This is a genomic window from Paenibacillus agilis (genome assembly GCF_007786455.1).
GTDB lineage: Bacteria > Bacillota > Bacilli > Paenibacillales > Paenibacillaceae > Paenibacillus_B > Paenibacillus_B agilis.
In genome coordinates this window covers 2,003,146-2,233,831 of the sequence record NZ_VNJK01000001.1, presented here as the reverse complement: position 1 = coordinate 2,233,831, position 230,686 = coordinate 2,003,146, and the positions used below count along the sequence as shown (strand labels likewise).

Below are 230,686 nucleotides of genomic sequence, written 5' to 3'. Positions count from 1 at the left end.
TTAATTCAATCTGATGATCGAACTATGATTCAAGAGTATGGGGTGGTGCAAGATCTTGAAATCCCTTATTTAAACTTGGAAGATGCAAGCGAAGATCAAGTAGAAAGTATCAAAGCCTTCATCCATGAGCTCTATGGGAAACATGTAAACGATATAGATGTGCACAATAGGTTGTTGTACAGCATGTTTATTATCAAATTCTCTGACATTCATTATAAGGTGTATATGCCATGCAGCCATCTTATTTTTGATGCGATTAGCTTTGAAATTATCCAAGCAAGTATACGACAAGCCTATGCAAACAATGGAGAATTAAGAGAGAATAACGTATTGCAATATGAGCATTATGTAAAAGAGCAATGGAAAGGACCACAAGGGATAACAGAAAAAGATCTGATGGAGAGATTCCAGTTAACTGAGTTTCAGGAGAGCTTTAACGATTATTTTAAAAAGTACAGGGAATCAACATTCATAAATTCAATGATTTCTATTCCATTAACAAATGATATTCGTGAGTCGATACAAGAGAGGTCATGGGAACTATCCTTAAAATTATTCTTAAAAATTTTAGAGCTTAATTTTGGACTTGATAAAGTACCATTTGCTCTAATGCATACAGGAAGAAAATACACAACGCACAACTATTATCATACGATTGGAGCATTTATTGATATTCTGCCGCTGAACTTGCAAGCTGCACAACACCTGTCTATTGAAGATATAAATCAATTGATTCGCTTGGCCTATGAGAAAAATATTCATTTTACAGCATTGCTAACTCAAGAAGAACAGAAGAACAAGTATAAAAAAGTGAGACGCGCTTTAAAAGATGTCTACGGCTCAAAAATGATAAATATTCCTATCTTCAACTATTTGGGTATGTATGATTCACATTCGGAAATGAAGGAAGAGCTCAGTGGAATTAAAGAAATGTATAGTGGTCAGACAAAAAATGTATCTACTGAGATCGTCATTGCTGTACAAGAGAACGAACTAATGATCAGGTTATTCTGTGAGGAACATCAAATCTCAACAATTACAGAAGAACTCCAAAACCTTATGAACAACTATAAGCTGCTCTTCATTTAGAAAGTAGAAGTCATTCACTACTACAAGAATTGGTCACCCAGAGACATATCTTCGCTATGCAGAATAAACTCAGCAATGAGCGTAGCGGGGATATGTCTAGTGGGTGATTATTTGTGATTATTTCTATTTGCCGCTTTTGCAGGATCTACTTACCTCGTTACGATTTAATACCCCCTCCAATTTTAAACTCTCTAAGCAAATACTAGTGGATAACACTAAGCCACCAATAGAGTCCAGTCAAAGTAATAAACAGCACAGGTACAGTAAGCACTACTCCCACTTTGAAGTAATACCCCCAAGTGATTTTGACATTTTTCTTCGCGAGCACATGAAGCCATAATAGAGTAGCAAGTGACCCAATTGGGGTAATTTTCGGACCTAGATCCGATCCTATTACATTCGCATAAATAAGAGCTTCACGTACAACACCTTCAGTCGCTGTTCCTTGAATAGCCAGTGCATCGATCATAACCGTCGGTAAGTTATTCATCATCGAGGAGAGGATTGCAGCTACGAATCCAGTTCCAACGGTGGCGAGGAAGAGACCTTGATCAGCCATCCATTGAAATACGTTGCCAAGTTCTTCGGTGAGACCAACATTGCGCAAGCCGTATACGACGACATACATTCCGATCGAAAATACAACGATTGACCAAGGTGCCCCTTTAATAATAGCTCCCGAACGGATAACTTCACTGCTTCGAGCAAATAAAATAAGTGCAAGAGCCGCTGTTCCAACAATGATAGAAACAGGAATATGTATGAACTCACTTATGATATAAGCAACCAACAATACGGATAATACAATCCAAGAGAGCTTAAACATTCTTATATCCTTAATCGCTTCTTTAGGAGGTTTCAACTGACTGTGATCGTAGGTCCTAGGGATGCCTTTGTGAAACACAATAAATAGAACGAGCAAGCTGCCGCCTATCGCAAAGAAATTCGGCACAATCATCCGACTCGCATACTCAGCAAAGCCAATGCCGAAGAAATCAGCCGATACGATATTAACTAGATTACTAATAATAAGCGGTAGGGAAGCCGTATCCGAAATAAATCCGCTAGCCATAATGAACGGCAAAATCATGAGATCATCAAATTTCAGTGCCCGTACCATAGCCAGTACAATCGGAGTCAAAATAAGGGCCGCTCCATCGTTTGCAAAGAAAGCAGATACAGCAGCTCCCAGTAAAACGACATAGATGAACATAAGATAACCGTTCCCTTTAGCAATGCGCGCCATGTGCAGCGCGGCCCATTCAAATAGGCCAATCTCATCCAAAATAAGTGAAATGAGAATAATGCCGATAAAGGCGAGGGTTGCATTCCAGACTATACCGGTAACATCCCAAACGTCTTGAAAGGTAACAACCCCGAATAGTAAGGCCAAAATAGCACCGCCTACGGCAGAATACCCGATATTTAATCCTTTCGGCTGCCATATGACAAAAACGAGTGTAACCATAAAAATAAGCAATGCAAGAACTAACATCTGTTCCTCCTTAAACTATTCCTTTTCAATCTCTAGACTGAGAAAACGTGTCTTATAATCATTAATCCAGAATCTATTATACAAAGCTGCTTACATAAGTAAACTATTTTATTTGTTAGATAGTTTTATGCTTTCAATACGAATGATACGTCTACACAATGAACATACAAATTCAAAAACGAACTTAGGAGATCTTTTATGAAGAAAAAATTTTTTGCTATTACGGCTGCAGTGTTTGTTTGGGGAATGATTTCATTGGGGGCGGATGTACATGCAGCATCTGAATCGGAGCCTTCCGTTCAAGTGATTATAGATAGCGATTGGCAAAGCGATTTCCTAGTACTACAGGGTCGCACTCTCGTGCCGCTCGTTGCATTCCATGATCCAGAATGGGTGACTTATTCTTATAAACCAAAAACGAAAACGATTCGTATTGAAGGTAGTGTGCAAAAGATCGACATCCAACTTACGATTGGAAGCAAAGACGTATTAGTGAACGGCAGTAAAAAAAGACTCGATGTTCCAGTAACGATTCGTGATGGTCGCACCTACGTGCCTCTGCGTTTTCTATCGGACCAGCTCGGAGGCAGTGCTTATTATCATAAGCCGAGCAAACAAACGATTATCCGGACGCCTTCCTATATTGAAAAGATTGAGACATTGAAGCGCGGTAGCTTAGCAGATGCACGGCAAATTGCTATTTCGCTACCAATCCTACGTGAAAAAGGCGCGCTGCAACCAATGGGTGATGGGTTCATTATCGATTATATTTTCCCTGAGGGGGAGACTATGAGATACTTCCGTGAATATAAAAGTTTAAAAGAATACATTGAAATCAATAAACAGGGTTATGCTGAAGTCAAATGGGCGACGGATACTTATGTTCCACCTGGAACGAAATCTCGTGAGCGGGGTGCAGAGCCGCCGGATTTTGGGAAAGCCGTTTATTTCACCGATAACTTTATGAGTGAGCTTACTGAATACGGAAAAATAGATAGTTCTGGTGTAAGTACGCAGCTAGGACAGACGGAACAAGTACTGCAAAAGAACCAAAGAAGGATCATCGTTCCAATACATGGTGAACAGCGAACGGATGCTCAGTAAACTTGCCCCTTTTAATTTTAAAGAGTTTCGTAGAAAATAGTAGTATCTATAACCGAAAGGGATTAGCCAAGTAACCTTTGCATCCTACATAACGGAGTCATGATCATCAAGCTTCGGTTCTGTTGCGCGGAAGCTTTTTAAACTACATACATATCAATGTTTAGGTACTTAGTTGCCTCATAGTTTTCATGCGGATTTTTAAAATACAGTTGACACGACACTAAATGGTGTCCTATAGTTAAAGTGACACTAAATGGTGTCTAATTAGGAGTTCACCTCATACGGGCGTTCATCCTAAGAGCCGCATGCTTTAAAAAGGTTGTGAAATTAACGGCTGTCCCTTGGTAATAATGTGAGGAGAGAGTATTGTGAGCGAGAACAACCCATTGCGGGATGTGTTTGACGCGATTGCAGATCCAACTAGGCGCCAATTGATTCAGCTGTTAGCAGAGGCAGACGAAATACCGCTTCATGAGTTAACAGCACAATTTCAAATGGGCCGTACAGCGGTATCCAAACATTTAACAATTCTTAAAGAGGCTGGACTCGTGCTTGACAGAAAAGTCGGCAGAGAAACACGTTTTAGGCTAAATGCCTCACCACTCAGAGAAGTTCAAGATTGGGTGGCATTTTACAGTAAGTTTTGGAGTGCGAATATGCTGCGCTTAAATCAGCTATTAATGGAGGAAGAAGAATGAGTTTAAAACTAGAACTAGATTTTCAGTATACGACAACGATTGCCAAGCTATGGTCAGCTATCACTGATCCAAATAAGCTTGAAAAATGGGTGTTGCCCAATGATTTCAAGCCAGAAGTAGGACATCGTTTTCAGTTTCGTGCTGAGCCAAACGAATGGTGGGATGGCTTAATTGAAGGCGAAGTACTAGTCGTTGAAGAGCCAGACCGTTTGTCTTATTCTTGGGCTAGCGGAGAAGAGAAGCACCTTGTCGTCTGGACGCTGCAGGATTTAGGAGATGGAAAGGTTAACCTTCATCTTGAACAAACCGGCTTCTCTAATCCGCATGGACTCGAAGGTGCTAAGTATGGCTGGAGCGGCTGGTGCGCTAAGCTTGAACAAGTGCTGTAATAATAGCTGCAATTGGGAAATAAATAGTTGTCTCCTTCTATAAGGCTAGCTTTTAGTAGGTCTTTTGTTTAGCCTGCTATCTTATATCAACATAAACCGGCTGCATGTAGATTGCAGCCGGTTTATGTTTTCTACCGAACATGTCACTATGATGTATAAAAGTGTAACGAATACTAACGGAGGGAAGTTAGTTATGAACGAATCAAATCAAGAATATATCGTAATCTCGGCTGCAAGAGAAAATAACCTTAAAAATGTATCCTTACGCATTCCAAAGCGAAAAATCAACATTTTCACCGGGGTATCCGGATCTGGTAAGTCATCGATTGTCTTCGATACAATTGCAGCAGAGTCAACGCGATTGCTGAATGAAAACTTCAGCATGTTCGTACGTACTTTCTTGCCGCGATATCCGCAGCCAGATGCAGATGCGATCGAGAACTTGAGCATGGCTGTTATTGTAGATCAAAAGCGGCTTGGCGGCGGTTCCCATTCTACGATGGGTACGATTACTGATATTTCTCCTATTCTCCGTCTTCTTTTCTCCAGAGTGGGTCAGCCCTATGTTGGAGCAGCGAACATGTTCTCGTTTAACGATCCGCAAGGTATGTGTCCAGATTGCAACGGTCTTGGCCGAAAACTAGGTGTTGATATGAGTAAGGCCGTAGACATGACAAAGTCGTTGAATGAAGGGGCAATTATGCTGCCAGGTTATAACGTAAACGACTGGGAATGGAACATGCTCGTGCAGTCTGGGTCTTATGATCTGGACAAGAAATTAAACGATTATTCAAACGAGGATCTTGAAGAACTGCTGTACGGCAAGGCAAGGAAAGTGAAGATGGATTTTGCCGGTAAAGCAACAAATATTACAGTGGAAGGCGCCCTTGAGAAATTTACGAATAAGTACATTAAGCAAGATGTGAAAGCAAAGTCCGAGCGTACACAAAAAACGGTCGCACCCTTTATAACCGAGTGTTCATGTCCTAGCTGCCGCGGAGCGAGACTAAGTCAGGCTGCGCTCAACTGCAAAATTAATGGACTGAACATTGCGGACCTGTCATCTATGGAGGTTGGTCAGCTCATACGCGTCATCCGGGAGATTGACGATGCTGTCGCCGCACCTGTCGTCAAGTCGTTGAGTGAGCGCTTGCAGCATTTGGTGGATATCGGACTTGATTATTTGACGCTTGACCGAGAGACAGATACGTTGTCAGGCGGCGAGTCTCAGCGCGTCAAGATGGTGAAGCATTTGAGTGGCAGTCTCGTAGATGTCACGTACATTTTCGATGAGCCTAGCGTTGGCTTACATCCCCGTGATGTACATCGATTAAATGAATTGCTGCAGAAGCTGCGTGATAAAGGCAATACGGTCATTGTCGTTGAGCATGATCCTGATGTAATCAAATCAGCAGATCATATTGTGGATGTCGGCCCTCACGCTGGTAGTCGCGGCGGTACTATCATGTATGAAGGAAGCTATGAAGGGCTGCTGGAGTCCGGTACGTTGACAGGTACTCATATGAAACGTCCGCTTCAATTGAAGCAGGACTGCAGACAGTCATCTGGCAAGTTGTCTATCAAGGATGCTTCGCTGCACAACCTGAGAAATGTAAGTGTTGATATACCAACTGGAGTATTGACGGTAGTGACGGGTGTTGCAGGTTCAGGTAAAAGTACGCTGATCAATGAAATATTCCTCGGCCAGCACCCAGATGCGATCGTCATTGACCAGTCAGCGGTAGGCGTATCAACGCGCTCGAATCCTGCTACTTATACAGGCATTATGGATGATGTGCGCAAAGCGTTTGCTGCCGCCAACAAGGTCAGCGCAAGCTTGTTCAGCTTTAACTCTAAAGGGGCTTGCGAGAATTGCCAAGGGCTTGGCGTTGTGTATACAGATCTTTCGTTCCTCGACAGTGTGAAGCTGCCATGCGAAGTATGCGATGGGAAACGATTCAAGGAAGAAGTACTCGAGTACAAGCTGAACGACAAGTCTATAGCAGATGTGTTAGAGATGACGGTAGAACAGGCATTGGAGTTCTTCAAGCTAAAAGAGGTAGTGCGCAAGCTGCAGGCAATGAGTGATGTGGGTCTAAACTATATTACACTCGGCCAACCTCTCAGCACGCTGTCTGGCGGGGAATGCCAACGTATCAAGTTAGCAAGCGAGCTGCATAAAGAGGGCAGCATCTACGTAATGGACGAGCCGACGACTGGCCTCCATATGTCTGATATCGGGCATATTGTGGAGATCATGAACCGACTCGTGGATGCCGGCAATACGGTGATCGTCATTGAGCATAACATCGATGTGATCAGCCAAGCCGATTGGATCATCGATATGGGACCAGACGGAGGCAGTAAGGGTGGTCAGGTTGTGTTCGAGGGCACACCGACGCAGATCATCCATGCGGAGCAGTCGATCACAGGAAAATACTTGATGTAATTTTAAAATCCAGGGCTGCCAGCAAATTCGGCAGCCTTTTTTTAACGGGCTTGAATGGGGCGAGAACCTAATGAGGGTTAAAGAGAGTGGCGGGCAAGAAGAGCGAAAGATTGACAATAGTTAGATGTAAAACTATAATGGGCTCATGATAAACGGAGACGCAGCTTCACTCATAAGTCAAATTAGAGACGCCGTAAACAAACTGATTATGTCGGAGTTCGAAAGGCGTCATATTAAAGGGATCGTTCCTTCACACGGTGACATTTTAGTGTACTTATACAAGCATACGAATGTAACCATGAAAGAACTGGCCGAGCATATTCACCGTTCAAAACCAACAGTAACTGTGCTCATTAATAAATTAGAAGAGTATGGGTACGTAGTAAGAGAGAAGGATGGGAGTGACAACCGAATTACTTATATTAAGCTGACGCAAAAAGGAACGGAGCTATATCCGATTTTTAACGATATATCTGTTGAAATAAGAGAGAGGATGTATGGAGGATTTTCTGAGCAAGAAGGGGAACAGCTGGAGCAGCTTCTTCAAAATCTTTTGCGGAGGTTTTAACATTCCTTTATTTAATCAAAGGGATGTTTTTAATCTCCAGAAGTTAGATATCTAACTTTTTAGATGAATAAAAAAACGATCTATGTACAAAACGTATGTAAATACCTTTCAAAGCTGATAATGACTGAAAGTCAGACGAGAGAAAAGGAAAAGACTTAAGGTGAGAGCAATTGTTTAGGAAAAGGTCATTGCTGATCAAAATTTGGCTGTACATGAAGTTTCCATACCTGAAGTAAAGTTGGGTGCTGGTCAACGTATTGTAGTATCCTTGATGGGCGGTTTAGGGTAAAAACTTGACGGAAGCTATACGGAGTTTGCGTTAATCCTTCCTCTCATGGAGAGCAACACAGCAACATGTAAAGGAGTAAAAACATGATTCAATTCCAAAATGTATCCAAGTACTTTAACCAAGGTACACCTATAGTAAAAGCTTTAGATTTGACAATAAATAAAGGTGAATTTTTTATTCTGATTGGTCCCAGTGGTAGTGGAAAAACAACTACTTTAAAAATGATAAACCGTCTAATTGATCTATCTGAAGGAACCCTTCTCATTAACGGAAAAAAGATCAGCGACTACGATATTCATGAACTGCGCTGGAATATCGGCTACGTTCTACAGCAAATCGCTCTATTTCCCCATATGACTATTGCAGAGAATATAGCAATCGTGCCGGAAATGAAAAAGTGGGATAAAGAGAAAATTGATGAACGGGTAAATGAATTAATGAAATTGGTGGGCTTAGAACCTAACATCTATGGACAAAGAAAGCCTAGGGAATTATCCGGTGGACAGCAGCAGAGGATAGGCGTCATCCGAGCACTTGCAGCTGACCCAGAAATCATTATTATGGATGAACCCTTCAGTGCTCTGGATCCGATCAGCAGAGAAAAGCTGCAGGACGATATATTGACACTTCAGAAAACGATCAAGAAAACGATTGTGTTTGTTACTCATGATATGCAGGAAGCACTAAAGTTAGGGGATCGCATCGCGATTATGAAAGATGGAGAAATTGTGCAGGTGGGAACACCTGATGAGTTAGTGTATCATCCAGCAAATGATTTCGTGTCTAGCTTTATAGGCAAGACAGAGCCTATGCTTCGAATAGCGGATTTTGATCTAGAGCTTCTTTTATCCCAACCAGAATCTTTAACTCCAATCGGTGTAGGAATGGAGACTTTATCCGTAAATAGTTCACTGGAAAGGACTCTTCAAGTATTATTTGAACATGAGCAAATATCCATTGAAAGAGATGGAGAGATTATCGGTGTGTTACATCGCCAAACTATGCTGCAGTATGTATTGAATGAGTTGAGAATGAGGGTAGGTAACGTTAATGAATAATTTGTGGCAGACCTTTCTGGACCGAAAAGCAGATCTTTGGAGCGCATTAGTCGAGCATATGACCATTTCGTTAATCTCCTTATTTTTTGCTCTATTGATTGCCGTTCCGTTGGGAATATATTTGACAAGACAAAGAAGAGCAGCTGAGCTCGTAATCGGAATATCGGCTGTATTTCAGACTATTCCATCTTTAGCTCTGCTTGGCCTTCTCATACCTCTAGTGGGAATCGGGACCGTTCCGGCCATTATTGCTCTCGTCATTTATGCGCTACTACCTATTTTAAGAAATATATACACGGGAATTATTGAAGTTGACCGTAGTTTAATTGAGGCCGCTAAAGGTCTTGGCATGAATAATCGCAGACTTTTGTTTAAAGTGGAGCTTCCGCTTGCTATGCCGGTGATTATGGCTGGTATACGTACAGCAATGGTTTTAATTATTGGAACGACGACTATAGCTTCTCTCATTGGAGCAGGTGGACTAGGAGATTTAATCATCGTTGGTATTGATCGAAACGATACAAGCCTCATTTTACTTGGGGCTATTCCAGCCGCTGTATTGGCGCTGTTATTCGATTTTCTGCTAAAAAAGATCGAAAAATTCTCATTCAGAAAGTCCATGATTTCTGTAGTTTCCGTTGTCATCGCCATCTTCCTGGTTATCTTTTTGACTTTCGGGCTTCAACCTCAAAAGGCAGACCTTGTTATAGGCGGCAAACTGGGATCGGAACCAGAAATATTGATGAATATGTATAAACTTCTTATAGAAGAGAATACATCACTCAATGTGGAGCTAAAGCCAAATATGGGAGGTACCACCTTCGTATATAACGCCCTTTTATCCGGGAGTATCGATATGTATACTGAATTTACTGGAACGGCTATTGTCGATCTGTTAAAGGAACAACCAATAAGTACGGACCAGAAGCAAGTATACAAGCAAGCCAAAGAAGGGTTGCAAAGTAAACTAAACTGGGTCATGTTAGAACCTATGGCTTACAACAACACCTATGCACTGGCGATGCCTTCATCTATGGCAGAAAAGTATAATATCAATACGATTTCCGATCTGAAAGCAATTGAGCATTTGATTGATGCTGGCTTCACACCGGAATTTCCTGAACGGGAAGATGGTTATTTGGGTATCCAGAAGTTGTATGGCATTCAATTTGCCAACGTTAATATAATGCAACCCGCGCTAAGGTACACAGCCTTGAATTCAGGGGATATAAATGTGATTGATGCCTATTCAACGGATAGCGAAATCCAACAATACAACCTTACTGTTTTGGATGACGACAAACATTTATTTCCACCCTATCAAGGAGCGCCCTTACTGAAAGCGGACACGTTAACAAAATATCCGGAACTGCAAGGGATTTTGAACAAACTTGCGGGTAAAATCACTGACGATGAAATGCGAGTCATGAATTATAAAGTAAATGTCGAGAAAAAAGGAGCAGCTTCGGTCGCAAAAGAGTTTTTGGAAAAGAACAATTTGCTTCCTTAATAGGAATAAGTAAAGAATGTTACAAATGAAAGGACTACGACTTATATAGACGTAGTCCTCTTTGAATTGTTGAATCAATTACTTATGAATGCTTCTCAAAGAATGCTCTAGTATCCTCCCTACGCTTAGGAGACAATGTTTTATCCAGCTCTTTGTCTAACCAATCAAGTGTTTTAGCACGTAATTCATTTCGCATCTTTTCTTCTGCATCTAACATAGCTAAATTAATTATGCAGTGGGGATTAGGAGATTGGCATTCTGATTTTTCAGAATCTCGATCCAAATATCCCTTACTGACAATATTTTTACATTGAAAGACAGGTTTATTTTCTTCGACTGCCTCTATGACATCCCAAAATGAAATATCTTTAGGGGATTTTGCTAAACGATAGCCGCCCTTCACTCCAGGTACAGAATGTATGATACCTGATTTCGATAACTTACCGAAAATTTTGGATAGGTATGTTTCTGAAATACCTTGAAATTCGGCTAATTCTTTTATACCAATTGTCGAGTCGGAAGGTATACCTATGAGGTAGACCAAGCAATGTAATCCATACTCTACGCCAATACTATAAGCCATATGATTCCTACTTTCTGTTTACGGTCCTATATTTGTTCAATCTTAGAAGGTAGTGTGATTGCTTGTCAACAATGAGACCACTTTAAGCGCAATACTAAAAAATTGACTTTCTAAAGAAAACAAATTAATCTAGATAAAAAGAATCGTCGATTAAATGTGTCGACAATATAGATTTTCTTGATGTAACAACTTTGTAAAGGAGTTTTAACTATGGCACAACGATTTAACTACAACGCAAACCCAAGTGAAGGTTTGAAGATATTGTATGAAATGGAGAAAGTTATTAATCATTCGTCGATTAGCAAGACAATTAGAGAGCTGATTAAAATACGCGCATCTCAAATTAATAAGTGTGCATTTTGTCTCAATATGCATACAGCGGAAGCAAGGAAGTTAGGAGAAACCGAACAAAGACTTTACTGTTTGAGTGCATGGGAAGAGTGTGATTTTTACACGGATGAAGAGAAAGCTGCTTTAGAACTGACGGAACATATCACTCTTATTTCAAACCACGGTGTCCCAGATTCCTTATATCAACATGTTCGTACATTTTTTAGCGAAGAACAATATTTTGAGCTAATCATTATTATCGGTCAAATTAACACGTGGAATCGAATTTCGATTGCAATGGGGAATACCGCAAAGTGAAATAGAGATATGGATGCAAGAAAGAGTTCTGTGCGCTGTGAGGGATTTTATAATTAAAACGAAAACGTGCTTAATCAAAAAAACCGTAAGGGTACCCCTTGCGGTTTTTTATGTACCTGGGCTTTATGAACTTGTTCTCTTAGTCACTATTCTAAATAATGATTACATTATGAATTAAAATTTCTGAACCAACTGTTTTCGTGGAAAGTCGGCTTAGACAGAATTGAACGTTGTATCCTAATGGAATATTTTTCACCCCATTTATCCAATTGGTGAACCTTTTGCATGAGATAGTTGTTAATATAGTAATGCATGTTCAAGGGGGAGCTGCAGCTAGAGTTACTCGAGAAAGGTGGGGAACCTGTTGACGGACAGGGAATTTTTTGAAAGATATAACAAAGAAGTGTACAGAACCTGCTACTATATGCTGCGAAATGTCTCGGATGCGGAAGACGTGTGCCAAGAAGTTTTTATAAAGGCGCTTGCCTCCGGATGGGAGCAGGTCGAGCATTTGAAAACGTGGTTGATGCGGATCACGGTCAACCATTGTTTGAATCACTTGCGAAAGAACAAGTCGAGATGGATGAAAGAAAAGCTGTTGCACTTATTCCAACGGGAACAGATGGAGCCTTCTGTACTCACTGTGCTCGAGCAAAAAGAATCGGAGGACGACTGGAAGCGGCGACTCGCGAAGCTACCGGATAAAATCCGAGTGGTCGTAACACTGCGTTATACGAATGATTTGTCGCTTGCCGACATCGCGGAAATTCTACATATTCCGATGGGGACCGTGAAATCCCGCTTAAACCGGGGGTTAAAGTTGATGAAAGTCATATTAGATGAGCAAGAGAACGAATTAAAGATTCTACAGGAGCAGCCAAACAATCAGAAGAACTTACGAGGAAAGGATGGTGCGGAGCATGAAGAAGAGAACGAGCGAAATAGGAAACCACTCTCAGCAGTTGGGCAATGACGACAGCCATTCCTATCCTGACTTTGATGCGATGTGGATGCGAATCGAGGCTGCCAGAAACAAGCAGGACAAGCTGAGAACTTCTACAGATCCTGCACAAACGAGACCGTTGATCCGTAGACGCCGTTTAGCCGCACTATCCGTAGCAGCATTTGTTTTGTTGGCTACTCCGGCGCTTGCCTATCTTACTGGGAAATGGGATTTCATTTTTCATTCAGGGATAAAATCGGCGCTTCAACACGGATTCGGACATCCGATCAATAAAACAGTAGCGAACAAAGGTGTCACGTTCACCATTGATACGGCAGTGTCCGATGATAATGGAACGGCACTGCTCTACAGCTTGGATACAGGGGACGAGCAGGAGAAGAAATGGGTTTTTGACCAATTCGAATTCAAAGATAACAACGGAAATTCCATTGCACGTATGGATAATAAGCAGGCGATGAAAATGAATTGGAATAAGGGCTACTATTCCCATGTCTGGGATAAAGAAAGCCTTACCTATAAAGGCTTTTTTGATACGTCCTGGACGTTTTCCGGGAATGAAGCAAGCGTACAATTGCATACACGCGGGCTGCAGGCTTATGACTACATTCGGAAGCCAATCGCATTGGATCCACGTAAAACAGAGGTGCAGATTTTTCCGATCCATGATGGCGGGATTAAGGAATTGAAAGTGCAGTTTGTAAAAGGTGAAAAAGAACAAGTGGTGATCAAGCACTCCTTTTCGTACACGGATGATTCTATATTCAAAATCGTCGATCCTCAAGTTCAGGTGAGACGGGGAGAGGACATAGTTAACCGATCAGGCTATAAGATGTCTGCACCGATAGAGATTGATGGTCAGATGGAAAGGGGCTCCCAAGAAAGTTATCGTCTAGACGAATTGCTGCAAAGCGGCATTTCTTTCGAATTCGTATATGCTCTGAAGGGAAAACATATTGAGGGAGAATGGAATTTCGACATGATTTCGTTGAATAAGGAAAAGTCTTTGCAGGCATCCATAATCCGGAACTTAGATATTCCAATCCTATCAGAACAAGGAGACTCGATTATTCATAAGCTAATCATTAGGCCAACAGGAATAAAATTGGAAGTAGAAAATAAAAAAGAGTTTCGAAGAATTCCATATCGGGAAGTTTCCTTACTAGTGAATGGTCGTAAGTTGAAAGGTGGGGAGACATCTGAGTATGCATATACTCCATCTCATGGATACAAGCAGTTGTATACATTTACGGTTTCGCCTGATTTACATCTAACCAAGGATACGCCAATACAACTGTTGTTGGAACATGAGGTGGAGGAGTATAGAGACTATAAGCAACCAATTAAGCTGAGATATATTTCAGATGAAAAGAAAGAAATACTCGTAAACATAGAGGGGTATCCTGTAAAAATATCCTACTATACAAAAGACGGTGACCTTTATGTTGAAAATGAGAGCGAGAATCTCAGTTTCAGCGGCGTTACACAGACATACATGAAACGAGGCAATGAGAAAGTATATGGAGAAGTTCTGTTTTACCCATGGGAGGACAATTGGCTCGATTGGGAGAACTCGAACAAGTTCGTTAACATCTATCACGATTTTAAGGGAAGCGATACCGATCTATATTTGCACGAGTTCCAAATTCGACACCGAGATAGGGAAAAGAAAGTAAAGCTGCAGTAACTCATAAATGCTGTCCGCGTCATGATATGACGAGTTGGGCAGCATTTTTTCATTCCGAACCTAATTAGTGAACCAAAAAGAAATGGGATGTGTTTATAAGATAGAGGCTTGCGCAAAGGGATCCCAATAACACGGAAGTGCGGCCTGATACCATCGATCATTCGTTTAAATAGAGAGGAGTAATATTCAATGAAACATACGACGAAATTTGCAATCGCTACGCTGAGTAGCATGCTGCTTCTAGGTTCTATTAATAATGCGGCTCAGGCAACTACAGCCCCATTGTTCGGAGGCAACACAATCAATACAACAATAGCGAAAGCTCCGACTGCTGCGGAGAAAAAGAAAATGATCGAGGCTGAAAAAGCAAGAATAGTGAAATTAAAAACAAATAAACCTGGGGAAGTCTATCTACTCTATGTTAGCGATAAGGCATTGAATGGGGGAAGTGAATTTCTTTATTATGTGAATTTCCCAACATTCAAAACATACGAAGACTACGAGAAATGGACATCTAGATTAAAGGGACCCGTTGTAGTTGAGCCACAGAGTATGCCAGAAGGCTATTCTTTTGTTAAAGGCGAAATTCAGAATTCGTTAGACAACAAGGCGTTCGAGGCAAAAGTAAAAGCCGAGGGCAAAGGTAAAGTTGTATATTCCAAAAAGATGGAGTGGACGGAAGCGGGACAAATCAAGTTGGAGTACGCAACTGGGAAAGACAATATTATTTTTCAAATGCAAACGAATTCTTTCCCAATGAAGGATTCAAAAACATACCGCTACAAGTCTGTAGATAGCTATAGTGAAGAGGATAGAAAGAAGTACGGGAAAATTTTGCGCAATCAACTCTATTGGACGGAAAAAGGAATGACATACGAAATATCCACAAATCCCGGAAATCCATTAACGAAGGACGAGCTTATCGAGCTTGCCAAGACGATGATTAGAAAATAGCTCTGTTCTTGTTAGTAAGTAGCATACAGAATGTGCGAGTGATCTTCAAAGCTGCCGGTTCAAGGTTGTCGGCAGCTTTTATCACGCAAGCAAAGGAGATTGGGAGATTAGATGGAAGGTGAACTGCTAGTAACAAGACTTTGGAAGAAAGGTGTACTTTTGCTGAGCATCATGGCTCTATTAAGTGGATGCTTCGGTTCGGAAGCCGTGCTAGAAGAGCTCGATAAGGATGGGAAAGGCACACTAAAAGTTCTTACTTATGAAGAAAATTATTTCTTTCAGGAATATGGAAATGCATTTTCGCTGCAATTTCCGAACATCGACATCGAAGTGGTTGAAACCAAGGATTTGTTCCAACAACATAGTAAAACGGACGGAAATGATGAGACGCTGCTAACAAAGCTGATTGATGAGCAGCAGCCAGATGTGCTAATTCTAGCGCCCAATGACTATGAGAAGTATGCAATAGACGGCAAATTATATAATTTAGAGCCAATTATTGCGCAGGAACAATTTGATCTGGAAGGATATATGGTTGGTTTAATCGATATGGTGAGAGAAAAAGGTGGTGGCATGCTATATGGGCTAGCACCGCATTTCCGCACGGAAGTGATTTACTATAATTCGGAGTTATTCGAAAGGCATGCAATTGAACTGCCAAAAGTCGGTATAAGCTGGGAGGAACTATTCGATTTAGCCGCTCGGTTTGAAAATACGGGAATGCCTGGGCTATATGCTGGCTCTGAAAACGTAGAACAGATGCTGTATCGTATAGCGAATGCATGGAGCCTGCAGCTGTTTGATGCCAAAGGGGAAAAAGTCCTAGTCGAATCAGACGGCTGGAAACAAGCCTATCAGTTGGTAACAGATGCGATCCGTACCGACGTTCTGCAAGTTCGAAAGTGGGAAGATCCTGCGAATTGGCTCCCAGCCAACAATCTTTTCTTACAAGGGAACGCTGCCATGACTATTGGTGGAACAGATTTCATTCACCAGTTAAACGATCCGAGAAATAAAAAGGCGAGTAAGATGGATTGGGGATTCGTACCTGCCCCTATAAACCCTGCTCACCCAAATGAAACATCAAGTGCAACGGTGTACGATTATTTCGTCATTAACGAGAAATCCAGCAATAAGCGAGCAGCTTGGGAATTCATCAAGTATGTCAACGGACCAGAGATGGCGAAAGCAAGTTCCTCTCTTTACTATAAGCTGCCGACGAGAACGGGATATATCAAGTCGATTCAAGGCAAGAGCACAGAGGCTTTATATGATTTACAAATAAAAAACCAAAAATTTGAGTATGCAGCAAAGCAAATTCCTAACGAGTTCAACGGCGAGTATGCACAACTACGGGAAAAAGTATTACGGGACATCATTGAAAATAAGAAAACGGTAGATGAAGCTTTGGCACAATTGCAGCAGCAAGCACAGGCAGCACTTCAAAATGCACGCCATGGCAGCGGAGCCAGCAAGAAATAGAAAATTCGTTGCATAAGAAACAGGGAAAGTAAGGGAGTGTGAAGCGAGGTAATGAGGCGAATACGGAAACGTTATGCAGCTGTGATTCTTCTGCTTGGCAGCGTCATTTTCATAAGCGGGTGCTTTGGAAATAACTCCGAATCGGACGAGCTAAGCGCTAATAGTAAAAGCAAAGGCAAGCTGAAGGTGTATTATCCTTATGTAGAGGATTTCCATAACAAGTACGGCAAATTGTTTAACAGTAAATATCCAAATATTGAATTCGAAATCATTCGATCAACAGAAGAAGGGAACAGCGAATCGGAACATGCAAGCCCATCAGATAAGCTGAAACGCATGCTAGAACAACAGAAGCCAGACTTGCTCGTTTTGAATCAAGATGAATACGACCACTTAGCCAGCTTAGGCAAGTTACATCATCTGGAACCGATTATTAAGCAGGAACAATTTGATTTGAATAGCTATGCTCCTGGTTTGATCGACATGCTGCGCATGCGGGGGAATAGCTCTCTATTTGGACTTGCTCCGGTGCTCAATGCTCGGTTTCTCTACTACAACGTGGATATGTTCAAAGAGAAACATATTGATCCGCCGATCAACAGCATGCAGTGGAAGGAACTATTTGAACTAGCTTCCCTATTCCATAACGACAAGGCGGATAAGGAAGTATTATACGGCTTGATGGATAATCAAGCTTCTGATGTGTTGTGGGGAATCGCAGCTACGATGGGCTTGCAGTTGTTCGACGCGGAAGGGAAAAAAGTAATGCTTCAGTCCGAAGGCTGGAAGCAAGCGTTTCAGCTTACGGTAGATGCGATTCAAGGAAATGCGGTATCGGTAAGGCCGCCGGAGCAGAGCGGAGATCCGGGATCACGATATATGATGGCGATGAATCAATTTGTGAATGGAAACATCCCAATGATCATCAATGATGCGTCCTTTGCTGCATACATCGGAGAGTCTTCCAAGCTGAATTGGGGCATGGTTACAGTCCCGATCGATCCAACGCGTGCAGATGAGTCCATGACGACTAATGCAACTCAAATTATTGCGATTGCTGCAGATTCGACGAATAAACAAGAGGCTTGGGAGTTCGTAAAGTTTGTGAATGGTCCGGAGATGGCGAAAATTATATCCCGTACGGGGAGAAGCGATCTTCCAGCACGAACAGGACATATTCCACGTAGCTTGGAAAGAGGTGCGGAAATTCTCTACATGCTGAAGCCAGCGAAGCACCGGGTCAATGAGCAATGGAAAAAGAATATTCCAGATGGCTTCTATGAAGCATATGAGCCGATGCTGAATGAGGCACTGCATGCTGTAATCGACGAAAAGAAGTCATTGGTTCAGGCGATAGTAGAGTTGGAGCAGCAAGCGCAAATAGAGCTGGATCTTATTCGCAAGAAAGAATAGCAAAATAGTGTGAAGTACAATGAAGCAAGGATAATCAATAATTTGTTCATGTTTTGTAACCAAACTATATTTTAGAAAGTGCGATGTCATTAAGCATCGCACTTTTTTCTTTTAGAGCACATAAATAAGGGATTAACCAAGAGCTAATTCAAAGTAAAAATAATTTGGAATATATTCATTGGTATGTATTGACAAACATATTCGTGTGTAATAATATTCTTACATGTCAGAAATATATGACAGGTGTAAGTTAATAAATAAAATTGGAGCAATGCATGATGAAAACAAGCGAACAAGAGTGGCTGTTTCTTTTTGAAGCGCTGGCCAATCCAATTCGACTAAAGATCATCGCCTCTTTGCACGGAAAGCGAAAGTATGTAAGTGAGCTTGCTAGAGAAGTAGGCATCAGTCGACCATTGCTATACATGCATTTGCAACGTTTAGAGAAAGGAGGATTGGTTATCGGCAACCTGGAGTTGTCCGAGGATGGCAAAGCGGTGAAGTATTTCGAATTAACAGATTTTAATTTTCATTTAACTCCACAGACGATTGCAGAAGCGGTTAAAGGCTTATAAATAAAGTAGATGGAATTCAACGCATACACATACTTAGGAGGATTTATAATGGATGATAAATGGTTGGGTTTCTTGGTGAGTTTTGGTTTCTTATTTTCGATTATGGCACTGTTATTTTATTTTGTATACGCGAAGTATAGTTCAAAGCATTTGAAAAAAGCGAGTGCGTCCATGATCGATAGAGATGAGGATTACCGTAAGCTTTTGGAAAATTTCACTCGATTGCAGCAAGAGTTAAAAGCAGGCCAAGAGAAATTGCTGGCAGAGCAATTTCAGATTAACCGTCGCGTCACTTCGATTGAAAAGGTGCTTAAAGAAGTAGATTAAATGGCAGTCTACAATAATATACATACAATGGAACCGCGTAGCTGCGCGGTTTTTTTGTTTTAAAGAAATACCTTCTTATTTTATAAATAGGGCTGCAGTTTATTTCGACAGAGAGCATTAAACAGAATAATTGATGTCCATCTCATACATAGGGGTTGACCTTGACACTATGTCAAAGCTTAATCTAGAGCTAAGAAAAGTGATTAAGGACATAAGGAGAATGCGAAATGAATACAACCGTGATGAAATCACCTATCACGATTGAACCTATGCAGGCTAAGTATTATCCACAGGTTAGCAGATTACTTGTTTACGTATTTCGCGGAAAATTTCAACATCTCACAACGATGAGTGATGACGATCTTGCACTATTTTTCGAGAAGCTATTTGAACATTTTCCTACTGATCCAGCAAGTCGAAGAATGGTTGCTCTGCAAGATGGAGAAGTGATTGGAACGATATCCGTGAAGTGGAGAGGTGAATACAACAACGGTCGCAAAGGTCGCAAACAGAAGCTGTCTTCATGGAAAAATTTCAATAGGTTTGGGAAATGGAACCTGATTAAGATGTTGATAGGGCTGCATGTATTTAAGCATAAGCCTGAGATGGGGGAATGTTATATTGAAGACGTTGTTGTCCATCCGGATCATCAGGGCAAGGGGGTTGGAAAGCTGTTATTGCAGTGGGCGCTTCATTTTGTGCAAACAGAACCAATGCTGGACATGCTGAGCTTATACGTTTCTGGTAAAAATCCACGAGCTAAGCAGCTCTATGAACGTTTATCATTCTATACACATTCGCAATCGAACAGTATGGTCTGGCATCTTTTATTCAATGAAATGAAGTGGGATTACATGGTGATGAAAATGAACAATAATGAATTTGATGGCTCAGACCAGTAACAAATAAAGGGTTTCATCCGAATTGACAAGCCAAGTAGTCAATGTTAGCATTAAAGATATTTTTCAAATAGGAGGCTCGTCATTTATGTTCTTTCCAGTTATTTAAGATAAGCTCGCACAAAAAGGAGAATTCCCGCGTATCGTGGGCTTTTTTGAGCTGCTTATTTTAAACGTGAAGGACATAGATCTCGACTTGGTTAGCATGTTTGCTATACTTTTTCGGTGAGTTCTCTTTCGTGATAAAATGCAGATCTAAGCCCGCTTCGTGACTTGGACCTGTATTTTTTTGTGCCAAAAACAATAAATGAAGACAATTGAACGAAGCAAAGGAGCTAGTAACATGCGATATCCGAACTGGTATATTTATATTTGATCCTCACTTCTTAAATCGCAGGCTATCCTGCGAACAGAAAACTGCGATTTCTGAAGGAGGATATTATGATGACTTTATCGATAAAAGCAAAAGACATTTATGTAGAATATATGGGGCGCAATATACTGGATATCGACGAATTGGAACTTTATGAGTTCGATCGTATCGGTCTAGTAGGCGCAAATGGTGCAGGAAAGAGCACATTGTTAAAAGTATTACTGGGCGAAATCACGCTGCCGCAAGGAAAAATTGTCCGAGAGGCTGATTTCACTTATATTCCCCAGTTGGAAGATATAATCGTGCATGAAGTGAAGAATCATGCTTTAATGGGCAAGCTCGGAATTGACTGCATTCATTCGGAAAATAGGAGTGGCGGGGAAGAAACACGGCTAAAAATTGCACAGGCACTGTCTAGTGAGGTGCACGGTATTTTTGCTGATGAACCGACATGCCACTTAGATCGAGCTGGCATCGACTTTTTAATTAACCAGCTTAAACATTATGCTGGCGCATTGCTCATCATTAGCCATGACCGCTACTTCCTTGATCAGGTTGTAGATAAGATTTGGGAGCTGAAAGACGGCAAGATTACTGAGTATTGGGGCGGATATTCGGAATACTTGGCGCAAAAGGATGAAGAACGTCAAGCACAAGCGGCACAATATAAGAAAGTTGCTGCTGAACGAGAAAGGTTAGAACAAGCCATTACCGAAAAGCGAAATCAAGCTCGGAAAATAGAACAGAAAGCGAAGGGGGCTTCACGGAAAAACAGCACTGAAAGCGGCGGACGTCTCAGTCATCAAAAACCGACAGGCAGTAAACAGAAGAAGCTTCACAATGCTGCTAAAAATATGGAGCATAGAATCAAAGAGCTTGGCGATATAAAACCGCCCGAAGTTATTCGTAACATCCAGTTCCGATTAAGCAAAGCGCTAGAACTTCACAATCCGTTCCCTATTACAGGTAAAGATATCTGCAAACAATATGGGAGTAAGGTCATTTTTGAAAAGACGAGCTTTCAATTTCCATTGGGTGCGAAGATTGCGATAAAGGGTGCAAACGGATCAGGTAAGACGACACTTTTCAAAATGATACTAGCTCGTGAAGACGGTATTACGATATCTCCTAAAGCGCAAATTGGCTACTTTGCTCAAAACGGTTATAAATTTGACCGTAATCAGGGTGTAATGGACTTCATGGTAGATAACTGTGATTATCAGATATCGGAAATTCGTGCCGTACTGGCAGCTATGGGATTCTCTCATCATGATATACGTAAAGCGCTGTCTGTATTAAGCGGAGGCGAAGTCATTAAATTACAACTTGCTAAAATGCTGCTTGGGCGATATAACATCTTGCTCATGGACGAACCAAGCAACTTTCTTGATCTACCAGCCGTGGAAGCGCTGGAAAATATGATGAGAAACTACGCAGGTACAATCCTATTTATTTCACACGATGTTCGTTTGTTAGAAAACGTTGCTGATATCGTATTTGAAATTGAGGATAAGATGATGATTCAGAAAGTGTAACGAAAGGTATGCTGCTTGATTAAAATAATTGATTATACACCGGCCTTCCCCTGAAGGTCGGTTTTTTAACATGTTGCTCAACATTGGATAGATTGAGTGAGAGTTACAGATAATCAAACTTCAATCTTACGAAATAGTAAGATAAGAGTCTCAAATGGTTAGACTAGAGTCATTCATTTACATAAAAGTCTCGTCTATAATTCAGTCATAAACCTTTAACAAAACATATAAGGAGCAGACAGATGAAGAAAATAATAGTCTATGTATTGGTTATTGCTATTTTTGTAGGTATAGGATTTGGAGTGAAACGTTTTATAGAAGGTCCATCTCAACCAGTCAATGGTATTTTAGTTATGGGCACCGATCAAGATATTAATAAAGTTAAGCATATGTATAAAGATAACGCAAAGCAAACAAGCGATTATAAATTGAAATTAGTGACAACAACAATAAAAACTGAATTATCAGAGCAAGATCAAAAAGAAGAACCGAGGCAACAATTTGATATTCGACATATCAACTATTCTGTTATTACTCGCTCTACAGCTGAACAATTCATCAAGAAGGGCATGATTAGACAACGAAAAGATCCTAACAGCGTATCCATTATTTCAGATCCTGTTACGACCATAAAAGAACTGTCTACGGGTCAAAATCTTCTATTTTCTTTTAGTGATGAGGAATTGAAAAATAACCAACTTGATTTAAACGGTCAGATGATACCCGCACAGTATGTTAAGCATCAAGCATGGATCGGATACAAACCAGCGATGTATCTTGTTATTGTTGATGACCAAACGTACAGCAAGTTAGCAGAAGCTGAAACAACAATCTCATTGATTCCTTTTCAAAAGCGCAGTTTCGATTATAAAAATAAAGTTAAAATGAACGAGGTTATAAGTGAAATTGAGATAGTTTACCCAGGCAGTGAAGCGAAAGTAAATTTCGTAAATGTACAAGAGTAAACGGTTAGTGATCGGATTTTAAGGAATGAGAGGTAGAACAGCATGGAAGTTGTACGCTTGGAAAATGTAGTGAAGAGTTATGGGGAAGGTAATAACCGAGTAGATGCACTTAACGGGATTAACCTTTCCATTCAGCAAGGAGAATTTGTCTCCATCGTAGGCGTTTCCGGCTCTGGAAAAAGCACGCTGCTGCATATTTTAGGAGGACTGGATCGGCCTACTTCGGGACAAGTACTAATTGGTGATCATAATATTTATAACTATACAGATGATGAACTATCGATATTTAGAAGAAGAAAAGTCGGGTTTATCTTTCAGTTCTTTAATTTAATACCTGTACTGAATGTTCAAGAAAATATCGCTTTACCTACGCTGCTAGATGATGAATCGATTGATATGACCTATCTGGATGAAATCATTGAAATTCTAGGTCTTCATGAGCGGAGGAGTCACTTGCCTTCTGAATTATCTGGCGGTCAGCAGCAGCGGGTTTCCATCGGTAGAGCACTAATCAACCGGCCGCATTTGATCTTGGCTGACGAGCCTACAGGCAATTTGGATACGAGAAATACGAAGGAAGTAATGGACTTATTACGATTAACGGCCAAAAAATACAATCAAACCATTGTTTTGATTACTCACGATCTCGCAATCGCATCGGCTTCCGACCGGATCATCACAATAGAAGACGGTACGATCATTTCAGATCAACGGCTAGCTGCGAATAAGCACATGGCTGGAGGAGAATAAATGTGATCAGCAGTTATAAACAATTGAGCAGTAAATATTTAAAAGGGAATATTAAACGAACCGTACTTACTTTTGTTGGAATTGTATTATCTGTAGCATTAATCTCAACAATCGGCCTATTTATGAAAGGATCACAACTTTCACAAATTGAGAACATCAAGAAGTTAGATGGAGTTTCTTTTCACGTCGGTATTTCAAACTATGATGAAGCGATATTAAATAAAATTCGATATAATCCTCAAATTGCATCGTCTGGGTTGATGTCTCAGGGTGAAGTCGTTCCGGCTGGAGACATTTCTGTACAAATGAATTTCGCTGATTATCCTGCCATGGCGTTTTTAACGTACAGCCTCGTTGATGGCAAGTTACCAGCCAATGGCGATGAAGCAGTTGTCGATTCATGGGCGCTTCCTTATATCAAAGATAATCTTCAGATCGGTGACTCATTTGAATTGGGCGGAAACGAATACAAACTGGTTGGGATACTGAACAATCGTGAATTTACACAGAAAAGTAAAGTAGCCCGATTATTAACCTATAAACGTGACTTTGTTGCTGGAGAGGGCAGAATACTAGTAGAAATAGACGAAAAAGCGGACTTTAATAAGGTAATCGATGAAATCAATTCACTAACGGAGAGCACACATATCGAAATTAATCAGCAGTTGATTAACGTATTGAAACCAGGAACAAATGAGTCAGTATTGGCTATGGTTATTATCGTTGTTAGTATTGTTGTGATCGCAACGGCTGTCGTTATCTACAATGCTTTTCAAATCAGCGTCGTTGAGCGGATGAAGCAATTCGGCTTGTTAAGAAGCATTGGCGCTACGCGAAAGCAAATTAGGCAAATTGTGATGAGAGAGGCAGCTGTATTGGCTGTCCTCGCGATACCAATCGGCATTGTGTGCAGTATATTAGCTCTTGCTGTGCTGCAATTCATTTTTGACCTGATAATAAAAAATGGTGCAGGTGTTTCATTCTTTCATATCGATTGGCAGATAATATTGATTAGTTCAATCCTAACGCTAGCTGCTGTATTTGCATCAAGCTATTACCCGGCTTTTAGTGCGGGCAGAATATCGCCCTTGTTAGCAATCAGCAGTCGGCTGTCCATCAAGAAGGAAACGATCAAAAAACAAAAGAATGTCGTGCTGAAAAAGCCGTTATCTTTTCCTTTAAGCCTTGCCCTGAAAAATGTAAAAAGAAATAAAAATCGTTATACGATTACTATTTTGTCGATTATCATTAGCAGTGTATTATTTATTACGTTTACGTCTATTATGGATTTTGCATTTTCATCCAAATATGTCGAAGATTTATCCACAAAATCGGATATAACGATACATTTGCAAGTTGATAATCATGATTCCATTGCATCAGGAAGTCAGCAGGTATTGAAGCTGTTGAAATCGTTTGAAAATGTATCCGAAGTTGAGTTACAGGACGCTAGATTTAATATTCATTTACAGGATGTGGATCAATCTAACGCGACCGCCCAGAACATTCAACAAACCATTGGAACAAAATTCGATATTACTATCATTGATAACGTCCATGAAAATAAATCAAAACAAGAATCAGAGCTTGTTATTAAAGTGCTCGTATATAGTTTTATTGCCGTTGTTTCTTTAATTGGCAGTCTCAATATTATCAATACGATTACGATCAGCATTATCATTAGACGAAAAGAACTGGCAGCGTTAAAATCAATAGGTATGTCACAACGAGATTTGAAAAAAATGATCATTTACGAGGCTCTCATTTACGGTATTTCAGGAAGTTTACAAGGGATCTTCTTCGGTTGTATACTTTCCTATATTATGTACTTGGCTGTTTCAGGTATTAGCGCAATTGAATGGTCGATCCCATACGAAGCATGTCTGATAACGTTTGCTGCTGCTTTGTTGATTAGCTACGCATCAGTTCTAATACCGCTAAGGAAAATTCAAAAAGATAATCTTATAGATGTGATCAGGGAACAATCATAGGGGAGGGCCCGGCTATTTTATAGTCGGGTTGTTCTCATTTGATGGTCACTAACTCAGTGGTACGAGAAGAAGGAGAGGACATCCTTGCATAAAATATTGCTTGTTGAAGATGATGAAGCGCTTGGTTTAGCTATCGAATTTTCGTTAAAAAATGAAGGTTATGAGGTTGTTAGAGCAACGAGTGTAAAAGAAGCGAAGTACCAGTTTGATAATCACACTTTTGATTTGGCTATTCTGGATATCGGCCTCCCAGATGGAAACGGCTATGATTTGTGTCTTCATTTCAAACAACAAAACGATACGTCGGTTATTTTCTTAACCGCCTTGGACGAAGAGGCAAATATCGTTATGGGATTGGATATTGGCGGGGATGATTATATCACGAAGCCTTTTCGAGTTAAGGAATTGATGTCCAGAGTAAAAGTACAATTGCGCAAACAGGCGCGGTTGGAAGCTTATTCGAAGATCTTAACTTCAGAGAATATACAGCTCGATTTGAACTTAATCAAATGTTACAAAGACCAAGAAAGCATTCCACTAACGAATTTAGAATATAAGCTTCTATTAGCTTTTATGACGAACGCCCACAAAGCATTAACGAGAGATGAGCTGCTGCTGAAAATAACGGATAACGACGAAGTCTTTTTTGATGAAAACACATTATCTGTATACATTAGGCGATTGCGAGACAAGGTGGAAGCTGACCCGAAAAAACCACAGTTTATCGTGACCGAAAGAGGATTAGGCTATCGTTGGAGTAAGGATGTGAGCAGTAAGTAGGATGATGAAAAATACGGAGCTGAAAAGCTATATGCTAATACTGGCCATTCTGCTATTTCTATATACAGGGTATCAGGTTATTACCCATCAGCTGTTCTACAATCAATTAAAGGCCGATTCTATTACCACTTGGGGCGAAATTACGGCTAGATTGGTTGAGCAAAATCCTAATCATGAAGCGGAAATTATGAAAGTGCTAACAAGCCATGCTGCTGATTCGAGTATATATCAGGAAAAAGGAAGAGAGATATTTAGGCAATATGGATTGGATGAAGATTTGGAGTCAGAGCTATTTCCTTTGTTAAATGACCATATTGCGGGCCATAATCAATCTGTTTTATGGGGTCTATTTATACTTGGATTTATGCTGTTTGGGACAGGCTATTGGCACTACAAGATGATCTTCCATAAAATTAGACAACTTACTTCAGCAGCGAAAAAAATCATTGAGGGAGATTATTCGGTTGTCATCAATGAAAACAAAGAAGGGGAACTGGCCAAATTAGCCGCTGCCTTTCGATCCATGAAAGATATCATTAGAAAGAGCATGCAGGATTTACTTGAAGAGAAAAAGTTTTTAGGACAAATGCTGCAAGATATATCTCATCAATTAAAAACGCCACTTTCAACGATATCCATCTACAATGAGATGATGTTGAATGAAAGCTTGCCCCGCCAGCAGCATGTTCAGCTATTACAAAATAATGAGGTTCAAATTTCTAGAATGAATGTTTTGATTCAAAATTTATTGAAGGTAGCGAAAATTGACGCACGAGCCATTTCATTCGATAAAGAAAGAGCAGACTTGGTGGAGACTGTTGAGGAAGTCGTTGATCGCTTAGCAAGCTTAATCAGTAAGCATCAATTATCGATTGAATGGGACACGTCGAAAGATGTCGTCGTTGCTCACGATAAAATGTGGATGCAGGAAGCAGTCCTGAATCTGCTGAAGAATGCGATCGAGCATTCCAAGCCTGGTGGTAAAGTCATGATTCAAGTCAAGGATACCCCGATCTATACGGAACTTGTGATTCAAGACTTTGGAGAAGGCATTGAATCACAAGAGCTGCCGCATATTTTTGATCGATTCTACAAAGCAAGTAGCTCTAAAAAACATGACTCGGTAGGGATTGGCCTGGCGCTTGCCAAAGCCATTATCGAAGCGCATAATGCCTTGATTAAGGTGGAGAGTGAGAAAAATACCTATACCAAATTTACGATTACCTTTATTAAATTTTGATTTAATACGTACAAGCTGGATATAAATCGCCGAAGAACCGCGTAGCTACGCGGTTTTTCTTGTAAGAGGCGTCAAACGCCTTACATTTTGTAAAACCAGATCGATCAAAATAATTGACAATAGTTTAGTTCATGAACTAAACTATATGCGTAAACACCAATAAATAATGAGGAAGGGGGACAAAGGAATAAACATGAAAAGACTCCATTCATTCTGCAGCTGGAATTTCAACTCCTCATCAGCAGTATATTGACATAGCGAGAAATTATGGAGCGACTCTTATCATACAAATAGAAGGGAAGAAGTAGCTATGATTAAAGCGACCGTTATTTGTGAAAATACTGTGTTTGGAAACCTTGGAGCCATTGCTGAGCATGGCTGGTCCGTGTATATAGAGACGGAGCATGGTCATTTTTTGTTCGATACAGGTCAAGGAAATGCTCTGATCAACAATATGAGCCTATTAGGAAAGAAGTGGTCTGACTTATCCGGTATTATCATAAGCCATCATCATTGCGATCATACAGGAGGGTTGCTTTCTGCTCTGCAAGCGATGCCCCATGCTGAAGTTCCTGTATATTCACATCCCCAGTTATTTAAAACAAGTTACCTTGTTCGATCCAATCATCGCTATATCGGAGTTCCGCATAGAGAAGTAGCACTAATTGATGCAGGTGCGAAGTTTATTTATAACCGCGACTTTGTTGAAATCGTTCCGAATCTCTTTCTAACCGGAGAAGTCCCTAGAACCAATGACTATGAAATCGGAGATACAGATATCGTGATTGAAACAGAGAACGGCTATGAGATTGACCCTGTAGAGGATGACCAATCGATTATTATTCGAACGAAGAAGGGCTTGTTTATTATACTTGGCTGTTCTCACGCCGGAATTGTTAATATCATTAATTATGCGATTAAAAAGACAGGCGTTCAACGCGTTCATACGGTTATCGGAGGCACTCATTTATGGGCAGTTAGTGAGGAGCAAAAAGAGAAGACCATTCAAGCGCTACTAGAAATGGACATTGAACGAATTGGCGTTTCTCATTGTACTGGATTTGAGGTCAGTTCGCGATTAAAGCAGGCATTTGGCAGCCGCTTCTTTCATTGTAATGTAGGTACGGTAGTTACCGAGTAAAACACCACTTATCGCGTCCTTCTCTTGACATTGCAGAGTGGGTACTCTACCTTAAAATATAACGATTATAAGGTAGGAGTTAGATTACATTTGGACAATCATCATGTTATAGGCCAACTCATACACAAGCTGCGAAGAATGGAACGCCAGCCCCGCATTTTCGGTGAAGCGGGAGCTCTTACCCCTTCTGAAATGCACACCATTGAAGCAATTGGATGTGGCGAAGGCATTTTAATGAGCGAGCTTGCTCTAAAATTAAGCATTACGAAAGGTGCAGTCACCCAAATTATTTCCCGTCTTGAAAGGGAAGGATTTGTTAGCCGTCATGCTCATCCAGTAGACTTAAGGGCTGTAGTCGTCCAATTAGAAGAAAGAGGGAAGATTGCATTCATGTCTCACGAGGAAATGCACAAAGCGTTCATCAAAGCACTTCGTGAAGAACTTGGAGATGACGGCTATCACACTTTCGAAAAAGGAATCGCGAAATTTATTGAGTTTTTATAACAAAGAGAATGGAATTGAGTATGATGGGCCTACAACCATTTGGTTAGTTTGCCTATCGACGTAGTGGTGCGAATGTGAAGTGCACATGAAATCCCCGAGACATTCGCACCATATTTTTTCCGATTATTTACTTTTAGATAAGCTGTACGCAATGATTTACGGTAGTAAATGTACATAAATAATACTTGATTCCAGTAAAACGGGAAAAATGTTCTTAATTTTCTGAAATTCGCTGTCGCACTCTACGTGAGTGCGTGGATTGAAACGGTATGCCCCGTATTTAGTTCAGTCGCATCCTACGTGTTACATGCATATCTGTAACACATTAGAATCGAAAAAAGACGGCTATATCCCATACAACGGGGCTATAGTCGTCTTTTTGTATACTTATAAGCTAAGGGATTACCTTCCATACCGTAGCAGATGAAGTGCCAGGTGTTTCGTTACGCGTCCACCATTTGGCTTCATAGTTGATGTTATTGTGAGTTACTTTATTACCTGCGACATAGACAGTCGTTGGGCTCCATGCAGGATAGATAGCAGGAGCTGCAGACGTTGTTACGTTAAGTACATTGCTTGCCGCCGATATATTACCTGCAGGATCAACCGCTTTTACTGTAAAGGAGTATGCAGTATTGGCCGTTAAGTTCGTTACGGTGTATTGTACGGACGTTGATGGCACGGTTGCTACATAAGTGCCTCCGCGAAATATTTGGTACTCTTTGACCCCCACATTATCTGTTGATGCATTCCACATTAAAGGAACAGATGTTGAGGTGGTCGTACCCATAACATGGAGGCTAGATGGTGCAGTTGGTGGAACGATGTCCGGTCCTATTACGGGGAGTGTTGTGAATGTAATCGTATTGCTCGCATTTGACACATTGCCTGCTGCGTCGAACGCTTTAACGGTAAGGTTATATGTTGTATTGGCCGTCAGACCAGTTAAGTTCGTAGAGAGTGCTCCGTTCGTTGTTCCGATCTGGTTAGAACCGTTAAAGACACGGTACCCAAAAACACCCACATTGTCGGTGGAAGCGCCCCAAGATACCGTTGCAGTTGTTGTTCCGACATTGGAAGAAGTAGCAGTGGATGGAGCGGTAGGAGGAATTTCATCAGTATCACCGCCAAAATTAACATCGATAACATTATAGAACGCATTGTTGGTATCGTAGATTTCCCATACTGCTAAAATAACTTGGTACCCTGTACGATTAGGAATGTTGCATGTATCGGAATAAGATCCGCCTGGATGCGACCCACCTGAGGATGCGCTGCAAAATGGTGTTAGATCGAAGGAATCACGTGTAAGAGGGGCATTAGGGTCCCAGTTTTGTTTCGTGATGTAGTATTTCCAACTGGCAGTTGCATGAGAAACTTTAATATACCAGTTAAACGTGTGGGATCCGGGGCTGATATTCACCTTAGACCAGCGAGTGGATGATTGTTGATCAAGCTGGGTAAACCAAGTGTTAGCGCTTGCGATCTTCCCGTCTTGTGGTCCTCCCTGTGGAAATCCTTTTGGTCCTTCCAAACTGTACGGCTCATAAATAATATGTCCACAGTTCTGGTTCTGGCCGCTGGCACATAATGCTGCACGGCTATTCGTAACGTTGCCATGCGCGGTAGCATTCTGCACGAACAGCGTATTTGTTAGTGCGAATAGAAGTGCAAACATTGTACTGCATACAATGAATAACTTTATTTGCTTGGAAATAGTCGAACGTAAAGTAGACACTAATAATCCCTCCATCGTTATCTTATTTACAATCCGTTTGTTTCAATCTCCTCCCGTGAATTGAGATACCGATTTCTCTAGATCGGCGATAATCCAATGTCTCTATGAGAAGATAATCACCCCTTTCATCATCTGTAATGGTCGTGGGATTTACGCTGATCATTATGACGAAACAGAATATGAGTATGCGAAATGTTTTAGTACTACAACATTTAATGAGTACAGAATATTAGATAAGGAGGGAAGTACAATACAATATTCATGGGTCAAGATGCAACTATGTTTATTCTGGATGCTCAAAAATAAACGGGTAGGTGGAAATGATCCCGTTAGTAGATTTGAAGCGATTGAGATAGCGTGATCCAAAAGGCCACCCGTAAAGGCTGGCCTTTAAACTTGCTGATAGGTACGCTGGCGGCTCTACCATGCTCGTAAGCTTTTGGGGCAGTTAAAGAGCCATAGGTCTCTTGTGAGCATGCTCTGTTAATTTCACCGGTAATGGTGACGACCGAGTAGACAATCAATTACCTGGGTCGACCAGCCAAGCTGATGTAACGTCGCTAGTTGTCCTCGCTCAATTATGCTAAGATGGGAGTAGCTCATCTTGGATTTTCTGTAATCACAGTGTTGTGATAACTCTCATTTTACACAAATTCGATCATGAGCCTTTTGTTTTCTTAGGTGTCAAACTTCATATTACAATCCGCATAATGAAAGTCATACTGCTACCTCTTCATAACAGATTCACACTTCATATGGGTCACGAGAGTATTATCCTACATCCAACATTCAGCGCTACAGCAGCTTGAGCATGAAAATATGTCTTACCATGTCGTATTGGCTTATCGGTTGAAGCTAACAACACAACGGAAACAACATCCGTTATGCTTTTTCTGGCTGCATATTTTATCCTGTTGAACAAGTATACCAATCGGAATAGTGCTCTGTTGAGAAATGCCATAAGACATATCCATATTAACTCAAACAAATTAGGTAAGAGTATAGGAGTGATTCACATTAATATTAATTACTTAGATTATTTTAAATTTAGGCATATGAATTGCGGGATACATCAAGTTTTTTTTGATCTTCTTAATAAAGGTGTACCTGTGGATTACCTTTTTTATGATTCTTATATTGAATGTGAGGATATTTATAATCAGATTGTTGTTAAAGGTTTAGATCGTTGGTTCATGAGCACTCGCACGTTGAGCGATCTCAGTGATATAGGGATGGATGTGAAAATTACAAAGTTCCCTAACTTAGCCTCCTCATACCCCTTCGTTCAAGAAAAGTTTGGTGAAGGAAAACGAATTTTTCTTTGGATATGGACAGAACATCTCCCCCATCTAGCAAATGAACCACGAAGCATGCATGCAATTAGTCTGGAATCCTATGATCAAGAGAAGGGAACTTTTGTGATTTCTGATATACCTAACTTAATGGGACACACCTATGATCAAAGCAAAATACAGGAGGCTTTTGACTGCTTAGATGAAAGATGGAGATCCATGGGTTACATATGTGATGAACAGTATAACTTCACTGAAGAAACAGTTAGCTTATTTATTAACAAGTTTGAAGATGGTTTTTTAGCAGTTAGTGATAATTTGAATTTGTACGATAGGATAATAGAAATGCTACAAGAACATTCCCTGCAAATGGAGGAGAATAACAAAGATATAAAAAGCTATGAGCACGCATTGGCTATGGTGGCAGGTTCTCGTTATTTTTTATCAAAATTTTTCAGAATTACTCGATACCCAGGGACAGATAAATTAGACGAAATAGTTGATTTATCCTGTACTATTAGAAATGTATTCCTAAAGATCTTACTAGGTGGAAAGATCAATCTTCAGAAAACGACTGAGAAAATAAAAGCGCTAAAAGAATTAGAAACTGAAAACATTAAGATGATCAAGAAAAGAATTAATCAAAATAGAAGCAACCCTGTTAATAGAATGAGTTCCCAACCTGAAACTGTAGTAGATCTAAAGCTAAAATTTGAAATACTACCAGGTAATGGGCTTTTGCTAAAGTGGGAAGATATTCTCGATGAATATATTTATCAGTATCAAATATATGCTAACGATACTCTATTAGGAGTGACCGTGCAGAATGTATACGAAATACAAAATGTAGATCATGGCCGTGAATATAATATAAAAGTGAAAGTTAGGACGGTTAGAGGTGACATCAGTCTCAGCAATGATGAGATAACCTTAATTACAGCATCTAGAGGAAAAGATCATGCATTAGGAAAGCCTGTCTTCTGTTCATCGGAAGAATCAGACGTTAATCGAAAAGAAAATGTTAATGATGGCAGCTCTAAAACAAGATGGAGCAGCGCACCAGGGAGTGATCATGAGTGGATATGCATTGATCTGTTAGAAGAAGTAGAGATTGGACGTGTTCTTATAAATTGGGAAGAAGCTTATGCTACGTCATACACAATAGACATATCAAACGACAATGAAAGATGGCAGACAATCGTTAATATGGATTCAGGTAAGGGTGGAATTGAAGAGTATAGCGATTTTGGAGGTGTCATGTGTAGATATGTAAAATTGACTGGTGTAAAAAAGGCGACTTTATGGGGATATTCATTGTGGAAGCTTGAAGTGTACACCGATTAGGAATCAATCTAGACGCAAATTCGGAATTTCCTCATGCAGTACAAAAAAAGAACCTGATAATTCTATCAGGTTCTTTGCTATTGCATATAAACAGTCACGATGATACAATCAGATCACGACTATTTTTATATAAAATTGCATAATTAGTGTATCTTACATCTTTATTGTACTATGCTGCTAATCTCTTGTCAAATCTTTTTCTCAATTTAATGGTTAGGGGAGATGTGGAATGCGTTCTTTGATTCTTGATTTTCAGGAAATGAATGACTCGCAGCTTATGCTCGTTGGCGGAAAAGGGCTACATTTAGGGAAGCTATCCAAATTGGAAGGCATACAAGTGCCTGAAGGGTTTTGTATTACAACAATCGGATATCAACAAGCCATTGAACAAAACGAAACGTATCAGGCTTTATTGGATCGACTAACCATACTTACCGTAGAAGATCGGGAGCAAATTGCTGAAATTAGTAGTGCCATTAGACAAAGCATCAAAGAGGTAGTACTTCCTAGCGATGTTGTGAACGAAGTTGCTCGCTATCTCTCACTGCTTGGCGAGGAGCATGCTTATGCCGTACGTTCTAGTGCGACCGCTGAAGACTTGCCGCATGCCTCTTTTGCTGGTCAACAAGATACCTATTTAAATATCATTGGCCAAGAAGCCATCTTGCAGCATATCAGCAAATGCTGGGCTTCCTTATTTACGGATCGCGCGGTCATATACCGTATGCAAAATGGATTTGACCACAGCCAAGTGTATTTATCCGTAATCATTCAAAAAATGGTTTTCCCACAGGCTTCAGGAATCTTATTTACAGCTGATCCGATCACTTGTAACCGCAAGCTGCTCTCCATCGATGCCAGTTATGGTCTTGGAGAAGCACTGGTCTCAGGCTTGGTATCTGCCGATTGTTACAAAGTACAGGATGGACAAATCGTCGATAAGAGGATCGCGGTCAAAAAACTAGCCATCTATGGGCGGAAAGAAGGCGGAGTAGAAACCCAGCAGCTCAATTCTGAGCAGCAAAAGGCTCAAACCCTTACTGAACAACAAATTTTACAACTAGCACGGATCGGAAGACAGATTGAAGCTTACTTCGGCTGCCCGCAAGATATTGAATGGTGTTTGGTTGATGGTACCTTTTATATCGTTCAGAGTCGCCCAATCACGACTTTATATCCGATACCTGAAGCAGATGATCAAGCAAATCGCGTCTACGTATCTGTAGGACATCAACAAATGATGACCGATCCTATGAAACCGCTGGGATTGTCCTTTTTCCTGCTGACAACCCCTGCTCCAATGCGTAAAGCTGGTGGAAGGCTCTTTGTAGATATCACACCTATGCTGGCTTCACCTGACAGTAGAGAAATGTTAGTGAATAACCTAGGACAATCTGATCCCCTTATCAAGGATGCATTGATGACCATACTAGAGCGCAGAAATTTTATCACGTCGGTTCCTAATGAGAAAACAACACCGACGGCTCCCAACGCAAACAATAATGAGATGGCAGCTGCTGTTTTTCAAAACAAATTCGAACACGATTCAACAATCGTTTCTGATTTAATTAAGCGTCATCAAACATCGATAGAAGAGTTAAAAGAAGTCATCCAGACGAAATCAGGCTCAGCGTTATTTGATTTTATATTAGAAGATATTCAACAATTGAAGAAGTTTTTATTTGACCCGCAAAGTTTGGGTGTCATTATGACTGCAATGAATGCTTCAGCATGGATCAATGAAAACATGAACGAGTGGTTAGGCGAAAAGGGTGCAGCAGATACCATTTCTCAATCTGTACCTAATAATATTACGTCTGAAATGGGCCTCGCACTATTGGATGTCGCAGATGTGATTCGTCCTTACCGTGATGTTATTGATTATTTACAACATGTAAACGTGGATATTGGGGAGGAAGAACTGGTTAAGATTGAGGGTGGTCAGGAATCCTTAGACGCCATCCATGCTTATCTCAACAAATACGGAATGCGATGTGCCGGAGAAATTGATATCACCAGAACCCGTTGGAGCGAAAAACCATCTACACTTGTCCCGATGATTCTCAGTAATATCAAAAATTTTGAACCGAATGCAAGTAAGCGGAAATTTGAGCAGGGGCGAGTAGAAGCTGTAAATAAAGAGCAAGAGTTATTACGGCGATTGAAGCAATTACCTCACGGTGAGCAAAAAGCCGAAGAAACCAAACAAATGATCGATCTAGTCCGTAATTTCATCGGATATCGGGAATATCCAAAGTACAGCATGGTGAATCGCTATTTCGTATATAAGCAGGCTCTACTAAAAGAAGCTGATCGACTCGTAAAAGCGGGGATTATTGTTGAAAAAGAAGATATATACGAACTCACTTTTGAAGAACTTCACGAAGTCGTACGAACTCATCAATTGGATTACCAGATCATTAGCAAACGAAAAGACGAATATAAAGTGTATGAAAAATTAACGCCGCCACGTGTCATCACGTCAGATGGTGAGATTATTGCTGGTAAGTATAAACGTGAGAATCTCCCCGCGGAGGCTATTATAGGTCTAGCTGTTTCATCTGGAGTGATAGAGGGACGAGCGCGAGTCATCTTGCACATGGAAGATGCTGCTCTAGAAGAAGGGGACATTTTAGTCACCGCCTTTACTGACCCGAGCTGGACACCGTTGTTCGTTTCCATAAAAGGCCTCGTAACTGAAGTTGGTGGGTTGATGACCCATGGAGCTGTTATCGCACGTGAGTATGGCTTGCCTGCAGTTGTCGGAGTTGAGCATGCAACCAAATTGATCAAGGATGGGCAGCAAATTCGCGTGCATGGAACAGAAGGGTATATTGAGATATTGTAGTAGACACCTTATGACTAGACCTTGCTTCTCATCATGTAAAAATGAGCCTCCCCTTATAGGGGCACGGCTCATTTTTCGTTTATGTGATCATTCATATTCGTAAAGATACGTAGCGAATCAGTATTTAATTCTTGTTCTGAAATTCCTCAATCTTGTTAGCTCCATTCATAACCACGTTGCTATAACGTTTCGTCTAGGTAAAGCGATTAGTCAACGATACGACCAAACAATCTCGTAGGGACGTTCCAATTACCACTTTTATAATATAGATTATAATATCCTGGATTTAATGTAATGTAGACCCTATGTTCTTTGTTACCTGTTAAGAAAGAGTCCCATACCCGATTTCCATTACTATCGTGAATAGCGTAATAAACGTGTGCTGCATAATCTGAAGGAGTAACAACGTTTTGGTCTGTAATAAGTATTACTGTTGTACGGTGAGGAACATAAAAAGTCCCTCCGTGAATCGTATCAACACTGGCAAGTAAATGATTATGTGAAAAAGCAAGAAGAGTAGTGTAAAAAGGATTGATATCCTGTTCAATTGTCTTGTTATGTACCGGTGCATTCACGGCACTACTTTGGGCATGTGTCAACCCACTCATCAACGTTAAACTTGAAGTAACCAGTAGTAATGCTAACATTTTTTTGAACTTCATGGTATCCCTCCAATATTTGTAATATTATAACTATATGACCCTTTAAAATGTGTAGAACAGATCATTTTAGTTAATTTGAAAAAATAAGGAATTATAAAAGGTTTAGCGCGCTGTCCTAAATCGGCTTTTTAATAAGTACAATTCACACAATGTTACGTTTAAATATGATTGGAATCACACATGCAGAATGAGGGATTACCTATACTTGATTTGTACTAGTGAAGCTTTTCACGAAATAATGCAAATCTAAAGGAGGTCCCCATATGAGTTCATTCACACTTCAAAGTCATATCTCTGATATTGTTACATCCATACCGCAAACTGCGGATTTATTCCGTTCGCTCCGCATTGATTTTTGTTGTGGAGGACGAGTACCTTTGCAAGAAGCTGCTATGCAGCTTCAGTTAGATCCCGTTGATGTACTTGAGAAGGTGCATTCCATAGAAGTCAAGTTTGAAAATTACCAGGAGAGCCGTCCAGCATCCCTTAAGGAATCAGAATTAATTGAATACATTCAACAAAAGCATCATGTTTTCTTACGGGAAGAATTACCGGCTTTAACACCCTATGTGACGAAATTGGCTCGTGTACATGGAGAGCATCATCCTGAACTTATTAGGGTACAGGAGCTTTTCACCGAATTGAAAGTGGAGCTGCTGGACCATACGCAAGATGAGGATGAACATGTATTTCCGCTGATTTTGAAATTTATTGACCAACCAAACGAGCAAATTGCAGCAGCGCTTACACCGCATGTATCTGAACTAGAACATGAGCACACTCATGCTGGCAGCTTGCTTCAAGAGCTCAGAAAAGTAACCGCTGATTTTAAACTTCCGGATGATGCTTGCGGTACGTATCAGTTGGTCTTTAAACGGCTTGCTATGCTTGAAAAGGACATTTTTGAGCATATACATCTTGAGAACAATGTATTGTTCGAACGAATTCGCGCAGCAATTTAATGTTAATAAAAAAGACGACCATGGCCCATTTAAGGGGGGGATAGTCGTCTTTTTTATAGACCTAATATATGAAATTACCTTCCATACTGTAGCAGTTGAAGTGTCAGACGTTTCGTGAAGCGTCCACCATTTTGCTTCATAGTTGACGTTGTATGTGACTTTATTACCTGCGACATATACAGTCGTTGGGCTCCATACTGTATAAATGACAGCTTTATTATTTCTGCTGCTTACGGGTAATTGTAATCGAGGAGAGCGGTATTTGGATGTTTAGTCATTTTGATGTACCTCCTTGCCAAATTTTCAAACGAGTTTATTGATGCTGTTTGAACCCTTTAAGGATTAGCCATATAGCCAAAACCAATTGTTGAACAGCTATTGGAATATTCAAGATCATGTACGTTTCATCTAGACCGATGAAACGAATCATAAATAATAAGCTTGCCAATATGGACATAACAGACCCGATAAGGCCCGTAACGGACAACCAACGTGGAACGATTTTACTTTGGTAAAATCCCCAACTAAACAAGAACATAGCCAACACAAAAGACAATGTCGTTGCCACATGGTTTACCAAATCACGGCCTTCCCTTAACAATCCACCTAAAGTCTCAACATACGCGACATTTTCAATTTCTACTTTTAAAAATTCGTGACTTAATGACAGAAGCAACAGAAGAATGATTACACCAATAATAATGAACACTCCCGCAATGATGCCAAAAGCAACAGAGCCAAGCGCTAAACCTTTATAGTGCTGACTTAAAATCGGATATAGTAAAATAGGTACACCGACATAGGCAACAACCATAAGCAACTGAAAAAACGATCCTATTAGTACCTGATTCTCACTGGTAGAAGCCTTGGCTAAATAATCTGCTCCATCTATAACAGGAACAACACTGAATATACCTGTAACTAACCCAGCAATTAATAACACTCCAGTAATTATCGCAGACCATCTACCTGAGTTTGTACGGTTCCTCAACATAATGTACCTCCTTATCATATAGTCAATGCATATTTTTCTGAGTTATTTTTTATGAATACCTGCTAAGCAATAGGGGCGAAATTTGATTAATATCATTAAATAATAGGCTAAAAAAATTAGCTGCCTGTTAAAAAGGAAGCATCCGATTACACATCAGGTTGTCAGTGTATGTAGACTCATAATTCATTTGACTGATGGTCAGTCAAATGAATATAATGGAAATAACTAAAAAGGAGGTTGGATATGAGGATAACCAAAAAGCCTGAAGAACGACGGAAAGAATTTATGGACACTGCTATGGCATTGTTTTTAAAAAACGGATACGAGAAAACGACAGTTGAGGATATTACCCAATCGATGCAAGTTGCAAAAGGAAGTTTTTATTACTACTTCAAAACCAAACAAGATGTATTTGAAGCCTGCATCTACTCCGCAGCGAGTGGGATTGTCGACAAATACCTGATGATTTTGAACAACAGCGATAAAACGGCTGCTGAAAGAATCGTTGAATATATCGAATTTAATTTCCACTTATCTGAAAAGGGGCAGTTGAACGATATTTTTGACATGATTCACTCTCCGGTGTTTGAAGCTGTTCATAGCAGGGTGGCTGCAGAAAGCATGAAAGAATTGCTGGGTTGCTTTACGTCCTTAATTGAATCTGGAAAAGAAGATAGCGGGTTCCAAACAGAGGATGCTGAATTTACTGCCGCCGCGCTTCTAGGCGCACTTCAAGAGGTACACCATTTACTGTCCAAAAGAGTAGGCGAATCATCAGACAGACAGCGGAGCTTAATTTATAGTCTGATTGAAAGTGTTGTTGGTACGAAAATTCGATAAGAAGGGTGAGTCAATCATGAACAAGGCAACAGTTCATACTGAAAGGTTGGAATTCCAGAGCAGCGGGACAACTTGTGTCGGGTATTTATATCGTCTTGATCACGATAGTCCCAAGCCATGTATAATCTTAGGATCCGGATTCGGAGGCACGCAGGACACGCCGAGTCTAATTGCGGTTGCCACTGCCATTGCTCAGGCGGGATTTTGCTCTTTTACATTCGATTATCGCTATCTTGGTGAAAGTGGTGGGCTACCTAGGCAAATTGTGAGTATATCAGGGCAACAGGAGGACTTTTTATCTGCAATTCGGTTTATCCGTGATCATCCAGCAGTCGATGAACATCGCTTAGGATTATGGGGTTCATCGCTTGGAGGCGGGCATGTCGTATCCGTTGCTTCGAGGGTACCGGAAATCACGGCTGTAATCGCCCAAATTCCGTATAACGGTTTTCCGAAAAAAAGCGCACATTCTTGGTGGCAAAGGTTAAAGCTATTAAGACTTATTCGCAAAGATCAGAACCGCGCCAAGCAGAGCCACGAACCGCTCTACATCCCTATGGTCGGCAATACTGGGGAACTGGCTATTATGGTAGGAAGCGATGCTGCCAGAACGATCGCGGGCATGAATTCCAAAACATGGCGCAACGAAGTGGCTCCGAGAGTGATCATGGAGATGGCGAAATATAAACCAAGCAGCACAGCAGACAAAGTTAAGGCTGCCGTGTTGATCTGCTATGGTGAATTTGATAAAGAGACGCAGGGACCGCAGACGAAGGAATTAATAGAAGCCCTTCCTAAGGTTGAGGTAAAGGCATATCCTGCTACTCATTTTGAGTTTTATGAGCCTGGAGTGAGGGAGGGCATTATTGCTGATCAGATCGCATTTCTCAGCAAAGTGTATTCGTAAATCGTAATGATTAATGCTTAATAATTTGGAAGTTGGCAAACTGAATTTTTGCATCTTTAATTTCAGCGTAATGTTTGCGATAAATACCCCATTTCGGGCGGATAATGTTGGCTCCATCTATCCACATGTCTTGATTACCGCTATAAGGAGGCATTACGTCTTTACCGTCTAACGTCTTCAATGTCATAGAAACGGAACCATTATCTGAATTTACAACCGTTACTGTCGCTTCAACCCAAACATTTTTATAATTCGCAAAGTTGGCTTCACTCAGTACTTTACGCTGCGTATTATCCGTACCTTTAGGATTGTGATAGAACTTTAAAACGTTCTGATCCAAAGAAAATGTTAGTAGTGGAATATCATCATTCTGACCGATTGCTTTGTATTGAAAAATAGCAAAAAAGTGCGCTTTTTTAGGAAACTCGAAGTTTTCATCTAATTTAAATTTCCATTTATACGTGTAGTTCGAATCTTTAGGAGCTTTTAGTTCAGTGCGAGAAGCGTTATATACTTTCACTTCGTTACGTTGACTTGTATTGTTTTCAAGTAGATCGGTGCTTTTGACAATGAATTCAAAGGCATTGCCGACAATAGGGGAATTTACTTCAAATATACGATCACTAGCAGCACCATCCACTGGTTTGGGTCCAAAGTTATCTTTGAATATTTGGTACGCATCTTTACCATAATTAGGGCCATCTGCATTTACGTTTAAGGTGAATGCAGCAGCTGATACAACCGTTGACATTAATCCGAACATCATGATCAGCATAAGTATAGTAGTAACCCTTTTATTCCTCAAATATTTCGCCTCCATATTTAAATTAGGTAATTTAAGCCATATGTAATTTTAGTTTATAATAACTAGATAATCAATACGTTTAGGTAAGACTAGAATACGCAAACAGTTGCCATAGAGCGTATTCCGCGTTAATAGTTGTATTTTAAAATGTAAAAGGCGTCACAGCGCTTATTAGTCGGATGGAGTGCGATTTTTCTCCATTATCGCTTATATAAGCTCGTCTACAACCGTTACATTTAAATGAAGAGCTATTTTATGAAAATAACGTCCATGGCGCTCGTTAGAGGAAGGTATAATAAGTAACGAATCCAGACGAAACGAAACAAGCTGGCTTTGGATGAATACCGTTGCCAGCTTGTTCGCTAGTATTTTCAATATCTACTAATTTAGATACTTGGCCATCTGAGTGATTGCTTCGTGAAGTTAATTAATATTATTGAGCTTGCCATAAAGATGCAGATGAGCTCGGTGTCCAACCAGCTTGTGAAGTATGGGCTTGGATACACTTATACGTCACACCGTTATAAGAAACTAATGCATTCAGCGCATAGGCTGTATTCACTGCCCATGGCGTAGCGGTAGAAACTTGTGCGGTTGTGACGGTGATAGCATTACTATTTCCAGATTCATTTAGTGATGGATCGATTGCACGAACCGTATACGTGTAGGACGTATTCGGAGTCAGTCCCGTAATGTACTTACTAGTAGCCGGGCCTGTAACGGTTGCGACGACAGTCGAGCCGCTATAAATGCGATAACCTGCGATTCCGGCTGCATCCGTTGACGCATTCCACATAAGTGTAAGCGAATTCGTGCCTGCTGGTCCCATTACATGCAATCCCGTCGGATTGGTTGGCGGTGTTACGTCATTCTGAAGTGGGCTGGTAGTTACCTGAACGCTATTGCTGGCGGCAGAGCGATTACCAGACGGATCATAGGCTTTGACCGTGAAATTGTAGGTCGTTCCCGCAGTTAAATTCGTTACTGTCGTGCTGAGCTGGTTGCCCAGTACGGTAGCCACTGGTGTTGAGTTCGAGCCTGCATAAATTTCATAACCAGTAATTCCGTTTTGATCCGTTGCAGCACTCCATGATAATGCAGCTGTTGTTGTGCTGACCGCACCCGAAGTTAAATTCGCAGGTGCTGTAGGAGCTGTATTATCGGCTGCCCCGAACTGTACGTCAATTACGTTGTACCATGCCATTGGTGTATTTGAAATATCCCAAACAGCGAGGATGATATGATAGCCTGTTCTAGCAGGCACATTACAAGAATGGGACAATGTTGTTGGAGGAGCTTGTCCGTTCCCTTGAACGGTACAGAATGGGGTAAGATCAAGCTGCGCGCGCGATAGTGGAGCATTAGGGTCCCAATTCGGCTTCGTAATAAAATAACGGTAGCTAGTCGTTGCATGAGGAGCAGTAAATTTCCAAGTAAATGTATTCGTACCGCTGCTGATGCTTGCTTTATTCCAGCGTGTAGCGGTTTGTGCATCTAGATTGCCAAAGCCAGCTAGACCTGCACTCGCGATTTTTCCATCAGCCGGGCCAGCATTAGGGAATCCCTTATAACCTTCAAGACTTTGAGGCTCATGAACGATGGAGCCACAATTCGTATTTAAACCATTTTTACATTGGATCGCTCGGCTAGCTGGCGAATCCACATATCCATGAGCAGAAACCGACTTAGCAGACGCAAGTATACCAGCTAAAATAAGTAACGCACCACCGCAAACAACCAACACGCGCATCATGTGATTCCGATCCATTCGAACATTCATCATCATAACATTACCTCCCAAGTTTTTGGTATGGTATTGTATCCACCCATCTCCTCACATCCAGTAAGTAGCGTTATTAGCTGCCTCCTTTCATTCTCATTCACATACAAAGAGATAATACATAACTTTATGATATCAACTCCTTATCAATCGATTTATATAAACTCTGATGAGCTTATACACGCTGTGGATGCTTAATGATGGAATCGAATGGGACTGTTTGAAATGACAGGATGGGGCAGGGTTAGGCACTCACTATGTTACTTTTTCGGATGAATGAACTGACTTTTAGTTGAGCGATATGATCTTGGTTTGGGTATTAGCTGAGGAATATTAGACAACTCTATCATAATGCAACCGCTTACATTTGTGCACTGAGATTTTAGAACTATTATTAAAAAGCTCGATCTGGTGCCAGCCGATACGCTCATTGACCTACTTAAGTGATAGGTTTGGTCTGTATGGGTATTCCTGTTGTGTATAAAGTCACGGATCTCTGACGAATGAAACTTCGTTTATAAGAAAAAGCTCTATTTATGATAGAAATTATCAAATGTTTACCGTTCCTTTAACCGTTTACATGTGGAGTTTAAAATATTGTTGACAGGACACCAAATGGTGTCTTAAAATCAAAACGTCACCGAACGGTGTCCAATTAGAAGCTAGTCTACTTGGGAAGTTTAGAGCTTGGATAAGGATTACATGTATAGGGAGATGAAGTGATGAGTTTTTTTAAAGATTTTTTCTCGATATTTAAAAAGAGAGAGCTATTATTTCTAGAAAGCCAGAAAGAATCAGAAGATGTATATTCTTTTCTATTTGAAAAAGAGAAAGACTTAACCTGGAAAGCAGGGCAATATGGTTTGTTTAATATCACTCATAAGAAAATAAAAAATCCTACAAAACCATTCAGTATAGCATCTGCTCCTACAGAGAATGTCGTTAAAATAACAACGCGCATTAACGATGACCCAAGTGATTATAAGAAAGCGTTGTTAGAACTAAAACCGGGAATGAAAGTGAAAATGAGCGGACCTGTAGGGACTTTTCAGCTAGAAGATAACACTCCTTCGCTTCTGATTGCAGGTGGAATTGGAATTACACCATTTCGGTCGATTCTAAAACATATAGAGGCAGTAGAGAACGGGGCGGACAAACAAATCAATCTGCTTTATTTTGATAGCAACAAGTCATATATCTACAAAGATGAACTTGATGTACTGGCTAAGGTTACTTCAACAAATGTAACTTATTTGGATTCAAGAGATGACTTACATCAGGAAATCGATGCGTTTAACGCCTTATATAAAAACAATGCTAAATACTTTATTGCAGGACCGAAGTCCATGGTAGATTCGATTTCTAGCTATTTGCAAAATAATCATATTTCAAAGCGGAATATAAAAAAGGATTCCTTTTATGGGTATTAGGTGAGCATGACAGTAGAGGTTAATTCAATAAATGTAACAGAATCCACCAGCCCACTCTGGGCTTTTTTTATTGCTTCTTGAATGCCTTTTTTACAAATTATAGGTTGACAAATGATTGAAGTATGATTAATATACAATTAACACTTTGGTAATTGTTAAAGAGAGAAAGGGTTTTGCTTACCATGTCAAACAAAGAAGCATTAGCACAATATGATGTGAAAAAATATCGCACGCCAGATGGCTATACATCAGACATTGCTGTATTTACAATATTGCCTGTTGAAGTGAAAGAATTCAAACCGCCCGAGATGGATCTCAAGATTATGCTCATTCAGCGGAGTATGCTGAACAGTGAAGGCCAGCCCAATATCGAAGCAGGGAAGTGGGCCTTGCCTGGTGGATTCGTAAACCCAGATGAGACTGCCTTTGAAAGTGCCAAACGTGAGCTGCAAGAAGAAACAGGCGTTGAAAACATTCACCTAGAACATTATGGGGTATACGATAAACCAGGACGTGATCCAAGGGGATGGATGATTACAAATGCACACTTTGCGATTGTTCCAGAACACAAGTTGTCCCAAAGACAGGCAAATGATGATGCCGCAGATGTTCAGTTGTTTTCCATACAAGAGGTTATGAATCTCGATCTGGCTTTTGATCACGCACAAATCATCGCTGACGCAATTCATGTCATACGCCAGAAGCTGCTCGAATCGACGGTAGCAAAGGAGTTTCTACCTGAACAATTCACATACTCAGAGCTTCAAGCCGTTCTCCTTACGGTCACTGATGATTCCGCCATTGCGATGGAATCGGCATTTGCAAGAAAGATTAAGTCTTTGCCCTTTATCGAAGCAGTTGCAGGTCAGAAAACAACACGAACCTCAAAACGACCGACACAGTTGTACCGATTCGTTGATATGGATCTAAACAAATCCATTTATCACACCAAAATATAATTGATTTACAGGGCTAAGAAAAGATAGTGACTAATAAGTAGGCAGCACGATTACGCAAGTCGATGCGTGATGAGTAAAGTGCTACAATAACTTTATTGTCACTACTCTTTTTTACAATAAACAATTAACAATTACGCAATAGTTAAGTTAAGGGGAGGAATACGATATGGAGAACAAAAAAGCACTTATAAATATTGACTATACGAAGGATTTCGTTGCCGCCGATGGAGCATTAACTTGTGGGGCACCAGGTCAAGCGATTGCCAGACGAATTACTGACATTACGAAAGTGTTTATTCAAAATGGTGATTTCATTGTTTTCGCTATCGACATGCATAAGGAGAATGATCCATTCCATCCTGAAACGAAACTGTTCCCGCCACACAACATTGAAGGAACCGATGGTCGGAAGCTTTTCGGCCAACTGGAGGATCTGTATCAAGCAAACAAAGACGCAGATAACGTCTATTGGATGGACAAAACAAGATACAGCGCATTTGCTGGCACGGACTTAGAACTTCAACTTCGTGCAAGAGGAATAAATGAACTTCATTTTGTAGGTGTTTGCACGGATATATGCGTACTGCATACCGCTGTAGATGCTTACAATAAAGGCTTCGATATTGTCGTTCATGAAGATGCGGTTGCAAGCTTTGATGCTGAAGGTCATGTATGGGCACTTAGACATTTCAAAGGCTCGCTTGGAGCTGCTGTCATAAAAAAGGAGGAAAATGAAGATGAATAAGCTCGAGCTTCCCGTACTCAATCATAGTGATGACAGTTTCGCGCTGCATACCGATAAATATCAAATTAATATGGCACAAGTATATTGGAAAAATGGCGACCATAACCGGAAAGCCGTGTTTGAAGTATACTTCCGTAAGCTTCCTTTTCAGAACGGGTATGCGATATTTGCAGGATTAGAACGAGTCATTCGATATTTGTATGACTTCCGTTTTACTGACAGTGATGTGGATTACCTTCGGGACGAAGGATATAGTGAGGAATATTTAGACTATCTTAGGACTATTCGCTTCACAGGCACCGTTCGTTCAATGAAAGAAGGAGAATTGGTATTTGCAAATGAAGCGATTATGCGGATTGAAGCACCGCTCGTAGAAGCACAGCTTTGTGAAACGGCAATACTTAATATCATTAACTACCAAACCCTTGTGGCAACAAAAGCTTCACGTATTAAACAAGTAGCCGTTGAGGATAATTGCATGGAGTTTGGAACTCGAAGAGCACAAGAAATGGATGCCGCGATTTGGGGGACGAGAGCTGCACACCTTGCAGGATTCGAAGCAACGTCGAATGTAAGAGCCGGGAAGTTATTTGGAATACCAATCTCGGGAACACATGCCCATTCCATGGTTCAAGCTTATCGAGATGAATATAAGGCATTTAAAGCCTATGCTGAAACACATAAAGACTGCATATTTCTAGTTGATACTTACGACACACTGAGATCTGGCGTCCCTATTGCCATTAAAGTAGCAAAAGAGTTTGGTGATCGTATCAACTTTAAGGGTATAAGACTAGATAGCGGAGACTTAGCGTATTTATCGAAAGAAGCTCGTAAAATGCTTGATGAAGCGGGCTTTTCGAATGCTAAAATCTATGCATCGAATGATCTCGACGAACACACGATCATGAACCTAAAAACACAGGGGGCTAAAATTGATGTGTGGGGTGTTGGTACAAAGCTGATTACAGCGTATGATCAACCTGCTTTGGGTGCTGTATACAAGCTAATTTCGATTGAAGACGAAAATGGAGAGATGGTCGATACGATCAAAATCAGCTCGAATCCTGAGAAGATTTCGACTCCTGGTCGCAAGCGTGTATTTCGAATTATGAACAAGGCTAATGGAAAATCGGAAGGTGACTACATTGCATTGGAGCAGGAAGAGCCGCAGAATGAACAACGTTTGCATATGTTTCATCCCGTTCACACATATATCGCAAAATTTATAACACAATTTGAAGCGAAGGAACTTCATTATACCATCTTTGAAAATGGAAATTTGGTATATGATTTACCTTCGCTTGGAGAAATCAGGGGCTTTGTACAAGAAAATCTCGATGTATTGTGGGATGAATATAAACGAACACTCAATCCAGCTGAATACCCTGTTAATCTCAGTCAAGCATGCTGGAATAACAAAATGCGATTAATTGAAGAAGTTCGAAATAAAGTGCAAGAAGCACTCGAAGCCTAAATGGTAAAGGTACAAAAAGGAGGCTGTTAACGATGGCGAAAATCGGGATATATGGATCATCCTTTGACCCAATCACGAATGTCCATCTTTGGACAGCAAGCACCGTAGCACATCGTTGCAAGCTAGACAAGGTGATCTTCCTACCTTGTTCCAGTAAGCGTCAAGATAAACAAATCCATGTATCTGATGAACATCGTATAGACATGGTTCGGATCGCAATAGAAGGCAACAACAAATTTGAAGTAGTCGACTATGAAATGAATCAACCTGCTTGGGAAATCGCAACCTACAAAACAATGAATCATTTTCGTGAGAACTATCCAAATGACGAAATCTATTTCATCATGGGTGCTGATCTTCTCGTGGACATTGGTGAGGGGAAATGGAAGCGTGCAGAAGAACTTATTCATGAAAATAAGTTCATTGTCATGGCAAGGGACGGTATTAACATGTTGTCTGCCATTAGTAAATCTCCAATGCTTCGGAATGCAGACGATGGGCAAACGTTTCATTTGATCGATAAAGGGCTGGCCATGGAGATCAGTTCTAGTTACATCAGAGACGAATTCAAAATGGGCGGCGAACCACGCTACTTGGTTCCTGATAAGGTTTACGACTACATTCAAATCAACCATCTATATCAATCATAAAGGGGCAGCAGGATATGAATAAGCAAACAGAAATCATCAACGCACTGCATGTAAAACGGACAATTGTACCTTCGGAGGAGCTTCGCATTAGGGTGAATTTCCTCAAAGATTATTGCCGTAAAACGGGAACGAAAGGATTTGTCTTAGGAATCAGCGGAGGGCAGGACTCGACACTCGCAGGACGATTATCACAATTGGCGGTGGAAGAGCTTCGGGCAGAAGGCTATGAGGCAACGTTTATTGCGATCCGTCTGCCTTATGGAACACAACAAGATGAGGACGATGCTCAACTTGCTTTGCAATTCATCAATCCTGACCGTACACTGACATTCAATATTGAGGCGCCTGTAAATGTGTTTACAGAAGCTTATGAGGATGCTGACGGAGAAGCCCTTACAGACTTCCACAAGGGGAACGTGAAGGCAAGAATGCGTATGATTGCGCAGTATGCTGTCGCAGGGGAACATCAATGCCTTGTAGTTGGAACCGATCAGGCTGCAGAAGCAATTACCGGTTTCTTTACTAAGTTTGGCGATGGTGGAGCTGATATTCTTCCGCTGGCTGGACTTACGAAAGGTCAAGGGCGTGAACTGTTAATAGAGCTTCGCGCACAAGATCGTCTATATCTGAAAACGCCAACCGCAGATCTTCTCGACAACAAGCCGCAGCAAGCCGATGAAACTGAACTTGGTGTGGAATATACCGCACTTGATGCGTATCTTGTCGGCAACGAAGTTGATCCAGAAGAGAAGGTGAATATTGAAACTCGCTACGCGAAAACACAACACAAACGGGAATTGCCTGTAACACCATTCGATCAATGGTGGAAGTAATAAGACAAATAAAAGCCCGCAGAATTTAAGAAAGCAGTTTAGGATAACAAGTCCTGAACTGCTTTTTGTTGTGCCATCTTTAAGCAATCCATAATTATCAGCAAGACTCATTATAGATTTCATCAACAAAGTAATATAATCGAAATACTACCTTGACAGTCATAGTACTATATCGTATTATGAAAATAAGGAGGTGGTTAAATGAGTGAGAAGAAAATCACATCCGACCTGCTGCGCGGACATACGGATACGATGATTTTACGTCTCTTGTCCGAAGCTGACCGCTACGGTTACGAGATTGTCAAACTGATTGCCGAACGCTCGAATGGTGAGTATGAATTAAAGGAAGCCACGATGTATTCCAGCGTCCGTCGGCTTGAAGCAGATGGTGACATCGAGTGGTATTGGGGCGATGAATCGCAGGGCGGACGGCGCAAATATTTTAGAATTACCGAAAAGGGCAAGGTTACATACTCGCGCAACAAAAGCAATTGGGAGTATGCAAAGCATGTGTTAGAAAACTTATTATAAGGAGATTTGATGCAATGAATCAGAAACTGACGGATTATTTGAATGGCGTTTTTACACCATACGACGGGGTGAAGAGCGTCACCGAATTAAAGGCCGACCTGCTTTCCGATTTACAGGAACGGTATAGTGAACTGAGAGCCGAAGGTAAAGACAATGAAACGGCGTTTAAGATGACCATCGATAGTATCGGAGACATTGAGCAGACGATCTTGGAGGTCGCGAATCTCTCCCGTTCGCTGGAGCGACAACTGCTGACAAACTTTAGCGCGAGCAATCTAGCTAAGAGCGACTTCGCAGGCGTTACTGTTCAGAAGGGAACATTCAAAGACAGCTCGTTTCACGGTGCTGATTTTTCTGGAGCAAATTTGACCGGCAGTTCGTTTAAAACCAGTGACGTTCGCGAAGCTAATTTTGATGAGGCAAATCTGACGGACTGCAATTTATCTATACTTGACTTAGGTAAGGCCAGTTTCAATAAGACGATCCTCGTACGAACCGATATCAGCATGTCGGGGCTTGACGAAGCCAAGTTTACGGGCGTTAAGCTGATCGATGTATCGTTAACGAAGACAGATCTGCGAAAAACAATATTCGAAGCTTGTACATTCGATGGCGTCAATTTCATTAGTTCCGACCTCAGTGGTCAGTGTTTCGAGGGGCAAACGTTTATCGGAGTTAAGTTTGACAAAGCTGGATTAAACAACGTTTCCTTCAAGGGCGCTACACTCCATAATGTATCCTTCAAACCGATGTTTACCTTAACAAATAAGTACTATCGCATGATCAAAACCATCAGTTTTGACGGTGCAACAATGGATAAACTGACCTTTGCTCACCTCAAAGGCATGGGAGCAGATGTATCCAAAGTTACGGTCGTTTAAGGGAGGAAATCCAATACAACAAACCGTACAGTCCAAAGTCCATTCAAAGACTGAAAAAATGCTACAAGCAGCATCAAGTGCTCAAAGGCGTAGATTTTGAGGTGGAGAAGGGGAGTATTTTCGCTCTCCCTAGCTCCAAAAGGGTAGGCAAGACAAAGGTTGTCAAAATTCTCACCACGCTCCTCAAACCAGACGGTGACCTCCATTGTTGAATCCATCCGCGCATGATCATTACGAAAGCGAGGGACAACCAATGCATAAGATTACAACTGAAGATTTTAATTCGTCTGAAAATATGAAGGATCTTGTAGGCTTTTATAAAAAACTAACGGAACAGCAAGAGCCACTTATCCGTCTAGATGATTATTATGGAATGGGACCAGCCTGGCTTTCGATTCACTATGAGGATACAGTAGCTATTCTCAAAGATCCTCGGTTTATTAAAGATGTGCGAAAGCTACAGCCTACACAAGAACAACCAGAATTAGAAGATCGCTCTGAGAAGTGGGAATGGAGTATAAACTTCCCGAATATGCTGGACTCTGATCCACCTGATCATACTCGCTTGCGCAGGTTAACAGCCAAAGCCTTTACTCCTCAAATGATCGTGAATTTAGAACCTCGCATTCAGCAAATTGCAGATGAATTATTAGATGCAGTACAGAAAAAAGGAAAGATGGATCTTATTGCAGATTTTGCTTTTCCTCTTCCATTTCGGGTTATTGCCGAGATGTTAGGTATACCTATTTTGTATCAACATAAAATTCATGATTTGTGGGTGAGCATCAAGGCAGATCCTAGTCAAGATCATCAAGCATGGATCAAAGCGTATTACTCATGCATCGGAGCAGCATTGGAAGAAAAACGAAAACACCCAACGGAAGATGTAATCAGCTCTCTTATACACGCACACGATCAAGGGGATAAACTAAGTGAACCCGAACTGCTCTCCACCGTTCAATTACTCATTACGGCTGGACATGAGACTACAACAAATTTGATTGGAAATGGTATGGTTGCTTTGCAGAAACATCCCGAACAATTAGCTTTGCTGCGTAGTAATTATTCCTTGCTGCCTAATGCGATTGAAGAACTGCTTCGCTATGCTGGGCCGATCATGATTAGCTTGCGTTTTGCAGGTGAAGATATATCAATGCATGGGAAAAACATCCGCAAAGGTGAAATGGTACTATTCTCGCTTGGAACGGCGAACTTTGATCCAAAGCAGTTTTCCAATCCTGAATTATTCGATATTACGAGAAGTGAAAATGATCATCTTGCTTTCGGCAAAGGTATTCATCACTGTTTGGGCGCGCCACTTGCAAGATTGGAAGCAAAAATTGCCTTTAGTACTTTATTTAGACGCTTCCCAGATTTGAAATTGGCGGTTGATCCAGGTGACTTGGTTTATAACCATAGTGGAGTAGTACGTTCCATTCCTAATATCCCCATGATTTTCTAACCTTCCTTTCAAGAGCCTACTCAACCCACACAAATTACAGTTATAGGAATGCTGGCTTTACAAATGGAACCCGAAAAGTTGGGAAATGGCCAGTCGATTTCGTGCCTTACGGAATCGACTTTTTGTATTTGTCTACGTAAACCATCCGTTATCAATCGATCCAATATCCGTCATTTTTTAATTTTTTACCATATTTCAAGAAACTTTATATCAAAAATAGGTTATATATAGAAGAAAGGATTACAATTATATACAGAGGTGAGCATGTTGATAAAACCTAGCAAAGTTAGACGATTATTACTTATGACCTTGTTGTCAGTAACCTTGCTTCCAGTAACAAGTTATTCGTCAGCGGAAATTCAGGTAGCAAGTAGAGCGCCTGGAGTAACAGACGTAGTATATGACGTCGCGGTTAAAACCGAGGTAGTCAATGTATCGACCTCTGCACAATTAGAGAAAGCAATTGCCCAGGCAACAGCTGGGACAACCATTGTGTTGGCAGACGGCACATATACAGGAAGCAAAGCGCTGCAAATCAGCGGTAAGCATGGCACCAAAAATAGTCCGATTACAATTAAAGCCGCCAACCAAGGACAGGCGATTATTGCTGGTGCTGAAGTACTACAAATTGTTCGTTCATCGCATATAGTCGTTGAGGGGCTCAAGTTTACGAACACTGGAACTGCCACCCGCAGTATAGCGGTCCAGCTTGACGGCTCGAATCATATCCGAGTAACGCGCAATACGTTTGCTGTTCCTGAAATGGGAAAACAGTTGATATGGCTGGAGATCAAGGGTAAAGGTAGTTCCGACAATCGGATTGATCGTAACAATTTCGAAGGGAAAAGGGATTCTGGTCCAGTAATTGCTTATAGCGGATATAATAGTGGACAAATTAAAGAAATTTCTCAGCGTGACGTAATTGAATACAACCATTTCCACAAAACTTCGTCTACTGCAGATAACGGCAATGAAGCGATCCGTCTTGGAATATCGAAGATTTCTTTATCCTCTGGTCACATTAAAGTCCAATACAATCTATTCGAGGATTGTAACGCCGATAAGGAAGTCGTGTCTGTAAAAACAGGTGATAACGAGGTTAGGTACAACACTTTTAAAAATAACAGTGGCGGATTGACAGCCAGACATGGTCATACTAATAAGTTCTACGGGAATTTCTTCTTTGGAGATGGTACGAAAGAGGCACTTGGCATTCGAGTATATGGAAACGACCATAAAATTTATAACAATTATTTTCAAGGTATAACAAGTCAGGCTATATTTTTGGATAATGGCGATTATGACGGAGGTACAGACGGTAAGGCACCGAATCATACAGAAGCTGATTTAAAGAAACAATGGAGAGTGTATCGTGCCACTGTCGTAAATAACACTATTGTTAACAGTAAAGTCGGCATTACGGTCGGTTCAACGAATACGAAAAAAGTATACGCTCCGACTGGCAGCTGGATAGCCAACAATATCGTCGCTAACCAGACGGACATCTTATATCATGAGGCAAGCAACACCGACACTATCTTTAAGGGTAACATCGGCTTTGGAAGTACATTGAACAATACCTCGCGCGGACCTTCAGAAATAGCATCCATAAATCCAGCTTTCACTGAATCTGAACGCTTGCAAAAATTATCGGCCAATAGCCCAGCTATCAATAAAGCAGTAAGTGATATCCAGCTTGAAAATAGAGTGAAAGTAGAAGATGATATGGATGGTCAACTGCGCTCACAAACAGATGTGGGAGCTGATGAATTTTCGAGTACGGCTATCAGTCGTAAACCGCTTACAGAGAGTGATGTGGGTCCAAACGCACCGGAATGAAAAAAGAAGAAATGACCCGTGTAGGTTTGTAACTTGCAGCTTACTTTATTAACTATATAAAGGGAATATGGTGGGCTTACATTCATAAAGAGAAAGGATTGTGTCATAGTTATCCAAATATCGAACCGTTCCCCTAATTAGAGGTGGAACGGTTTTTGGGCTATTAAAAGAGCCAAGGTATGGATGAGCCATAATTAGCAACATTCGAAAGGGGAAATGACTTGCAGCAGCATGCAGGAGCAAATCAATCAATAGTCTCATTGACTGATGTGATGTTTTTCACAGAGTTGTCAGAAAGAGGTGTCGCTTTCTTGAACATTTAAGGTCAAAGATGTGTCACTGATTGAATTGCTTTGAGACAAAGATATACTTAATTTTAGCAATTAGGTCTTGTCTAGTACTTTGACTGCATTCCGTACTAGGTTCATACAGGCAAATCAAATCCCGCTTCAACCAGTAACGAATGGGGTAAGACACAATAAACATGTGACAAAATATCATTACGTCGTATTTTGTGAAAAAAATCCCATATTACATACAACGTTCGAGGAAGGTCTTATTAAATGAAGACCGAACATGTTGTAATGATGTTGTTGAGTCTGACCAAACCAGATATGGAATGAAGCCTAACGGCTTAGAGACCTAAAACTAAGTATCCATTTATAAAGTAAGTGGAACAGAATTTGAAAGGTGGCAATAAAGGATGGCAATTGATACGGTGATGTGGAGCAAGCTGGTGACAGGAATGACGTTGGCGTTTCACGTTATTTTTGCGACGCTTGGCGTCGGTGTACCATTAATGATCGCTATTGCAGAGTTTATAGGGATTCGTAAGAAGGATCCCCATTACACACTGATGGCGAAGCGATGGGCACGTGGATTTATCATATCTGTTGCGGTTGGTGTCGTAACCGGCACAGCGATTTCACTGCAATTGGCTCTAGTGTGGCCGAATTTTATGAAAATGGCCGGGAATGTCATTGCACTCCCGTTATTTTTGGAAGTATTCGCGTTCTTCTTTGAAGCTATCTTCCTCGGTATTTATATGTACACGTGGGATCGATTCAAAAATCCATATATTCATTGGCTGCTGACAATCCCGATTGTGCTCGGGGCATGTATGTCTGCAGTATTTATTACGACGGTGAATGGATTTATGAACCAGCCTGGAGGCTTTGTCATGGAAGCAGGTCAATTCACAGCGGTTGACCCGGTGCAAGCGATGATGAACACAGCGACGTTCTCGAAGGTGTTCCATGTATTAAGCTCAGCTTATTTGACAGGAGCTGCACTATTAGCTGGAATTGCTGCCTTTACAATGCTGAGAAAAGGTGTGTCCGCCTATCACAAAAAAGCGTTGAATCTTATGATGGCACTTGTTTTACTGTTCGGCTTGCTCAACTCGTTAGCAGGAGATGTGTCCGCCAAGTTTTTGGCAGAGCATCAGCCGGAGAAGCTTGCGGCGGCAGAGTGGCATTTTAAGACTGAAAGCGGCGCGGATTTGATTTTGATGGGATGGCTGAATGCAGAGCATGAAATTTTAGGAGCTCTACACTTGCCGAAACTTCTCAGCTTCTTGGCCTTTGGTGATTTTAACGCAGAGGTAATCGGACTGGAGGAATTCCCTCAGGATGAATGGCCGCCATTGCTCGTTCATTACCTGTTTGATTTAATGGTCGGAGTTGGATTTGCGCTACTCGTTATTTCGCTTCTGTATTTCCTGTTTGTGTTCTGGAAAAAGCGCAATGCACTTAACAATTGGATGCTTCGTATCATTGCACTGAGCGCACCACTTGCTTTCTTGGGTATTGAACTGGGGTGGTTTTATGCAGAGATTGGGCGCCAACCGTGGATTATCCGAGGATATATGCGTGTAGAGGAGGCCGCTACTACATCACCGAGCATAAGGATTTTATTTTTCGTCTTCTTGCTGCTTTATATCGTACTCGGCACCATGTGTGTGGTTGTACTAAGACGCTTGTTCAACAATAATCCGCCAGAAGTTGAAATGGAGAAATGGATGAAGGAGAAGCGCAATCAATCTATAGAAAAGGGTGAGTCCACACGATGAGTTACGAGCTAATCGGCATCTCGGTGCTCTGGCTGTTCTTATATGGCTATCTAATTGTAGCCTCCATTGATTTCGGGGCGGGTTTCTTCGCCTTTTATGCACGCTGGACGAAGCAGGATCACCTGATTAATCGTCTGATTTCCCGTTATTTATCACCCGTGTGGGAGATTACGAATGTATTTTTTGTCTTTTTCTACATTGGCATCGTTGGATTTTTCCCGGATACGGCCTATTACTATGGCAACGCACTGATCGTTCCAGGAAGCATTGCCGTTATCCTTCTTGCAATTCGTGGTTCGTTCTATGCTTTTGAAAATTACGGTTCTAAGAAAAATATTGTATTTCTCTTTTTATACGGAGCAACAGGATTACTTATTCCGGCTTCGTTGTCAGTGGCGCTAACGTTGTCTGAAGGCGGCTTTATCGTGAAGCAAGGTGATACGGTTTCTCTGGACTACTGGGCACTGTTTACCAATCCATTATCATGGAGCATCGTTGGACTGGCGATCGTATCCGTCTTGTTTATTAGCAGCTCATTTCTAGCCTTTTACGCTTCCAGAGCAGAGGATCATTCCGCATTGAAACTGATTCGGGGCTATGCACTATTCTGGAGCACACCGACGATTATTGTCGCACTGACAGCATTTATTTATTTGGGTCAACACAACGAGCGGCATTTTCAAAATATGATGGATCTTTGGTGGTTGCTCGCGCTTTCCGTTGCTTTCTTCATGATTGCGATGTGGCTGCTTTATAACGGACGCCGTTACGGATTAGCTTTTATATGCGTCATGCTGCAATTTTTCACTGCCTTTTTTGCATATGGGATTGGGCAATACCCTTATATTCTTGATCCTTACATCACGGTTCAGAGCAGTGCAACTTCACCAGCAATGGGTATCGCACTAGTTGTCGTGTTTATCGGTGGCCTGTGCATGTTAATTCCGTCCCTGTTTCTGGTATTCAAACTTTTCTTGTTTGATGCGGATTATGTAAAAGGAAAAAAATAAAGTTTATTGGTCTATTCGGGTCTGTTAGAGGTTTCTCTACAGACCCGAATGTGGACTTATACAAAGGAGGAGAGATCTGTGAAGAGGAAATCAAGTTTGATTGCTCAGCAAATGTCTTCACAACGGAAAAACATGGCCCTCCTCACGGTCATTTCGCTCGCGCTTGGTGTGGCTATTGTTAGTCAGGCTGCTCTGCTCGCTGAAGCAGTGCAGCGGATTTTTGTGGAGAAAGCTTCATTAACATCGCTTATCTTGTTGCTCACTATATTGCTAGCTGTTATGGCAGTACGCACATTGCTGTCATATGGAAACGGCAAAGTTGGCTTGCATATGGCCGCCACTGCCAAGACGAATATGCGAGCAGCCGTGCTGCAAAGCTTGACCCATGCTTCCATGCCTTCAACCCTTCGCGGACAGACAGGAGGGAAGGTCAGTATTCCGCTGGATGCTGTGGATGAGGCTGACAGTTACTTCAGTCTGTACATGCCGCGTATGATGGAAGCTGCTATCATCCCGATTCTGATTTTGGTCGTTACATTTACCCAACATGCCAACACAGGATTCATTATGTTGTTTACAGCTCCATTTATTCCGATATTCATGATTTTGGTAGGGCTAAAAACAAAGAACAAATCAGAAGAAAAATATGCGGAACTGGCCCAGTTTTCAGGTACGTTTCTGGATTCTCTTCAAGGGTTGGTTACGTTGAAAATATTTGGACGGGCTCACCGTCAACAGAAGGAGATTGAGCGCAGCAGCTTGAGTTACCGTGATGCAACGATGGGTATTTTGAAGGTTGCTTTTACGAATACTTTCATGCTGGAATCGATCGTGATGTTAAGCATCGGTATTGTTGCTCTAGAATTGGCAATCCAACTACTCGTGTTCAAATCGATGACGTTCCACACCGCCTTTCTCGTTTTACTGCTCGTCCCTGAGTTTTACAGCCAATTAAAGAATATGGGAACAGCTTTTCATAGTGGACGAACAAGTATGGGAGCCATTCGTAAGGTGGAACAAATGCTTGCTGAAACAGAAGGGGAGAGCAGCAGTTTGAATGGCAAGGAAAAAGCAGATTCTGAAGCAGACGCATCTAGCATTGGCAGCGATGGAATGGAACAGGTAGATAAGTCCCAGACAGCTCATGCAGTGCTTCAACCCATGCCACCATCCATTGAACTGGATCATGTCCGTTTTAAATATGCACCTGATTCATTTGAGCTTGAAGCAGGACTCATCTCCCTTGAACCGGGCGAACACATTGCTATTGTTGGAAAAAGCGGTTCCGGCAAAACAACCTTACTGCATCTCATTGCCGGTTTGCTGAAACCTGAATCGGGAACAGTTTGGGTAAATGGAATCCCACTTTCGCAATACGATGAGACAGCATGGTTCGAAAATGTTAGCTACATCACACAGCATCCCTATATTTTTGCAGGAACATTTGCTGAAAATATTTCGATTGGTGCTGGTCGTAACGTCTCAAGGGCTCAAATTGAGCAGGCAGCCAAGGATGCCGGACTTACTGAACTTGTTGCTCAATTGGAGCAGGGCTTGGATACCTTTGTTGGTGAAGGAGGCAGGGGGCTGTCGGGTGGGGAAAAACAACGACTTGCCTTGGCACGTGCTTTTTTGAAGCGACCTGCCATCATATTGTTTGATGAACCTACAGTAGGACTGGATTTGCATACCGAGCGGGTATTGCAGCGTTCCATTGCCGAGCTGGCAAAAACGGCAACGATGATTACGGTAGCTCACCGATTATATACGATTCAACATGCCGATAACATTTTATTTATGGACAATGGAATGTTAGTGGATTCGGGAAAACATGACGAACTTCTAGAGCGCCTACCTCAGTATGCTGAAATGGTCGATGTCCAACGCAAAGGAGGAGGAGGATTAGCATGAATGAGCTAGCAGTTCTGTCAAAAGCTATGCTTCAGGAGCGCAAGGATATCGTCCTTTCGATTTTGGGCGGATTTATCGCCGGCATAGCTGGTGTGATACTCTTTTCCACTAGCGGATATTTGATCTCGCAAACGGTATTTGCGCCACCACTTTACACACTTATTGTACTCACATCGCTGGTCAAACTACTTGGCCTGCTTCGGGCGGCGAGTCGATACGGAGAACGCTTATATTCTCATCGGGCAACGTTCTCGATACTTAGTCGTTTACGTACATCCTTTTTTGCCAAGCTTATTCCTGTAACGCCGGGGATATTTAACAAACATCGAAGCGGAGATTTGCTTGCACGGATCGTTGGGGATGTAGAAAGCTTGCAGCATTATTTTTTGCGAGTCGCTTATCCGCCGATCATCGTCATCATGGTATTTTTGGCTACGATCTTGTTTACTTCTGCCTTTTCGTTCTGGATTGCGTGCTTGTTTGTACTAGGAATGCTGGCAACGGCACTGGTAGTGCCTGCAATTGTTTTGTTAGGTCAGCGGAAAATTCATGGGCGTGTTCGACAGCAACGGGCATTGCTTTCCACGGAAGTTACCGAAGTATTATATGGTTTTCGGGATTTAAAAGTATACGGGCAATTGGCACAGCGGGAGCAACAGCTTCAGGAGGCTTCTACTTTGTTGGTAACCGAGCAGCAACGAGCAGCTGAGCACTTGCTGCGCGGGCAATCGATGCACGCTTTTGTTACGTTTCTTATTTCATGGGGTGTGCTGGCGCTTGGTGCTTATTTAATTATGGACGGGGCACTTGCTGGCGTATTTCTTGCCATGCTGGTCATGGCTGCTCTAACCGTATTTGAAGAAGCGACCGCAATGGCCACATTACCTGCGTATAAGCAAGATAGCGAACATGCAGCCACACGGCTAACAGAAACGGTACCGACCTTTGATGTGCAGTCTTCGCAACCAAGCGGCGCGTTATCTGTTGATGATGCTGTTTCGATTGAGCTATCGGGCGTTACGTTTCAATATGAAGGAGAATGGAGACCAGCGCTTAGGGACATGTCCCTGCATATTTTACCTGGCTCCAAAACGGCGATTGTCGGGCCGAGCGGGTCAGGCAAATCAACGATTATCGATTTGCTGCTCAAGCTGCGTACTCCAACTGCTGGCGATATACGATTGAATGACGTTTCAGTGAAGGAACTGGATGAGACGAGTATATGGAATTCGGCTAATGTGGTGCTGCAGCAAAGTCATTTCTTCCGAGGAACGATCCGTGACAACTTGCTGCTAAATGAAGAAGAACATACTGACGAACAATTGTTGGATGTGCTGGATAAAGTACAGCTGTCGAGTAAATCGTTGACCGATATGGTGTATGAAAAAGGGGAGAACCTGTCAGACGGCGAGAAGCAACGGCTGGCTCTGGCACGGGCAATGCTCCGCAAAGGACGTTTATGGCTGTTGGACGAACCTACTTCCTCGCTGGATTATGTGACAGAGCAGCATGTTTTGCAGCATCTCTACGCACAAGCCGCTAATGATACACTTCTCCTGATTTGTCATCGGCTTACGGGATTAGAAGAGATGGATCAAATTTTGGTTATGGACCAAGGCAAGGTAGTCGAAATGGGTTCCTATTCGGAATTGATGGAGCAAAAAGGCTATTTTTATGAGATGAAGAAAATCGAACAGCAAATGATTGGCGAAGATGGATTGTAAAAAAGACTAGTTAGTAAGTGGCTTATCTGTGTGATGGTTGAGAAGTGTTCGAAAGTCATAGGTAGACTTTAAATTAACCACATAGTATGTACTATCAGGACCGCATAAAAAAGGATAATAGAGAAGAGAGAATGGCTTGTGTCAAAATTCATTTGAAATGTCCAGAGAAAAAATAGTATTAGACCGGGTTAATTGAAGTAATGTAAATAGAGGATGGTTAGTTCAATATATGAGCTAATCTCCTCTATTTTTTTGTTTAAAAGAATTATTAAATATGGCTTAAAAAGCTAGAGGAAGAAAATAAACAATTGCGAGAACAACTTAAGTTTTCGTATGCGGAGGTCTATCAAAAGATCTGACACAATGCTCTTCCCTCTCGTGCTTGAGCTGAACTAGGTAGGATACTTGAGCAATAAGTTGAAATACCGAAGAAGAAACAGTCTTATTGCGGTTCTTTGCTCAACTAACTGGCAGGATAGTTGAATGGTTTCGCGAATAACTTAAGTCATGACGAATTTACGAAGTTCGCAAAAAGACGTTAGCCGAAAGAAGTTCTTAGTTTAGGAGGAGTCTATATGATATTAGAAAAAGTTATAAATAGAATTGTAATACAAAGTGAATATAAGGATTTTGTTGATAAGTATATAGATAATATACTTACCGAATTTAAAGGTAAGATTCATAGCATTTATATGTGTGGCTCGATTCCAAAAGGAACTGCTAAACCTTTTAAGTCAGATGCAGACTTTACTATTGTATGTGTAAATCCCAAAGATATTGATTACGAAAGATTGTCAAATATTAAAGACAGGCTTTTGGAAGAATATCCAGTATTAACTAAGATTGATACGATAATTTGCTCGATTGACGATGTATTAAGTAGACCAAATGAGTGGGGTTTTTGGGTAAAGATAATTTGTGTTTGCATATATGGTCATGACGTTGGTGAAAAAGTACCACCGATAATTATTTCTCCAGAGTTCATTTTAGACTTAAATACAGAGACCAAGGAGGAAGTAGATCGTATACATAGTTTACTTTCTAATGCTAGTGATAACACAATGAAAACTAGATATATTAAAGGTTACTCTAAGAGATTAATTCGTGCATTATACTCTTTGGTTTTAGAAGATGAAGGTGTATGGCAAGATGACATTATTAAGATGAAGAATGCCATTTTAAACTATTGTGAGATTGACTCCACTTTAGTTGATTATCTGTATGCTTGTTACTTGGATAGTAATGTACTTGTTGAAGAGTTTCTGGGAATTGCAGATGAAGTATATAGCTATTTTGAGAACGCCTTAAATGCAATGGCTGCTTCCAGAACTTCCTTCGGCTAACACCATATTGACGCTCCGGGTCACTCTGAGAAGCGAGTGACCACATCCAGCCCCTAAGTCCGTCGGGACGTCACTGCCTTAGGTGTTCGGCAAGCCTCACAACTATAAGCAGCGACTTAAAAGATAAGACTATTGAGCTAACGGGAGACGATAGTTAAATATAATAAAGGGTTCCACATATTATTCATGACTAATATGTGGAACCCTTTATTATATCTGACTTTTTTATATTTAGCTCTTGATAAACTAGGATAATAAAGTTTTAGACTGGCAGTAGTTGGAGAAAGCTTTAATAATGTTACAATAATAAAAAGGTAAACTTTGGAGGCGAACCACTGCAATAAGACCTATAACGAAATTAAGTTCTTGATATATCCCATCAAGGACATATTATGAAACAGTGCTTTAATAAAGGAGTTGTATAAAATGAATGAATATAAAGGTACAGAAATAAAACGTTCTGCAAAAATAGAAAACATTCTGCCTCAGATCAACAGTAAAACTAAGCTAGGCGACTTACGAAAAATCGCAAAGGACATTAAAAAAGATCACGAACTAGCTATGGAACTTTGGACAACCGAAGAGTTTTTGCCCAGACTATTAGCAATCTTAATTATGGATAAAAAACTTCTTTCACAAGAAGTGCTAAATAAGCTTGATAAGAATATGCAGACTCACACTTTTGATGAGCGAAATAACTTAATGGATTGGTTAATGGCTAATCAGCTCACCAAAGACAAGAAGACAATCGCATTGATGGAGTCATGGGAAAATAGCCCTTCTGCTCTTCAAAGGCGAGCCTTCTGGTATTATCAAGCGCGATTGAGATGGACTGGACAAGCACCGCCTGATAACACCGCAGACTTACTATCTAAATTAGAAGCTAACATTACGCAGGAAGAACCGGAAGTTCAATGGGCTATGAATTTCACCGCAGGCTGGATAGGCGTTTATGATGAAAAAAATCGTGCACGTTGTATTAAACTTGGTGAGAAAACGGGTCTTTACAAAGATGAAATAGTAGCAAAAGGATGTACTCCCAGCTATTTACCCGAGTTCATTACGATTGAAGTTAACAAACGACAAAATAAATAGTTACCTTTACACCTTCGAATCTAGTTTTGATTTTTCGATATGTTCTCCATTTGCAAGGCATCTAACGCTTCCTTATACTGCTGCTTTAATTCCTCAGCGACTAGTGTGACAGTAGCGACATGTTGGATAGCGCCCAAGCCTTGCCCGGCTGACCAAATGTTCTTCCACGCTTTGGCGTTGGTTGCGTTAAGTTGAGAGAAGTCGACGTTATCCTTCTTATTCAGCTTAGCAGGATCGAGTCCGGCATTGCGAATGCTCGGAATAAGATAGTTTCCTTTTACACCGCTAATGGCATCGGTGTAAATTAGATCATCAAGGGTGGAATCGATAAGCATCGTTTGGTAATCATCATGGGCAAAGCTCTCGGTTGTAGCGATAAAACGGGTGCCCATGTAAGCAAGATCGGCGCCGAGCACTTTGGCGGCCAAAATATCCTGCCCATTTGAAATGCTACCAGCTAGAATAGTGATACCTTGCCATGTTTTTTTGACTTCAGCCATAAAGGCGAACGGATTAATCGTCCCCGCGTGTCCACCAGCACCACTACAGACAAGGATAAGTCCGTCTACGCCGCGCTGCGCGGCTTTTTGAGCATGTTTAAGTGTACTGACATCGGAAAACACGAGCCCGCCATATTGATGGACGACATCAACAATCGGCTGCGGGTCGCCAAGCGACGTAATGACGATCGGTGGCTTATGTTTCATAATTAGGGCGAGGTCGGTTTCGAAGCGCTTGTTCGAGTGGTGAACGATAAGATTGACGGCCCACGGTGCGATTTTTTGTTCAGGCTCTTTGTTCTTTGCGACGAAGAGCGCGTCCGTTATATGCTGCATCCATTCGTCAAGTTCATCGGCTGTACGTGCGTTTAAAAGGGGGAATGATCCGATGAGTCCGGCTTTGCAGCTTTCGATAACCATTTTAGGACTGGAAATAAGGAACATAGGGGCGACGATTACAGGTAAATGGAGTTGCTGAGCCACTGCTTGAGGTAACTGTGTAGACAATCAAACTCATCCTCTCGTAGTTCATATTTTTTACGATAAAAATTACAAAAAATGCTGAAAAGAAGGATAGGCGAACGACAGATCAAATTTTAAGCAGGAAAAATGAAGTGTCATAAAGTAACTTTACTGAATCGTGAAGCTGAGCTAACCAAAAGGAGATACCTGATGCAAACAAATCGAACCATTTCATTGGCAATTGAAGAATCTATAAAATTTCTTGAATTTGCACCCAATTTTACGAAGGATCATGGCGAATACACTCGTCGTAAATGGGATGGAGCTTGGTGGCGTATGGCCGCACTTTATGAAATGGGAGAAGTGAGTAGAATTCCCAAATCTGCTATCCTCAGAGCTAAAAACCTACTCAAAGACCAGGTTTGGCCAATCTTTATCATATCCGCGGATGATCATCCAATAAGTAAAAGCGATAAGATGAAGTTGGATTGCTGCCACTGCGAACTTGCCGTATTTTATATGATTTTAATGGCGTATGGCTGTGATTTGGACAAGGAACTCCCTTGGATTCGTGAATGGATCTTAAAACATCAACTTCCTGATGGCGGCCTGAACTGCGATTCTGAAGCTTATACACATTCTAGAAAAAGCTCTATAGTTTCAACACTTCCTCCACTTGAAGCTATCTTATTTTATACGGACCGTGAATTTACTGAGCAGGAAGCTTCTTTTTTAGATGAAGGCGCACGTTATTTAATGGAGCATCGCCTTGTTTGCTCGAAACAAAATGAGGGTGTCATTGATATGAACTGGCTGAAGCCCTGCTTTCCAAGGTTTTTTGAATATGATATTTTACGCGGGATGTTCTTCTTGGTGGAATGGTCCCGGCGCAGGAACAAACCACTGCCAGTCGCATTGCTTCGAGAAGGATTGGATCGCTTGAATCCATTAATCACAGCAGGAGGCATACGAAGCGGTAGACAAATTTTTGATCCTCAAGGCCCCTGGAGTGGAGAAACTTTTCCCTTGTTAGAAGCAGTGTCCAGCGTTGATGTTGTTTCGCCTTATCTGACCAGACAATTGGACTATGTGATCGAACGAATGGGAACGTAAGTGTTAAATCTCGGTGGGGTACATATATACGTGTTTAGTAGTCTCGAAAGATATGGTAGACCGGGTTATTCGGATCAAAAATTGATTCTGCAATTGAAAATGAATGTCTTGGATGGAGTTTAAACGTACTAGAGAAAGCAGCTAATAAACGTAATCATTTATTACATGTTTAATTTACAGGATAAAGCTGTCTTGCCCATCTTAAAGACTTACGAAAGTCAATCAGTTAAATGGGAGACAGCTTATTTTCATCTTATAGTAAACGTCTAGAACGCTATTCTACAGGACTTGTTTGATCCGTTCCAAGGCCCAATCCAATTCGTCTTGTGTAATGACAAGTGGAGGTGCGAAGCGAATGGTGTTGTCATGCGTTTCTTTTGCAAGCACGCCTAAGCGTTGCAGTTGTTCGCAATACGGTCTAGCCGATTCTGTCAACTCAACCCCGATAAACAGTCCTTTACCACGGATATCCTTAATGAGCGGGGATTGAATGCTACGTAATGCCGTGATGAAATAATCACCTAGTCCAAGAGAGCGCTTGACGAGTTGTTCATCTTGCAGCACTTGCAGGGCCGCTACGGCTACGGCACTTCCTAGTGGATTGCCACCAAAAGTAGAACCGTGTGAGCCTGGATTAAAAATGCCTAGCACCTCATCATCAGCAGCTACGGCAGAGACGGGAATTACACCTCCTCCCAATGCTTTACCGAGAATATACATATCCGGAACAACTTCCTCCCAGTCACAAGCGAACATTTTTCCTGTACGACCAAGCCCTGTCTGAATTTCGTCGGCGACAAATAAGACATTATGCTTGCTGCATAGCTCCCGAGCTGCTTGCAAGAATCCGTGCTCTGGCATAATAATTCCGGCTTCACCTTGAATCGGTTCCACTAAAAATGCGGCGGTGTTTGCGGTAATCGCTTGTTCTAATGCCTCGATATCACCGTATGGAATGGTGACGAATCCTGGAGTGAAAGGTCCGAAGCCGCGCTTATAAGCATCCTCGGAAGAGAATGACGTTATCGTGACCGTGCGCCCATGGAAATTCCCTTCGCATACGATAATCGTCGCTTCATTATCAGGAACCTTTTTTTTGTCATACGCCCATCTTCGTGCCGCCTTAATTGCAGTTTCCACGGCTTCTGCACCTGTATTCATGGGGAGAATTAATTTTTTTCCTGTGAGGGTAGACAACTGTTCATATAAATGACCAAGCTGATCGTTGTAGAAGGCTCTTGAAGTTAGCGTGACTTTGTCGGCTTGATCTTTGAGCGCTTGAATGATGGTTGGATGGCAATGCCCGTGATTCAAGGCGGAATAAGCGCTCAGCATATCCATATAACGTTTGCCCTCAGGATCAACGACCCAGACTCCTTCTGCTCGCGAGATCACGATAGGCAAAGGATAATAATTGCGGGCTCCGTACTGTTCAGTCTGATCGATAATCTGCTTAGATTTATTCATCATCAATCCGCTCCTTATAAGGAATTATAAAATGGTTTGGCCGAGCAGAGAGCAGATGAGCCCATTAGCAAGACGAACAGTTCGTTTGTCATGATCTAAGGTTGGGTTGACTTCAACGTACTCTGCAGAGGTAATGAGTCCCGATTCGTGCATGAGTTCCAAGGCAAGATGAGCTTCACGATAATTCACACCACCTTGAACAGGTGTCCCAGTACCTGGTGCTTCGTGCGGATCTAGACTATCGATGTCGAAGCTGAGATGTACGCCGTCTGTACCGTTGCCTACGATAGCGAGTGCTTCTTCCATAACACGCATCATGCCTTTACGGTCGATATCATGCATCGTGAAGCAGGTGACACCGAAGGAGCGAATATATTCGCGCTCTCCTTGATCGAGCGATCTGGCACCGATAATGACGACCTTGCTCGGATCAATTGGGTAAGCACTTTGTTGAATCTGGGTGAGCAAAGGATGGCCTTGACCAAGATTAACAGCGAGCGACATACCGTGAATATTTCCCGTTGGACTTGTCGCTTCCGTATTCAAATCACCGTGGGCATCGAACCAGATAACACCTAAATTGCGATAATGTCGCCTAATACCTGCAATGGTTCCTATGGAGATACTATGATCTCCACCAAGGATGAGGGGAAAGTGCCCTTGTTGGACAATATTACTTACTCTCTCAGCCGTAGCTGTATTCAACATGATGATTTCATCTAGATATTTAAGATTTGTGGATGCGCTTACAAATTGCTTAGTACCAGTATCAATTGCGGATAGTTCTGAGGCTGCAGCGATGGGAGGAAGGACGACTTCTCCTTCATTTATAACTTGGATGTTCAACTTCGTTAAGTGGCGTATGATTCCAGCTTCGATCAAGGCCTTTGGACCAAGCTCTGCTCCTTGACGAGCACCGCCTAATCCGAATGGCACACTTAATAAAGATACAGCGTTGTTTGTCATGTGATTGCTCCTTTTCCTATGCTCGTGGATATGAAACAAACAAGAACGGTGGAGATAATAAGCTGTTGCAAAGATAAAATAAGTGTGTTGCCTTACGATTCGGTACTAGTATATCAGAAAATAATGTAAATTTAACAGCTAAAAATTTAAATACTAAAAGTTGTATTTCTATGCAAAATGCCCAGTATACGGGAGGATGGTTCATAATTTAATTCTACCTTATCATATGAAGACATGCTGTAAATTGTTAACCAATGTTTAATAAAATGGCTTTTTGAATAATCATACAAAATAAAGCGTGTATATGTTAACAAACGATCTGAAGAACCAATAAAGGTATAACTGGAAATTATCAAATATGGGGTAACGTAAGAGAAAAGCTTGGTTAGCTTTTAGGAGTAGAGGTGCTTCGTGTAGTTGAATTGATTAAATAGAGTATTCATGAGCTAAGAAGATTATCAAAAAAACTCAAATAGGCTGCCGTATTGGCAGCCTATTTGAGTTTTTTTGATGTAACATTTTCCTAATAAATCTACAACCCGACTTGTTTATCCGGCAGCCTGATTTAGACTACAGAGGAATGTTAATTGAAGGGGAGCTTGTCAGAGCCACAAATGTCCTTGAGCCCGAAGCAAGCAGATTGCCGCTTGGACCAATCGCGTTAATTTTTACTTCGTAGGCGCTGAATTCCTGCGTCCCAACATTTCTGTTTTGACCATTCACTCCAACTCCTTGTGTTCCCCACTCAAGCAGGCTGCCATTTTTGTATACGAAAAACTCATAGCTAGTTGCGCCAGGAACAGTTCTCCAAGAAACCTTAGTGAAGAAATAAGTGGATTGGGTAGATATCGACTCAGGCTTGACAACACTTGCAACTGCTGGAGCAGCAGCTTGTGTGCTGTTTTGAGCAAAAGCTGGAACAGCCGCAGAAAGTAAGAGAGTTGTTGCAAGTACGGATGCGAACATTTTTTTCATAATGCGTCACACTTCCTTTTCAAATTTTTTTAATACCGTTACCCTCTTGTGTCTAATAAAATTCCAAGTGCCTTTATATTACCATTAATATAAATAAAAGGTGAATAATGCCAACTGCCTATTTTGTAGGATTATTTGTAATTTATTGGTACTTAAGAAGCAGATATCCATATCATTCAACATTGTGGCTGCAAAGTTGTCTCCGTGCCTATCCGATTCAAAATGCTGCGGACCCAAAAATGTAAAAGCTATCAAGACGTAAACATAAGGACATTACTGCTTGGCATTGTTAATTGACGCATTATGGAATTAAGAGAATGCTATAAAAACTTGGAGGATTTCTTTATATACATGAAAGGGATTGGATCGAAAAATAACATTTAGGTGCACTTGTGGAGATGGTGGGGGAATTTCATTACTGGAAGAGCTACCCCCCCTTATCTTAGATAAAATTGGGAGTCAGCAAATATATCGCAATAGATGGAATCAGCGGAGATAAATTGGCCTCAAATTTTTTTATATGACAGACAGAGGTGTTTTGGACTTAAGAATAAAAATAGCATATAACAATCAAAAATTCCATACATTTCAAGTTTTGTCACATGTTTATCTGTACCTCATACGTCAAATTTGAAATCATCTTCAATATAAAGGTTAGTTGAGAGTGCTGAAAATTTCCAAAGGTGCTCTTCTATTTTAGAAATGTGAAGCACAAAAACCTCACATTTTAAGTTGTTTACAATATTTAACGTTCGTATTATAATTGTGATAATTGCAAACACGGTAACGGGGAAGCACCTCGTACATGGGATTAGTCCTATGTGCGGGGTGCTTTTTTTGTTGTCGCCGAAGCGTGTATGGCAATCATCATCTGTTCTTTGACAATTTTATAAATAAGGAGGACTTTCACGTGCTATTTCGTAAGAGAGGGCGTAAGTATACCAGTATATTTCTGAGCCTAACGCTTTTCACAACATTGTTACCAATAGGTATTGGGAAAGTGCATGCTGCTGCAGCTACTCCAACTCTGAACGGTTATCAATTAGGTGACCACGTTAAAATGGAGTGGGGCGTCGAAATGGAACCATCTGACGTATTAAACCAAACTTCTTTTGAACCTGGTCAAGAGATACCCAATTTATATTGGAGCGGTATTGGAAATCAATCCATTACATCTGCACCAGGTGGTGGAAATGCTTTAAAGGTAACAGATACGATAACGAACAGAACCGGAAACCTAATAAACTATCCACATAAAGATTCTGATTGGAGTATTAATCAATATACTGGAAAAAGTATTCCTGGTGGCTCGACTATAAGTATTACCTTCCGAGCGCTGTCAACTGGGGGGAATTTCTCGCAACTTTATTTTAGTGCTGGTACCGGATGGTATAAAAGAGGGTATACGTTTAACGATAGTAATGGAAGACTTGTAAAGTTCGGTAATAGTATAGACTGGAATGTTCCACCCAATGAGTTTAGCGCATACGTTGATGGAGGCATAATCTCCATACCAGATAATACGATAATGGTTTTGGTTTCATCACATACTCAAAACTATGAATATGGAGTTATGTATTACCATTGGGATGATACAAGGAAAGTGTTCAAACGATCTTCTGCGAATAGCGCACCATGGGCAATACCTTATCCGAACGGGCAAACCTTCACTATAGTAAAAGAAAAGTTCTACACTGGGGAACCTGTATTAAGGTACGGCGAAGGTGGTGTAGATTTTCCAGTTCGTCAACTATCGAATGATGGAAAATGGACAACCTATAGTCTCAATGCAGTTTTGCCAAGAACTGATGAATATGACTTTATAAAGTATGGCATAAAACCACGATTATTCTGGCAAACAAATGGTTCTCTTTATGTCGATGATGTAAAGTTTGGCCATGCTACTAGGGTGAATTTATATCGAGATAATAATCTTATCTATGATGGATACCTGTCCGACTATGAGGATAAGACTGCTGTTGATCATGCAGCTCCACATCCCGTACATAATCTCGGTGTCTCTGTTGTTAAGCGTATTCCCCAAATAACATGGGCGCCTTCAGCAGGAGATAATGGAACAACTTACAACTATAAGATACAGGGTATAGCGCCGAGCGGTGCTTCTACAATGTCTGATAATCTACCAGTCACAGTTACAAGAGGATTGAAGGGGTATTCTATTTTGGTAGATACCAATCCTAACTCGATACCGGACAATGTAGTCGAGACAACCGGAACAAGCTTTGCATGGCCACACCAAGTATCAAGCAACTTTTATGTTCATGTTGCAGCTGTAGACCATCAGGGGAATATTTCAACTGTTGTACATAAGCCGTATACAGACGTGATACAACCAAACCTAATCATCAATCCTAGTACGACAGGATGGACATCAGGGAATGTGACTCTTACTGGAGCGGGCTCCGATAATGAAACAGGTATCCAGTCTATTCAACTTCCAGATTCGAGTTGGGTTGCAGGTGATTCGGCTTCTTATGTCACAACTGCCAATGGTTCATTCTCCTTCGCCACGAAGGATAACGCAGGCAACATAAGCAGCCATGTATATCAAGTTAGCAATATTGATAAAACAGGACCAGATGCACCGATTATTTCTATCAATCCATCGGGCTGGACTAATGATAAAGTTACTGTAACGCTTACTCATGGTTCAGATCCCCAAAGTGGTGTGAGGAAAAGTCAATACAAGATTGGTACTTCAGGTGCGTGGAAAGAATACATAGTCCCGTTCACGGTTTCTACGGAAGGAAGTACGGAAATCTTTGCTCAAACAATCGATAATGTAGGAAATATCGGTCCACAATCAACTGCTAGTACAAAAGTAGATAAATCCGGACCAGCTTCGCCAACGATTATTTTGAGCGATACCAATTGGACCAAAGATGCCGTGGCCTTTACCATCGAGAATGGAGCAGATGAATTGAGCGGTATTGCCAAGAGCCAGTACAAAATCGGTTCTACAGGCGTATGGATGGATTATGATCCACCCGTCTCCATTTCATTTGAAGGTGTTACAGAGGTATACGCTCGTACGCTGGATCAAGTAGGAAACGTGAGCCCTTCTGTTATGAGTACAATACATATTGATAAAACAGCGCCTAGTGAACCACGTATTACACTAAGCGAATCTAGTTGGACGCAAAAGCCCGTATCTTTTACGATCGAGGGAAGCGTCGATGTTAACGCTATATCATACGAATACAAAATAGACAACGGTGCATGGACAGCCGGCACAAACGGTACCGTAACTCAATACGGAGTCACGACGGTAACGGGGCGGGCAAAGGACGGAATTGGGAATGTGGGCAGTGAAATTAAGAAGGACATCTATGTGGATAACGTAAATCCGACAATTGCAGTGAGTCACGTTCAAGATTGGACGGCGAACGATATTGATGTGACGGTAGATTTCAATGATACACATTCTGGCGTCAACGCTAACAAGCGGTTCTATAAGATCACGAACAGTTCGACAGTGCCAAGCAGTTGGGATACGGCAACCGCGAATAGTCAAGCTATTTCGATTAACAAAGAAGGAGTATGGTATGTGCATGCAAAGGTAGAAGATACGGCAGGTAACGCATTCCAGACGGTATCGAAAGCCTTTAAGGTTCAACGTATACCAAACATGCCATCTAACGTTCGAGTAACGCAGGTGACAGAATCAACGGCTCGGGTCGCTTTTGATCTTCCAGGTGGTTCTGTTTATACAGACGGATACAGCTACGAAGTTAAGAATGTCAACACTGGACAAGTATGGATGCTTCCACATCCGAACAACGCCATTAAGGATACTGCTCTTGAAGGCGGTAAGACGTACATCTATGAAGTGAAAGCTATAAATCATGTGGGTTCTAGTCCTGTTGCAACCATAACTGCTCTAACGCTACCAAAAGCTCCTGACAATGTATCGATACATCAACTAGGTGCGTTATATGGAGAAGCAACGGCAAGCTTTAATCCGGTAGAAAGCGCAACACAATATCGGATTGTAGCAAGAGACACTAAAGGTTCAGGGGTATTTAATCAAACGGTAACAGACACGGTGTATCAATCGATTAAAGGTTTACAACCTGGTACGCAGTATACAATTTCTGTTAGTGCGATTAATGCAAGTGGAGAGGGAAGTTCCCGCAATGCAGGATTTTTATCACTGCCAGATGCGCCAAACCAATTCTCTACGGTGCAGATCAACGAGCATGACATCCAATTACATTGGAATACGGTTACTTCGGCTACGTATTACAGTGTGTTTAGGGATGGATTAAGTATCTATGGCGGACCATGGAATATGGCTTTGGATACTGGACTAGAAGCCGGTACCGCTTATAATTATAGCCTGTCTGCGTTAAACGCAACGGGATTAAGCGCATTAGCAGAATTGAAAAACATCATGACCCTGCCAACCAAGATTGAAGTGTTAACGGTTAGCGATCCTACCACAAACAGCTTGCGTCTCAACTGGAATTCGGTTCGCGGGGCAAGCGAATATGTCATTGAAATGGACGGGAAACCGTATCGAACTGTACCATCGGGTACAAATCAGTTAATGGTAACCGGTCTTCAAGCGGGAACGAGTCATGCTTTTGAAGTGCTTGCTGTGAACAAGAGCGGTGCCGGAAGCCGAACAAAAGTAACGGGGATGACGATCCCGTCTACAGCCGTAAATCTATATGCAGAATCGGTCGGTGAAACATCTTCGGTACTGAAATGGGATTCTGTTCAAGGGGCGGATAAGTACCGAGTTTTCATTAACGGTCAGACTGTGGAAGTAGGAACAAATGAATGGTTGGCTGTAGGTTTATCTGGCAGCCAAACGTATTCCTATTCGGTACAAGCCGGAAATGCTGCTGGCTATGGAGGAGTAGCGACAAAGAGCTTCCTAACTCTTCCGTATGCACCTAACCAGGTGAAAGTGACGGATACAACCGAAACGACATTCGGATTGAAATGGGATGCTGTAAAAACTGCAACTTCCTACAATGTCACCCAAAATGGAAAGGTGGTCGGGACGTCTACATCTTCGGAATTCAAGGCTACCGGGTTAACAGCTGGAACAGCGTATTCGTTCCATTTGCATGCTATAAACGCAACAGGAGAAGGGAAGAAGTCCGCGTTTACTTGGATCACTAAGCCTAACGCACCGGAAGTACCGAAAACTGTGCCTAGCGTTTACCAAGCAGAGATATCATGGGCAACGGTTCCAGGAGCTGTTCAGTATGTGATTGAGAATGGCGGCAAAGAGCTCTATCGCGGAAAAGAACTAACAACGAAATTGACAGGCTTATCTGATGGAGAAACGTATAACCTGACCATTCGGGCGGAAAACGCAAACGGCATCTCTTCCAAAGAGCAAGCGTTTACCTTATTGACGATTCCAAAGAAGCCGGTAAAAGTAACTGCTAAAGAGGTTCAGAAGACACAGTTGACTCTTGATTTCACGCAAACGGAAGTCGTTGGCGCTGATCGTTACATTATCGAACGAAATGGAGTAGAGATTGGGCATGTTCCTGCCAGCGATAAGACGTATACAGATCAAGGTTTGAAAGCTGGAACAAAGTATACATACGGCGTAAGGGCAGTCAATGCGAGTGGTTCAGGTGAATCCTACCAGATGGAGATCACCACGAAAACGGAAGCCGTTTCTGCAGGAAGTCTAAAGGTCAGCCCAGAAACGAATACCGCAAAAGTTTCATGGGAGCGGGTCATCGGAGCAGCTTCTTTCCAAATCACGAACACCGTGACCGGCAGCGTATACAGTACTTCAGATTCGATAGCAACTTTGCCCAACCTTACTGCAGGTACGAGTTATACTTTTGAAGTACGAGCGGTGAATGAGGATGGGATTGTTTCTGAACCGTTATCACTCAAGGTTCTTACTAAACCAGCTGCTCCTCAAACTGCAATGATAGACCGCGTAACCGATACGACTGCAACGCTAAATCTATCTAAAAGTGGAGTGAAAGGATCAGAGACATTTGTCATCTTCCGTGATGGAAAAGAGATCAAACGCCTATCGTCCAATGAAAGCACGTATGAGGACAATGAGCTCAAGCCTGGTACTTCGTACACGTATGAAGTGAGAACGTCGAACGATTCTGGTATGAGTGATAATGCATTTACTTTAAAAGCAAAAACACTGCCGAAAACTGTTACCACGCCAGCTCAAGCAGGGAAGATATCTACGAACAGTGTGGTTATCTCGTGGGATGCTGTTACCGGAGCTGAACAATATCGTATCATTCATGGAAAATCAGTCGTCGAGGTTACGTATGAAACTTCCGTCACGATTAATAACCTGGAGAGTGCAATGACTTATGGAGAACAACTATGGATTATTCCACTGAATGATGCGGGAGAAGGCAAAGCGATTCCAGTCGCTCCATTTGAAACACTTCCTATTATCGATGGATTGAAGGTAGAAACGAAGCCATCGATGAATTCTGTTTTCTTAAACTGGTCATTACCCAATCCGCATGAAACGTTTGTGATTAGTTACAAGGGGAAAGAAGTTTACCGTGGAAAAGACCACCAGTTCGAACTGAAACGTCTTGAGGAAGGTAAGGTACATCTCGTATCTTTCCATACGGAAAATGCCAAAGGCAAAAAGAGCAAGACGATGACCTATCCGGTACTGACGAAGCCGAATGCGCCAAGCAAAATCGGATATGGTGCTACACCAAATAGCGTAGTCGTGAGCTTCCCACAACCAGCGGTGCAAGGTACCGACGAATATGTGATTGAACGAAAGGGAGCGGGAAATGAGCGTGTATCTGTAACGGCAGCTACGTATGAAATCTTGGGTCTAGAACCAGGGGAAACGTACACCTTTGAGGTGAAATCCGCAAACGGATCAGGGCTTAGCGATAAAGGCTATATGTTTACGGTAACAACGTTACCAGCTAACATACTGGTGCCACCAACAACCAGCAATCTAGGTACAGGAAAGCATGAGCTCTCGTGGGATGCGGTGAAAGGGGCAACAGGATATAAAGTGTATATCGGAGATAAGCTAGTGCTCACTACGACTATGAGCAAAGTGATGTTAACCGGCTTAGAAAGTGCGAAACGATATGACAATGTCCGCGTGGTTCCGTTTAATAAAGGTGGGGATGGTAATGCCATAGCGGTGCCTGTTTTTGTAACATTACCAAGCAGTGATTTTATCGTTACAGCACAATCAAAGGGAACGAATATAATTGAGCTGAACTGGGCGCTTGCATCACAAAACGAAGTATTTGTGATCGAGCACAATAGAAAAGAAATCTATCGAGGGAAAGCCCGTTCCTATGAATGGACAGGCCTTAACGATGGACAAACGTACACCGTAAACATCTGGACCGAAAATTCGAATGGTGTGAAGAGTGATGTGAAGATAGTAACGACTCTAACAAAGGAAGAATCAAGTAACACCTCCGACTGGGTAGACACTGATTCAAAGAAGCCAATAGAAGGCACCAAGAAGCCGGAACCCGAAATAAAACCGGATGTGAAACCAGATCCAATTCCAGAACTGACGAAGATACGTGTGTACTTCGAAGACATCGATCGTACGTTTAACAAAAATCAAATTATCCTTCTTGCCGAGCAAAATGTTATCCATGGGGTGAGTGCAACGAAGTTCGAACCGTACCGATCCATTACGCGAGCAGAGTTTACGGCATTAATCGTTCGTTTATTGAAAGTGGAGACGGAAGGTAATAGTGAAACAGGATTTACCGATGTGGAGGCAAAGGATTGGTTTGCTCCGGAAATCGCTGCTGCTGTAGAACATGGTTTTGTAAGTGGTATAGGAGGAGGGAAATTTACTCCAGACCAGTTAGTTACCAGAGAACAAGCTTCCAAAATCATGGCCAATGTAGTGAGGGCAATGAAGCAAGAATTACGAGCGGGAAATAAAACCTTTGCTGACCAAGATCGCATATCAACATGGGCAGAAGAGGATGTACGATTCCTAGCAGGCATGAATATGGTAATGGGGTATGAGGATGGAACTTTTCGTCCAGTTAATCACTTGAATCGAGCTGAAGCTGCTGCTCTGATTTATAGAATGAATGAGTTCATGAAGTAAATTGATTAAAAAAGAGAGCTATCTAACGCAGATAACTCTCTTTTTTAGGTTCAAGAATAAAGGTAAACCCAGCCTGTATGAATAAGCATGCAATGGAAACGTTAGTAACTGGTTAGTAAATTCAACGCTATAGGTTACGTACTACTAAACTATGAATTAGTTCGTTCATCCTATAGCCCTCACTACGTGCTTACTTTATAGTGATAGTTGCATACAAATTTAAACAGTGGTTAATTAAACGTATCGGTTACACAATTAAAGGAGGCGCTAGAATGTTACAAAAAAGGATGTTGGCAAGTATGCTCTTAGCAGTAAGTTTAATAGGTACTACTACAGTACAAACGAGTGTTATGCATGCAAGCCAGAAACAATCACACGTATCCTCGATGAAGCAATCTTTGTCTGCTGCCCAGAGCTTTACTAAGCGATATGAAATCCCTACCGGAGGCTCTTCTCCTAAAGAACAATTGTATTTGAAAAAAGGGCAGCGGGTTCATATTCAACTAAAGGGAGACAGTGCTGTTTCTTTCACGCTCAGTGACGGAAATGGTAACCGCATCGGTTCTTATTCACATTCGATCATATATACTGCTACAAAAGATGGTAACGTATATACACAGTTTCATGCTCCATTCATGTATGAAGATGTATTAAAAGTTACTGTGACATACAAGATCCTGTAACGGTGAAAGAACGTTACATATTATAAATAACAACAAGCTACCCAACAGGGTAGCTTGTTGTCTTACTCTTGTTTTAATCGTTGTGGTTCAGCTAGTGCTCCTGCTGCACAACGATACTTTATATTATTCTCCAGTGTTACATTATCCTGTTACACACTTCACTCCTCGACACTCTTTGTTACATGTTGAAACGAATAACGAATGAAATGCTTCTAATACTACTAATTCTATTTTCTCACGATTATACAGATAATCCTAATATGTCCGTATTTTTAGGCATATGACCAAGTAAACGCAGCATCGTTGCAATTTGTCCTTTATGATAAAATTCATGTGTAATAGAATGGATTAGTAATTGGTGCGGGTTTTTTCTTAAAGCTCCAACTTCTGGTTTCCAAGAAGGCTCTTTTTCGATAATTTCATCGAATTTATCGTTATATTTATCAAACACCATATCTACAAAGATATCCGCTTGTTCAAAATAACATTGAATATCTTCTATCCGCATTTCATTGATTACTTCTTTTTTTAATAACGGTGTTACTGTTTCTGATAGCACATAAGAACCAAGCCAAGCATGATAACAGCCCGCCACGTGAATCAAAGAATCTTTTATACTTTGGAACCCAAACTCAAACTTTTTCGTAAGTTCATTTTCATTTAATTCCTTACACTGGTCTAATAAAATCTGCCTTGCTTGTTTTACCCACTCATAGTCCTGTTTTTCCACAACTATCCCACCAATCTACAATTTTTTGTAATACACAAATCTACAATCAAGGACTTAATCGAGAAGTGAGGTACAGGGATGAATTATAAATCTATTTTCATAGACCAATTAAACGCTTGTTATAACGATAAGAGCTGGTTTATTCCTCTTCATGAGATTTTAAAAGATTTAAATGCAACACAAGCTGCTTGGAAGAATGAAAGTGAACAGTCAATTTGGTCGATAGTGAATCATCTCATTTTTTGGAATGAGAAATGGCTCGAGCGATATAACGTTGAACAATTTGAATTAAAAAGTTCAATAAATAATGATGATACGTTTTACGTGACTCCACATTCTATTAATGATTTTGAGTGGAAAAATACCCTTCAGAGACTTGAAATCATCTTTAATAGTTGGAATAGGGCACTTGAGGAAAGCGAAGATCTCAAATTAATAACAGAAATCCCCACATACTTCAATGCTCCATGGTGGGGAATCGTATCAAATTTATGTATTCATAATGCATATCATATTGGACAGATAATGCTACTGAAAAAACAATTGCTAAATGATAAAAACGATTGAAAGTTTTCCATTGAAGTCTGATTCTCCGAATTCACGCTGAGGTCGCAATCGCTCCCTTGGTCATCCCGAAGCATTCCAAGATGCGGGATCAAGCGGACATCCTTCCGAGGATAAGTGGCGAATCCACTTATCGCTGAAGCGCCTTAACCTCTCGGATTAGAATATACAAAAACGTTATCTGCCTTCATCTTTGTATTGAATACTTGATGTGACGTGTAAAAGATTATAAATTATAATGCGAAAATGTCTATTCCCTCGGGAGTAGGCATTTTTCTTTGTTAATTAATAGCTCTTCTAATTGGCGGGGATTAAATGTATCTACCTATGGATATATAAATAACGAAGTCATTAAGAAGGAGAAATAATCATTTTATAAATTCACAGGAGACAGCGTATTTGCAAAAAAAACAATTTTAATTGTAGAAGATGAAGATATCTTACGTGAAATCGTAAAGGATTATTTATTAAATGAAGGCTATAAAGTAATAGAAGCAGCAAATGGAAAAGAAGCACTATTTATATTTGAAAAGAATGATGTTCATCTAGTGATTCTTGACATTATGTTGCGTGAATTAGATGGCTGGGCTGTTCGTCATCAAATGTTTGCGTCGATGTTTTTTATCAAGATGTTGTAAAACCACGTAAATCCACATATGAAGCAACACATTTTGAATAAAATGAAAAGTCTGGAGTAGCTATGTAGAATAGCAATATCCAGGCTTTTTTTAGACTTTTTTCGTGTAATAATTTGGATTGACGATGTTTTTGTTCTCCTGTATAGTTGCAGAATTAAATGGACATTCGCAGTTATTACGCTGTCAGCTTTATTGTTGCCAGTTAGCATGCTCATGGGGAAATATTTTCGAGTAGAGAGGAGAAATTTATGGCTGTACTTACGATTGAGCATTTAATAAAGAGACAGGGCAATGCACTACTATTGCCAGAGATAAACCTGCGAATGACGAGCGGCCAGTGTGTCGTTATACAATGTAACAATGAACTTGGTCATTTATTAATTCAACTGCTTCTAGGCGATATTCCTGCATCTAGTGGTCATGTGCTTATCGAAGGCGACAATTTACCGCAGACCTTTAAGAAAAAGGCACATAAAATAGGCGTATCCTTTCTGGATGATGGACATTACGGGCGGATTAAGGTGAAGGATTCGCTCACTTTTTATAAGGAGCTATACCACGCAACCATCTCTATTGATGAAGTATTACACCGAATTGGACTAGGGGACAAAAAAGACAGCAAAATTTCTTCATTGACCTTCTCCGAGAAAAAACGATTGAATCTAGGGAAAACGATTATACATAACCCTGTGTTACTTATCTGGGAAGAACCCGAGCAGAATGTAGATATTGAAAGCCATATCATTATTCGATCATTACTTACGGAACTTCTGAACGAAGGAAAGGCCATTCTGATCACAACATCCTACCTTGCTGATGCCATTTCCATCACCAATGAGGTATACAGACTGAATGAGCATGAGTTCAAAAAATTGGATGTTATCGATGATTCGGGGACTGATGCTCAAACGGACATTACTGCTTCCGCCGTGGAAGATTCATCACAAAATGTAATACTTCCGCCCACAGCAATCGAAGTTCGACCCGTTCGGGTCGAGAAAATCCCCGCCAAGGTGGACGATAAGATCATCTTGTTCGATCCAACAGAAATCAATTTCATTGAAACTAGTGATGGGATATCCATCCTTCATGTTAAAGGGGCAACTTTCCCTTGTGTGTTCTCCTTAAGTGATCTTGAGATTAAACTAAAACCGCTTGGTTTCTTCCGGTGTCATCGTTCCTATATCGTAAATTTGCAAAAAGTGCGTGAAGTCATTACATGGACACGTAATAGTTTTGGTCTCATATTGGATGATGACAAGAAAAGCTCCATTCCACTTTCTAAAGGAAAATATGATGAGTTAAAGGGGACCTTGGGCATCTAAAGGTGCCTTTTTTTAATAGAACAGATACTCCATTCCTCATCCAAAATGCAGCATTCAGCCCTCCATTTACTCTTTTTACCCTGTAAATGCTGCGTAGTTATGCGACTTTCCTTACAATTGGTTTTGCATAAGCAAGATCAACCAATAAAGGAGCTAGCAGGATGAAACATGAGATTGAAGTAAGGCAGATGGTAAAATCTTTTGGTAAGAAGTCGGCTCTGAATGGCGTTGACTTCCATGTTCAAAAAGGGGAGATTTTCGGATTTTTAGGTCCTAGTGGTTCAGGTAAAACAACGATGGTGAAAATTCTGACCTCACAACTCCAGCATACATCCGGCTCCGTGCAAGTGTTCGGTACAGATGTAAGCAAGCTGCGTGATTCATCGCAATTGAAACGGATAGGCATCCTTACTGACAACAGCGGATTATATGATCGACTAACTGTGTATGAGAACCTAGAACTCTTTTGTAAGCTATATGATGTAGATGTAAAGCGCATTGATGAAGTGCTAGAGGAAGTTAACCTTATTCAAGACAAAAAAACTGTAGTAAGTAAGCTATCCAAAGGAATGAAGCAGAGAGTAACCTTAGTAAGGGCCCTATTGCATAAACCTGAACTTCTGTTTCTAGACGAACCTACTTCTGCATTAGACCCGACCAATAAACAACAAATTCATGCAAGCCTGCGTAAGTTGAATGAATCAGGAACAACCATTTTTTTAAGCACCCATGACATGCAAGAAGCAGAGTATCTCTGTCAGCGACTTGCTTTCCTCGATCATGGGAAAATTGTAGAGTTGGACAATCCGCACAACCTACGATCAAAGTACGGGGATTCTACAATTAACCTTGTACTAAGAAACGGTAGCCGTATTCAAATCAAACAGAATGAGAATGGTGCACAATCCATTGCCCAATATATAACCAATGGGGAGTTGATGTCCATTCACTCGAATGAACCAACTTTAGGAGAGATATTCATTCAACTCACAGGGAGGTCTTTGCAATGACATTTTCCATACGAAGAGTATCTGCCATCGTTAGAAAAGATGTAAAGGATCTGATCAAGAACGCTTATGCTATTTTAATCACTATATTCTTGCCATTAGGACTGGCAGCCATGTTATCTCGTTCGGGTTCGGACGATGCCAGTTTGCTAGGTACGCCGATCAACCTGGCACTAGTTATAACAGGCGCCTTTGTTCAGGCCACTATAATGGCTGAAGAAAAGGAGAAAAATACCTTGCGTGCCTTATTGCTATCTCCGGCTACACGAATGGAAATCATGCTCGGCAAGAGTTTCTTATCTTCTCTAATTACGATTTTGGTCGTTATTGGCTCGATCTTTATAAGCAAAATGCAGGTTCCCGGGCTTTTTTACTTCACTATCATGATTTTGCTCTCCTTAATCATATTCATCTCATTTGGCACCATTATTGGACTTGTCTCACGCACAGTTATGGAAACCTCCATTGTGGGTCTGCCGCTTCTAGTGATCTTTACCTATGGATCGTTAATAAGCACAATGCTGGATAACGCTGTCGTCAGTACAATCATTACCTATCTTCCTACTGAAAGCTTCTCATCAGCACTCATCATTCTAGAGCAAAATGGCGGTTTCTCAGAGATCAAATGGCATCTCCTTAATATGCTTATCTGGGCGATTAGTTCTCTTATCATTGCAGTCATCGTCTATGGCAAGAGCCGTTTTGATAAGTAAATTAAATAATAGAATGTGAGGTCATATAAATGAAATTTAACCTGAGAAATTTTATTATTCAATTTGTAATAGCTGTGGTTATTGTCGTTGTCATCTTAGCTGTAGTCAAATAATGATCGATAATATGGAACAATACAGTTTATTTCAGAAAGAAATCCTAGTAAATGGATGAAAAATGACTCCTGCAAAGGGAGTCATTTTCAATATATAACTCTTTCAAATTGAATAGATGGACTCATCTCCTATATATAGACAATATGCTATGATGATTTAGAAAATAGAGGAAGCAAAGGAGATGCTAACTTGTCGAAATCTACGGAATATTCGGAGTCTGGGAACACGATCTACCGCTATAGTGATAGACAGAATGAATGGCGGCCTCCAGCGCACGGGGAAGAAAAATGGATCGAGAAAATCGAAGACCACGTGCGCCAGCATATCGGGGAAGTCGAGTCCGTTTTCCACGAAATCCTATCGGATGTCGTTCATATTGACGTTCATGTCATAAACCCGACTCCCGAAAGAAATTATTATACTTTATTCACAACTGGGATGAGCTTTTTACCCATGAATACGCCAGAAGGAGCGGAAGGCTACGAATACGCGGAATTGATGATCTGCTTGCCGCCGGATTGGCCGATCTCGCAAGAAGACTTGCAAAATCCGGATCACTATTGGCCTATTAAATGGCTGAAAATGTTGGCCCGTTTTCCCCATGATTACGACACTTGGCTAGGGTGGGAGCATACGATGCCTAATGGAGATCCAGCTGAACCGCTATCACAACAAACGGAAATGAGCGGGATCATTTTGCTGCCACCCCTTGAAGTGGACGAGGATTTTCTTTCACTAGATATGGAAGATGGGCGGACCGTACACTTCTACTCCATCATCCCTCTCTATTCAGAAGAAATGGAACTCAAGTTGAAGCACGGTAGCGACCCGCTGCTGGATAAGTTCGAAGAATACGGCATTAACGAGATTATTGATTTGAATCGGCACAATACGTGCATAGCTGAATAGAAGATTAGCCCAGCAGATACGACCAATGCATTACATTAGAAGCGTAGGAGGCAGATATGCTAGATGAAAGGCATCTTGTTTATTTCAAAGAACTAGTGGAAGGGAATGCTGATATTTCTTTTAGGGCATATCTTTCAAATCATGAAGATTCTTTGCGCGAGCAATTTTCTTCGGCAAGATTTGCAAGACTAAAGTTCAAGTCAATTGATGAAATCATAAAGATTCTTGACGAAGAAAAAGTATCCTACACCATCAATGTTCAGGCCATAAGAAATGAAAACTATTTGGCGACCTTTCATCCAGATGCATTGAATGAAAAAGGCAGACTCAAGGAAGGGTTCAAAGACAGCCTATTCGATGGAATTGTTCACGATTTTAAAACCAAGGGTGAAGATGCGGTATTAACCCTCCATAAATACATCGAATACCCTGAAAACATCAATAACAAAAATAATATAGAAAAACTCGAAGACATCGAATTTTTCGCCGAAATGGAATTAGGGCTAGGAGATGAAAGTCTTGGTCTTTTTTTACTGAAGGCGCTAGCATCGATTGAGCGTCAGTTTTCCGATGTGGATGATATTGTCCTTCGAGCAAAAGAGACTGTCTTCAAGCACCGGGGTGAAACATGTTAGAAAATATCGACCTTGTAAAACTAATTAGAGACGCTGCTCAAAACTGCTTTTCTGAGTTACGGAAATCTAATCCAGCCGATGAATTTTGCGCCTTCGGACTCTATTCAGATGAAGGAGCAATGACTGTTTGTCCCTCCGCAAACACAACTGAGTATCTGAAGAAGAAATGCGAAGAAGATCCGGACGAGCCGTTATACTACAAATGGAGTTCCGCCGAGTGGAAGTATGAATTCTCTGGCCAAGAGTGGTTTAATGACGTTCAACAAGTTATTGAGCACTTTCATAAATCACCTCATAACGATGAACAGTTCATCCATTTTCAGGAATACCTATATGAATCATGCGTACTCGCTCTGGAACAATTGAGATTAGATGGATTTTTTCAAACATGTATAGTTGTTTTTTCCGTAACAGATTATTTAGATGATGAAAAAGAGATCTCTTGGATCTATCGTCTAAATAATGCCAGAGAGGCATCCGAATTCGAAAAATCTGTCCGGCAATAAGAGGCTGGAAAATACGTTGAAGAAGAAGGTGACTGAAATTTCAAGATACTCAATGAACAATATTACAGAAATCAATAGCCTAGAAAATTGGCAAAATGCTTCTCCTGAACGCCGCAAAGATATATGTAATTCGATACTCAACAAATTACCAGGAAGGTTCAAGCTCGCTAAACCATATCTATTAAAAAACAATGGTGCAGAAATAGAAATACCCTGTTTTTATGATGAGCTTTACGAAACACCTTTAATTTTAGTATTTGGAGGAGACTTTATTTATGGAGCATCCTCTCAACGTATTGAGAGCATCAGAAATAGTTGCGAACCTAACGACTGGTCAATGATTTCTGAACTTATCCATCAATCAGAGGGTATTGAAAATACTCGAATAAACCCATTCCTAATGAGCCGCGTCCCTGTGTACGAGTGGGTACTGGAGGAGAATATTAATCTAGCAGATGATGTAGAAAGGCCTGATTTCTATAGCGAAGACGGCCCGTACCCTGCCTATGTCAACTTAGAAGAAGCGACCTCTTTTTTGAAAAAAACCGGGTATAGAATGCCATGGGACTTCGAATGGGAGTATGTCTCCAAGGAATTAAACAATAATTTATTCATTTGTGGAGAAGAAATTCCAGCACGAGATTTATCCGATGATATTTGTCTCACACAATTTGGCGATAGTAGGCTCAATCATGCCGCTTCCAATATGTTCGGCGTCGCAGGTCTCGCCATCGCGGCATTCACCCGCATTGGAGGAGAGAAGAATGAGATAATCGTTCGTGGAGGCGCCGCCGGATTTTACCCGTTTCAGCATCCTTCACAATGGGCGATGCTATTGACCGAACTGCAATTACCTTTGAAAAATATGCCCGGCCAGTTAGCAGGTCTACGATTATGTCTCGACATACCAGAAATATAGAGTTTCCTTCCACAAAGCAATAATGTAGGAGATGTTTATGAATTGGTAAACATTTGTAACTTGTAAGTATGGCTATTATAATAAAAGAGAGTTTGTATTCATTTTTAGGAGGTATGGTTATGTCCGAACTTAAACTATCTGTCGATTATGATCAATATGAAAGTGGTGTCAAAATCGTAGAATTAATAGAGGAGCTTGCAGGCAAGGATGAGAGCTTACAACTTGAAAGTCTCATCATCGGTGACTGGGGCGGCGCCTACGAAAATGACTCTAGTGAAATTGTCGAAGCTCTTGTTCGGCTGAAAGACCGTTTTCCGCAGCTGCGGAGCTTATTTATTGGCGATATGTCCTATGAAGAATGCGAGGTCTCTTGGATTAATCAATCTAACATAGGACCGATTCTATCTGCTTATCCTGATCTTCGCTCACTCACTATTAAAGGGAGTACCGATCTTAGCCTTGTTCCGGCTCAACACGATAAACTGGAAGAGCTCACTATTATTTGCGGCGGACTTGGAAAAGACGTCATTACTAGCATAAGTGAAGGCAGTTTCAAAAATTTGAAGAAGCTGGAGCTTTATTTAGGAGTAGAGGATTATGGATTTGATGCAACTCTCGCAGATGTGCTCCAGTTGATCGAACCTGGAAAGTTCCCTCTGCTTACCTATCTTGGGCTCAAAGATAGCCAAATTCAAGATGAAATCGCGATTGCAGTAGCCAATGCACCGATTGTTGATCAACTACATACGTTGGATCTTTCTATGGGCACGTTGACAGATACTGGAGCTGAAGCACTTATCAATAGTGAAAAAATAATGAAACTGAAGAAGCTTGACTTAAACTACCATTACATGTCGGATGAAATGATGAATCGTTGGAAGCAGTCAGGTCTCAACGTAGATATCAGCGATCAACAGGATTCTGATGAAGACGAGGATTATCGCTATCCTTCCTTGACGGAATAACGATGAATTCGATGATTATCATTGGCAATTCCGGCAATAGAAGAACAACGGGACTTCAAGCGGCAAGAGCTCGGCTGGGGCTGCCCCCAGCTCTTGTGCTGGATTATATAGATGTATTGCAAGGAAATGCATCCTTTAGTTCAGTTGCACAAAACTTAGGGCAAACGTTGGATGAACCTCCATTGCTCCGGCTTGACGCGCCTGGGGAACATTTTGAAGTGGAACGTGAACTTATTGTACTTGGTTCCCCTGATACGGCAAACACCCATATATCCGAGATAGACGAACGTTGGATTAGATATAACAAGAGCGTTGTTCAGCCTATCTCGGTAAAGATGGCCAAAGGGTTACAGGAAGTTAAGGGAAAGCTGTATCATCCTTCCCAGTGGTTTCGTGGGTACTGCAAGCTTTTATCTCGACTGGACAGGGAGGCCGCACAGCTGTGGAATAAGCCACGATGGATGAATGCTCCCGAGGATATCGCAGCAATGTTCGATAAAAGGTATACGCACCAGCTCTTATCAGCAGCTGGATTGCCGGTGCCTAGAAGATTAGCTGCCCCAGAAGCCATCCCGGATTACGATACACTTCGGGATGCTATGGCAAAAAAGCGAATCTATCGTTTATTTATTAAGCTAGCAGCTGGTTCCGGTGCATGCGGTGTAATCGCATATCAGGTAAACCCCGTAACAGGAGCAGAATCGGCGGTGACTACAATAGGTGTGGAAAATTATCTGCGTAGACCTCCTTTATTTTATAACGTAAAGAAGCTCATGCACTATAAAGAACCCCAAGACATTCGCCGAATCATCAATTGGGTATTGAGACATGGCGCTCATGTAGAGCAATGGATTCCAAAAGCGTCTTATCAGGAGCGCACCTTTGATATTCGCCAGCTTGTTGTAGCAGGTAAAGCTTGTCACAGTATTGCAAGGGTTAGCAGAACACCTATAACAAATCTGCATCTCGATAGTGCTCGAATGAGCTTGGAGGGGGTAGGCTTGACTGACAATCTTCAAGCTACCGTGCGACAATGCGCTGAACAAACGTTATCGGTATTTCCGCGTTCTACCGTCGCAGGTATAGATGTATTATTGAGCAGCGGTTCCTATAGACCTTATGTATTGGATGTAAATCCGTTCGGAGATTTACTATATCATAGTCATTATGAAGGACATGATCCCTACGAATGGGAAATGAGAATGGCTTCACACTCTACGACTATCTAAATGGAAGAGGATCTCCACCATGATTAACATGAATGAAATTGTAGGCAGTCACGATATTCTGATGATTACGCTGGATACGCTTCGATATGATGTCGCTGTACTGGAGAAAGAAAACTGCCCAAATTTATGCGAGAGCGGACAATGGGAAAAGCGACATACACCGGGCAGCTTCACTTATGCAGCTCATCATGCTTTCTTTGGCGGATTTCTGCCCACACCCGCTACGACAAATAAATCAGAGCATGTCCGATTGTTTCATTCGAAAAATACGGGGTTAAAGACTCATCCGTACACATGGCAATTTGATTCAACGGATATCGTATCTGGATTGCAGGCAGTAGGCTACCGCACGATTTGTATAGGCGGAGTCATCTTTTTTAGCAAAAAAGTCCCGCTTGCCAAAGTTCTTCCAAGCTACTTTCAAGAAAGCTATTGGCGAATGACCTTTGGGGTTACGAATCAACGTTCTACAGAGCATCAGGTGAACCATGCCATCAAGCTGCTGCACAATTCCAATGAGACAGAACGTCTGTTTATGTTTATGAATGTATCAGCGATTCATGGTCCCAATCATTATTTTGTACCGGGAGCAAAGAAAGACTCCATAGAGACGCAGCGCGCGGCACTTCGATATGTTGACGGTGAGCTTGGTCGATTATTTCAGGCATTCCGAGAACGAGAACGCCCTGTATTTTGCATGGTGTTCTCTGATCATGGCACCGCCTTCGGTGAAGACGGCTACAACGGCCACAGGCTTGCGCATGATGTCGTATGGAATGTGCCTTACCGTGAATTTATTTTGTAAAGTGAGAGAAGGGATCAATATGAGCCTTACGGTTTACCCTAATTACATGGACATCATTCAGAATCCGGAGGCTCTGCGCAGCTGGAAAGAAAACATAACATCAGAGCCTTACCGGTCTTATTTATACGCTTATCCACACAAAACCTCCTATCGAGAATTGGAGAGGAAGCTGCCCTTGTCCGAACTGTGGAGCCAGGAAAAGGCAGATTCGCTCTTTTTATATATGCATATCCCGTTTTGTGGGGCTCGCTGCGGCTTTTGCAATTTATTCACATTGCCTGACAAGAGAGCCGACGTACATACCAATTATGTAGATGCTTTGGAAAGACAAGCTGCACAATGGGCCTCACTCATTCCGAATGCACCAATTGCTCGATTTGCTGTTGGAGGCGGTACACCGACTTTGCTGCAACCTGACCAGTTAGATCGATTGTTTCATATTGCTCAACATGGAATGGGTATGGATCCGAGTCAAGCTTCCATCTCGGTAGAAACATCTCCGGAGACGATAAGCACCGAACGCTTGGACATTTTAAAAAGCAGGCAAGTGGATCGGGTCAGCATGGGCATTCAAAGCTTCGTAGAATTTGAAGCAGACGCGATCTATCGTCCCCAAAAGCCGCAGGAAGTCGAAAGAGCTCTGAGACAGCTCAAGCTGTATCAGTTTCCGATCCTTAATTTAGATTTGATTTATGGCCTTCCTGGTCAAACCTTAGATTCATGGATATATTCGCTGGATAAAGCGTTGTCTTATGATCCGGAGGAGTTATTTATTTATCCGCTATATACTCGTGACCATACGATTGTAAAGCCAGAGCAGATAAGGCAGAGCGGTGAGGATCAGAGAGTAAGCTTCTATCGTGTAGCACGAGATCGTTTGCTTGCACATGGATATACTCAGTACTCTATGCGCAGATTTGCCAAAGCTGAAGCGGGTTCAGAGAAATCATTGCTTCCTTATGGATGTCAGGAGGAGGGTATGATTGGACTTGGTTGTGGAGCACGATCTTACACAAAAACGGTTCATTACTCCTCGCGGTATAGTGTAGGTCGTTCAGCTACAGCAAGCATCATTGCCGACTACGTGGCTTCAGCCGACTATACCCATGCAGATTATGGCATTGTGTTAAGTAAGGATGACCAGCAGCGACGCTTTATACTAAAGGCGCTGCTTCATACGGAAGGTTTGGCATTGAGGAGTTACGAGGAGCGGTTCACAACATCATCTCTCAACGATTTTCCCGAGTTGAATCTGCTGATGCATACGGATCTAGCTGTGATAGAGCATGAGGTGCTGCGTCTGACGGATGAAGGTCTTATGTACTCCGATTCCATAGGAGATTGGTTCATCTCTCCAGAAATACGGGCGCGTATGGAAAGCTGTGTACTGTCATGAGGGCGACCATTTATTTTCGCGGGAGCCTGAGCTCTTGCAATTATGACTGCCCTTACTGTCCTTTTAGCAAAAATATTGATAGTCAAGAGACATTGACGAAGGATAGGCTACAAGTACAGAAGTTTGTCGACTGGGTAGGGAAGCAAGAAGAAAGCGGACATCAGCTATCTGTGTTTTTTAACCCATATGGCGAAGGACTTACGCATCGTTGGTATAGAGAGGCTATGGTTAAGCTGTCCCATATGCAGCACGTTACAAAGGTCGCTATACAAACCAACTTATCCGCTAGACTCGATTGGACGGCCAATTTGAATCCAGTTACTACTGCATTCTGGGTAACCTACCATCCTGGGCAGACAGTGGAAGAGCGATTTTTACAGCAATGCGGCAATCTTTATGAACAAAAAATACCGTTCAGTGTAGGATCTGTCGGTGTTAAGAGCGCGTTTAACTCCATTTCTTCCTTAAGGAATGCACTACCTGATGATGTTTATATGTGGGTGAACGCCTATAAAGATAAATCAGAATACTATTCTGCCGAAGATACAGCATTTTTGACCGATATAGACCCTTATTTTGTCCATAATGCTAAGGATTACGATAGTAAGAACAAGCCGTGCCGTGCCGGAAAAAATGTGTTTTATGTCCAAGGAGACGGGCGCGTAAAGCGTTGCTATAAAGATCGTCAAGTGATCGGAAATTTGTATAGAGATGGACTTGATGGAATCTCTAAAGAACGCCCATGTCGGATGAAGCAATGTGATTGTTATATAGGCTATATCCATATGGAAGAGCAGCCGTTCGATTCTATCTACGGAGAACGCGCACTCGAACGGATTGCTATATTATCGTAAAAGGGCAAGCGAGCATTTCTGATATCTATGAACCGCTGGTAAAGCGTCGCATCCTAAGTGGATGCGTGTATTGAAACATCATATGAGATATATCAACACACCTTCAAGTGAACGACCATCTCGTGAGATCGGGAGTACAATTTGAAGGTGTTTTTCTGCTGTACAGTAAAATGAACTGTCCAGTGAAAATAAAAGTAAAAATGTAAACGATGAAATAAACTTTCACCAACTGAATTGGTATGCATATCCATAAAGGGTAATCAATCATATACTCTTGGTGACAACCTATTTCTAGGAGGCAGATTGAAATTATGAGTTTGCGTAAAAAGGCACGGACAAGAATCTTTTTATTGTTACTAACATTAGTATGTATCATTCCATTAGCTACGGCGAGCGCATTGGGCGATCCACCAGTGACTTCCCAGAGCGGGGATGGAAAGTGGAATTGGATAGGTGAAGATCGGCTAACTAGATTAGGCCCCAATTTTTACGTAAGCAGTCCTACGGTGAATTCTACTGGGGGAGATTTCAGAGTTTGTTCAACAGCGCACGACTACTATACTTTATATGAGGCCGATTCTGTCCCCAATCCTGCTGATTTAGTATGGACTGAAAAAACCGGCAGCGACGGTTGTGCAGTTTGGCGAAAAATCGGTAGATTTGTGGACGGAGACAATAGAAAAGCTGAATTTTACATCATTGGCTCTAAGGCGGCATATGTATGGTTTTATGATTGATTTGGAAATAGTTGCATTTCAGTAGGAAGTTCAGTATGATTTATCTGACAATTAATAGGTTTATGTGTGACTGGCGTAGCATGGGATACCATGAGGGAGCACATAGATGACAACGGCCGTACGCCTGGGCAGAGGTAAGGGAGCCTATTTCCCTTGCCTCTTTCTTGTTTTTTGAGACATAACTAATCTATTAATGAATGAAAAGAGGAGCTGACAAATATGCTGAACACGAAAAAACTACTACTGCTGGGCTCGGGAGAACTGGGCAAGGAAGTAATCATTGAGGCTCAACGATTAGGAATATACACGGTGGCAGTTGACCGCTATGAGCATGCACCGGCTATGCAGGTTGCACACCGCCATTACGTGATAGATATGCTGGATGGGGACAAGCTGCGGAGCGTGATCGAGCTGGAGCAGCCGGATCTAATTGTACCTGAAATTGAGGCTTTGGCTACGTCAGAACTGATCAAGCTCGAAGATGAGGGATATCGCGTAATACCAACCGCTAGAGCTGCGAAGCTGACGATGGACCGCGAGGGGATTCGTAGACTTGCGTCTGAGCAACTGGGCTTGCCTACGGCAGGCTATCGCTTTGCAGATACGTATGATGAATTTGTTGAGGCGGTACAACAGATGGGCTATCCGTGTGTAATTAAGCCATTGATGAGCTCCTCCGGCAAAGGGCAGAGTGTCTGCCGCAGCGAGCATGATATTGAACCTTGCTGGCAAACTGCCATGGAAGGCGGACGGGTGCAAAATGGGCGGGTTATCATTGAAGAGTTCATTACTTTCCAGTCCGAAATTACGCTGCTGACGGTACGCTCTGTAAACGGGACAAGCTTCTGCGCACCCATCGGACACATTCAGGAGGACGGAGATTATATCGAGTCGTGGCAGCCGCATGATATGAGCGAACAGCAGCTAGAGGAAGCCAAGTCGATAGCTCGAGCCATCACGGATGAGCTCGGGGGCTATGGATTGTTTGGTGTTGAACTATTCCTGACAGCGGACAAAGTGTACTTCAGCGAAGTTTCGCCACGTCCGCATGATACTGGATTAGTCACCCTCGTCACTCAGAACCTATCTGAGTTTGCACTGCATGTCCGAGCCATCCTCGGATATCCGATTCCGGAGATTGAACTGATCACACCGGGAGCCAGCCGACCATTGAAAGCGCCGCAAGAGCTAGAGGATTATACGATTACAGGAGCTGAGCATGCATTGGAAGTTCCGAACACACAGCTGCGCATCTTTGGCAAACCAGTAACCAAAGTAGGTAGAAGGATAGCGGTCGCCCTGTCTGGAGCGGATACTGTGGAAACCGCACGTCAGCGCGCGAAGCTGGCACTGGATCAGCTACAGGTGGAAAAAGCTTGATTCAAGGAGTTTAACGAGTTTTAAGGACTTTTTGGATGGGTCTGCTCATAAATAGGAATGTTTAATTGACATATGACTTTCAGGTAAATGTGTAAAATGAAAAGATGACGGTACTCAGGATATCGATCCTTTCACCGTCATCTTTTGTTATTGGGGCCGTTCCTGCCTTCTTAGGAAAATGAAACTAGCGAAAATTAACAAAGAAAAAAGGTGATTGAATATGCAAATCAATAGAGTGTCAAGCCAAGAAAAGATTCTAGACTTTGACATCAGAAGAACAATTATTCTTAATTTATATATGAAAGAGTGGTCTATGCCAGAATATAGAGTCATAATGACAAAACCGGAGATTGGCATATATATTGAGATATATTATTTCCCATCAATTAACGATACAACTCCTGCAAGATTCGCAACAGTCGGCCTATCTAATTCCATTCGAAAAACCGGAAAACCTACTGAGACTGAATGGATGTTAGCTTTGAAACCCGATTTGGGACAAGAAAGCATTGATCGCATATTCTCATATTTCTGCGACCTAATTGCCCATAATATTGAAAATATAACATCTTCCGAAGTACCACGAGTAATGACTGAGAGCACACTAGCACCAGAGAACTGGACTACAAAAGCTCTATTGATTGATGAACTAAGAGGAGAAAGTGAAGATTTAGAAGAAATTAAAATAGGTGAAGAAATAATTAGTGTCTTGTGGATTGTACCAATTACTCACACTGAAGCACGTATAATTTTACAAGAAGGCATTGATGCTTTTGATACTTACATAGAAACGCTTACGCAATCAATCATAGATCCCACTCGTCCTCATTAATTAGGTGATAGCAGGTCTGCGGTTATGTCTCGATATACCAGAATACCAAAAATATAAATAGTGTTCCTGCCTTGAATAGTTATTTATCCATGACTTTTGTTCTAAACAAATCTACAATAATTTGAAAATGAAAGAATGAAAGGGGGAATGGCGTTGATTGAACATAGCAATCTTGAAGAATATGAAGATCCGGTGAATTACGATCTTGAATTTGATGGTGAAATGGACAAATATCAGTTCTATCTTGAGCTTGCTAAATCGAGTCCTGGGGAAGTGTTAGAACTTGCTTGTGGTACAGGCTTAACAACGATCCCCATATCGAAAGCCGGCATAACGATAACCGGTGTAGATATCTCATCAGCGATGCTTGCATATGCGCGGTTGAAGGCGGAAGGTTTGACTGTTACTTTTATGGAAGGCGATGCCCGTACCTTCGAATCGGACAAGCGATTTTCGATGATTTATTTGACTGGTAATGCATTTCAAGCATTTTTAAGTAATCAAGATCAAATCGATTTGCTCACAACCGTTCACAAACATTTACATCCCGGTGGAATCTTTGCATTTGAGACTCGCAATCCGAATGGAACGGATCTATCTGATCAAGAGGAGACAGAATGGGGATCATTTATTGATAAGGATGGGAACAACGTCAAGGTATCAGGCACGCAATGTTATGATGCTAGCCAGCATATCATGCATTGGGTCACGATGCGCGATTGGGGCTATAAGCGAACCACTTCCCGAATTGCTTGTCGGTTTACAGATTCGGATACGCTGAATTCTTTATTAACCCGTCACGGCTTTCGCATTGAACATCAATATGCTGACTGGGATAAAACGCCGTTCTCAGCGTTATCTTCATCTATCATTAGCGTTTGCAGGAAAACCGATGGTTAATATTAACATTGACAATCATATGATTTTTCAAAATAATAGAATGTAATTGAATACTGGTACCTTTAATTCAGTCCAGAGAGGCTGACAAGGGAAGCGGATCTATTTATTCACGCATGAATCAGGGCATATTCCGTCAGGGATGCTTTGCTTTTTCGCGCGGTTTAAGATGTAAAAAAGAGGCTACTTGTCAGTTTGATATATGACAAGTAGCCTCTTTTTCTGCTTTTTTGGTATCAGAACACTTTAAGCTGGAGGTATTCTGATGAGCAAACAAGATCAAGAGTTTTCGTGGCAAGAGGTACCGAAAACGCAGAGAAACAATTTTTGGAAGACGTTATCCGTAATGCTAGGGTTCACTTTCTTTTCAGCAAGTATGCTGGCAGGGGGAACGTTGGGAGTCAGCTTGACGTTCATGGAGTTCATTGCGATTGTACTGGTAGGTAATTTGGTACTCGGTATCTATACGGGAGCGTTGGCACATATCGCAGCCAAAACGGGACTTTCCACGCATTTGCTGGCAAAATATTCGTTCGGTGAGAAAGGGTCGTACTTACCTTCGTTCCTGCTAGGCTTCACACAGGTCGGATGGTTCGGTGTCGGCGTCGCCATGTTCGCGGTTCCAGTAGCCAAAGCAATGGATTGGAACGTGTACCTATTGATCTTTTTGTTTGGTTTCGCAATGACGGCAACAGCCATTTTCGGTATGAAGTCGCTCGTCATTCTGGGCTATATTGCGGTTCCGGCCATTGCCATTCTTGGTAGTTACTCTATGTTCGAAGGAGCAGGCTCGCTTGGTGGTTTGCAAGGGTTGCTCGATTACACGCCAGCAGAGACGCTTACCACGGCAGCAGCATTGACCATTTGTATCGGGTCATTCATTAGCGGCGGAACGCTGACACCCGATTTTGCACGCTTTTCCCAAACCTCCAAACAGGCAGTTACCGCAACGGTCATTGCGTTCTTCCTTGGGAATTCACTCATGTTCCTGTTCGGAGCAGTCGGCGCAATGGCATATAAGCTGGCTGATATCTCGGAGGTCATGTTCTTGCAAGGTTTGACCATTCCGGCGATTATCGTCCTCGGGTTGAATATTTGGACGACCAACGATAATGCCCTTTACGCTTCCGGGTTGGGCTTTGCAAACATCACTAAGATTTCGAAAAAGCTTCTCGTCGTTGTAAACGGCATCGTGGGTACCATATTCGCAATGTGGATGTACAACAATTTCGTCGGTTTCCTGACTGTGCTTAGCGCGGCGGTACCGTCCATCGGAGCTATCATCATCGCGGACTACTTCTTTGTGAAGCGTAGAAACTATAAACCGTTTGCTGATACAACTTTTAGGAAGGTGAACTGGATAGCGATGGTGGCTTGGGCCATCGGCGTTGCCTTCGCCCAGCTAGCTCCGGGAATTACGCCATTGAATGCACTGATCGGTACAGCTGTAGCCTACATCGTGTTGATGCTTATCGTTCCAGCGAAAGAAATTAATGAAAAGGGGAAAACAAATGATTATACAGAACGCCAAATTGCGGGGTAAAGAAGGTTTATGGAATATCGTCGTGAAAGACGGGAAGTTTGCACGAATCACACAATCACTGGAAGCCACTACAAACGAGGAAATCATTGACGTCAACGGTTCGCTTGTGCTGCCGCCATTCATTGAACCTCATATTCATCTGGATACAACGTTAACAGCGGGAGAGCCAGAATGGAATTTGAGCGGAACGCTGTTCGAAGGCATCCAGCGCTGGTCAGAACGCAAGGCATTCCTAACGCATGAAGACGTCAAAACGCGCTCCAAAACAGCACTGAAGTGGCAGATCGCGCAGGGTATCCAGCATGTACGAACACATGTAGACGTCACCGATCCAAGCTTGACCGCGGTTAAAGCGTTACTTGAAGTGAAAGAAGAAATGGCGCCATACATTGATATCCAGCTTGTCGCTTTCCCGCAGGAAGGCATTCATTCTTACCCGAACGGCGCGGAATTGCTGGAAGAGGCGCTGAAAATGGGCGTTGACGTGGTCGGCGGCATTCCACACTTCGAATTCACAAGGGAATATGGCGTTGATTCGATGAAGGTCGCATTTGACCTCGCTGAAAAATACGACCGTCTTATCGACATCCATTGTGACGAAATTGATGACGAGCAATCCCGTTTCTTAGAGGTTGTTGCCAAAGAAGCCTACGAACGAGGACTGGGCTCCCGCACTACGGCAAGCCATACAACGGCGATGGGGTCATACAATGATGCATATACGTACAAATTATTTAGATTGCTGAAGATGGCTGACCTCAATTTCGTCTCTAATCCTTTGGTCAACATCCACCTACAGGGGCGCTTTGATACATACCCGAAAAGAAGAGGGTTGACTCGCGTCAAAGAGCTGCAGGAAGCCGGTCTTAATGTGTGCTTCGGTCACGATGACATCTTTGATCCATGGTATCCGTTAGGCACAGGCAACATGCTTCAAGTACTGCACATGGGTATCCATGCTTCACAGTTGCTCGGTTACGATCAAATCGTAAATTCAATCGACCTCATCACGAAAAATAGTGCAAGAACGCTGGATATCGAAAATAAGTACGGTATTGAAGAAGGCATGCCTGCCAACTTCATCGTTCTTGAAGCAGAGAACGAATATGAGGCAATTCGCAAACAGGCAGCAGTGCTTTATTCATTCAGAGGCGGCCGCAAAATCGCGGAAACGAAACCTCGGGATACGTCTATCGTTCTTGAGAGCGGCTCAGAGAAAATCACTTTCAATAAATAATCGAATGAAGTATGCCATGCATTAAGCAGGGCATGCGCATTAGCTAAAATCCCCTCATGGTGGACAGGGTAACAAGAGATCGCGTGATCGTGAACTCTTCCTGGATACAGGAGGGGATTTTCATTTACAGCAGTAAGCTTTTCTGTATCTAATTTCGGTCTACGCAATTCTTTCCCACGCTTTTCACTTGCTTCGAGTCCCTCCTTTACTCCTTCAGTCGTCGAACATTTATTTTTAAAACTCAAATAAAAGCCCTTTGCATACTATAGGGGGGTATGGTATATTGATGGTAAAATTAAGGAGGTGGGGCACTCTCGAAGATTTCAGAAAGTCTTACTAAAGTTGTTGAAAACAATCCATGCATTGCTCTCGAAAGCAGTGTAGGCAAACTAACTTAACGATTCGTTCAGAAGATAAAGTCAATTATCGAAAGGAATGAAAAATGATGAGTTTAGAAGCTTTAAATGAACAAGTAAGAAGAGATCTTTCCTATCTTGCATTTGGGGGAGAAGACTGGGTACGCCAAACCCAACATCCTGAAGGACATGTCTACGATGCAGTAATTATAGGAGGTGGCCAGTGTGGCTTAGGTGTGGCCTTTGGGCTTTTGCGTGAAAGAATATCTAATATCCTTATCATCGACGAAAACGTTGAAGGATATGAAGGGCCATGGGTAACTTACGCTCGTATGATGACATTGCGTACGCTTAAACATTTGATATCCATTGATCTTGGAGTGCCTTCTCTGACTTTTCGCTCCTGGTGGGAAGCTCAATTTGGACCACAAAGTTGGGAGGACGTCGATAAGATTCCACGGAACGACTGGATGAGCTATCTACGTTGGTATCGAAAGATTCTTAATCTACCTGTTGTTAATGAGGTAAAGGTGAAGCTTATTGAGCCTACAGGGAAAGATGTTTATCGACTGCATATGGAAGGAGCAGGAGCATCTTCTAATTCATTATTGGCCCGCAAGGTTATTTTAGCTACTGGTATTCAAGGCGGAGGGGAATGGCATGTACCCTCTATGATTTCCGAAACATTACCTCGTCACCTCTATGCACACACCTCAGAAAATATTGATTTTAAGTCCCTAAAAGGCAAAAAGGTGGCCATTTTAGGCGGTGGAGCATCAGCTTTTGATAATGCCAATTTTGCATTATCTGAAGGTGTGGGTTCGGCTCACGTATTTGTCCGCCGCACGGAGATGCCACGCATTAACCCAATGCGTCAAATGGGGGCGTCAGGTCTAATTGAACGTTTCCATGTACTATCTGATGCTGATAAATATGCCGTTATATCCCATTACTTAAAGCATCAACCTCCTACGAATGACACATTTGAACGTGCAGCTTCACATCCCGGCTTTCAATTACACTTAGGTGCACCATGGCTTGACGTACAGCATGAAGCTGAGAGTGCCGTTGTCACTACTCCGCAGGGTAATTTCACTTTTGATTTTCTAATCATTTCGACTGGTCTTGTGACTGATCATTCTCTGCGTCCAGAACTTAAGAACTTCGAACACCATATTGCGCGTTGGGGCGACTATTATCATGCACCTGCTGAGACAGCTAGCCATAAGCTTGATGCGTATCCTTACCTTGGCCCTGACTTTACTTTCACATGCCTAGACAAAAAGGATACAAAGCTACTTCACGGACTTTTTGTTTTTAACTTTTCAGCTTTAGTTAGCTGTGGTATCTCAGCCTCTTCGCTTCCCGGAATGAGATATGGCATACCTAGACTCGTTTCATCTGTAGCAGACCAGCTGTTCTCTGATAATCGTGAGGAGATTTTGAAAAACATTTATTCTTATAATGAAGCTGAATTTGTTGGAGAATGGGCAAAGAAGGGAGGATAAACAGTTGGGGAAGGTCTTTACAAAATCGACGTGTACATTACTATTATTAGTTTTTATTTGGGGTGGAAGTTGGCCGATCTATAAAATGGCTGTACCTTATACGCCCCCGTTATTATTTGCAGGTATGCGTACATTGATTGGGGGCCTTATACTTGCAGCTCTCCTATATAAAATGAGGAACAAGATCAAATGGCGTGAAAATTGGGCGAAATATTGTATTTCAGCATGCTTGAATACGATTCTCTTCTTTGGGTTACAGACAGTAGCGCTCAATTATTTGCCAGGAGGACTGTTGTCAGTGCTTGTCTATTTTCAGCCCGTTCTACTTGGATTGTTTGCTTGGATTTGGCTTGGAGAGGCAATGTCGCCGTTTAAAATCATAGGCTTGATTATCGGATTTCTTGGCATTGTATTTATCAGTGTGGACGGATTAACCGTTCATGTATCGATCATTGGTGTTGTCTTAGGATTGCTTATGGCATTGAGTTGGGCATTTGGTGTGGTTTATGTGAAGAAAGTAAGCAAAGAAGTAGATGCTTTCTGGATGGTGTCTCTGCAGTTTATTATTGGTGGGGTTATTCTAATAGGTATGGGATCCATTATTGAAAACTGGTCAGCTATTGAATGGAACGGTAAGTACCTTTTTGGACTCGGATACGGTTCCACTTTTGGCATTCCACTGGCATATATCATTTACTACAAACTTATAAATGCGGGAGAGGCAAGCAAAGTAGGTACATTTACGTTTCTTGTACCGATCATCGCCGTATTCATCAGTACGGTGTTTTTAGATGAACCGATAACTTACCGCCTTGTCATAGGGCTGTTACTCGTAGGTGTAAGTATTTATTTGGTTAATTATCGCGGAACAAAGATAAATACTTCATTGGTCAGGTAATACCTATTATTCCGCACAGTTCCAGTAACTTCTCTGTTCTTTACAATATTTCTATTGATTTCTCACATAGGGCTATGGTTAACTAAAGATGTAAATTTATTTACTACTTTTTTCCTGCGAAAGGGGATGTTTTAATGACTACTTATATGGTATTGGTGGTTTTAACTTAACTGAATATCGGGCATAGTACATTCCAAATCTTTGATTATAGCTTGGAATGAGAAAAAATGGGGATATCACCCGTGTTTTTTTGCTGTGCCGTAAACAGTAACCTTTCGTGAATACTGCTGTTAGCGGGATACGATGATGGTCGTATCCCTTTTTGATTGTAAGCCGACTTTTTGGCTTTTTCGCCGCGAAACAGCAGCTTCTTAGGAGGCTGCTTGTTCGCGGTATTTTTATGCCCAAAAACGACTGTAATTTTGTAGGAGAGGATCGATTCAATGATTGATTTGAAACAATACGGCTATATCGAAGCCGAAGCAACGCCGATAGGTTTCATAGCTGGAAGGATTACGGAACTTCAGCGAAATCAATATACCGTCATCACCGAACAAGGAGAAGTGACGGCTGTATTGAAGGGCGCGTTCTACCATACTGTGGAGACTCGGGAGGAGTTTCCGTGCGTTGGCGATTTTGTATTGCTGCAATACAACGAAAACGGAACTTCGCGCATTGCCAAATTGCTGCCTCGCCGCTCGAAATTTTCCCGTGCTGACTATTCGGGACACGCAGCAGCGTATGCCAAAACCATACTGGAGCAAGTCGTAGCAACGAATTTTGATTACGTATTTATCGTGTCGTCTCTAAACTGGGATTTCAAGGTCAGCCGCATCATGCGCTACCTGACACAGACACGTCAGAGCGGCGGCCAGCCTATCATAATCTTAACAAAAGCTGACTTGGCCCCGGATTTCAGCACACCGTTAGCTGAGGTTCGGAAAACCGTTCCTGATGTGCCGGTACACGTAGTTTCCAGTCACACAGGGCTTGGGTTAGACGGGTTGAGTGAATATTTGCAACCAGGAAAAACGGTGGTATTCCTCGGCATGTCCGGCGTGGGTAAATCCTCGCTGCTAAATGCCTTGATGAATCAGGAAGTGATGACTGTTAAGGCTATTCGCGAGGATGACAGCCGAGGCAGGCATACAACAACTCACCGCCAGCTTTTCATGCTCCCTTCTGGCGCGATGGTTATTGATACGCCGGGTATGCGTGAACTTGGTCTGTTCGGTGCGGACGACGGGATCAGCGCGGGATTTAACGATGTGGAACAATTATTCACACAGTGTCGCTTCAATGACTGCCGCCATCAGACGGAGCCGGGCTGCGCAGTTCTTGCAGCCCTTACCGATGGATCATTGGCGCCAGAGCATTGGGAGCGTTACCTTGTGCAGAAGCGGGAAAACAAGTTTGTGGATGATAAAACGAGATATCTCATAGATAAGCAGGCGCAGCAAAAGTCGATCGCCATGCAACATAAGAGTAGAAACGGAGGGTACAAGAAATGAATAATCATGATGAGAGGTTTGCAAAGCCCGAAATTCTGACGCATGTTTTGAGTAAAATGCTCAACAAGATGATAATTCGCGTAGATTATCAACTCAAAGAGTTGCAAGGCGGGACAATAGGAGATGTTCAGCTTATAACAGGCATAGCTGAAACTTCCGATGGTGACAATCTGCCGTATAAGGTGGTTTGGAAAACACAGAAAAAATTTGAGCGTTATGGCGATCCGGATTCATGGCGAAGGGAATACGACCTCTATACATCGAATTTCAAAAAGGTTTTCTCCGATTCGTTCCGTTGGCCTGAGTGTTATCACGCTGAAATAAATGACGATGAGATTCAACTGTGGATGGAATATATTGATGGTGTGTCAGGATTAAATCTGACCTTGGAAATGTATGAACGTGCGGCCGAGGAACTGGGGCGATTTCAAGGCAAACTGTACACGGAACGACCAAACGCATTGCAGAATCTGTCTAATTTAAGCAAGGTTGATTATATGAAAAACTACTATCTGCGGTATCGGTCATGGAATGTTTTATATGATTATATACGCGCCGATGACTGCGAAATCCCGAAGCACCTGTGTAACATGCTCATAGACTTAGATAACAATGTGGACGAAATATTCAGTCGCATTGAAAAGCTACCAATAGTGCTTTGCCACAGAGATTTTTGGGTGGCAAACCTATTCTATTCGGACGGTAAAATCGTACTTATCGATTGGGATACCGCCGGATGGGGGTACATGGGCGAGGATATCGCGAGTTTAATAACCGATGAAGCGGACGTCTGTCATATGATTGAATACTACCAAAAATGCATTCCGGCGTATTACAGGGGTTTTTCGGAATATGCGGATGTGTCACAAATCTCTGATCATTGTATCTATGAACTAATCCTTGCTATGTTCGGATACAGGCTTGTGGAGTGGTATAAATTCGCTGAGTCGCCCGAAGATAAGTCAATGCACCTTAATACCTTGCAAAAAATCCATGAGATGAGAAATATATAGATAAATAACAAAAGCAAATTCTTATTTCTCAAATTCTGACGATCCGATTAACCAATTAGAAAATCGCGCTACATCAACAGCTCCAGTCTACAACTTTATTTACTTTCTACAAAAAGTCGCTATTTGGGCGGCTTTTTGCATTGTTCATATCTATTCTATGGTCAAAATATATACTGATGTGGCTTAGAGTAAACATTTTATTCTATTTTTCAATAGAAACAGACAAAAAAGTATCCGGACATTATAATTGTAATATATATCCTATATTAACACTGACCAGAGGAGCCGCATCAACGATGGTTAAAGAATTGCTAGGGGAAGTTTACCAAAAGCGTCCACTTTAGAATCGCGATTTTCTACCGAGGAGGGATCAAATTTCGATGAATGTAGCCGTCAAGTTGTTGCGAGAATTCAAAGAACGTGTTACCCGGCATAGGCTGAAAGGCTATCGAGACAAAACGGAGCTCATCAGGAAACGGAATTTGGAAGCATGGGACGACAAGCAGCTGCAGGCGGAATCTGTCCGGTTGAAAAAGGAAGCAAGATCAGGTACGCCTTTGGACGAGCTGCTTGTCGATGCCTATGCCTTAGTCTGCGAGACAGCGAAGAGAAAGCTTGGATTACAGCCTTACGATGTCCAGATCATGGCTGCCATCGCTCTGCACGAGAGATCTTTGATCGAGCAGCATACCGGTGAAGGAAAAACACTCTCTGCTGTTATGCCTGCTTATCTAAATGCGCTGTCCGGCGAAGGCGTTCATGTGCTGACTTTTAACGACTATTTGGCAAATCGAGATGCAGAGTGGATGGGCCCGATCTATCGTTTCCTCGGATTAACAGTAAACTCGGTTCAAGCGGGCATGAGCCTGTCCGAGAAACGGGAAGCGTACGCCGCAGATATAACCTATGTTACGGCCAAAGAGGCGGGTTTCGATTATTTGCGCGACACGATCGCACTCATCGAAGACGATACTGTGCATCGTCCTTTCCACTACGTCATTGTCGACGAAGCGGATTCACTGCTGCTCGATGAAGCGCGGGTGCCGCTAGTCATCACCGGCGAATCGGGCTCTTCCAGCAACGACGGTACTCGTTTCGCAGAAGTGGCTCGGCTGCTCAAGCAAGATGAGCATTACGACTTCGACGATTTCCAGCGGAATGTTTATTTGAATGAAGCAGGATCAGCGAAAGCGGAGTCGCTGCTGGGATGCGGCAATTTATACGATAGCCATAATACTCATTTATTAACGTCATTAAATTGTGCGCTGCATGTGGAATCGTTATTAAAAAGAGACGTCGATTACATCGTCCGGGACGGGCAAATCGAGCTGATCGAAGAATATACGGGCCGCGTGGCGGAGAACCGGTATTTGCCGGACAGGCTGCAAGCTGCGCTCTCGGCCAAAGAAGGGCTGCAGTCGAAAGCCGAAGGGAAAATTCTCGGGATGATCACCCTACAGCACTTCCTTAGCCTGTATCCGAAGATTTGCGGAATGACGGCTACCGCGCACGCTTCCGCAATGGAATTTGAAGAAATCTATGCGCTGCAGGTCGTGCAAATCCCGCCGAACCGTTCAAACATACGAATCGACCATCCGCATCGGATTTATACCCATAAAGAAGCCAAACTTAAGGCGCTTGTACAAGAAATCTCGTCCATCCATGCGACGGGACGTCCTATTCTTATTGGTACGTCAAGTGTCGAGGAGTCTGACATGCTGGCGGCGGCGCTAACAGTTACCAATGTACCTTGCCATGTTCTAAATGCAAAAAACGACGAAAAAGAAGCCGAAATCATCGCCAAAGCGGGAGAAATCGGCGCCGTGACGGTGTCTACGAATATGGCAGGACGCGGCGTAGACATTCGGCTCGGCGGCGGCAACCCCACACAAGCTGAGGTTGTCGCCAAGCTGGGCGGGTTGTACGTGATTGGTACACATGTGAACGAAAGCGTGCGGATCGACGACCAACTGCGCGGGCGTTCCGGCCGCCAAGGTGATCCGGGAGCTTCCGTATTTTTCGTGAGTTTGGAGGACGAGTTGTTGCTTCGGTTCGGCATCCATAAAGTGATTCGCGCTCCTAGGCAGGATGAGGCTCTCGAAGAACCGGTGCTCCGCAGCCAAATTGCGCATATTCAGCGTGTTATTATGGGCCAAAACTTCCATATCCGGCAGGAACTGAACTGTTATTCAGATATGGTGGAGGATCAGAGGCGAATTCTATACGAGGAGCGGCTCGGAATTTTGAAAGGCGAGAAGCCGATGAGCCCTTCGGAGCAGCGGGTACGGCTTTTTTATATGGACGAGTTCTGGGCTGATCATCTTGCATACGTCTCTTACATTCGCGAAGGCATCCACTTGGAGAGCCTTGCCAGCCGCAATCCGATCGACGAATTTCATGTGCAAATCACCCAAGCCTACGAGCAAATTCCGTCTAAAATAAATAGAGAGTCAGCGAATATGCTTGCGAGGCTCAGAGGTTCGAATGATCCGGCAAAGTGGGAAGAGTTCGGGCTGAAGAGCCCTGCGTCCACTCGGACTTATATTATCAATGATCAATACATCCAGAATAAGCGCAGCTCATGGACCGCGGTGCCCATATTTGCTTTTTGGATTCGCAAGATGTTGAGTCCGGTATTCAGATGGTCGAAATTTTAATCGAGAAGAGTATGAGTAGATTCCTACTATTAGGAGATCGCTCAGAAATGAAGGAAACAGTCTGTGAGATTAGCAACGAAGACAGAGGGGCAATTCCGCCACTATCAAAAAAAAGAACACGCCACATTCAGCGTGTTCTTTTTTTGATAGTGGATCGCGAATAGAAGGAATTTCAAAATATATATGTTTCTGTTTGTATAGGGCTCTTCATCTCCGCTATGGCTGATCAAAAAAGAAGAAGTCTCGCCTATATCCAACGATACGAGCCAGCTTGGCGAATTGCACAAGGAATTGTCCATAGACGAGCTTTACGACTATATCTTAAAAATAATGGGTTATCTATACGCAGACTCGAGCTGCTGGGGAGTGCCACCAATAATTCCGATAAAGCTTAAGTACTACATACCGGTTAGCCTCGTAAATCTCTTTCGATTTTTTAGCTATAGGTGCAGGTAGTAAGGATTTTTGAGAAAAGGATTCAATGACTGGTACTGTGAAAGAAGAGATAAATAGGGTGTATATTCCCGTTTGTAAAACATATCCCAAAAAAGTTAAAAAATAAAATAAAAGATATCGGTATCACGTATTGAGATAATTTCCCAATCATGTTATTATTATCTCAGACGAACTAACACATGTCGCATCTATTCTACTATTTAGGGAGATGGGTATATGAAAAAGAAATTAGTGGTTTTGTCAACTTTGGCTACATTACTAGGGGTACTTCCTGCAACACAAGCTGTACAAGCTGCACCACAGCAATCTGTATCTGCTGCAAGTGATGTAGAAACACAAGCAATATTGTTAGAATCTAACTGGTATTTAGGTGCCAATGGAGAGGCAAATCTCTCATTCAATTATCAGAAGAGCCAAGGTAGCACAATTAGATACTGGCTAGGCGATGATAATAATACTGATTGGATTTCACTAACTATTAAGATATACGACAGTAATTGGAATCAAGTTGCAACAGCAACAACTCACAATGGCCAAGTTCTATCCACATTCAACCCAACTTCAGATGGAACATACTATGTAAAAATAGTTTCCAGTAATGGAACAGGTAATCTTGGATACAGAGTTACAGTGCGTGCAATCTAAATAATATTAATAAAGCCGTAGAAGAATGGGTCAAACTATCTTTCTACGGCTTTCCTTATAGTAATAATTGAGGAAATATTAATACCTATTAAAGATGGCTTCTGAACTTATCAGAAGCCATTTCATAGTGAATTTAATTTGAAGCTTTTTAAGATAATTGTTCAATGGTATTCTCTATATTATCAGTTCCTACAAGTCTTCCTAAGATACCGTTAAATAAATTTTAATAAAATGTACCTTCAAACATACAATTTCCACTTAAATTTTATCACCCCTTAATCAGAATGTCTGTTCACTATAAGTCACATGTATATAATTATTTCTCTTCTTGTACATATGCATATGTTTAGTTAAAAGCATATCATTCACGAAAGTACTCTTATAAGATGAATTGATTATAGCTTCCAACTAAGGAGTGTATTTTCTTTGGACATTAAAAAGGATTTTGGGAGGCGCATTAAAGAACTTCGTGCACGTGCAGGTATTTCACAAGAAGTATTAGCTTATCGTGCAGAGTTAGATAGGGGTTACATTAGTTCTGTTGAGAGTGGTCATCGAAATATTAGTTTAGTTAATATTGAAAAGATTGCAATTGCTTTGAATGTTCCTGTAATGTACTTATTCTCAAATGAAAGATTCTCCATTGACACTGCTTATCAAAAGGATGAGTTTAATCCCCCGTTTAACCAAAGATTCAAGTATCATCTCGACACCGAAACCCGTGTACTTTCTTTTCAAGTGAAAGGTCTATTTAGTGGATATGAAGATGTAGAACATGTAGCTTCAGCGATTCTTTCCGTTTGTTCTGAGTTTCAAAAAGGGGAACTTAGTATTTTTGTAGATCATAGATTTATGACGACTAGTGACGGAATGCCTGCTGTTTATTCTCCAGAGGTTGCAGAGCATGCAGTAAAGTTCCAACAAGATGTTTTAAACTATAGTAATAAAGCAGTTGTACTTTGTAATAGTGAATACATGGTTCATCAATTAAATTATGTAACAGAAGCAAGTGGGATCTCTTCATGCCAACTATACGATAAAGATCAAGTCATGGTTGATAAAGCATATGAATATCTTGGGATCAACGGAAATGAGCTCATTAAGTATCACCGAGATTGTGGTGGATGTACATAAGATTGAAATTAAAAGTATATATCGGACAAGAACATGGTCCCAGTGAAAGTCGCTATTAAAGCGGCTTTTTTGTTGTATCGGTACAAATTCTTATCCGAGTCAAGGACAAGTTCCTGTACCAATGCCGAAAAACTTTGTTCATGCTCCGTTCATATTGCATTCATTGAGAAGACATCTTGGTTTACTAGACTTGCATTAGTGGACTGCGGGCTATTGTATAGATAACAAGAGGAGCTGAAGAGTTTGACAGAACCAGCAGGAAAGGAAGTAAGGAATAGTACAAAAACAAAGAGAATTCTACATATTTTGCTTAGAGTACTCGTCGCAGTAGTTATAGCTATCCTACTTTTTATCGCCATCGTATATACCGTAAATAAAATCAGCAGCCATATAGAACAAAATAGAATGGAACAATACGGTCAACATGTATCTGTAAATAGAAAACGAATGAATGTTTTCATTCAAGGTCAAGGTGAAGAAACCGTTGTGATTCTTCCTGGTTATGGAACAGCTGCACCTGCACTTGATTTTAAGCCACTTATATCAGAGTTAATCCCTTATTATAAAGTCATCGTGATTGAACCTTTTGGTTACGGTTTGAGTGATCAAACCCAGAAAGAGCGCAGCACAGCAAACATCGTAAGCGAAATTCATGAAGTGTTACAACACCTCCATGTAGATCGTTATATTCTCATGGGTCATTCTATTTCAGGGATCTATAGTCTGGATTATGTGAACCAATACCCAAACGAAGTGAAAGCATTTATCGGGCTGGATAGTAGTGTTCCCTCACTGAGTGAACAGAAGATTGATTCGTCAGAGATAGAACCGATTAAATGGTTCCGCAATTTGGGTTTCGCCCGTTTACAATTGAAACTAGGTGCTGACCCTTATGATGGACTGCCCTATGATGAACAAACGAAAGAACGATTGAACATTTTGAGATACAAAAACATGTATAATACAACTCAGCTAAATGAGGCAGTGAGCATGTATTCCAACTTTAAAGCAGCAGAACAGTTAACTTTTCCTTCAAATTTACCTGTCCTTTTCTTTGTCCAAGCGGATCACCCTGTGACGGACCGATGGATTCCCGAACATGAGAAGCAAATAGAGAAGTCTGTACATGGAGAAATGGTCTTATTGGAAGCGGGACATTATTTATATCGTTCTCATCCAAAAGAAATCTCTGAAAAAATAAGAGATTTTACGGGTAAAATAAAATAATCATATCATCTGTTTGAGATACATTGGTGGAGCGGGACGAGGTACATTTCAAAAGACTTATTGCATATAGATGATCGCAATAGATTCAACGTTGAAAAATGTTCACAAAAAGTTTAGGTTTCTCTATTGTAAATAACTATGTAGAGGATAAACTAAAAGGGAGTATGCAATTTGAATCTACAGCGAGTAGAATAACAGTTTCATTCACGTTTGAAATATAATAGATGACTACAAAGGCGTAGTCTTACTAAAGCAAAGAGGCTTTAAGGTTATAACGTTCCTACTTGATAGGAAGCGGTATAACTTTAGGTCTCTTTTTGTTTATTTTCAGGAGAAGTATTGTTACGTGTAGGAATAGATATGAGAACATTAACAACACAACTTGTCCTATTAGACGAGAATTGAATCAATGTTCAAAAGTGTATCACCGCTGTAACGGTTGCTATGCTCATTGCAAATAAAATGGTTCCAAAAAACTGCACCTTAGAAGCAGAGGAGAGTACTTATGAATATCGATAAAAAAATGATTGAAGAAATGGTTCGTACAATGATCATGGAGAAAGTAGGGGCTGATGCTATTGAACAGAACGTTCATAGAGGCCCTGGAGGAATTACTTCTGTTAAAGTGCCAAATATGAAAGTTACAGAAGAGGATCGTCTCGATACAGGCAACCCTAATGATATCGTCTATTGTAAAGATCTTTTTTCTCTAAAAGAAAGTCCAAGACTTGGCTGCGGTATCATGGAGATGAAAGAAACAACCTTTGACTGGACACTTAACTATGATGAAATTGACTATGTGATTGAGGGACATCTGGATGTTATCATTGATGGTACAAAGGTGTCTGCTGGTCCAGGAGAAGTGATCCTGATTCCTAAAGGAAGTAACATTCAATTTTCTGTACCAGAATATGCACGATTTATCTATGTAACATATCCTGCTAACTGGGCAGAACAAGCATAACATTCTAATTTCTATTAGAGCAAATGCAAACAATTGATTCTTGACTATGGTTCTTTTATAAATAAAGGATTATACGAAGGTGTCTGCTAAAAAACATATTTACTTAAAAGTCGCATAGCTGCGGCTTTTTTTGTTTTATAGCGATTCCAAAGATGAGCAACCATATAGTCTAATACTACTTACAGACATAGTACAAAATACTATATAATATTTAATTTGATTTTCATTGACAATATCTTGAAATAAATATATTCTTCTATACATCACGAGGGGGTTTATTAATGAAAATGAATGAAAAAACATATCTAAGTATAGAAGAGATTATTTCATTACCAACCTTATCAGGTACAAACATAAGTGATGATGGCAAAAACGTAGCATTTGTGAAGAAGACAGCTAACTGGAAAGACAATAAATATAGGAATCATGTATGGATATATGAAAAAGATAATGGGCAGAGCTACCCATTAACAACTAGGAATATAGATAGCACATACCCAGTATGGTCTCCAGATTCCAGGTATATCGCGTATCTTAGTCCAGTTGGTGACAGGGATAATAAGAAAAATCAGATCTTTGTTAAGTCAATAGATGGTTATAGTGGAGTTCAAATTACTGATGAAAAAGAAGGGGTCAGTACATTCAAATGGGAGCCTACTGGTAAGGGTTTTTATTATGTTGCACAGTCAAAAGAATCTGAGGGGATAACAAAATGTAAGCAGCCATATGGAGATTTCCATCATGTAGGTAAGGAATACCGGAATAATAGTTTATATTACATTGAAATAGAAAAAGAGATACAGAATGATAAATATGAACACGAAAATAGTGCTGTTTATCAACTAACTGATGGGAAGGATTTTCATATCCATGAATTTGATATTTCAAATGATGGGGAAAAGGTTGTATTAATGGCTTCACCAAGCCCGAACATGGGAGATAATATTAATAAAGATATATACATACTAGATATTATAGCTGGAAAGCTAGAAAAAATGAATATCGATAAGTTGTTTAGAGGGAGCGTTTACTTTTCTCCTGAAGGAAATAAAATATGTTACTCCGCAAGCATAAGAGAGAAAGATTACTATAAGACACACATACAAGACAGTACAGTAGAGGTATATGATATTAATAATGGCGAGCGAATTCAGCCCTTAACAGATGTTGATAGTACGATTACTCCATTACGCTGGACAGCGAAAGGAATTTTAATTAGATGGCAGAATAAAACGAACTATGTTATTGGGTTGCTATCTGAGGATGGTGCTGTGGAAATGTTAAGCGAAAAAGTAGATTGCTTTATCATGGATGCTTCTATCACAAGGGATGGGAATTATATATCCTATAATAAGGCTACAACAAATGAAACCTTTGAAATTTATTTAGGCGATACAAAAATAACGAATGAAAATAGCTTCTTTACAGGAAAGCTTAAAAGTAACCGCCAAATTATCTCCTGGAAAAGTAGTGATGGTCTTGAAATAGAGGGAGTGTTATCAACCCCAGAAGAGTTTGATGCAACTAAAAAATATCCCTTATTAGTGGTTATCCATGGTGGTCCAGCTTGGGCGTCATTCCCCATATTTTCAGACTGTTTTAATGAGAAATATCCTATAGAACCGTTTATTGAAAAAGGCTTTATCGTTTTAGAACCAAACTACAGGGGAAGTTCGGGTTATGGTGATGAATTTTTAAAAGCAAACTATAGAAAACTAGGAATTGCTGACTACGATGATGTTATATCTGGAGTGGATAAACTAGTTGACAAAGGGATTGCAGATAAAGATAGAGTAGGGGTTATGGGTTGGAGCAACGGGGGATTTATATCAGCTTTCTGTTCTACGTTTAGCAATAGATTTAAAGCTATTTCAGTTGGAGGCGGAATTACGAATTGGAGTACCCATTATGCAAATACAGATATACCTTACTTTATTAGGATGTATCTAGGAAATAATCCATGGAATGATCCAGAGATATATACGAAAACATCACCAATGACATATATTAAATCTGCCTGCACTCCAACCTTAATCCAACATGGCGAAAAGGATGCAAGAGTTCGAACTCCAAATGCATATGAGCTATTTCAAGGATTAAGGGATATGGAAGTGGATACGGAATTAATTATATTTAAAGAAATGGGACATAGTTCTGACCAACCAGAAGTTAGTGTGGCTCTTATGAAGCAGAATTTGATGTGGTTTTCACACTATATTCTTGGAGAAAGTATGAAAGATTTTAGGGATTTATGATTAATTATTATTTAACAGCCATTTCATTAAGCTAACGGGCAGTTGAGTTAACAAGGACAGAGTCAGCTGGTGAAAAACAACAGGCTGACTCTATTCCAATAAATTAACTGTTCCAGACTACTGTCTAAATGCTTGTATTATTTATATGTACCTGCAAGGAAGATTGTATCTTTAACACCAACTAAATCAACTAATTTCGCAGTCACCTTAAGTTCCTTAGCACCTTTAATATCTAGTATAACCGTTTGACCACTACTACTTGGAGACAAGAACACTTCTTTCAGCAACACCTCACCGTTAAAAACTTTAACAGAAATCTCTTTAGAAACCGATATAGCGAGCACAGAAAGTTCTAATGTCTGGTGTTTACCTACGGGTTTGGACGTAACCTCTTTCTCTACATTAATTTCTTTCATAAGTACACCTGATCCATAATCCTTACCGTCATGAACAGTGTATTGTTTGTCCTTTGTGACGACAGAGGAGTATCCTACATCAATGTCTTCAGATATTAGTGGAATAGCAGCTGACTTTTCGCCAAGAATTATTTTTTGATTTTTATTATCAAACTTCTGTTTTCAAGTAAATGGCTTATTTTTCATTAACCAACGATATTTTTAAGATTATTGCAAATGCAAACTTTAGTAAGCTGAAGAGGCGGAGCGGGATAGAATACAGTCCAAGTGACTTATTGCAAGTCATAAATGGATTTGGATAACTATAGGACAGGGTCGAAGCGGGTACCAAAAATCCAGGAACAATGTTCACTGCATTTTATCCTGAAGAGTTAGAAACGAAATGACAAAAATCATCATGATTGTGGAGTAGGATGATAGCTGCAAGGAATATACTTCTCGATGAATTGATCGACGGTAATTGATTTTCCGAAATGATGAACTACGTGTTCTAGGACATGCTTTCTTTGTTCTTGTGTAAAAGCGGATGTCGCGTCTTCGACAACCGTTACTTCATAACCAAGGTCATGTCCGTGTCTAAGCGTAGATTCTACGCAAACGTGAAGCGCATAACCTGCGATGTAAATTTTTTTAATTCCCTGATTTCGAAGGAAACTATCTAAATTTGATCCCGCAAATCCACTGGCCCCGGTTCTGCCCGACACAACAAATTCTCCGGATTCAGGAGTGAATGCTTCTCCGAATTGGCTTCCTGGTGAACCTTTAATGAATGTTTTAAATGTGGCAATGGCAGCGCGTAAACCATACGTTGTATTGCCTAATTCAATATGGTTTTCCTCAAAGAACAGACCGCAGTGAATAATTTGAATATCGGTTTTCCTTGCTGCCTCTAGTAATTTTTTCGAACTTTCAATCGAATCAGCAAATTGTTGATGATCTTCAATCAAATGATGAATTTTCCCGTCTTTTGAGAGCCATTCATTCTGGTATTCAATTAAAACAAGAGCTTCTTTTTCATGGATCGTTACGTGGGAAGGATGTTGTTGAATGGACATTTGAGTTCCTCCTTATATTTGCACATGAAGTTTTCGTTACAGTACTGGTTTCAAATAACTGCCCGTACCATTTAAATCGAAATGTACTTGCCAAAACGGACAAGAAAACCCTTCCTTCAGTTCTAATGGTTGATTTATTGGGCGTGACATCATCTCCTTGAGCAAACTGAATTGTGTAATTTTTCCGCCTTGATTGTAACATTTCTACAATGATTGTCAATAATATGTATTCATTACAATAACAATGCTTGGGATACAAGGGAGTATGTTAACGCAGGTGACTTGCGGAAACCGGTAAAGTCCGCAGATTCGCCCTTATTTGTAGTTACACCGTGAGAGGAACGGAATACAGCCAGCTCGTGCATATACATTGAGCAATTTGAGTTAGAGAAAGGTTTGTCATCGAAGATGACATTTACAACGCTAAACATTCTTATCAGTTTCATTTATAAGTGAAAATGTAGATTATTATCCTTTCATTACTTTCTCCGGCGGCAGTTTCGGTTTAAACTGTTAACTAGAGAGAAGTTAACTCCATGCACTTGGAACTCATACTAGCACATACATATAGCGGAGGTAATATAGGTTGAAAAAATGGATGAAAGTTTCTACGTACTCTGTACTAAGTATATTAATTGTGGGAGTTATTATTTTTATCGTTTGGTCCCAGTTTACTTATAAACCAACCGAGGAGGCTTTATCATTAGTAGAACATAATAAAGATGACGGTAATTTAGTGTTTGGACAGAAGGATGCTAAAATAGGGGTTATTTTTTATCAAGGAGCAAAGGTAGAAGTAGAATCATATAGTTATTTGGGGAAAGAACTTAAGAACAATGGATATTTTGTTGTCATGCCTAAATTACCATTAAACTTGGCGGTACTTGGAACGAATGCAGCAGACAGTATAATTGAAAAATATCCTGAAATTCAAAAATGGTATGTTGTTGGGCATTCACTCGGTGGATCCATGATTTCTAGGTATGCGTTTCACCATGAAAATAAGGTAGACGGTATTATTTTCTTAGCTTCTTATCCAGCAGATGACTTCTCTACAAAATCGATTCCAATGTTATCAATTTATGGTGAAGTAGATGGCTTAGTCACTGTAGAAGAAATAAAAAATAGAGAAAAGTTAATGTCAAAGAATACAACCACGCACATGATAAAAGGAGGGAACCATGCTAATTTTGGTATGTATGGTGAGCAAAAGGGGGACAATGCTAGTTTAATTACTCCAAAAGCTCAACAAGATGAAACAATAAAAGTCATGCTCGACTGGTTAAAAAGACAAAAATAAATTACCTCGTTACTATTTAACTGCTAAAATAGTTGACGAATTCATTATTTGCCTGTTAATTTACATAATGTGACACTTATCGTGAAAGACAAACTTTTATACCTAAAAAGTTTGTCTTTTTTATTGTTTATTTCGGAGGAGATATCTACGTTTTATCACATTTTTAGTCCATTGGAAAAGAGGCTTTGAGTCAATGAATAGCAAAATGATTTGGGGGATAGTATTATTAGCACTGAGTTTGTTTCTTAAGCCCTTATTGGCGATTGTGGGGCTGAATGAAAAATTGTTCGGATTGCACTTACAAGGTGAAACTGTGTTTTCATTGAGTCCATTATTAGTTCGGATTATTCTCGCAATAATTGGGATTATCATGCTTATTATCGGCGGTATGCAAGTTGCAAAGCAGAACAATAAAGTGACCCCAAGAAGTTAGACATTATGTTATTAGGCGACTTCTAGGGCATGAGTCCGGTACTGTACTAGCCTCATGCCCTTTTAAATTCGCTTATGATTGTGCTGGATCGTTAAATGGGGAATTAGAGGATATTTAGGCTCAATAGAATTGTCTTGAATTCCGTGGAACAATTCAAAAGAACGGCCGCTGTTCGCATCCTTTGCGAAAGGGCCGTTTTTTCTTTTCGTAGGCTAGCTTCAAATTGCTATTCTTGCCAAACACTCAAAGGGTCCCATGGTTTGATCTGATCGCCATATTTCCCAGCCAAAAAAGCTTTCATGTCTTCCAGCTTAGCAGGTACCTCGTTCCAAATTGGAAGGGGTGGTAACCCTCGTTTGCTTTTCAATAGGATATCCACTGTAACATACAAGCGTTCTGGCTGAATCCAATGAAGGAAGTGGGAAATATCAATTTGCTTGGTCAGGGACAAGGAATCAATTTCGTCATTGTAATGCTTGTTGAACTCGCTGATCAGGTTCAGGAGGTAGTCTCTCTGCTCCTTCACGAAGTCCAGGCCGCAGATGGCGCCATGTCCTGGAACAACGATTTCGGGTTTAATTTCATCAATAATGCGATCAAGCACTTTAACCCAATTGAGGGTTCCCTCTTCGCTGTATGCGGTACAACCGTTAAACACGACATCGCCAGCGAACAGCACTTTTTCTTTTGGCATCCACAACAGTAAGTCACTGTCAGAGTGGGCTGGAGCTACGTTGTAAATCATAACTTCCGTATCGCCAAGACGGATGTTGATATCGTCCTTTATCTCAATATTCGGGAGCACCCATTCTACGCCTTCCAGGTCGAATCCTTCAAATTCCGCTGCAAAAAAACGCTCGCCCGGAGTCGATTCCGGAGAATCCTTTCCTCTTCTGATGACGCTGTCCATCCAGGCGATATTTTCGGTGAGACGCTCTCTGGAGGCTTCCTTGTGCATAATAATGCAAGCATCTTCAAACACTTTGTTTCCCCAGGCATGGTCGCTGTTATAGTGCGAGTTCACCACATATGCGGGAGAGCCGCCGTTACTTACTTCCATAAAAGTCTCCCGCATTTCCCGCGCATGGAACAAGTCGAAGAACGTGTCATACACCAGCCCTTCACCCTTGTTGATGAACCCGGCATTGGCCCAACTGATACCGTGATACGGTGAAATGCCAGCAAAGACGTCATCTGCGACTTCAATAAACTTAACGCGAGGTTTTTGGATAATACGTCCATACTTCATGAAAATTCTCCTTTGCGTATATGTTTTTGGGGCAAGGCATACTGACTATGTCTTTATTATAGTGAGTGGAAAACAGACTTGCAAGCGTGTACTTGCATGCATTTGTTCTGTGCCATATAATAGTAACAGAACAACATCACACTACATGGATGGAGGCGCTGCTGCATATGCAAAACTTGTAGTAGAATAGGCTTAACATAATGCAAAAGGAGAAATACAATGCAAACTTCAGACAGAATCATTGAAGCTGCGACACGGCTCATCAAAAAGAATGGCTATCGGGGAGTAAGCACCAAAGCCATTGCAACGGAAGCTAAAGTCAATGAATCTACGGTTTTCCGGCAATTTGGAAGCAAGCAAGGCATATTGGAGGCCATCATTGAAAGACATTCGGATATCCCGCAATTTGAAAAGCTGTTAAAAGAGGACGCGACCGATAATCCGGAAGTCGACCTGCTGAATGTAAGTCAGCAATACCGTTTGTTTTTCCATAAAAATGCGGACATCATTTTAATTGGCATCCGCGACAAAGGAATGCTTCCCGAATTAGACAGAGTGCTGGCTGAGCCGCCGGTGAAGCTCCACTCCTTGCTGGTTGAATATTTTGAACGCTTACAGAAGAAAAAAGTTATAGCCAAACAGGATGAGCGTCTTACCGCCATGTCTTTTCTCTCGATGTGCTACGGATTTCAGATGAGCGAGCTGATTCACCGGCAATATCAATCCCAACTCGTCACCGAGGAAGAGTTCTACAAGCACAGTGTCTCATTGTTTGTTAAAGGAATTTTGTCTCAGTCATAAGCTTTATTGATTTATTTAAATATGCCGAAGACTGCTTGCGCAGCTCTAACTCTAGAATAATTGAGAGAAGAATACTAACCGCGTAAAATGCGGTTTTTTTGTTTTATTTAGGTACAGGTTCTTGTCCGAGCCAAGGACAAGAACCTGGTCCGATTACCGATTAGGCATGTATCTAATCGGTTTTTCGCAAGCTAATTCATTAAGCTAACGGGAAACGCTGAAATGAAGCAACTGACTACATTCGGCTGCTTTTCAATGAGATAATGGGAGTCACCTATGATAGTGTAGAAAAACTCGGACTGTAGACTGACTTATGAATCAGACTCAAGGTTGTTTTGGGGCACGCCATTCTCCAAGTAATATAAAGATAAATTAAGATACAATTCAATGAAAGGGGGAACACCATGAACGATCGTCTATTTTATATGGATCATCTGCGGACATTTCTCACGATTTTGGTTGTGTTCCATCATGCAGCGACGACATATGCTGTACCGGGTTCGTGGTATTTTTTTGATACGCTACAAAAACCTGATGCGAGTTTTGTGCTGATGCTGTTGTTTGTTTTTATCAACCAAGCGTTCTTTATGGGATTTTTCTTCTTTATCGCAGGATATTTCATGCCCTCATCTTTTGATCGCAAAGGACCAAAGCTTTTTCTCAAAGATCGGCTAATGCGCTTGGGGATTCCGTTGATCGTTTATATCTTCCTCATTAGTCCAGTAATTTTATATACCACTACGCTCCACTACAGCGCAAACGCTAGCAGAGTAGTGTCATTTTGGGAGTTTTATCGGACGCAAATCCTCAGCTTTGAAATCGCAGAACCTGGTCCACTCTGGTTTTTGCTCGCACTGCTAGTGTTTAATGCAGTTTATACGCTTGTAAGTATGGTAAGGAAAGATAGTGCACCGAAGAAGAGTATCCCTTTTCCATCGGTGAAAGTGCTTTTGCTTACTGCCACGCTCATCGGGCTTGTAACTTTCGGAATTCGGCAAATATTCCCGATTGGTACGTTGATATTTGGTTTGAATTTTGGTTATTTTCCTGCATATATTGTATTCTTTATTGCAGGGATTATCGCGTACCGCAATCAGTGGTTAACGAGTATCCCACGTCGAACCGTGAAAATCATGGGCATCATCGCACTCGTTTTCCTGCCGATACTTCCGATCGCCACTCTCATCCTCAATCCAACATTGAGTACTGGAGGGGGACTAAACACAAATGCCTTCATTTATGCCATGTGGGAGCCCTTTGTCGGATTTGGCATCTCGCTACTATTGTTGGCAGTGTACCGCAAATATCGCAATCAAACGAACGGATTTCAACGTATTGTGGATGCTACCTCGTATACGGTCTATATCATCCATTCACTCGTATTGATAGCTTATAGCATTTGGTTGCACAGCGCGCAAATGCCTCCGTTTATTGAGTTTCTGATATTAGGTGGGTTAGGGACGATCACGAGTTATTTGCTCGCTATGCTGATTCGAAAAATCCCTTACGTTAAGAAGATACTATAACCATTTTAACAGTCAGAACCCCTCAAATGGAGGGGCTCTGTTTCATTTTATTCTATCGCGCAGTTCAAATGAGAATGGATTTAGAAATTCCGATCTAACAGTATTCCCGTTTGTCTAGCCATAACGCGAGGAGGGACGGATAATCCATTTCTAAACCACCATTCCACGACACCTACAACAGCAACTGCAAAGAATTGAAGAATAAACTCTTCATTTAATTCTTGATTTATTCCTTTTGTTACATCAACTTTTGACAAGAACATAGGGACATTACCGATTAAATAATATTCCTTGTTAGAATAATTACATAACAGTAGGTTTTGCCGAACTGTTCTATGGGGCTTGTTACAAAAAAATTGAGCAAGTGTCAATACACTTGTCATGCTTGCCGTTTAACGATAATAGCATAGTTCATGTAACCATCAATATTGACATTGATGGTTACATGAACTATGCTACCTTTATAATCAGGTAAATCCTCTTTAATAACTTATTAATTTTCTCTGTGGGAAATTGTATAGGGGGCTACATGATGTTTCTAAATAAAATTGTACCCATAATAAAAAACAAAAAGGAGATCGCAATCACAACTTCATGTATTGCGTTTTCCATCATTTTTGGTTTTTTATCTAATGATTTATGGATTGGGGGCACGATACTTGCTACAGGTTTGTTAGGTGCATTTTATGCAAGTGAAGGAAAACGAATTCACTACATTCTAGGCTTAATCAACTACCTTTTGATGGCCTATGTAGCGTACAACAATCATTTGCATGGAATTTTATTTTTTTATACATTACTATTTGCGCCGCTTCAAATAATAGGTTTTTTTTCATGGAAGAAGCAATTGAGCGCTGATAACACGGTTAACGCAAGAAGATTTACTTTGAAAACATCACTTTTTATAATTGTTTTAAGTATTGTATGTAGTTTTATTCTTGGCTATCTGTTGAGTTTAATTCCGAATCAGCAGTTATCTTACTTGGATGCAAGTACAAACTGTATCAATTTATTTGGCGTTATTTTAATGATCATGCGATACCAAGAAGCGTTTTGGTTGTGGCTAGTAAATAACATTTTAGATTTAATCATATGGACTCTAGTTCTGCTTAGCGATGGAGAAGGAGCATTTATGATGGTTTGCGCTTCGATGGGCTTCCTTTTAATAAATATCTACGGAATTATCAATTGGCATAGAAAATCAGCAAACAACGATTTGCAAAAATCAGAAGGGTGAGATGATGGAGTTTCTTTGTATAGACATTATGAATAGTGACAGGGTAGACTGGCAGAATGCTGAGAATCCAAGAGATATGTTGGAAGATGGAAAATGGTTAACTGAACTTTTAGAGAAATGGGAGCTAGAAGCTTCTTCACCAATAGATACTGGTTCTCTAAAAAAGCTAAAGGCACTGCGCAAGCAAATGTACGCTATCGTATCCCAACTGAGTAACGGTGATGCACTGGAGATAAATCAGCTCATTGAGGTAAACAAAATACTGGAAGACATGTCCACGCATGTCCGGATGGATTATAAAAACAACGAATTTATCCTTGGGTACAGCTATATTGGCCAAGGGTGGTCTTTGGTTATTTGGCATGTCGCCAAATCTTTTGCAGACATGTTATGTAATTACGGTACTACACGGATTAAGATATGTGACAATCAGAATTGCGGCTGGGCATTTTATGACCAAAGTAAAAATAAATCACGCAGATGGTGCGATGACAAAGTGTGTGGAAATATTATGAAGGTTCGCCGTTTCCGTTCCCGAAAAAAAGAGAAAGAAAATGAATAATGTAGTTAGACAATGAATACAAACAATAAAATTAAGTTGTGCGTTATTAAAAAGAGATTGCACAGGAATGTTCGAAAGGTGGATTTGCGGATTACGCTATCGTCGATCCGTACATAGTTCACAAGCTTCCAGATAACGTAACGTATCCTTGGAAGAGGCTGCTGTTATAGAACCGACGGTAGTCGCTTTCCACGCCGTAAAAACGAGCCAAATGAAAGTAGTCTTCCTCTGACCAAGAATGAAAATGGTGGTTTACATTAGTGGAAACACATGGTAAAGTTAAGGTCGAATAATTCATACTTAAAGGAGTCACATATTAATCAAAAGGAGGGCGATATTGTGTCGTCATCTACAATATGAAACATTGGCGACCTTATACAGTAGTAAAGACTAGCAGCCGGTTTATCGCTGTTACAACCTCAAGAACGATAAAAAGTAGTACCAAAAGTAAACCACCCGAATTTTACAACCATTTACACTCTTCTTTCCTACTTAAACCCCACACTAGTATCCATTAAACTTTTTGAATCACCTCAAAAAAACAGCTATGAAGCAACTGAAAATGATTCACTTCAGCATAAGAGAATTTAAATATCTTTCGATAAAACTGAATCTATACAAAGGGATTCCTTCTTCAAGTTCTCGCTCCCCTGAAGGCTTTTTCTGTCATGCCAACTCTCGTTCGGCTGAAGTTATAAGCAGCATCCACCTGTCTAAAAATGACGTATTGATTACAACATCTCTCTTTTTTAGACGAGTGTATTCTTATTACATTTTTCACTGCGGCATCCATTCATAAATCTTACTTTACATACACCATGTTTGGCACAAAATTTGGATAACAAAAGTTACTCCTTATATTTGTTAAGGCTTTGTAAGGGTATGATTGACCAAATTAGGAGGGATACTATGAACTTTTTATCTAAAAAGGCATTGTCATTGTTAATGGTAGGTGCAATGAGTCTTTCTTTTTGGGCCCCTGTAAGTGAAGCTGCAGTTCCAGAGAAGAATCAATATTACAATGTTAAGTTGAAGGCTAATCTCAACACACAGTGGGATAATCCTAATTCAAGCCAATCTAATAACGCGGGTGTTAATCTACACTATGCACATAATGGCGACAATCAAAAATACGTATTTTTCCCACTTGATGGAGGATTGTATGCCATTGTAAATAAAAGTAGTGGAAAAGCTACTTCATTTGCAAACTGGAACACAGAGCAGCTGGTACAACAAACTTGGACTGGCGCCACTAGACAACAGTGGTATTTACGAAACCAAGGAAATGGTTATTATGAAATTGTAAACCAAGAAAATGGAAAATTCGCATCTTATGCAGTATATAATGGGGCGGAGTTTCTAGATCTGGATGATGCAAATTCTTCTGATCCCTATCGGGTATTTCGACTTTCAGCAGCCAATACCAGCATTACGTTACCAACTTTGCCGGCAATAGGAACTAGACCGAGTGCTCCAGTTTATACAACGGGAAATGTTGATGAACAATTACCTGATACTTCAAGTTCTGCTGTAGTTGGGGCGACTTTATTACCTTTTATCGTAGTACAAGATAACCAAGCGAGTGATTATACAAAAATAAACACTTCACCTTATTATGTTCTGGTGAAGGAGGAATACTGGGAGAAAACGTTCTCAGCGGTTGTTCCGGCTGGACTTACTTACAATTATTCATTTACATCAGGTGTGAGTTCTGAAGATCAACGAACACTGACAGATACACTTTCAATAACTGTCGGGGCGGATTTTGGATTTGCATTTAAAGCAATAACAGCATCACTGAAAACCGAAATCACGAAATCATTACAAACAACAGTTAGTTCAACTACTAGCAAAGCAACGGAAGAAACCATTTCAAGTAGTGTAACAAATCCATCTGGGATAACAACAGGGTATACAGGATATCAACTGGTAACAAAATATACATTAAAGAGAACAGATGGCACACTTGTTCAAGAACCTTGGATTGTAAAAAACAACAAGATAACAATCGCAAGAAAAAATCCTCCGCAATAATCATTTAGAGAAGTTTATTGCAAAAACCGTTTCTCCATTGAGGGAAGCGGTTTTTATTTCAAGTGAATTCAACTAATTTTTAATATTTTTAAAAGAGGCAATAGCATACTCAATAATGTTATATATCCGACAAAGAGAGAAGATGTCGGATGACAAGAACATAGGGACATTACACACCGCATAAAATGCGGTTTTTTTGTTTTATGTCATCAACTTCTTGTCATTTTCATTTGACAAGAAGTTGATGACATTTCCGTTTTTGACAAGAAAATAAGGACATTACCGAAAATGTTTGTAAAATCATGCCCAATAAGAGTAGTACTCGTTTGAGGATGAAAATAAAGAGGAGCCGCGACCACAAGCTTTCGACCTCCCACTGCCTCTTCTGCTGTTACAATGCTTCAGTATTCGATTCTCTAACACTTCGTTGGGAGCTCTCAGTATGACCAATAAATTTGACGATAGGCATTAGCTGTGAGACTAACCGCGGAATCCTACAAATAAATTCATTATCCAACCAACTAGCGCCTCCTGTCGATGCCATGAATAAACAGACAAAGCTGTACTTGCGGACATACTCCGGAACGGAGTGGAGGCTTTATTTCCGAGAAGAGCGAAGTGCAACGTGCGTAGTAAATCATTATAATCCCGATGTCTCCCGCTTTGAAATCATAAAGCTGAACATGCGATTCCTTCTAAACGCTCCCAAAGATTTTATAGTTCCCTATTCTTGATGAACAAAAATCGGTGAAGTTTCAGACAACCGCTATGCAATGGCACGTCGCATGTTAACGTCCGCTGCCTTTTTTCTTAGTTAGGAAACAGCCTCACACGGATGTCACTAATCAATTCGCTCCTGATCCCCTATACTTATTTCTCTATTTACAACGTACCTATCACATGCTATGATTTGGTAAATGATATTTACGTTGTAAATAGGAGTGATAGTATGAGACGTACAGGTGAACTCAAACCTGTTGCTAAACGTATCGACCTGGAGAAGCTTGTTATGTTTATTTCCAAAGATCCAGAGAGGGAATTTGAAGTTCAGGATTCAGAAGAATTGTTGAGACTCATTGTGGAGCAGCACACAATGACTTCTGGAGACGTTATGGAACGGTTGATGGTGAGTAGGCAGAGATTGCAAGGTTTGAAAAATCAAGGATACTTGAATGAGATCAAAATAGGGTTGTTCAGTCGATCAAATGTTGAGGCCATGCGTTCAAAACAAATAAAGGAGGAACGGATTCGAGATTATGAGTTGTATCCCATTTTTCGTAAAATTGAAGGTTGCTTAATTATAGACAAGCTACGTTTCTTTGATTGTCAGACTATGGTTCGCGTCGAGTCAAGGGAAGAAGACTATGATCCTGTGTCCCATCCTTATAAACAAGCGCTAGAAGAGTTACTTACTGCAGTGGTGGAAACTTACAAGAAAAAACAAAACGTTGTGCTTTTGAGGCATCCGGGTTTCGAAGCAGTTTATGACCCTGAAGATCTTCAAATTGAGGTGGAAAATGGAGTTTGGTTCGTCGGTGAGTATAAGAAAGATGATTTCTTGAAACTTCTTGAGAGAGTTAGTGAAGTCGAAAGCGGGCTTAAAAAAGCCGATAATTTTCAGACTACTATTAACGAACTTGAATTGTTGTGATTCAGGAGACATGAAGTATTGGTTTTAAACTAATCGAAATCATACATAGATAGGAGAATACATCATGATAAATTGGACAAAAAGTGGTACGTATTCAAATGTTACACCAATTCAATATAATGGAATCTACTGCGTGAAGAAGGAACTAAAGGAGGAGCAGTTCTCTGAGAAGAACTTGGCTCGGTTCCAGAGAGAATACGAGATCCTAAAGAGCATCAAACATCCGAATATTATTCGGGTATTTGAAATAGAGGGAGCTTCATACATCATGGAGAAGGCTGACTGCGATTTGGAGGCCTACGTTCTAAAAAATGAACTTTCTGATGAAGAAGTTGACCGAATTATCGATGGAATCACATCGGGCCTTGCGTGCCTGCATGAGCATGAGGATCGGATCATTCACCGGGATCTAAAGCCGGCGAACGTGCTTATGGTTAACGGTGTGCCGAAGATTTCAGATCTTGGCGTATGCAAACCGCTGGAAAATAACTTCATCAATACAAGCGCCTATAGTCAGGAGTTGATGGGCTCCATACGATATATGAGTGATTCGCATAAGGAAGGTAGTGGGGATCCTACATTTCATTATGATATCTTCGCACTTGGCCGTGTGATCTACTTTTTGGAAAAGAAAATACATCCGCCGGTCGGAGTGATCACCAATTACGAAGGCATGCGGTATCACGCGCTTGTCCTTTTAACTGAGCAGCAATCTCCAGTTGCCATACCTAACACGGAGACCTTCAATCGAAAGCGTCTAAGTATGATTTCATCCAAATTGTCAATAGAAGATTCCATAACAAAATACAATGATGGGCAGATCGGAATGACTGAGCTGGTCGCTAGCTTTAGCCAACGGAAGTCTCCCAGGGTTTTTGAAGTATTACATCGTGGAGCAAAAAGTGTAATTGACACCATCCCCCATCAAGACGATCAATCTCTTGGATTGTTCTTTGATATCTACATGGATTTGTTCGAATCCTTCAGGCAACAACCTTATTGGGATTTCAAGAAATCTACTGCTGTGACGGAACGGTTGATTGAATTGTTTGACAAAGCAACGGGAATAGATCTTCGCAGAAAGTTGTTTCTTGCTGCATATGCGTGGTCGTATGATTCTGACCAGTTTGGTGCTATCAAAGCTATAGACGGTTATATGCAGCGGATGCAAAGAAAAGACGACTATTTAGCTCTATATATGGAGCTTGTTAGCTACCTTGAGATCTCAGATATGCAGGGAGTTGATAACTTCATTGCACGGCACGGATAGACAACTCTTCCTACAACATTGAAAAGTACCAGTAAACAATGTAATTGCTGGAGAAAAGTAATCGGCAAGCAACTTCTAAAAACCTCCACAAGTAATTATAAAAATCAATCAAGCTAAAGAGAAACAAAGTTGATTGATACGCCCGTTATTCGTAAGCGTCAAACTTTTAAAGGATTGATGTCATGAACGGATTAAATGATTAACCCGTCTGAGAAAGGATGATAGGTTTGACAGAACCGCTACAACTAGCCTGCATTACTGAAACAACCATGTGCACTTATTGTTGGGAGGATTTGTCCAAGGTTTTCGATAAACACGGACACAATTTGTCAGAGGATGCTGGATATGAAGTACTCTGTGCACCATTAGAAGAGTGGCCAAACTGCGAAGTATGCAGACAGAAAATTAATAGTGAAGATGAATATTACATTGTATCTGTCGATGATGCTGTTTTGGAAAATGTGGTTGATAAGATTTCAAAAGAGATTGGTGGTTGTGAATATTGTGAGGGACAAGAACGAGGGTATCTGGCCTATAAGTTTAATCAAGATTTAGATTCAGAGGAAACACCAATCGATGCATCTGGTGAATCATTAAGTAGCTATTTAGGTGATCGAGATGTCCCTGATAATTTTATTGCGCTATTTGCAGGTTTTGTTAATTGTCCACGTTGTGGGAATGGAAGAGATGCTGATCCATATGATAATCCAGGTACTTGGCTTAATGAAAACTCAGAAATTTACACTATACGTGATGTGAGCTTTTTTTGGGGTGATGATTTCTATGATGAAGATGCCTTACTTGAATACTGCAACTTCACCAGTAAATATGGATATAACATCGACCGCAATAATTTAACTGAATTTGGTGAATTTCTAATTAAACATCCTACTATGGGCACAAAGCACCGTGTTGGTGAGATGCTATTTCAATCTATTCAACGCCATAAACAAGAAGGGAAGGGGATAAATCTTAAACCCACAGTCGATACTGGAATACTATTATTCCGTGGTCGGAGTCGAAAGGAAGATTCAGAAGAACAATATACTGGTTCAAAAATGTGGTCACCGCCTGAAGGACATGCCAGCCATGGACGCTACAATCCTATTGGAGTACCGGTATTATATCTTACAAGTGACTTAGAGGCTGTGGCGTATGAAATCCATGCGCTAGACGATGAAGTAATCGATATAGCAAATTTTGAAATAAAGAAGGAACTGCTACTTTTCGATATTGGAGTTTTCAATTATGGGTTTGAAGGTTTTTTTGAAGATAGTCGAGCTGATTCACGGTTGTTAAAACATCGATACTTACTACCCAACTTCATCGGGGCGTGTTGCAGTTTTCTTGAGTATGACGGAGTAAGTTATACTGGTGTGCGAAATAAAGACCAATATACCAACTATGCACTCTTTACCCAAGAGAATGACCAAGCTGTCGGAATTACCAATGAAATTAATACATACAAACAAGAAATCATAAGGAAACTGAGTGTTATTGAATCTCAAACCGAAGATAAAGAAGAAAGTGCGGGCCCGGGTGAAGATGCGGAGCTTCCATTCTAATTATAGATAGCTGTTAAATAGAGTCTTCTTTACATCTAACATGTAACAAAATCATTACGTTGTGGGAGATAGTAGAAAGTTTATGTTGTTTGTTTATATTTATTTTACGAAAAGCTACAATCCAAATGATTGTGGCTTTTTCTTTGCAAATTATCCTCATAATCGGAGTGAAAATGTATGAGTACTATGAACAGAAGTGAAGCAAGACCAGTAATAATGTTAACTCGTCAAGGTATGTTGCAGCTGTTCTTAGAAGCTCTAATCCGATACTCTTTTGCTGGATCAAATAGTTGTATGAATTGTTTTATAATTTTGATGAATGTCAATGGAAATACGTAGAGATACGCGATACACTCTTAATATATCGTATATACTCTTTGAGGAGGTTCATTTTGGAAAAATAAAAAGCACCATAGCATCCTTGATTTTATGTTCGAGAGAAAGTTATTCCATCATGCATGTCTGTAAAAGCCGCTACAGAGCTACTTTGTAATAGTAGAACAACCTTGTCAAGAATTCTTAACGGAAAAACTTCTCTTTCGCTTAATTTGGATTAACAGGTTAGAAAATGCTTTTGGCGTTGAGAAACAGCGATTACTTGATATCTCTACAGCAACTCCAGAACTGAATTGAATATTCGAGATAAGTTTAATATTCACCTCGCTAAAGCCCTCAGGGTCAATAGCGATTATTTTATTTCAGCGAGAGTCGCTATGAAAAGACGTTCTATGGAGATTCAGGAGTGAAGAATGGTGCGCTACAGGATATCTATAAACAGGCTGCCTATTCAGTGAAGATCCCTTGTTACAGTATCTTGATTGGTGTAAATCCTCTAAACAGAAATCCAAAAAGTACGCAATATTTAGCGAGGGTTGCAAGGAGTTCAAGGGAATCAACGACGCATTTGTAGCGTGGCCAGGATCAAAGAACTGTGTCACTCTAATGTTAAGAGATTTTGTGATGAGCACCATCATGGTTTCTTTTATTAGAGTACGACATTGGTCAGGCTCTTGAAATTGAATGGGAAATGCTCTTATGGGGTATTTATCGAGGCTTTGATACATAAGGGGGTTCGTATGACGAGTATTAACGAACTTATTGATGCAATAATTCAGGTACTACTAGAAGAAAAGGCATACGACATACCAACTGTTTGTACTAGGTATGGTCTGGAAAACGGAAATGAGTCCGAGGCTTTTCAGAGTAGACGGGTTTACGTTCAAAGAAGGCTTAAAGGCAAAGATCAACTGTTCCTCTTGGACTTAGCCAAGAGGATAATAGACGATTACGGCTCTAAAGCAAACTCATTGTCAAAGTTTGTCCTTCTTCTTAATCCAACGGAACTTTACACAATTACTGAGATAACAAGACGCAATATAATGGACGAGTTGCTTGCCAGAAATAATATCACAGGTAAATACAACTTGGTTGACTTCTTGAACAGGGTATGGGATTTGGACAGTATGCCTTCAACTGATTCCCGCTTTAAGACCGCTTCAGGTGATATATGGCAACATATGATCAACAACTCTGACTGGGATGAAGTTTATTTATACGAGAAGTACTTGGAACTAATGATTGCACCCGATGAGGTATTTATTAAATTCTTAGAGCAGGTCGTACATCCATTGGTGCGACAACAGAAGGAGCAGGACGAGTATATTGAGTTCATAAATAAGCATCTAGTATATGACGGATATAAGTTTGTCCTGACGGATAACATTTCCGGTTTTCCAGTCTATCATATAGACAAAATGCTAGATGGAGTACAAGGTAATGTGAAAAATCTAATATTCGCCGCGGTTGGTCAGAAGCCGGAAATTGTTATAAGTGACTTGATCAATAATGATATTAGGATTGTAAAGCATGAAGAAAACTGCTTAGTTTACGACCATAATATTTCGAATACAGGTCTTTATTGGGCTGACCTTGTAATGTGGTGGGCGAAAATGAATGGGGCAGCGGAGCCAAATATAGAGATGGAAAAACAACTATATGTGCGCTTACTCCAAACATTAGCATCTCCACCGGAGAAGCTACTATTTATGAATTACTTTAAATGTTTCAAGAAATTGTTTGATAAGAACTTCCCTGCATTAATACCTCAAGTCTATTTGCATTATGATCCCTACACGTTAAGGCAGCGAGCAGGAAAGCCTTATTTATCAAGGCAGCGTATGGACTTTCTCTTATTGTTTTCAAATAAGCAACGTATCGTCCTTGAAGTAGACGGAAAGCAACATTACTCTGACGATGATGTATCTAGCCCTAAAAAATATGCTGAAATGATGCAAGCAGACAGGGAGTTAAAACTTTGTGGGTATGAGGTCTATCGATTCGGTGGGTATGAATTGATGGATGAGGAAGCGGGGGCAAAGATCGTTAAAGAGTTCTTCGAAGGGTTGTTCAAAAAGCATGGGATTAAGCCTTCATAACAATCAATACATTTTCCAGATATTTATAAATCCCACAGTTAGTTTAGCGGTATTAAGTGTTACTATTGCTATTGTCTTACAAACTTAGTTATTGATTTTACTAGACATGAAAACTAAGGTTCCATAAGCTAAGAGAACTAAAAGTACTTATTTTTTATTTAATTTTGGGATGGTGTTGCATGGTAAAGTTACGTTGTAAGTGTGGAGATTGGAAGGTCTTAAATTTTGAGCGATATGTATATGAGCAAGATGAGATAGCCATTGCGTTCGACTTGTGTCCACTCCTTATTTGTCCTTCATGTGGAAACATTGATCTTCCTGATTATACCTATAACCAGATTCAAAAGTTTATCTCAGAAAATAAAGACTCAGGTCGGAGAGTCTTTCAGCTTAAGGGTCATAGTAAAGAGCTCTTTGAGAAGTTGGAATATCCAAAAGGGTGCGTGGATTACAAATTTTCAAGATCTGACTTCCTTTTTATTCCTGCCTTGAGCATTGGAAGCCTTGGTGATTTTACGCCGGTATTCTTCTCACTTGACGTATTGATTAATTACATGCATAATCCACAATACACTGTACATCTAGGTGCTGAAACATACGGCCAGATATCAACTGAGGAGTTTGTTATTCCTTTCGGAATAAATAGAAACGGTAAAGTAATAATGTGGTTAACGGACATTATAAAATTGCCTGAAGAAGAGCAGTATTACTTGAGATCCAAAAACATCTCTTCTGATCACGATGTTGGTTCTGAATTTTATGAGGGTCAATTTGAAGGTGTTTGGGCAGAACCTTCAAAGCTCAACCAGGTAAATTCATTGAGGAAAGTATTATCTCAATTAATTATTCAGGTATATGGCTTTAATTTGTTTATGCTGGATGAAGAAGCTGAAATTATCACTAGAAGGATTAGTAAGCCTATATACTTTACTGACAAAGAGGTTGGAGATACTTTTGAAGATATCAATAAGGTCCTTGTTGAATCACTAAATGTGAAGGGAATCAAAACCTTTATCATAGAAAACTCGAATCTAGGGAAAAAGGATTTAGCGGAGCTAAGAGGAATGAAGCTTTTTCGTTGTTGGTTAATTCAATTTCTACAACTATCGGAAGATACTGTAGACAAACTCTTGCTTCCACTGTTTGTTCTAAATGATTTGCGAATCGTTTATGCTCATTTAACCTCCGTTGAAAGTCGAGAAGAAAAGTTAAGTTCTGTATGTAAGCGTATCGGATTGGATGAACAATGTAGGGAAAATGAAGTAATTTATGACATTATGATTGATAAGATAATTTCTATGTACGAAACGGTAATTGGTCATCTTAATTAGAAAATAGAGCTTGGAGCATGGAACAGTATTATCTCCCAATCCATTCGAAGATTTATACAACAAAGTTGGCTGAGAGAAACAGTAACAATGTAAGTAAATCATTGACTTTACTGAACTTTGTTTTACAAGATACGAAAATCTCATTAGGAAAGTGGCCACGATACCTCTGGGCACTAGTCGAATTAAATAGTCGTTTACTTCAATGAAGCATGGCATCTGATAGAGTATTTAAGAAAATGTGTTAACAGTAGCTTTATTCGTTGTAGGAGAAATTCAAACTGTTGGAGTCATAAAAATTAGTTGAATCATGATTATATTAACACTAACCTATGGTTAGTGTTTTTTATCCTCTTGAATTGTACGGATAGAAGGGTTACACAATTTTTTTGTCGAATTTCTTTCTTTTAAGGGGGAGAGACATGAAAAATTCAATGAAGATAGCCGCACTTATTTTATTTGGAATTATTGGTATTTATATTATTTTTATCTTGTTCTTGTATTTGGGGTTTGATGAATGGGATAAGACGGGAACCTTTGGAGATTCTTTCGCAATAATAAATACGCTATTTTCAGGGCTTGCTTTATCAGGTGTTATATACACATTCATGCTTCAAGCAAAAACATTAGAACTACAGAGGCAGGATCATGAGTTAAGTATTCGACCATTGATAGCACTAGAAGTTTCTAAAGATGAGGAAAAGCATTTTATATTTAGAGCCACGAATGTTGGTAATGGAACTGCATTATATGTGGATTTAGGTGCCTTTATGTTAAATGATTACTTCTTTACAACTGATACTATAGTTAGTCTAAAGGCTGGTGAAACAAAAGAATTTAATTTATCTATTTATGATAAAAGCATGCTGAGTTTCGAGCGTAATTGGAAGGAAATTTTATTATATGCAATCGAAGAAGCGGAGAAAGCAAATATAGCGCAGAACGCGATTGTAATTAATTTAAGAGTTAGCTATTATAATATTTTAAACGCAGCACATAGCCAGAAATTCATCTATAGCCTCGTATCTGACCGAATTACTATGGATAAGCGCAATGATTAACACTAACTTCATGTTAGTGTTTTTTTATTCCCCCATTATATGAAAAAATACATTTGTTCCTTAGCCGTATAGGAAGCCCAAATTTCATACATGTGTAAAATTATGAAGTTTGTCGGGAGGAGCTGAATTTTGGTGAAAAAGCGTCGTGATTGCACAAGAGATATCGAAATTACAAAAATATTTGGAGATGTTAATCCGTATAAGAAATTGTGCGGAGATTAATTGAAGACGTTGCTTTCCTTAAGGCTGAGAATTATACGTTGAAGCGAGTTTTAACCAAGACGGTAAGTGGTACAAAATTGGTCCGCTGCTGCTTCTTTTAATGACTCATTCAATAGCTTTATTTTCGATGCATAGTCGATTAGTGACGTTCGAGTCTACGTACAATGGCTCTCTTTGAGCAGCCGAACCGGTGCAAGGTCTCTAGTCGTCCTCGTTTCAATTAAATTAAGTTCTGGATAAGCTCATGTTGGGTTCTCGTGTAGAAATGGTATGTTGTAATGACTTCCATTTTACACGAATCCATTCATGGGCTTCTTTGTTTTTAGCTCTAGCACACCATATTAAAATCCCTCAAGTCAAAAAGTACACAAACTTTTTGTCATTTTTAGGTTTCGTTTATTAGCATATGCAATTAAAATAGGTAATAAGTCTGAGTAAAAATTCCCCATATGGGAAATTGATCTCAACGAATTTCGTTTACCCAAAATGTATTTCAGAGGAGGATTAATTATGAATATTAATGCTGTATCCCCTCGGGGTAACGATCGAATATTTTTCGGTAATGAGGAAGTTGTAATTCTAAAAACTTATGAGCTATTTCATTTGGCGAAAGTTAAATATAACACGTCTTCCTCGATTTTTATGGTGGACCTATCCGCCTTACAATACCAACCTGATTCTAGCAGTTCGATTTCTATTTCAATATTGGGCGAGGTGCCTTAATGTTAGATTTTATTGATAGCTACTTAACTGGTGACGCATGGGAAGAACTGTGCAAATCATGTTTCAGAATGAAGTATCATGAGGAACATTTTACTGATATCCCAGCAGTTCATGGTGGAGATGGCGGGATTGAAGGGTTTACTCGAACTGGAAGGGTTTATCAATGCTATTGTCCAGAACGGGAGTATTCAGATGATGAATTATATAATCATCTAAGAGACAAAATGACAAAGGATATTAATAAATTAGTCGCTTTGCAATATGCAAAGCGCTTAAAAGATCTAGGAGTACTGAATATTAAGGAGTGGCACTTTGTTATTCCGAAATATAAAGATTCAAGGATAGTGGCACATGCGGAGACAAAAAGAAAAGAAGTACTTGCTATGAAGAAAAACAACCCAAAAGATTATGATTATATTGATGACAGTTTTGCTATCTTAATTAAGACAGCTGAAGATTTCAAGGTTGAAATTACTCGGATTATTAGAACTACAATCACAGATGTTAAGTTGAATTTTGCGATATATCATGTGAACAAACCTGATTGGTCCAAATGTGATTCGGAAAAGGCTGCAAACATTAAAAGAAAAGTTAAGGCTGTAATGGGAGAAGTTGATGAATCGGATGAAGATTTTAATGACCTAGTGAGTATGTATATTGAAGCGTACATTAAAGGACTAGAGATTCTTAGAGTTCTTCGTGAGGGATATCCGGAAGTTTTTGAAGATATACATATGCTAGAGCAGTCTTATAAAAAACAAGTAAAAATGACAACTAGACTGAATTTAGACAGTTCAATGAATTCAAAGGTGTTCAACGACATTCTTAATGATTTTCAGAAAACGCTTGAGCAGCAATTTAAATATCTCAATGCAGCTTCAATCATGGAATTAAAGTTGGACCTAATAAGCGGCTGGTTAGCTGACTGCTCCATGCAATTCAAAGGTAGGTGAGAATGTGGACGAAAATTATGTACTCTCTGAAGAGATTATTTTTGATGCTAAGCCTGATGCTGTTCCATTTAATTACCGTATTAGCTATAAGCTAGCTAAGCTTAGTCTTATTTTGGAATTAAACGCACGCGGTGGATGTTCATTAATGAAATTGCAAATGGTATCAACTGCTTTGAGTACGACGAGTGATAGGGGAAAGCTGTGGGACTTTGTAAATAATAGCTCAAATAACTATTCAGTAGTAAGATTTGATCCTGCGGTAAACCGTGCAATAAAATACGCAATTGCTGAGGGGTTGTTCAATCAACAGAAGAATGGTTTGTTTCGCCTTACAAAGAAGGGAAAGGAATTCACTAAGGTAATTATGAAGGATTCAAGCCTTTTGATTTCTGAAAAGAAATATTTATTTTTGCTGTCCAATAAACTAACAGAAGAAAGAATAAAAGAGCTCACAACATTCTGGAGGTACACCAATGTTGAAGATAAATAGATTAAGAATTGAAATAAAGGCAAAAGAAAAGATTTTTGGTTTTGACGAAAGGTTCTTTTCTGGACTAAATCTTATTGCTAGCGATGATAATACTCGTGGTAAAAGTTCGATCATTGCAATGATTTATTATTGCTTAGGATTTGAGGAGATTATTGGTGGGCGTGGCGAAAAAGTACTAACTGCAGCTTTTAAATCAGTTATAGAAGAAGGCGAGAATGTCTGGCCAGTACTTGAGTCGGGGGCATATTTGGAGATCTTTAATGGTATAGAAGTTATTACTATTTTCAGAGCAGCTAAAATAGAAAATAGGGATAACAGATTGATTAGTGTCTACTACTCAGACATGGAGAATATTCACCGCCAGGATACACTGTTGGATGATATGTATGTTCATATGCCTAACGCTGCTACCAATAAAAAGGGGTTCCATAATTTTTTGGAAACATTCTTACATATTGAATTACCTATGGTACCTGCTTCAGATGAAGCCATTAGAAAATTGTACCTCCAGCTAATATTCTCAGGGATGTTTATTGAACAAAAGCATGGTTGGGCGAATATTCTTTCTGGGATGCCGATACTTGGAATAAAAGAGTCGAAGAAACGCGTAATAGAATTCATTTTAGACTTGGATACGCTAGATAATGATAGAAAAAAAGATCAACTACGAGCTGAAGAAGATAATATTAAAAAAAGTTGGACCACAGTAGTAAGAGAAATAATCCTTTTAGTTGAAAGGGAGTCCTGCACAATCACTGGGCTACCACCTTCCCCAAAAATATTAACTGATGTAGATTATTCAAAAATAATAATTCAAAAGAATAACGATCACATTGGTGAATACATCAATGACTTAACCAAAGATTACGAGGATTTAAATGCTTTAAAACCTAAAATTATTGATAACTTTGACGAGCTTCAAATTGAACTTAGCGAGACTGAGAAGACAATACGTGAATATGAGTGGGATATAGTTAAACTTAGTGATCTTTTAGATAAAGAACACATTAGTATCAGACGATTAGAAAATAATCTCGAGATAATTGAGACAGACATTAGTAACAATAAGGATGCTGCTCGTCTCCGGGATCTTGGATCAGAGATAGACCTCTATACATCGAGAGATTTATGCCCAACTTGCCATCAAGAAATCGCAGATACATTACTTCCGCTTCCGAATGACATGCCCATTATGAATATAGACGATAACATAAGGCATCTAAATGCTCAGAGGGACATGCTTAAGTTTGCAAAGTTAAGTCATGAAAGTAATTTAGATAAAATTCAAAACAGCATTAATCATATGGAAGAGAGTTTATATAAACTGCGGAGTTTGGCTAAATCATTAAGGAGTGATCTATACCAGACTAATGATAGTTTCTCAGAGGCGATTGTCTACAAACGTTTAAGTATCGAATCCGAGATAAATAATCTAAAAAGATTAATTGATTTCTATTTAAACAATAAAGTTACCTTTGAAAAATTATCAGATAGATGGAAGGATCATCTAGAGAAGAAAGCCGCATTACCCGAGAATAAATACTCTGAAAAAGATAAAGTTAAATTAAAGCATTTACAAGAATGCTTAGTAGATAACTTAAAAAAGTTCGGATATAGAAGTGTTAAGAATTTAAATCAGGTAGAGATTTCAAAAGAAAATTATTTGCCGGCAATAGAAGGGTTTGATATGAAATTTGATTCATCGGCAAGTGACAACATTCGAGCGATTTGGGCTTTTACTTTATCTCTATTGCAGACATCATTGATGGATTCAGGAAATCATCCAGGTACATTAATTTTTGATGAACCAGCACAACACAGTATCATCGTAAGTGACATGAAAGAGTTCTTCAATAGTATCATAAATAATTTAAGTAACAGTCAAGTAATTATAGGGATCACAGTTAAGGATAGCGATACTCGAAAAGTAGTTAATGAACTTCCAGAAGGAAAGTACAATTTGATTATGGTACCAAATAAAGCATTCCAAAAAATCGACAAAAGTCTATAAATTAATTGTTGTCCCTGTACGAGTTGGCCGCATTGCATGATATAGCTCTGTTGTAAGAATCGGATGTACCTGACTAGCTGCATTCCGGCATGACCAGTAGCAAATAACACTTTTGTCAACTCAACGACAAGTATCAAGAAGGGCTATCGTTGACATTGGTCAAAACCTTATGCGGATTGTAGCTGATCACCCGAATTACAGTAGGATCATTAGATAAAAGTCGATAAAGGAGAAGAGCGGATATGTCTTTGTTGAAGTTAATAGAGAGTAGTCATAGTTCTAAGCCCACTAAGGAAAACACTGTGGCTCGTATACAAGGACGGGAGGAATTTGTTAATCGGTTTCCTATTGAGAGTTTAGCCGATATGACCGTAGAACAATACGCGAGTATTCATTCCAAGGACACATTCATCTATTGGCTGGAACGCAAAAATATTCTTGCAGGAATTGGCGGGGGAAATTCCTCGAAGTTCGGTATTTATCATGCAAAGGACGGCAAGTATTACAAGGGTTACCGTAACAAAAAAACACTACTTGAAGGCGACACCTTGCAAGTGGAGTTTCAAAAATTGAAAGACCAAATCCTGACGGCCATAAGAACAGCTAAGGAAGGAAAGTTACAGGAGATCCCAACGGGAGGACTGCTATGGGATATGGTGCTGCTTAAGATTTTGAATATGTATGTACCGAATTGCTTCTTTAATATTTATTCGAGGGCTGTACTTGTTCCATTGGCAGAGGATTTGGTCTTAGACAGTAAGATGAATTTACGGGATACGTCCGTTATCCTTATTAACGCGGGAATCCTAAAGGTGCTTCGCGAACAAGATCCCTTCTTGAATTGGGATACAGTGGCCATCGGGACTTTTTTGTGGAATCAATATGGTGTGGAAGAGAAACGTTCTTATTGGTTGAATGGATACACCTATGGGGGCGATAATACACAGTTGCACACGTTCCTTGAGAAAGGAGTCATCGGAACGAATTACCTGGACTTTGATTTATCCGACAGCCTGGGGCTGGATACACGTGATTTAGATAAGCAAATCGAGAGCAAAGCATTGGAGAACAAAGAAAAGAAAGCCCTACAGTCCTTCCTCCGCATGCGCCAGGGCGATTATGTCGCACTGAAAGCGGCTTACGCAAAGAAGGGTGCTTCAATTCTTAGAATTTGTGCTATAGGGATCATTTCAGAGGATCCTGCTACGGGCTATGAATATGACCTTCAACTGGGGCATACTCTCCCTGTTGAATGGCTGGATACAGATGTCATGGAATACGAGGGCCTCGGGTATATGCGCGATACCGTTGTAGCTGTTAAAAAAGAAGAAGTTATATCCAAAATTTTCGGTAAGTACCTAGAAGAACAGAGGCAAGACGGTGATTGCCGCCCGGATAGTGATTATGACAAAGAAACTCTATCCTTAATTAGACCTTTTGGAGAACGAAATCAAATCCTTTATGGTCCACCAGGAACAGGAAAAACTTATCATTTAGTAGACAAATCCCTACAAATCCTTGACCCCGAACGGTATGAAGAATTGTATGAACTGAATAACAGGAAGATGATGAAGGATGCTTTCCGTCAATATATAAATAAGGGCCAGCTAATTTTTACGACTTTCCATCCTTCATATGCTTATGAGGATTTTATCGAAGGGTTGAAATCTGATGGGCGTGGCGGATTTGAACCAACTGATGGTGTATTTAAACGCGCGACCATTGAGGCGTTGTTTCTTGGACTTCCAATGGTTGATGATTTTAAAAATCCGGAATGGACCTATGAAAAAAAGAAGGATCGGGTCATGGAAGCGCTGCAGAGCAGTATGACTTACGATTTTCGGCACGCAGAAAGAGTAGTGGTTGTCATTGACGAATTTAACCGCGGTAATGTCTCAAAAATATTCGGTGAACTTATTACCTTGCTGGAATCTGACAAAAGACTGAATGAAGACAATGAAATCATGGTTACACTGCCATATTCCCGGGATCGATTTGTTTTACCACCTAACTTGTATATTGTAGGAACAATGAATACGGCTGACCGATCCATCGCACTTTTAGACACCGCCCTTCGACGCCGCTTTGCTTTCTTAGAAATGATGCCAACCCCCGCGCTTCTAGTTAATACGTTAGACGAGTTGCAGCTGGATGTTTTGCTGCATACATTGAATCAGCGAATAGAGGTTCTATATGACAGAGAACATACAATTGGACATGCCTTTTTCATAGGGATTCAGAGCGTAGAAGAGCTAGTAGAGGTGTTCCAAAACAAGGTAATCCCGCTTCTGCAGGAATATTTCTATGAGGATTGGGAGAAGATTGGCTTGGTTCTTGGAGGAATCGGCAAAAGCGAACAGGACCATTATATCGTCTATCAAAAAACAAGGTCCATAAGCTCCCTGTTCAAATCTGCTGCATCCACAGGCCATTTCCAAGAAGTGGAGTACCTAATGAAGAAGTCGATCTTGGTGGAGGAGCTTCGTACAATATATGAGTAAGGTTGTAGTAGTGCGGGAGGCTTATGATTGGCTAGAGGCCAGACCCAGTAGCTCTTTTATGGAAGAAGACCTAAAAGAGCTTCTTGTGTATATGACCAGTATATATCCGAAGCTTGAATGGTTGGAATTGGGCTACAATCGGGTGAAGTTTATTAACATCGTAGGTTCGATCCGTTTATCCCGTGTTCAAATAGACATTGTACCTAAACTACAGATTGGGGAAGATGAAGGCAGGTCGGCTCTTCTTAATATGCTTGGCGTATGCGGCTATATCCCATACAAAATGGGATCGGCCGCGGCGGCTGTACAAGTGGTAGCGGAGGATTTGTTAAGCTGGACCGCTGCCGCCTTCTGTATGGAGCTGGAGAAGCAGTTAAAGCGGGGATTAGCGACCGGTTATGCCGAGCTGGAGGAAAACTCCCAACGACTGAAGGGAAGGCTTATGGTAACGAAGCACCTCCAATATAATGCAGCCGATAAGTCACGGGCTTATTGCAGTTTCAATGAAAGGACTCACGCCATCCCTTTAAATTTTGTTTTTTATAAAACCTTGGTAATCCTGAAACGGAAGGTGTTGGATCCTTCAATCCGGAAAAAGTTGCTGCACCTATTCGGGTGTTTTGAAGAGTTAGACGTCCCGGGAAATGTGAAAGAGTTGCTCAATCAGGTGCACTTTGACCGACAGACCTCCAGATTTGAACCAGCCTTCCGGTTAGCGAAATTGATGCTATCCCACATGTCGGTACTACACAGGGGAGCGAAAGAGGAATGTTTCTCCTTCTTGTTCGAAGTGCATTCGCTCTATGAGATGTATGTCGGCCGTGTCCTGCAGCAGATGACATTAGGAAGAGAAGCGGTAATTCGGCTTCAGCATAAAGAGGTTAAACTGCTCAGAAATGAGGACTCTGGTCTGGATAATATTCAGCTGATCCCCGATATTGTCTTGGGAGAGCGGCAGGTGAATGGGGAATATGTCTGGACTTTAATAATGGATACGAAATGGAAGGATATTAACAAGTATCAGCAAGGTGATATCTATCAAATGTACGCCTACGTGACGGGATACCCATATGCTAGAAGAGCCGTATTACTGTACCCTGCAATGGATGGAGCGGCTTCCGGCCGGAATTGGACCTTGGCAGCCAACTCAAGTAAGAGAATTTGTGTACGGATGGTACGAATTACACATTGGTTAGAGACCCAAGAGGACTTACGAGGGATCATAGCTGAATCTGGATGGGAGGAGAAATAGGTTTAAGGGAAGATAAGTTGAAAGAACGATGTAGCAGACAATGGACAACAAATAGGCCTATTACATGAGGGGGCCTATTTGTTGTCCATTATTTCAGTTATAAATAACACCATTTTTTTTAGGTCTTTAGAATTCATTTTTACTGCTAGTTGTTGAATCTCCACCAAAAGATGTTCTTTCTCTGAATGTGGTGATTTCGTTTTTACTTCATATTTAAGCAGCTCGTACACAGGTACATTAAGCGCATCAGCGATTCGTTGAAGGTTTAACAATGACACGTTCTTCTCTCCACGCTCGATTCCACCTATATATGAAAAATGAAATCCTGCGATTTCTCCTAATTGCTCTTGAGAGAGTTTACGCTCTTTTCTTATTTCTCTGACTCGAAAACCTACACTTGCTAAGATGGAATTATCCATGACTACACCTCAAAAACTAGTGTAAGCAACATAAAGTCATGGATACATACACATTTGAATATCATTATTAATAAATGATACATATATGTATTAAAAATAGTTTTTTTGTCAACTTTAATTAAAAAGGGGGCTAATTATGGCTGCTTACAAGGATATAGCCAGAATGACTATAAAAGGCTTGAAGTATCGTAATCATTATTATGTAAGTAATGTGATGACAAAAGAAAGTTGGTACGACAAGGTGAGAACTGTAGGGGAATGGTACGTACCAATCATGTACAATCCAACAACACCTGATGAAATTGTCATTTCAACACATCATGCTTTAGCACGTGCTATTTGTATGGATTCTAATATTACTCAAACGACTATTGAAAAGTATCATCAAGATATTCAAAAAATTCTAAAGAAAAAGTCTACAAAGTCCTAGCTCCTATTGTGAAATCAGTTCTTGAGGGGATATTTCTAATATGACTGCTAGTCGAAACAACAAGTGCAAGCTAATATGGTGTCTTCCTGCCTCAATATTTGAAATTGATGGACGTGACATTTCTAGTTTTACGCCTAATTCGTCTTGAGTCCATTTCTTAGATATCCGCCATCTACGTATGTTTGAACCAATAAATGTGTATATTTCTTGCTCTGTCATAATGTAGACCTCCCATGTATCCATTCTATAATTCTAGCATTCCCTAATAGTCAACTTAATATAATCATATTTTTAATAAGAAATGGCTGATAGTAGGTTTAACATTTAAACCTTTTGGAAATAGGTCATTAGTAAGCACATTTAAGAGGGATGATAGAAATGTTTAGTCCTATTGTAATTTCACGTAATAAAAAATACGGGAATAATTACTGGACTTCAAATGGTCCTAAAGTGGGGCGCAAAGTGGGGCTGTATAGTGATTTAGAGTTTGATCATTTTGTTCGAGTTGATACGAATCCTAATGTAATAACCTATTGCGAACAGCCACTAGAAATCAGTTATGTTTGTAACGAGAAGATTCATACGAGCATATTTGATATGTGGATTAAATATCAGGACGGTGAAGAAGTATTTGTAGAAATCAAATACTCAATTGAATTAAAACCTCATCATCATAGATACTCACGCACGATGAGACAGATTGGTGCACAACAGAAATGGTGCGAAGAAAACGGTTATAAACATATCGTAATGACAGAAGCATCAATACGAGAGAGCAGGATCGAGAGGGAGAATCGAATTAAAATGTTGTCCATTGTATCCAATATGCAGAAGCCCGATAATACTGAGAAGATTTTATGCGCTATAAAGATGGGACGATGCACTATTCAAGAGCTGCTTCGAAAACTAGATAGTGAGTTTACAATTAATAAAATGATTAATATTTGCGCATGGCTCATGTATACGGGTGTTGTGTGCACCAACATAACAGAAACGTTATGGGGACACAGTACGGAGGTTTGGATTGATGACGAGGAGTAAGTTCATCTATAAAGAAAGTCTTCTGCCTGAACAAGTAAATCTAGCATTGTGGCCTACTGTAGACCCTATGCAGTTAGATCCCTTAGATCGAGAGATATTTCTAACCAGAAAGCAAGCAGTGGATATGTACGTCACAAAAAGAGTCAGTATGAAGGATATACATGCTCTTACTAATATTCAAAGAAAGAATCTTCATCGATTAATTACTAGATGCCTATCATTTGACGTAAATGGAGACGTATTGGGCTACAGAGCCTTAATTCCTAATAAAAGAGTTAAGCAATACGAGTTAAATCCTACAAGCAAGAAGAGAAACCATGGAAAAAAAACTGGCGAGTTTAAATTGCTTTTGGAAAAATACCCCGATATTGAAGAGTTAATCATTGACCTCTATTTTAATCGAAATAGAAGAGGTATGGAGCCCGTAATGAGACCAAAATACATACATAAGAAGTTTGTGGATGCCTGTAGAGATAAAAACATACCGTTACATGCTTATCCATTTAATACAGAACATATGGCTTACCGAACCATCTACAGATACCTAAAGAATTTGCATAACACTCATATCCACAGGGCAGCAAAGCGTTATGGAGAAGATGCAAGTCAAAAAATACGCCATTCTGGAATTGGGGAAGCAAATCATCAAAGTACCATGACGCCATACCAAGTCGTCCAATTTGATGGTCATCGTATTGATGCTATATTTGCTGTTCGTCTAACTACTCCAGATGGAGATGAAGTTGTACGTGTGCTCGAGCGTTTCTGGATTTTATGTATAATCGACGAAGCAACGCACAATGTGATTGGCTACTCGATATCTTTGAATAAAGAATATAGCGCTAGTGATGTCATGACCTGTATTAGAAATGCTATCGTGCCACACAACAGAAAAACATTATCAATAGACAATTTATCATACCAAGGAACAGGTGGATTTCCTTCTGAATTATCACCAGAAATGGAGTGGGCTGTCTGGGATATTATATTGTTTGATAACGCCAGATCTCACCTTGCAAACCTAGTGCAAGATCGATTGCACTATCTACTTGGTTGCACAACTTCATTAGGACCGGTTTCGCTTCCAATGCGTCGGGGAACTATCGAACGATATTTCAAATCATTTGCTGAACAAATTCATCGTCTCCCGAACACAACTGGTAGCCATCCCAAAGATCCACGCAGACAGAATCCAGATGAAAAGGCCATCAAGTTTTCGATAACCTACAGTCATTTAGAGGAGCTTGTTGAAGTAATAATTGCGAACTATAACGGGACGCCTCATCAGAGTATTTATCACCAATCACCACTCGAATTGTTAGAAAAACGAATATCAAGCGGAATGTCTCCTCGCATTCTTGATGAAAGTAAAAGATCGGAGATGTTGTTTATGCAAACAACAATAAAACGAACAGTTAGAGGAAGTATAGGGACCGGAAAAAGACCTTACATTCAATATGAAGGGGTCGAATACAGGAATGATAAGCTAGCTAGTTCAGCTCATTTAATTGGTACTGAACTTAGCTTGCATGTAAATATCGATGACTTACGAACGATTCGATCTTTCTTACCAGATGGTAGTGAATTTGGGGTATTAGTTGCTGTGGGTAAGTGGTCTTTGAGCCCGCATAATTTACAAATGAGAAAAGAGATCAATAAACTTGTAATTAATAAGCTAATTCACTATACAAGTTGGGACGATCCTGTGTTTGTGTATACAGATTATTTGACACAACAAGCTAAAGCGGGACCAAGACGTGATGCTAATAAGATTACTAAAGTCAAAAAATACACAAGGGAGAAGGAAAAAGCTAACCCTCAACAGCAACAAGTAATTGACACGACTAATCCTTTAGAAAATGCTCGTCAACTCAACAGCCAAATAGATGCAACCAATTCCAAAAATCTTGAGGAAATCCTTACACAATACAAGACCATTACATATTAAGTTAGGAGTAAATAGGAATGAATAGGCCTAGTATCCCAAATGGTGTCCATCCTGTTGAACAAGGTCATTATGTATTACCAACAAGGGAAGTTTTAAAATTAATGGAGACGTTAATGAAAACAGTATCAAATCGAAGTCCTGGCATAATCGTATACGGACGACCGCGAATAGGAAAAAGTAGCTCTATTCAATTTGCTATGCGATATATTCCTGAGAAACTAGGGGCACCTATACCCATCTTCTCAACATCTTGTAACTTGTACCGTATGCCAAGTGAAGAAAAGTTCTTTCTCGATATGTTAAATGATTTTAAGTTTCCCTTTCCTTCCAAAAGAAAACCTTCCAACATGAGAAGTCAGATTGTAAACTTGCTAATTGAACAAGGAGAGAAATCAAAATTACGTAGAGTCGTCCTCATAATTGACGAGGCACATCGTTTAACTGAGTTACATTACAATTGGCTGATTGATATTTATAACGAGCTCGATCGTGCGAAGATTAGTCTAACTGTCATTTCAGTTGGTCAAGAAGAATTGTTGTCGCGCAGGACTTTCTTTTTAGAACAAAAGAAATCTCAAATCATTGGTCGATTTATGACAAAGGAGCATCAATTCTATGGTATTCGTACAATTGAAGATATTAAGTTTTGCTTAAAATGCTATGATCAGGTTTCCGAATATCCTGAAGGAAGCGGGTGGAGTTTTACACGATATTATTTCCCAAAAGCTTTCGAAGAAGGACATAGATTAGAAAAATGTGCAGCTGATTTATACAGTCTTTTTAAAGACATTCGGCGAGAATATGGTTTATCAAAAAGTTTAGAAATTCCTATGGAGTACTTTGCATTTACGGTTGAGAATGCAATGAAACAAGGTTGTGCAGATGATATATACTGGCCGACACAAGACCTTTGGAAGAATGCTGTTAAAGACTCTGGGTATATTGAATCTGAAATATATATGGCTCTAGCTTAGTTTAAATAAAGGATGATTGATGTCGATGAACGTTGTTTGGAGAAAAGAGTGGATTCATCCATTTGAATCCCCATGGTCCATTTTAGAAAAATTCGCTTTTGCCAATGTCCTAAGTCATAAAGAACTCGTAAGTGTAATCGGTAGAAGAGTAGGGCCAAATATGACTCCTTCATTTACTAGGTCTATGCGTAATTTAATTACATTACAGGGTGTAGATAGTGATGCTCTTTCTAGATTTTTGAACTACAACCTCCATGCTCATAATAACGAATATTTTGATTCACTTATTAGAAGTGTAAGGACGAACTGCAATTACGAACAATATTGGCTAAAAAATAACCTGCATTGGTGTGTAGAATGCATGGAGGTTGGTCACCATAGCCTCTGTCATCAGTTTTTGCTTATTGACTACTGTCCGTATCACAACAAGCAGTTAATTAATTTATGTCACAACTGTAAGCAGCCGATTCCGTACTTGTTAGGTGAGGGTTTATCAGATGCATTTACTTGTAAATGTGGTCATCCATTGTTAGATCTTAGTACGAAATGGAGCCGATGGAGCCAAAGATTTAAGATTCAAAACAAATCACTTACTAAGTGGATAATCAACAATACAAAAAATGCTGATCAGACACGTGGATTGCATTGGAGGATTATTAACGATCTTAGTAAAAGAAGAGTAAATTTCGACTTTGAACAACTGTTACTACCAAGTGAAGTAGAAAAGCAGATTCGATATGAATATTATATGGGAGAAGAATCGATTCAATCTTTCGACTTTAATAACACCTGGATATACAAGCAAATCTATGACATCACTAGAGACGTATTTAAATCAATTGATAAATATTTACGTCGTACCTATATACATAAACATAAGTCATGCATTAAAAGATTAAATTGTTTATTGAAAGAACCTGGTGAGCCTTTTCCAGAGATTTGTCCCTACGCATATGCTTATGTCTTTTGGAAGCAATCGCTATTAAAATATCCACCATTTTACGAAAAATTTTGTGGTGCTCGTAAAATGAATGCTGTATATGATTTCACGATATCTACACCATTGTATGAAGATGTTATTAGAGATCTATACGATCAGACTATCATACACAGTGATTACTTTAGAAACTATAGTTTTAATGCGTTTAGATGGATGCTTGCCAAATCTATTGGGATGATGTATCTAGATTGGTTTTATAGTTGGTATGATTCTGCCAAACACGGAGCAAAGGGAGTCTATTTACCAAACATCCCCGAAAATCTCATTGTTGCATTTGGATTTTCTACAAAAAACAAAAAAATTCATTTCCGAAAGATAAGGATCTCTGAACATAAACTAGAAAAGGATTTAATATGTCCTTTCAATACTAAGAGTAAAAGAAAGGTCAGTCCTTCCGCATGTGAACATACCCCGTTAGCGTTAACAATGTTGAATCGCTCAAATAATACCGAACAATTTAAATACGTTAATGATTATATTAGACGATTAAGTATGACTCAATAGAAGGAATTTCGAGCCAATGGATGAATCCTTTAGACCACTTATAAAGAAATAAAAAAACTGAGTAGCGGAAGCTCAGTTTTTTTATTTCAAAGACTTTTGAGTTCTTTTAGTTATATGAAAGGTATAAGAATTGAAACTAGTCTACTACGAAATCAATAAAAATCGGAACTCTCAACATTCCATTTGAAGTCCAGTTCCTTATCTTCACTTTAGCTTGGATTCTAGGTTCAATATATACGTATTCGTTATCTTCCTTGAAGAGGTTGGATTTACAATAGTCCTCATAGAATTTTCTCTGAGCATTAGTCATACCGTATTGAACAATACCTGTTTGTTTGTATTGACCATTATCTAAACGTATAGAAGTTAACCATCCTAAATCATTCTTATGATATCCAACTAAATAAACGGTGGTAAACGTCCAGTTAATGATTTTCAACCATGAACTCGATCGTTTTCCTGTATAGCTGCTATCTTTTAACTTCGCAACTATTCCCTCTATACTTTGTTCTTTAATATAGTCAAATAGAACAACTCCTTTATTTTCAAACATAGGAATAGTAGTAATTTGATCAAAGCCTTCCATACATACTTGTGAAAGTATATCTTTCCGCTGGATCAAGGGTAAGCACCGGAGGTCTTGATTCTTATACCACAATATATCAAAAGCAATGAAGGTAGCGGGTAGATTAGCAGATAATATATTAATCCTCATACTGCTTTCTGTTTTAAGACGTTTCATGACCGATTCATAATCAATTTTACCTGCATTATTGCAAGCTATTTCTCCATCCAGTACTACATCATGTTGCCAATTCAGTCTATGTAGTTCAGGATATTGACGGGTAACATTATTCCCGTAGCGTGTATATATGCTAGTTCTCTGATCAAAATGCGTTAATATTGCTCGATGACCATCTATTTTAGGCTCAAATATGTATTTATCATCATCAAATGGGTGATCATGCATTTCAAGTAGCATTGGTGAAAAACGAATAGTAATGTTACTCACTCCTTATATTAACTATATTAAAATTCTTAACGTTTAAAATCAGCAATATACATAAGTCATAGATAAAAGTGGTGTAATTTAAAGTGGTTATGTAGGGAAGAACTGTATAATTCATAATCATAACGGGAATAATAATGATATAAACAGGGAAGGGTAGATAGGTTATGCACACATTGTGGAAAGGTGCACTAAGTTTCGGTCTTGTTCATCTCCCCGTAAAGATGCACGCAGCAACTGAGGATAAAGACATTTCAATGAAACAAATTCATAGAGCTTGTGGTGTACCAATTTCATTGCTTAAAACGTGCAATCAGTGTAATAAAGAACTTGCATCTACAGACCTTATAAAGGGATATGAATTTCAAAAAAACCAATATGTTTTTTTTGAAAAAGAAGAATTAGATGAGCTTATGCCAGAAGTAAATAAAGAAATAAGAATTGTGGATTTTGTGAGTATCGAAGAAATTGACCCCATATACTTTCAAAAAACATATTATCTATCTCCTGATGGCCGAGCTGATAGAGGTTATACGCTTCTAATGGAGGCATTAAAAACTACTGGGAAAATTGGGATATGTCAAGTATCAATTCGTACGAAAACAAGTCTAGGAGCAGTCAGAGTTCTAAATAACTGTCTTGTTTTAGAAACACTGTATTACTTTGATGAAGTTAGATCAATTGAAGAAGTTCCTAATGTACAGACAAATCCCATTGTTGATCCTAGCGAGTTAAAAATGGCGCAATCTATTGTTCAGCATCTTTCGGTTTCTTTCGAGCCTACCAAGTACCAGGATGACTATAGAAACCGGCTACAACAAGTGATTACGAAAAAGATTCAAGGAGAAGAAATACTAAAAAATGAGGTTACTCATCCAAAAAGTAATGTTCTTGATTTAATGTCTGCACTTCAGGCTAGTCTAGATGCTTTAGATAATAAAAGCAGCTCTAAGTCAATAAAACCAAAGGGGAAACGAAAGAAGGAACAAAACAGCATGATATCGTAAACTAAAAGTAGGAAATTGATAAAAAGCGACCCTGCTTTTGCAATAAATAGAGTAGAAGTGAACCTAATATATTAATCCTCTTAAACCTACTTATTTCGTTGGATAAATTCCGAAGGTAGGTTATTTGTTATGCAGTCACCATGTGCATTTAAGAAATACAATCATAAGTGTTCATTGAGAAATGAGCACTTTTGATTGTATTTGGGTGGAGATTTGATTTAAGTATAATGTGCTTAACTGACCAGCATAAAAACGAAAGAAGCCAGACAATGAAGTTTAAGGTTAGCTATAATACTTAATATGATTCTTAAAAGGAGATTGCACACAGGAATGTCGTCAACTTCTTGTCATTAATGTCATCAACTTCTTGTCATCCGACAGAAGAGAATGAGGATTGTAGTATAAGAGTTTTTACTTGATATAGACATATGTACAAAATACGGGTTTTGTGAAACAGTATTAAGGATTCAAAAGAGTTCCTCTTAAATTGGCTCTGTTTTAAGCGATTTTTTTCAATTTATGCGCATATCTCCATTATTATTTTATATGTTGTTTACCATACCATCTTTATCTTTAATTATAATGCTAGCTGCTTTAAATTTTTTCTTCGTTTGGTTTTGTTTTGCTTCAACTTGGTTTTGTCTGTGTAACGCTTCATACGTGAATTTACAGCTTAACTCTGATTATTTTATTCGTGCTACACATTAGCTGGTTCTAAATAACTTTATTGTTCCTCAGTTGGATTTTGATCTAAACTCGCATCATATAAAGCCATTTGCCAGATCAATTATCATTCAGCTCGCTTCAACGGTTTCAAAAAACCACCCCCATTTGAAAACGCTTTCTTTTAAGCGCCTTATTATTGGACCACTCTAGTATCTAGAATAGCCCTTTAATAAGCCTCAACATACGTCAATAATATCTAACATTTCCCCATTTCAAGATTCATTATAAATATTCCACGCTACAGAACTGGATTTTTTAGAAAGTTTTTTTGCATATATCCGCACAAAAAATACTGCCCTATATAGTCAATAATGACATCATAGGGCAGCATCGTATAAAGCCAGTTAATTAATCGTGCTAACTTCTACAGGGTCGGAATTGAGCCTCGTACCAACAGCTTTGATGATGAATTCATAATTCATCGTCGAATTAATATTGTTTACAGTAAAGCTGTATTGTGTTTTACCTGCCACGACCGGAATATATTCACTCCAGTGTGTGGACACCTTGTCATTTTTCTCGTATAGTCTAAAACCTCTTACAGGTTCTGTACTTGCTGCAGGAGGGCTCCATGAAATAACTGCTTTGTTGCCATTTCGTACAACACTAGCATTCGTCACGGTCTCAGGCTTAACGTCCGTTCTCCTGATCCCATATTGATCATAAGCCTTTACTCCATTGTTACCCGATCCTTCGTCAGCTATTGCTGCTGTATAAGCTGTAAATGTAAGCACTTGATCAGATACATAAACGTCGGTAAACATTTTTTTGTGAGGCTGTAGATTTTTAGCTGCAAAATAATCGTTATAGCCAGGATATTTCGTATAAAATTTATTTCCGAATGCATTAGACATTAGATAGATGGTACCCTTAGGATTGATTGCATTACCTTCACTGTCAAACGTAATTTGTGAGGCTGGAACAACTTGATCATTGTACATTTGGAACGATCTCATATACATATGATCGTGAGCTTCAAACACCATATCAATTCCCATCTCATCAAAGGCAGGGATAAGATGCTTTTTGTAAAATTGAACACGTTCATCTTCATATTTTCCTGAGTTATCTCCTGCTCCATAAGGAGCTTTGTGGAACGCAACGAATTTCCACTTCTTATTACTCTTTGCAACAACATTTTTCATCCATTTCACTTGGTCCAAATATTGTTGATCTACCCACCGAACGGTTCCGTCACTGGCAAGTCCTCCATCGTATTGAGAATTAAATATGAGGTACAGTGCATCACCATATTCAAACGAATAAACAGAACCTTCATCAGTACCGGCTACAACTTGTTTGGGCAAGTTAAAATGATTATAGAAGTTATTGTTAGGTGTTGTCGCATCTCCAGGATAATCTTGAACCTCATGACCACCAAGCACTGGAACGAATGGGACAGTTGTAAGTTCATTTTGTGCTAGACCGAGCATCCATTGCCATTGCTCCTCCAAATCCCCATTGTCTACCAAATCACCTACATTAATAAGAAATTTAGGGTCGCCTATTTGTATTTTCGCTTTCTTAAAAGTATCCGCCCAAGGTTCAAAACCTGACCGACTTGACGCTTGAGAATCAGATCCGGCAATAAAATGATATGGCTGATTCCCTACCGCATCTGTTGTAAAGGAACCGATCTGACTCCAGCTGTTCGCAGATCCGTTACCTACTCGGAATTTGTAAGCTGTTCCTGGAATTAAGTTGTTCGCAATAGCTTTATGCGTGTAGTAATACGTTCTCTTTTGAGTAGCTCTGTCTCCTTTGATCACGTAAGTTCCAATTTTTTCAGAGCTACCTTGATAGGTAGTCACTCCAATCTCCGGAAACAGACCATTCTGTACTGCAGAAGCCTGAACGACTTGAACGACCGTATCCGTCATTACATCGGTATACCAGGCGAAGGCTAAGCTTGTTTTTGGGTCTCCGTTAAATGTCATATTAATTAATTTAGGGATAACTGGTGGAGAAGTCGAATTTTGAACGGTAAAACTCCAAGATACATCCCGAATAAGAGGTAAATCATCTTGCCCTTTAATAAGTTCCTTTGGTACCGATACCGTATAAGTCTGTCCACTTACAAAATTGGGGTGATTTATTTTTAACGTGTGGTTATTTATAATTTCAGACGATACATTGCTTAAAGTAATGTTGTTACTGTCCTTGATGGTCGCAGAGTACCCTTGAACAATACTAATCGGCTTATTGAATTTCACAGTAACTGGACTACCCACTGCTACATTTACTGCACCGTTCACGGGTTGAAGAACCTCATCTATCGTTGGAGTACCCGGATTTGTGCCTGAGATTCGGCTTCCTTTTACAATAACATCTTTAAATAAACTTGAGCCATAAGGTCCAACAGTAGCATTACTTGGATTCGTTGCTTTAGTAGAAGTAACGAGCCAGCGAATATACAATAAATCTTGATTGCTTGCGTTAAGAGGAGTATCCTGTAGTTTACAGTTCGTGCAGTTAAAATTGCTCGTTATTAACGTAAGCACACCATTTGGTACATCAGTCCATGATTGGTTATCTACACTAATTTGAACCTTAAAATCCCGAGGGCCTGTTCCTGTTGAAGTTTGTTGAGAGGATAATGTAATGTTCTCATAATTTTTCGTTGATAACGTAGCTAGCCAATATTTCGTGTTAGCTCCATTATTCCAGCCTTGATATTTGATACTATTGTCAGTTGACACAAGCGCCTCGAAGTATGGACCACCAACTGCACGTATGGTAGCGCTTTGCTGATTCACACCAGCTGAAGCCGGAATAATTCCTTGTGTTCCCGCGCTGGTAAAATTCCATTGGGCAAGAACCTCACTACTTGGTGTGACCGCAGTCTCGACTGGCTGTTCATTTGCATTGACTGCTCCTATTACATGGAATGGAAACAAAATTAGAACGAGTAGAACGAAAAGGACAGTATGTAATCTCATTTTCAACTTCTTTTTAACCTTCATGCTAGTTACCTCTTTTCCATTTTCTTGACGTTTCATTTGTAATATATTGCAGTATCGAACCTCCATTCGACAGAACAAGATGATACCATCTTGATGTATTCTTCTGCTCATTCATTGGAAATATATGCTTATTTTCCATTGGATATTTCATGTATTTTCCGAAGCATTTCAAGGATATTCTTTCGCAAGAAAAAATCCGAGTGCAGGACATTATATAATGTCCTGTACTCGGATTTTTGTTCATTTATAAATTATGCACATACTCCAGTCCGTAAATGCCTGCTATGGAATGGCCCATCAGTATGTACTGGTCGATATTAAACTGCTGCAAAGCTTCATGAATTTCACTTGCGATATTGTTGTGGTTCGCTCTTTTTCGGTTCCATCACTTAATCAATAACCAAAGGCTCAATCACGGCAAATTTGTAGAATGGGTTTACCATATCTAGATAGCGAGTTGACCTTCTCATAAAGGCAAATCGGCTCACCCACTTACACAATTGCTGGTATAAACCTCACAAGTATTCTATGTAACGACTCATAGCAAATAAATATACAGGAAGCTAAACGCATCATAGTAAGCGACCTGGCCTACGTCTGGTCAATACAGATGGCACTACGTACAGACACTGGAAACGTCCCTATCAAAAAAAGCAGGCGCTTATTGCACATTGTGCAATAAGCGCCTGCTTTTTTTATCACATAAGAAATAAATCTTAAGTAAGTGTATTTTTTTGATTACAGATTTGACCTTAGTCTATATAGCCATTTATTATATTTCAACCCAAGGATATATTGTTTTCGATGATCCTTCTACACATGGTATGGTTGAATCATTCTGATTTCAAAAAATTCTCTCCTCCGTACGAATAAGGTTTATTTTTTGTTCTTTTATTTACTACTTTGGACTTTGAATAAACAAATTTTGTAAACGTATTATGCTCCATTTTTGTAAGGTCAACAACTTTCACGAAAAGAAATGAAACAGCTCTGAAAATCAAATAACCAATCATTACTCCTATTAAGTTAAATATAATATCATTAACATCAATTATTCGATAAGGATACTTAATACTCAAAGAGATACATAGTTGAATGGTTTCGATGATAGTTCCAAGTATAATTCCACTTCTAACTAACTTAAAGAAGTTTTGTTTGTTCATTACATAATTTACAATGTAACCAAATGGAATGGTCATGATGATGTTTAGAATTTGTTCCTTGGTAATAAAAGTGAAATTTTTATCAGTCCATAAAGGGAGCAGATTAATACGCTCAATAAATGGGGAATTCGGACGTATCATGGATAAATATGCTTCACTTACAGGTATAGGGAAGAGAGTATATTTGCCTACAAAGATCAGGTAATAAAAAAGAACCCCGTAAAAAAGAATACAAACATTACTTTTTCCCCTTGATTTAAGAATGTACACTATTAATAGTAATACTGGAACAACGAGTAAAAGATATAATTCATGAAAACGTAACATAGAAAATCTCCTCTTAAACGGTAAGAGACTGCCTAATTAGACAGTCTCTTACACACTTGTTAGTATGTGCTTGTCAATGTACCGGATCCGGATAGATTCCAATTATCGTCAATAGTTTTTTCTAAATAGAGATAGTATTCACCACGGTTATCCGAACCTCCGCCATCTGCTACAAACCACCCAAAGTTCTTGCTAAAAGTTCTGCTAGTACCTACCATATTATATGGTTGTACATCGATTGTTCCAACCAAATCATCCGCACTGAATGCCCCATCTTGATCAAATACGCCAATTTTCACAGTGGATGTAATTGGTGTATAACCCGAATCTACTGAAACAGTATTAAGTGTCCCACCGAGTTGTATTGTACCATCGCGCAAAGTATGGATCTGACCATTTTTTTCCCCATCTACAACCCTATAATCCATACTCCAACTATAGTTTGCAATATCAGTTGCAGCGAACACAGGGATGGACATTACAGCAAGTACAGTTAGTCCGAAAAATGTGCTGACGAGCTTTTTCATTATTCTAACCTCCATTTTGGAAAATATCGTATCACAAAATAATAGTATCCCTATATTCAAATAATTACCATAGTCCAATGCTACTAAAACTTGTAAATTCGGTTAGGTACCCTAAATCCGGAATCTTGTTTATAAACAATCAAATTTCAAAGCACGGATTCAGATGCTAGCCGGTATCTTCAAACTAGCAACGGGAGGCGATCTATTGCTGTTCCACTAGATAATCATACATTTTCGAATCAAAAAAACAGAGGGTCAAAAGGGAAATGGCACCTAATCCGTGCAAATGAAAACCTCATTGGGAAATATAACAGTTGAATAAATGATAATATCGCAAAAAAAGCTACTCATAGCGTATTGGTTCTTATTTACCTAATTGATTATGTATACAAATACAAGTTCTTGCCCTCAACTCAGGACAAGAACTTGTTAGTCTAAAATAAATATTTACTTTTTTAATGTAATAACAAACTTGGAACCAGCCTCACCTGCAAATAAGATACGGCCATTCTCCGGTAGTAAGACCTCATTCTTACCGCTCACTTCCGTGTAATTTATACAAATGCCTGCTTGATCATATACAGCAAAGGAAGCATTAGCTGGCATCTTAACGGACATAACCTTCCCTTCAGCAGCTGCAGGCACTGAGAACCATTTAGCATGGCCATTCGCTTGGATCGTTGTCGAAGATTGTGCACCCGAATAGAGCGGCTTTACAAGCTCTTCACTGCCATATAAATGGCCTGCTAGCGTAAAATACTCTACTCCATTCTTCTTAAAGAAGTTGATTTCCATAGAATCTCGACCAGCCATCGTAGGGAGTTGCAATTTGTTAGCTGCTTTGTTGGCATCCAAGATCTTATTATTTAACACATAGCCCGGTGCATCTTTACTCATCTGAAATTGTTGAACCGCCCCACCGTTGAAATAAAACATCGATGAGTATTTCTCACTTAATAAGTAGTATTTTTTATTCTCACGATGTTTCCATGCGGCCAATACATCTTCGGATAATTCATTCGCTTCTAGCTTCTCTGCGATATACTCTGAGGACGCTAACTGACCAAGCCCCGGTATAGATAAATAAGAGCGAGACCACAAGTAAGTACGTTTATTTTTCTTAACAACGAACTTATACTTTTCCGTACCCTTCTCGTTTACAAAAGAACCATCTGCCGTGTACGTATACTTTCGGACAGGAGTGTTCTGAGCGGTAATCGTAGATACAGTCAATTCGCCGCCCCCAGGATTAATTTCCACCTTCAGTAACGAGCCTGAAGCACCGCCATAAATGCCCGTATGCTGGGATAATTCCTGTGGCATATCGACCTTTATGGGCACGCCATGCGACTTCTCCGGCTTCTGTTCCTTGATAACACCTTTCTCTTGTAGTGCGCTAAGCAGTAGTTCCTTTGCCAACAGCTGATCGATTGCGCTGACGCCACCTGAAGAAAGCACAGCTGCTGCCATATTGTATTCCGGAAGCACGACTAATGATGAATGATAGGCTGCCGTATCTCCACCTTTCACAAGCGCCTTGATACCATATTGGTTGAATGGGAACAAGTTCACACTATCCCAGCCTAACCCGTATGATAGAGAAGAATCGGCGTCTGGTGACCACATTCCCTTCTTATACTCCGGTTGTTCCATAGCGGTTATCGATTGACTAGAAAGAATATCATCGATATCTCCCGTGAAAATACGAGAGAATTTAGCGATATCTTCAGCTGTAGAGTAAATACCGCCAGACGCAATAACATTATAATTTTCGGTTGGAAGTTGTCCCTTATAATTAGGGTGATATACCCCTGCCAATGCTGCTGGGTCCAGATGATCCTGCGGTGTTTTCGTATGGTTCATCTCTAGCGGCTCTGTAAAATACTTGTGTATAAAGGCTGTAAAGCTCATGCCGCTAACTCTCTCAACCAATATTTCAGCTAATGAAAAACCAACGTTATTGTATACCGAGAATGCACCTGGCTCAGCCTTTAAGTCCTGCGCTTCCAATTCTTCTAGCAATGTATCGTGTGCATACGTATCGTTATCATCATACAAGGTTGCATTTGGGCCTATATATCCATGAAGACCTGAAGAATGATTCAGCAGCATGCGCGGTGTAATCTGCGTATATCGATAGTCTTTCATTTTAAAGTCTGGTACATAGTTAACAACGGGCGTATCTAAATTCACCTTGCCTTGATCAACAAGCTTCATAACGGCTGCAGCCAGCACCATTTTGCTCGTTGAACCTATGCCGTACATCGTATTTGAAGTGAGTGGTATCTCTCCCTTTATATCGTTTTTGCCTGTATGCCCTGAAACAACGATCTCGCCATGATCGATGAGTGCATATTGCACACTTGTATTGCCGTACTTTTCTGTTAGCAGCTTCGCTTTCTGCGCAGCTATTTTCTTAGTTGAATCAAAAAGAAGAGGATTGCTGTTTGTAATCGCTTTTTCGGGCATCGCGGCCATTGCAGGCATTGGAGCGACCATCGTTAGTACGAGGGTTAACGCGACGATCGAAGCTCGTATTCTACTTGCTCTTGTCACCAACTTCATTTTCACGACTTCTCTTCGTTTCATTCGTATCTTCTCCTATCCTGATTTGTATGTAGGTCTGACTCTACGTGTCGCTAAGGACAGCTTATACGATGAAGATGTACTCTCTATGACCGCCATATGAACGGAGTATGAACTGGCAAAAAAAATGCTACGGCGTCATATGCAAGGAAGCTTGCACATCATGCTGTAGCATCGAGAATACGTGTATCGCGTTTAGACAATTTGAATGACATTTTATGAATCAATCTACGGGTGTAGTTATTGGCAAAGTTACAATGGTGGTCGTTCCTTGGCCAGGATCGCTTTCCACTTGGATGTCGCCTTGATGGAGCAATACAATCTGTTTAACGATGGCGAGTCCTAAGCCGCTGCCGTCATACTTGCGACTATGGGAACGGTCCGCTTTAAAAAACCGCTCAAAGATGCGCTTTTGGTCCTCTAAGGGAATACCAATCCCCGTGTCGGATATTTGGATGATCACATGCTTACTATCTTGTTTGATGCTAATGCTGATAACACCGCCATCCTCGGAAAACTTAATACTATTACCGATAATATTAGTCCATACTTGGTTTAAAAGATCATGATCAGCTGCTAAGCGAACGGCTTTCAAATGAAGCTCGAAACGGATACTCCGAGCTGACCATTGGGGCTGAATGGCGATGATGGCTCGCCTAATCTGTTCATCAAGGCTACATGTGGCCAGCTGTAGTGGCTGTGACTGCGATTCAAGCAAACTCAGCTTGAGCAGACTATCGCTCATCTTGGACATCCGAGCTGCTTCCGCGATAATAATATCGAGATAACGGCTTCGCTCATGATCTGCGACGTCTACTTGCTTGAGCGCTAGCGCATAGCCGGATATCGAAGTAAGCGGTGACTGAACTTCGTGCGACACGTTCGTTACAAATTCCCTGCGCATCTGTTCAAGCTGCTGCAAATTGTACATCATTTCTTCGAAGCTGCGAGCCAGTGTTCCTAGTTCTCCCTTTTGCTTAATATTCAATTTGACGTTGAAATCTCCACCTGCGATACGCTTGGTCGCTTGCGTCAGTTTCTTTATCGGTCTGACCACGAACATGGCGGCCACCAGAATCAACAGACTTCCTGCGCTCAACGAATATATCATAAATTGATACGTCCACATGCTAAGAAATGAAGAGGAAGAAGGCGTGCGACGCTCCAGAAACATGGCTTTCTTACCCACTTCCGTTTTTAACGGCAGTCCTAAAAGGATCGGATTAATTCCATTTGTCTGAAATTGAACTACTTCTCCAGCTAATACTTTCTTCACTTGTTCATCGGTTACATGAAGAGGCTCGTGTCCATTAATCGCGCCATATATCTGGAGCTGGCCTGATTCATCATACATTCGTACATAATAGGAGTTAAGCTGCTTCATCTCACTTACGAATGAGTCCGCATCATGTAACGGAAATGTCTCAAAGATTCGGACGATATCTTGTCCAAAGTCATGCAAAGTTACTTGTAAATTGTTGTTCAACTCATCTTCAAAAGCCCAAGTTGCCACTAAAAAAGCAATGACGGTTCCCCCTATTACCGAGACTAGAAATGTCAGAACAACACGTGTGTATAGGGAGCGAATCATTCATTCACCTCAAATCGATAGCCAAGCCCACGGACCGTCTCGATACGAAAATCAGGCGTAGCTGCAAACCTTTCACGCAGGCGCTTAATATGTACATCGATCGTTCGATCATCTCCAGCGTAATCGATACCCCAAATTTGCTCAATCAACTGCTCGCGCGTATAGACTTGTCCGGGCGTACCGGCTAGCTTATAAAGCAGTTCGAACTCTTTAAGCGGCAGCGTGAGAGAATCTTCCCCCAGCAGTACTTTATAGCTCTGCCGATCAAGTGTGACACTGCCAAATCGGATCATCTGAGTAGAGCCAACTTTATATCGCTTAAGCAGTGCCTTAACACGTGCCAGCATCTCCAGCGGGTCGAATGGTTTCGTCAAATAATCATCCGTTCCAAGTTCAAACCCCTTCACTTTCTCCCATGTTTCGCCCCTTGCAGTAAGCATAAGTAACGGCAAATCTAGATTGGCTTTTCGCAGCTCCTTGCATAACGCCCAGCCATCCATGATTGGCATCATAATATCAAGTATGACAAGATCAATTTGCCTTGAGGCATAAATAGCTAATGCTTCCTTTCCATCTACGGCTTCGGCTATTTCGAACCCGTCATTGCGTAAAAACAAACAGACCAGTTCACGAATGTTCGCATCATCGTCAGCAACTAGTATCGTAGTCATTCGTCCCACTCTCCCTGTTTTCCGTCCTATATTAAATGGCCCGTATACTAAATATTTTACTCTGATAGCCTAATTAGAAATATGTATATATATCAAACTAAAACAAAAACTTATACCGGAATTTATCTGGATGTTTAGACATCTTATATTTCATTCGTTGTATAAACTTCTCTCTTTCTATTATATCTTCCGAAACGTCCACATCTCTGAAATCTGATCTCCTAACTTAATTAAAATAAGACAAACCACTTTATTATTAATTTCTCATATATTCATCTTTTAGATATAGCTTACCACACCTAGTAACATCAAAAAACGCCACCACACAAAGTGATGACGTTCCCATCCAATGAACTTCACATTACTTCTTTTCCATTACTGCGAAATAGCTGTTCTCGTCGTCAGCAAAGTTGAATACACGGCCTCCAGGCAGGCTCACAACATCACCAACTGTAACACCTTTTTCTTTAAAGCTATTGTACAATCCATCGAAATCATCGGTAAATAACATGATGGAAGGAGTACCTAAATTCATGCCAGGCTGCATTTCAGCAACCATTTTCTTATTGTGAAGAACGAAGCTCGTTTGCGCTCCATTTGCCGGTGCAACTTCAATCCAACGCATTGGGCCTTGGCTCTCTTCTGAAACGACGATAAATCCTGCCTTCTCCGTCCAAAACTTTACCGCTTGATCTTGATCATCCACATACAGCATAATTTGTCCAATTTGATTGATCATTTTGCACACTCCCTAGAAATCGAATAACAGCTATTATGCCCATAAGTCACAAGCCGTAAGCCATAGATCCTATCAAGCATAATCATGCTATTTTAGTATAATCAAAATTCAAGATTGCAGACAAGCACGAATGAATGACTGATATTGGATGCTACTTCATTCACCTCAAATAATCAATAACTCCATTTACGATCGACCCTATAATACTGCGTCACAAATGACGTGTAATACGAATCAAATGACATCTCGTCACTGTGTCATTTGACAAACATCGTTGTATATTCACCCTGTAACCACGAAGCGGCTGATTGGCCTACAGCCATATCAACAATCAGAAAGGGTGTATCATTTTGTATAAAAACTATGTATTCAAAAACAGTATCGTGATGTTAATCGTCATCATGATATCCGGGGTGCTGGCGCAAACGACCTACTCCTTACTTAGTCCCCCTAGTCCAAAGGGACAACACAACCTTATTGTTCAAGACGTTACGATTGTGGATGTAAAGACAGGTAAACTTACACCGAAACAATCCATTGTCATTACAGGCAACGAAATCACACGTATTGATAATACAGCAAATATCGATGTTCCTGACGATGCTCATGTTATTAAAGCATCCGGTAAATATGTGATTCCTGGATTGTGGGATATGCACGTTCATATGGAACAATTCATGGATAGTGCGGTTCCTCTTTTATTAGCAAACGGTGTAACAGGCGCCAGAGAAATGGGTTCTAGTCTGACTCATGTGAAATTGACGCAAAATATGCACAATAAAGGTACATTAATGCCACGCATTGCGTATTCAGGAAAGGTCATCAATAAATTTCCGAATGATCAAGTGCCTCCACATCATTTTAATTTAAAAACAGAAGGAGAAGCTCGTAAAGCTGTACAATTATTGAAGCAGCACAAAGTGGACCACGTTAAAATGTACTCTTATATGCCTGAGAACTTGTATGCTGCTGTTATGGACGAGGCAAAAAAACTGAATCTGCCTGTAAGCGGCCATTTGCCTTTAACGATACGAGCGGACCAAGCTTCTAACGATGGCATGAGAAGTTTTGAGCATTTACATGGCATGCACATTGCTACAGCATCGCAAAAGTCAGGCATCTTTAACCGTTATCTTAAGGAAGTAGTAGCGGGAGCACTCAATAAAGATCATTTGCTCTACTATGATTATGAAATTAAAGCAGCGGAGCAATATAATGCTGGTGAGTCACAAAAGCTTTATGAAATTTTCAAACAAAACGACACTTTCCAAGTTCCAACGCTAGTTACGATGGTAAGCACAGTTAAGCCTAGTCCTGATCAACGAATAAAGTATGTTGCACCCTCTATACAGAAGCAGTGGCTTGCAGCAATAAAGCGATCCCAAAGTAATAACAGAGAAGTGATGACTGTAAACAAAATGATGAAGATCAATTCGGATTTGATCCGTAAAATGAATCAGGCTGGCGTTCCTATTATGGCTGGTTCAGATACCACGTACATGATGCCGAACTTATACTATGGCTTTAGCCTACACGAAGAATTACAGCTGCTTGTGGAAGCAGGACTAAGTCCTTTGCAAGCTCTTCAATCTGCAACAATCAATCCAGCTCGATTTTTAGAAAATGAGGATAAACAAGGTACGGTTGAGGAAGGAAAACTAGCAGATCTCGTTTTGTTAGATGCCAATCCATTGGATGATATTCGAAACACAACTCGCATTCATGCTGTTGTGATGAATGGACATTTGATCGACCAAACAGAGATCAAGAAGATGGTGAAAACGTATCCTATCATCAAGGAGTTCGCGCGGAAGAATACGGCTTTACCTCGATAAAATCAGTCCATAATTCATCTATAAAATGATAAAGTTTTGTTATTAAAACCCGATTTCTAATCAAAAACTTTATCATAAGCTTTAATGTTCATTTATCTGGGTAATATTTCGTTCTATATTAAACAAAAACTCCTGACGGTTATGAACCATCAGGAGTTCTATATCTAGGAAGATAGAGGCTATCTCCTCTACTCTCGTGCCAGTGTACTACACACTTGGCATTGGTGTTGGTGTCGGAGGCGCATAGCCTTCTTTGTATTTCTTATCAATCTCGGCACGAATATCAGATAGAGAGGCACCATCTTCGTGCATTTTGGCCGTAATCATTGCCGTTTCTATACACACGCCACAACGAGTGCCGTGATCATCCCATACAACGGATTCCTCGTTCACTTCCTTAATGAAGCAGTTTAAGTTGCTGTTGTGCCCAGCGCTATCACCACAACCACAATAGCATGGTATGTATTCCAATTGTTCTGTTACCTTAGCAGCCGTCATATATGCCGTACGAACAAGCTCAGGCTGCTCGTCCAAAAAGGCTGGCAGCTTTGCTAAGGAAGCCGTTGTTTCCTGCAGGTCACCATTTGGTGCATGCTCCTGATGACCTTCTTTATGACTAGCATTCGAGCTGCCAGAGCTGCTAGTATTGCTTGAACTACTGCTGCAGCCTGCTAATAGGAGACTAAGACCAAGGGCGAATACGCCAGCGAATTTTGCTATTTTATTCATGCAGACACTCCCTTATCAAATATTATATATTATACCATGAAAAATTAACCAAATTGAAACTTTCTACTTCCATTCTCTCATCGGATCAATAGCTTCCAACTCAGTTACTAGATTTAATCATTGAATTATATCACGAGCGTACATAACGAAACTCCTGCATAATTGATCATGCTGCAGGAGTTCGAATACGTCAAATTATTACTCTGGCTTATTGCCAACACTCGGGTCGGGGATGTAATTGCTCTTATACCCATTGTACATAACATCCGTAACCATTCCATCAGCAGCATGATGCAGATCATGACAATGGAACATCCAATCTCCTGGATTGTCAGCCTCAAATGCAATTACATATTCCTCTCCTGGCTTCACATTAAGCGTATCTTTAATAACAGGTGATCCTTCAAGCGGATTGCCATTCCTACTTAATACTTGGAAGAAGTGGCCGTGCAAATGCATCGGATGGTCATCCTTCATGGATTTGTTCACAAACGTAACTTTGACCTTTTCCCCTTTGTCGACTTTGATTCGATCCGTATCAGGGAATACTTTACCATTAATCGTGTAAACCATTTTCCCGTCTTTCATCTCGGTATTGAGATTCATGAGGACATCTTGATCAAACTTCTGATTCAAAGAAAACTTAGTTTGCGCTTGCTTGCCATAGTTCGTGAGATCAAATGCAGGCAGCTGTTCTTTGGCATTGGAAGCATCCGTCTGAGCTGTAACGCCTTCATACGCAATGACCGTGCGCATATTTTTCACTCTTTCATCCTTGCCATGCTCTTCAAGCAGCCAATTCCCAGGATTGTTTGCCGTAAATTCAATGTCGTACCGCTCACCTGGAGCGATGGAAATCCCTTGGTCCGTAATGACAGCTGGACTGTTAACGGGTTGTCCATCTGACGCAATGATTTTGAATTCATGACCATGAAGATGCATCGTGTGTGTGATATATCCGGCATTAATAAGGCGAATTCGCACTTTATCGCCTTCTTTGACAACTAGCTTATTAATAGCATCTCCTGACTTACCATTGATTGTAAATAGATCGTACATGCTCATATCGTGGCCGCCCATGTCGCCCATGTTCATTTTGCTGTGATCCATACCTTCCATCTCGTTGGAGTCCGATTGACTATGACCCATTTGGCTATGATCCATGCCCTCCATATTTCCCATATCATGATTGGAAGATTCGCCTTCTGCCTCTTTTCCCATATCCATGCTTCCGGAGCTCATCCATTCATCTAGTACTAAAGTGTAGTCACGATCATAACTTTCATTCGGATCCTCAACAATAAACGTACCATATAGCCCTTTATCGAGTTGATTTACGCTGTCTTGATGAGAATGATACCAGTAGGTCCCAGGCACGGTGGCTTTAAACTCATACGTAAATGTTTTTCCGGCAACAACCGCATCCTGCGTGACTCCTGGAATTCCATCCATAGCATTCGGGACAGGATAGCCATGCCAATGAATAGAAACGGGTTCTTCTAATTCATTTTTCAAGTTGATTTTAACGGTGTCACCAACTTTGACTCGAATTTCTGGCCCAGGTACAGAGTTGTTAAACGTCCATACCGGCAATGTTTTATCATTAGATACTTTCAAGTTGCTTGCTTGCGCCGTAATCGTGTATTCTTTACCATTTACCACCGGCGTCTGTTTCGTGAGCATTGCTGTATTAGGCTCTTGTTTTGGCTTAGTAGTATTAGTTAGCGCCTCTTTTTGCTCATTTTTATTCATGTTAGAATGATCCATTCCTTCATGTTTGTTGTTATCAAAACAACCTGTCAGCACGATGCCAATTGCGCCGATAGCAAGAAGTAGTTTTAGCTTGTTTTTCATCTTCGTACCTCCATGTTTGTTGGTATGGTTTCTAATGTAAACTACAATTGTGTGGAAACGATGGAGAACAGAAAAAAAAGGCTAGCCTAATCGACTGCCTCTATATACGTTGCAACTTCTTTTCACCCTTCATCTACAGCCGTACAAATAATTGCACCCAATAATGCGCATAGCTGCTGCTAGCATTCCCTGGTACATAACCTACACCTAAAAAGGTGAAATTCGGATTTAAAATATTTTTGCGATGCCCTTCACTCGCCATCCAAGCAGCCATTACATCCAGCGGTGTTGGATAACCAGCTGCAATATTTTCACCATACTCGCGCCAATTTACTCCGAAACTAGTTAACATTTCACCTGGTGTCCCATAGGTTGGCGAGTCATGTGAAAAATAGTTATTATCACGCATATCTGCCGCCTTGATCGTTGCAATATGTCCCAAGTAATCCGTATATACCATATCCGAAACCCTATATTCTAACATCATTAAAGGATTAAGTACTCTACTTGTTCGCTCTTGATTGACTAGACGAAATACTTCATCCGCATACATCTGCTTTACACGGACTCTATTCTTAATAATTAACCCCTTTGCATATAGAGCTTTTCGTTTCCATAACGGATAAGGTCTTGCTCTCCTACATGAAGAAATCGCATGACGTCTCTTCACTGCTGCAGCCTCCCACAATCGTAATTAGCATACCCTTATATTTCTATGAAGTATGGATAGTATGGTGTCGGCTTTAATCATTCACCCGCTCCCTACCTTAAAGTATGGGCTTCTTCCTAGTTATTAGCTTGTTATGATTTTCATCCAAACACTAGGATTGATAGATTCATTATCTAACTTATAACGTGTAAGGAGGAGATTAGATGATAAAAAAACAGATTAAGAGACCATCATCAAAACCTTTGCTTCCGGCTCAAAAAAACAAGAAGGTCCCGAAAATTAAAGTGATCTATATGTCTCCTACTATAAGGAGTACGGAGAGCTTGGGAGGCGGGTTCCAGCGTCATATCTTTAATGATGTTATCGTTCCTGCCACTGATTATGCTGAAATTAGATTGTCGATTCGAAATACGAGTAGGAAGCCTGTAAGTGCAGGCTGGGCGATAGGGGAATTCCACCAGGCCTATGCTGTTGAAAGTTATCCATTATCAAATACGGTATGGGTCATAACGATTTATAATGCAACAAGTATGGATAGACCGGTAACTCCATATTTAATAACAAAATCATAAGTGTACGCTACTGAATAATAGGAATGGCTTGCCTGAGTTCCCCGCGCATTGCGGGGTTTTCATTTTTGTACGTAATTTTCTGTCTATTTTAAAATATCAAGTGATAAAGTTTTTAAATATTCTACGGGGTTATACAAGAAAACATTATCATATACATAAATGTTAATTTGAAATGATAAACATTTAAACCTTGAGTATCTTTTAATAGCTATCTCTCTATCATTTTAGTTTCGTTCAGCTAGCCTGATGACTTCAGAAATATACGAAAAAGATACAGCAACCTTGATTTCAGAAACGTGTATAAAAGGATATCGTTCTATTTTATCTGAAAGGTGAGATCCCCTTGGAAATGAGTATGCGAGCGGTTGGAAAAGTTACGGTTAGTTTATTAGTAGCAATACTTGTAATCGTGACATCTTTTAGTTATCAAGCAACAGCCAAGTCGAAAGAACCGTCCTCCACTTCGATTACCAACCCTGATAAAACGATTCAATTAACGAAATTGAATGACAACGTTTGGGCACATACATCCTACAATGTCTGGAATGGCACAACTTATGACCACAACGGGTTAATTGTCTCTACTTCCAAAGGAGCCGTCCTCATTGATACAGCATGGGGAAATGATCAGAAGACAGAAGAGCTGCTGCAGATGATCGAAAAACATGTGAAGCAAAAAGTTGTTCTGGCGATCGTTACTCATGCGCATGATGATAGCATCTCAGGCATTCGGGCTTTACTGAATCAAGGCATAGATGTAAGGAGTACTCGTTTAACAGCAGAACTAGCTGTGAAATACGGATATCCTTCACCGAATCCGACACTTGATGAAGCTCCAGTATTGAAAATAGGCGGTACCGTCATTGAGACTTTTTATCCTGGAGAAGGTCATTCGCAAGATAACATTACCGTTTGGCTGCCCAAATACAAACTATTGTTTGGCGGATGCTTCGTCAAATCACTAGAGGCAAAAGATCTAGGCAATCTTTTGGATGCAAATGTAGAACAATGGGATGACTCTATTAACAAAGTACTTAAAAAATATCCCTTTATAAAAACGGTTGTAGCGGGTCATGGAAATTGGGGCGACAAAAGCCTGCTCTTCCACACACTAGATCTAATCAGACAACATACTCAGAAATAAACGCGAAGCTAAGCAGCCTTCCTAATATAAAAAATGACTTGAGTCCCTAATCCTTCTCAAATCATTTTTTAATGTATGAAGACTAGCCGGCACATAATACTTCCCTATCTACTGTTCTTACTCTTACGATGGATATTAGGAAATAGATGTGAGCATTACGCCCGCTTCATATTCCTTTTCAATAATTAACTTGATCTGCTTAGCCACATATTCAGTAGATTTTAGTTGTCCGCTAGTATATGCTTCGTTAAACGGTCCAGCCATGGCAAATGTGAGTGGATCTTGCTCGCGCGCGCTTTTTTGCAGCTCTGTATCGACCATACCAGGATCGATAGCTACTATTTCTACAGGTGAAGTGCGATTTGCTTGTTCTTGTCCGACACATTGCGTGAACATATTGAGTCCAGCTTTGGCTGAACAATAGACACTCATGTCAGGTACTGGGTATACCGCAGATCCAGAAGATATATTGATGATCTTCTTTCTTACTTGAAACTCTTCTGTATGTTTGATAAATACAGTTATCAGCGAATACCGTATTTATTTAATAAGACGATTATTAATGATGTTAAATAAATCAATACCACGTTGTGTAGCAATGACAATCGGCTTGCCTCGATACAAAATAAGCTCGATTCCTTCATTCCCAGCGACGACAAAACCTTTCTTCTGCTTATTCGCCCGTATTCCCCATCCACCGAATTGTTCTATCGCTTTAATCCCTACCAGTTGAACTTCTTTAATGTCTTCAAAGTGAATTCTCTTTCGATAAAGAGGAAGTAGACTTAACTTGATTTCATCTGATGTTACTATAATGCTTGCCTTCATAAAGATATAAGTTAATGGCACTAATAATCCGAATATCAACGTAGTTGCAACCAGTTCATTATTGGACATGGAACTACTTCCTACGGACTTGCCTAGCCCAAGTTGTACAAAAGCAATTCCAAAAAAGATAAGGGCTGGTGCAATAACAAAAATCAATGTCCACTTTGGAAAACGCTGCACTTCCTTATACAAAACTTGACTCCCTTGACTGTCTTGTCCCATTACACGCCTCCCCCCTTCTCTAAATTGATTGTGCAGAAGAAAGGCGCATACATTACGGTATGCACCTATCCAAAATACACAATTGATAATCCATTAGATCCATTTATATTCGCTACTCTTCGTGTTCCTCCTGCTTGACGGTTACCGTCGAACTGGCCGTTAGCTCACCTCTCCCTTGATTGCCGTCTGCTGATTGGGCTAAAAAGGTCAACAATGCAGCATTTTGGATCGTACCTTGGTCCGTAATTACCTTCACTTTATAAGTGATTCGAACAGATTGGCTCGGAGCAATCGCCTGTAAAGGAACTCCACCTACCAAATTAACATTAGATTGCAGTACACCATTTATTGTGAAAGAATCACTTTTAAAAATGACGCCTACAGGCAATCGATCTATAAATACAGCATTCGTCAGCGTCAAATTACTGTTATTGATAATATCAACTTGATACATGAGTGGATGACACGTTACTACTACAGATTGGCTAGCGCGCTTACTCATTTGTACATTAAGCTCCACAAACGGAATAATGAGCGTATTAGATGTTTGGCTTAACGACACGATAGTCCCATCAGGCAATGCTTTATTGTAAGTAGCTATCGCTTGATTCGCGAATTCTCCCTGCACGGGAATGGCCACAACGACGAGCTGGAAAGCAATTCGAATCGATTGATTAGGCTGAATCGTGCCCACTTGCAAGGAACGGTTAGGACGTGCCAACAGATCTCTAATGGGTACTCCATCTATCATTAGGCTGCCTCTTACAAAGCGTGTACCTGCAGGCAAAGGGTCTCTAACAATAAAATTGGTTAACTCTGAGCCGCCTATATTTTGAATATCAATCACGTAATCGATAAAGGATCCGATAAATCCAAGCGAGACGTCAGATGATTTGATAATTCGAAGATCAGGATCCATGTTGGGTATGGCAACTATATTAGAAGGAATCTCTATCGGGACTGGCGCGCTCCCTGCCGCTGCTTGCTCTGTACTTATAAAGGACTGGTTAAGGATGATTCCGTTCGATGTTATACTGTCAACGAATGCGGTGAAAGTAATCGTCACCGTTTGCCCAACTCCGATATTCCCGAGAGGCAGCCCCTCTATCGTACTAGAATTAATCGGCACTAACTGGCCATTTACCTGGACACTATCTGGATCGATTCGAATTCCTAAACTAATAGGATCTCGGAACAACACATTTTCTGCAACTGCCGTTCCTGCATTGCGGACATTCACCGTAAAATTCAAAGGTTGACCCACGAATGCCATACTTGGCGTAACGGTTTTATCAACAAGTAGACTCGCGCTGGTTACAGGAATGACAACCGCATTCGTTGGCTGTATAAAAGTGTCCGTTTGCACAGCCGCTCGATTTACGACCTCCCCAGAAGGCGGTATAGCCAGTATGATAGCTTGAACGGTGACAATGGCGGATTCATTCGGCAGCAGCGTACCGATTGGAACGGACGCTGTGTCCAAATCGGGCTGAGCGTTACCATTTACCGTGATGCTGCCACGTATAAAATTCAGTCCCTCATTTAAAATGTTTATTACTGATATATTTGCAATCGGAACCGTACTTGTATTCGTAATGGAAATGGAAAACGTTACGGTCTGCCCGATAATGGCTGTTGCTACATTCGCACTTTTCGTCACAGTAAGTGCAGGAGTTGGTACAGGTGTCAAACTTTGCACAGGAACGACAACGGTATCGGATAAAGCCGTTAGTGGTACAGTCGTACCATCCGCTCGTGTAAACACAAAGGATGCACTTGCTGTATTCGTATACGCTGTAAAATCAGGTGGCAGCGTACTCGCCGTAACTGTGAAATCAATCGCAGCGGTTGTTCCCGCTGGTAGGGAATCAATTTGAATACTGAAATTCGGTGTTGTTGTGACAGTAGCTGGCACCGATACGGTAACAGACCCGGGAACAAGCTCAAGACCTAAATCAATTAAATCGGTGATCGTAATCTGGCTCAGTGTGTTAGTGCCTTGATTTGCAAATTCAATATGATAAGCGTACATGTCGCCAATAAATACGGATGATAGGCTTGCTGCTTTTGTAAACGAGGTTTGATTTTGCAATACAGGTAGCGATACCAAGTTTGACAGCACCGTTGCAACAGCACCCTGTGCCTCAACTTGAAAGGATACCGTCGCTGTATTTTCATATCGTCCCGTATTTGGGAACGCGTTCGCAAACAGGCGGAAAGAGATGGTGCTTTGTCCGCCCGGCGGGATATCTGGAATCGAAACGCCTCCACCAATATCCACATCTGGCAGCTCAGTCCCATTTACTAGCAATGTACCTTCGACAAATACAAGACCTGGTGGGATAAAATCAGTAACAACTGGTTGAAGTGCAGTAAAGTTACCTTGATTCGTTACAACAATCTCGTACGTAACTTCTTCACCTATGAGCACATCAGATGCATTCGCCGATTTACGGACAATTACAGCATCTGGAGCAACCGTAATGACAACCGTATCCGTGGAAATTTCTCCTGGCGATCTTCTTCCGTCCGGCGCTTCAAAGTCAAAAGTAAACGTGGCTTGGTTGCTCAATTCTCCCGTAATCGGAACTCCTGTTACAAATACGGTATAATTCACGGTAACCGATTCCCCCGGCAATAGTGACGGTAAAGACACAGAGAAATCAGGACGAAGATCAGGATAAGTCGTATCATTAATGGTAAATGAATCGAGCACAAAGTCCACACCCGGAGAAAGAGGATCGATTACTTGAATATTGTTCAATACCGTCGTTCCTGTATTACTAAGCACCAACGTATACGTGATCTGCTCCCCGGCTAATACCGTCGATCTGTTGGCTGATTTTGACGCTGCTGCGCTATTTGCGACGACCGGAATAGACAGTGTATTGGAACTAATCGTTGTTGGCGGAAATGGACCTACATCGCTCACAGGAGTAAATACGACTTGCGCTGTGTTAACAAGTGTACGGGAAGGAGGAATGGCGTTAACTAGAACAAGAAAACTAATTTCCAGGCTGGATTGAGGTGCAATATTTCCAATAAATATGCCGTCATCCGGATCAGCCGCTGAAAAAGGAATACCATTTACCTTTACCGTTCCTACTACAAGTTCAGTGCCATCAGGTAATGGATCCGTAACTGTTACATCGTTTGCCTGCGTCGTTCCCGCATTTGCCACGATAATCGTGTAAGCAATACTTTCTCCGACGAAAGCGGCAGCATGATCCGCTGACTTGATTACATTTACTCCTGTTGTGAACACCGGAATAACCACGTTGTTTGAGACTTGAAGCAATGATTCAGATACCCCACCTGACGTGACAAAGTCCAGGCTGGCTGTTGCTTGATTTATAATTTGAGCAGGATCAGGCACAACGTTAACCTGTACTTGATACGTAATTGTGAGTGTGGCACCTACTGGAATGGAAGGCAAGCTGATGCCTGCCGCAGGGTTTGCATTTGCAAGTGTTTCTCCATTCAATGCAACACTGTCTGGCACAAACGAGACGGCCGGAAATAAAGGATCCGTAAGCGTTCCTTGACTGCTTGCAATCGTCCCTGTATTTGTAATCGCAACTTGATACGTGATGATATCCCCAACACGGGCCTGCGAGGTCGACGCAGTTTTCGTAATGGTAAAGGAAGGGACAAATACATTCGTAGAATAACTGGTCGAGCTGCTGCCTGATACGATAGGTCCTCCTGGTAATGAGGAAAATTCGAAATCCGCTGAAGCTACATTCGTCAGGATGCCTTGGGGAGGCAAGCCAACAACGACTACATCATAGCTGACTGTAAGTGTACCTGCAGGAACGATATCTGGAAGGGATACGCCGTTAGATGGATTCGCGCCGCTAACAACCGTCCCATTTACACGTAATGTATCACTTTGAAAAATAACAAAAGAAGAAAGAGCATCGAGGAAGACGACTCTGCTTGCGGTGACTTCCGAAGTGTTGGCGATTGTTACGATGTAAGTAAGCGGCTGTCCAACGAAAGTATCGAGCGGTGAAGAAGTTTTCGTTAAGGTCAAATCAGCAGAGTTCGCGTCAATTTGCAGCCCTAGAACCGGAATTAAATAGAAATCGCCCGTCGATGTCGCTCTTGTGACCACCTGCGTAAGTCCATTTGTTAAAAATCCACTAATATCGACGTTGGTAATATCCCACCCTTGCCTTGCTCCAGACACATTTGTGCCTGGGCTTCCATTTATATTGTTTCTCGTGCCAAACGTTCCCGAACGATCTAGTAACCCATCATTTCCGTTAATTTGTGACGCAAAAAAGTTATTCGCAAAGTTGTTAGGACCTGATACTGGCGTTAACTGCGTATCACTTGGTCCAAATAGAAGCTGATCCCCTACAATCGCGACATCCCCTTCTCCCGCACTTGCCACGAGCCTTCCTCTTACAGTCCCTTGAATTGGGGTTGAAAAGCCTGATAACATCTGAGTAGCCGAAACGGCGCCACCAATTAAATCCTGATTGTAATAAAGTGCAACCGCTCGGAAAGGAAGATTTGGCAAGGAATAAGCAACTTGCAGCGTCCAACCACCATAAATATTCAAATCATTGTTTACCAAAGTGACTGGAATAGCACCTACAGAGAAAGTTCCAGGTCCGCTTACTAAGGAAGTCACATCACTTGTGTTGGAATAAGCGAGACTGGTTGCATTCAATACTTTATAGTTGCTAATTTGCGGCACAATGGAAACCGTACCTGCGCTGGGTGTAGTGAACGTGACTGGATTTTTAACTAACGCTCGGGTATTGACATCAAAATAGCCGGACCATGTTAATTGGGCCCGCAAAATTTCTGCCCCTGCAGGTATTTGCAAGATAGCTGACGATGAATCTTGTGTAAAATCCCCTGTCGTCCCGTTCGGGAAGTTGCCGAATACAGAAGCAGAATTTAACGTAATAAGCGCTCCTAATGTACCTTGTATCCCTTGCTGTCCAACCGTCAGATTGCCATTTAAACCAATCGTATTGCCTGTTAGCGATAGCTGAACCCGATCGATGGTGTTATAAATAAGCGTATAAGGCATTTGTTTATCACATCCTCGTATGTGCTTTTATCTATTGTATGCATGTGAATAGGCAGGTTCCCCATTGGATAAGCCTTATACGTTGTACATTATTAAAACATTACAACAACAAATCAGGGCACAAAAAAGGCCGACATGGTTTCTGATATCATGCGACCTTGTTTATTGTGAGTTCATTAAGATTTCGTTTTAATTCTCGTACAGGATCATGAATTAACCTGTGATTACATATTCAAGCTGCATATCTCTTGGATCGCTCTCGTAGAGATCCATTTTAATTTCCTCGGCTTCCTTACAGCCTAATGCAAAATAAAAAGCAATCGTATCCTCAGCGGAACCCGCACAAATATAAATTTTGTCCGCTCCCCATTCACGAGCCATGCTAGCACAGCTGAGAAACAGCTTTTTACCGATACCTTTATTACGATGCTCTAGTGAAATAAATAGTGAATCTAGTAAAACATGCTTGTATTTGAGTCCAAATAACTCACGATTAATAGTACCAAACCCGATTAGCTTGCCGTCATCGTCAAATGCGCCAACTGCATAGCCGTTATCATCGATCGTTTGCTTTAGTTTACCGAGATAATGCTCATATCCATCTGGCCAGCTATTTTCATAGTAATCGATTTCCACCAGCTGACGCTTGCCGTCAACTTCGCGCCATGCTCGTTTGATGTACTGTGCGGGGTTGATTTCATTGATTCTTTCACTTTCATTCATTGTTAGTACTCGAATTGTATATGTATGCTGCATGGTTGTTTCTCCTCTAAGATGGTTTATTATTTCTTCTCAATACTCTGTATTGCATCTATAATATTAGCTCTTACCCGCTTCAAATCTGTATTCCGTTTGTCGATTGGCTCTACCCAGCCGAAGCCATCATCTTTATATCTCGGAAATACATGCATATGATAATGTCCTAGATCATTAAATACTCCACCGTTCTGAGTTATGGATATCCCATCAAGGTTATAAAGACGTTTAAGCGCCCTTGAGATCAACACCGAAGCATTCATCACTGCTTTCAGCGTGTGTTCGTCCAACTCATCAAGATCTTTGACATGCTTCTTATGCATAATGAGAGTGTGTCCTTCACTTAGCGAATCATGGTTTAAATTTCTCAAACTTAATGTATGTATGATGTCCTTATAGCAAATCCATTGCCAATAGAATATAAAACCTCGTCATTGTGTAGATACAAGCATTTCCATTCCTTATAACTCGGCATATTAATCATCATGACGATAGCCTTGCTGAAAAGTATAATACGCCAAACCATCCTTCAATTCCTCGTGCTTAACAAAGTTCATTTTGCCAAGTAATTTCTGAGAGCGCACATTTTCTACTTCCACAGTAGCTTCAATCATATCTAATTTCATAACCTCAGAACCGACTTTAACTAGTTCCACTAAAGCTTCTTGCATATAGCCCTGTCCCCAGAACCGCGGTGATAAATCAAATCCAATCTCAGCGATTGATTCTTCTCCTTGCACCCAGCAATGAAAACCGCATGTGCCAATGAACTCACCGCTCACTTTACTGAATAAACCATATCGACAGCCCGTATCGTCGATATGAAATTGAATAATTTCCTCAGCTTCTTTTATATCTTTGCAAGGCTCTATGTCCATGAATCGTGTTACTTCTGGATCTGAGAAGTGCTTAAATACCCCATCAACATCGGCTAAAGTAAGCTCTCTAAGGATTAATCGCTTTGTCTCTAATTGCGGAAAATATAACATACAAGACCCCTCACATTCGTTATCATGATGTCGTTATACAGCGTTTTGTTTCTACTATTATTTTCTCAATCTTTCCATTCAACTATTAATCTATTTGGAAATGTACAATAAACAACCATGGCAGGACAATTAAATTTGATGCGTGTTGTTACACAAATACCTAGTTATATTTTACCTATATATGAAACTATGTACAATACATCATACATTCAGCATGCTGCTTCGACTGAGAATGCAAGCAAATAAGACCCAAACCATATACAAGCGCTTGGGTACACTAAATATAGAAAAGAAACCTTGATTCATCTGCACGTGAATTCATCATTTACGATTTTTGCGCAACTGTCCCGTCCATCAATGAGATTAGCTGCTGGACTGTTATCATTAACGTACGGCAACAGTACTGGCCAACCAGCGAATTCACGTCCAACATTGGTTGCGAGCACACCAGATTGAGCTCTTGCTTGAGCGATTGCAGAAGCTCTATCCAGTGCGACATAGGTTGACGAATCACTGCTTACTATCCTGTTATAGGAAATAGACATACATGGCTGCTTGCCCTCTCCCATACTGCTATTTAATAGGTTTGATTCTACCCACTAAGCCAAAGAAAAATAACTCTATTAGCTGATCAATATGTGCATCAACTTGCTCGCGGGTCACTTCTGAACTCAAATACCTTTCCAGTTCGTTCTTGTACATGGTGAAATACAGCATACTTGTTTCTTCCGTCATCTCTTTGTTAATAAACCCCTCTTGCTTACCGAGCGCAATATACTTCATATAGAACGGCATTACTTTCTCCTCACTATACTGCTGCAATTGGTTACCCCATTCATCCATCTCAACCCCTAAATGCTTCACTGCTGCATCATCAAATAGAACGTTGACGCTTTTAGCTTCAAGCAGCATAATTTGCTTCGTTTTCTCAGGAAAATCAATCTCTGAAGCAAGGATCTTCTCACATTGCTCCAGTCTTTTGTCCATCCAATCGATTAACATATCCGCATAGAGCTTTTCTTTCGTTCCAAAATAGTTGTAAATCGTAGCAGGACACACTTTAGCTTTTTTTGCAATTTCCTGTACACTCACTTTTTGAAAACCATGTTTTAAAAATAACGATAACGAAGCGGAATAAATCTGGTCGATTTTTTTCTGCTTACGTCGTTCATAGCCGTTCATCACCTTCACCTCACAAGAAGTGTAGCTCAAGTTTTAGAGTATATCAATAATATGAGTATAAAACCTATTGCATTTAGACGTTCTGCAGTTATAATAATTTTAGAGTCTACATATATAATTACTCTATAACTTAACGAAAAGGAGTGTAAACGATGAAGAAGCAACTCCGTATTCCTTCGTTTTTGCATGATGTATTTGGTGAAAAGCAGCACATAGGCTCGATGATCGCGATACTGTTCTTTGGGGCACTGTTAACAGGGGCTTTACTGTGGAGGTTTCCCGAAATGATAGGTTCGTTACCTTTATGGCGCAGCATACTCGCCTGTCTTTTGATCTTCGATATATTTGCAGGCTGCATCGCTAATTTCACTGCCTCAACCAGTAATTTTTATGCTTCGCGAAGTACAAACCGTATCGTTTTCATTAACATACACGTTCATATTGTGCTAGTCGCGTTATTACTAGGTGTAAATGTTGAACAATCCATCGCAGTGTGGGCGTATACGATTATAGGCGCGTTTATTGTGAATGCACTTATCAGAAGACAATCCCAATTATTTATTGCAGGCCTCCTCTTATCTATTGGACTCGGCTTATTGCCATTACTCCCTGACCTTCATCCCTATATGTTAACAACTTGTATATTATTTATGATCAAAGTGCTATTCAGCTTCGCCGTCGATCATTATGGCAAACCATTTCACAAAGTTGGTGAAGACATATGAGTACTTCGCATCGTATAGCCAAGCTGGATAAATCAGATAAAGCCTCATTCGTATCGCTTATGTGCAGCGCATTTGCTCAAGACCCCATTTTTCTGCATATATTCGGTCATTCTGAATTCGATGAGAAAGCTCGACGCCATACAGCTCACTTCATTTCTTTTCTATTTGATAAAAGCGCATGGCTTCATGAGGAAATATGGGGTTATTTTGAAAATGGAAAGCTGCTTGGGGCCTATGTCATAGAAAAGCCTACTACCAATAAAATTCGGCGTATGAGTATCGTACGATTGGTTGGAAGACTTATCACTTTGGCTTGCCGCTTACCAATTAGGAAGATTCGACAGCTAAATGAGTACATGCAAGTTACCCGCTCCATGGCCCCTAATACTGCCCATCACTATCTGATTATCATTGGAGTCGCACCAGAGGCTCAGGGGAAAGGAATCGGCAAAGCCCTGCTGCAGCATCTATTGCATGATGTAGATTCTTGCCCAATCTCGCATGGCGTTGCTCTAGATACAGAAAACTTTCAAAATATAGCTCTCTATGAAAAGTTCGGATTTATGCTGATGCAAGAAGCACGCCTCGATCATTTACCGATATACGGTATGTTCCGTCCGAAACAGTAGAACTTAACCTTGTAATTCCTTTACTCTTTTTAAAATGGCTTCTACTGTACCATTCTTCATTACGGCGATAAATAACCCTTCGTTAAACCGATCTCCTCTTATGTAACTTGTCATTAGTTTGCGAAGGGTATCCATATCAGCGTTCCTGATTGGAGTAATAATATCTTTGCCAGTATCCTTATATATCTCATGTTCATTAAGCCAATCGAGCCAGTTGAAAACGATCAAAAACCTAGTTTCCGTAAGTGCTTTACGAAACTCCATTATGGTTTCATTCTCACATTCATAACCGTTTTCGTGAACCATGAATGTATTTTGATTTTGAAAATACATTCATGGTTCACGAGCAATCTGTTAATCTCTGTTTGTGACAAATCGGCATAATGCACAAAGAATTCCCCCTTCTCAAAATAAAAGACTGTGATTCAATAGAATATGTATGTATTATAATGCTATTCCTATAACTAACGTGTTAAAATACTAAAAACATAAGGAGAGGGATACGATGTTTATACATAAAATTGATGAAGAGCTATCGCTAAAGTTAATTGAGATAAAAGATGCAGCAAAAATTTATGAACTTGCCGATCGTTCAAGAAATTATTTAAGAGAATGGCTTCCTTGGGTCGATGAAACAACAAGTGTTGAAGATACAAAAGCCTTTATTCAAATGTGTATTACAGGCTTCGCAGAAAATAGAAGCCTTACTACAGCTATTTTATATAAAGGCCAAATCGTTGGCGTTGCTGGATTCAATCGTATTTCCGAGTCCAACAAAATAGTAGATATCGGTTATTGGCTAGGTGCAGAGTATCAAGGAAATGGAATAATGACCAGAGTAGCTAAAGCATTGACCGATTATGCGTTTCATGAACTAAGCCTCAATAAGGTTGAAATTAGAGCAGCCGCAGGAAATAACAAAAGCAGAAGCATTCCTGAGCGATTAAACTTTGTACAAGAAGGCTGTATTCGACAAGCCGAATGGCTGTATGATCATTATGTAGATCATATCGTGTATGGCATTTTAGCGGATGAATGGAATAAGTAATACAAAAAAACCGCCATTCCTTAAAGAATAGCGGTCTCTTTATGTTTATTTATTTTACGTTCAACGTTATATGAATCATAGACTTATTTCACCAAGTACTCGCTCAAGAGCTTCGTTTCCACATCATCAAGTACCTTCGCAAACGAACGAATCGACATAAATGTTTATGCTGAATCTTGTTTTAATTACAAGTAGCGCATCCTGCATAAACATCAACACGGTGAGTTCTATCCATAATATCTCTAGACAAGGTAAAGCTATCGATAGCAAAATCAAATTGCTCTCCTTCACGGAGTCTCATACCCGACTTATCCAGTATCTCGCTCAATGCACCAATTAAATTATTGTCACTATCATACATCAAGGCAATAGCTTCTATTTTATCTCCATCAACATTCACATTACTATTATTGGTCATAGTGCCATATACCTTTAACTGACCGTCAGTATCATTAGATTCATTATACAGCTCAACGCTAAAGCTCACATTAGAAACTTCAAGATTGGTATAACTTGCACTGTCTGCCACCAAAATATCTTGCTCGATATCGCTCCCTGCAAAATCTTCTGCAAAGTTAATAAAGGTGAATATCCCAGTGTTAACAGCGTAGCCTACTTCACCAGGTTGTAAAATAGAAGGCACAACCGAAAAGAGATCTTCTTCCTCTGTACGATCCTGAACGGATTTGTATATCGCGTTAAAATCACGAACTCTTACAGGGAATGAGTTTTCGTTCTTAACAACTAATACGGTCAGACCATATACAACTTGTTCCCCCCAAACATAGTCCACCTTGTCTACAATAGAAACCATCGGAGGAGCTGATTCTTCAGGTGAAGGAGAATAAATATCAACTCTTGATGGAACAGTCTGGACCACTTCAGTCGGCGAAGAAGATTGGGAAGTCTGATCCTCTTTCTCATTGAAAAAATTTAACCAGAGCAAAAAACCAACCGCTAGTAGCAATAAGCATATTACGAATGTCAGTACAACTATAATTGCGTTCTTCATGATGCCCCTCGCTCATCCAAATATTGAGATAGTAATTGTTTCCTATCACATTTTATCGGTAACTATACGAGGCTGTAAAGTGCAATTCGTAAACTCGCTTATACTTATATAAAAAAATCGCTATTGACCCTTGAACCTAATCAATCATTTGTCGTGTTGTACCTTCATTACACTTAGGTAATATTTAATTCCGTTCGCTCTTTTTGTTTCAGTTCTATATAAGCCTGTCCATACCCGGGATTTTTTCCTTCATAGCTGTTCATTCGCTCCGTCCAGAGCCTCACTTTATACGCTGGTTATGCAAACTCACTTCACTTCTTATGCTTATTATTAAAAAGTAAAAACCCAGAAGACTGCCTCTCTTTCTTCAAGTGGCAGTCTTCTAGGTAATTATATCGTTGCTTGCATATTCAAAATATTGGCGTTGAAATATTTTCAGCAGGATTACAGCACATACTTTATTTTTCTACAGGAAGAGATATTCTCTTATTGTAGGTTTTAATATAGGTGAAACCATCCAGCAGCAAGGATTCAGGTTTATCCATTGTGTTAAAGGAGAACGTGTTTTCCCTCATAATATTATTATTCCCCAAATCCCAAGGACGGCTTTCAGAAATCGATGATACTGGAATCACTTTACCACCAGCTTGTACGGAAATAGTGTCCCATTTCGGTTTTGTAAATTCTCTTCTAGCTATAACTACATCATAGCCTGTACGGGTCTTGGTTACACTGCGAATCCATAACTTCTCATCTCCTATTTTAATGGACCGATCTGATGGTGAAGCGAGAGAAATGGGCTCTTCTATTTTTTGATAGCCTAAGAAATTTTCAAGCTCAAGCTCAATGGAATTTATTCTGTCTGTTGGTAGCATATCAAATTCAAGCTCAAATTCAGGCATTGTACCAGACTTCCCCTTATATTGAACTTCTATTCCATTCACGTAAAGTTTGTATTTGCCATAAGTTCTCGGGTATTCCTCAAATTCATAACGCCCTTTAATAAGGGTTGATGTAGGTGAAGCAGAAATAGAATCATAGTGAATCGTTCCATGATCGACTTCAATGGATTGATCAAGCTCCTGTTTGATAATGCTCTTCATCGCTTTATTGGCTTCAAACTTGAAAGAAATCGGATAAAACACTCGCTCGTCGTTAATCCATTCATAGAAGTTAACCGTTAATGTCCTAGAAAATGGGCTAACAGGTTCAAATCTAGCCTGTCCCACGAACTGAGACTTGTTCTTACCATCACCGCCACCGTTCCCTTGCGATTTTGAATCTGTCAGGAATCCTTTTAATTTATCGAAGCCATATCGACGAAAATCCTCATCCGTGAACTCGATGCCCACTGGTCGATCCATCGTGTAGTACATGAGAAACACATTATCGTCCGCCATAACACCATTGATAGTAACTACAGTGCCGTCCCTAAGCGTTATACTTTCATCTACCTTTTGACCATATCCTTGTTCTGTTACTTCAGAAAAGCTTAACGCGCTCCAGTTCGTTTTGAAGAACTTTTCACCATAATAAGCTAGGGCAGGATACTGATACACACCAACCAATAAAATGAACACCGCAGCCGCTGATGCGATCCATGACACGGCTCTATTTTTGCTTTTCTTTTTATCGGGAACGTTATGAAGCGCTTCTCGAAGTCGTTCCTCCAGTTCTGAAGGAGCCCGCATCGTATCAATAGTCTGTTTATGCTCCTTTAACTTCTCCTCGATTGTCTTCATCATGCTCACCTCCGATCATGACTTTCAGCTTTTGTATGCCTTGCGAAATTCTTGATTTAATCGTTCCAAGCGGCGTACCGGTCATGTCCGCAATCGTTTGATATGGAAGATCATGAACGTAACGCAGCTCAATTGCTTCCCGCTGCCTTGCATTCAAATGCGATAGCAGGACCTCCATATTCATCTCTGACTCTGCATAACGATATGGATTATCATCCGTTAATGCAGCAAATGAAGCTTCTCCCTCATCTCCTACGGGCAGCAACCGCTCCTTTTTGCGAAGCAACGTTTTGCACCGATTAACGAGAATCGTTTTACTCCAACTGTAAAAGGCTTCTCCCTTTTGCAATTGATCAATCTTTTCATATAGTGTAACGATCATATCCTCCATCGCATCCAACGCATCATGCTCATTTCCCATGTACGAATAGGCAAGACGATAATAAACGTCTTTATCGGCCATGATGAGCTGTAGTAAAGCTTCCTTGTTGCCTTTTTTGGCTTGTCTGACAAGATGGCTTACTCTCATGTTCACTCCCCTTTTCATAGATAAGAGACCGCAGAGGCAATAAAGGTTCATTTTGCGCAAAAAAATTATAAAATAATAAAGCGACCCCTCGGAGCCGCTTCTATCATTGACTCTTATTCCTTTTTTAAGAACACCGCGTAAACTAAGATCTCTTTTTCCCATTTATGAATCATCTTTTCCACGGTCATGCCGATTCGTTCAGCTACCTTGGCGGATGGGGTGTTATTGATATCAACGAAAGAGATCAGTTTGCTTAATCCAAGCTGCTCAAATCCATACTTCTTGCAAGCTAGTGCCGCTTCCGTTGCATAACCATTGCCCCATGCGCGCCTAGCAAACAGGTAGCCAATCTCCATTTCGATCACATCTTCTAGTTCTTGAGGGACAATTCCACATTGTCCAAGAAAATCACCAGTTGCTTTATCTTCAACGATCCACAACCCAGTCTCATATGTATCGTAATTACGAAGCGTCCAATCCACCCATTCGCTCGCTTGCTGCTCATTTTTAGTTGAAGGATAGTATTTCATTGCCTCTGGATCTGAGAAGATCTCCATTAATATCTCAATATCGTCTTCGGTCATCCTTCTTAAGATTAATCTTTCTGTACTAAGAACGGGATTACTCATGTTTATCCCTCCTATTGTTTAGCATTGATTCCTATTTTACGTCCTATTTAGGGCTAGCAATTTGCTTACAGTTGTACAGCATGCTCAAACCTATGTATGCCAAAATCGTCGATTGAAGACTCCAGCAATTGATCCCTCACTGGATATAAATTAGGTGTAAAACGTACTTCTACGTTCATGTCCATTAACCTCTCAAGCCCGTTGTTTATTGCTATCTTATTTATCGGCTTTACGGCTTCACGAGATATATAATACCCGGCAGTTTCATCGAACAAGATAAATGATTCAGTAGGAAATTCATATCTATACAAAGTAGTATTTATGATTCTGGAGTACCAATGCGTTTCTACGGTAATAATCGTATTTGCCGCTGTATTGCCAAAAAATTTAGCTTCGTCTTGTTCTTGAACCTGTTGGCTTTTCCTATAAACGATTCTAGGGCAATTTCTAGGAAAGAAAAACATAAATTGATGTTCGTCATCAATCGCCCAGACAACAGGCGGCATATCCGTTCGATTTGCTTTTACTCGTGGTTTAAATCTTTCGATATGATCCTCTTCGCTAAAATGAAATAATCGCAACCTGTTCTCCAATCTTGTCAATGAATGGTGCTTATGGTTCACTGGCCAATTAGCATCACTCATTACTATAATTATCTCCTGCATCAAAATCATAATCTTCTAAAATATTGTCGTAGCTGTAATGAATGAAGTCATTCAGATATTCCTCGGGATTATGCAAGAATTGATCCCAAGTTACGTCATCTGGAACCATAAATAAGTTACTCCCCATACTTACGCCAACAATTTTTCCGATAGTTGGGCACCAACACAATATTCCCTGGGGATCGAAAATGCCAGATTCGCTAAGCAAGTCGATAAGTACATATCCGCACCATGTAAAAGATGTTATTTCAAAGACATCCCGGAAAACAATATACTCCATGTCGATACCTTGTAATTCAACCCGTTTATTTGTATGGCCTAAATAGTTTATGATTTCAATTGGTAGACCCATCTCTAGTAAAGTTGCAACTCGAGTTTGATAGTCATGAAGATGTATGGGCTCATGTTCAACTATGAATTGCACTAAATCATCATTCTTTTCTCTTCTTGCTACATGATATGCTCTTTCTCCAAGTACATTTGATAAAGTCACATTTGCACCATTATCTATTAAAAATTTTGCAATTTTCGTATGGTTATTTGATGTAGCATTATAAAGTGGCGCATCCTCATAGTCTGAAGTGTAACAGTAGATACTTAGCTTGTTATAGTCAATATCTACTCCTAAACTAACAAGTTTTTTTACCGTATCGAAATCCCCATTCCACGCTGCATCGTTTAATAATTCTCCCACAGGGTGTAAATAATCAAAAGATACTTGTTCTAAGTCATCAATAATCTTATAGATTTTCAATGAAGTGGCTTTTAGTAAATCTGTATTCTCCACATCGCTTATTGCTACAAGATTTGCTCCATGCTCATACAATAGCCTTGCAACAGCATGTTGTTCATTAGCAAGCGCGTAGTAAAGCAATGAAGTATATCTATGAATCAAATTTACATCTAATCCTCGTTCTATTAATGCTGCGATCGGCTCTATTTCACCATCTTTTATCATTTGAAAAAATTGATCCAGCTCTAGTGTTGACATGTTCATATTGACGCTCATAGTCCATTCTCCTAACGAGTAGTCTATAGTTATCTGATGTAGAAATTATGTTAACGCTATCTTTTCATCTTTCATTATAACTCCTATTCAAAATACTGGTAACAAAAAAAGAAGAGAGCCATCTTAATCTCTCTTCTCCGTTCATACCATTAGATAACTGTAGTTATTTACATCAACTCAGCGCTCTACATTAACCTTCTATTCTAAAACATCCTACACCTTAATCAATTCCCAGTGCTGAGCTGGCGTGCCGTTGTCCGGCCATTGTTGAATGTTGGCGCCATTCTGCTGCTGATTGCTCGCAAGATCAAGTAAAAGTCCGCTGTGCTTCGCTATAAATTTCAGTGACCCATCTGGGTTCTTAACAATGTTCCACCGTTGATGCGCACCGGCTGTATCTTCCCATTGCTGTACATTAGCGCCGCCAACCGTTGAAGCCCCCGCTACTTCAAGTAGTTTCCCACTATGAACCGCTGCAAATGTATAAGATCCGTCTGCTTGCTTCTCCAGCTTCCACTTTTGATGATCGCCGCCATTATTTTCATACTGCTGAACATTCGCGCCATTGTCCTTGGAAGCGCTAAATACATCAAGTACTTTTTGGCTTCCTCTATTGCGAATCATATATACACCGCTGAAGTCGTCCTCGACCACGCCTGGACAGCACAATTTTTTCGCTTTTTGCAGCGTATCTTGCTGATGTTTTTCATCTGAAGTGATGCTGTTCAACGTCTCATTCAACTGCTCATTTGCCTGAAGCAGCTGTTCTGCAGTGAGTTTGCCATCATTGAACGCTCGAATCGCATCCTGAACCCGTATCTTCTCTCCAGCAATTACACCCGCTACTGCTAGTTCCGCTTCGCCGACAGCCGTTACGATTTTCTTCTGCGCTTCACTGCAATTCGCTTCATGAACAGCTGTAACTTCATTCGTCATTTCATCTTTACGATACACTTGACCGGCTGGGATCAACTTGTATTTGTAGTCTACTTTCGCTTTATTCGTCACTTTTTTAGGGACCGGGTCATCGATCTTTACTTGGAACGTCACTTTGGCTGTTGTCCCAGGAGCTACGGTGCCAATATTAACACCATTCTCAATATTGCCTACGATCGGACGACCATCGACCTGTAAACTGCCTGGCACGAACTTCGTTCCATTCGGAATTTGATCCTCTACCACAACATCGGTCAGCGGCGTATCTCCTGTGTTCGCAACCTCAATCGTATACGTAATGACGTTCCCCGCTTTCACGTATACAGGCAGGTCTTGTCGTTTCGCCACAGCCACTTCTACTTTTCGAATAACGGTCGTTGCTTCATTGCTGTCTGCCTTACCTGACGAGACAGGCAAGCCAGGAGCACTCTGAAAATCGTACACAACAGAAGCCTTGTTGATCGCTTTATTGTCTGGCGGAACTTTTACGACGAGAACTTCAAAGGTGACCTCCGTTGGACCTTCGACGGAGATAGATCCAATGTCCACACCTTTTATCGGATCTCCATCTGGGATAGGCACACCATCGACCTTTAAGCTGCCATCCACGAACTTCAATTCAGGTGGGAGTATATCAGTGAGTGTCGTTCTTTGTGCTTCTGTCATGCCGTTGTTCTCAACTAACAACGTGTAGGTAAGTTTTTCTCCTACTACTGCCGCTTCTTTATCGACTTCTTTAGTGACTTTGATCTCAGGGCTATTTACATCGATTTGAACAGCTAGCCCTGTTACGATATAACCGTCTGACTTAGAAGCGAGCTGCACGACAGCCTCAGTTTGCGAATTTTGCATCGCTGCAGAAGCGTCCACATTCGTAATATCCCAGTTATAACGAATGGCTGCTCCAGCGCCGCCTGGTGCCACATTGGCACTCCCAAATGTACCGCTTGTGTCCAAATTGCCAGCATCATCGTTAATTTGCGAAGCGAAGAAGTTATCTACCGGATTGTTAGGACCGGAAATTGGCTGTAAGGAAGCTGCGTCTTTGCCGAACAGCAGCTGGTCGCCGGGGATCTTTGAGTCGCCTTCCATCGCGGTCACGAGTAACCTTGCTTTCACATCGCCAAGATCTGGCGTAGAGAAGCCAGAAATCGTCTGATCCACTGATCCTGCCCGTTCAATCGATGCAGTTCCCACATACACACTCATATTTCGCAGCGGGAGTGTCGTGCCTTTATAAACGACGGATAATGTCCAGCCAGCTACGTTATTGCTCTTAAATCGCTGCACAGTAGCCGGTACACCGCTGACCGTATAGCTGCCAGCTCCATCTGACTTAATCAGACTGGTCACATTAGCAGAGCGAACATAAAAGACTTGGCTTGCCTGCGTCACCTGCTGCCCGGTCGTCGGATCTGGCGTAATGAGATGAGTTCCGCTCGGCGTAATAAGTGTAATTGCCCGGTCGATCTCACTCGTCACGTCTTCTCGACTCGTTTTCGTTGAACCGCCCCAGATCAATTCTGCATACAATACATCGCTTCCAGTAGGCAACCGAAGCTGTGCCGCAGAGGAATTCTCTTTCCAATCTAATGTCGTGCCAGCAGGATATCCTGTTACCTGCTTAGTTGTATCCGTCGTAATAAATGTGCCAATATCGGTATAGCTTGTATTTGTACTGCTTAAGCCCAGTGTGTTGCCTGTAAAAGTAACCGCACCATTCGTCGTCGTTGAATATCGCGGATTTAACGCCATCCATCTCTCACCCTTTCTCCATACCTCGTTCTATCTCTACTAGCAGCCGCAGCAAAGATCCTTTACCTTATTAAGCTTGTTCTTCAATTCCTTCTCCAAATTTGCAATCTGCTGAACGGCTGACTTGGCACTCTGATTAATCGCCAGCAGTTCGGTAACCGTAATGCGACCAGCGCGAAACGAATTGACAGCAGCTTGAATCTTTTCACCCTCTATATAAAGAACCGTTGCTAGTTCTTTTTCTTCTTGAGCGATGGAATGAATGATCAGGTCACGTGACCATTCACATGCCGTGCGTCCTGCAGGCACATTGACTTCTACTTCGTTACTGATCACATCCACATATCCAACCGAAGATTCCGAACCCATATAGGCTTTATTTTTAATTACGCCGCTTGGATGAGGTTTGATCACTTCAACTTGAAACGTAAGAACGATTGGACCTTCGATAGAAAGCTGATCAAGTGTAATCACCTTTGTAGGATCTTCACCAGGCTTGGATTCACCGTCGATAGTTACACTATTAGGAACAAATGCAACCTCATCGGATAAGAAGTCTTTAAATTTGCAATTCGTCACTTCTATGGGACTATCGTTGGAAAGTGTAAACGTATAGGTGAGAATATCGCCAACTACGGCGTCCGTCTTATCGACTTCTTTCAAAATACTTACATTTGGTCTATCAGACATTTGCTTTCACCCTTTCAACACGGCATTCAAACTAGATTCGTAACATAAATTCATTCCATAATGCTCCGTTCATCTACTTTTATCCTGCATATGCCTTGCTTCGCTTCACTTGCAACCTTTGCACAAATCCTGAATCGCTGCTCGCTTGTTAAGCAGTTCTTGCGACAGTGCCACAAAGGCTGCATCCGCTCTATTTTTACTATTAACAATGAATTGCTGCTCCGCATTTGTGATTTTCCCGTCGTACAAAGCTTGATTCGCTGCACGTATTTTTTCTACTTCGACGTTCGACAACTCTTGAAGAGCCTTTTCTTGCTGGACAATAGAAAATTCCACAGTTGCTTGGCTTTTCTCACAGTTTGTAGGAGGGCGTACGATTACCTTCGTTCTCGTCTCATTACTGGCAGCTTCTGCTTTGGAAACTGGAGATCCAGTCGCACTTTCGTATTCGTACTTTAGCGATGCTTTATTTTTCACGATTTCATCTGATGGGATATTGACAACTTTCGCTTGAAAAGTCACTTCCGTCACTTGCTCTGTCCCTACCGTTCCTAGCTGGATTCCGCTTGTGACATGCGCACTAGGTTGAGGCACACCATCTACAACAACACTTCCCGGTACAAACTTTAATTGTTTAGGTAACAGATCTTTCAAAATAGCGTTCTGTGCATCCGCTGTTCCTGTATTCGTGATAAGGACGGTAAAAGTAAGTACATCCTTCACTTTCGCCTCTGTTTTATTCACCGTTTTCGTAAGTTCTATAATTGGACTATCGAGCGCTAAGGTAAGTGCTTTCGTGCTCGCGCTTACAGCGGCTTTCTTTTTAGCCATCGATTCTCATCCTTCCATCAATGAATCAGGTTCAACCCTATCCAACGGTTTCTCCCCAAAGATTAGGAACAGTAATTGCAAACGACTTTCGTAGCCGCCAATTTTTCCTTAAGTTCGCTTTCCAACGAAATGATGCTATCGAGCATATCAGCCACACTATCATTTATAGCAGCGAGATCCTGAACCTCGATGTTGTTATTTCCAAATGCACGCGCTGCCGCTTCAATCTTCTCCGCTTCTGCTCGCAGTATTCGAGCAATGCTATGTTCGGCTTCAGCGATCGTACGAATAATTTGATTTTTTCCTTCTTCACACGTAGGCGGCTCAATAATTTCCACACCAGGCTTGTTACTTACGCTCGTCGCTGTCGATATTGGCAAGTCTGGTCTGCTTTGAAAATCAAAAGTCATCGAAGCCTGGTTATGCACCACCTTATCATCAGGTTCTTTCGTAATCTTTGCCTGATAGGTAATGATAACCGTCTCTCCAACAGCCAACGTGCCGATGTTTACACCATTCGCAATATCTTGATCTGGGGATGCCACCCCTCTGATTCGCAAACTATCCACTACATATTCAAGTTCAGGATCAAGATGATCCTTAAAAATCACATTGGTCGCATCGACATAGCCATCATTTTTGACCTCTAGCGTGTAAGTGACAATCTCACCTACTACGGCTTGCTTTTTATCCGAAGATTTATTCATTTTGACAATTGGACTATTGGCATCAATCTGTACGCCATATCCGCTCACCAAGTAAGTATCCTGCCTCGTCGCTATCCGAGCGATCGCTTCGGTTTGACCATGGAACAATGTATGAGTTACGTCTACATTCGTAATATCCCACCCTGATCGTACGCCGAATCCATCTGCACCTACAGGCTTATTAAGTCCTCCAGCCGTTCCGCTCGTATCCAAATAACCTTGATCGTCATTAATTTGCGAGGCAAAGAAATTATCCGCCGGATTGTTAGGCCCTGAAATAATCGATAACGAGGAACGGTTCGGACCGAATTCGAAATGATCACCTGGAAGATTCGCATTCCCTTCCATCGCCGTAATCATGACACGTCCTTTAATGTCGCCGCCTTCAGGCGTCTTAAAGTTGTAAATCAATTCATCTACGGGAGGATTGAACATCGTAATGAGCTGAGAGCCAACATAAATGTTCATATTTCGAATTTTTAGCACCGGATGCTTATACGCGACAGCCAGTGTCCATCCAGCCGTATTCGTCGAAGCTAAAAACGTACAGTCTCTAATCGATCCAGGAACACCGCCTACAATATAGGTTCCAGCTCCACCACTTCTTACATAATCCGTCACATTCGCCGAGCGGACATAAAACACTTGGCCATTTGCCGGTTCCTCACGAGCTGTATAACCATCTGGCGCGATCGTGACCGTTGTACTTGGTGTCCTAAACCAAATCGACGTATTAATAGCTCCGCCAATATTCGTAGAGTCATCTTTCGTCGATCCGCCCCAGATTAACTCGGCATACAAGATCTCACTACCCGCTAGAAATCGCAGCTCAGCCGCAGATGAGTTCTCTGACCAGTTAAGCGTACTTCCTGCTGGATAGCCCGACACTTGTTTGGAGGTGTCTGTTGATAGAAATGCCCCGATATCTGTACTTCCATCTGCAAAGCCTAATGTATTTCCAGTGAACGTTATTGCACCGTTGGTTGTTTGGGTAAAACGATGAATAAATGGCATCTTGCTCCTCCCTTTTCCTTTGAATCTCGCTCGTCACCTATCCGTTCACGCAAAGAAAGATTGTGCATTTCTTCACGATATAGACCGTTCTAAATAAATCTTAGCAGCATACGTTCTTCGCGATCTCAAGTTTTTCTTTTAACACTTTTTCTAGCAGCGCTGCCTTTTGGACGACTTTTTCCACACTTAAATTAATAGAAGCAAGTTCTTGAGCAGAAATTCGACCCGCTTCAAATGCTTCGATTGCTTTTTGAATTTTTACACGCTCTGCTTGTAATACTTTCGCTAGAGCCAACTCTTGCTGGACTACGGATTCAAAGATTTGATTTTGAGCTTTTTGACAGTCCGTCTCCAGCCATGCGGTTATTGTATTACTAGCCGCAGTGTCTTGACGCACGTCACTTCCCGGCTTCAATTGATATTGATAGTCCGCTTCTGCTTTGTTATCCACTTGTTCTGGCAACGGGCTTTGTACCGCTACTTGGAACGTAATCAATGCGGATTGATCAGGAAGCAACGTGCCGAGCGGAACCCCTGTCGTTAGATCTCCCGATATTGGTATGCCGTTGACTGTTAAGCTGCCAGGCACAAGCGCTGTTCCTGTTGGAATCGCATCTTTAATCGAAACGGCGTCCACTGGGGTATCACCGTTATTTGTAATGTCGAGCGTATACGTAATGACGTCACCCGTTTTGTCGTACACTGATCGATCTTCACTTTTTACAACATCCACTTGGACATGCTTGATGCTCGTATCTGCAGCATTGGAACTGCTGGAACCTGAAGTAAGCGGCAAACCTGCTGCACTTTGATACTCATAATCAAGCGTTCCAATATTGCTGACCTTTCCACTCGGAGGAACAGCGGTCACTTTCACTTTAAACACGATTTCAACAGGCCCTTCGATGCTGACCGAACCGATATCGACCCCTACAGTCGGGTCTTCTCCCGGTCTTGCTTGTCCGTCTACCAACACACTATTCAGTACAAATTGCAGCTCATCCGGGAGTATATCTTTGAAAATAGCATTTTGCGCTTCTGCCAGTCCGCTATTTTCGACAAGAATCGTGTATGTCAGCTCATCTCCGACAAGCGCTATATCTTGATCTACCTGTTTATCTATTTTAATATCAGGGCTATTTACATCGATTTGAATGCCTAAGGCGGAGAGGACGAAACCATCCATATCGGTTTTGAAGCGTGCAGTTGCTGAAGTTTGTGAAATATCTATGGCGTTGGAAATGTCTACGTTCGTAATATCCCAACCATATCGTTGAGAAGTTTGTTTTTGACCCGGAGTCACGTTATTTGTGCCCTGTGTACCGCTCGTATCTAAATTTCCGCTATCATCATTAATTTGTGAAGCGAAAAAGTTATCTATAGGATTATTCGGGCCCGATATCGCTTGCAAATTGCTTGGAGACGGACCGAACAAAAATTGATCCTTTGTGATGAAGCTATCGCCTTCTATCGCAGACAATAGAGCTCTTGCTTGAAACGGCTTGGATTCAGGTGTGCCGAAACCCGTAATCGTCTGATCCACTACATTTCCTCGTTCCACATTGGCCGTTCCTACATATAAGTTCATATTGCGCGGTGGCAGCGAGTCATTTTTATATATAACAGCAAGAGTCCAGCCTGCTGCATTGCTTTTGCTCGGACGGACAATAGTTGCCGGCACTCCATTAACGGTATAGAGCCCTGCTCCGCTTGATTTGACGATTGAGGTTACATTAGCCGAACGAATGTAAAACGTATGTTTTTCATGTACAACCGTCTGGGCTGTTGTGGAATCGGGTGAAATGTTTTGCGCGGAGCCATTAGAGTCAATGAAAGCAATCGGAGTATCCAATTCAGCGGATACATCTGAGGTATTAAACTTGGCAGTTCCTCCCCAAATTAATTCGGCATACAGCACTTCGCTGGCTGATGGAATTCGTAATTGAGCCTGTGAAGCATTCAATTTCCAATCTTTCGTACTACCAGGTGGATAACCTGCTTCTTGCAGAGCGGGATCCAACGTAATGAACGCTCCAATGTCGTTGTAACTAGGATTAATCGCCCCGAATCCTAAAGTGTTCCCAGTAAACGTCATCGCTCCATTGGTAGTTGTCGTATAACGGTGCAGTATTGGCATTCTCTTCGTCCTTTCTTTCCCAAGTAAAGGCTTGATTAGTTAAAATTGTGTCCATCTAAACTCGTTTCTGTGGGATGGACTGTAAAGCATATTAGCTCGATCTGAAAAAGATAACCTGATAATTTTGGGAAAATAAGGGGTTACCGTACATCAAATTTTGAAAACGAATACAAAAAAAGAGCCTAGGATATTCCCTACGCCGACGTAATATTCATGTTATTTTCAGCAGTAATTTATATAAAATTTGTATTTAAAATATAAAAGGATTATATATGAATATACTCACATCTAGTATAATAGATGGATGAATTTAGTAGGAGGAATGAAAAATGCTCAAGAAAATAGCGACCCTTTCTGCTGCCATGATGCTGTTTGCAGGTACAGGAAGTGCATTCGCATATAACGCTCAACTAAAGCCATACTCCGATGTGAAGAAGGATTGGGCATCGGATAGTATTTATAAGCTGTCCGTAACCGGTGTTGTCTCAGGTATGGGCAATGGTACCTTTCAAGGAAATAGCGTTCTAACGAGAGAGGCTTTTATCAAAATGATGATGGCCGCTAATCCAGAACAGCAAGCGTCAACAACAACTACGTCGATGAAAATAACAGATATGCAGGATCCTAGTCACTGGTCCTATAATTATGTGAAACGTGCTTATGACCAAGGTCTTATCCAGTTCATGATTAAAGATAATCAATTCAAACCTAAAAGTGAGATTACGAGAGAAGAAGTCGCAGTACTGACAGGCAACTTGCTGCTGCAAAAAAAGACCGAAGCAGAGCGTACAGCATGGAAAGAGACTGGCTGGAAGGACGAAAAAAGCAATCGCAAGCTTACAGATGCGAACAAAATTAACCCAAACTATTTGCCAGAACTATACTACAGTTCATCCCTAGGTATTATGGTTGGTGACGAAACAGGCGCATTCCGACCCAATGCATCGTTAACAAGAAAAGAAGCAGCTTCTATTATAGAACGTGTCATTAACGAGCGAATCCAAGCTCAACCTCTATCAGGCATTGGCTATTATGCGATTAAATCTTTCAAGCAAGCCAATCAAATGAGCCATTTAAATGATGTGAAATTTGGTTGGTCGGAGCTGGCTTATACAGCGAATGGCACGGCTTCACTGGATATGAAAAATGGTGAATATGCAGTCCCAAGCGGATGGGAGGCTGCAATTCAAATTGCAGAGCAGAACAACGTACAGAAAGAGCTTAGTATTTTCGCTCATAACGGAAAAGCACAATTAAGCAAGTTCCTTGCGGATGTGCCTGCACAGCAAGCCTTTATTCAATCTGTTCAATCAGAAATGGCGAATAATCCGTATGGATTTACGGGTATCTCTGTTGACTTCGAGGGGATTAAGAAAGAATCGGAACAAGCTGCTTTCGTATCCTTTTTACGAGAGTTGAAGCAAAGCTTGAACGGGCTTACGCTTTCCGTAGCTGTTCCACCAACAAACTGGTATAAAGGTTATGATATCAAATCAATCGGTGAGATTGCTGATCAAGTTATTTTAATGGCTTACGATTACACGCATATGGAGAGCAAGCTTCCTTCTGCTCCACTACCATTGGTCAATGAAACGATACAATCGGCATTACAAGTGATTCCGAAAGAAAAGCTTGTATTAGGCATTTCAAAGCAAGCGAATCAATGGATTACACGAACAGATGGAACGGTCGTTTCGGAACAACCATCGATCAAGCTAGTTGAGGAGCGGGCGGCTAAACCGGGCAGTAAAGTGGAATTTGTGACACCGTACTTTTTAAGCAAAATAACGTTCAAAGATGACCGCGGAAGCCATGAAATATGGTATGAGGATGCGCGAAGCATCGAGCATAAAATATGGTTGGCGAAATTTTACGGCTTACAAGGTGTCTCCTTGTGGCATATGGGTAACTACACCACAGCCGATTATGAGGTAATAAAGAAACATACGAACAAACGATAAATAACTCAGTCCATACTCAAAACAATCAACAAAACGTTTTGCTATTATTGTTTATTATGAATGTTAGCCACTCATTTGAGTGGCTTTTTTACGGCGATATACGTAAACTTGCCGAATTCAATCCTTCTTACTCTTTCTTCACTGTATAATCAAGTCGGTACCAAGTCACCTTCCTTCCCTTCCTGTTCATCGCTTGGGTGAATGGCGAACAACGCAATGCCGCAGCATAGAAGCCCCATACCTGTGAAAATATAAAACACCAATCTATCGTTATCCAAAAAAAATGAAGTGATTAACGGACCCGCCGCAACGCCGATAAAGCGCATACTGCTGTACAACGAAGTTATTGTCCCTCGCTGCTTTTTATCAATGCCTTCTGTAATTAAGGCATCCAAACTCGGCAGAATAAGACCAATCCCTAAACCTCCGATAGATAAAAGAATAAGGTTCGTTATTAGCCTCGTCGTATCCAGAAACAAAAACATAGACATACTTCCTGTCAATATCACAGCCCCCGTAAAGTTAAACCACTTCATTTTACATTTGTTCGTTCCGATCAACTTTCCAGTAAAATACGATGCAATACATATAGCACTTAACGGAATAGCGAGTAATGCGCCTTTTTTAATGCCGTCGATCCCGTGCTTCTCCTCCAGCATCGTGGACATATGATACAAAAATCCAAACATGATATACATCGCAATTCCGCCGATAGCGAAGATGGCATACAACCAGCGTCCATCTTTGTATAAAATATTACCCACATCATGCAAGAACGCTTTGAACGTCATCTTCTGCTGTTCATCATTTTTCTTAGGCACTTTAACAAAAATCGCAATGGCAGCGATCGAGATGACACAGAAGACTGGGATAATAGCAAGTGGGAGATACCAGACCACTAATGTGAGCGCAGAACCTAAAATGGGGCTTACTACCTTTCCAAATGTGTTGGATGTCTCAATCATACCGAGTGAACTGCTTACCTGTTCATCACTTGTAAACATATCCCCGACTAAAGGAAGTACGATTGGAAATGCCCCTGCTGCCCCTATTCCCTGAATAAAGCGGCCGATAAGAATGCCGATATAAGCTGCATAGTGATCCAACTGCCATGCGGACCACCCAGATACAACCCCTCCTATCGCCGCTATAGATAAGCCAATGATGATAATAAGCTTTCGGCCAAAGCGATCCGACAAGTAGCCAGCGATCGGTATACATACGATGGATACGGCTGCATATACGGTTATGATCAAACTGGCCTTGACAGAGGAAATGCCTAATTTCTTTTGCATCAATGGCAGCACGGGGATAAGCATCGAGTTGGCCAATGTCATTATTAGCGGTATCGAAGCTAATGCAACTAAATCTCGTTTCTTTTGATCATGCATTGATGCATCCTCTTTCTTAAGCCAATGATAATTACTTCACACCCAGATAAGATTTCCATCGGATCATGATTTCATTCCCTTATTTCCTCTCTTCAATTTGTAAGCCTAACGATTTATGTTATAATTAAAAAACCGACTAGTTGGTCGGGAATGGAGGGGTTCTATTGATAAAAAAAGCAGATTTGTTAGATGCCGCTCTTCGAATTATTGATAAAGAAGGTATCAACAAATTTACACTAGACGCAATAGCGCTTGAAGCCGGAATTAGTAAGGGTGGGCTCATACACCACTTTAGCAACAAAGAAGAATTGATCAGGGCACTAAATGAGCAAAGCGTTGTTCGCTTTAAAAAGTTATTGCTTGATGAATTTGAACTTACTAATAATTACGCTCAATCTTATGCGGCAGCCACATTTAAACAATGGGACAATTCCAATCCTGTACGTGCAGATTTAAGTATGTTAGCCGCATTAACTAACAAAAAAGAATTGTTGCATTTATGGGAATCCGAATACCAAACGTTAAGGCAAAAATTGAATGAAGAGTCGATCTCAGTTGAGAATGGTTTAGTAATAAGGCTTTTATGCGATGGGCTTATTTTCTCCAAAATGTTTAATATAGATCCATTGACTAATGAGGAAACAGATAGTGTGCTGCAGTATATTTCGAGGTTAGTACAGGACAAGCCCTAATTGCTTAAACAGCGATTAACATACCAAATGCGAATTATAAAATAGCAACTTTATTCTGTATAATTTCGGCTATTCGTAGGAGGTTCTTATGAACGAAAAGAATGTAAATGTACAGGAATATTTCCTTAATCAGTGTAGGAAGCGTGAAATACCATTAAAGATTCTATTGAAAAATGGTGTTCCCGTGTCAGGCGTTTTGCTATACTTTGATAAATTCACAATTTTGATTCAGAATAATGGCAAGCAATCTTTACTCTTAAAAAATATAATCTCGACGATAATTCCTCTAGAAACGATTGATTTACCAATCGAATAAGAGCATTAAGAGCCCTATTCGTTAGGGCTCTTTTCTCTGTATCAGTAGCAGCAAATGAAATACTTTCGTTACAATGGCTTCACCATTCGCACAAAGGTGTAGTGCATAAGCTTATATTGATGCTGCTCTACATAGCCTAGCTGATTATATAGCCTTCTTGCTTTTTCATTGCTTGCATCTACCGTTAAGGAACATTTTAGATAGCCGTTATCTATGGCTAATTGCTCAGCAAGATCGAGCAGCTTCGTGCCGATCCCTTTGCCTCGGAATTTAGAATCCACACTTAGCGTAGTGATGTAATATTCGTCTGCTAATGCTTCTTTTGTTTTTAATAAGGGACCTGCATGCTTGAGCACATTTTTAATCGTCTTAAAGCCAAGGAATGACACGCTGTTTAGCGCTGCGCTTAAATTAAAGCGATCAAGTTTACTTCCTGCAGCAGTTGTTAGAATTCCTGCTACTTCCCCATCTATCTCCACGACATGCGTGTGTTCATGGCTGAATCTCGTATTTGGTTTTAAATACAGCTTTTCAATGAGTCGAGTGCTTTTCAATGAGTTGAACTGAAAAAGATTCCCCAACCAATCCATCGCATCGAACATTAATTTTGAAGCTTTTTTTGCGTCTTTCGGGTGTGATTTTCTGATTGTTACCATGGTCGTTTCCTCCTTAAATTCGGGACAGCTGCTGCTGTAATTTAATTTGCCGATAAAATAGCCTTTACTTTTCTAAATGTCATAATAAATTGTTCAATTTCTTCTTCGGACACGTCTGATAACAATGATTTAAAATAATTAAAGGATAGCTCATTAGCGAGCTTCGTTGCGACCAGTCCTTTATCTGTTATAACTACATGCTTGATTCGATGGTCGTCCTCTTTTTGCTCAAATCTAACGTAATCTTTTTGGATTAATTTTTTCAATCGGTTGGAAGTAGCGCTCTTGTGTCCCCCTTGAAGCTCGGTAATTTCGGTAGAGGTTAAAGGCCCTTTCGTAACTAAAAGCTCTAATAGTCTTACCTGTTCTAAAGATAACTCTTTAAAAATATCTAGTTTCAGCTCATTCATAATATGGTTGGTTCCATAAATCATGACTTCTTCAAATAGCTGAATCGCTTCATATAATTTTGTATTCATTAAAAGTATACCCCCTAAACAATTATTAGTTTAACCCATAAACTAATAGAAGTCAACTTCTAATCCTAGCTAGAACTTGTACATTCAAAATAGCTTGTTCGAGGTAAAATATGTACAAATAAACGCGAGGAGCTTCCCCGCGCAAACGTATTTCTTATTCAAGTGGTGGCCACTACACAGAGGGTGACCTATTGCGATTATAGGTATACTGATGTTGCTTTTTGCTTAAGCAGGCTCATGATTACACTAAACTTCTCATAGTTGGCGCCAAACGATTATGGAAGGGTTCTGACGAGGTAGATAGCCAATCGAGCAGACTGTGCATTTGCCAATGGTGTAGAGATCGTTCTTGCTACACCTGAAGTATTAATAAGCCTAACCGTAGTGCCGGCTGTAACACCTAGAATACCGCTATTCGACAAATGTTGATTGATTGTCGTTGCTATGTTCGAATCAATGTTAGGTGCTAATCCATTTACGGATACCCCAAAAGAAGACGCACCAACATTTCCGGGATCTAATGAAATATCATATGAAATAAAATATAATCCTGTAGTGGGAACAGTAAGTGTATCTGTTCCGTTAAATGTAACTCCGATGATTTGAGTATACGTACTTAAATTAACTGCTCCATTGTTTGGAATAACCTGTGTCGTATTCGATGATATGTCCGCAACTGCAATTGGAGGATTAGGACCTGTTGGACCCGTGGGACCAACCAATCCTTGTATCCCTTGACTTCCCGTTGCCCCCGTAGGTCCGACTGGGCCTTGAAGTCCCTGTAGTCCCGTATCACCTGTTGGCCCAATTAGACCCGGAATCCCTTGCAGGCCCATGGCTCCGGTTGGACCAATCAGTCCCTGTGTGCCTTGCGCACCTTGAATACCTTGAGTACCTGTTGCTCCCGTTGGGCCGGTTATACCCGTCGCTCCACGAGCTCCCGGCTGTGCTTCAATTGCAGCGATGGATTGACTCAAAGCGGTAATGGCGATCTGCAGCGCATTAATAATGGCTTGGTTGGCACTTTGCAAGCTGAAAGCTAAGGCTAGCAGCAGATTTTGCAGATTCTGAATTTGCGCAGCAACGGCCTCTGTCGGGAATGGTGTTTGCACAATCAAGGATAATATCGTGTTTATTGTGGCATTTATTTCAACCTTCAACACAAAAGGTATTCTCACAGCTTCAATAAACCGAGCTAGTTCGTTGAGCTGATCTCTTAATTGTTGAATATTCTGTGCATTCGGATTGGCAAGCACCTGTATCGTAAACGTATTAATGTTTTGTATAAAGGAGATGAACGTAGCGGTTTGCAGAGGCGTAAGCACAAACGGTCGCTTAGGGCTACAAATAAATATTTTCTTACCGTTATGCTTATGGTGCTTGCTGCTAAGAGTGGAACCGTGACGAAACCCTTTTTTCACCAGCTTCTTAAGCGCCTTTACATTCGCCTGTTTATCTGAACGATGAGGAAGCTGCTTTTCTTCTTTTTTCTTGGACAAACGGAGCACCTCCTTTAACCTACTATATGATGCACTCGCCTGCCCGCTATATGTTTCTGCCTACTGAATACCAAATTAGGTTTCTGACCCATTACAAAATAGAATATAAATGAACGAGCCAATATAAAAGTTTGTTAGCTTGCATAGCTGATCTCATTCACATATACTGATATACATAAATTAATGGAACGATTGAGTACTCATTGATTATAGGACGGACTGCTTTATAACTTACTTGTAGTTTAAAAATGTAGAATCTGAGAAGGGAGAGTATCCAAATGAAGAAACGATCATTGCAATCTTTGTCTAAAGGCACAGGATACTCTACTGCTGTTTTCTTTGAATACGCTAATCACGGGATACGTATGTCCAAATTCGATAGCAGCGGCTTCTATCTTAAGTGTTAACGTCTTAGGATACAGTGGAACGAAACACCACAGGTCGCTACCTTGTGGTTATCTATTTTGACATGTACACCACAGGGTTCCTGTGGTGTTTTTTTATTATCCAAAAAGAGGAGAAATGTACAATGACACGATTAAACGGAGAAATGATTTATGTGAAACTGGTTGAGAAATCCGATGCTGAGTCCCTACTCGCACTTGAAGCGAACAACCGCCAGTTCTTTCAACAGTTTACAGGTGCAAGAGAGAAATCATTCTATACCCTTCAAGGGCAAGTAGAACGAATTAGAGAAGAGATGGAGTTAAAAGAAGCAGACCGCGGTTATTTATTTGTTATCTGCTTACAGCAATCGGACCAAATCATTGGTGAAGTCTTTTTAACGGAGGTTGTGCGTTATAATCTGCAAAGCTGCTGGATCGGCTATTTCCTTGATCAAGAACATAATGGGAAAGGATATACGACCGAAGCGGTCAAGCTCGTTGTAGACTTTGCCTTTAATCAGCTGGATCTCCATCGTATAGAGGCTGGTGTCATGCTGCATAACCAGGGTTCGATGAAAGTGTTGCTGAAGTCCGGCTTCCACAAAGAAGGCGTGGCTAAGAAAAATGTTAAAATAAACGGCCGTTGGGAAGACCATCAGACACTAGCTATCGTGAGGGAAGAACCTTCCGATAATGACATGGTCAAGATCAAACAAGTCCAACGGATTAATCCATCGACACTTACACCGCCTATCGGGCCGTACACTCATCTTACTGTTGTTCCCAATGGCGCTGATCTACTTGTGCTCTCTGGTCAAGTGGGTACTGATTTAGAAGGACATATTCCTTCGGATCTGAATCAGCAGCTCCAAAATACGCTCCAGAACATTTTGCGTATTTTGCAAAGCCAATCTGTAGCTGTTGAAAATATTTTTAAAGTGAATATTTGGGCAACTGAAGAAATGGATTGGGAGTTCTTCGGTGAAGCTTGGGCCAAATTCCACGGTGGTGCCACACCAGCTATGACGTTTTGTTATATTCCTGCCTTGGCAGTTGAATCGTTAAAGATCGAGATCGAAGTTTGGGCCGCTAAGTACTAATTAAGGATTCATTTTTCTTATAAAAAAAACTCCCCACATTTATATCGATAAAAATGTGGGGAGCACTTTAAATAATGGTGCAAAAACACTTCAATACTTCACATAATAAATCGAATTCCTGCCATACAAACGACCCCCACTATTACTGTGATCGCCATGCTTTTTGTATAAAGAGCGGTCAGTATCGTTGGAATCAGCGCTAGTATGACGTTCCAATCCATACTTATTAGCGAATCCGCTTCCTTGTTTATAAGGCTATCTGCCACAAGTGCTGTAAAAATACAAACCGGAATAAATGAAAGCCACTTTATAGCGACTGGTGGAAGCTGTATATTTCGCACAATAATAAATGGTAAAATCCGAGGAATCAAGGTTACAAGTGCACACCCTATAATAATCCAGAAAACCGTTATATTTACGCTCATTTGTCTTTCACCACCCCAATTGTCGCCCCAATCACAGTGGCTATAATAATCGCTATGTACGTTGGCATAAACATGGATAAACCGATCATGAGAGCTGTTACGATGATAATAAGAAATAGATAGAGCTTTAACTTTTTATGCTCAATGGTTTGGAATAACGACACAAGTAAAGCAACAAACATAGCCGTTAAGGAAAAGTCGAGACCGAATGCTTCTGGATTCGGAATCCATTTCCCCAACAAAGCACCCACCACACAAGATACAACCCAGACGCTGTACGCTGTTAGATTCAAACCATTCATCCACGTGTCATTAATCGTTTCTTTGCGCGCCAATTTATTTACAGCAACACCGAATGATTCGTCTGTCAGCAGCGACCCTATCCCAATGTTTTTAAGCAGCGAATAGGAAGTAAATTGCGGAGCCAATGTCATACTCAACAGGAAGTGTCGGATGTTCACAATAAACGTTGTAAAAATAATAACGGAAATCGGACTACCCGCCGCTAATAAGGCACAAATAATGAATTGTGCTGATCCTGCATAAACAAAAAGAGCTAGTAAGCCTACTTCTAGCACAGTTAGATTGGACGATGCTCCAACAATCCCCATGGCGATTGCGATGCTTATATAGCCAATTAAAGTAGGAACACAGTCTTTTACACCTTCCAAAAAACTCGGTCTAACCTCTTCTTTATAGATCGAATTCAATTGTACGTTCATTACCCCACCCATTCGTTCGTTATAATGAATATCTGTCTTATATAACATACTTTATTGTATGCTATAATAAAAACAAAAATGGGTCAAGGAGATTGTATGGAATTGATTCAAGCTGCAGTCGCACAAAATTTTTCGAGGATTAGAAAAAACCGTGGGTTAAGCTTAGATAAAGTAGCTGAGATGACTGGCGTTAGTAAAGCAATGTTAGCTCAAATCGAAAATGGAAAATCCAATCCAACGGTTACGACGTTATGGAAAATTGCAAATGGATTACAAGTATCTTTTTCTGCCTTCATCAAAGAAACGGATAAACCCAAAATAGAAAAAGTAAACATTCAGGATGTCAAATCAATCGTTGATGATGATGATCAATACAATGTTTATACGCTGTATCCTTTTCATCCTGAAAAGCGTTTTGAAGTTTTTATGGCTGAATTAAAACCTGGTATGGAGCATCGTTCAGAAGCACATATGGGAGAAGAATACCTTATGATTCAAGAAGGTCAACTTACGGTAGATATCGATGGAGAGCAAATGCATATCAATCGGAATGAATCATTGAAATTTGATGCGAATACACCTCATATTTATATCAATGATACAGAAGAGATTGTTCGATTCTATTCTATTATTGCTTATCCAGAATCTGAGTAAAAAAAGCACACCCCTATAAGAGATTCAGCGGTTTACGCCCAAAATCTCTATAGGGGTGTGCTACAATTTCGTTCATGGAGACCGCCAACCGGACTATTCCAATCGAACACGACTATTGTCTTGTATTGGCTCACTGCTCTCCAATATAATCCGATCTTCCTCGCTTATTTCATTGGAGCGAATCATCGTCTCAACATGACTCGTTTCCATATATTCAATGTCCACTTTTCTCGCTACAAACACATTTCCTAATGCGCCTCGCTGCTCTTCTACTTTGTATACGTATTTACCTTTACGATCTTGATGAATCGCCTTATCCAGTACGAGCATCCCTTTTTCATTGGATCGTTTCGTAAGCGTAACGGATACCTGCTCACCACCTTTGAGCGACGGATCTACTAGTTTAACGAAAATCGTTTTTTGAGGTATCGTTGATCGTCCTGTCGATCTATCAGACTCTGGATTAACACCCTCTTTTCGAGGTTCTGAATGTGCGATGCGGGTTATAGTACCCTTGATTAATCTTGTCGGCTGATCGCCCAGACTAGGAGATTCAACTTCAATTTGACTGTTAACGGTAAGCGCCAGACTCGATACTAACGCTGCATCAACCACCATTTCAAACTCATATCCAAGACGACTGTCAGTCATGATTACATCTGGCGCTCCGGATGAGGCCATACCTTCCACAACGTTTATTTTCGAAACAAGCCCATCGAAAGGAGCTACTATTGCCTTTTTATCAGCCACGTCCTTTCTCTTCTCTTGTATGTTCCGCTCTCGTATACCAATCGTAAGCTTATGCATGTCCATATCGCTTTCTGCCTTGCGGATGGCCATCACATCGTCTTCTCTAGCGATTCCTTTAAAATGTTCTTGCATATTTTTCAGCTCGATCTGCAGCTTCTCCAATTCGGCTTCATCATTTTTTACTTCCCGTTCCACAGATGAACTGTCATACGTAATAAGCGTTTGCCCTTTCTTTACACGGGCTCCTTCTTTCACTAGGATCGCTTCCACTTTCCACTCCCCAGAGCTTACAAGCTTCGTTTCACTAACAGGCCGCAGTACACCAACACTTTCAAACTTATGTTCAACCGCTCCCATACTGGGCTTTTCCGTTATGACTTTTGGCAATCTTATCGACTCAATCGTATTGCTGAATATCGTGAAAAACAGCAATATAACGATAAACAGCAGAAACGAAACTTGAATAAGTCGCTTTCGTTTACGGTCGCTGCCTTCTCTCTCTACCTGCACCCCTACTTGCAACATTTGTTCCTCCTAACTACAAAAACTACCCCTTGATGCCAGAAAGTTGAATCCCTTCGATGAAATACGATTCCGCATACAGAAAAAGAAGTACCATAGGCGTCATATATAGCATTGAAGCAGCAAAGGCAACGCCTCGCTCATCATTATTTATAGCAGACAAATAAACCGATAACGGCTGTTCAAATGGATCGTCTATAAAAATAAGTGGCTGCTCCACCATGTTCCAATAGTCGACAAACAGTAAAATAGCAAGTGCAGCAAGACCAGGCCTCACCATTGGAAAAATGATCGTGTGGAAAATTCGAATATGCCCAGCACCATCCATCTTGGCCGCCTCAATGTAGGCGTAAGGAATTTGCAGCATAAACTGACGCAGCATAAATACCCCAAAAGCAGCGAAAATACCTGGTAAAATGATAGCACTTGGACTATTCAACAACCCAAGCTGATCCGCCATAATGTAATTCGGTACGAGTGTAACTTGGAAGGGCATTAGCATCGTCAATACATAAACGATGAACAACACTTCTCGCCCTCGGAATCTCAACTTGGAGAAAGCGTAGGCAGCTAAAGCCGCAACAATCGTTTGCCCTACAATGATAGGCACGACTAAAAATACAGAATTCCAGAACAATTTCAGAAAAAACGGATTATCGACCAACACTTTTTCATACTGCTCCAACGAAACTTTATCAGGCAACAGCTTGAGATTCACAAATGGATTCTCTGCTCCGGGCTTTACTTCTGTCATTTGACCGATCAGTCCATAATTAATCTCAATCTCCAGCTCTGTCATCAACGAATTCGTGTATGTAATTACAATAGGAAACAACAAGATGATTGCTATGACGGTCATTACAACCGTTAGTGCCACACGTTGCAGCACATTTCTACTTCGCTTCAACTCTACTTCCCTCCCGCCCTTATTCCATCGACTTCTGGAAACGGCGTTCTATCGCGAATAACCCTAATACAATGATTAGAATGCAGCCAACCATCATTACAGCCGCCGCCATTAGCTTCTGAATATCGAGCGACATAAACATATTGTTCATAAAATGCTGCAGCATATAAATGCTGTCATGCGGATAATCGCCTGCAATCAGGTACGTTTCCCGAAACACTTTAAACGAGTTAATGATCGACATTAAGACAACGAACGATGTCATTGGAGTTAAATATACGAGCGTAATGCTGAAAAATTGCCGCAGCCGCCCTGCCCCTTCTACTTGTGCAGTCTCGTAATAGTCTTTTGGTATTTGCTGCAGACCAGCTAAGAACAAAATGATGTTATAACCAATGTTCTTCCATAAATAAACGATAATGACGACATTGCGAGCTGCGTCCGTCTTCATCCAATCTACGCGATCCACACCAAAGTAATCCAACCAAGCATTAAGCGAACCATTCCAGTCAAATAGCATTTGCCAGATGAGAATAATGGAAGCTACAGGAATCACTAATGGCAATACGTAGGCGGTTCTTAGCCAGTTGCGAAGGTATAGATGTTGATTGAGCAGCAAAGCGAGTCCTAACGACAGCACGAGCATAAGCGGAACACTAATAGCCGTGAAATAAAAAGTATTGGATGCTGCTTTACGGAAGGAGCCGCTGTCAAGCAGCTCCTTGTAATTATGTAGTCCAACGAATTGTCCGCTGACTGAATTGTCCATAAAAGAATAGAAAATACCCATTAGAAATGGAACCAGATAAAATAGGGTAAATCCAATTACACTTGGAGCTAGAAACAAGAGCGCCGCAGCGGCGTCCCTACGCGACCATTTTCTCAACATTATCTTCATGATTGTTCTTCCTCTTAGGAACGAATGACTGCTCGAAACGAATCTAAATCTAATTTCATGATTACGTTACTCGTTTAAGTACGTCGTGACTTTATTTTGAATAAGCTTTGCTACATTCTCGGCAGATTTTTGCCCGGCGAAAAAGGCGATTGCTTCGTCATACACAATGTTCGTTACTTTCGCATCCCATGGTGCATAGTTATTTGCTTCTTGGATGAGTTGCTTAAATTGAGCAAAAGCTTCATCTGGTACTGTGACTGATTTCCCATCCGGAAGCTTATAAGTGCCGTTCTTCATCTGCTCCTGAATCTCATTTAGCTTCTTGTCATTGAGTGACGTAAGCAGTGAAAACCCCTCTCTTTCTTGTAACGTTTGTACTTCTTCCGACAATAAGAAGGCAATAAACGTCCACGCCTCATCTTTGACTTTACTGCTGGACTTAATCCCAAGCTGATCCGAGAAAAAGATCCTGGGACCACCTGATTGACCTTCGGCATGCGGCTTATGCAGCAGCTTTGGGTTGTTAAATAACATATAGGGAGTGATAAATTCCTCTGGTGAAGGGATCCTCATTGAATAAAACAACTGCTTCCCAGGCTCTGCTGCTTCCGAAGTCATTACACCATTTTCGTACATCCTTTTAATTTCCTCCATCATCGTTATAAAGAAGGGCGAATCAAAATTTGCTTTCTGATTCGTACGATCTACGAGCTCCTTATAGTTATCAACTACCATTTCCTGTAAAATTAGTTCTTGTGGTTCGCCCGCTAATGCGTATCGCTTATCACCTTTGCCAGTCTGCTCAATCAGGTTCTTCGAAATGTCACCGAATTGCTGCCAGGTCCAGCTCTTATCATCAATATTCGCGCTTTTCAAAGCATCACCGTCACCTACAAATGTCCTTAGCGAGAACGAGTAAGGCATGGTATACAAGCCGCCATTGATTTTGCCAGCATCCAGTACATTCATTTGAAGGTCATTTTTGTTCAGTGGCTGGTCTTTTTCCATCAAATCACTCATATTTACTAGCAAATTTTTGTTTACGTACTTACCAATAGGCAGACTGCTCATTTCAATGACATCAGCACCTTTTCCAGCTAGCACCTCGGTATTCATTGTTTTTATGTACTGCCCATACTCTCCTGGCTCCCACTTTCCGCCCATTTGCTTATGAGCTTTAATTTCCAAGTCAATGTCAGGATACTTCGCTTCAAATTTCTTCTCGACCACTTGATAAAACGGATTCAATTCTTTAATAGAAAAAGTAACGATTGTCTTTCCCGCTGCCGATTTAGGCTTAGGCTTTAATTCTCCATCGAGACGGCATGCAGTCGTTAGCGCGAGCAGAACACAGCTCGCTATCACGCCTAGTTTCTTCTTTCTCATTTCATGGACACTCCTCGTTTTCATTTTAACAACAACAAAAAGCCCTACTTCTTCATCTCATTATCTTCATGCCTTTCATACAAAAAGGATAAAGATAACTTGTTAAGAAAAAGTAGGGTAAAAATAAAGTTTTTCTTAAACTCTGGTAAATCTCAGGTAGATTCCTGAAGTCGTGGCAGCCTCACTTCAAACTTAGTACGAACGACATTACTCTCAGCTGATATGTTGCCTTTATGCTGCTCTACAATATTTTTCGCAATAAATAAGCCTAGGCCCGTGCTGCCCTCCTGATGCGTCCGTGCTTTGTCACCTATATAAAACATATCAAACAGATGCGGCAAATCTTCCTGATCAATTTGAGAACCGTAGTTCACAACTGAGACAACGATCTCATTTTCCTCCACATAACCATTAATATCTACAAACTGACCATCACTTCCATATCTAATGGCATTGGTCAGCAAATTTTCAAATACACGTGCAAGCAGCTCTCCATCCCCTTGAATCGTCAAATCTGAAGCCACTCGGACTCTTGAAACAAGATGATTGCTCTCAAACATCGGATATAGCTCTTCGCTTAACTGATTCAACAGCTCACTCAAATCAATCGATTGCTGCTCCATTGAAACCATTCCGTAATTCATTTTCGTAATGCCAAACAGCTCATCAATCAGCTTCTCTAGTCGTTTCGACTTCGTATATGCGATCGTTGTGTAATGTCTCGTCTGTTCAGGAGTTAGCTGCTCGTCCTTTAAAATGAAATCCAAATAGCCTAATACTGAAGTAAGCGGTGTGCGCAAATCATGCGCCAAATTCAATACCAGTTGTTCTTTGCTGCTTTCGGCAAAGTCGCCTCTCTTCACGGCCTCCTGCAACTGCACACTAGCTGCATTTATATCTGCCGCAATGGCTCCGAACTCATCCTTAGTTGCAAGCTGGACTTGATGATTAAAGTCACCATTCGCAAGATGATGAATTCCATCCGATATTTGATTAAAATAATTCGCATATCGCTTCGTGAGAAGAAAGAAAAAGAAAATTGACAAAGGAATAAAGAAAATCAGGAAGAAGTTAATATCTCCAATTTCTCTCATAAAATAGCGAACGTCCTTAAGCGGACTCTCAAACTTAACTGCTGTACGGTAATACAATTGAAATACTTTATAAATGGCAAAAGTAATGATACTGGAGCAGAATAGACTCAATCCAAATATCATAATCATTTTCGCACGGAAGCTTTGAATCATCTTCATCTTAGCCATTGAATGTGTACCCTACTCCCCAAATCGTTTTAATAAATGTATTTTTATCTTCTCCAAGCTTTTTGCGCAAGGTACGAATATGTACCATCACAGTGTTCCCGCCTTCAAAATAAGCTTCGCCCCACACCTGCTGAAAAATAAGTTCGGTAGGATACACCTTCTTGGGAGAACTGGCTAACAAATATAAAATATCGAATTCTTTGGGAGTAAGTTCAATGTTATTGCCATAAAGGGAGACTGTGCGCTGATCATACGAGATTGATAATCCACCGAATTCTAATACAGGCTTAATGGTTGGTGCTTGTTGGTTCAACTGCATAGAACGTCGTAACTGGGCGTTCACCCGAGCGATCAGTTCCATCGGATTGAACGGCTTCGTGACGTAATCATCCGCCCCTCTGACCAATCCTGTAATCTTGTCCAAATCCGTTGCTTTCGCACTCAGGAAAATAATTGGCATGGAACTAAGCTCGCGAATACGATGCGTTACTTCATACCCGTCCATTTCAGGCATCATAATATCAAGTATGGCTAAGTCGATAGAGTTCGACTCAACTGCTTGGATAGCCGCCTTTCCATCAGATACGATTATTGGGTGATAGCCCTCTTTTTTTATATGCAGCGCAAGTAACTCTGCAATTTCTGCTTCGTCATCCGCGATTAGGATGTTGATACGCTTCATCTGTTTCATCTCCTATATGAAGTTTACATCGTCACCATTATAGCAGAACTATATGTCCAAATTGAAAGTACAGATTCTTAATAATTGCATATGCAACGATTGAAAACAAAACAAATAGAGCCTCAGATACACTCTAGGCCCCAATTTGCTTACAATAATAAATTTCATTTTGGTATACATCCGTTATTTCATTTTATGAATTAACAAAGTCAATAAGCAGCTTATTCAGTTCATCTGCTTGACAGATTGGAGCTCCGTGCCCACTATTCGTCAATGGAAAGAGCTTAGAATTCTTAATTCGTTGGTTCGTCAATTCAGCACTTTTGTACGGAATCAGTTGATCATGAACACCATGAAAAATAGCCGTAGGAGCTTGAATTTGACTTAAATCTTTTTCTACATTTTCATTCGCTGCTACTTGTAATAGTTTAATAAGGGCATACGAAGCGGAATCCAATGCCATATTTACAAACCAATCATTCGTTGCATTACCTAAATTCCGATTGAAAAAAGATGGGGATAGACCACTAAGAAATACAGGTAAGTTTACGTACATTTGATTAATAAGTGCATCGGCTTGTTCTCTTGGAACACCGTAAGGAGAATCTGGATCTTTCACAAAGGAAGGAGATACTGCATCAACTAATGCTAGCTTCGAAACACGATGTCCTTTATAGCGAGACATATAACGGATCGTAATTGCTCCGCCCACGGAGAAACCAAGCAGTGTTATATTTTCTAGTTTCAATGTCTCTAGCACAACAGCAATATCGTCCGCTAATCGATCGAATGTGTAGCCGCCCCAGGGCTTATCGGATTGCCCATTTCCCCGAATATCCATACATACACAGCGAATGCCATGCTGTGGCAGTACGTTGTACTGATACTGAAACATGTTGTGATTAAGCGGCCAACCATGGACGAAAAAGATCGTCTTGTTATTCTGTCCTCCAGGGTTAATATCCTCAACAAAAACATGTATACCTTTTTCAACTTCAATATACATGATCTACCCTCCAATTTGGCTGTTCATTATTGTACTTGCTGCTGTTAGAACACGCCCTACTGAAGGATATATGATCAACGGTTTGTACGCTATGTATAAAAAAACAAGGCAGACGCTTTTTTAAAAGCATCTACCTTGCCTTGCTTGCTCAGATTAATGTGTTTGTTTAAACTCCCATTTCTTGTACGCCAGCACCATTCCAAATAAGCATGTCGTTGCAATCAGTGCAACTAACGGCAGCACAGCTACGACCTCTTCGGGAAAAACAAAAGGAAGCAGCGGGAAGGCAAATACCGCAGGAACCCGAATTCCGACGATACGGAGCAGTATAAGCATACAGATGATATCCAGCATCGTAACGATAATCCATGAATCGATCGCATAGTACAACAACGTCCCTACCGTTGCGGAAATCGTGAGTACGAGTGCTTGTTTAAAGGCCATTTTCCCATTGTACATCGGTTTCTGAAGAGATTCATATACCACAACTAAAATAGGTGGAATAACAGAAGCCTGCGGAAAACCAGCAAGCGTACATGCGCCCATCCACACGAAACTAATCACTAAAAATACAAGCATGTACTTATAGTTGATGGGCACTTTTTTCTCTAAGCCCTCATTCAATCGGAATAGCAGCACACCAAGCATTAATATAAATGTGAACACTAGTACAGATAGGACAAACGACCATTCTGTTGCATTTGTAACTAACGGCAGCAGCCCTGTTGCGATGGACGGTGCCAGATTGGATCGAATAATGCGCAGTGAGAGCATCATCAACGCCAAGGTCAAACTGACTTTAGCTAAATAAGCAATATCTAATTGATTGACGGCGAAGCCTATAATGGCAGTAAGTGACGGTGCGATAAATAGTTTAGAAGGCTGTCTAATCCACCCCGCTTCCCGATATACCCATACGCCAATTGCCATCGCAGCAATCTCAGGCAAAATAATTTCACGGTCATTAAATAGTAGTGCAGCAGCAACCATGCCCAAAATAAGTGCTACGGCTAGGAAATATGAAATAAATGTTTCTCTTTTGGAAATAGCTGAATTCATTGCTGTAAACTCCTCTTCATTAATCATTTCCATCCATATAAGTGTAGCCCCAGCCACCTATGGTATACAGGTAAGCGAAGCTTCCTGTACAATTGATAAAAATAAATTCTACATACCCCACAGGGGTACATTGTGAAATAAAGTATAATCGTGGTATGCTAGATGTGTCAAGGTTAACATATTATTTCCCTGGTTATACATTGTCGTTTTCTTGTCCATCTATTTGTGAGTGTGGCTGTACAATATATACATAACATTAATTAAAGAAGGTGAATCGGCGTGATGCAAACGGAACAAATTAAGGATGCGATTACATGCTTCCCCTGCCTTGCAGAAATTACCGAAGAGGATTGGAAGGAAAATGGAATTAGCGTCGTTACACTGCCAGCGAATCATATCATTCACGAGGGTGAATTTCTAGAAAGCGCAGCATTGATTATGCATGGCACCGTTCGTATGTACAAGCTTGGCGAAAACGGCAGAGAAGTTACCTTATATCGCATACACGATGGCGGCTGTTGTCCATTAATGGCATCCAGTATTTTGGGCGAAACCGCTTATGAAGCCAATGTCTGCATTGAGAAACCGACGAAAGTTCTGTTCGTTCCCGCTCGTATTTTCCAAAGATGGATGGGCACCTACATGAGCTTCCGTCAGTTTATTTTCAAGTCATTTGCTGAGCGTCTCATTATTATGTCTAATCTCATTGATAACATGGTCTTTAAATCCATACGGATTCGAATATGTGAATATTTACTCGAGAGAACTACAGAGGGGGATAATTCCTTAACGATTACACATGATCATCTAGCGATTGAATTGGGCACTGCCCGGGAAGTCATTAGTCGGACTCTAAAAGCGATGGAGAAGGAAGGGCTTATCCACTTGTCCCGTGGCCAAATTACAAACATCCAACGTGAACAGCTGCTGGAGCTAGTTGAATAAACGCGCCCTTCCCCTTACGCATTGTATAAATAGCTATCAATTGGTGAAAATAGCCGCAGCATATACGTTGTTAGGAAAATGTACTGTTATGTGATCAAGTTACAGAACAGCGGCTGCGGCTTTGTTAATATAAGTCTCAAGAGATTGCTACTTATACAAATCGGAGGTTATTCATATGACAAATCCATCAACTCAAATTGACCTAGCGGCAAATACAATCCAGGAAAAATTGACATTCGTACTCATCCATGGTGCTTGGGCTACGGCAAGCTTCTGGGACAATACTGCCGCAGTGCTGCGTGAAGCGGGACATACGGTTCATGCTCCTGAATATGCAGGTCATGGAAACAATATCGATCCACAGGTAACGCATGAGCAAATCGTTTCATCTGTCGTGGACTATATTACACAAGAAAATATTCAAGATTTCGTACTTGTAGGCCACAGCTTCGGTGGTACGGTTATTGCTAAGGTAGCTGAATTTGTATCCGACCGCGTTAAACGCCTGGTCTTCTTCGATGCCTTCGTTCCGAAAGACGGCGAAAGCTTGCTTGATCAAATGCCTGCGCCTGTTCAACAAGCATTCCATGGACTAATCCAAGCTTCTGGCAACAACACGATTACGCTGCCATTCCCATTGTTCCGTGATACATTTGTGAACAGAGCAAATCTACATTTGGCTAAACAAATTTACGAAGCATCTCCAGCAGAGCCAGCTGGACCGTTGCTGCACAAGCTTGATTTGAAAAAGTTCTACAGCCTGCAAATTCCAAAGAGCTATTTGTTCCTTACAGAGGATATCGCTTATCCTCCGGCTCCATTTGCTTTCCACCCAGGCCAATCCAGCAACTTGGGCGTATACCGTCTTATCGTTTCCGATGGCGACCACATTAGTACGGCGTACACACATGCGAATGTGCTTGCGCAAAAGCTTGTGGAAGCTGGCAGAGACTAATTTTAAAGTAACTCGCAATACGATACAGAGGGGACCCAGGCCATGCAAGTGGTTTGGAGTCCCTCTCTTTTTTGTTCACCTCTACGTAATTTCTACACAATTGTCCATTAGGGTAAGTACTGTAAGTGCTAGTTCTTAGTTCTAACATAAGGCTCTATCCTTTCACTTACATGACGCAAGTTGCATAGGAGGTGGAATAACCGTTGTAACGAATCTTGCGTAACTTTGTGCACTGCTTTTTAACTTTTACAGGTAACAATATTAATGTTCGAATCACTCTTACTTTCGTTCACTTCCCTATTTGGTCAACTCTCCTGCTTAGTCATTCGACTCCAATTGAACACAATATAGGCTTTAAATGAGGTACAAACAAATGTGGTATACACTTGCACTGCTAAGTTCCCTTACGTTTGGACTAGGCGGCTTTATGATGAAAGTCAGTTCTTCAAAACGAGGCTCCACTGCTCATCTGTTATGGGGTCTCTATTTATCAGGTACGATCTGCTTCTTTACTTGGGTGCTGCTAACCGACAGTTGGGTGCTGAATTTTCAGGTTGTGCTAGCAGGCCTCATCATCGGATTTGGAACTGCCATCGGTAATTTACTGTTTATGTTTGCACTTGAACATGGGCCAGCAAGTCTGACCTCTCCTGTCGTCAACAGCAATGTCATTTTTACGATCGGGTTATCTATGCTGTTCTATGGGGAACAGCTAGCCTTTTTCGAATGGTTAGGAGTCTCGATGCTCGTCTTCGCCGTACTGCTGCTGCCTATTGATCCTAATGAAAAATTGCGTATTCGCAGTCTCAAATGGTATGTGCTCGTTATTGCTGCCACATTTCTATTCTTTCTTCGTAACGGAGGATTAAAAGTAACAGAAGAGCTGCATCTGCCCAATGCGATGATTTTATTCATAAGTTACTTCTTTGCCCTGCTCTGGTTCTCCATTGAAATCGTTCGGCACAAGAACAAGGAGTTAGCTTATGAAAAAAGGAGGATTGGCATCAGATGGGGGTTAGGCTCTGGAATATTCTCTTTTCTTGGCATGCAAATCTATGCAATCGCTGTAGCAAATGGTCCTGCGAGTATTGTCGCACCTATATTTTCAACGAACAGTCTTGTAGTAGCCCTGCTATCCATTTGGATCTATAAGGAGCGCCTTTCCAAGCTGCAAGCCATTTCACTTCTCGTACTCTTTATAGGTTTGGTCTTTACCCGACTTTAAATGATCGATGTAACTAGGACTAGGAGGAAACCGTTGATGATCTATCGCAATATTACTGAGTGTATCGGAAATACACCTATTGTGGCATTGGAAGATGAATTGGTTCCTGTTGGCAAGCGACTGCTGCTCAAGCTCGATTATTTCAATCCTACATTTAGTGTAAAAGACCGGACCGCATTTGGCATCGTGAAGCAAGCGTTAGAATCAGGAGAAATTAAGCCTGGAGGGCTTGTCATCGAATCTACGTCGGGGAATCTAGGCAAATCGTTGGCGATGCTTGGCGCTGTCTATCACTTTCAGGTATTGATTGTTGTCGATCCGAAAATTAGTCCGAGCTTATTGAAGTGGTACAAAGCCTATGGGGCAGAAATTGAAATGGTAACCGAGTTGGATGAAGACGGTGGATATCAAAAGACTCGATATAGAAGGATTCAAGAGCTGCTGCGCGAATATCCTGACGCATATTGGCCGAATCAATATGACAACCCTGCCAATCCTGCTTATCATTATGCAACTACCGCTCAAGAATTAATCGACTTGCCGATCGATGCGGTTGTGGGAGCTGTAAGTACAGGTGGCCATTTGTGCGGTATCGGAAAATTTATGAAGGAATCTAAACCCGACATACAAGTCGTGGCTTGCGATGTAGAGGGATCTGCTATTTTCAACCACCCTTTTCATACGTACTTGATTAATGGGGTTGGACTCAGTTGGCGAACCGCAAATACCGATTTGTCTGTCATCGATCAAGTTTGTATGGCAAGTGATCAAGAAGCCATCTCTACTTGCCGCCTGTTAGCCAGTGATCATGGATTGATGGTTGGAGGATCAGGAGGACTAGCTGTAATATCTGCTCTATCTTATCTTTATCATAGTAATGCCAGTACCGCAGTTGCTATTATTCCAGACACAGGCACGAATTATTTGGATCAACTGTATGATGATGAATGGCTTACATCGAAAGAGATAACTTTATTGGATCGTAAACAACTGCAACATAGCATCCATAGCAAGAAGTTGTTCTCCCCTAATAAAGATGTGCTTTACAGTGCATCTCACAAGTAGAGAGAAATATACGAAGGGCTCCAGAAAGCCGGTTTCAACTGACTTTCATGGAGCCCTATTTACAAAAGGTTATTATTAATCAAGTGCTGCGCTTAATGAAAAGGATAAATCCAAAACATTTCAGTACTATGCTTTCCATGTGACGCAGCATCCTCTTTTTTCAAGCTGTCGAGGAGCATCTGTGCTTGTGATTGATGCGCCTGAATCGCATATATCTTTTGTTCCACATAATCACTAATGTCATTAACTACCTCAGGTTCCCCTAATACTTTTCTCCGATTCGGAGTGATAGCAACACAATGAACCGTTGGTCGTAACTCACTTGGCATCCGCTTTACAGCCTCTATGACGGCTGCACCTGTCGCATCATGATCAGGATGTACACCATGACCTGGATAGAACGTGTAAACAAGGGATGGTTGCAATTCAGTTAGCAGCTGCTCAATTTTTACTGAAAGCTCTCCTTGCTCCTCAAATTCAACCATTTTATCATGATAGCCCCACATTCGAACATCTTGAATACCAATTCGTCGGCAAGCCTCTTCGAGCTCCCGCTTGCGGATTTGTGGCAATGTTACTCGATTGGCAAATGCCGGATTCCCCATATTCCGTCCCATTTCCCCGAGTGTCAAACATACATAAGTCATGATGGAACCTTGTTGTATATGTGTTGCTAACGTACCTGCAATCATGCTTTCATCATCTGGATGCGGCAGCACAACGACAATATGACGATGTCTTTCCATTTGAAGTCTCCTCTTCTGTCATATCCTTTTAAAATGGTGATTCACTGAGCATCAAGCAAACCATAAGTTTCCCCTGCTGATCATGCCCTGCAATGATCAGTTGATTAACCTCCTGCTCGTCCCAATGCGTCAATCCTTCCGCATACACCCAGCCATCTTCCGTTTTTAGACCTATACGATACGGTCCATTGCCTGCGATTGTCCCATGGGAATATTGAATCACTGTATTTTTCGTAAAAACAGAAGCCGTCAGCTTAGACTTGTCTCGATGAGAAGCATAGGCTCCTGTTGTCATCTCCAAGTGAAGATATACCCTTTTGTTCTGAAAGGATTGCAGCAACTGCTGCACTTGTTCTTGTTGTATCGGTTGCATGATTTTAGTTCCCCTCACATACAGAGAGTCCCTCGCATCGCATCTGCAATGAGTTTAAGGCAAGGGATCTTCTTCTATTTTACCGTCGCATAATCCGACAATAATCAACTTTATTCAATTATCTATGATAATAGTTTACATGATTAATCATTAAAAAACAAAGAAGCCGCCCAATGTGATCAGCTCCATTCCAAAAATTGTACTCACTCGAAAATAGTCGTCTATGACTCTAAAAATAACACTATATCGTCTCGCGTTATTTCACGATACATCCACTGCAAACGCTCATTCACTTCCTGCCACGAGCCTTCTTCCACCTTACGCAGTGTAGTCTCCACCTTATCGCCACGGAACGGCCTAATCATATTGTACAAAATAGTAATAACGTTCCGCTCAGCGTCTGTTATGGAATAATGCTCTTTATATCCCTCGTAAAATTGCTTGAATCTTTGGTCCATGTACCTACATCTTTCAGTATCCAGCCACTCTTCCTCATAGCATTCATAGCAAAGGAATATCCCTTCTTGTATCATATAGGTCACAAACTTTTCATTCCCTGCTAAATTGTAATCGATGATGCCGCTAAACCGATGATGATGATCCACCAATAAGTTATTTGTTGATAGATCTCCTTGCACAGCACCAGCTGGTAACGTGGAATATACTGATTGCAGCTCTGCACGTTTCTCGTTATAAATACTCCATATTTCTTCTAATAGATGAGTATCGGCTTCTGTATCTTTCAAGCCTTCATACCACTGCAGGGCATAATCGTAATTCTCTTCTTCTTCGTCAAATAGCACATAAGCACTGTCCCAGCTATAGGAAATGTCATTTTGCAGAGAGATGGAATGCATCTTCCCTACACAGCTTCCAAGCTGATGCAAAAAGTCATCCTCCAATTGTTCTAACTCTAGCTCCAGATCATCCAATGTTTTCTCCGACATATACTGTTCCGCCCAAACATAGAATAGATGACCTTCCATGATATGAGTAATGCTATATTTCCCATCTCGTGTATGATAAAACGCAGGTGTAGGTATGCCATTATTACGGTATGTACGAGCCAAGTGCGCCCATCCGTCAATCTTCTCACTGCTCGTATAAGGATTGCTGTAACATTTCAATACGATTGGACCATTGTTTAGCGTGTTAATGATCGCTACATATCGATACTCATCTTCCCCACTGTTGTCGATAACTCGAAATGATTTAATCGTGTCTTTATAATAAAATTGCAACAGGTACTCCAACTGCTTCTCTGTAATCATCCTATCCGATCCTTTCCTCCCATAATCGATCGATACAAAAATGTTAGCCCTGAGAAGTATGATTATGATAAAGATACGAGGGATGCTGTAAACCCGTTGCCGGATAATACTCATCATGTGTATAGGTAAACCCTAGTTTTTGTAATAGTTTTTTGGATCCCTGATTCTCAGGGTTATGTCCCGCAAATAATTGGTTTGCTTTTAGTTTCGCAAATGCATGGGCTATCGTCGCTTCTGCCGCCTCACTGGCATAACCTTTTCCCCACTTCGTACGCTTCAGATGGAAGCCTAGTTCGTAGATACCCTTATCTAACTGATACGGTTGTAACCCACAACACCCAACAAATTCACCTGACTCCAGCTCAAATAATGGCCAATATTGAACGTTATACTGCTGTTCTTGCCTAATTTCTTTACTTAGTCGTTCCTGTACTTGCAGCTCTGTAAATGCCCCGGTGGCTGAGATATAAGTTGTTACTTCCGGGTCTCCCCATAAAGATACAGCCAGCTCACCATCCTCTTCTGTCCATTGAGAAAAACCGAGGCGTGCTGTTTGAAGAAAGTATTGTCTCATTATGTCGCCCTTCCTTTGCCTATGAAATAGATTTCATATGACACTATTTTACATCACCCAAGGAAAAAACACCCGCAATCTATGATTGGGGTGCTCGTTCTACGATAGAAATGAAGTTATTGCGGCGGCTTACGCCTAGCTATTAACAGCATGAGAAAGGATATTACGACCATTGAGCAAGTCCAAGCCCAAGCAATAGCCATATCACCGGAATCAACCGCGACATAAATGGCAGTCGGTATCGTTTGCGTTTTGCCTGGTATGTTACCAGCAATCATCAATGTCGCACCAAATTCGCCAAGACTCCGAGCAAATCCAAGTATGTACGCGGTTAGAAAGGACGAGAACACTAGCGGAAAGCTAATATAGCGAAAAACTTGCCACTCGTTCGCCCCATTCGATCGTCCGGCATCCTCTAAATCTCGATCAATGGAAGAGAAAGCTACTTTCATCGTTTGATACACAAGTGGAAAAGCAACCACAATTGACGCTATAACAGCTGCCCACCATGTAAAAAGAATTGGTTCTGTAAATATGGACTCTATATATCGTCCGAACCAACTTTTGCGACCAAGCGCAACTAAGAGAAGAAAGCCAACTACAGTCGGAGGCAGCACAAGTGGAAGCATAAACGCCGTTTCCAGCAGCAGCTTACCGCGAAATGTTTTACGTGACATCCACCATGCCACACTCACCCCTAAAATGACTGCTACAATACTAGAAATAAGGGATACTTGCAAGGAAAGTCGGATTGGCGCCCAAAATGCGGGCCAATTGATGTCTGCCATTATCATTTAGGAATCGAAAATCCGTACTTCACGAATACATCAAGTGCATCTTTCGATTGTAAGTACGTATAAAATGCTTCAGCTTCCTTGCTATGCTTAGATGACTTTACGATACCAACTGGATATTGAACTGGTGAATAGCTATTAGGATCGACTGGAAAAGCAATTTTCACCTTGGAGGAAGTTAGCGCATCTGTTTTGTAAACAAACCCAGCCTCCACATTTTCCGTTTCCACATATTGAAGCACTTGTCTTACATCTTTTGCTTGTACCGTTTTAGCTTGCAGTGTTTCCCATAGTTGTGCATGTGTAAGTGCTTCCTTGGCATAATTGCCAGCAGGTACACTTTCGGGAATTCCGATCGCTACCTTTTTAATCTTTTCTTGCGTGAGATCATGCAACTTTTCAAGTGTTGTACTCGCGCTGCTAGGAACGATGACAACCAACTCATTGCTTAATAAAGTACGCTGTTGATTTGTAGCGATAAGCTCCTTGTCAACGAGTGCGTTCATATTTTTAGGTGCTGCGGATAGAAACACATCAACAGGTGCCCCCTGCTCAATCTGCTGCTGCAACGCTCCTGAAGCTCCAAAGTTAAAGTTAAGTTTAATGTTTGAATGCGCTGATTCATAGGATTTTTGTATTTCGGTTAGTGCATCTGTCAAACTTGCAGCCGCCGATACCGTTAACTCTATTTTCTCTATCTTGTTCGAGCTGTCTTGGCTTACCTGTGATTGGGTATTGTTACTTGTAGTGGATGTTGGTTTCTCTGTGCATCCTGCTACCCATACCAAACTTAACAAAACTAGTAATAGAATCATACTAGATTTCATTATTCTCTTCATTTCTCCACTCCTTACATTATGTTTAGTTATATTTGGTTATAATTAGATATAAATATACACATCATTCTATGAAAATGTAAAGGTTATAATCGGAAAATTTATACCACATTATGTTACAATATATCTACATTCACGAACCGGCATTACATTTCACAAGGAGGATTTCCGTGTCTAATCCTATCTCCTATACCACTGAAGAAATTGCTAATCTATTAAAAGTTTCCAAGCTCACAGTCTATGACTTGATTAAAAAAGGCGAACTGCCCTCTTATCGGGTTGGCAAACAAATGCGCGTTGATGCAGAAGATCTGGAGTCCTATAAGCAGCGTGCTAAAGGCGTTGCTAGAGCGTCGAAACCAATTGAAGCTTATCCGTTGTTACCTGCAGCGTCACCAATTCTCACTTCTGGAGCACGACCTATCATTATTACAGGCCAAGATATAAGCCTTGATATTCTTGCACGGCATATCGAGCGAAACGTTTCTGGAGTACGCCCCCTTCGCGCTTACAGCGGCAGCATGGATAGCCTCATTGCCATGTATCGTGGTGAATCCGATATCGTCAGCACGCATTTATTAGATGGGGACTCAGGAGAGTACAACCTCCCCTACATACGAAGAGTTCTCGTTAGTTCATCTTATGTCGTGGTCAATTTGCTTACACGGTGGGCTGGGATGTTTGTTCAAAAAGGAAATCCTCTCAATCTCAACAGCTGGGCGGATTTGAGTCAACCAGGATTGAAGATTGTTAATCGTGAGAAAGGTTCAGGCGCGCGTGTACTTCTGGATGAGCAATTGCGACTGCATAGCATTCAAGCAAGCGAGCTTACAGGATATGATTCGGAAGCATCCAATCACATCGGCGTCGCTAGCAAAGTCGCATCAGGCGAAGTAAATGTTGGGGTTGGAATTGAGAAAGCAGCTTCCATCGTGAGCAATGTTGATTTTATTCCTTTAATTCAAGAACGCTACGATCTTGTCCTTATGAAAAAGCCCGAGAATCTACATTGGATTGAAGCAATTATCGCTATTTTGCAATCAGAAGATTTTCAAAATGAACTTCTTGCTATCGGTGGATATGATTTATCACTTACGGGCCAGCTGTTGTATGAGAGTTGAAAGATATCAAAGATTTTTGAACAATAATAAAACACTCTTTACTTGGTTATAAGTAATAAGGAGTGTTTTTTATTTTTTATATAAAATTTTAAATGATGAAATGGCAAACACCCCTACGAGTATAAGCTCACAGAGGCGTTATTAGTTTAGATAATTATAATGAACAAGATCGATAGCGTCATATATTCTTCACTACTGTATAAAAGCATCCATTAAAAGGTATAAACTTCATCTTCCTTCCCAATCATGCTTTCCAAAAGTTGTGATATCTCCAGTTATACCAGAAGTAAAAGAAAGAACTAAAAAAGCTGCAAAAATCAGTTTAAAGTAACGTATTTTCATTTAAGATCTCCTCCAACTGATAAAATTAATTACAGCATTTACTCTTACAATGTTCCTTATTAATTAATGCCATTAATTAGGCCTTAATTACTTACTCGTTTTCATTGCAGAGCGCATAGAAGTTCTCAATTTTTTCTATCGTAACTGCTGTCATCATTTGTTTATTCTCTCTATATAATTTAAATAGTAGTCTCATGCAATTGCGCTCGTTCTTCATGTCATCAATTTTTGCATATCTGTAAGCACTTTCCATATAATTATTTGCAGCTTGGTTAAATTCTTTAACTGCTGAGTAATAATTACCTTTCAGCTTGTAAAGCCGGGCTAATTCTGCAGATTCAAGTGGTGTCTGATAAGAAACGGCATTAATTCTATTTTCATAATTCAACTGTTGTTCGACAGCTGATAGATTCCCTATTTCTAAGTAGAACGATACAAACTCATTGATAACATAAATGACAAAATCATCGCTACACTTATCAAGGCATTCCTGAAACTGAGTTACTGCAAGTGTGTGATTTCCCTTTTTTACATTTAACATGGCTGTTAGTAATCTTACGTTATCTGGGACAAATGATTGAGGATATTTTTGATATTGGGATAAATACTTTTGTGATGTTTCATAATCGCCTATATAATAATAAGCATCTTGCAAGATCCCAATTGCTTTAATCTTAAGCTTACTATCAGTATGATCATGATTGACCACCAAACTGCATAGCTTAATGCTCTCTTGAAACATACATAAGCTATATGCATGTACCCCAAGTTTATAGTAGGTGTCCAAGCGCTCTTCCATCGAAAGTAGATTGATATAATTCAATATGTATTTTCCTGATTGAAATGTTGCATTTAGTTTACTAAAATCATTCCGCTCGATGGAATATTTCTGATATAAACCTTTAGCAATGAAGGGCATAATTCCGTGTTCGCGGCAGTAATCGATGATAAGCTGATATAACGTAAGTTTAATGGAAGTGTCTTGCATTGAAGCTGTAGCGTGATAAAGCCTTTCTACAACATCATAGCTGTCTTCACGATCAGACTCTAGAAACTTACTTGCAATATCTATGATGAGGGATATTGGACTGTAGCGAGAGATTGCCTCTTGTAACATCATTAAAAGAGTATCAGGTCTACGTTCGACCTCAATGTATAGTCCAATGTATTCATTGTATGGAATACCGAGTGCTGATGCAAGCATTTTTATCGTCTGAAACTCCGGCTTTTTTACCTCTCCGTTTTCAATTTTGGAGATGGTTCCTTTACTCACACCTGAGAGATTTGATAGTTGGGTCAATGTTAGTCTCGCAATAAGCCGATACTGTTGAATCAAATCTCCAAACGTTAGTAGGGTGATACAACCATTCATCTTTCATTCACATCCTCTACTATTATATTAGCTGCTCACCTACAACTTCAATAATGATTAGAAATATGACTTTAAAGATGCACATTGACTTTTCATAGACGATTCGGGGAACATAAGTTGTGTCCGTGCGCGGGCATTATTTACATATATTAGATTATAGCTTGATTTTACCAAGTGTCAAATAAAACTAGCTCGAATTCGTAATAAATCGCGAAACAAAAAGACTGCTCGACTTTTATCGACCAATCTCCCGATTTTGTTACATTTTTCATCATTTTTTTCGTTATCACGAGCTATGTGTATCAGACGTTTAGGAAGACTTTTTTGTTGCATCTGTTCTTACTACAAATACTAACTCTTCTTTCTTGTTCGTCCATTCTCCTACAAAGTGAAAACCTCTTAAGGTAGCTCCTTCTTCGTAATCTTGAGTATTGGAACTCAGATAGGAAGCTACATTTTCTTCTAGGATGAAAGAGCCTTTGCCATCTTGAAAAGTTAAATCAATTGTAATTGTTTTTGCTGTTTCCTCTTTGTACTTCAATGTGCCGCTATCTCTTAGCAGATACTCCTTTAGTTCATATGACTGCGGCGCTTTGTCCTTGAGTTCAATTTGAATTTTTTCACCGAGCTGTATGTATGGGACCGTTTTTGAAGTATCCTTTATTAATGATTGAAAGAGATCTTCATGATTCGTTTGTTTTGTATCTGGGATTGGCTTAGATATCGTAGGAAGAGCAATTGGAGGATTTCCAGTTGTAATCGTAATATCAACCGGTTCAGATGAAGGACCTCCACTACTTGTTCCATAACTGCAAGCTGTAAGCATGAGAATAAATAGGCTAAGCGGTATAAGAAGTATTTTTTTCATATGAATCACTCCTTTAAATGAGGAAGATATGGAGGTAGACTTCATGTCCATGTGAGAGATATTTTATTAACGAGAATATCTTTAATTAAGTTGCATCACTAAAATATAAAAATGGCAATACAGATTACGCTCTGTATCGCCATTTTTCTTTCCCTCATTAATGCAATGTTCAAAGTAAAAATTCTTACCTGTAGCATCGCCTAATGTAGTTTATTTATGCTTCAACTTTCCATACAAGTAACCCAACAATCCACCTACAAGTGCTGGCACAACCCAACCAATTCCCTCTTTATACAATGGAAGATAGCTTAATAGGTCTGTTACCGCACCTACAGGAATTTCAGCTGCTTTCAAGCCATCGAATAGGCTGATAGCTACCGTCCCTATTAATGCTCCAACATATACGGAGGATCGTCCACCGAATAGCTTGTTGAATAGAGACAACACAATTAACACGATTGCAATTGGATACATAACGAGCAGTACTGGGATCGAGATTGAAATAATTCGGTTCAAGCCCAAATTTGCAACTAGTAAACCAATTAGACAGATGAGGAACGTAATCCCATTGAAGCTGATTCGTTTCGTCAAAGATGAAAAGTACTGGCTGCATGCGGAAACAAGTCCAATACAAGTTGTAAGACAAGCAAGAGTTACGATAATAGCTAGCAAAATCAGGCCAAATGGACCGAACAACTCTTGTACCGCAATTGTTAGAAGCTGGCCGCCATTCACTACCTGTCCAAGTGATTCAACACTAGTCATCCCAATATAGCCAAGCGCTACATAAACTAATGTTAAACCAACACCCGCAATAATGCCGGCATGGATAGAAGCCTTAGCGATTGCACGCTTATCCTGTATCCCTTTATCTCGAATTGCATTAATGACGATTAGGCCGAATGCAAGTGCTGCAATAGTATCTAACGTCAAGTAGCCTTCCATAAACCCTTTAAATCCTGGAGAAGTAACATATTCTCCTACCGCAGGTTGTACGTCACCCAGCGGATTCACTACCGCAGCAATGAACAAAGCAGCGATGGACAATAGGAGCAACGGCGTCAAAATGTTACCTACCCATACAACAAGCTTAGATGGATTCAAGCTTAATACATACACGACAGCAAAGAAGATTAGTGAATACAAGAACAGGATCCAATTATTCGACTGGAGCGATTCAGATACAAAAGGCTGAGCTCCCATTTCAAATGCTACGTTCGTTACACGCGGGATAGCCATCAACGGCCCTAGCATGATGTATACAGCAACCGCAAAAATGACTCCAAACCTTGGATGAACTTGCTGCGCTAACTGCTGCATGTCTTTGCCTGTAATCCCAATCGTAATAATCGTAAGTAACGGCAGACCAACTCCTGTTAAAATGAAGCCAAACATGGCCAAAGCGAATTGATCACCAGACTGTTGACCTAGTATCGGAGGAAAGATTAAGTTTCCTGCTCCGAAAAATAAAGAAAATAACATAAGACCAATAAAGAAAGTGTGTGATTTGGATAATGATTGCATCATGGTCCCCCCTAGTTGTCTCTTTCTATATTATCCATTCATTGCCAACTTAATGAAAAACAAAAAATCCGCCCCTCGAAAGGGACGGATTAGATTCCGCGTTACCACCCATTTTCATCTGATACAACAATGGATCTCATTGGTACCAAATGCACTTTGCCACGTATATGCCACGTGCTCCTGATAACGGTGGATAGCCGGCATAGCTTACAACGTTTCTGTTCAGCCATGCTTCTCTAAGATGACTTCGTTCATGTATCGAACGTTGGCTTGCAGCAATTACACCAACTCTCTGAAGATCGGATAACATGACCTACTTGTTCTCGTCAATGAAGTTAACACTAAGAAGTTTGTACTTATTTTACATGATGTGATCGTGAAGTCAATGTACATTTTTTTACAGTTATTTAACGTTTCATTTGTACCTCTTCACGCAAGCGTTCTACAAGCTCCTGAATACCCATAGCACCAATATCCCCTTCTCCACGCTCACGGATTGTAACATTGTTCAATTTCTGCTCTTGCTCTCCTAGCACGAGTACATACGGGATTTTTTCCAGCTGCGCCTCGCGAATACGATACCCAAGTCGTTCATTACGTGTATCAATATCCACTCTCACACCCGCCTCGACTAATACTTGTTTCACTTGAAAGGCATAGTCTACATACTGCGCTGCAACAGGTAGCAGCTTCACTTGTACGGGTGCAATCCATAGTGGAAATGCCCCTGAATAGTGCTCCGTTATAATGCCAATAAAGCGATCAATAGACCCATAAACAGCGCGATGGATCACGACTGGGCGATACTTTTGACTGTCTTCAGCGATGTACGTCAAATCAAATTTTTCGGGCATTTGGAAATCAAGCTGGATCGTGCCGCACTGCCAACTCCGCCCAAGCGCATCTAAAATATGAAAATCAATTTTCGGACCATAGAAAGCACCGTCTCCTTCATTGACTCGATAAGCTGCGGCCCGACGATCCAACACATTTCTCAGTGCTAGTTCCGCTTGATCCCACAGCTCTTCTGACCCCATCGAGTCTTCTGGTCTTGTAGACAATTCAATCTTATATTCGAATCCGAATACTTGATAAATATAGTCAATAAGTTCAATAACGCGGTTAATTTCATCTTCGATCTGCTCAGGCAAAACGAACAGATGAGCGTCGTCCTGACAGAACGTGCGAACTCGCATCATCCCGTTCAAAGCCCCTGAAAATTCATGTCGGTGTACTTGACCAAACTCAGATAAACGAATCGGCAGCTCACGATAAGAACGTTGACTGTTCTTATAAATCAGCATATGACCCGGGCAATTCATTGGTTTGAGAGCAAACTTTGTTTCATCAACCTGTGTAAAATACATGTTTTCTTTATAATGATCCCAGTGCCCCGATTGCTCCCAAATCCGATTATTCATCATAAGAGGTGTACGCACTTCATCATAACCCAGCTTGTTCTGAACATCACGAGCAAAGTTCTCCAGTTCTGTGCGAATTGTCATTCCTTTTGGCAAATAGAACGGCATTCCTGGGGCTTCTTCAGAAAACATAAATAACTCCAATTGTTTGCCTAACTTGCGATGATCGCGCTTCTTCGCTTCCTCCAGCCGATATAAATGTTCGTCCAGCTGTGCCTTCTTTGGAAATGCAGTGCCGTATACCCTTTGCATCATTTTGTTGTTAGCATCTCCACGCCAGTATGCCCCTGCCACATTCAGCAGCTTGAATGCTTTAATTCGACCTGTTGATGGGAGATGCGGGCCGCGGCATAGATCAGAAAACTCCCCTTGTTCATAAATCGAGATAACTGCATCCTCTGGGAGCCCGTTAATAAGTTCCAGCTTGAATGGTTCTTGCTGCTGTTCAAACAGCTGCAACGCTTCAAGACTACTCACTACCTTGCGCTCAATTGGTAAATTAGCTTGAATGATACGCTGCATCTCTTGCTCAATAGCCTCTAAATCATTCACGGATAAAGGCTGAGCGATATCGATATCGTAGTAGAATCCATTTTCAATAACAGGACCTATAGCGAGTTTAACCGCTTGATTGCCATATATTCGTTTTATGGCTTGAGCCATTACGTGTGCTGTACTGTGACGGTAGATATCCTCGCCTTCTTTGCTGTCCAGCGACACAATTTCGAGGTGGCAATCTTCATTGAGCGGTTCGTTGAGATCAACAAGCTTACCATTCCATTTTCCAGCAACTGCATGCTTCTTCAATCCTGAGCTGATCGATGCAGCCACATCCAAAGAGGTCGTGCCTTGTGCATACCTCCTAACTGTTCCATCTGGTAAAGTTACTTGAATTTGCAATCCCATGATGATTACCTCCTTTTCTCCATTGTTCATTATCGTTGAACGCAAAAAAACACACTCTCCCAGAAGGGACGAGTGCGTTCAGCTCGTGGTTCCACCCTAATTCGATAGGCATTAAAAACATACCCTGACATGCGTCAGGTATGCAGATGCACTATCCTCGTTAGTTATCCGGTATCGTGGATAAGACGGCAATGCATACTGCCGTTCTCGATTCTATAACTAAACGAGCAAACGGGTTCAACATTGCGGCTACAAAGGGGTAATTTCACATCCGTTTTCTGAAGAAGCTCGCACCATTCGCTTCTCTCTCTGGACAGCTCGTGAAGGAAGTCATGTCTTTGATCAGGGCCAAATATTAAATTATGAATTATCATACATATGGACATACCCATTGTCAATAATAAAATCCCAGAAATACGATCTATAATAAACATTTTCAGATGATCTACCATAAATTTTGATCATATATTTTCCACTAGAATATGTAAATATACTCTGATATTCTCAAATAGTAATTTTCAATAAAGAAAGGAATACATATGAAGAAAAATTATTTCCGCAACTCTATCATCATTCTTGTTGCCATGCTGTTAGCATTCCCGCTCCAGTCTGGTCAAGCGCGTGCAGCAGACTCCATTCCTGAGTACATGTACATGCCTTTTGACATCATGAATCACTGGGCTTTCGATGAGCTCGATAACTTTGTTAATGCAGATTTGCTGCGTGGTTATGTCGACGAGTACGGTGATGTATACGTCAAACCCAATCAGTCCATCAGTCGTGCGGAATTCGTCTCTATTTTAGTGCGAGCATTAGGGTTAACTAGTGATCAAGCAGGAACATCCTTTAGCGATGTACAAAAAGGAAAATGGCACTATGAGCCGATTCGTATCGCTAGTTCACTAGGTATCGTGAGCGGTACAAGCGAATCTACATTCGGACCTAACCAACCTGTTAAGCGCGGCGAAATTGCTGCCTTGATCATTCGGGCATTCTCTTCTTCTGTGCAATTTACGGGTGAAACGAAATCGTTTACAGATGTTCCCGATTATTACGCAACGCCATCGATTATGAAAGCAAGCCAAGTCGGCATCGTGCACGGAGCTACTGCAACGACGTTCAAGCCTTTCGCCAATGCAACACGCGCAGAAGCAGTTGTCATGCTGCAGCGTGCACTCGACTTGCAAAGCAGTGATCTTCCTGAAGACGGTACACTTACGAAAGTAATAGCGGATTGGACAGCCAACAATGCGAAAGCTATTAATGATAACGCGTTTGATCAGCTAGAGGTTATGGATAAACAATATGCTACAGGCTATCATTTGGCATATAGTGCAAGTGCGAATGCTGAGCTTATGGAAATCGTAAGTGAAGGCGCTACTTTTACTTCCAAGATCATTAGTGAGCAGAAGCTTACAGTCCAGCACAAAACGGATCGATTTGCTATGATCGAGTCAAAAGGCGGAATTATGCAAATTACAACGAAGCTGCATGGATCTGAAGTTGACGCGAAGCAATCCATGGATGGGCATTATTTGCTTAAGAAAATGCCTGATAACAGCTGGAAAATATACATGTACGCGATGACAGAACAACAGTAGTTCTGCTGCTTCAATTAGGTAAATACTAAAATGATGAGTGTGGACAGGAATCGTTCACACTCATCATTTTATTGTCAACCATCCCTACGGCGCTCCCCACTCTTTCAATTATCAAAATGCAGATCCTACTATGTCAGGCAGGAAAGTGATCACCTTCAGCGAATACGTAACTATTCAAGAAGTTGAGGTGTTCAAATGAATGTAAATAAACACAAATCAATGACCGAAGAACAAGTAGCAACTTTTATAAGTCATATGGAGAGGAATCGCACTGCCTTGTTGATTGCAATTGATGGCTGTGGCGGTTCAGGCAAAAGTACTTTAGCCCGTAAACTGCAAGCGACACTTACAAATGTGGCTATTGTACATATGGATGATTTTTATCTCCCTTCTGATCAACGCTCAGCTTTGTCACCTGCTGAAAAGCCTGCTGGTGCCGACTTTGACTGGCAAAGAGTAAAGCAACAAGTTCTTGATCCGCTAAGTCAAGGCGAAGACGGCTGTTATCAACGCTACGACTGGGAAACAGATAGCTTAGCAGAATGGCATTGTGTGAAGGCAGAAGGAATCGTCATTATAGAAGGTGTATGTTCAACTCGGCTTGAGCTCGCAGATAATTACGATGTTACAATATGGGTCAATTGTCCGAGAGAAACAAGACTTGCGCGAGGCTTGGAGCGAGACGGTGAAGCGGCTCGTTCACTATGGGAAGACAATTGGATGATCGCAGAAGATAAATATGTGCGAGAGCATCAACCAGATGTGCGCGCACATGTTATCTTGCAAGGAATTTAATAGAGACCGCTAACCAATGTACATATTCGTATAGATGGTAGCGGTCTTTTTCTTGTTCAAAATGAAATGATAGTTCGGCCCCGATCATAGACTATCTATAAGCTGTAACGTTCCATCTATCATATTGTGCTTGATAAGGAGGCGTAGACATATCATGTTGGATACCCAATCTATATTATTCGAAGGCTTATTGCTGTCGGTCATTTTTTTAGCTATTGTACTACTGTCGCTATACTATAATCCACGACTATGGCTGCAAGATTTTCCGAAAGATATTCAGCAAATGACCTTACCAAAAACGAAGCAAGAGAAGCGCCAGACAATATTTCTGACCATGCTTATCTTCATCTTGTTCCTCTCACCTTTCTTCACTTCACTCTATATCGATAACGATCAAATTGCCTTATGGCCTGCCTTTCTACACTTTTTCTTTATTTTCACCATTGTAAGTCTCGTTGATTTAGTGATACTTGATTGGCTTATTATTTGCTTTTTCACACCTAGCTTTCTTATTGTTCCTGGGAGTCATGGAGCGAAAGGCTACAAAGATTATTGGTTTCACCTCGTTGGCGCGCTTAAAGGTACGTTCATTTGCGCTGCGTTCGCCCTGCTTCTTGCCGGTTTGCGTGTTGCCATCTCCTATCTATGTATATAAGCACAAAAAAGAGCGTGCAATGGACATCAAAATCCAAGCACGCTCTTTCTTTTACTCACGCATAGCATATTCTACACGAGCAATGGTTTCTATACACGAGACCTAGTCTACCTCGCCTGAATCTTCCTCAGCGTCTGCATCTTCAATATATTCTAAAATATCTCCCGGCTGACAATCCAATGCTTTGCAGATCTCATTCAAAGTGGAAAATCGGATTGCTTTGGCCTTGTTATTTTTCAATATAGATAAATTAGACATCGTTATTCCTAATCGATTCGCGAGCTCTGTTGAACTCATCTTCTTCTTCACCATGACTAAATCCAAATTAACAACAATGGACATCTATTTCACCGCCTAGATCGTATTATCGAGTTCCTCTTTCATTTCAACGACTTGCTCGTACAATTTAGAGAAAACAAAGCTCAATAAGGCGATGCTAACTCCAACGATTGAAATGATAATACACGGCAAAATAGTAGCAGCATACAAATACACATCATAAGCAAAAAATAGAACAATTGTTATCAAATTAAATAATACGACTTCAC

General features: G+C 40.8%; 198 protein-coding genes, 4 pseudogenes, 1 riboswitch and 1 other annotated feature (2 of these 204 running past the window's edge). Of the genes and pseudogenes, 126 read left to right on the top strand and 76 right to left on the bottom strand.

Features of this window, described 5'->3' with window-relative positions; translation table 11 throughout:
• Window positions 1-1,089: the end of a non-ribosomal peptide synthetase gene (locus tag FPZ44_RS10080; protein ID WP_144989785.1), read on the top strand. It extends 8,604 nt beyond the left edge of the window; 1,089 of the gene's 9,693 nt are visible here — the last part of the coding sequence; its start codon lies off the left edge, out of view; its stop codon occupies window positions 1,087-1,089.
• Between the two features lie 202 nt (window positions 1,090-1,291).
• Here FPZ44_RS10080 and FPZ44_RS10075 read toward each other — a convergent pair whose 3' ends face one another.
• Window positions 1,292-2,584 (bottom strand): arsenic transporter, encoded by a 1,293-nt coding sequence (locus FPZ44_RS10075; RefSeq protein WP_144989783.1) that lies wholly within the window; start codon window positions 2,582-2,584, stop codon window positions 1,292-1,294.
• Window positions 2,585-2,782: 198 nt separating this feature from the next.
• On the opposite strand from FPZ44_RS10075, the gene FPZ44_RS10070 reads away from it, so the two are divergent.
• The 7 genes from FPZ44_RS10070 to FPZ44_RS10040 all read left to right on the top strand — a co-directional run bounded on the left by FPZ44_RS10070 (window position 2,783) and on the right by FPZ44_RS10040 (window position 10,649).
• A complete protein-coding gene (locus FPZ44_RS10070; RefSeq protein WP_144989782.1) occupies window positions 2,783-3,688 on the top strand; it encodes a copper amine oxidase N-terminal domain-containing protein in 906 nt (301 codons plus the stop codon).
• A 368-nt stretch (window positions 3,689-4,056) separates the two neighbouring features.
• Window positions 4,057-4,386 (top strand): ArsR/SmtB family transcription factor, encoded by a 330-nt coding sequence (locus FPZ44_RS10065; protein WP_144989780.1) that lies wholly within the window; start codon window positions 4,057-4,059, stop codon window positions 4,384-4,386.
• Window positions 4,383-4,775 (top strand): SRPBCC family protein, encoded by a 393-nt coding sequence (locus FPZ44_RS10060; protein ID WP_144989778.1) that lies wholly within the window; start codon window positions 4,383-4,385, stop codon window positions 4,773-4,775. The genes FPZ44_RS10065 and FPZ44_RS10060 overlap by 4 nt, the downstream gene beginning before the upstream one ends.
• A gap of 193 nt (window positions 4,776-4,968) precedes the next feature.
• Complete coding sequence (locus tag FPZ44_RS10055; RefSeq protein ID WP_144989776.1) at window positions 4,969-7,224, top strand: ATP-binding cassette domain-containing protein; 2,256 nt, start codon at window positions 4,969-4,971, stop codon at window positions 7,222-7,224.
• A gap of 145 nt (window positions 7,225-7,369) precedes the next feature.
• Window positions 7,370-7,792: a MarR family winged helix-turn-helix transcriptional regulator gene (locus FPZ44_RS10050; protein WP_144989774.1), complete on the top strand. Its 423-nt coding sequence runs from the start codon at window positions 7,370-7,372 to the stop codon at window positions 7,790-7,792.
• Between the two features lie 372 nt (window positions 7,793-8,164).
• Window positions 8,165-9,139 carry an ABC transporter ATP-binding protein gene (locus FPZ44_RS10045; RefSeq protein WP_144989772.1) on the top strand — a complete coding sequence of 325 codons (975 nt, stop codon included), beginning with the start codon at window positions 8,165-8,167 and terminating at the stop codon, window positions 9,137-9,139.
• Window positions 9,132-10,649: an ABC transporter permease/substrate-binding protein gene (locus tag FPZ44_RS10040; RefSeq protein ID WP_144989770.1), complete on the top strand. Its 1,518-nt coding sequence runs from the start codon at window positions 9,132-9,134 to the stop codon at window positions 10,647-10,649. Before FPZ44_RS10045 ends, FPZ44_RS10040 begins: the two co-directional genes overlap by 8 nt.
• Window positions 10,650-10,731: 82 nt before the next feature.
• On the opposite strand, the gene FPZ44_RS10035 is transcribed toward FPZ44_RS10040, so the two are convergent.
• On the bottom strand, window positions 10,732-11,232 hold the full coding sequence (locus FPZ44_RS10035) for an Rrf2 family transcriptional regulator (protein WP_144989768.1): 501 nt from the start codon (window positions 11,230-11,232) through the stop codon (window positions 10,732-10,734).
• Between the two features lie 210 nt (window positions 11,233-11,442).
• Here FPZ44_RS10035 and FPZ44_RS10030 point away from each other — a divergent pair, with 210 nt between their 5' ends.
• The 17 genes from FPZ44_RS10030 to FPZ44_RS09950 all read left to right on the top strand — a co-directional run bounded on the left by FPZ44_RS10030 (window position 11,443) and on the right by FPZ44_RS09950 (window position 29,457).
• Window positions 11,443-11,880 (top strand): carboxymuconolactone decarboxylase family protein, encoded by a 438-nt coding sequence (locus tag FPZ44_RS10030; protein WP_144989766.1) that lies wholly within the window; start codon window positions 11,443-11,445, stop codon window positions 11,878-11,880.
• Window positions 11,881-12,244: 364 nt separating this feature from the next.
• Window positions 12,245-12,853 (top strand): RNA polymerase sigma factor, encoded by a 609-nt coding sequence (locus tag FPZ44_RS10025; protein ID WP_144989764.1) that lies wholly within the window; start codon window positions 12,245-12,247, stop codon window positions 12,851-12,853.
• Window positions 12,801-14,528 carry a DUF4179 domain-containing protein gene (locus FPZ44_RS10020; RefSeq protein ID WP_144989762.1) on the top strand — a complete coding sequence of 576 codons (1,728 nt, stop codon included), beginning with the start codon at window positions 12,801-12,803 and terminating at the stop codon, window positions 14,526-14,528. The genes FPZ44_RS10025 and FPZ44_RS10020 overlap by 53 nt, the downstream gene beginning before the upstream one ends.
• A 189-nt stretch (window positions 14,529-14,717) precedes the next feature.
• Window positions 14,718-15,482 carry a hypothetical protein gene (locus FPZ44_RS10015; protein WP_144989760.1) on the top strand — a complete coding sequence of 255 codons (765 nt, stop codon included), beginning with the start codon at window positions 14,718-14,720 and terminating at the stop codon, window positions 15,480-15,482.
• Window positions 15,483-15,593: 111 nt separating this feature from the next.
• Window positions 15,594-16,964, top strand: coding sequence for an ABC transporter substrate-binding protein (locus FPZ44_RS10010; RefSeq protein WP_144989758.1), 1,371 nt, complete (start codon window positions 15,594-15,596; stop codon window positions 16,962-16,964).
• A 51-nt stretch (window positions 16,965-17,015) separates the two neighbouring features.
• Window positions 17,016-18,377, top strand: a complete 1,362-nt coding sequence (locus tag FPZ44_RS10005; protein WP_144989756.1) for an ABC transporter substrate-binding protein — start codon at window positions 17,016-17,018, stop codon at window positions 18,375-18,377.
• Window positions 18,378-18,652: 275 nt separating this feature from the next.
• Window positions 18,653-18,952 carry an ArsR/SmtB family transcription factor gene (locus FPZ44_RS10000; protein ID WP_144989754.1) on the top strand — a complete coding sequence of 100 codons (300 nt, stop codon included), beginning with the start codon at window positions 18,653-18,655 and terminating at the stop codon, window positions 18,950-18,952.
• A gap of 48 nt (window positions 18,953-19,000) precedes the next feature.
• Window positions 19,001-19,279: a hypothetical protein gene (locus tag FPZ44_RS09995; protein WP_144989752.1), complete on the top strand. Its 279-nt coding sequence runs from the start codon at window positions 19,001-19,003 to the stop codon at window positions 19,277-19,279.
• A 227-nt stretch (window positions 19,280-19,506) separates the two neighbouring features.
• Window positions 19,507-20,181, top strand: coding sequence for a GNAT family N-acetyltransferase (locus tag FPZ44_RS09990; RefSeq protein ID WP_261378278.1), 675 nt, complete (start codon window positions 19,507-19,509; stop codon window positions 20,179-20,181).
• Between the two features lie 441 nt (window positions 20,182-20,622).
• Window positions 20,623-22,086, top strand: coding sequence for an Msr family ABC-F type ribosomal protection protein (locus tag FPZ44_RS09985; RefSeq protein ID WP_144991779.1), 1,464 nt, complete (start codon window positions 20,623-20,625; stop codon window positions 22,084-22,086).
• 242 nt (window positions 22,087-22,328) lie between these two features.
• Entirely contained in the window at window positions 22,329-23,051 is a 723-nt protein-coding gene (locus FPZ44_RS09980) for a lipoprotein BA_5634 family protein (protein ID WP_144989750.1), read from the top strand.
• A gap of 42 nt (window positions 23,052-23,093) precedes the next feature.
• Complete coding sequence (locus FPZ44_RS09975; RefSeq protein ID WP_144989748.1) at window positions 23,094-23,801, top strand: ABC transporter ATP-binding protein; 708 nt, start codon at window positions 23,094-23,096, stop codon at window positions 23,799-23,801.
• 2 nt (window positions 23,802-23,803) lie between these two features.
• Window positions 23,804-25,792, top strand: a complete 1,989-nt coding sequence (locus FPZ44_RS09970; RefSeq protein ID WP_144989746.1) for an ABC transporter permease — start codon at window positions 23,804-23,806, stop codon at window positions 25,790-25,792.
• 84 nt (window positions 25,793-25,876) lie between these two features.
• Window positions 25,877-26,572, top strand: a complete 696-nt coding sequence (locus tag FPZ44_RS09965; RefSeq protein ID WP_144989745.1) for a response regulator transcription factor — start codon at window positions 25,877-25,879, stop codon at window positions 26,570-26,572.
• Between the two features lie 4 nt (window positions 26,573-26,576).
• A complete protein-coding gene (locus FPZ44_RS09960; protein ID WP_144991778.1) occupies window positions 26,577-27,812 on the top strand; it encodes a sensor histidine kinase in 1,236 nt (411 codons plus the stop codon).
• A 310-nt stretch (window positions 27,813-28,122) separates the two neighbouring features.
• Window positions 28,123-28,953, top strand: coding sequence for an MBL fold metallo-hydrolase (locus FPZ44_RS09955; protein WP_144989743.1), 831 nt, complete (start codon window positions 28,123-28,125; stop codon window positions 28,951-28,953).
• A 90-nt stretch (window positions 28,954-29,043) separates the two neighbouring features.
• Entirely contained in the window at window positions 29,044-29,457 is a 414-nt protein-coding gene (locus tag FPZ44_RS09950) for a MarR family winged helix-turn-helix transcriptional regulator (RefSeq protein WP_261378277.1), read from the top strand.
• 394 nt (window positions 29,458-29,851) lie between these two features.
• Here FPZ44_RS09950 and FPZ44_RS09945 read toward each other — a convergent pair whose 3' ends face one another.
• Window positions 29,852-31,195 (bottom strand): lytic polysaccharide monooxygenase, encoded by a 1,344-nt coding sequence (locus FPZ44_RS09945; protein ID WP_261378276.1) that lies wholly within the window; start codon window positions 31,193-31,195, stop codon window positions 29,852-29,854.
• Between the two features lie 1,007 nt (window positions 31,196-32,202).
• On the opposite strand from FPZ44_RS09945, the gene FPZ44_RS09935 reads away from it, so the two are divergent.
• Window positions 32,203-33,831 (top strand): discoidin domain-containing protein, encoded by a 1,629-nt coding sequence (locus FPZ44_RS09935; RefSeq protein WP_186785984.1) that lies wholly within the window; start codon window positions 32,203-32,205, stop codon window positions 33,829-33,831.
• A gap of 229 nt (window positions 33,832-34,060) precedes the next feature.
• Entirely contained in the window at window positions 34,061-36,679 is a 2,619-nt protein-coding gene (gene ppsA / locus FPZ44_RS09930; RefSeq protein ID WP_144989739.1) for a phosphoenolpyruvate synthase, read from the top strand.
• A 206-nt stretch (window positions 36,680-36,885) separates the two neighbouring features.
• On the opposite strand, the gene FPZ44_RS09925 is transcribed toward ppsA, so the two are convergent.
• Window positions 36,886-37,341 carry a hypothetical protein gene (locus tag FPZ44_RS09925; protein ID WP_144989737.1) on the bottom strand — a complete coding sequence of 152 codons (456 nt, stop codon included), beginning with the start codon at window positions 37,339-37,341 and terminating at the stop codon, window positions 36,886-36,888.
• Window positions 37,342-37,604: 263 nt separating this feature from the next.
• Here FPZ44_RS09925 and ric point away from each other — a divergent pair, with 263 nt between their 5' ends.
• A complete protein-coding gene (ric, locus tag FPZ44_RS09920) occupies window positions 37,605-38,303 on the top strand; it encodes an iron-sulfur cluster repair di-iron protein (RefSeq protein WP_144989735.1) in 699 nt (232 codons plus the stop codon).
• Between the two features lie 313 nt (window positions 38,304-38,616).
• Here the strand turns inward: ric and FPZ44_RS09910 are convergent, their stop codons facing one another.
• Window positions 38,617-39,297, bottom strand: coding sequence for a DUF4386 domain-containing protein (locus FPZ44_RS09910; protein ID WP_144989733.1), 681 nt, complete (start codon window positions 39,295-39,297; stop codon window positions 38,617-38,619).
• A 243-nt stretch (window positions 39,298-39,540) separates the two neighbouring features.
• Between FPZ44_RS09910 and FPZ44_RS09905 the strand changes: the two genes are divergently transcribed.
• Together FPZ44_RS09905 and FPZ44_RS09900 are read left to right on the top strand one after the other, a co-directional pair.
• Window positions 39,541-40,137 carry a TetR/AcrR family transcriptional regulator gene (locus FPZ44_RS09905; RefSeq protein ID WP_144989731.1) on the top strand — a complete coding sequence of 199 codons (597 nt, stop codon included), beginning with the start codon at window positions 39,541-39,543 and terminating at the stop codon, window positions 40,135-40,137.
• A gap of 16 nt (window positions 40,138-40,153) precedes the next feature.
• The gene (locus FPZ44_RS09900) at window positions 40,154-41,044 is read left to right on the top strand and encodes an alpha/beta hydrolase (RefSeq protein WP_144989729.1); all 891 of its coding nucleotides are present in this window, start codon (window positions 40,154-40,156) and stop codon (window positions 41,042-41,044) included.
• A 10-nt stretch (window positions 41,045-41,054) separates the two neighbouring features.
• Here the strand turns inward: FPZ44_RS09900 and FPZ44_RS09895 are convergent, their stop codons facing one another.
• Complete coding sequence (locus tag FPZ44_RS09895) at window positions 41,055-41,849, bottom strand: heparin lyase I family protein (protein ID WP_186785983.1); 795 nt, start codon at window positions 41,847-41,849, stop codon at window positions 41,055-41,057.
• A 433-nt stretch (window positions 41,850-42,282) separates the two neighbouring features.
• Window positions 42,283-43,635, bottom strand: coding sequence for a lytic polysaccharide monooxygenase (locus FPZ44_RS09890; RefSeq protein ID WP_335926122.1), 1,353 nt, complete (start codon window positions 43,633-43,635; stop codon window positions 42,283-42,285).
• A gap of 716 nt (window positions 43,636-44,351) precedes the next feature.
• On the opposite strand from FPZ44_RS09890, the gene FPZ44_RS09885 reads away from it, so the two are divergent.
• The 18 genes and pseudogenes from FPZ44_RS09885 (at window position 44,352) to FPZ44_RS09800 (ending at window position 63,590) form a co-directional block, all read left to right on the top strand.
• Window positions 44,352-45,059: an FAD-dependent oxidoreductase gene (locus FPZ44_RS09885; protein ID WP_144989725.1), complete on the top strand. Its 708-nt coding sequence runs from the start codon at window positions 44,352-44,354 to the stop codon at window positions 45,057-45,059.
• Window positions 45,060-45,241: 182 nt separating this feature from the next.
• Window positions 45,242-46,018, top strand: coding sequence for an NUDIX hydrolase (locus FPZ44_RS09880; RefSeq protein ID WP_144989723.1), 777 nt, complete (start codon window positions 45,242-45,244; stop codon window positions 46,016-46,018).
• 166 nt (window positions 46,019-46,184) lie between these two features.
• The gene (locus tag FPZ44_RS09875) at window positions 46,185-46,763 is read left to right on the top strand and encodes a cysteine hydrolase family protein (protein WP_144989721.1); all 579 of its coding nucleotides are present in this window, start codon (window positions 46,185-46,187) and stop codon (window positions 46,761-46,763) included.
• Window positions 46,756-48,240: a nicotinate phosphoribosyltransferase gene (locus FPZ44_RS09870; RefSeq protein ID WP_144989719.1), complete on the top strand. Its 1,485-nt coding sequence runs from the start codon at window positions 46,756-46,758 to the stop codon at window positions 48,238-48,240. Before FPZ44_RS09875 ends, FPZ44_RS09870 begins: the two co-directional genes overlap by 8 nt.
• A 32-nt stretch (window positions 48,241-48,272) precedes the next feature.
• Window positions 48,273-48,890 (top strand): nicotinate-nucleotide adenylyltransferase, encoded by a 618-nt coding sequence (gene nadD, locus FPZ44_RS09865; RefSeq protein WP_144989717.1) that lies wholly within the window; start codon window positions 48,273-48,275, stop codon window positions 48,888-48,890.
• Window positions 48,891-48,904: 14 nt separating this feature from the next.
• On the top strand, window positions 48,905-49,723 hold the full coding sequence (gene nadE / locus FPZ44_RS09860) for an ammonia-dependent NAD(+) synthetase (RefSeq protein WP_144989715.1): 819 nt from the start codon (window positions 48,905-48,907) through the stop codon (window positions 49,721-49,723).
• Window positions 49,724-49,924: 201 nt separating this feature from the next.
• Window positions 49,925-50,254, top strand: a complete 330-nt coding sequence (locus tag FPZ44_RS09855) for a PadR family transcriptional regulator (protein ID WP_144989713.1) — start codon at window positions 49,925-49,927, stop codon at window positions 50,252-50,254.
• Between the two features lie 14 nt (window positions 50,255-50,268).
• Complete coding sequence (locus FPZ44_RS09850) at window positions 50,269-51,135, top strand: pentapeptide repeat-containing protein (protein ID WP_144989711.1); 867 nt, start codon at window positions 50,269-50,271, stop codon at window positions 51,133-51,135.
• Between the two features lie 8 nt (window positions 51,136-51,143).
• Window positions 51,144-51,332: pseudogene (locus FPZ44_RS26835) on the top strand (ABC transporter ATP-binding protein); the annotation flags it as partial.
• Window positions 51,333-51,388: 56 nt separating this feature from the next.
• Window positions 51,389-52,597, top strand: coding sequence for a cytochrome P450 family protein (locus FPZ44_RS09840; RefSeq protein WP_144989710.1), 1,209 nt, complete (start codon window positions 51,389-51,391; stop codon window positions 52,595-52,597).
• 264 nt (window positions 52,598-52,861) lie between these two features.
• The gene (locus FPZ44_RS09835) at window positions 52,862-54,436 is read left to right on the top strand and encodes a polysaccharide lyase 6 family protein (RefSeq protein WP_261378275.1); all 1,575 of its coding nucleotides are present in this window, start codon (window positions 52,862-52,864) and stop codon (window positions 54,434-54,436) included.
• 703 nt (window positions 54,437-55,139) lie between these two features.
• Window positions 55,140-56,507: a cytochrome ubiquinol oxidase subunit I gene (locus FPZ44_RS09830; protein ID WP_144989708.1), complete on the top strand. Its 1,368-nt coding sequence runs from the start codon at window positions 55,140-55,142 to the stop codon at window positions 56,505-56,507.
• On the top strand, window positions 56,504-57,517 hold the full coding sequence (locus FPZ44_RS09825) for a cytochrome d ubiquinol oxidase subunit II (protein WP_144989706.1): 1,014 nt from the start codon (window positions 56,504-56,506) through the stop codon (window positions 57,515-57,517). Before FPZ44_RS09830 ends, FPZ44_RS09825 begins: the two co-directional genes overlap by 4 nt.
• Window positions 57,518-57,595: 78 nt before the next feature.
• Complete coding sequence (cydD, locus tag FPZ44_RS09820) at window positions 57,596-59,428, top strand: thiol reductant ABC exporter subunit CydD (RefSeq protein ID WP_144989704.1); 1,833 nt, start codon at window positions 57,596-57,598, stop codon at window positions 59,426-59,428.
• Entirely contained in the window at window positions 59,425-61,152 is a 1,728-nt protein-coding gene (gene cydC, locus FPZ44_RS09815; RefSeq protein WP_144989702.1) for a thiol reductant ABC exporter subunit CydC, read from the top strand. Before cydD ends, cydC begins: the two co-directional genes overlap by 4 nt.
• A 278-nt stretch (window positions 61,153-61,430) precedes the next feature.
• A pseudogene (locus FPZ44_RS26830) lies at window positions 61,431-61,511 on the top strand (DUF6262 family protein); the annotation flags it as partial.
• Window positions 61,512-61,727: 216 nt separating this feature from the next.
• Window positions 61,728-62,495, top strand: a complete 768-nt coding sequence (locus FPZ44_RS09805) for a nucleotidyltransferase domain-containing protein (protein WP_144989700.1) — start codon at window positions 61,728-61,730, stop codon at window positions 62,493-62,495.
• Between the two features lie 426 nt (window positions 62,496-62,921).
• The gene (locus FPZ44_RS09800) at window positions 62,922-63,590 is read left to right on the top strand and encodes a DNA alkylation repair protein (protein ID WP_144989698.1); all 669 of its coding nucleotides are present in this window, start codon (window positions 62,922-62,924) and stop codon (window positions 63,588-63,590) included.
• A 20-nt stretch (window positions 63,591-63,610) separates the two neighbouring features.
• On the opposite strand, the gene FPZ44_RS09795 is transcribed toward FPZ44_RS09800, so the two are convergent.
• Window positions 63,611-64,597, bottom strand: coding sequence for an NAD(P)H-dependent flavin oxidoreductase (locus FPZ44_RS09795; RefSeq protein WP_144989696.1), 987 nt, complete (start codon window positions 64,595-64,597; stop codon window positions 63,611-63,613).
• Window positions 64,598-64,762: 165 nt separating this feature from the next.
• On the opposite strand from FPZ44_RS09795, the gene FPZ44_RS09790 reads away from it, so the two are divergent.
• Window positions 64,763-65,665, top strand: coding sequence for a prenyltransferase/squalene oxidase repeat-containing protein (locus FPZ44_RS09790; protein ID WP_144989694.1), 903 nt, complete (start codon window positions 64,763-64,765; stop codon window positions 65,663-65,665).
• Between the two features lie 279 nt (window positions 65,666-65,944).
• Here the strand turns inward: FPZ44_RS09790 and FPZ44_RS09785 are convergent, their stop codons facing one another.
• The 3 genes from FPZ44_RS09785 to FPZ44_RS09775 form a co-directional block, all read right to left on the bottom strand.
• Window positions 65,945-67,132 carry an ornithine--oxo-acid transaminase gene (locus tag FPZ44_RS09785; RefSeq protein ID WP_144991773.1) on the bottom strand — a complete coding sequence of 396 codons (1,188 nt, stop codon included), beginning with the start codon at window positions 67,130-67,132 and terminating at the stop codon, window positions 65,945-65,947.
• A 24-nt stretch (window positions 67,133-67,156) separates the two neighbouring features.
• A complete protein-coding gene (gene rocF / locus FPZ44_RS09780) occupies window positions 67,157-68,098 on the bottom strand; it encodes an arginase (RefSeq protein ID WP_144989692.1) in 942 nt (313 codons plus the stop codon).
• Window positions 68,099-68,668: 570 nt separating this feature from the next.
• Window positions 68,669-69,073 (bottom strand): hypothetical protein, encoded by a 405-nt coding sequence (locus FPZ44_RS09775; protein ID WP_144989690.1) that lies wholly within the window; start codon window positions 69,071-69,073, stop codon window positions 68,669-68,671.
• A gap of 910 nt (window positions 69,074-69,983) precedes the next feature.
• On the opposite strand from FPZ44_RS09775, the gene FPZ44_RS09770 reads away from it, so the two are divergent.
• Both FPZ44_RS09770 and FPZ44_RS09765 read left to right on the top strand, forming a co-directional pair.
• On the top strand, window positions 69,984-77,165 hold the full coding sequence (locus FPZ44_RS09770; RefSeq protein WP_186785982.1) for a fibronectin type III domain-containing protein: 7,182 nt from the start codon (window positions 69,984-69,986) through the stop codon (window positions 77,163-77,165).
• 272 nt (window positions 77,166-77,437) lie between these two features.
• Window positions 77,438-77,848, top strand: coding sequence for a hypothetical protein (locus tag FPZ44_RS09765; RefSeq protein ID WP_144989686.1), 411 nt, complete (start codon window positions 77,438-77,440; stop codon window positions 77,846-77,848).
• A gap of 241 nt (window positions 77,849-78,089) precedes the next feature.
• On the opposite strand, the gene FPZ44_RS09760 is transcribed toward FPZ44_RS09765, so the two are convergent.
• Window positions 78,090-78,578: a DinB family protein gene (locus FPZ44_RS09760; RefSeq protein WP_144989684.1), complete on the bottom strand. Its 489-nt coding sequence runs from the start codon at window positions 78,576-78,578 to the stop codon at window positions 78,090-78,092.
• Between the two features lie 78 nt (window positions 78,579-78,656).
• On the opposite strand from FPZ44_RS09760, the gene FPZ44_RS09755 reads away from it, so the two are divergent.
• The 30 genes and pseudogenes from FPZ44_RS09755 to FPZ44_RS09605 all read left to right on the top strand — a co-directional run bounded on the left by FPZ44_RS09755 (window position 78,657) and on the right by FPZ44_RS09605 (window position 112,407).
• Entirely contained in the window at window positions 78,657-79,145 is a 489-nt protein-coding gene (locus FPZ44_RS09755) for a DinB family protein (RefSeq protein ID WP_144989682.1), read from the top strand.
• A gap of 410 nt (window positions 79,146-79,555) precedes the next feature.
• A pseudogene (locus FPZ44_RS09750) lies at window positions 79,556-79,735 on the top strand (response regulator); the annotation flags it as partial.
• 293 nt (window positions 79,736-80,028) lie between these two features.
• A complete protein-coding gene (locus tag FPZ44_RS09745) occupies window positions 80,029-81,105 on the top strand; it encodes a LytTR family transcriptional regulator DNA-binding domain-containing protein (protein ID WP_144989680.1) in 1,077 nt (358 codons plus the stop codon).
• A 161-nt stretch (window positions 81,106-81,266) separates the two neighbouring features.
• On the top strand, window positions 81,267-82,115 hold the full coding sequence (locus FPZ44_RS09740) for an ABC transporter ATP-binding protein (protein WP_144989678.1): 849 nt from the start codon (window positions 81,267-81,269) through the stop codon (window positions 82,113-82,115).
• The gene (locus tag FPZ44_RS09735) at window positions 82,112-82,825 is read left to right on the top strand and encodes an ABC transporter permease (protein WP_144989676.1); all 714 of its coding nucleotides are present in this window, start codon (window positions 82,112-82,114) and stop codon (window positions 82,823-82,825) included. The genes FPZ44_RS09740 and FPZ44_RS09735 overlap by 4 nt, the downstream gene beginning before the upstream one ends.
• Before the next feature lie 303 nt (window positions 82,826-83,128).
• The gene (locus FPZ44_RS09730) at window positions 83,129-83,848 is read left to right on the top strand and encodes a suppressor of fused domain protein (protein ID WP_144989674.1); all 720 of its coding nucleotides are present in this window, start codon (window positions 83,129-83,131) and stop codon (window positions 83,846-83,848) included.
• Window positions 83,849-83,904: 56 nt separating this feature from the next.
• Window positions 83,905-84,483: a hypothetical protein gene (locus tag FPZ44_RS09725; protein ID WP_144989672.1), complete on the top strand. Its 579-nt coding sequence runs from the start codon at window positions 83,905-83,907 to the stop codon at window positions 84,481-84,483.
• Window positions 84,477-84,989: a DUF4303 domain-containing protein gene (locus FPZ44_RS09720; RefSeq protein ID WP_144989670.1), complete on the top strand. Its 513-nt coding sequence runs from the start codon at window positions 84,477-84,479 to the stop codon at window positions 84,987-84,989. Before FPZ44_RS09725 ends, FPZ44_RS09720 begins: the two co-directional genes overlap by 7 nt.
• Window positions 84,990-85,005: 16 nt before the next feature.
• Complete coding sequence (locus FPZ44_RS09715) at window positions 85,006-85,908, top strand: hypothetical protein (RefSeq protein ID WP_261378273.1); 903 nt, start codon at window positions 85,006-85,008, stop codon at window positions 85,906-85,908.
• Window positions 85,909-86,027: 119 nt separating this feature from the next.
• Window positions 86,028-86,873 carry an STM4015 family protein gene (locus FPZ44_RS09710; RefSeq protein ID WP_144989668.1) on the top strand — a complete coding sequence of 282 codons (846 nt, stop codon included), beginning with the start codon at window positions 86,028-86,030 and terminating at the stop codon, window positions 86,871-86,873.
• A gap of 2 nt (window positions 86,874-86,875) precedes the next feature.
• On the top strand, window positions 86,876-88,102 hold the full coding sequence (locus FPZ44_RS09705; protein WP_144989666.1) for an STM4014 family protein: 1,227 nt from the start codon (window positions 86,876-86,878) through the stop codon (window positions 88,100-88,102).
• A 19-nt stretch (window positions 88,103-88,121) separates the two neighbouring features.
• Window positions 88,122-88,907, top strand: coding sequence for an STM4013/SEN3800 family hydrolase (locus tag FPZ44_RS09700; protein WP_144989664.1), 786 nt, complete (start codon window positions 88,122-88,124; stop codon window positions 88,905-88,907).
• A gap of 19 nt (window positions 88,908-88,926) precedes the next feature.
• Window positions 88,927-90,303: an STM4012 family radical SAM protein gene (locus tag FPZ44_RS09695; protein WP_144989662.1), complete on the top strand. Its 1,377-nt coding sequence runs from the start codon at window positions 88,927-88,929 to the stop codon at window positions 90,301-90,303.
• Window positions 90,300-91,157 carry an STM4011 family radical SAM protein gene (locus tag FPZ44_RS09690; protein WP_144989660.1) on the top strand — a complete coding sequence of 286 codons (858 nt, stop codon included), beginning with the start codon at window positions 90,300-90,302 and terminating at the stop codon, window positions 91,155-91,157. Before FPZ44_RS09695 ends, FPZ44_RS09690 begins: the two co-directional genes overlap by 4 nt.
• Before the next feature lie 311 nt (window positions 91,158-91,468).
• Window positions 91,469-91,894, top strand: coding sequence for a hypothetical protein (locus FPZ44_RS09685; RefSeq protein WP_144989658.1), 426 nt, complete (start codon window positions 91,469-91,471; stop codon window positions 91,892-91,894).
• A 56-nt stretch (window positions 91,895-91,950) separates the two neighbouring features.
• A riboswitch (ZMP/ZTP riboswitch) is annotated at window positions 91,951-92,031 on the top strand.
• An 82-nt stretch (window positions 92,032-92,113) separates the two neighbouring features.
• A complete protein-coding gene (purT, locus tag FPZ44_RS09680; protein ID WP_144989656.1) occupies window positions 92,114-93,274 on the top strand; it encodes a phosphoribosylglycinamide formyltransferase 2 in 1,161 nt (386 codons plus the stop codon).
• Window positions 93,275-93,494: 220 nt separating this feature from the next.
• Window positions 93,495-94,106, top strand: a complete 612-nt coding sequence (locus FPZ44_RS09675) for a suppressor of fused domain protein (RefSeq protein ID WP_144989654.1) — start codon at window positions 93,495-93,497, stop codon at window positions 94,104-94,106.
• 153 nt (window positions 94,107-94,259) lie between these two features.
• The gene (locus FPZ44_RS09670; RefSeq protein ID WP_186785981.1) at window positions 94,260-95,006 is read left to right on the top strand and encodes a class I SAM-dependent DNA methyltransferase; all 747 of its coding nucleotides are present in this window, start codon (window positions 94,260-94,262) and stop codon (window positions 95,004-95,006) included.
• 262 nt (window positions 95,007-95,268) lie between these two features.
• On the top strand, window positions 95,269-96,546 hold the full coding sequence (codB, locus tag FPZ44_RS09665; RefSeq protein ID WP_144989650.1) for a cytosine permease: 1,278 nt from the start codon (window positions 95,269-95,271) through the stop codon (window positions 96,544-96,546).
• Entirely contained in the window at window positions 96,515-97,783 is a 1,269-nt protein-coding gene (locus FPZ44_RS09660) for a cytosine deaminase (RefSeq protein WP_144989648.1), read from the top strand. Before codB ends, FPZ44_RS09660 begins: the two co-directional genes overlap by 32 nt.
• Window positions 97,784-98,228: 445 nt before the next feature.
• Window positions 98,229-99,647 carry an NAD(P)-binding domain-containing protein gene (locus tag FPZ44_RS09650; RefSeq protein WP_144991771.1) on the top strand — a complete coding sequence of 473 codons (1,419 nt, stop codon included), beginning with the start codon at window positions 98,229-98,231 and terminating at the stop codon, window positions 99,645-99,647.
• A gap of 4 nt (window positions 99,648-99,651) precedes the next feature.
• Window positions 99,652-100,545 (top strand): DMT family transporter, encoded by an 894-nt coding sequence (locus tag FPZ44_RS09645; protein ID WP_144989646.1) that lies wholly within the window; start codon window positions 99,652-99,654, stop codon window positions 100,543-100,545.
• Between the two features lie 443 nt (window positions 100,546-100,988).
• Window positions 100,989-102,056, top strand: a complete 1,068-nt coding sequence (gene rsgA, locus FPZ44_RS09640) for a ribosome small subunit-dependent GTPase A (RefSeq protein ID WP_144989644.1) — start codon at window positions 100,989-100,991, stop codon at window positions 102,054-102,056.
• Window positions 102,053-103,069, top strand: coding sequence for an aminoglycoside phosphotransferase family protein (locus tag FPZ44_RS09635; protein ID WP_144989642.1), 1,017 nt, complete (start codon window positions 102,053-102,055; stop codon window positions 103,067-103,069). Before rsgA ends, FPZ44_RS09635 begins: the two co-directional genes overlap by 4 nt.
• Before the next feature lie 380 nt (window positions 103,070-103,449).
• On the top strand, window positions 103,450-105,726 hold the full coding sequence (locus FPZ44_RS09630; protein WP_144989640.1) for a preprotein translocase subunit SecA: 2,277 nt from the start codon (window positions 103,450-103,452) through the stop codon (window positions 105,724-105,726).
• Window positions 105,727-106,398: 672 nt separating this feature from the next.
• Window positions 106,399-106,827 carry a hypothetical protein gene (locus FPZ44_RS09625; protein ID WP_144989638.1) on the top strand — a complete coding sequence of 143 codons (429 nt, stop codon included), beginning with the start codon at window positions 106,399-106,401 and terminating at the stop codon, window positions 106,825-106,827.
• 426 nt (window positions 106,828-107,253) lie between these two features.
• Window positions 107,254-107,961: a helix-turn-helix domain-containing protein gene (locus tag FPZ44_RS09620; RefSeq protein WP_144989636.1), complete on the top strand. Its 708-nt coding sequence runs from the start codon at window positions 107,254-107,256 to the stop codon at window positions 107,959-107,961.
• Between the two features lie 243 nt (window positions 107,962-108,204).
• On the top strand, window positions 108,205-109,188 hold the full coding sequence (locus tag FPZ44_RS09615) for an alpha/beta fold hydrolase (RefSeq protein WP_144989634.1): 984 nt from the start codon (window positions 108,205-108,207) through the stop codon (window positions 109,186-109,188).
• A 505-nt stretch (window positions 109,189-109,693) separates the two neighbouring features.
• Window positions 109,694-110,152 (top strand): cupin domain-containing protein, encoded by a 459-nt coding sequence (locus tag FPZ44_RS09610; RefSeq protein ID WP_144989632.1) that lies wholly within the window; start codon window positions 109,694-109,696, stop codon window positions 110,150-110,152.
• A gap of 281 nt (window positions 110,153-110,433) precedes the next feature.
• Window positions 110,434-112,407, top strand: coding sequence for a S9 family peptidase (locus FPZ44_RS09605; RefSeq protein ID WP_144989630.1), 1,974 nt, complete (start codon window positions 110,434-110,436; stop codon window positions 112,405-112,407).
• 137 nt (window positions 112,408-112,544) lie between these two features.
• Here FPZ44_RS09605 and FPZ44_RS09600 read toward each other — a convergent pair whose 3' ends face one another.
• Both FPZ44_RS09600 and FPZ44_RS09595 read right to left on the bottom strand, forming a co-directional pair.
• Window positions 112,545-112,823, bottom strand: a complete 279-nt coding sequence (locus tag FPZ44_RS09600) for a hypothetical protein (protein WP_144989628.1) — start codon at window positions 112,821-112,823, stop codon at window positions 112,545-112,547.
• Window positions 112,824-113,218: 395 nt separating this feature from the next.
• A complete protein-coding gene (locus FPZ44_RS09595) occupies window positions 113,219-113,878 on the bottom strand; it encodes a cysteine hydrolase family protein (protein WP_144989626.1) in 660 nt (219 codons plus the stop codon).
• A 586-nt stretch (window positions 113,879-114,464) separates the two neighbouring features.
• On the opposite strand from FPZ44_RS09595, the gene FPZ44_RS09590 reads away from it, so the two are divergent.
• Both FPZ44_RS09590 and FPZ44_RS09585 read left to right on the top strand, forming a co-directional pair.
• Entirely contained in the window at window positions 114,465-115,178 is a 714-nt protein-coding gene (locus FPZ44_RS09590; protein ID WP_144989624.1) for an alpha/beta hydrolase, read from the top strand.
• A 193-nt stretch (window positions 115,179-115,371) separates the two neighbouring features.
• Complete coding sequence (locus FPZ44_RS09585; protein WP_144989623.1) at window positions 115,372-115,611, top strand: hypothetical protein; 240 nt, start codon at window positions 115,372-115,374, stop codon at window positions 115,609-115,611.
• A 226-nt stretch (window positions 115,612-115,837) separates the two neighbouring features.
• Here FPZ44_RS09585 and FPZ44_RS09580 read toward each other — a convergent pair whose 3' ends face one another.
• Complete coding sequence (locus FPZ44_RS09580) at window positions 115,838-116,860, bottom strand: MBL fold metallo-hydrolase (protein ID WP_144989621.1); 1,023 nt, start codon at window positions 116,858-116,860, stop codon at window positions 115,838-115,840.
• Window positions 116,861-117,079: 219 nt separating this feature from the next.
• Here FPZ44_RS09580 and FPZ44_RS09575 point away from each other — a divergent pair, with 219 nt between their 5' ends.
• Both FPZ44_RS09575 and FPZ44_RS09570 read left to right on the top strand, forming a co-directional pair.
• The gene (locus FPZ44_RS09575; RefSeq protein ID WP_144989619.1) at window positions 117,080-117,661 is read left to right on the top strand and encodes a TetR/AcrR family transcriptional regulator; all 582 of its coding nucleotides are present in this window, start codon (window positions 117,080-117,082) and stop codon (window positions 117,659-117,661) included.
• Between the two features lie 404 nt (window positions 117,662-118,065).
• Window positions 118,066-119,187 (top strand): acyltransferase family protein, encoded by a 1,122-nt coding sequence (locus FPZ44_RS09570; protein WP_144989617.1) that lies wholly within the window; start codon window positions 118,066-118,068, stop codon window positions 119,185-119,187.
• A gap of 80 nt (window positions 119,188-119,267) precedes the next feature.
• On the opposite strand, the gene FPZ44_RS26825 is transcribed toward FPZ44_RS09570, so the two are convergent.
• Window positions 119,268-119,450, bottom strand: coding sequence for a TetR/AcrR family transcriptional regulator C-terminal domain-containing protein (locus FPZ44_RS26825; RefSeq protein ID WP_261378271.1), 183 nt, complete (start codon window positions 119,448-119,450; stop codon window positions 119,268-119,270).
• 266 nt (window positions 119,451-119,716) lie between these two features.
• On the opposite strand from FPZ44_RS26825, the gene pnuC reads away from it, so the two are divergent.
• The 15 genes from pnuC (at window position 119,717) to FPZ44_RS09490 (ending at window position 140,482) form a co-directional block, all read left to right on the top strand.
• Window positions 119,717-120,424 carry a nicotinamide riboside transporter PnuC gene (gene pnuC, locus FPZ44_RS09560; protein ID WP_144989615.1) on the top strand — a complete coding sequence of 236 codons (708 nt, stop codon included), beginning with the start codon at window positions 119,717-119,719 and terminating at the stop codon, window positions 120,422-120,424.
• Between the two features lies 1 nt (window position 120,425).
• A complete protein-coding gene (locus tag FPZ44_RS09555; RefSeq protein ID WP_144989613.1) occupies window positions 120,426-120,986 on the top strand; it encodes a CGNR zinc finger domain-containing protein in 561 nt (186 codons plus the stop codon).
• A 909-nt stretch (window positions 120,987-121,895) separates the two neighbouring features.
• The gene (locus FPZ44_RS09550; protein ID WP_144989611.1) at window positions 121,896-123,020 is read left to right on the top strand and encodes an RICIN domain-containing protein; all 1,125 of its coding nucleotides are present in this window, start codon (window positions 121,896-121,898) and stop codon (window positions 123,018-123,020) included.
• Window positions 123,021-123,969: 949 nt separating this feature from the next.
• Window positions 123,970-124,671, top strand: coding sequence for a hypothetical protein (locus tag FPZ44_RS09545; RefSeq protein WP_144989609.1), 702 nt, complete (start codon window positions 123,970-123,972; stop codon window positions 124,669-124,671).
• Window positions 124,672-124,735: 64 nt separating this feature from the next.
• The gene (locus FPZ44_RS09540) at window positions 124,736-125,941 is read left to right on the top strand and encodes a protein kinase domain-containing protein (RefSeq protein WP_144989607.1); all 1,206 of its coding nucleotides are present in this window, start codon (window positions 124,736-124,738) and stop codon (window positions 125,939-125,941) included.
• A 227-nt stretch (window positions 125,942-126,168) separates the two neighbouring features.
• The gene (locus tag FPZ44_RS09535; protein ID WP_186785979.1) at window positions 126,169-127,506 is read left to right on the top strand and encodes an RES family NAD+ phosphorylase; all 1,338 of its coding nucleotides are present in this window, start codon (window positions 126,169-126,171) and stop codon (window positions 127,504-127,506) included.
• Window positions 127,507-128,582: 1,076 nt separating this feature from the next.
• Window positions 128,583-129,941: an AbiJ-related protein gene (locus FPZ44_RS09530; protein ID WP_144989603.1), complete on the top strand. Its 1,359-nt coding sequence runs from the start codon at window positions 128,583-128,585 to the stop codon at window positions 129,939-129,941.
• A gap of 179 nt (window positions 129,942-130,120) precedes the next feature.
• The gene (locus FPZ44_RS09525; RefSeq protein WP_144989601.1) at window positions 130,121-131,272 is read left to right on the top strand and encodes a hypothetical protein; all 1,152 of its coding nucleotides are present in this window, start codon (window positions 130,121-130,123) and stop codon (window positions 131,270-131,272) included.
• Window positions 131,273-131,691: 419 nt separating this feature from the next.
• Entirely contained in the window at window positions 131,692-132,330 is a 639-nt protein-coding gene (locus tag FPZ44_RS09520; protein ID WP_144989599.1) for a hypothetical protein, read from the top strand.
• Window positions 132,331-133,062: 732 nt separating this feature from the next.
• On the top strand, window positions 133,063-133,275 hold the full coding sequence (locus FPZ44_RS09515; protein WP_144989597.1) for a hypothetical protein: 213 nt from the start codon (window positions 133,063-133,065) through the stop codon (window positions 133,273-133,275).
• On the top strand, window positions 133,275-134,228 hold the full coding sequence (locus tag FPZ44_RS09510) for a hypothetical protein (protein ID WP_144989595.1): 954 nt from the start codon (window positions 133,275-133,277) through the stop codon (window positions 134,226-134,228). Before FPZ44_RS09515 ends, FPZ44_RS09510 begins: the two co-directional genes overlap by 1 nt.
• Before the next feature lie 4 nt (window positions 134,229-134,232).
• Entirely contained in the window at window positions 134,233-134,718 is a 486-nt protein-coding gene (locus FPZ44_RS09505; protein WP_144989593.1) for a hypothetical protein, read from the top strand.
• Window positions 134,702-136,729, top strand: a complete 2,028-nt coding sequence (locus FPZ44_RS09500; protein ID WP_144989591.1) for a hypothetical protein — start codon at window positions 134,702-134,704, stop codon at window positions 136,727-136,729. The genes FPZ44_RS09505 and FPZ44_RS09500 overlap by 17 nt, the downstream gene beginning before the upstream one ends.
• A 242-nt stretch (window positions 136,730-136,971) precedes the next feature.
• The gene (locus FPZ44_RS09495) at window positions 136,972-139,230 is read left to right on the top strand and encodes an McrB family protein (RefSeq protein ID WP_144989589.1); all 2,259 of its coding nucleotides are present in this window, start codon (window positions 136,972-136,974) and stop codon (window positions 139,228-139,230) included.
• The gene (locus FPZ44_RS09490) at window positions 139,223-140,482 is read left to right on the top strand and encodes an McrC family protein (protein WP_144989587.1); all 1,260 of its coding nucleotides are present in this window, start codon (window positions 139,223-139,225) and stop codon (window positions 140,480-140,482) included. Before FPZ44_RS09495 ends, FPZ44_RS09490 begins: the two co-directional genes overlap by 8 nt.
• Before the next feature lie 74 nt (window positions 140,483-140,556).
• Here FPZ44_RS09490 and FPZ44_RS09485 read toward each other — a convergent pair whose 3' ends face one another.
• Window positions 140,557-140,901, bottom strand: coding sequence for a helix-turn-helix domain-containing protein (locus FPZ44_RS09485; protein WP_144989584.1), 345 nt, complete (start codon window positions 140,899-140,901; stop codon window positions 140,557-140,559).
• A 136-nt stretch (window positions 140,902-141,037) separates the two neighbouring features.
• On the opposite strand from FPZ44_RS09485, the gene FPZ44_RS09480 reads away from it, so the two are divergent.
• Window positions 141,038-141,331, top strand: a complete 294-nt coding sequence (locus FPZ44_RS09480) for a hypothetical protein (protein ID WP_144989582.1) — start codon at window positions 141,038-141,040, stop codon at window positions 141,329-141,331.
• Window positions 141,332-141,334: 3 nt separating this feature from the next.
• Here FPZ44_RS09480 and FPZ44_RS09475 read toward each other — a convergent pair whose 3' ends face one another.
• Complete coding sequence (locus tag FPZ44_RS09475; protein ID WP_144989580.1) at window positions 141,335-141,550, bottom strand: helix-turn-helix domain-containing protein; 216 nt, start codon at window positions 141,548-141,550, stop codon at window positions 141,335-141,337.
• Between the two features lie 159 nt (window positions 141,551-141,709).
• Here FPZ44_RS09475 and FPZ44_RS09470 point away from each other — a divergent pair, with 159 nt between their 5' ends.
• Genes FPZ44_RS09470 through FPZ44_RS09455 form a run of 4 tightly spaced genes read left to right on the top strand, consistent with a single transcriptional unit; the run spans window position 141,710 to window position 146,798 of the window.
• On the top strand, window positions 141,710-142,372 hold the full coding sequence (locus FPZ44_RS09470) for a TnsA endonuclease N-terminal domain-containing protein (RefSeq protein WP_186785978.1): 663 nt from the start codon (window positions 141,710-141,712) through the stop codon (window positions 142,370-142,372).
• A complete protein-coding gene (locus tag FPZ44_RS09465) occupies window positions 142,359-144,320 on the top strand; it encodes a hypothetical protein (RefSeq protein WP_144989576.1) in 1,962 nt (653 codons plus the stop codon). Before FPZ44_RS09470 ends, FPZ44_RS09465 begins: the two co-directional genes overlap by 14 nt.
• A 17-nt stretch (window positions 144,321-144,337) precedes the next feature.
• On the top strand, window positions 144,338-145,294 hold the full coding sequence (locus FPZ44_RS09460; protein ID WP_144989574.1) for an ATP-binding protein: 957 nt from the start codon (window positions 144,338-144,340) through the stop codon (window positions 145,292-145,294).
• A 25-nt stretch (window positions 145,295-145,319) separates the two neighbouring features.
• Window positions 145,320-146,798 (top strand): hypothetical protein, encoded by a 1,479-nt coding sequence (locus FPZ44_RS09455; protein WP_144989572.1) that lies wholly within the window; start codon window positions 145,320-145,322, stop codon window positions 146,796-146,798.
• A gap of 136 nt (window positions 146,799-146,934) precedes the next feature.
• Here FPZ44_RS09455 and FPZ44_RS09450 read toward each other — a convergent pair whose 3' ends face one another.
• Window positions 146,935-147,810 (bottom strand): ATP-dependent DNA ligase, encoded by an 876-nt coding sequence (locus tag FPZ44_RS09450; protein ID WP_144989570.1) that lies wholly within the window; start codon window positions 147,808-147,810, stop codon window positions 146,935-146,937.
• A 164-nt stretch (window positions 147,811-147,974) separates the two neighbouring features.
• Here FPZ44_RS09450 and ku point away from each other — a divergent pair, with 164 nt between their 5' ends.
• Window positions 147,975-148,814 (top strand): non-homologous end joining protein Ku, encoded by an 840-nt coding sequence (gene ku, locus FPZ44_RS09445; RefSeq protein WP_144989568.1) that lies wholly within the window; start codon window positions 147,975-147,977, stop codon window positions 148,812-148,814.
• 1,070 nt (window positions 148,815-149,884) lie between these two features.
• Here ku and FPZ44_RS09440 read toward each other — a convergent pair.
• The 8 genes and pseudogenes from FPZ44_RS09440 to FPZ44_RS09405 form a co-directional block, all read right to left on the bottom strand.
• The gene (locus FPZ44_RS09440) at window positions 149,885-152,503 is read right to left on the bottom strand and encodes a metallophosphoesterase (protein ID WP_261378270.1); all 2,619 of its coding nucleotides are present in this window, start codon (window positions 152,501-152,503) and stop codon (window positions 149,885-149,887) included.
• A 253-nt stretch (window positions 152,504-152,756) separates the two neighbouring features.
• Window positions 152,757-152,940 (bottom strand): annotated as a pseudogene (locus tag FPZ44_RS26820) (alpha/beta fold hydrolase); the annotation flags it as partial.
• Between the two features lie 396 nt (window positions 152,941-153,336).
• Window positions 153,337-153,993 carry a VanZ family protein gene (locus FPZ44_RS09430; RefSeq protein WP_144989566.1) on the bottom strand — a complete coding sequence of 219 codons (657 nt, stop codon included), beginning with the start codon at window positions 153,991-153,993 and terminating at the stop codon, window positions 153,337-153,339.
• 59 nt (window positions 153,994-154,052) lie between these two features.
• Window positions 154,053-154,520, bottom strand: coding sequence for a hypothetical protein (locus FPZ44_RS09425; protein WP_144989564.1), 468 nt, complete (start codon window positions 154,518-154,520; stop codon window positions 154,053-154,055).
• A 447-nt stretch (window positions 154,521-154,967) separates the two neighbouring features.
• A complete protein-coding gene (locus tag FPZ44_RS09420; RefSeq protein ID WP_144989562.1) occupies window positions 154,968-157,109 on the bottom strand; it encodes a serine hydrolase domain-containing protein in 2,142 nt (713 codons plus the stop codon).
• A 220-nt stretch (window positions 157,110-157,329) separates the two neighbouring features.
• Window positions 157,330-158,697, bottom strand: coding sequence for a sensor histidine kinase (locus tag FPZ44_RS09415; protein ID WP_144989560.1), 1,368 nt, complete (start codon window positions 158,695-158,697; stop codon window positions 157,330-157,332).
• The gene (locus FPZ44_RS09410) at window positions 158,694-159,368 is read right to left on the bottom strand and encodes a response regulator transcription factor (RefSeq protein ID WP_144989558.1); all 675 of its coding nucleotides are present in this window, start codon (window positions 159,366-159,368) and stop codon (window positions 158,694-158,696) included. The genes FPZ44_RS09415 and FPZ44_RS09410 overlap by 4 nt, the downstream gene beginning before the upstream one ends.
• Before the next feature lie 361 nt (window positions 159,369-159,729).
• Complete coding sequence (locus tag FPZ44_RS09405; RefSeq protein ID WP_144989556.1) at window positions 159,730-160,107, bottom strand: VOC family protein; 378 nt, start codon at window positions 160,105-160,107, stop codon at window positions 159,730-159,732.
• A 350-nt stretch (window positions 160,108-160,457) separates the two neighbouring features.
• Here FPZ44_RS09405 and FPZ44_RS09400 point away from each other — a divergent pair, with 350 nt between their 5' ends.
• Window positions 160,458-161,942 (top strand): amidohydrolase family protein, encoded by a 1,485-nt coding sequence (locus tag FPZ44_RS09400; RefSeq protein ID WP_144989554.1) that lies wholly within the window; start codon window positions 160,458-160,460, stop codon window positions 161,940-161,942.
• A 207-nt stretch (window positions 161,943-162,149) separates the two neighbouring features.
• Here the strand turns inward: FPZ44_RS09400 and FPZ44_RS09395 are convergent, their stop codons facing one another.
• The 3 genes from FPZ44_RS09395 to FPZ44_RS09385 all read right to left on the bottom strand — a co-directional run bounded on the left by FPZ44_RS09395 (window position 162,150) and on the right by FPZ44_RS09385 (window position 165,195).
• Window positions 162,150-162,671, bottom strand: coding sequence for a PCYCGC motif-containing (lipo)protein (locus tag FPZ44_RS09395; RefSeq protein ID WP_144989552.1), 522 nt, complete (start codon window positions 162,669-162,671; stop codon window positions 162,150-162,152).
• 198 nt (window positions 162,672-162,869) lie between these two features.
• On the bottom strand, window positions 162,870-164,525 hold the full coding sequence (locus FPZ44_RS09390) for a multicopper oxidase family protein (protein WP_144989549.1): 1,656 nt from the start codon (window positions 164,523-164,525) through the stop codon (window positions 162,870-162,872).
• Window positions 164,526-164,658: 133 nt separating this feature from the next.
• On the bottom strand, window positions 164,659-165,195 hold the full coding sequence (locus FPZ44_RS09385; RefSeq protein WP_261378269.1) for a CAP domain-containing protein: 537 nt from the start codon (window positions 165,193-165,195) through the stop codon (window positions 164,659-164,661).
• A gap of 203 nt (window positions 165,196-165,398) precedes the next feature.
• On the opposite strand from FPZ44_RS09385, the gene FPZ44_RS09380 reads away from it, so the two are divergent.
• A complete protein-coding gene (locus tag FPZ44_RS09380; protein WP_144989547.1) occupies window positions 165,399-165,767 on the top strand; it encodes a hypothetical protein in 369 nt (122 codons plus the stop codon).
• Window positions 165,768-166,116: 349 nt separating this feature from the next.
• Entirely contained in the window at window positions 166,117-166,911 is a 795-nt protein-coding gene (gene bla / locus FPZ44_RS09375; RefSeq protein WP_418789174.1) for a subclass B1 metallo-beta-lactamase, read from the top strand.
• Between the two features lie 135 nt (window positions 166,912-167,046).
• On the opposite strand, the gene FPZ44_RS09370 is transcribed toward bla, so the two are convergent.
• The 8 genes from FPZ44_RS09370 to FPZ44_RS09335 all read right to left on the bottom strand — a co-directional run bounded on the left by FPZ44_RS09370 (window position 167,047) and on the right by FPZ44_RS09335 (window position 175,938).
• Complete coding sequence (locus tag FPZ44_RS09370; protein WP_261378376.1) at window positions 167,047-167,424, bottom strand: SDR family NAD(P)-dependent oxidoreductase; 378 nt, start codon at window positions 167,422-167,424, stop codon at window positions 167,047-167,049.
• Between the two features lie 27 nt (window positions 167,425-167,451).
• Entirely contained in the window at window positions 167,452-167,961 is a 510-nt protein-coding gene (locus FPZ44_RS09365) for a DUF6141 family protein (RefSeq protein WP_144989541.1), read from the bottom strand.
• A 112-nt stretch (window positions 167,962-168,073) separates the two neighbouring features.
• Window positions 168,074-173,011, bottom strand: a complete 4,938-nt coding sequence (locus tag FPZ44_RS09360; RefSeq protein WP_144989539.1) for a DUF7507 domain-containing protein — start codon at window positions 173,009-173,011, stop codon at window positions 168,074-168,076.
• Between the two features lie 213 nt (window positions 173,012-173,224).
• Window positions 173,225-173,767, bottom strand: coding sequence for a GNAT family N-acetyltransferase (locus FPZ44_RS09355; protein ID WP_144989537.1), 543 nt, complete (start codon window positions 173,765-173,767; stop codon window positions 173,225-173,227).
• Window positions 173,768-173,793: 26 nt separating this feature from the next.
• On the bottom strand, window positions 173,794-174,138 hold the full coding sequence (locus FPZ44_RS09350) for an HIT family protein (RefSeq protein ID WP_261378268.1): 345 nt from the start codon (window positions 174,136-174,138) through the stop codon (window positions 173,794-173,796).
• 105 nt (window positions 174,139-174,243) lie between these two features.
• Window positions 174,244-174,756 carry a GNAT family N-acetyltransferase gene (locus tag FPZ44_RS09345; protein ID WP_144989533.1) on the bottom strand — a complete coding sequence of 171 codons (513 nt, stop codon included), beginning with the start codon at window positions 174,754-174,756 and terminating at the stop codon, window positions 174,244-174,246.
• Between the two features lie 302 nt (window positions 174,757-175,058).
• Window positions 175,059-175,301 carry a hypothetical protein gene (locus FPZ44_RS09340; protein ID WP_144989531.1) on the bottom strand — a complete coding sequence of 81 codons (243 nt, stop codon included), beginning with the start codon at window positions 175,299-175,301 and terminating at the stop codon, window positions 175,059-175,061.
• A 28-nt stretch (window positions 175,302-175,329) separates the two neighbouring features.
• Window positions 175,330-175,938, bottom strand: coding sequence for a TetR/AcrR family transcriptional regulator (locus FPZ44_RS09335; protein ID WP_144989529.1), 609 nt, complete (start codon window positions 175,936-175,938; stop codon window positions 175,330-175,332).
• 152 nt (window positions 175,939-176,090) lie between these two features.
• Here FPZ44_RS09335 and FPZ44_RS09330 point away from each other — a divergent pair, with 152 nt between their 5' ends.
• Window positions 176,091-176,663: a hypothetical protein gene (locus FPZ44_RS09330; protein WP_144989526.1), complete on the top strand. Its 573-nt coding sequence runs from the start codon at window positions 176,091-176,093 to the stop codon at window positions 176,661-176,663.
• On the top strand, window positions 176,660-177,292 hold the full coding sequence (locus tag FPZ44_RS09325) for a GNAT family N-acetyltransferase (protein WP_144989524.1): 633 nt from the start codon (window positions 176,660-176,662) through the stop codon (window positions 177,290-177,292). Before FPZ44_RS09330 ends, FPZ44_RS09325 begins: the two co-directional genes overlap by 4 nt.
• Before the next feature lie 3 nt (window positions 177,293-177,295).
• Here FPZ44_RS09325 and FPZ44_RS09320 read toward each other — a convergent pair whose 3' ends face one another.
• Entirely contained in the window at window positions 177,296-177,556 is a 261-nt protein-coding gene (locus FPZ44_RS09320; RefSeq protein ID WP_261378267.1) for a DUF6508 domain-containing protein, read from the bottom strand.
• Between the two features lie 241 nt (window positions 177,557-177,797).
• Between FPZ44_RS09320 and FPZ44_RS09315 the strand changes: the two genes are divergently transcribed.
• Window positions 177,798-178,340, top strand: coding sequence for a GNAT family N-acetyltransferase (locus FPZ44_RS09315; RefSeq protein ID WP_144989522.1), 543 nt, complete (start codon window positions 177,798-177,800; stop codon window positions 178,338-178,340).
• A gap of 181 nt (window positions 178,341-178,521) precedes the next feature.
• On the opposite strand, the gene FPZ44_RS09310 is transcribed toward FPZ44_RS09315, so the two are convergent.
• From FPZ44_RS09310 to FPZ44_RS09260, 11 genes are all read right to left on the bottom strand, one after another.
• Window positions 178,522-179,352, bottom strand: coding sequence for a hypothetical protein (locus FPZ44_RS09310; protein WP_144989520.1), 831 nt, complete (start codon window positions 179,350-179,352; stop codon window positions 178,522-178,524).
• Between the two features lie 458 nt (window positions 179,353-179,810).
• Entirely contained in the window at window positions 179,811-181,097 is a 1,287-nt protein-coding gene (locus FPZ44_RS09305; protein ID WP_335926114.1) for a DUF4179 domain-containing protein, read from the bottom strand.
• Window positions 181,060-181,623 carry an RNA polymerase sigma factor gene (locus tag FPZ44_RS09300; RefSeq protein ID WP_144989518.1) on the bottom strand — a complete coding sequence of 188 codons (564 nt, stop codon included), beginning with the start codon at window positions 181,621-181,623 and terminating at the stop codon, window positions 181,060-181,062. Before FPZ44_RS09300 ends, FPZ44_RS09305 begins: the two co-directional genes overlap by 38 nt.
• A 113-nt stretch (window positions 181,624-181,736) precedes the next feature.
• The gene (locus tag FPZ44_RS09295; RefSeq protein ID WP_144989516.1) at window positions 181,737-182,252 is read right to left on the bottom strand and encodes a GNAT family N-acetyltransferase; all 516 of its coding nucleotides are present in this window, start codon (window positions 182,250-182,252) and stop codon (window positions 181,737-181,739) included.
• Window positions 182,253-182,317: 65 nt separating this feature from the next.
• The gene (locus FPZ44_RS09290) at window positions 182,318-182,896 is read right to left on the bottom strand and encodes a DUF6886 family protein (RefSeq protein ID WP_261378266.1); all 579 of its coding nucleotides are present in this window, start codon (window positions 182,894-182,896) and stop codon (window positions 182,318-182,320) included.
• Window positions 182,889-183,926, bottom strand: a complete 1,038-nt coding sequence (locus tag FPZ44_RS09285; RefSeq protein ID WP_144989514.1) for an ankyrin repeat domain-containing protein — start codon at window positions 183,924-183,926, stop codon at window positions 182,889-182,891. Before FPZ44_RS09285 ends, FPZ44_RS09290 begins: the two co-directional genes overlap by 8 nt.
• A gap of 213 nt (window positions 183,927-184,139) precedes the next feature.
• Window positions 184,140-186,617, bottom strand: coding sequence for an RICIN domain-containing protein (locus FPZ44_RS09280; protein WP_144989511.1), 2,478 nt, complete (start codon window positions 186,615-186,617; stop codon window positions 184,140-184,142).
• A 39-nt stretch (window positions 186,618-186,656) separates the two neighbouring features.
• The gene (locus tag FPZ44_RS09275) at window positions 186,657-187,307 is read right to left on the bottom strand and encodes a DUF11 domain-containing protein (protein ID WP_144989509.1); all 651 of its coding nucleotides are present in this window, start codon (window positions 187,305-187,307) and stop codon (window positions 186,657-186,659) included.
• Between the two features lie 105 nt (window positions 187,308-187,412).
• Window positions 187,413-188,138 (bottom strand): DUF11 domain-containing protein, encoded by a 726-nt coding sequence (locus FPZ44_RS09270; protein ID WP_144989507.1) that lies wholly within the window; start codon window positions 188,136-188,138, stop codon window positions 187,413-187,415.
• Between the two features lie 62 nt (window positions 188,139-188,200).
• A complete protein-coding gene (locus FPZ44_RS09265; RefSeq protein ID WP_144989505.1) occupies window positions 188,201-189,859 on the bottom strand; it encodes a DUF11 domain-containing protein in 1,659 nt (552 codons plus the stop codon).
• A gap of 100 nt (window positions 189,860-189,959) precedes the next feature.
• Window positions 189,960-191,996 carry a DUF7507 domain-containing protein gene (locus tag FPZ44_RS09260; protein WP_144989503.1) on the bottom strand — a complete coding sequence of 679 codons (2,037 nt, stop codon included), beginning with the start codon at window positions 191,994-191,996 and terminating at the stop codon, window positions 189,960-189,962.
• Between the two features lie 329 nt (window positions 191,997-192,325).
• Between FPZ44_RS09260 and FPZ44_RS09255 the strand changes: the two genes are divergently transcribed.
• Window positions 192,326-193,957 (top strand): glycosyl hydrolase family 18 protein, encoded by a 1,632-nt coding sequence (locus FPZ44_RS09255; RefSeq protein WP_144989502.1) that lies wholly within the window; start codon window positions 192,326-192,328, stop codon window positions 193,955-193,957.
• A 149-nt stretch (window positions 193,958-194,106) separates the two neighbouring features.
• Here the strand turns inward: FPZ44_RS09255 and FPZ44_RS09250 are convergent, their stop codons facing one another.
• Window positions 194,107-195,348 (bottom strand): MFS transporter, encoded by a 1,242-nt coding sequence (locus FPZ44_RS09250; protein WP_144989500.1) that lies wholly within the window; start codon window positions 195,346-195,348, stop codon window positions 194,107-194,109.
• A 164-nt stretch (window positions 195,349-195,512) separates the two neighbouring features.
• On the opposite strand from FPZ44_RS09250, the gene FPZ44_RS09245 reads away from it, so the two are divergent.
• Together FPZ44_RS09245 and hfq are read left to right on the top strand one after the other, a co-directional pair.
• Window positions 195,513-196,040: a TetR/AcrR family transcriptional regulator gene (locus FPZ44_RS09245; protein ID WP_186785977.1), complete on the top strand. Its 528-nt coding sequence runs from the start codon at window positions 195,513-195,515 to the stop codon at window positions 196,038-196,040.
• Between the two features lie 88 nt (window positions 196,041-196,128).
• Window positions 196,129-196,356 (top strand): RNA chaperone Hfq, encoded by a 228-nt coding sequence (gene hfq / locus FPZ44_RS27095; protein WP_144989496.1) that lies wholly within the window; start codon window positions 196,129-196,131, stop codon window positions 196,354-196,356.
• 68 nt (window positions 196,357-196,424) lie between these two features.
• Here hfq and FPZ44_RS09235 read toward each other — a convergent pair whose 3' ends face one another.
• From FPZ44_RS09235 to FPZ44_RS26435, 3 genes are all read right to left on the bottom strand, one after another.
• A complete protein-coding gene (locus FPZ44_RS09235; RefSeq protein ID WP_144989494.1) occupies window positions 196,425-197,012 on the bottom strand; it encodes a GNAT family N-acetyltransferase in 588 nt (195 codons plus the stop codon).
• Between the two features lie 41 nt (window positions 197,013-197,053).
• Window positions 197,054-197,491: a MarR family winged helix-turn-helix transcriptional regulator gene (locus tag FPZ44_RS09230; RefSeq protein WP_144989492.1), complete on the bottom strand. Its 438-nt coding sequence runs from the start codon at window positions 197,489-197,491 to the stop codon at window positions 197,054-197,056.
• Between the two features lie 275 nt (window positions 197,492-197,766).
• Window positions 197,767-198,990 (bottom strand): collagen-like repeat preface domain-containing protein, encoded by a 1,224-nt coding sequence (locus tag FPZ44_RS26435; RefSeq protein WP_222429797.1) that lies wholly within the window; start codon window positions 198,988-198,990, stop codon window positions 197,767-197,769.
• A gap of 278 nt (window positions 198,991-199,268) precedes the next feature.
• On the opposite strand from FPZ44_RS26435, the gene FPZ44_RS26815 reads away from it, so the two are divergent.
• Both FPZ44_RS26815 and FPZ44_RS09220 read left to right on the top strand, forming a co-directional pair.
• Window positions 199,269-199,397 (top strand): hypothetical protein, encoded by a 129-nt coding sequence (locus FPZ44_RS26815; protein ID WP_261378265.1) that lies wholly within the window; start codon window positions 199,269-199,271, stop codon window positions 199,395-199,397.
• 122 nt (window positions 199,398-199,519) lie between these two features.
• Window positions 199,520-200,476 carry a GNAT family N-acetyltransferase gene (locus FPZ44_RS09220; RefSeq protein WP_144989488.1) on the top strand — a complete coding sequence of 319 codons (957 nt, stop codon included), beginning with the start codon at window positions 199,520-199,522 and terminating at the stop codon, window positions 200,474-200,476.
• Window positions 200,477-200,574: 98 nt separating this feature from the next.
• Here FPZ44_RS09220 and FPZ44_RS09215 read toward each other — a convergent pair whose 3' ends face one another.
• Window positions 200,575-200,901 (bottom strand): AzlD domain-containing protein, encoded by a 327-nt coding sequence (locus tag FPZ44_RS09215; RefSeq protein ID WP_144989486.1) that lies wholly within the window; start codon window positions 200,899-200,901, stop codon window positions 200,575-200,577.
• Window positions 200,898-201,623 carry an AzlC family ABC transporter permease gene (locus FPZ44_RS09210; RefSeq protein ID WP_144989484.1) on the bottom strand — a complete coding sequence of 242 codons (726 nt, stop codon included), beginning with the start codon at window positions 201,621-201,623 and terminating at the stop codon, window positions 200,898-200,900. The genes FPZ44_RS09215 and FPZ44_RS09210 overlap by 4 nt, the downstream gene beginning before the upstream one ends.
• A 96-nt stretch (window positions 201,624-201,719) precedes the next feature.
• Here FPZ44_RS09210 and FPZ44_RS09205 point away from each other — a divergent pair, with 96 nt between their 5' ends.
• Window positions 201,720-202,277: a helix-turn-helix domain-containing protein gene (locus FPZ44_RS09205; RefSeq protein WP_144989482.1), complete on the top strand. Its 558-nt coding sequence runs from the start codon at window positions 201,720-201,722 to the stop codon at window positions 202,275-202,277.
• Between the two features lie 93 nt (window positions 202,278-202,370).
• Here FPZ44_RS09205 and FPZ44_RS09200 read toward each other — a convergent pair whose 3' ends face one another.
• The 8 genes from FPZ44_RS09200 to FPZ44_RS09165 all read right to left on the bottom strand — a co-directional run bounded on the left by FPZ44_RS09200 (window position 202,371) and on the right by FPZ44_RS09165 (window position 210,749).
• The gene (locus FPZ44_RS09200; protein ID WP_144989480.1) at window positions 202,371-203,552 is read right to left on the bottom strand and encodes an efflux RND transporter periplasmic adaptor subunit; all 1,182 of its coding nucleotides are present in this window, start codon (window positions 203,550-203,552) and stop codon (window positions 202,371-202,373) included.
• 22 nt (window positions 203,553-203,574) lie between these two features.
• Window positions 203,575-204,408, bottom strand: a complete 834-nt coding sequence (locus FPZ44_RS09195; protein WP_144991766.1) for a carbohydrate ABC transporter permease — start codon at window positions 204,406-204,408, stop codon at window positions 203,575-203,577.
• Window positions 204,409-204,475: 67 nt separating this feature from the next.
• A complete protein-coding gene (locus FPZ44_RS09190) occupies window positions 204,476-205,354 on the bottom strand; it encodes a carbohydrate ABC transporter permease (protein WP_186785976.1) in 879 nt (292 codons plus the stop codon).
• Between the two features lie 66 nt (window positions 205,355-205,420).
• Window positions 205,421-206,740: an ABC transporter substrate-binding protein gene (locus FPZ44_RS09185; protein ID WP_144989478.1), complete on the bottom strand. Its 1,320-nt coding sequence runs from the start codon at window positions 206,738-206,740 to the stop codon at window positions 205,421-205,423.
• Window positions 206,741-206,892: 152 nt separating this feature from the next.
• Window positions 206,893-207,993: a sensor histidine kinase gene (locus FPZ44_RS09180; RefSeq protein WP_418789173.1), complete on the bottom strand. Its 1,101-nt coding sequence runs from the start codon at window positions 207,991-207,993 to the stop codon at window positions 206,893-206,895.
• Between the two features lies 1 nt (window position 207,994).
• Window positions 207,995-208,684, bottom strand: coding sequence for a response regulator transcription factor (locus tag FPZ44_RS09175; protein WP_144989474.1), 690 nt, complete (start codon window positions 208,682-208,684; stop codon window positions 207,995-207,997).
• Window positions 208,685-208,877: 193 nt separating this feature from the next.
• A complete protein-coding gene (locus FPZ44_RS09170) occupies window positions 208,878-209,690 on the bottom strand; it encodes an alpha/beta fold hydrolase (protein WP_144989472.1) in 813 nt (270 codons plus the stop codon).
• Between the two features lie 153 nt (window positions 209,691-209,843).
• Complete coding sequence (locus FPZ44_RS09165; protein ID WP_144989470.1) at window positions 209,844-210,749, bottom strand: hypothetical protein; 906 nt, start codon at window positions 210,747-210,749, stop codon at window positions 209,844-209,846.
• A gap of 282 nt (window positions 210,750-211,031) precedes the next feature.
• On the opposite strand from FPZ44_RS09165, the gene FPZ44_RS09160 reads away from it, so the two are divergent.
• From FPZ44_RS09160 to FPZ44_RS09145, 4 genes are all read left to right on the top strand, one after another.
• A complete protein-coding gene (locus tag FPZ44_RS09160) occupies window positions 211,032-211,694 on the top strand; it encodes a Crp/Fnr family transcriptional regulator (RefSeq protein WP_144989468.1) in 663 nt (220 codons plus the stop codon).
• A gap of 175 nt (window positions 211,695-211,869) precedes the next feature.
• Entirely contained in the window at window positions 211,870-212,649 is a 780-nt protein-coding gene (locus tag FPZ44_RS09155) for an alpha/beta fold hydrolase (protein WP_144989466.1), read from the top strand.
• 373 nt (window positions 212,650-213,022) lie between these two features.
• The gene (locus tag FPZ44_RS09150; protein WP_144989464.1) at window positions 213,023-213,874 is read left to right on the top strand and encodes a DMT family transporter; all 852 of its coding nucleotides are present in this window, start codon (window positions 213,023-213,025) and stop codon (window positions 213,872-213,874) included.
• 36 nt (window positions 213,875-213,910) lie between these two features.
• Window positions 213,911-214,939: a PLP-dependent cysteine synthase family protein gene (locus FPZ44_RS09145; RefSeq protein WP_144989462.1), complete on the top strand. Its 1,029-nt coding sequence runs from the start codon at window positions 213,911-213,913 to the stop codon at window positions 214,937-214,939.
• A 92-nt stretch (window positions 214,940-215,031) separates the two neighbouring features.
• On the opposite strand, the gene bshB2 is transcribed toward FPZ44_RS09145, so the two are convergent.
• The 6 genes from bshB2 to modA form a co-directional block, all read right to left on the bottom strand.
• The gene (bshB2, locus tag FPZ44_RS09140; protein WP_144989460.1) at window positions 215,032-215,685 is read right to left on the bottom strand and encodes a bacillithiol biosynthesis deacetylase BshB2; all 654 of its coding nucleotides are present in this window, start codon (window positions 215,683-215,685) and stop codon (window positions 215,032-215,034) included.
• A 28-nt stretch (window positions 215,686-215,713) separates the two neighbouring features.
• Window positions 215,714-216,058, bottom strand: coding sequence for a YojF family protein (locus FPZ44_RS09135; RefSeq protein ID WP_144989458.1), 345 nt, complete (start codon window positions 216,056-216,058; stop codon window positions 215,714-215,716).
• A gap of 221 nt (window positions 216,059-216,279) precedes the next feature.
• Window positions 216,280-217,329, bottom strand: coding sequence for a phosphotransferase (locus FPZ44_RS09130; RefSeq protein WP_144989456.1), 1,050 nt, complete (start codon window positions 217,327-217,329; stop codon window positions 216,280-216,282).
• 43 nt (window positions 217,330-217,372) lie between these two features.
• Window positions 217,373-217,903: a GNAT family N-acetyltransferase gene (locus FPZ44_RS09125; protein WP_186785975.1), complete on the bottom strand. Its 531-nt coding sequence runs from the start codon at window positions 217,901-217,903 to the stop codon at window positions 217,373-217,375.
• Between the two features lie 116 nt (window positions 217,904-218,019).
• A complete protein-coding gene (modB, locus tag FPZ44_RS09120; RefSeq protein WP_144989452.1) occupies window positions 218,020-218,697 on the bottom strand; it encodes a molybdate ABC transporter permease subunit in 678 nt (225 codons plus the stop codon).
• Window positions 218,694-219,536, bottom strand: coding sequence for a molybdate ABC transporter substrate-binding protein (gene modA / locus FPZ44_RS09115; protein WP_144989450.1), 843 nt, complete (start codon window positions 219,534-219,536; stop codon window positions 218,694-218,696). The genes modB and modA overlap by 4 nt, the downstream gene beginning before the upstream one ends.
• 167 nt (window positions 219,537-219,703) lie before the next feature.
• On the opposite strand from modA, the gene FPZ44_RS09110 reads away from it, so the two are divergent.
• Window positions 219,704-220,654 (top strand): helix-turn-helix transcriptional regulator, encoded by a 951-nt coding sequence (locus tag FPZ44_RS09110; protein WP_144989448.1) that lies wholly within the window; start codon window positions 219,704-219,706, stop codon window positions 220,652-220,654.
• A 433-nt stretch (window positions 220,655-221,087) separates the two neighbouring features.
• Here FPZ44_RS09110 and FPZ44_RS09105 read toward each other — a convergent pair whose 3' ends face one another.
• The 4 genes from FPZ44_RS09105 to thrS all read right to left on the bottom strand — a co-directional run bounded on the left by FPZ44_RS09105 (window position 221,088) and on the right by thrS (window position 227,081).
• Window positions 221,088-222,368, bottom strand: coding sequence for a helix-turn-helix domain-containing protein (locus FPZ44_RS09105; RefSeq protein ID WP_144989446.1), 1,281 nt, complete (start codon window positions 222,366-222,368; stop codon window positions 221,088-221,090).
• Between the two features lie 310 nt (window positions 222,369-222,678).
• On the bottom strand, window positions 222,679-223,236 hold the full coding sequence (locus FPZ44_RS09100) for a hypothetical protein (RefSeq protein ID WP_144989444.1): 558 nt from the start codon (window positions 223,234-223,236) through the stop codon (window positions 222,679-222,681).
• Window positions 223,237-223,446: 210 nt separating this feature from the next.
• Window positions 223,447-224,760, bottom strand: coding sequence for a branched-chain amino acid transport system II carrier protein (gene brnQ / locus FPZ44_RS09095; RefSeq protein WP_144991764.1), 1,314 nt, complete (start codon window positions 224,758-224,760; stop codon window positions 223,447-223,449).
• 77 nt (window positions 224,761-224,837) lie between these two features.
• Window positions 224,838-225,099 (bottom strand) — a binding site (T-box leader).
• A gap of 68 nt (window positions 225,100-225,167) precedes the next feature.
• The gene (gene thrS / locus FPZ44_RS09090) at window positions 225,168-227,081 is read right to left on the bottom strand and encodes a threonine--tRNA ligase (protein WP_144991763.1); all 1,914 of its coding nucleotides are present in this window, start codon (window positions 227,079-227,081) and stop codon (window positions 225,168-225,170) included.
• Between the two features lie 545 nt (window positions 227,082-227,626).
• Between thrS and FPZ44_RS09085 the strand changes: the two genes are divergently transcribed.
• From FPZ44_RS09085 to FPZ44_RS09075, 3 genes are all read left to right on the top strand, one after another.
• A complete protein-coding gene (locus FPZ44_RS09085; RefSeq protein WP_144989442.1) occupies window positions 227,627-228,688 on the top strand; it encodes an S-layer homology domain-containing protein in 1,062 nt (353 codons plus the stop codon).
• Window positions 228,689-228,907: 219 nt separating this feature from the next.
• Window positions 228,908-229,483, top strand: a complete 576-nt coding sequence (locus FPZ44_RS09080; RefSeq protein WP_144991762.1) for a uridine kinase family protein — start codon at window positions 228,908-228,910, stop codon at window positions 229,481-229,483.
• Between the two features lie 154 nt (window positions 229,484-229,637).
• The gene (locus FPZ44_RS09075; protein ID WP_144989441.1) at window positions 229,638-230,138 is read left to right on the top strand and encodes a nitroreductase; all 501 of its coding nucleotides are present in this window, start codon (window positions 229,638-229,640) and stop codon (window positions 230,136-230,138) included.
• 102 nt (window positions 230,139-230,240) lie between these two features.
• On the opposite strand, the gene FPZ44_RS09070 is transcribed toward FPZ44_RS09075, so the two are convergent.
• Window positions 230,241-230,480 carry a helix-turn-helix domain-containing protein gene (locus FPZ44_RS09070; protein WP_144989439.1) on the bottom strand — a complete coding sequence of 80 codons (240 nt, stop codon included), beginning with the start codon at window positions 230,478-230,480 and terminating at the stop codon, window positions 230,241-230,243.
• Between the two features lie 12 nt (window positions 230,481-230,492).
• On the bottom strand, window positions 230,493-230,686 hold the 3' end of the coding sequence (locus FPZ44_RS09065) for a DUF2975 domain-containing protein (RefSeq protein ID WP_186785974.1). 304 nt of this gene lie beyond the right edge of the window; only the last 194 of its 498 coding nucleotides appear in the window; the start codon falls outside the window, past its right edge — the gene reads right to left on this strand; the stop codon is at window positions 230,493-230,495.

What these genes read in the sequence shown, in the direction of transcription:
- FPZ44_RS09280 (WP_144989511.1), bottom strand. Translation starts at nt 186,617, where the DNA reads ATGGCGTTAAATCCGCGATATTCAACGACGACGAATGGTGCGGTTACT.
- FPZ44_RS09885 (WP_144989725.1), top strand. Translation starts at nt 44,352, where the DNA reads ATGAGTTTTTTTAAAGATTTTTTCTCGATATTTAAAAAGAGAGAGCTA.
- FPZ44_RS09200 (WP_144989480.1), bottom strand. Translation starts at nt 203,552, where the DNA reads ATGTTGCAAGTAGGGGTGCAGGTAGAGAGAGAAGGCAGCGACCGTAAA.
- FPZ44_RS09635 (WP_144989642.1), top strand. Translation starts at nt 102,053, where the DNA reads ATGAATAATCATGATGAGAGGTTTGCAAAGCCCGAAATTCTGACGCAT.
- FPZ44_RS10010 (WP_144989758.1), top strand. Translation starts at nt 15,594, where the DNA reads ATGGAAGGTGAACTGCTAGTAACAAGACTTTGGAAGAAAGGTGTACTT.
- FPZ44_RS09765 (WP_144989686.1), top strand. Translation starts at nt 77,438, where the DNA reads ATGTTACAAAAAAGGATGTTGGCAAGTATGCTCTTAGCAGTAAGTTTA.
- FPZ44_RS09855 (WP_144989713.1), top strand. Translation starts at nt 49,925, where the DNA reads ATGAGTGAGAAGAAAATCACATCCGACCTGCTGCGCGGACATACGGAT.
- FPZ44_RS09705 (WP_144989666.1), top strand. Translation starts at nt 86,876, where the DNA reads ATGAATTCGATGATTATCATTGGCAATTCCGGCAATAGAAGAACAACG.
- bla (WP_418789174.1), top strand. Translation starts at nt 166,117, where the DNA reads ATGAGTATGCGAGCGGTTGGAAAAGTTACGGTTAGTTTATTAGTAGCA.
- FPZ44_RS09100 (WP_144989444.1), bottom strand. Translation starts at nt 223,236, where the DNA reads ATGAAAAAAATACTTCTTATACCGCTTAGCCTATTTATTCTCATGCTT.
- FPZ44_RS09580 (WP_144989621.1), bottom strand. Translation starts at nt 116,860, where the DNA reads ATGAAGTATGGACGTATTATCCAAAAACCTCGCGTTAAGTTTATTGAA.
- FPZ44_RS09785 (WP_144991773.1), bottom strand. Translation starts at nt 67,132, where the DNA reads ATGAATAAATCTAAGCAGATTATCGATCAGACTGAACAGTACGGAGCC.
- ppsA (WP_144989739.1), top strand. Translation starts at nt 34,061, where the DNA reads ATGCGTTCTTTGATTCTTGATTTTCAGGAAATGAATGACTCGCAGCTT.
- FPZ44_RS09210 (WP_144989484.1), bottom strand. Translation starts at nt 201,623, where the DNA reads ATGAACGTACAATTGAATTCGATCTATAAAGAAGAGGTTAGACCGAGT.
- FPZ44_RS09825 (WP_144989706.1), top strand. Translation starts at nt 56,504, where the DNA reads ATGAGTTACGAGCTAATCGGCATCTCGGTGCTCTGGCTGTTCTTATAT.
- FPZ44_RS09305 (WP_335926114.1), bottom strand. Translation starts at nt 181,097, where the DNA reads ATGATGAAGACAATCGAGGAGAAGTTAAAGGAGCATAAACAGACTATT.
- FPZ44_RS09320 (WP_261378267.1), bottom strand. Translation starts at nt 177,556, where the DNA reads ATGGAGTTTCGTAAAGCACTTACGGAAACTAGGTTTTTGATCGTTTTC.
- FPZ44_RS09515 (WP_144989597.1), top strand. Translation starts at nt 133,063, where the DNA reads ATGAATATTAATGCTGTATCCCCTCGGGGTAACGATCGAATATTTTTC.
- FPZ44_RS09260 (WP_144989503.1), bottom strand. Translation starts at nt 191,996, where the DNA reads ATGCCAATACTGCACCGTTATACGACAACTACCAATGGAGCGATGACG.
- FPZ44_RS09700 (WP_144989664.1), top strand. Translation starts at nt 88,122, where the DNA reads ATGATTAACATGAATGAAATTGTAGGCAGTCACGATATTCTGATGATT.
- FPZ44_RS09740 (WP_144989678.1), top strand. Translation starts at nt 81,267, where the DNA reads ATGAAACATGAGATTGAAGTAAGGCAGATGGTAAAATCTTTTGGTAAG.
- FPZ44_RS09380 (WP_144989547.1), top strand. Translation starts at nt 165,399, where the DNA reads ATGATAAAAAAACAGATTAAGAGACCATCATCAAAACCTTTGCTTCCG.
- nadD (WP_144989717.1), top strand. Translation starts at nt 48,273, where the DNA reads ATGGCGAAAATCGGGATATATGGATCATCCTTTGACCCAATCACGAAT.
- FPZ44_RS09405 (WP_144989556.1), bottom strand. Translation starts at nt 160,107, where the DNA reads ATGATCAATCAAATTGGACAAATTATGCTGTATGTGGATGATCAAGAT.
- FPZ44_RS09540 (WP_144989607.1), top strand. Translation starts at nt 124,736, where the DNA reads ATGATAAATTGGACAAAAAGTGGTACGTATTCAAATGTTACACCAATT.
- FPZ44_RS09905 (WP_144989731.1), top strand. Translation starts at nt 39,541, where the DNA reads ATGAGGATAACCAAAAAGCCTGAAGAACGACGGAAAGAATTTATGGAC.
- FPZ44_RS09440 (WP_261378270.1), bottom strand. Translation starts at nt 152,503, where the DNA reads ATGAAGGTTAAAAAGAAGTTGAAAATGAGATTACATACTGTCCTTTTC.
- FPZ44_RS26815 (WP_261378265.1), top strand. Translation starts at nt 199,269, where the DNA reads ATGAAGAAACGATCATTGCAATCTTTGTCTAAAGGCACAGGATACTCT.
- FPZ44_RS09430 (WP_144989566.1), bottom strand. Translation starts at nt 153,993, where the DNA reads ATGTTACGTTTTCATGAATTATATCTTTTACTCGTTGTTCCAGTATTA.
- FPZ44_RS09395 (WP_144989552.1), bottom strand. Translation starts at nt 162,671, where the DNA reads ATGAATAAAATAGCAAAATTCGCTGGCGTATTCGCCCTTGGTCTTAGT.
- FPZ44_RS09220 (WP_144989488.1), top strand. Translation starts at nt 199,520, where the DNA reads ATGACACGATTAAACGGAGAAATGATTTATGTGAAACTGGTTGAGAAA.
- FPZ44_RS09105 (WP_144989446.1), bottom strand. Translation starts at nt 222,368, where the DNA reads ATGAATGGTTGTATCACCCTACTAACGTTTGGAGATTTGATTCAACAG.
- FPZ44_RS09155 (WP_144989466.1), top strand. Translation starts at nt 211,870, where the DNA reads ATGACAAATCCATCAACTCAAATTGACCTAGCGGCAAATACAATCCAG.
- FPZ44_RS09365 (WP_144989541.1), bottom strand. Translation starts at nt 167,961, where the DNA reads ATGGGACAAGACAGTCAAGGGAGTCAAGTTTTGTATAAGGAAGTGCAG.
- FPZ44_RS09325 (WP_144989524.1), top strand. Translation starts at nt 176,660, where the DNA reads ATGAGTACTTCGCATCGTATAGCCAAGCTGGATAAATCAGATAAAGCC.
- FPZ44_RS09300 (WP_144989518.1), bottom strand. Translation starts at nt 181,623, where the DNA reads ATGAGAGTAAGCCATCTTGTCAGACAAGCCAAAAAAGGCAACAAGGAA.
- FPZ44_RS09570 (WP_144989617.1), top strand. Translation starts at nt 118,066, where the DNA reads ATGAACGATCGTCTATTTTATATGGATCATCTGCGGACATTTCTCACG.
- FPZ44_RS09755 (WP_144989682.1), top strand. Translation starts at nt 78,657, where the DNA reads ATGAATTATAAATCTATTTTCATAGACCAATTAAACGCTTGTTATAAC.
- brnQ (WP_144991764.1), bottom strand. Translation starts at nt 224,760, where the DNA reads ATGCAATCATTATCCAAATCACACACTTTCTTTATTGGTCTTATGTTA.
- FPZ44_RS09205 (WP_144989482.1), top strand. Translation starts at nt 201,720, where the DNA reads ATGGAATTGATTCAAGCTGCAGTCGCACAAAATTTTTCGAGGATTAGA.
- FPZ44_RS10000 (WP_144989754.1), top strand. Translation starts at nt 18,653, where the DNA reads ATGATGAAAACAAGCGAACAAGAGTGGCTGTTTCTTTTTGAAGCGCTG.
- modA (WP_144989450.1), bottom strand. Translation starts at nt 219,536, where the DNA reads ATGAAGAGAATAATGAAATCTAGTATGATTCTATTACTAGTTTTGTTA.
- FPZ44_RS09585 (WP_144989623.1), top strand. Translation starts at nt 115,372, where the DNA reads ATGAATAGCAAAATGATTTGGGGGATAGTATTATTAGCACTGAGTTTG.
- FPZ44_RS09600 (WP_144989628.1), bottom strand. Translation starts at nt 112,823, where the DNA reads ATGAAAGAAATTAATGTAGAGAAAGAGGTTACGTCCAAACCCGTAGGT.
- FPZ44_RS09215 (WP_144989486.1), bottom strand. Translation starts at nt 200,901, where the DNA reads ATGAGCGTAAATATAACGGTTTTCTGGATTATTATAGGGTGTGCACTT.
- FPZ44_RS09910 (WP_144989733.1), bottom strand. Translation starts at nt 39,297, where the DNA reads ATGTTGAGGAACCGTACAAACTCAGGTAGATGGTCTGCGATAATTACT.
- FPZ44_RS09720 (WP_144989670.1), top strand. Translation starts at nt 84,477, where the DNA reads ATGTTAGAAAATATCGACCTTGTAAAACTAATTAGAGACGCTGCTCAA.
- FPZ44_RS09575 (WP_144989619.1), top strand. Translation starts at nt 117,080, where the DNA reads ATGCAAACTTCAGACAGAATCATTGAAGCTGCGACACGGCTCATCAAA.
- FPZ44_RS09170 (WP_144989472.1), bottom strand. Translation starts at nt 209,690, where the DNA reads ATGTATATTGAAGTTGAAAAAGGTATACATGTTTTTGTTGAGGATATT.
- FPZ44_RS09625 (WP_144989638.1), top strand. Translation starts at nt 106,399, where the DNA reads ATGAAAAAGAAATTAGTGGTTTTGTCAACTTTGGCTACATTACTAGGG.
- FPZ44_RS09520 (WP_144989599.1), top strand. Translation starts at nt 131,692, where the DNA reads ATGAAAAATTCAATGAAGATAGCCGCACTTATTTTATTTGGAATTATT.
- FPZ44_RS09880 (WP_144989723.1), top strand. Translation starts at nt 45,242, where the DNA reads ATGTCAAACAAAGAAGCATTAGCACAATATGATGTGAAAAAATATCGC.
- pnuC (WP_144989615.1), top strand. Translation starts at nt 119,717, where the DNA reads ATGATGTTTCTAAATAAAATTGTACCCATAATAAAAAACAAAAAGGAG.
- FPZ44_RS09695 (WP_144989662.1), top strand. Translation starts at nt 88,927, where the DNA reads ATGAGCCTTACGGTTTACCCTAATTACATGGACATCATTCAGAATCCG.
- FPZ44_RS09355 (WP_144989537.1), bottom strand. Translation starts at nt 173,767, where the DNA reads ATGCAGCATACATATACAATTCGAGTACTAACAATGAATGAAAGTGAA.
- FPZ44_RS09470 (WP_186785978.1), top strand. Translation starts at nt 141,710, where the DNA reads ATGTTTAGTCCTATTGTAATTTCACGTAATAAAAAATACGGGAATAAT.
- FPZ44_RS09690 (WP_144989660.1), top strand. Translation starts at nt 90,300, where the DNA reads ATGAGGGCGACCATTTATTTTCGCGGGAGCCTGAGCTCTTGCAATTAT.
- FPZ44_RS09745 (WP_144989680.1), top strand. Translation starts at nt 80,029, where the DNA reads ATGGCTGTACTTACGATTGAGCATTTAATAAAGAGACAGGGCAATGCA.
- FPZ44_RS09725 (WP_144989672.1), top strand. Translation starts at nt 83,905, where the DNA reads ATGCTAGATGAAAGGCATCTTGTTTATTTCAAAGAACTAGTGGAAGGG.
- FPZ44_RS09530 (WP_144989603.1), top strand. Translation starts at nt 128,583, where the DNA reads ATGACGAGTATTAACGAACTTATTGATGCAATAATTCAGGTACTACTA.
- codB (WP_144989650.1), top strand. Translation starts at nt 95,269, where the DNA reads ATGAGCAAACAAGATCAAGAGTTTTCGTGGCAAGAGGTACCGAAAACG.
- purT (WP_144989656.1), top strand. Translation starts at nt 92,114, where the DNA reads ATGCTGAACACGAAAAAACTACTACTGCTGGGCTCGGGAGAACTGGGC.
- FPZ44_RS09675 (WP_144989654.1), top strand. Translation starts at nt 93,495, where the DNA reads ATGCAAATCAATAGAGTGTCAAGCCAAGAAAAGATTCTAGACTTTGAC.
- FPZ44_RS09390 (WP_144989549.1), bottom strand. Translation starts at nt 164,525, where the DNA reads ATGAAAAACAAGCTAAAACTACTTCTTGCTATCGGCGCAATTGGCATC.
- FPZ44_RS09165 (WP_144989470.1), bottom strand. Translation starts at nt 210,749, where the DNA reads ATGAATTCAGCTATTTCCAAAAGAGAAACATTTATTTCATATTTCCTA.
- FPZ44_RS09455 (WP_144989572.1), top strand. Translation starts at nt 145,320, where the DNA reads ATGAACGTTGTTTGGAGAAAAGAGTGGATTCATCCATTTGAATCCCCA.
- rocF (WP_144989692.1), bottom strand. Translation starts at nt 68,098, where the DNA reads ATGACAAACAACGCTGTATCTTTATTAAGTGTGCCATTCGGATTAGGC.
- FPZ44_RS09255 (WP_144989502.1), top strand. Translation starts at nt 192,326, where the DNA reads ATGCTCAAGAAAATAGCGACCCTTTCTGCTGCCATGATGCTGTTTGCA.
- FPZ44_RS09415 (WP_144989560.1), bottom strand. Translation starts at nt 158,697, where the DNA reads ATGATTCGCTCCCTATACACACGTGTTGTTCTGACATTTCTAGTCTCG.
- FPZ44_RS09485 (WP_144989584.1), bottom strand. Translation starts at nt 140,901, where the DNA reads ATGGATAATTCCATCTTAGCAAGTGTAGGTTTTCGAGTCAGAGAAATA.
- FPZ44_RS09335 (WP_144989529.1), bottom strand. Translation starts at nt 175,938, where the DNA reads ATGAACGGCTATGAACGACGTAAGCAGAAAAAAATCGACCAGATTTAT.
- FPZ44_RS09185 (WP_144989478.1), bottom strand. Translation starts at nt 206,740, where the DNA reads ATGAGAAAGAAGAAACTAGGCGTGATAGCGAGCTGTGTTCTGCTCGCG.
- FPZ44_RS09420 (WP_144989562.1), bottom strand. Translation starts at nt 157,109, where the DNA reads ATGAAACGAAGAGAAGTCGTGAAAATGAAGTTGGTGACAAGAGCAAGT.
- FPZ44_RS09790 (WP_144989694.1), top strand. Translation starts at nt 64,763, where the DNA reads ATGCAAACAAATCGAACCATTTCATTGGCAATTGAAGAATCTATAAAA.
- FPZ44_RS09710 (WP_144989668.1), top strand. Translation starts at nt 86,028, where the DNA reads ATGTCCGAACTTAAACTATCTGTCGATTATGATCAATATGAAAGTGGT.
- FPZ44_RS09555 (WP_144989613.1), top strand. Translation starts at nt 120,426, where the DNA reads ATGATGGAGTTTCTTTGTATAGACATTATGAATAGTGACAGGGTAGAC.
- FPZ44_RS09650 (WP_144991771.1), top strand. Translation starts at nt 98,229, where the DNA reads ATGAGTTTAGAAGCTTTAAATGAACAAGTAAGAAGAGATCTTTCCTAT.
- FPZ44_RS09265 (WP_144989505.1), bottom strand. Translation starts at nt 189,859, where the DNA reads ATGCCATTTATTCATCGTTTTACCCAAACAACCAACGGTGCAATAACG.
- FPZ44_RS09735 (WP_144989676.1), top strand. Translation starts at nt 82,112, where the DNA reads ATGACATTTTCCATACGAAGAGTATCTGCCATCGTTAGAAAAGATGTA.
- FPZ44_RS10040 (WP_144989770.1), top strand. Translation starts at nt 9,132, where the DNA reads ATGAATAATTTGTGGCAGACCTTTCTGGACCGAAAAGCAGATCTTTGG.
- FPZ44_RS09295 (WP_144989516.1), bottom strand. Translation starts at nt 182,252, where the DNA reads ATGAGTAATCCCGTTCTTAGTACAGAAAGATTAATCTTAAGAAGGATG.
- FPZ44_RS09775 (WP_144989690.1), bottom strand. Translation starts at nt 69,073, where the DNA reads ATGAAAAAAATGTTCGCATCCGTACTTGCAACAACTCTCTTACTTTCT.
- FPZ44_RS09360 (WP_144989539.1), bottom strand. Translation starts at nt 173,011, where the DNA reads ATGCCTTATACGCTTATTTATAACACCATCGATCGGGTTCAGCTATCG.
- FPZ44_RS09235 (WP_144989494.1), bottom strand. Translation starts at nt 197,012, where the DNA reads ATGGTAACAATCAGAAAATCACACCCGAAAGACGCAAAAAAAGCTTCA.
- FPZ44_RS09605 (WP_144989630.1), top strand. Translation starts at nt 110,434, where the DNA reads ATGAAAATGAATGAAAAAACATATCTAAGTATAGAAGAGATTATTTCA.
- ric (WP_144989735.1), top strand. Translation starts at nt 37,605, where the DNA reads ATGAGTTCATTCACACTTCAAAGTCATATCTCTGATATTGTTACATCC.
- FPZ44_RS09425 (WP_144989564.1), bottom strand. Translation starts at nt 154,520, where the DNA reads ATGAAAAAGCTCGTCAGCACATTTTTCGGACTAACTGTACTTGCTGTA.
- FPZ44_RS09290 (WP_261378266.1), bottom strand. Translation starts at nt 182,896, where the DNA reads ATGAGTGATGCTAATTGGCCAGTGAACCATAAGCACCATTCATTGACA.
- FPZ44_RS09490 (WP_144989587.1), top strand. Translation starts at nt 139,223, where the DNA reads ATGAGTAAGGTTGTAGTAGTGCGGGAGGCTTATGATTGGCTAGAGGCC.
- FPZ44_RS09345 (WP_144989533.1), bottom strand. Translation starts at nt 174,756, where the DNA reads ATGTTATATTTTCCGCAATTAGAGACAAAGCGATTAATCCTTAGAGAG.
- FPZ44_RS09990 (WP_261378278.1), top strand. Translation starts at nt 19,507, where the DNA reads ATGAATACAACCGTGATGAAATCACCTATCACGATTGAACCTATGCAG.
- FPZ44_RS10045 (WP_144989772.1), top strand. Translation starts at nt 8,165, where the DNA reads ATGATTCAATTCCAAAATGTATCCAAGTACTTTAACCAAGGTACACCT.
- FPZ44_RS09550 (WP_144989611.1), top strand. Translation starts at nt 121,896, where the DNA reads ATGAACTTTTTATCTAAAAAGGCATTGTCATTGTTAATGGTAGGTGCA.
- FPZ44_RS09875 (WP_144989721.1), top strand. Translation starts at nt 46,185, where the DNA reads ATGGAGAACAAAAAAGCACTTATAAATATTGACTATACGAAGGATTTC.
- FPZ44_RS09610 (WP_144989632.1), top strand. Translation starts at nt 109,694, where the DNA reads ATGAATATCGATAAAAAAATGATTGAAGAAATGGTTCGTACAATGATC.
- FPZ44_RS09870 (WP_144989719.1), top strand. Translation starts at nt 46,756, where the DNA reads ATGAATAAGCTCGAGCTTCCCGTACTCAATCATAGTGATGACAGTTTC.
- FPZ44_RS09230 (WP_144989492.1), bottom strand. Translation starts at nt 197,491, where the DNA reads ATGAATACAAAATTATATGAAGCGATTCAGCTATTTGAAGAAGTCATG.
- FPZ44_RS10060 (WP_144989778.1), top strand. Translation starts at nt 4,383, where the DNA reads ATGAGTTTAAAACTAGAACTAGATTTTCAGTATACGACAACGATTGCC.
- FPZ44_RS09975 (WP_144989748.1), top strand. Translation starts at nt 23,094, where the DNA reads ATGGAAGTTGTACGCTTGGAAAATGTAGTGAAGAGTTATGGGGAAGGT.
- FPZ44_RS09630 (WP_144989640.1), top strand. Translation starts at nt 103,450, where the DNA reads ATGAATGTAGCCGTCAAGTTGTTGCGAGAATTCAAAGAACGTGTTACC.
- FPZ44_RS09175 (WP_144989474.1), bottom strand. Translation starts at nt 208,684, where the DNA reads ATGAAGCGTATCAACATCCTAATCGCGGATGACGAAGCAGAAATTGCA.
- FPZ44_RS09595 (WP_144989626.1), bottom strand. Translation starts at nt 113,878, where the DNA reads ATGTCCATTCAACAACATCCTTCCCACGTAACGATCCATGAAAAAGAA.
- FPZ44_RS09135 (WP_144989458.1), bottom strand. Translation starts at nt 216,058, where the DNA reads ATGCAACCGATACAACAAGAACAAGTGCAGCAGTTGCTGCAATCCTTT.
- ku (WP_144989568.1), top strand. Translation starts at nt 147,975, where the DNA reads ATGCACACATTGTGGAAAGGTGCACTAAGTTTCGGTCTTGTTCATCTC.
- FPZ44_RS10075 (WP_144989783.1), bottom strand. Translation starts at nt 2,584, where the DNA reads ATGTTAGTTCTTGCATTGCTTATTTTTATGGTTACACTCGTTTTTGTC.
- FPZ44_RS09995 (WP_144989752.1), top strand. Translation starts at nt 19,001, where the DNA reads ATGGATGATAAATGGTTGGGTTTCTTGGTGAGTTTTGGTTTCTTATTT.
- FPZ44_RS09500 (WP_144989591.1), top strand. Translation starts at nt 134,702, where the DNA reads ATGTTGAAGATAAATAGATTAAGAATTGAAATAAAGGCAAAAGAAAAG.
- FPZ44_RS09460 (WP_144989574.1), top strand. Translation starts at nt 144,338, where the DNA reads ATGAATAGGCCTAGTATCCCAAATGGTGTCCATCCTGTTGAACAAGGT.
- bshB2 (WP_144989460.1), bottom strand. Translation starts at nt 215,685, where the DNA reads ATGGAAAGACATCGTCATATTGTCGTTGTGCTGCCGCATCCAGATGAT.
- FPZ44_RS09085 (WP_144989442.1), top strand. Translation starts at nt 227,627, where the DNA reads ATGAAGAAAAATTATTTCCGCAACTCTATCATCATTCTTGTTGCCATG.
- FPZ44_RS09285 (WP_144989514.1), bottom strand. Translation starts at nt 183,926, where the DNA reads ATGAGCGTCAATATGAACATGTCAACACTAGAGCTGGATCAATTTTTT.
- FPZ44_RS10020 (WP_144989762.1), top strand. Translation starts at nt 12,801, where the DNA reads ATGAAGAAGAGAACGAGCGAAATAGGAAACCACTCTCAGCAGTTGGGC.
- FPZ44_RS09315 (WP_144989522.1), top strand. Translation starts at nt 177,798, where the DNA reads ATGTTTATACATAAAATTGATGAAGAGCTATCGCTAAAGTTAATTGAG.
- FPZ44_RS09330 (WP_144989526.1), top strand. Translation starts at nt 176,091, where the DNA reads ATGAAGAAGCAACTCCGTATTCCTTCGTTTTTGCATGATGTATTTGGT.
- FPZ44_RS09960 (WP_144991778.1), top strand. Translation starts at nt 26,577, where the DNA reads ATGAAAAATACGGAGCTGAAAAGCTATATGCTAATACTGGCCATTCTG.
- FPZ44_RS09310 (WP_144989520.1), bottom strand. Translation starts at nt 179,352, where the DNA reads ATGAAGAACGCAATTATAGTTGTACTGACATTCGTAATATGCTTATTG.
- FPZ44_RS09985 (WP_144991779.1), top strand. Translation starts at nt 20,623, where the DNA reads ATGACTTTATCGATAAAAGCAAAAGACATTTATGTAGAATATATGGGG.
- hfq (WP_144989496.1), top strand. Translation starts at nt 196,129, where the DNA reads ATGAACGAAAAGAATGTAAATGTACAGGAATATTTCCTTAATCAGTGT.
- FPZ44_RS09070 (WP_144989439.1), bottom strand. Translation starts at nt 230,480, where the DNA reads ATGTCCATTGTTGTTAATTTGGATTTAGTCATGGTGAAGAAGAAGATG.
- FPZ44_RS09080 (WP_144991762.1), top strand. Translation starts at nt 228,908, where the DNA reads ATGACCGAAGAACAAGTAGCAACTTTTATAAGTCATATGGAGAGGAAT.
- FPZ44_RS09340 (WP_144989531.1), bottom strand. Translation starts at nt 175,301, where the DNA reads ATGTCTATTTCCTATAACAGGATAGTAAGCAGTGATTCGTCAACCTAT.
- FPZ44_RS10055 (WP_144989776.1), top strand. Translation starts at nt 4,969, where the DNA reads ATGAACGAATCAAATCAAGAATATATCGTAATCTCGGCTGCAAGAGAA.
- FPZ44_RS09545 (WP_144989609.1), top strand. Translation starts at nt 123,970, where the DNA reads ATGAGACGTACAGGTGAACTCAAACCTGTTGCTAAACGTATCGACCTG.
- FPZ44_RS09180 (WP_418789173.1), bottom strand. Translation starts at nt 207,993, where the DNA reads ATGAAGATGATTCAAAGCTTCCGTGCGAAAATGATTATGATATTTGGA.
- FPZ44_RS10005 (WP_144989756.1), top strand. Translation starts at nt 17,016, where the DNA reads ATGAGGCGAATACGGAAACGTTATGCAGCTGTGATTCTTCTGCTTGGC.
- FPZ44_RS09925 (WP_144989737.1), bottom strand. Translation starts at nt 37,341, where the DNA reads ATGAAGTTCAAAAAAATGTTAGCATTACTACTGGTTACTTCAAGTTTA.
- FPZ44_RS09955 (WP_144989743.1), top strand. Translation starts at nt 28,123, where the DNA reads ATGATTAAAGCGACCGTTATTTGTGAAAATACTGTGTTTGGAAACCTT.
- FPZ44_RS09465 (WP_144989576.1), top strand. Translation starts at nt 142,359, where the DNA reads ATGACGAGGAGTAAGTTCATCTATAAAGAAAGTCTTCTGCCTGAACAA.
- FPZ44_RS10070 (WP_144989782.1), top strand. Translation starts at nt 2,783, where the DNA reads ATGAAGAAAAAATTTTTTGCTATTACGGCTGCAGTGTTTGTTTGGGGA.
- FPZ44_RS09275 (WP_144989509.1), bottom strand. Translation starts at nt 187,307, where the DNA reads ATGTCTGATAGACCAAATGTAAGTATTTTGAAAGAAGTCGATAAGACG.
- FPZ44_RS09410 (WP_144989558.1), bottom strand. Translation starts at nt 159,368, where the DNA reads ATGACTACGATACTAGTTGCTGACGATGATGCGAACATTCGTGAACTG.
- FPZ44_RS09800 (WP_144989698.1), top strand. Translation starts at nt 62,922, where the DNA reads ATGAATGAATATAAAGGTACAGAAATAAAACGTTCTGCAAAAATAGAA.
- FPZ44_RS09480 (WP_144989582.1), top strand. Translation starts at nt 141,038, where the DNA reads ATGGCTGCTTACAAGGATATAGCCAGAATGACTATAAAAGGCTTGAAG.
- FPZ44_RS10050 (WP_144989774.1), top strand. Translation starts at nt 7,370, where the DNA reads ATGATAAACGGAGACGCAGCTTCACTCATAAGTCAAATTAGAGACGCC.
- FPZ44_RS09075 (WP_144989441.1), top strand. Translation starts at nt 229,638, where the DNA reads ATGTTGGATACCCAATCTATATTATTCGAAGGCTTATTGCTGTCGGTC.
- FPZ44_RS09130 (WP_144989456.1), bottom strand. Translation starts at nt 217,329, where the DNA reads ATGATTACAGAGAAGCAGTTGGAGTACCTGTTGCAATTTTATTATAAA.
- FPZ44_RS09195 (WP_144991766.1), bottom strand. Translation starts at nt 204,408, where the DNA reads ATGACCGTCATAGCAATCATCTTGTTGTTTCCTATTGTAATTACATAC.
- nadE (WP_144989715.1), top strand. Translation starts at nt 48,905, where the DNA reads ATGAATAAGCAAACAGAAATCATCAACGCACTGCATGTAAAACGGACA.
- FPZ44_RS10015 (WP_144989760.1), top strand. Translation starts at nt 14,718, where the DNA reads ATGAAACATACGACGAAATTTGCAATCGCTACGCTGAGTAGCATGCTG.
- FPZ44_RS09495 (WP_144989589.1), top strand. Translation starts at nt 136,972, where the DNA reads ATGTCTTTGTTGAAGTTAATAGAGAGTAGTCATAGTTCTAAGCCCACT.
- FPZ44_RS09900 (WP_144989729.1), top strand. Translation starts at nt 40,154, where the DNA reads ATGAACAAGGCAACAGTTCATACTGAAAGGTTGGAATTCCAGAGCAGC.
- FPZ44_RS09160 (WP_144989468.1), top strand. Translation starts at nt 211,032, where the DNA reads ATGCAAACGGAACAAATTAAGGATGCGATTACATGCTTCCCCTGCCTT.
- FPZ44_RS09270 (WP_144989507.1), bottom strand. Translation starts at nt 188,138, where the DNA reads ATGGCTAAAAAGAAAGCCGCTGTAAGCGCGAGCACGAAAGCACTTACC.
- cydC (WP_144989702.1), top strand. Translation starts at nt 59,425, where the DNA reads ATGAATGAGCTAGCAGTTCTGTCAAAAGCTATGCTTCAGGAGCGCAAG.
- FPZ44_RS09250 (WP_144989500.1), bottom strand. Translation starts at nt 195,348, where the DNA reads ATGCATGATCAAAAGAAACGAGATTTAGTTGCATTAGCTTCGATACCG.
- FPZ44_RS09805 (WP_144989700.1), top strand. Translation starts at nt 61,728, where the DNA reads ATGATATTAGAAAAAGTTATAAATAGAATTGTAATACAAAGTGAATAT.
- FPZ44_RS26825 (WP_261378271.1), bottom strand. Translation starts at nt 119,450, where the DNA reads ATGTTCTTGTCAAAAGTTGATGTAACAAAAGGAATAAATCAAGAATTA.
- FPZ44_RS09150 (WP_144989464.1), top strand. Translation starts at nt 213,023, where the DNA reads ATGTGGTATACACTTGCACTGCTAAGTTCCCTTACGTTTGGACTAGGC.
- FPZ44_RS09835 (WP_261378275.1), top strand. Translation starts at nt 52,862, where the DNA reads ATGTTGATAAAACCTAGCAAAGTTAGACGATTATTACTTATGACCTTG.
- FPZ44_RS09830 (WP_144989708.1), top strand. Translation starts at nt 55,140, where the DNA reads ATGGCAATTGATACGGTGATGTGGAGCAAGCTGGTGACAGGAATGACG.
- FPZ44_RS09510 (WP_144989595.1), top strand. Translation starts at nt 133,275, where the DNA reads ATGTTAGATTTTATTGATAGCTACTTAACTGGTGACGCATGGGAAGAA.
- modB (WP_144989452.1), bottom strand. Translation starts at nt 218,697, where the DNA reads ATGATAATGGCAGACATCAATTGGCCCGCATTTTGGGCGCCAATCCGA.
- FPZ44_RS09660 (WP_144989648.1), top strand. Translation starts at nt 96,515, where the DNA reads ATGATTATACAGAACGCCAAATTGCGGGGTAAAGAAGGTTTATGGAAT.
- FPZ44_RS10035 (WP_144989768.1), bottom strand. Translation starts at nt 11,232, where the DNA reads ATGGCTTATAGTATTGGCGTAGAGTATGGATTACATTGCTTGGTCTAC.
- FPZ44_RS09145 (WP_144989462.1), top strand. Translation starts at nt 213,911, where the DNA reads ATGATCTATCGCAATATTACTGAGTGTATCGGAAATACACCTATTGTG.
- FPZ44_RS10030 (WP_144989766.1), top strand. Translation starts at nt 11,443, where the DNA reads ATGGCACAACGATTTAACTACAACGCAAACCCAAGTGAAGGTTTGAAG.
- FPZ44_RS09525 (WP_144989601.1), top strand. Translation starts at nt 130,121, where the DNA reads ATGGTAAAGTTACGTTGTAAGTGTGGAGATTGGAAGGTCTTAAATTTT.
- FPZ44_RS09125 (WP_186785975.1), bottom strand. Translation starts at nt 217,903, where the DNA reads ATGAGACAATACTTTCTTCAAACAGCACGCCTCGGTTTTTCTCAATGG.
- FPZ44_RS09475 (WP_144989580.1), bottom strand. Translation starts at nt 141,550, where the DNA reads ATGACAGAGCAAGAAATATACACATTTATTGGTTCAAACATACGTAGA.
- FPZ44_RS09890 (WP_335926122.1), bottom strand. Translation starts at nt 43,635, where the DNA reads ATGATGATGAATGTTCGAATGGATCGGAATCACATGATGCGCGTGTTG.
- FPZ44_RS09685 (WP_144989658.1), top strand. Translation starts at nt 91,469, where the DNA reads ATGAGTTTGCGTAAAAAGGCACGGACAAGAATCTTTTTATTGTTACTA.
- FPZ44_RS09980 (WP_144989750.1), top strand. Translation starts at nt 22,329, where the DNA reads ATGAAGAAAATAATAGTCTATGTATTGGTTATTGCTATTTTTGTAGGT.
- FPZ44_RS09840 (WP_144989710.1), top strand. Translation starts at nt 51,389, where the DNA reads ATGCATAAGATTACAACTGAAGATTTTAATTCGTCTGAAAATATGAAG.
- FPZ44_RS09190 (WP_186785976.1), bottom strand. Translation starts at nt 205,354, where the DNA reads ATGAAGATAATGTTGAGAAAATGGTCGCGTAGGGACGCCGCTGCGGCG.
- rsgA (WP_144989644.1), top strand. Translation starts at nt 100,989, where the DNA reads ATGATTGATTTGAAACAATACGGCTATATCGAAGCCGAAGCAACGCCG.
- FPZ44_RS09850 (WP_144989711.1), top strand. Translation starts at nt 50,269, where the DNA reads ATGAATCAGAAACTGACGGATTATTTGAATGGCGTTTTTACACCATAC.